The organism is Atlantibacter sp. MEI4A-1023, from assembly GCF_056155425.1.
The window spans coordinates 1324978-1555663 of sequence record NZ_CM149568.1 but is presented as its reverse complement, the minus strand read 5'-3'; the positions used below and the strand labels follow the sequence as shown (position 1 = coordinate 1555663).

209 protein-coding genes, 7 tRNA genes and 1 pseudogene (2 of these 217 running past the window's edge) are annotated in these 230686 nt (G+C 55.8%); 117 read left to right on the top strand and 100 right to left on the bottom strand.

All coding sequences use genetic code 11. The annotated features are described in order from the left end of the window. The 3 genes in view from ACVV26_RS07520 to ACVV26_RS07510 are tightly spaced (at most 31 nt apart) and all read right to left on the bottom strand, a layout consistent with a single transcriptional unit that may run on beyond the window. Window positions 1–548 carry the 5' portion of a DUF2891 domain-containing protein gene (locus ACVV26_RS07520; RefSeq protein ID WP_474800796.1) on the bottom strand. 448 nt of this gene lie to the left of the window's left edge, so only the first 548 of its 996 coding nucleotides appear in the window; the start codon lies at window positions 546–548; its stop codon lies beyond the left edge, outside the window. 31 nt (window positions 549–579) lie between these two features. Further along, window positions 580–1566: a DUF979 domain-containing protein gene (locus tag ACVV26_RS07515; protein WP_474800795.1), complete on the bottom strand. Its 987-nt coding sequence runs from the start codon at window positions 1564–1566 to the stop codon at window positions 580–582. Continuing rightward, window positions 1563–2285, bottom strand: coding sequence for a DUF969 domain-containing protein (locus ACVV26_RS07510; RefSeq protein ID WP_312984256.1), 723 nt, complete (start codon window positions 2283–2285; stop codon window positions 1563–1565). The genes ACVV26_RS07515 and ACVV26_RS07510 overlap by 4 nt, the downstream gene beginning before the upstream one ends. 265 nt (window positions 2286–2550) lie before the next feature. On the opposite strand from ACVV26_RS07510, the gene ACVV26_RS07505 reads away from it, so the two are divergent. Further along, window positions 2551–3099 (top strand): winged helix DNA-binding protein, encoded by a 549-nt coding sequence (locus tag ACVV26_RS07505; protein ID WP_312984257.1) that lies wholly within the window; start codon window positions 2551–2553, stop codon window positions 3097–3099. A gap of 30 nt (window positions 3100–3129) precedes the next feature. Here ACVV26_RS07505 and pxpA read toward each other — a convergent pair whose 3' ends face one another. From pxpA to ACVV26_RS07470, 7 genes are all read right to left on the bottom strand, one after another. Then, window positions 3130–3867: a 5-oxoprolinase subunit PxpA gene (gene pxpA / locus ACVV26_RS07500; RefSeq protein WP_474800794.1), complete on the bottom strand. Its 738-nt coding sequence runs from the start codon at window positions 3865–3867 to the stop codon at window positions 3130–3132. After that, complete coding sequence (pxpC, locus tag ACVV26_RS07495) at window positions 3857–4789, bottom strand: 5-oxoprolinase subunit PxpC (RefSeq protein ID WP_312984261.1); 933 nt, start codon at window positions 4787–4789, stop codon at window positions 3857–3859. Before pxpC ends, pxpA begins: the two co-directional genes overlap by 11 nt. Beyond that, the gene (gene pxpB / locus ACVV26_RS07490; protein ID WP_474800793.1) at window positions 4783–5439 is read right to left on the bottom strand and encodes a 5-oxoprolinase subunit PxpB; all 657 of its coding nucleotides are present in this window, start codon (window positions 5437–5439) and stop codon (window positions 4783–4785) included. Before pxpB ends, pxpC begins: the two co-directional genes overlap by 7 nt. A 14-nt stretch (window positions 5440–5453) precedes the next feature. Then, complete coding sequence (locus ACVV26_RS07485) at window positions 5454–6197, bottom strand: type 2 GTP cyclohydrolase I (RefSeq protein ID WP_474800792.1); 744 nt, start codon at window positions 6195–6197, stop codon at window positions 5454–5456. 12 nt (window positions 6198–6209) lie between these two features. Next, window positions 6210–7631 carry a deoxyribodipyrimidine photo-lyase gene (gene phrB / locus ACVV26_RS07480; protein WP_474800791.1) on the bottom strand — a complete coding sequence of 474 codons (1422 nt, stop codon included), beginning with the start codon at window positions 7629–7631 and terminating at the stop codon, window positions 6210–6212. A gap of 12 nt (window positions 7632–7643) precedes the next feature. Next, complete coding sequence (locus ACVV26_RS07475; protein WP_474800789.1) at window positions 7644–8600, bottom strand: YbgA family protein; 957 nt, start codon at window positions 8598–8600, stop codon at window positions 7644–7646. A gap of 116 nt (window positions 8601–8716) precedes the next feature. Further along, on the bottom strand, window positions 8717–8923 hold the full coding sequence (locus ACVV26_RS07470) for a YbfA family protein (RefSeq protein WP_474800788.1): 207 nt from the start codon (window positions 8921–8923) through the stop codon (window positions 8717–8719). 301 nt (window positions 8924–9224) lie between these two features. Here ACVV26_RS07470 and kdpF point away from each other — a divergent pair, with 301 nt between their 5' ends. From kdpF to potE, 10 genes are all read left to right on the top strand, one after another. Further along, a complete protein-coding gene (gene kdpF, locus ACVV26_RS07465; RefSeq protein ID WP_312984268.1) occupies window positions 9225–9314 on the top strand; it encodes a K(+)-transporting ATPase subunit F in 90 nt (29 codons plus the stop codon). Beyond that, window positions 9314–10990, top strand: coding sequence for a potassium-transporting ATPase subunit KdpA (gene kdpA, locus ACVV26_RS07460; RefSeq protein WP_474800787.1), 1677 nt, complete (start codon window positions 9314–9316; stop codon window positions 10988–10990). Before kdpF ends, kdpA begins: the two co-directional genes overlap by 1 nt. Window positions 10991–11008: 18 nt before the next feature. Further along, a complete protein-coding gene (gene kdpB / locus ACVV26_RS07455) occupies window positions 11009–13057 on the top strand; it encodes a potassium-transporting ATPase subunit KdpB (RefSeq protein WP_474800786.1) in 2049 nt (682 codons plus the stop codon). A 10-nt stretch (window positions 13058–13067) separates the two neighbouring features. Next, window positions 13068–13640 carry a potassium-transporting ATPase subunit KdpC gene (gene kdpC, locus ACVV26_RS07450; RefSeq protein WP_474800785.1) on the top strand — a complete coding sequence of 191 codons (573 nt, stop codon included), beginning with the start codon at window positions 13068–13070 and terminating at the stop codon, window positions 13638–13640. 2 nt (window positions 13641–13642) lie between these two features. Further along, complete coding sequence (gene kdpD / locus ACVV26_RS07445) at window positions 13643–16327, top strand: two-component system sensor histidine kinase KdpD (RefSeq protein WP_474800784.1); 2685 nt, start codon at window positions 13643–13645, stop codon at window positions 16325–16327. Then, entirely contained in the window at window positions 16324–17001 is a 678-nt protein-coding gene (gene kdpE, locus ACVV26_RS07440; protein WP_474800783.1) for a two-component system response regulator KdpE, read from the top strand. The genes kdpD and kdpE overlap by 4 nt, the downstream gene beginning before the upstream one ends. Window positions 17002–17031: 30 nt before the next feature. Further along, on the top strand, window positions 17032–17445 hold the full coding sequence (locus tag ACVV26_RS07435) for a cell envelope integrity TolA family protein (protein WP_474800781.1): 414 nt from the start codon (window positions 17032–17034) through the stop codon (window positions 17443–17445). A 575-nt stretch (window positions 17446–18020) separates the two neighbouring features. Continuing rightward, a complete protein-coding gene (gene speFL / locus ACVV26_RS07430; RefSeq protein ID WP_106875989.1) occupies window positions 18021–18125 on the top strand; it encodes a leader peptide SpeFL in 105 nt (34 codons plus the stop codon). Between the two features lie 272 nt (window positions 18126–18397). Continuing rightward, window positions 18398–20596 carry an ornithine decarboxylase SpeF gene (gene speF / locus ACVV26_RS07425; protein ID WP_474800780.1) on the top strand — a complete coding sequence of 733 codons (2199 nt, stop codon included), beginning with the start codon at window positions 18398–18400 and terminating at the stop codon, window positions 20594–20596. Beyond that, window positions 20593–21906, top strand: a complete 1314-nt coding sequence (gene potE, locus ACVV26_RS07420) for a putrescine-ornithine antiporter (RefSeq protein ID WP_474800778.1) — start codon at window positions 20593–20595, stop codon at window positions 21904–21906. Before speF ends, potE begins: the two co-directional genes overlap by 4 nt. A 56-nt stretch (window positions 21907–21962) precedes the next feature. Here potE and pgm read toward each other — a convergent pair whose 3' ends face one another. Then, window positions 21963–23603 carry a phosphoglucomutase (alpha-D-glucose-1,6-bisphosphate-dependent) gene (gene pgm, locus ACVV26_RS07415; protein ID WP_474800777.1) on the bottom strand — a complete coding sequence of 547 codons (1641 nt, stop codon included), beginning with the start codon at window positions 23601–23603 and terminating at the stop codon, window positions 21963–21965. A 24-nt stretch (window positions 23604–23627) separates the two neighbouring features. Further along, window positions 23628–24170: a replication initiation negative regulator SeqA gene (seqA, locus tag ACVV26_RS07410; RefSeq protein ID WP_312984289.1), complete on the bottom strand. Its 543-nt coding sequence runs from the start codon at window positions 24168–24170 to the stop codon at window positions 23628–23630. 181 nt (window positions 24171–24351) lie between these two features. Here seqA and ybfF point away from each other — a divergent pair, with 181 nt between their 5' ends. From ybfF to ACVV26_RS07385, 5 genes are all read left to right on the top strand, one after another. After that, window positions 24352–25119, top strand: coding sequence for an esterase (gene ybfF / locus ACVV26_RS07405; protein ID WP_474800775.1), 768 nt, complete (start codon window positions 24352–24354; stop codon window positions 25117–25119). Window positions 25120–25259: 140 nt separating this feature from the next. Then, window positions 25260–25541, top strand: coding sequence for a LexA regulated protein (gene ybfE / locus ACVV26_RS07400; protein ID WP_312984331.1), 282 nt, complete (start codon window positions 25260–25262; stop codon window positions 25539–25541). A 149-nt stretch (window positions 25542–25690) separates the two neighbouring features. After that, window positions 25691–26221: a flavodoxin FldA gene (gene fldA, locus ACVV26_RS07395; RefSeq protein WP_167509311.1), complete on the top strand. Its 531-nt coding sequence runs from the start codon at window positions 25691–25693 to the stop codon at window positions 26219–26221. A 292-nt stretch (window positions 26222–26513) separates the two neighbouring features. Next, window positions 26514–26966, top strand: a complete 453-nt coding sequence (gene fur / locus ACVV26_RS07390; protein WP_125294538.1) for a ferric iron uptake transcriptional regulator — start codon at window positions 26514–26516, stop codon at window positions 26964–26966. 303 nt (window positions 26967–27269) lie between these two features. Further along, entirely contained in the window at window positions 27270–27884 is a 615-nt protein-coding gene (locus tag ACVV26_RS07385) for a helix-turn-helix domain-containing protein (protein WP_474800773.1), read from the top strand. A 114-nt stretch (window positions 27885–27998) separates the two neighbouring features. Here ACVV26_RS07385 and glnS read toward each other — a convergent pair whose 3' ends face one another. Together glnS and nagE are read right to left on the bottom strand one after the other, a co-directional pair. Beyond that, window positions 27999–29666, bottom strand: coding sequence for a glutamine--tRNA ligase (gene glnS / locus ACVV26_RS07380; protein WP_474800772.1), 1668 nt, complete (start codon window positions 29664–29666; stop codon window positions 27999–28001). A 176-nt stretch (window positions 29667–29842) separates the two neighbouring features. Continuing rightward, on the bottom strand, window positions 29843–31879 hold the full coding sequence (gene nagE / locus ACVV26_RS07375) for an N-acetylglucosamine-specific PTS transporter subunit IIBC (protein WP_312984295.1): 2037 nt from the start codon (window positions 31877–31879) through the stop codon (window positions 29843–29845). A 324-nt stretch (window positions 31880–32203) separates the two neighbouring features. Between nagE and nagB the strand changes: the two genes are divergently transcribed. The 13 genes from nagB to ACVV26_RS07310 all read left to right on the top strand — a co-directional run bounded on the left by nagB (window position 32204) and on the right by ACVV26_RS07310 (window position 39790). Then, window positions 32204–33004: a glucosamine-6-phosphate deaminase gene (nagB, locus tag ACVV26_RS07370; RefSeq protein WP_474801779.1), complete on the top strand. Its 801-nt coding sequence runs from the start codon at window positions 32204–32206 to the stop codon at window positions 33002–33004. Window positions 33005–33027: 23 nt separating this feature from the next. Then, the gene (gene nagA / locus ACVV26_RS07365) at window positions 33028–34176 is read left to right on the top strand and encodes an N-acetylglucosamine-6-phosphate deacetylase (RefSeq protein ID WP_474800771.1); all 1149 of its coding nucleotides are present in this window, start codon (window positions 33028–33030) and stop codon (window positions 34174–34176) included. An 8-nt stretch (window positions 34177–34184) separates the two neighbouring features. Beyond that, window positions 34185–35405 (top strand): DNA-binding transcriptional regulator NagC, encoded by a 1221-nt coding sequence (gene nagC, locus ACVV26_RS07360; protein ID WP_312984298.1) that lies wholly within the window; start codon window positions 34185–34187, stop codon window positions 35403–35405. 60 nt (window positions 35406–35465) lie between these two features. Further along, window positions 35466–36218: an HAD-IIA family hydrolase gene (locus ACVV26_RS07355; RefSeq protein ID WP_125294545.1), complete on the top strand. Its 753-nt coding sequence runs from the start codon at window positions 35466–35468 to the stop codon at window positions 36216–36218. A 285-nt stretch (window positions 36219–36503) separates the two neighbouring features. Further along, the gene (asnB, locus tag ACVV26_RS07350) at window positions 36504–38168 is read left to right on the top strand and encodes an asparagine synthase B (protein ID WP_312984300.1); all 1665 of its coding nucleotides are present in this window, start codon (window positions 36504–36506) and stop codon (window positions 38166–38168) included. Between the two features lie 248 nt (window positions 38169–38416). Next, window positions 38417–38493 (top strand) — tRNA-Met (locus tag ACVV26_RS07345). 7 nt (window positions 38494–38500) lie between these two features. After that, window positions 38501–38585, top strand: a tRNA-Leu gene (locus ACVV26_RS07340). Window positions 38586–38605: 20 nt separating this feature from the next. Further along, window positions 38606–38680, top strand: a tRNA-Gln gene (locus tag ACVV26_RS07335). Window positions 38681–38713: 33 nt separating this feature from the next. After that, window positions 38714–38788: transfer RNA gene (locus tag ACVV26_RS07330), tRNA-Gln, on the top strand. Window positions 38789–38817: 29 nt separating this feature from the next. Continuing rightward, window positions 38818–38894: transfer RNA gene (locus ACVV26_RS07325), tRNA-Met, on the top strand. 5 nt (window positions 38895–38899) lie between these two features. Then, window positions 38900–38974 (top strand) — tRNA-Gln (locus ACVV26_RS07320). A 39-nt stretch (window positions 38975–39013) separates the two neighbouring features. Beyond that, a tRNA-Gln gene (locus ACVV26_RS07315) sits at window positions 39014–39088 on the top strand. 120 nt (window positions 39089–39208) lie between these two features. Continuing rightward, entirely contained in the window at window positions 39209–39790 is a 582-nt protein-coding gene (locus ACVV26_RS07310) for a hypothetical protein (protein WP_474800769.1), read from the top strand. Window positions 39791–39801: 11 nt separating this feature from the next. On the opposite strand, the gene ubiF is transcribed toward ACVV26_RS07310, so the two are convergent. After that, window positions 39802–40977 carry a 3-demethoxyubiquinol 3-hydroxylase gene (gene ubiF, locus ACVV26_RS07305; protein WP_474800768.1) on the bottom strand — a complete coding sequence of 392 codons (1176 nt, stop codon included), beginning with the start codon at window positions 40975–40977 and terminating at the stop codon, window positions 39802–39804. Between the two features lie 147 nt (window positions 40978–41124). On the opposite strand from ubiF, the gene miaB reads away from it, so the two are divergent. The 9 genes from miaB (at window position 41125) to ACVV26_RS07260 (ending at window position 50409) form a co-directional block, all read left to right on the top strand. Next, entirely contained in the window at window positions 41125–42549 is a 1425-nt protein-coding gene (gene miaB, locus ACVV26_RS07300; protein WP_474800766.1) for a tRNA (N6-isopentenyl adenosine(37)-C2)-methylthiotransferase MiaB, read from the top strand. Window positions 42550–42751: 202 nt separating this feature from the next. Further along, window positions 42752–43813, top strand: coding sequence for a PhoH family protein (locus ACVV26_RS07295; protein ID WP_183170943.1), 1062 nt, complete (start codon window positions 42752–42754; stop codon window positions 43811–43813). Then, on the top strand, window positions 43810–44277 hold the full coding sequence (gene ybeY / locus ACVV26_RS07290; protein ID WP_125294550.1) for an rRNA maturation RNase YbeY: 468 nt from the start codon (window positions 43810–43812) through the stop codon (window positions 44275–44277). Before ACVV26_RS07295 ends, ybeY begins: the two co-directional genes overlap by 4 nt. 95 nt (window positions 44278–44372) lie before the next feature. After that, complete coding sequence (gene corC / locus ACVV26_RS07285; protein WP_312984308.1) at window positions 44373–45251, top strand: CNNM family magnesium/cobalt transport protein CorC; 879 nt, start codon at window positions 44373–44375, stop codon at window positions 45249–45251. Between the two features lie 4 nt (window positions 45252–45255). Beyond that, the gene (gene lnt / locus ACVV26_RS07280) at window positions 45256–46794 is read left to right on the top strand and encodes an apolipoprotein N-acyltransferase (protein ID WP_474800764.1); all 1539 of its coding nucleotides are present in this window, start codon (window positions 45256–45258) and stop codon (window positions 46792–46794) included. 356 nt (window positions 46795–47150) lie between these two features. After that, window positions 47151–48071: an amino acid ABC transporter substrate-binding protein gene (locus ACVV26_RS07275; RefSeq protein WP_474800762.1), complete on the top strand. Its 921-nt coding sequence runs from the start codon at window positions 47151–47153 to the stop codon at window positions 48069–48071. Between the two features lie 198 nt (window positions 48072–48269). Next, complete coding sequence (locus tag ACVV26_RS07270; protein ID WP_474800760.1) at window positions 48270–49010, top strand: amino acid ABC transporter permease; 741 nt, start codon at window positions 48270–48272, stop codon at window positions 49008–49010. Further along, on the top strand, window positions 49010–49684 hold the full coding sequence (gltK, locus tag ACVV26_RS07265) for a glutamate/aspartate ABC transporter permease GltK (protein WP_474800758.1): 675 nt from the start codon (window positions 49010–49012) through the stop codon (window positions 49682–49684). The genes ACVV26_RS07270 and gltK overlap by 1 nt, the downstream gene beginning before the upstream one ends. Further along, entirely contained in the window at window positions 49684–50409 is a 726-nt protein-coding gene (locus tag ACVV26_RS07260) for an amino acid ABC transporter ATP-binding protein (RefSeq protein WP_474800756.1), read from the top strand. Before gltK ends, ACVV26_RS07260 begins: the two co-directional genes overlap by 1 nt. Before the next feature lie 52 nt (window positions 50410–50461). On the opposite strand, the gene ACVV26_RS07255 is transcribed toward ACVV26_RS07260, so the two are convergent. Then, a complete protein-coding gene (locus ACVV26_RS07255; protein ID WP_474800754.1) occupies window positions 50462–50944 on the bottom strand; it encodes a zinc ribbon-containing protein in 483 nt (160 codons plus the stop codon). A gap of 228 nt (window positions 50945–51172) precedes the next feature. Here ACVV26_RS07255 and leuS point away from each other — a divergent pair, with 228 nt between their 5' ends. Genes leuS through nadD form a run of 4 tightly spaced genes read left to right on the top strand, consistent with a single transcriptional unit; the run spans window position 51173 to window position 56031 of the window. After that, a complete protein-coding gene (gene leuS / locus ACVV26_RS07250) occupies window positions 51173–53755 on the top strand; it encodes a leucine--tRNA ligase (RefSeq protein ID WP_474801778.1) in 2583 nt (860 codons plus the stop codon). Between the two features lie 14 nt (window positions 53756–53769). After that, entirely contained in the window at window positions 53770–54360 is a 591-nt protein-coding gene (lptE, locus tag ACVV26_RS07245; RefSeq protein WP_474800752.1) for an LPS assembly lipoprotein LptE, read from the top strand. Beyond that, a complete protein-coding gene (gene holA, locus ACVV26_RS07240) occupies window positions 54360–55391 on the top strand; it encodes a DNA polymerase III subunit delta (RefSeq protein ID WP_312984320.1) in 1032 nt (343 codons plus the stop codon). The genes lptE and holA overlap by 1 nt, the downstream gene beginning before the upstream one ends. After that, window positions 55384–56031, top strand: a complete 648-nt coding sequence (nadD, locus tag ACVV26_RS07235; RefSeq protein WP_474800750.1) for a nicotinate-nucleotide adenylyltransferase — start codon at window positions 55384–55386, stop codon at window positions 56029–56031. The genes holA and nadD overlap by 8 nt, the downstream gene beginning before the upstream one ends. Here the strand turns inward: nadD and cobD are convergent. Then, window positions 56003–57088: a threonine-phosphate decarboxylase CobD gene (cobD, locus tag ACVV26_RS07230; RefSeq protein WP_474800749.1), complete on the bottom strand. Its 1086-nt coding sequence runs from the start codon at window positions 57086–57088 to the stop codon at window positions 56003–56005. The two genes, nadD and cobD, sit on opposite strands and share 29 nt — an antisense overlap. A gap of 96 nt (window positions 57089–57184) precedes the next feature. Here cobD and ACVV26_RS07225 point away from each other — a divergent pair, with 96 nt between their 5' ends. The 10 genes from ACVV26_RS07225 (at window position 57185) to lipA (ending at window position 66659) form a co-directional block, all read left to right on the top strand. After that, window positions 57185–57787, top strand: a complete 603-nt coding sequence (locus ACVV26_RS07225; protein WP_474800747.1) for an adenosylcobalamin/alpha-ribazole phosphatase — start codon at window positions 57185–57187, stop codon at window positions 57785–57787. A 257-nt stretch (window positions 57788–58044) separates the two neighbouring features. Further along, entirely contained in the window at window positions 58045–58362 is a 318-nt protein-coding gene (gene rsfS / locus ACVV26_RS07220) for a ribosome silencing factor (RefSeq protein ID WP_161659723.1), read from the top strand. A gap of 3 nt (window positions 58363–58365) precedes the next feature. After that, complete coding sequence (gene rlmH, locus ACVV26_RS07215) at window positions 58366–58833, top strand: 23S rRNA (pseudouridine(1915)-N(3))-methyltransferase RlmH (RefSeq protein WP_474800745.1); 468 nt, start codon at window positions 58366–58368, stop codon at window positions 58831–58833. Between the two features lie 26 nt (window positions 58834–58859). After that, on the top strand, window positions 58860–60758 hold the full coding sequence (gene mrdA / locus ACVV26_RS07210; RefSeq protein WP_474800744.1) for a peptidoglycan DD-transpeptidase MrdA: 1899 nt from the start codon (window positions 58860–58862) through the stop codon (window positions 60756–60758). Next, window positions 60758–61870 (top strand): peptidoglycan glycosyltransferase MrdB, encoded by a 1113-nt coding sequence (gene mrdB, locus ACVV26_RS07205; RefSeq protein ID WP_183170957.1) that lies wholly within the window; start codon window positions 60758–60760, stop codon window positions 61868–61870. Before mrdA ends, mrdB begins: the two co-directional genes overlap by 1 nt. A gap of 10 nt (window positions 61871–61880) precedes the next feature. After that, window positions 61881–63026 carry an endolytic peptidoglycan transglycosylase RlpA gene (gene rlpA / locus ACVV26_RS07200; protein ID WP_474800743.1) on the top strand — a complete coding sequence of 382 codons (1146 nt, stop codon included), beginning with the start codon at window positions 61881–61883 and terminating at the stop codon, window positions 63024–63026. 138 nt (window positions 63027–63164) lie between these two features. Continuing rightward, entirely contained in the window at window positions 63165–64376 is a 1212-nt protein-coding gene (dacA, locus tag ACVV26_RS07195; protein ID WP_312985697.1) for a D-alanyl-D-alanine carboxypeptidase DacA, read from the top strand. Window positions 64377–64480: 104 nt separating this feature from the next. Further along, window positions 64481–64744: a DUF493 family protein YbeD gene (gene ybeD, locus ACVV26_RS07190; RefSeq protein WP_002436065.1), complete on the top strand. Its 264-nt coding sequence runs from the start codon at window positions 64481–64483 to the stop codon at window positions 64742–64744. A gap of 97 nt (window positions 64745–64841) precedes the next feature. Continuing rightward, window positions 64842–65507: a lipoyl(octanoyl) transferase LipB gene (lipB, locus tag ACVV26_RS07185; RefSeq protein WP_474801776.1), complete on the top strand. Its 666-nt coding sequence runs from the start codon at window positions 64842–64844 to the stop codon at window positions 65505–65507. A 186-nt stretch (window positions 65508–65693) separates the two neighbouring features. After that, the gene (gene lipA, locus ACVV26_RS07180; protein ID WP_474800741.1) at window positions 65694–66659 is read left to right on the top strand and encodes a lipoyl synthase; all 966 of its coding nucleotides are present in this window, start codon (window positions 65694–65696) and stop codon (window positions 66657–66659) included. An 86-nt stretch (window positions 66660–66745) separates the two neighbouring features. On the opposite strand, the gene tatE is transcribed toward lipA, so the two are convergent. Together tatE and ACVV26_RS07170 are read right to left on the bottom strand one after the other, a co-directional pair. Beyond that, a complete protein-coding gene (tatE, locus tag ACVV26_RS07175) occupies window positions 66746–66949 on the bottom strand; it encodes a twin-arginine translocase subunit TatE (protein ID WP_312985693.1) in 204 nt (67 codons plus the stop codon). A 126-nt stretch (window positions 66950–67075) separates the two neighbouring features. After that, window positions 67076–67864 carry a deaminated glutathione amidase gene (locus ACVV26_RS07170; RefSeq protein ID WP_474800739.1) on the bottom strand — a complete coding sequence of 263 codons (789 nt, stop codon included), beginning with the start codon at window positions 67862–67864 and terminating at the stop codon, window positions 67076–67078. Between the two features lie 105 nt (window positions 67865–67969). Here ACVV26_RS07170 and crcB point away from each other — a divergent pair, with 105 nt between their 5' ends. Next, window positions 67970–68353 (top strand): fluoride efflux transporter CrcB, encoded by a 384-nt coding sequence (gene crcB, locus ACVV26_RS07165; protein ID WP_474800738.1) that lies wholly within the window; start codon window positions 67970–67972, stop codon window positions 68351–68353. 225 nt (window positions 68354–68578) lie between these two features. Here the strand turns inward: crcB and cspE are convergent, their stop codons facing one another. From cspE to ACVV26_RS07130, 7 genes are all read right to left on the bottom strand, one after another. Then, window positions 68579–68788 carry a transcription antiterminator/RNA stability regulator CspE gene (cspE, locus tag ACVV26_RS07160; RefSeq protein ID WP_002436076.1) on the bottom strand — a complete coding sequence of 70 codons (210 nt, stop codon included), beginning with the start codon at window positions 68786–68788 and terminating at the stop codon, window positions 68579–68581. Between the two features lie 203 nt (window positions 68789–68991). Then, the gene (pagP, locus tag ACVV26_RS07155) at window positions 68992–69516 is read right to left on the bottom strand and encodes a lipid IV(A) palmitoyltransferase PagP (protein ID WP_474801775.1); all 525 of its coding nucleotides are present in this window, start codon (window positions 69514–69516) and stop codon (window positions 68992–68994) included. A gap of 200 nt (window positions 69517–69716) precedes the next feature. Further along, window positions 69717–72839, bottom strand: a complete 3123-nt coding sequence (locus ACVV26_RS07150; protein WP_474800736.1) for an efflux RND transporter permease subunit — start codon at window positions 72837–72839, stop codon at window positions 69717–69719. Next, window positions 72836–74266 (bottom strand): efflux RND transporter periplasmic adaptor subunit, encoded by a 1431-nt coding sequence (locus ACVV26_RS07145; protein ID WP_474800735.1) that lies wholly within the window; start codon window positions 74264–74266, stop codon window positions 72836–72838. The genes ACVV26_RS07150 and ACVV26_RS07145 overlap by 4 nt, the downstream gene beginning before the upstream one ends. Then, window positions 74259–75518 carry a TolC family protein gene (locus ACVV26_RS07140; protein ID WP_474800733.1) on the bottom strand — a complete coding sequence of 420 codons (1260 nt, stop codon included), beginning with the start codon at window positions 75516–75518 and terminating at the stop codon, window positions 74259–74261. Before ACVV26_RS07140 ends, ACVV26_RS07145 begins: the two co-directional genes overlap by 8 nt. Before the next feature lie 11 nt (window positions 75519–75529). After that, the gene (locus ACVV26_RS07135) at window positions 75530–75865 is read right to left on the bottom strand and encodes a copper-binding protein (protein ID WP_474800731.1); all 336 of its coding nucleotides are present in this window, start codon (window positions 75863–75865) and stop codon (window positions 75530–75532) included. A 63-nt stretch (window positions 75866–75928) separates the two neighbouring features. Then, a complete protein-coding gene (locus ACVV26_RS07130) occupies window positions 75929–76318 on the bottom strand; it encodes a hypothetical protein (protein ID WP_474800729.1) in 390 nt (129 codons plus the stop codon). A 441-nt stretch (window positions 76319–76759) separates the two neighbouring features. Between ACVV26_RS07130 and dcuC the strand changes: the two genes are divergently transcribed. Both dcuC and rna read left to right on the top strand, forming a co-directional pair. Then, on the top strand, window positions 76760–78136 hold the full coding sequence (gene dcuC / locus ACVV26_RS07125) for an anaerobic C4-dicarboxylate transporter DcuC (RefSeq protein ID WP_312985680.1): 1377 nt from the start codon (window positions 76760–76762) through the stop codon (window positions 78134–78136). Window positions 78137–78241: 105 nt separating this feature from the next. Beyond that, window positions 78242–79045 carry a ribonuclease I gene (gene rna, locus ACVV26_RS07120; RefSeq protein WP_474801773.1) on the top strand — a complete coding sequence of 268 codons (804 nt, stop codon included), beginning with the start codon at window positions 78242–78244 and terminating at the stop codon, window positions 79043–79045. A gap of 14 nt (window positions 79046–79059) precedes the next feature. Here the strand turns inward: rna and ACVV26_RS07115 are convergent, their stop codons facing one another. After that, on the bottom strand, window positions 79060–79890 hold the full coding sequence (locus ACVV26_RS07115; RefSeq protein WP_474800728.1) for an alpha/beta fold hydrolase: 831 nt from the start codon (window positions 79888–79890) through the stop codon (window positions 79060–79062). Between the two features lie 344 nt (window positions 79891–80234). Between ACVV26_RS07115 and ACVV26_RS07110 the strand changes: the two genes are divergently transcribed. Next, window positions 80235–81611 (top strand): GntP family permease, encoded by a 1377-nt coding sequence (locus tag ACVV26_RS07110; RefSeq protein WP_312985678.1) that lies wholly within the window; start codon window positions 80235–80237, stop codon window positions 81609–81611. A gap of 148 nt (window positions 81612–81759) precedes the next feature. After that, complete coding sequence (rnk, locus tag ACVV26_RS07105) at window positions 81760–82170, top strand: nucleoside diphosphate kinase regulator (protein WP_312985677.1); 411 nt, start codon at window positions 81760–81762, stop codon at window positions 82168–82170. A gap of 38 nt (window positions 82171–82208) precedes the next feature. On the opposite strand, the gene ACVV26_RS07100 is transcribed toward rnk, so the two are convergent. After that, window positions 82209–83450: a zinc-dependent alcohol dehydrogenase gene (locus ACVV26_RS07100; RefSeq protein ID WP_312985676.1), complete on the bottom strand. Its 1242-nt coding sequence runs from the start codon at window positions 83448–83450 to the stop codon at window positions 82209–82211. Window positions 83451–83707: 257 nt separating this feature from the next. Between ACVV26_RS07100 and uspG the strand changes: the two genes are divergently transcribed. Next, window positions 83708–84136 carry a universal stress protein UspG gene (uspG, locus tag ACVV26_RS07095; protein WP_312985675.1) on the top strand — a complete coding sequence of 143 codons (429 nt, stop codon included), beginning with the start codon at window positions 83708–83710 and terminating at the stop codon, window positions 84134–84136. Window positions 84137–84200: 64 nt separating this feature from the next. Here uspG and ahpF read toward each other — a convergent pair whose 3' ends face one another. Continuing rightward, complete coding sequence (gene ahpF / locus ACVV26_RS07090; protein ID WP_474800726.1) at window positions 84201–85766, bottom strand: alkyl hydroperoxide reductase subunit F; 1566 nt, start codon at window positions 85764–85766, stop codon at window positions 84201–84203. Between the two features lie 250 nt (window positions 85767–86016). Next, complete coding sequence (ahpC, locus tag ACVV26_RS07085) at window positions 86017–86580, bottom strand: alkyl hydroperoxide reductase subunit C (RefSeq protein ID WP_125294595.1); 564 nt, start codon at window positions 86578–86580, stop codon at window positions 86017–86019. 381 nt (window positions 86581–86961) lie between these two features. Here ahpC and dsbG point away from each other — a divergent pair, with 381 nt between their 5' ends. Both dsbG and citR read left to right on the top strand, forming a co-directional pair. Further along, a complete protein-coding gene (gene dsbG, locus ACVV26_RS07080) occupies window positions 86962–87720 on the top strand; it encodes a thiol:disulfide interchange protein DsbG (protein ID WP_474800724.1) in 759 nt (252 codons plus the stop codon). Between the two features lie 111 nt (window positions 87721–87831). Then, window positions 87832–88749, top strand: a complete 918-nt coding sequence (gene citR, locus ACVV26_RS07075) for a DNA-binding transcriptional repressor CitR (protein ID WP_474800723.1) — start codon at window positions 87832–87834, stop codon at window positions 88747–88749. A 7-nt stretch (window positions 88750–88756) separates the two neighbouring features. Here citR and ACVV26_RS07070 read toward each other — a convergent pair whose 3' ends face one another. The 6 genes from ACVV26_RS07070 to entC all read right to left on the bottom strand — a co-directional run bounded on the left by ACVV26_RS07070 (window position 88757) and on the right by entC (window position 94852). Then, window positions 88757–89917, bottom strand: coding sequence for a pyridoxal phosphate-dependent aminotransferase (locus ACVV26_RS07070; RefSeq protein ID WP_474801772.1), 1161 nt, complete (start codon window positions 89915–89917; stop codon window positions 88757–88759). Between the two features lie 108 nt (window positions 89918–90025). Beyond that, the gene (entH, locus tag ACVV26_RS07065) at window positions 90026–90439 is read right to left on the bottom strand and encodes a proofreading thioesterase EntH (RefSeq protein WP_474800721.1); all 414 of its coding nucleotides are present in this window, start codon (window positions 90437–90439) and stop codon (window positions 90026–90028) included. Then, on the bottom strand, window positions 90440–91189 hold the full coding sequence (gene entA / locus ACVV26_RS07060) for a 2,3-dihydro-2,3-dihydroxybenzoate dehydrogenase EntA (RefSeq protein ID WP_474800719.1): 750 nt from the start codon (window positions 91187–91189) through the stop codon (window positions 90440–90442). Then, a complete protein-coding gene (locus ACVV26_RS07055) occupies window positions 91189–92040 on the bottom strand; it encodes an isochorismatase family protein (RefSeq protein WP_474800718.1) in 852 nt (283 codons plus the stop codon). Before ACVV26_RS07055 ends, entA begins: the two co-directional genes overlap by 1 nt. Before the next feature lie 11 nt (window positions 92041–92051). After that, the gene (locus tag ACVV26_RS07050; protein ID WP_474800717.1) at window positions 92052–93665 is read right to left on the bottom strand and encodes a (2,3-dihydroxybenzoyl)adenylate synthase; all 1614 of its coding nucleotides are present in this window, start codon (window positions 93663–93665) and stop codon (window positions 92052–92054) included. Next, complete coding sequence (gene entC / locus ACVV26_RS07045; RefSeq protein ID WP_474800716.1) at window positions 93662–94852, bottom strand: isochorismate synthase EntC; 1191 nt, start codon at window positions 94850–94852, stop codon at window positions 93662–93664. Before entC ends, ACVV26_RS07050 begins: the two co-directional genes overlap by 4 nt. Window positions 94853–95062: 210 nt before the next feature. Between entC and fepB the strand changes: the two genes are divergently transcribed. Beyond that, window positions 95063–96019, top strand: a complete 957-nt coding sequence (gene fepB / locus ACVV26_RS07040; RefSeq protein WP_474800714.1) for a Fe2+-enterobactin ABC transporter substrate-binding protein — start codon at window positions 95063–95065, stop codon at window positions 96017–96019. Here fepB and entS read toward each other — a convergent pair. Next, window positions 96014–97261: an enterobactin transporter EntS gene (gene entS / locus ACVV26_RS07035; protein WP_474800713.1), complete on the bottom strand. Its 1248-nt coding sequence runs from the start codon at window positions 97259–97261 to the stop codon at window positions 96014–96016. The two genes, fepB and entS, sit on opposite strands and share 6 nt — an antisense overlap. 110 nt (window positions 97262–97371) lie before the next feature. Here entS and fepD point away from each other — a divergent pair, with 110 nt between their 5' ends. The 3 genes from fepD to fepC are packed head-to-tail and all read left to right on the top strand — an operon-like array spanning window position 97372 to window position 100153. After that, on the top strand, window positions 97372–98379 hold the full coding sequence (gene fepD, locus ACVV26_RS07030; RefSeq protein ID WP_474801771.1) for a Fe(3+)-siderophore ABC transporter permease: 1008 nt from the start codon (window positions 97372–97374) through the stop codon (window positions 98377–98379). Next, the gene (gene fepG / locus ACVV26_RS07025) at window positions 98376–99365 is read left to right on the top strand and encodes an iron-enterobactin ABC transporter permease (protein ID WP_474800712.1); all 990 of its coding nucleotides are present in this window, start codon (window positions 98376–98378) and stop codon (window positions 99363–99365) included. The genes fepD and fepG overlap by 4 nt, the downstream gene beginning before the upstream one ends. Then, window positions 99362–100153: an iron-enterobactin ABC transporter ATP-binding protein gene (gene fepC, locus ACVV26_RS07020; protein WP_474800710.1), complete on the top strand. Its 792-nt coding sequence runs from the start codon at window positions 99362–99364 to the stop codon at window positions 100151–100153. The genes fepG and fepC overlap by 4 nt, the downstream gene beginning before the upstream one ends. 34 nt (window positions 100154–100187) lie before the next feature. Here fepC and ACVV26_RS07015 read toward each other — a convergent pair whose 3' ends face one another. After that, window positions 100188–100520: a tRNA-binding protein gene (locus tag ACVV26_RS07015; RefSeq protein ID WP_474800709.1), complete on the bottom strand. Its 333-nt coding sequence runs from the start codon at window positions 100518–100520 to the stop codon at window positions 100188–100190. Between the two features lie 207 nt (window positions 100521–100727). Here ACVV26_RS07015 and ebgR point away from each other — a divergent pair, with 207 nt between their 5' ends. The 6 genes from ebgR to ygjK all read left to right on the top strand — a co-directional run bounded on the left by ebgR (window position 100728) and on the right by ygjK (window position 110428). Further along, window positions 100728–101711 carry a transcriptional regulator EbgR gene (gene ebgR / locus ACVV26_RS07010; RefSeq protein ID WP_474801769.1) on the top strand — a complete coding sequence of 328 codons (984 nt, stop codon included), beginning with the start codon at window positions 100728–100730 and terminating at the stop codon, window positions 101709–101711. Window positions 101712–101874: 163 nt separating this feature from the next. Beyond that, window positions 101875–104967 carry a beta-galactosidase subunit alpha gene (gene ebgA, locus ACVV26_RS07005; protein ID WP_474800707.1) on the top strand — a complete coding sequence of 1031 codons (3093 nt, stop codon included), beginning with the start codon at window positions 101875–101877 and terminating at the stop codon, window positions 104965–104967. Then, entirely contained in the window at window positions 104964–105413 is a 450-nt protein-coding gene (locus ACVV26_RS07000; protein ID WP_312979714.1) for a beta-galactosidase subunit beta, read from the top strand. Before ebgA ends, ACVV26_RS07000 begins: the two co-directional genes overlap by 4 nt. 120 nt (window positions 105414–105533) lie before the next feature. Continuing rightward, the gene (locus tag ACVV26_RS06995; RefSeq protein ID WP_312979717.1) at window positions 105534–106967 is read left to right on the top strand and encodes an amino acid permease; all 1434 of its coding nucleotides are present in this window, start codon (window positions 105534–105536) and stop codon (window positions 106965–106967) included. 37 nt (window positions 106968–107004) lie between these two features. Further along, window positions 107005–108063, top strand: a complete 1059-nt coding sequence (gene ygjJ, locus ACVV26_RS06990) for a protein YgjJ (RefSeq protein ID WP_312979720.1) — start codon at window positions 107005–107007, stop codon at window positions 108061–108063. A 16-nt stretch (window positions 108064–108079) separates the two neighbouring features. Continuing rightward, complete coding sequence (gene ygjK, locus ACVV26_RS06985) at window positions 108080–110428, top strand: alpha-glucosidase (protein WP_474800706.1); 2349 nt, start codon at window positions 108080–108082, stop codon at window positions 110426–110428. A 42-nt stretch (window positions 110429–110470) separates the two neighbouring features. Here the strand turns inward: ygjK and ACVV26_RS06980 are convergent, their stop codons facing one another. Genes ACVV26_RS06980 through fes form a run of 3 tightly spaced genes read right to left on the bottom strand, consistent with a single transcriptional unit; the run spans window position 110471 to window position 115819 of the window. Further along, entirely contained in the window at window positions 110471–114361 is a 3891-nt protein-coding gene (locus ACVV26_RS06980; RefSeq protein ID WP_474800705.1) for an enterobactin synthase subunit F, read from the bottom strand. Next, window positions 114358–114573 (bottom strand): MbtH family protein, encoded by a 216-nt coding sequence (locus tag ACVV26_RS06975; RefSeq protein WP_474800704.1) that lies wholly within the window; start codon window positions 114571–114573, stop codon window positions 114358–114360. Before ACVV26_RS06975 ends, ACVV26_RS06980 begins: the two co-directional genes overlap by 4 nt. Window positions 114574–114589: 16 nt before the next feature. Next, window positions 114590–115819, bottom strand: a complete 1230-nt coding sequence (fes, locus tag ACVV26_RS06970) for an enterochelin esterase (RefSeq protein ID WP_474800702.1) — start codon at window positions 115817–115819, stop codon at window positions 114590–114592. Window positions 115820–116059: 240 nt separating this feature from the next. Here fes and ACVV26_RS06965 point away from each other — a divergent pair, with 240 nt between their 5' ends. The 5 genes from ACVV26_RS06965 to ACVV26_RS06945 all read left to right on the top strand — a co-directional run bounded on the left by ACVV26_RS06965 (window position 116060) and on the right by ACVV26_RS06945 (window position 121588). Then, a complete protein-coding gene (locus ACVV26_RS06965) occupies window positions 116060–118312 on the top strand; it encodes a TonB-dependent siderophore receptor (RefSeq protein ID WP_474800701.1) in 2253 nt (750 codons plus the stop codon). 102 nt (window positions 118313–118414) lie between these two features. Then, a complete protein-coding gene (locus tag ACVV26_RS06960; RefSeq protein WP_474800700.1) occupies window positions 118415–119098 on the top strand; it encodes a 4'-phosphopantetheinyl transferase family protein in 684 nt (227 codons plus the stop codon). 180 nt (window positions 119099–119278) lie between these two features. After that, entirely contained in the window at window positions 119279–120001 is a 723-nt protein-coding gene (locus ACVV26_RS06955; RefSeq protein WP_474800699.1) for a nucleoside recognition domain-containing protein, read from the top strand. Continuing rightward, window positions 119998–120465: a YjiG family protein gene (locus ACVV26_RS06950; protein WP_312979740.1), complete on the top strand. Its 468-nt coding sequence runs from the start codon at window positions 119998–120000 to the stop codon at window positions 120463–120465. Before ACVV26_RS06955 ends, ACVV26_RS06950 begins: the two co-directional genes overlap by 4 nt. A 10-nt stretch (window positions 120466–120475) precedes the next feature. Continuing rightward, window positions 120476–121588, top strand: a complete 1113-nt coding sequence (locus ACVV26_RS06945; protein WP_474800698.1) for a M20 family metallopeptidase — start codon at window positions 120476–120478, stop codon at window positions 121586–121588. A 50-nt stretch (window positions 121589–121638) separates the two neighbouring features. On the opposite strand, the gene ACVV26_RS06940 is transcribed toward ACVV26_RS06945, so the two are convergent. Next, window positions 121639–122346, bottom strand: coding sequence for a GNAT family N-acetyltransferase (locus ACVV26_RS06940; protein WP_474800697.1), 708 nt, complete (start codon window positions 122344–122346; stop codon window positions 121639–121641). A 206-nt stretch (window positions 122347–122552) separates the two neighbouring features. On the opposite strand from ACVV26_RS06940, the gene ACVV26_RS06935 reads away from it, so the two are divergent. Further along, window positions 122553–123674, top strand: coding sequence for a YbdK family carboxylate-amine ligase (locus ACVV26_RS06935; RefSeq protein WP_474800696.1), 1122 nt, complete (start codon window positions 122553–122555; stop codon window positions 123672–123674). Window positions 123675–123939: 265 nt separating this feature from the next. Then, a complete protein-coding gene (locus ACVV26_RS06930) occupies window positions 123940–125844 on the top strand; it encodes a methyl-accepting chemotaxis protein (protein WP_474800695.1) in 1905 nt (634 codons plus the stop codon). 35 nt (window positions 125845–125879) lie between these two features. Here ACVV26_RS06930 and ACVV26_RS06925 read toward each other — a convergent pair whose 3' ends face one another. After that, window positions 125880–128969, bottom strand: a complete 3090-nt coding sequence (locus ACVV26_RS06925; RefSeq protein WP_474800694.1) for a beta-galactosidase — start codon at window positions 128967–128969, stop codon at window positions 125880–125882. Window positions 128970–129156: 187 nt separating this feature from the next. On the opposite strand from ACVV26_RS06925, the gene ACVV26_RS06920 reads away from it, so the two are divergent. Further along, complete coding sequence (locus ACVV26_RS06920; protein WP_474800693.1) at window positions 129157–130197, top strand: LacI family DNA-binding transcriptional regulator; 1041 nt, start codon at window positions 129157–129159, stop codon at window positions 130195–130197. Here the strand turns inward: ACVV26_RS06920 and ACVV26_RS06915 are convergent, their stop codons facing one another. Beyond that, window positions 130198–130449, bottom strand: coding sequence for a DUF1158 domain-containing protein (locus tag ACVV26_RS06915; protein ID WP_312979756.1), 252 nt, complete (start codon window positions 130447–130449; stop codon window positions 130198–130200). It lies immediately after the preceding gene. Between the two features lie 66 nt (window positions 130450–130515). Beyond that, a complete protein-coding gene (locus ACVV26_RS06910; protein WP_312979759.1) occupies window positions 130516–130860 on the bottom strand; it encodes a RamA family antibiotic efflux transcriptional regulator in 345 nt (114 codons plus the stop codon). Window positions 130861–131116: 256 nt separating this feature from the next. On the opposite strand from ACVV26_RS06910, the gene ACVV26_RS06905 reads away from it, so the two are divergent. The 9 genes from ACVV26_RS06905 to ACVV26_RS06865 all read left to right on the top strand — a co-directional run bounded on the left by ACVV26_RS06905 (window position 131117) and on the right by ACVV26_RS06865 (window position 138715). Beyond that, the gene (locus tag ACVV26_RS06905) at window positions 131117–131701 is read left to right on the top strand and encodes a TetR/AcrR family transcriptional regulator (RefSeq protein ID WP_474800692.1); all 585 of its coding nucleotides are present in this window, start codon (window positions 131117–131119) and stop codon (window positions 131699–131701) included. A 214-nt stretch (window positions 131702–131915) separates the two neighbouring features. Then, a complete protein-coding gene (gene otnK / locus ACVV26_RS06900; protein ID WP_474800690.1) occupies window positions 131916–133181 on the top strand; it encodes a 3-oxo-tetronate kinase in 1266 nt (421 codons plus the stop codon). Further along, window positions 133178–133843: a 3-oxo-tetronate 4-phosphate decarboxylase gene (gene otnC, locus ACVV26_RS06895; protein WP_312979766.1), complete on the top strand. Its 666-nt coding sequence runs from the start codon at window positions 133178–133180 to the stop codon at window positions 133841–133843. Before otnK ends, otnC begins: the two co-directional genes overlap by 4 nt. Before the next feature lie 5 nt (window positions 133844–133848). Beyond that, window positions 133849–134643: a DeoR/GlpR family DNA-binding transcription regulator gene (locus ACVV26_RS06890; protein WP_474800689.1), complete on the top strand. Its 795-nt coding sequence runs from the start codon at window positions 133849–133851 to the stop codon at window positions 134641–134643. Continuing rightward, the gene (locus ACVV26_RS06885; protein ID WP_474800688.1) at window positions 134636–135412 is read left to right on the top strand and encodes a hydroxypyruvate isomerase family protein; all 777 of its coding nucleotides are present in this window, start codon (window positions 134636–134638) and stop codon (window positions 135410–135412) included. Before ACVV26_RS06890 ends, ACVV26_RS06885 begins: the two co-directional genes overlap by 8 nt. A 29-nt stretch (window positions 135413–135441) precedes the next feature. Continuing rightward, window positions 135442–136248, top strand: coding sequence for a beta-keto acid cleavage family enzyme (locus ACVV26_RS06880; protein ID WP_474800687.1), 807 nt, complete (start codon window positions 135442–135444; stop codon window positions 136246–136248). 42 nt (window positions 136249–136290) lie between these two features. Then, window positions 136291–137640, top strand: coding sequence for a bile acid:sodium symporter family protein (locus ACVV26_RS06875; RefSeq protein ID WP_474800686.1), 1350 nt, complete (start codon window positions 136291–136293; stop codon window positions 137638–137640). An 8-nt stretch (window positions 137641–137648) separates the two neighbouring features. Then, complete coding sequence (locus ACVV26_RS06870; RefSeq protein WP_474800685.1) at window positions 137649–138068, top strand: GlcG/HbpS family heme-binding protein; 420 nt, start codon at window positions 137649–137651, stop codon at window positions 138066–138068. Further along, complete coding sequence (locus tag ACVV26_RS06865; protein ID WP_474800684.1) at window positions 138065–138715, top strand: aspartate/glutamate racemase family protein; 651 nt, start codon at window positions 138065–138067, stop codon at window positions 138713–138715. The genes ACVV26_RS06870 and ACVV26_RS06865 overlap by 4 nt, the downstream gene beginning before the upstream one ends. Window positions 138716–138959: 244 nt before the next feature. Here ACVV26_RS06865 and ACVV26_RS06860 read toward each other — a convergent pair whose 3' ends face one another. From ACVV26_RS06860 to ACVV26_RS06850, 3 genes are all read right to left on the bottom strand, one after another. Next, on the bottom strand, window positions 138960–140378 hold the full coding sequence (locus ACVV26_RS06860; protein ID WP_312979782.1) for an MFS transporter: 1419 nt from the start codon (window positions 140376–140378) through the stop codon (window positions 138960–138962). Between the two features lie 67 nt (window positions 140379–140445). After that, entirely contained in the window at window positions 140446–141705 is a 1260-nt protein-coding gene (locus ACVV26_RS06855) for a metal-dependent hydrolase family protein (RefSeq protein ID WP_474800683.1), read from the bottom strand. A 161-nt stretch (window positions 141706–141866) separates the two neighbouring features. Then, window positions 141867–142778 carry a LysR substrate-binding domain-containing protein gene (locus ACVV26_RS06850; protein WP_474800682.1) on the bottom strand — a complete coding sequence of 304 codons (912 nt, stop codon included), beginning with the start codon at window positions 142776–142778 and terminating at the stop codon, window positions 141867–141869. Window positions 142779–143061: 283 nt separating this feature from the next. Here ACVV26_RS06850 and ACVV26_RS06845 point away from each other — a divergent pair, with 283 nt between their 5' ends. The 3 genes from ACVV26_RS06845 (at window position 143062) to ACVV26_RS06835 (ending at window position 144055) form a co-directional block, all read left to right on the top strand. Continuing rightward, window positions 143062–143301, top strand: a complete 240-nt coding sequence (locus ACVV26_RS06845; protein ID WP_474800681.1) for a biofilm development regulator YmgB/AriR family protein — start codon at window positions 143062–143064, stop codon at window positions 143299–143301. A gap of 107 nt (window positions 143302–143408) precedes the next feature. Then, entirely contained in the window at window positions 143409–143696 is a 288-nt protein-coding gene (locus ACVV26_RS06840; protein WP_312979794.1) for a biofilm development regulator YmgB/AriR family protein, read from the top strand. A gap of 149 nt (window positions 143697–143845) precedes the next feature. Further along, a complete protein-coding gene (locus tag ACVV26_RS06835; protein WP_474800680.1) occupies window positions 143846–144055 on the top strand; it encodes a hypothetical protein in 210 nt (69 codons plus the stop codon). Between the two features lie 60 nt (window positions 144056–144115). Here ACVV26_RS06835 and ACVV26_RS06830 read toward each other — a convergent pair whose 3' ends face one another. From ACVV26_RS06830 to ACVV26_RS06790, 9 genes and pseudogenes are all read right to left on the bottom strand, one after another. After that, window positions 144116–144364 carry a biofilm development regulator YmgB/AriR family protein gene (locus tag ACVV26_RS06830; protein ID WP_474800678.1) on the bottom strand — a complete coding sequence of 83 codons (249 nt, stop codon included), beginning with the start codon at window positions 144362–144364 and terminating at the stop codon, window positions 144116–144118. Window positions 144365–144433: 69 nt separating this feature from the next. Next, window positions 144434–144640 (bottom strand): annotated as a pseudogene (locus tag ACVV26_RS06825) (hypothetical protein); the annotation flags it as partial. Window positions 144641–144895: 255 nt separating this feature from the next. Beyond that, window positions 144896–145906, bottom strand: a complete 1011-nt coding sequence (gene hypE / locus ACVV26_RS06820; protein WP_474800677.1) for a hydrogenase expression/formation protein HypE — start codon at window positions 145904–145906, stop codon at window positions 144896–144898. Next, the gene (hypD, locus tag ACVV26_RS06815; RefSeq protein ID WP_474800676.1) at window positions 145903–147024 is read right to left on the bottom strand and encodes a hydrogenase formation protein HypD; all 1122 of its coding nucleotides are present in this window, start codon (window positions 147022–147024) and stop codon (window positions 145903–145905) included. Before hypD ends, hypE begins: the two co-directional genes overlap by 4 nt. Then, window positions 147024–147302: a HypC/HybG/HupF family hydrogenase formation chaperone gene (locus tag ACVV26_RS06810; protein ID WP_474800674.1), complete on the bottom strand. Its 279-nt coding sequence runs from the start codon at window positions 147300–147302 to the stop codon at window positions 147024–147026. Before ACVV26_RS06810 ends, hypD begins: the two co-directional genes overlap by 1 nt. Continuing rightward, window positions 147293–148165, bottom strand: coding sequence for a hydrogenase nickel incorporation protein HypB (hypB, locus tag ACVV26_RS06805; protein WP_312979811.1), 873 nt, complete (start codon window positions 148163–148165; stop codon window positions 147293–147295). Before hypB ends, ACVV26_RS06810 begins: the two co-directional genes overlap by 10 nt. A 3-nt stretch (window positions 148166–148168) precedes the next feature. Next, the gene (gene hypA / locus ACVV26_RS06800) at window positions 148169–148519 is read right to left on the bottom strand and encodes a hydrogenase maturation nickel metallochaperone HypA (protein WP_312979814.1); all 351 of its coding nucleotides are present in this window, start codon (window positions 148517–148519) and stop codon (window positions 148169–148171) included. Between the two features lie 236 nt (window positions 148520–148755). Beyond that, window positions 148756–149388, bottom strand: coding sequence for a winged helix-turn-helix transcriptional regulator (locus ACVV26_RS06795; RefSeq protein ID WP_474800672.1), 633 nt, complete (start codon window positions 149386–149388; stop codon window positions 148756–148758). A gap of 82 nt (window positions 149389–149470) precedes the next feature. After that, window positions 149471–150133: a winged helix-turn-helix transcriptional regulator gene (locus tag ACVV26_RS06790; RefSeq protein ID WP_474800670.1), complete on the bottom strand. Its 663-nt coding sequence runs from the start codon at window positions 150131–150133 to the stop codon at window positions 149471–149473. 355 nt (window positions 150134–150488) lie between these two features. Here ACVV26_RS06790 and ACVV26_RS06785 point away from each other — a divergent pair, with 355 nt between their 5' ends. Genes ACVV26_RS06785 through ACVV26_RS06760 form a run of 6 tightly spaced genes read left to right on the top strand, consistent with a single transcriptional unit; the run spans window position 150489 to window position 156476 of the window. Then, on the top strand, window positions 150489–151016 hold the full coding sequence (locus ACVV26_RS06785) for a fimbrial protein (protein ID WP_474800668.1): 528 nt from the start codon (window positions 150489–150491) through the stop codon (window positions 151014–151016). Between the two features lie 55 nt (window positions 151017–151071). Beyond that, window positions 151072–151749, top strand: a complete 678-nt coding sequence (locus ACVV26_RS06780) for a fimbrial biogenesis chaperone (protein ID WP_474800666.1) — start codon at window positions 151072–151074, stop codon at window positions 151747–151749. A 29-nt stretch (window positions 151750–151778) separates the two neighbouring features. Next, window positions 151779–154304 (top strand): fimbria/pilus outer membrane usher protein, encoded by a 2526-nt coding sequence (locus ACVV26_RS06775; protein ID WP_474800664.1) that lies wholly within the window; start codon window positions 151779–151781, stop codon window positions 154302–154304. A 26-nt stretch (window positions 154305–154330) separates the two neighbouring features. Then, window positions 154331–155275 carry a fimbrial protein gene (locus ACVV26_RS06770; protein ID WP_474800662.1) on the top strand — a complete coding sequence of 315 codons (945 nt, stop codon included), beginning with the start codon at window positions 154331–154333 and terminating at the stop codon, window positions 155273–155275. Window positions 155276–155286: 11 nt separating this feature from the next. After that, a complete protein-coding gene (locus tag ACVV26_RS06765) occupies window positions 155287–155808 on the top strand; it encodes a fimbrial protein (protein ID WP_474800660.1) in 522 nt (173 codons plus the stop codon). A 44-nt stretch (window positions 155809–155852) separates the two neighbouring features. Beyond that, a complete protein-coding gene (locus tag ACVV26_RS06760) occupies window positions 155853–156476 on the top strand; it encodes a helix-turn-helix transcriptional regulator (RefSeq protein WP_474800658.1) in 624 nt (207 codons plus the stop codon). Between the two features lie 28 nt (window positions 156477–156504). On the opposite strand, the gene ACVV26_RS06755 is transcribed toward ACVV26_RS06760, so the two are convergent. The 3 genes from ACVV26_RS06755 to ACVV26_RS06745 are packed head-to-tail and all read right to left on the bottom strand — an operon-like array spanning window position 156505 to window position 158262. Further along, window positions 156505–156786 (bottom strand): heavy-metal-associated domain-containing protein, encoded by a 282-nt coding sequence (locus tag ACVV26_RS06755; RefSeq protein ID WP_312979839.1) that lies wholly within the window; start codon window positions 156784–156786, stop codon window positions 156505–156507. After that, window positions 156783–157139, bottom strand: a complete 357-nt coding sequence (locus ACVV26_RS06750; protein ID WP_474800656.1) for a mercuric transporter MerT family protein — start codon at window positions 157137–157139, stop codon at window positions 156783–156785. The genes ACVV26_RS06755 and ACVV26_RS06750 overlap by 4 nt, the downstream gene beginning before the upstream one ends. Then, entirely contained in the window at window positions 157117–158262 is a 1146-nt protein-coding gene (locus tag ACVV26_RS06745; protein WP_474800654.1) for a transglutaminase-like domain-containing protein, read from the bottom strand. Before ACVV26_RS06745 ends, ACVV26_RS06750 begins: the two co-directional genes overlap by 23 nt. Before the next feature lie 404 nt (window positions 158263–158666). On the opposite strand from ACVV26_RS06745, the gene nikA reads away from it, so the two are divergent. The 6 genes from nikA (at window position 158667) to fdhF (ACVV26_RS06715) (ending at window position 166039) form a co-directional block, all read left to right on the top strand. Further along, window positions 158667–160187 carry a nickel ABC transporter substrate-binding protein gene (nikA, locus tag ACVV26_RS06740; RefSeq protein WP_474801767.1) on the top strand — a complete coding sequence of 507 codons (1521 nt, stop codon included), beginning with the start codon at window positions 158667–158669 and terminating at the stop codon, window positions 160185–160187. Continuing rightward, entirely contained in the window at window positions 160187–161131 is a 945-nt protein-coding gene (gene nikB / locus ACVV26_RS06735; RefSeq protein ID WP_474800652.1) for a nickel ABC transporter permease subunit NikB, read from the top strand. The genes nikA and nikB overlap by 1 nt, the downstream gene beginning before the upstream one ends. After that, window positions 161128–161961 carry a nickel ABC transporter permease subunit NikC gene (gene nikC / locus ACVV26_RS06730; protein WP_474800650.1) on the top strand — a complete coding sequence of 278 codons (834 nt, stop codon included), beginning with the start codon at window positions 161128–161130 and terminating at the stop codon, window positions 161959–161961. The genes nikB and nikC overlap by 4 nt, the downstream gene beginning before the upstream one ends. After that, the gene (gene nikD, locus ACVV26_RS06725) at window positions 161958–162722 is read left to right on the top strand and encodes a nickel import ATP-binding protein NikD (RefSeq protein WP_474801766.1); all 765 of its coding nucleotides are present in this window, start codon (window positions 161958–161960) and stop codon (window positions 162720–162722) included. The genes nikC and nikD overlap by 4 nt, the downstream gene beginning before the upstream one ends. Continuing rightward, window positions 162719–163579, top strand: a complete 861-nt coding sequence (nikE, locus tag ACVV26_RS06720; protein WP_474800648.1) for a nickel import ATP-binding protein NikE — start codon at window positions 162719–162721, stop codon at window positions 163577–163579. Before nikD ends, nikE begins: the two co-directional genes overlap by 4 nt. Window positions 163580–163891: 312 nt before the next feature. Beyond that, window positions 163892–166039 carry a formate dehydrogenase subunit alpha gene (gene fdhF / locus ACVV26_RS06715; RefSeq protein ID WP_312979853.1) on the top strand — a complete coding sequence of 716 codons (2148 nt, stop codon included), beginning with the start codon at window positions 163892–163894 and terminating at the stop codon, window positions 166037–166039. Window positions 166040–166108: 69 nt separating this feature from the next. On the opposite strand, the gene ACVV26_RS06710 is transcribed toward fdhF (ACVV26_RS06715), so the two are convergent. The 10 genes from ACVV26_RS06710 to gatZ all read right to left on the bottom strand — a co-directional run bounded on the left by ACVV26_RS06710 (window position 166109) and on the right by gatZ (window position 176815). After that, a complete protein-coding gene (locus tag ACVV26_RS06710; protein WP_474800646.1) occupies window positions 166109–166906 on the bottom strand; it encodes a DeoR/GlpR family DNA-binding transcription regulator in 798 nt (265 codons plus the stop codon). 24 nt (window positions 166907–166930) lie between these two features. Beyond that, window positions 166931–168418, bottom strand: coding sequence for a xylulokinase (gene xylB, locus ACVV26_RS06705; RefSeq protein WP_474800644.1), 1488 nt, complete (start codon window positions 168416–168418; stop codon window positions 166931–166933). Window positions 168419–168454: 36 nt separating this feature from the next. Beyond that, window positions 168455–169474, bottom strand: coding sequence for an aldo/keto reductase (locus ACVV26_RS06700; RefSeq protein WP_474800642.1), 1020 nt, complete (start codon window positions 169472–169474; stop codon window positions 168455–168457). A 76-nt stretch (window positions 169475–169550) separates the two neighbouring features. Then, window positions 169551–170507, bottom strand: coding sequence for an ABC transporter substrate-binding protein (locus ACVV26_RS06695; RefSeq protein WP_474800640.1), 957 nt, complete (start codon window positions 170505–170507; stop codon window positions 169551–169553). 41 nt (window positions 170508–170548) lie between these two features. Further along, on the bottom strand, window positions 170549–171598 hold the full coding sequence (locus tag ACVV26_RS06690) for an ABC transporter permease (protein WP_474800638.1): 1050 nt from the start codon (window positions 171596–171598) through the stop codon (window positions 170549–170551). Continuing rightward, on the bottom strand, window positions 171599–173122 hold the full coding sequence (locus ACVV26_RS06685) for a sugar ABC transporter ATP-binding protein (protein WP_474800636.1): 1524 nt from the start codon (window positions 173120–173122) through the stop codon (window positions 171599–171601). Between the two features lie 31 nt (window positions 173123–173153). Continuing rightward, complete coding sequence (gene fucU, locus ACVV26_RS06680) at window positions 173154–173579, bottom strand: L-fucose mutarotase (protein ID WP_474800634.1); 426 nt, start codon at window positions 173577–173579, stop codon at window positions 173154–173156. A 37-nt stretch (window positions 173580–173616) separates the two neighbouring features. Further along, a complete protein-coding gene (gene gatY, locus ACVV26_RS06675) occupies window positions 173617–174486 on the bottom strand; it encodes a tagatose-bisphosphate aldolase subunit GatY (RefSeq protein ID WP_474800632.1) in 870 nt (289 codons plus the stop codon). A gap of 3 nt (window positions 174487–174489) precedes the next feature. Further along, window positions 174490–175530 (bottom strand): zinc-binding dehydrogenase, encoded by a 1041-nt coding sequence (locus ACVV26_RS06670; protein WP_312980383.1) that lies wholly within the window; start codon window positions 175528–175530, stop codon window positions 174490–174492. Window positions 175531–175549: 19 nt separating this feature from the next. Beyond that, on the bottom strand, window positions 175550–176815 hold the full coding sequence (gatZ, locus tag ACVV26_RS06665; RefSeq protein WP_474800630.1) for a tagatose-bisphosphate aldolase subunit GatZ: 1266 nt from the start codon (window positions 176813–176815) through the stop codon (window positions 175550–175552). Between the two features lie 346 nt (window positions 176816–177161). Here gatZ and ACVV26_RS06660 point away from each other — a divergent pair, with 346 nt between their 5' ends. After that, on the top strand, window positions 177162–177731 hold the full coding sequence (locus ACVV26_RS06660) for a hypothetical protein (RefSeq protein WP_474800628.1): 570 nt from the start codon (window positions 177162–177164) through the stop codon (window positions 177729–177731). A 56-nt stretch (window positions 177732–177787) separates the two neighbouring features. After that, window positions 177788–177967: a hypothetical protein gene (locus tag ACVV26_RS06655; RefSeq protein WP_474800626.1), complete on the top strand. Its 180-nt coding sequence runs from the start codon at window positions 177788–177790 to the stop codon at window positions 177965–177967. A gap of 48 nt (window positions 177968–178015) precedes the next feature. Here the strand turns inward: ACVV26_RS06655 and ACVV26_RS06650 are convergent, their stop codons facing one another. Beyond that, window positions 178016–179065 (bottom strand): LacI family DNA-binding transcriptional regulator, encoded by a 1050-nt coding sequence (locus tag ACVV26_RS06650; protein WP_474800624.1) that lies wholly within the window; start codon window positions 179063–179065, stop codon window positions 178016–178018. Window positions 179066–179417: 352 nt separating this feature from the next. On the opposite strand from ACVV26_RS06650, the gene ACVV26_RS06645 reads away from it, so the two are divergent. After that, window positions 179418–180614 carry an L-talarate/galactarate dehydratase gene (locus tag ACVV26_RS06645; RefSeq protein ID WP_474800622.1) on the top strand — a complete coding sequence of 399 codons (1197 nt, stop codon included), beginning with the start codon at window positions 179418–179420 and terminating at the stop codon, window positions 180612–180614. Between the two features lie 107 nt (window positions 180615–180721). Continuing rightward, a complete protein-coding gene (locus ACVV26_RS06640; protein WP_474800620.1) occupies window positions 180722–182035 on the top strand; it encodes an MFS transporter in 1314 nt (437 codons plus the stop codon). Between the two features lie 104 nt (window positions 182036–182139). Here the strand turns inward: ACVV26_RS06640 and ACVV26_RS06635 are convergent, their stop codons facing one another. Continuing rightward, complete coding sequence (locus ACVV26_RS06635) at window positions 182140–183279, bottom strand: ROK family protein (RefSeq protein WP_474801764.1); 1140 nt, start codon at window positions 183277–183279, stop codon at window positions 182140–182142. Window positions 183280–183452: 173 nt separating this feature from the next. Here ACVV26_RS06635 and ACVV26_RS06630 point away from each other — a divergent pair, with 173 nt between their 5' ends. From ACVV26_RS06630 to ACVV26_RS06605, 6 genes are all read left to right on the top strand, one after another. After that, the gene (locus tag ACVV26_RS06630) at window positions 183453–186728 is read left to right on the top strand and encodes a DUF5107 domain-containing protein (RefSeq protein WP_474800618.1); all 3276 of its coding nucleotides are present in this window, start codon (window positions 183453–183455) and stop codon (window positions 186726–186728) included. 60 nt (window positions 186729–186788) lie between these two features. Beyond that, entirely contained in the window at window positions 186789–188228 is a 1440-nt protein-coding gene (locus ACVV26_RS06625; RefSeq protein ID WP_474800616.1) for a sugar porter family MFS transporter, read from the top strand. Next, entirely contained in the window at window positions 188228–189082 is an 855-nt protein-coding gene (locus ACVV26_RS06620) for an aldose 1-epimerase (protein ID WP_474800614.1), read from the top strand. Before ACVV26_RS06625 ends, ACVV26_RS06620 begins: the two co-directional genes overlap by 1 nt. Before the next feature lie 382 nt (window positions 189083–189464). Then, the gene (locus tag ACVV26_RS06615; protein ID WP_474800612.1) at window positions 189465–190385 is read left to right on the top strand and encodes a hypothetical protein; all 921 of its coding nucleotides are present in this window, start codon (window positions 189465–189467) and stop codon (window positions 190383–190385) included. A gap of 130 nt (window positions 190386–190515) precedes the next feature. Continuing rightward, window positions 190516–191211, top strand: a complete 696-nt coding sequence (locus ACVV26_RS06610) for an RraA family protein (RefSeq protein WP_474800610.1) — start codon at window positions 190516–190518, stop codon at window positions 191209–191211. A gap of 321 nt (window positions 191212–191532) precedes the next feature. Beyond that, complete coding sequence (locus ACVV26_RS06605; protein ID WP_474800608.1) at window positions 191533–192318, top strand: IclR family transcriptional regulator; 786 nt, start codon at window positions 191533–191535, stop codon at window positions 192316–192318. Window positions 192319–192321: 3 nt separating this feature from the next. On the opposite strand, the gene mtr is transcribed toward ACVV26_RS06605, so the two are convergent. The 13 genes from mtr to ACVV26_RS06540 form a co-directional block, all read right to left on the bottom strand. Continuing rightward, window positions 192322–193566 (bottom strand): tryptophan permease, encoded by a 1245-nt coding sequence (gene mtr / locus ACVV26_RS06600; RefSeq protein WP_474800606.1) that lies wholly within the window; start codon window positions 193564–193566, stop codon window positions 192322–192324. Between the two features lie 203 nt (window positions 193567–193769). Next, the gene (tnaA, locus tag ACVV26_RS06595) at window positions 193770–195158 is read right to left on the bottom strand and encodes a tryptophanase (protein WP_312979907.1); all 1389 of its coding nucleotides are present in this window, start codon (window positions 195156–195158) and stop codon (window positions 193770–193772) included. Between the two features lie 122 nt (window positions 195159–195280). Next, entirely contained in the window at window positions 195281–195376 is a 96-nt protein-coding gene (gene tnaC, locus ACVV26_RS06590) for a tryptophanase leader peptide (RefSeq protein ID WP_183171768.1), read from the bottom strand. 242 nt (window positions 195377–195618) lie between these two features. Then, on the bottom strand, window positions 195619–196257 hold the full coding sequence (fdnI, locus tag ACVV26_RS06585) for a formate dehydrogenase-N subunit gamma (protein WP_312979913.1): 639 nt from the start codon (window positions 196255–196257) through the stop codon (window positions 195619–195621). Beyond that, the gene (gene fdxH / locus ACVV26_RS06580) at window positions 196250–197137 is read right to left on the bottom strand and encodes a formate dehydrogenase subunit beta (protein ID WP_474800604.1); all 888 of its coding nucleotides are present in this window, start codon (window positions 197135–197137) and stop codon (window positions 196250–196252) included. Before fdxH ends, fdnI begins: the two co-directional genes overlap by 8 nt. A gap of 9 nt (window positions 197138–197146) precedes the next feature. Then, on the bottom strand, window positions 197147–200197 hold the full coding sequence (fdnG, locus tag ACVV26_RS06575) for a formate dehydrogenase-N subunit alpha (protein WP_474800602.1): 3051 nt from the start codon (window positions 200195–200197) through the stop codon (window positions 197147–197149). A 165-nt stretch (window positions 200198–200362) separates the two neighbouring features. Then, window positions 200363–200701: a nitrous oxide-stimulated promoter family protein gene (locus ACVV26_RS06570; protein ID WP_474800600.1), complete on the bottom strand. Its 339-nt coding sequence runs from the start codon at window positions 200699–200701 to the stop codon at window positions 200363–200365. A gap of 12 nt (window positions 200702–200713) precedes the next feature. Beyond that, a complete protein-coding gene (locus tag ACVV26_RS06565) occupies window positions 200714–201073 on the bottom strand; it encodes a TehB family protein (protein WP_474800598.1) in 360 nt (119 codons plus the stop codon). A 271-nt stretch (window positions 201074–201344) separates the two neighbouring features. Then, complete coding sequence (locus tag ACVV26_RS06560) at window positions 201345–202601, bottom strand: sugar MFS transporter (RefSeq protein ID WP_474800596.1); 1257 nt, start codon at window positions 202599–202601, stop codon at window positions 201345–201347. Between the two features lie 2 nt (window positions 202602–202603). Continuing rightward, window positions 202604–203959: an alpha-L-fucosidase gene (locus tag ACVV26_RS06555; protein ID WP_474800594.1), complete on the bottom strand. Its 1356-nt coding sequence runs from the start codon at window positions 203957–203959 to the stop codon at window positions 202604–202606. A gap of 247 nt (window positions 203960–204206) precedes the next feature. Further along, entirely contained in the window at window positions 204207–205355 is a 1149-nt protein-coding gene (gene fucO, locus ACVV26_RS06550) for a lactaldehyde reductase (RefSeq protein WP_474800592.1), read from the bottom strand. A gap of 27 nt (window positions 205356–205382) precedes the next feature. Beyond that, on the bottom strand, window positions 205383–206030 hold the full coding sequence (gene fucA, locus ACVV26_RS06545; RefSeq protein WP_474800590.1) for an L-fuculose-phosphate aldolase: 648 nt from the start codon (window positions 206028–206030) through the stop codon (window positions 205383–205385). 114 nt (window positions 206031–206144) lie between these two features. Beyond that, the gene (locus ACVV26_RS06540) at window positions 206145–207140 is read right to left on the bottom strand and encodes a LacI family DNA-binding transcriptional regulator (protein WP_474800588.1); all 996 of its coding nucleotides are present in this window, start codon (window positions 207138–207140) and stop codon (window positions 206145–206147) included. Between the two features lie 508 nt (window positions 207141–207648). On the opposite strand from ACVV26_RS06540, the gene fucI reads away from it, so the two are divergent. The 3 genes from fucI (at window position 207649) to ACVV26_RS06525 (ending at window position 211574) form a co-directional block, all read left to right on the top strand. After that, window positions 207649–209424, top strand: a complete 1776-nt coding sequence (gene fucI, locus ACVV26_RS06535) for an L-fucose isomerase (protein ID WP_474800586.1) — start codon at window positions 207649–207651, stop codon at window positions 209422–209424. 52 nt (window positions 209425–209476) lie between these two features. After that, window positions 209477–210895 (top strand): L-fuculokinase, encoded by a 1419-nt coding sequence (gene fucK, locus ACVV26_RS06530; protein WP_474800584.1) that lies wholly within the window; start codon window positions 209477–209479, stop codon window positions 210893–210895. Between the two features lie 100 nt (window positions 210896–210995). Then, window positions 210996–211574: a YitT family protein gene (locus tag ACVV26_RS06525; RefSeq protein WP_474800583.1), complete on the top strand. Its 579-nt coding sequence runs from the start codon at window positions 210996–210998 to the stop codon at window positions 211572–211574. A gap of 149 nt (window positions 211575–211723) precedes the next feature. Here the strand turns inward: ACVV26_RS06525 and fdhF (ACVV26_RS06520) are convergent, their stop codons facing one another. The 3 genes from fdhF (ACVV26_RS06520) to focA form a co-directional block, all read right to left on the bottom strand. Next, a complete protein-coding gene (gene fdhF, locus ACVV26_RS06520; protein WP_474800581.1) occupies window positions 211724–213892 on the bottom strand; it encodes a formate dehydrogenase subunit alpha in 2169 nt (722 codons plus the stop codon). Window positions 213893–213920: 28 nt separating this feature from the next. Beyond that, on the bottom strand, window positions 213921–214472 hold the full coding sequence (gene hydN, locus ACVV26_RS06515) for an electron transport protein HydN (RefSeq protein WP_474800579.1): 552 nt from the start codon (window positions 214470–214472) through the stop codon (window positions 213921–213923). A 422-nt stretch (window positions 214473–214894) separates the two neighbouring features. Continuing rightward, complete coding sequence (focA, locus tag ACVV26_RS06510; protein WP_474801762.1) at window positions 214895–215749, bottom strand: formate transporter FocA; 855 nt, start codon at window positions 215747–215749, stop codon at window positions 214895–214897. A gap of 267 nt (window positions 215750–216016) precedes the next feature. Here focA and ACVV26_RS06505 point away from each other — a divergent pair, with 267 nt between their 5' ends. Beyond that, window positions 216017–218020 carry a sigma 54-interacting transcriptional regulator gene (locus ACVV26_RS06505; protein WP_474801761.1) on the top strand — a complete coding sequence of 668 codons (2004 nt, stop codon included), beginning with the start codon at window positions 216017–216019 and terminating at the stop codon, window positions 218018–218020. A 66-nt stretch (window positions 218021–218086) separates the two neighbouring features. Here ACVV26_RS06505 and hycI read toward each other — a convergent pair whose 3' ends face one another. The 12 genes from hycI to nikR form a co-directional block, all read right to left on the bottom strand. Continuing rightward, window positions 218087–218584, bottom strand: coding sequence for a hydrogenase maturation peptidase HycI (gene hycI, locus ACVV26_RS06500; protein ID WP_474800577.1), 498 nt, complete (start codon window positions 218582–218584; stop codon window positions 218087–218089). Further along, entirely contained in the window at window positions 218581–218997 is a 417-nt protein-coding gene (locus ACVV26_RS06495; RefSeq protein ID WP_474800575.1) for a formate hydrogenlyase maturation HycH family protein, read from the bottom strand. Before ACVV26_RS06495 ends, hycI begins: the two co-directional genes overlap by 4 nt. After that, the gene (locus ACVV26_RS06490) at window positions 218990–219772 is read right to left on the bottom strand and encodes an NADH-quinone oxidoreductase subunit B family protein (protein ID WP_474800573.1); all 783 of its coding nucleotides are present in this window, start codon (window positions 219770–219772) and stop codon (window positions 218990–218992) included. Before ACVV26_RS06490 ends, ACVV26_RS06495 begins: the two co-directional genes overlap by 8 nt. Continuing rightward, entirely contained in the window at window positions 219769–220320 is a 552-nt protein-coding gene (gene hyfH / locus ACVV26_RS06485; RefSeq protein WP_474800571.1) for a hydrogenase 4 subunit H, read from the bottom strand. The genes ACVV26_RS06490 and hyfH overlap by 4 nt, the downstream gene beginning before the upstream one ends. 10 nt (window positions 220321–220330) lie before the next feature. After that, on the bottom strand, window positions 220331–222040 hold the full coding sequence (locus tag ACVV26_RS06480) for a hydrogenase large subunit (protein WP_474801759.1): 1710 nt from the start codon (window positions 222038–222040) through the stop codon (window positions 220331–220333). Window positions 222041–222068: 28 nt separating this feature from the next. After that, window positions 222069–223643, bottom strand: a complete 1575-nt coding sequence (locus ACVV26_RS06475) for a hydrogenase 4 subunit F (RefSeq protein WP_474800569.1) — start codon at window positions 223641–223643, stop codon at window positions 222069–222071. Between the two features lie 4 nt (window positions 223644–223647). Further along, window positions 223648–224298, bottom strand: coding sequence for a hydrogenase 4 membrane subunit (gene hyfE / locus ACVV26_RS06470; RefSeq protein WP_474800567.1), 651 nt, complete (start codon window positions 224296–224298; stop codon window positions 223648–223650). Window positions 224299–224309: 11 nt separating this feature from the next. Next, window positions 224310–225749: a hydrogenase 4 subunit D gene (locus ACVV26_RS06465; RefSeq protein ID WP_474800565.1), complete on the bottom strand. Its 1440-nt coding sequence runs from the start codon at window positions 225747–225749 to the stop codon at window positions 224310–224312. 18 nt (window positions 225750–225767) lie between these two features. Further along, window positions 225768–226718 (bottom strand): respiratory chain complex I subunit 1 family protein, encoded by a 951-nt coding sequence (locus tag ACVV26_RS06460; RefSeq protein ID WP_474800563.1) that lies wholly within the window; start codon window positions 226716–226718, stop codon window positions 225768–225770. Between the two features lie 11 nt (window positions 226719–226729). Beyond that, entirely contained in the window at window positions 226730–228742 is a 2013-nt protein-coding gene (gene hyfB, locus ACVV26_RS06455; protein WP_474801757.1) for a hydrogenase 4 subunit B, read from the bottom strand. Then, the gene (locus tag ACVV26_RS06450; RefSeq protein ID WP_474800561.1) at window positions 228742–229365 is read right to left on the bottom strand and encodes a 4Fe-4S dicluster domain-containing protein; all 624 of its coding nucleotides are present in this window, start codon (window positions 229363–229365) and stop codon (window positions 228742–228744) included. The genes hyfB and ACVV26_RS06450 overlap by 1 nt, the downstream gene beginning before the upstream one ends. 281 nt (window positions 229366–229646) lie before the next feature. Then, the gene (gene nikR / locus ACVV26_RS06445) at window positions 229647–230078 is read right to left on the bottom strand and encodes a nickel-responsive transcriptional regulator NikR (RefSeq protein WP_474801755.1); all 432 of its coding nucleotides are present in this window, start codon (window positions 230076–230078) and stop codon (window positions 229647–229649) included. 273 nt (window positions 230079–230351) lie between these two features. Between nikR and ACVV26_RS06440 the strand changes: the two genes are divergently transcribed. Further along, on the top strand, window positions 230352–230686 hold the start of the coding sequence (locus tag ACVV26_RS06440) for an ATP-binding protein (RefSeq protein WP_474800559.1). Its footprint extends 2701 nt past the window's final position; the window shows 335 of its 3036 coding nt (coding positions 1–335); the start codon lies at window positions 230352–230354; its stop codon lies beyond the right edge, outside the window.

Below are 230686 nucleotides of genomic sequence, written 5' to 3'. Positions count from 1 at the left end.
TCCAGTGCGCGGGCGTAATCCAGGCCCAGCGCCAGCGCGAAAGCGGTGTTGTAATGGGTGCCGACGCGAATCGGATAGGTCAGCTTGCTGAGATAATCGATAAACCGGGTGCGAATATCCAGGGTTAACGGCTCCAGCGTCTGCAGCCAGCGCCCGGCCTGCGGCAGCGCGGATTGCCTGAGTTCCTGGGCCAGCGCCAGCAGCCAGCCGTAGCCATACGGGCGCTCAAACGAGGCCCGGAACGGCGCGGTAAAATAGGCCAGTTCCTGCGCCACGTTGGCGTCAGTCAGGTGTTCATCAAACAGCGCGATAACTTCTTCGCGGCACGACAGCGCCGGATAGCGCCGCACGCAGCGCAGCAGCAACCAGTAACCGTGCACCGCCGAGTGCCAGTCAAAGCAGCCATAAAAAATAGGGTGCAGCTTGCGCGGCGGCAGGACATCACCATCATCATTCAGCAGATGCATGATGTGGTTCGGGTATTCCTGACGCAAATAGGTTAACGGCATCCGGGCAAAAGCTTCAGCCTGATGTTGGGTTAATTCCATAACAGCTCCTTAGGTCATCACCGCGCCGCGCTTAGCGAAACACGAGGAAATACATTAAAAAGACGTTCACCACCAGCAGTGTGAGAGCGGTGGGGATCTGGATCTTAATCACCTGGTATTTATCTTTCAGCTCCAGCAGCGCGGCCGGGACGATATTGAAATTCGCCGCCATCGGCGTCATCAACGTGCCGCAGTAACCGGCATACATACCAATCGCCAGCAGCGGTGCCGGGTCGCCGTGGTGGTAATTAATCAAAAATGGCAGTGCGATACCGGCGCTCAGCACCGGGAACGCGGCAAAGGCGTTGCCCATAATCATGGTAAACAGCGCCATACCGATGCAATAAATCACCACCAGCATAAAGCGGCTATCCGGGTTAACGAACAGGCTGACCACTTTTTGCACCGAGTCGCCGGTATTGGCCACCACAAACACCCCGCCCAGCATGGCGAGCATTTGCGGCAGGATCACCGCCCAGCCAATGGTATCCACCAGGCGGCGGGACTGGCGGATGGCGTGCAGCGGCGTCCCGCCCGTCAGCCACCATCCGGTAAGGATTGCCGCGACGCAGGCCACGCACAGCGCCGCCAGCGTAAGCTGTTTCTGGTCAAGCAGGAAAACGCCGCCAATCGACACGCCTTTTAAAAACAGGGTGCCAATCACCGTCACCACCGGGATCATCAGCGCCGGTAAGAACAGCCAGTTTTTCAGCCGGTTCGACGAGGCGACGCGCTCTGGCTCGGTAGACATTTTATAGTGCCCTTTGCCCACCAGCCCAAAGCCCGCCAGTAACGCGATGGCAATCACGCAGCCGCCAATAATCCGGTAAGCCAGAGACTTACCCAACTCCTGCACCATTAAATCGCCAAACAGGAAAATCCCGCCGAACAGGAACCAGAACAGCGCGGTGGTGAAACGCTTAGGATTGCCGCGATCGCGCAGCGTCATGATCACCAGCAGCATCACCACAAAGCCGATCAGGTAGTAAACGCGGTTAATGGAAATCAGCATGCTCATTGCGCAACCTCCTGTGTGCCCTGCCCGGCTTTCCAGGCCATCACATCGCGACGAATGCTGGCGTCGAGGCGCAGCAGGCGCGTCATATGAATAATCAGGGCAGCAATCGCGGTAGGAATGGCCCACAGGCCGATATGCAGCGGTTCAATGCCCTGAATGCCGTTCTCTTTCAGGAAAGCGTCAATGAGCAGGACCGCGCCGAAAGCGATGAAAATATCTTCGCCGAAGAAGACGGCGATGTTGTCACACGCGGCGGCGTGGGCTTTGATTTTGTCGCGGATGTGCTGCGGCAGTTCGCCGTATTCATTGAGCGCCGCGCCTTCCGCCATCGGTGCCAGCAGCGGGCGCACCGTTTGCGCGTGGCCGCCGAGCGACATTAGCCCCAGCGCGGCGGTCCCCTCACGCGCCACAAAGTAGAGCATCAGAATACGCGCCGAGGTGGCGCTGGCGATTTTCGCTACCCAGGCCTGGGCGCGCTCTTTCAGCCCGTAATATTCCAGCAGGCCGATGACCGGGAGGATCAAAATAAACGTTGCCAGCGAGCGGCTGTTAACGAACTTTTCGCCAAAGGTTTCCAGCAGCATACCGAAATCCATGCCGACCAACAGACCCGTGGCAAGCCCTGCGACTACCACCACCAGCAGCGGGTTGAAACGCAGAGCAAAACCAATGACCACTACCGGTATCCCGATTAGCGGTAACAGTGTAGAACTGTCCATAACCATTTACCCTATCCAAAGTGAGCGTTGCACGCCGAAGGCTCTTTTTTTAATACTTCGCTACGGGGCGAAGCGTGGGGCATTGCGGCGAACGATGTTGTGTTTTGCGCCAGGCCCTGTGAGTGCGCAACATTGGCGTAGACCTGCGTTAAAAAGCTATATCTGAACGATCACAACATGTAAACAATTTATCAATAAAATGTTTTTATTTTATCGGTTCGCCGTTATATTTTTTGCTAATAGTCACAATTGTGTAAGGACAGTTATGACCTCGAAAACCGCTGCCACATCAATTCAAAACGACGATATTACCGAGGGTCGTATCGTCTCCTCGCGCCATCTGGTTTCTGAACGCTGCGCGGAATTATCAGAGCTGGAATACGCGCTGATCATGACCAGCAATGCCTTTAACAAGTGGATGGTGCGCTGTATGACCGCCGCCGGGGAACCGGATATGGGGGCGTTTGATGTTTCGCTGCTCCATCATGTTAACCATCGGAATCGCAAGAAAAAATTGGCGGATATCTGCTTTGTGCTGAACGTGGAGGACACCCACGTGGTCACCTATGCCCTGAAAAAGCTGGTGAAAGCGGGTTATGTGACCAGCGAGAAAGTGGGAAAGGAACTCTATTTCTACACCACGGAGGAAGGTAAAGCGCTGTGTATGAAATACCGCGACGTGCGTGAAGCCTGCCTGATTGCCATTCAGGTAGAAAGCGGGATTCCGGGCCCGTCAATTGGCGACACCGCGCAGCTGCTGCGCACGATTTCGTCGCTCTACGACACCGCCGCACGGGCTGCCGCGTCGCTATAACACCCGCCAGGGGTGGCGGGTGCAGGAAGTTTAGTCAGCGCAGATGTGGATCTGGCGCTGTTCGAACGCGTCGCGCAGCCGATGGGCAAACGCCAGCGCGTGCGCGCCATCGCCATGCAGGCACACTGTCTGGGCATTCACCGTCGCCCAGACGCCGTCCCGGCTTTGTACCCGGCCATTCAGCACCATCTCCAGCGTGCGGGAAACCGCCTCGTCATCGTCCTCAATCAGCGCCCCCGGTTGGCTGCGCGGCACCAGTGAGCCGTCCGCCAGATAGCCCCTGTCGGCAAAAACCTCTTCCCGCGTCGCTAACCCGTAGCGCTCCCCGGCGTGGATCAGTTCGCTGCCCGCCAGCCCCACCAGCATCAGGCCCGGATCGAGGCTTTTCACCGCGCGGGCGATAGCCTCTGCCAACGGCGGCTGTTTCGCCGCCTGGTTATACAGCATGCCGTGCGGCTTCACGTGCGTCAGGCGGCTACCTTCAGCGCGCACAATAGCCGCCAGCGCGCCGATCTGGTAAAGCATCTGCGCATAAACGGTTTCAGGCGGAAGCTGCATGGCGGTGCGGCCAAAGTTTTCCCGATCGGGAAAACTCGGGTGCGCGCCGATCGCGACACCGTGGGCCAGCGCCAGCCGCACGCTTTCCTGCATGGTCCGGGCATCGCCCGCGTGAAAACCGCAGGCAATGTTCGCCGAGCTAATCAGCGGCATCAGCGCGCTATCGTTTCCGCAGCCTTCGCCGAGATCGGCGTTTAAATCAATCTTCATTCGCCAGCCGCCATTCCAGTTGCTCAAAGTAACGCTGCTGATGCGTCCGCGCTTCCAGCGCTTCCTCAAGGGTGCAACGATCAAAATGCAGCGGCTCGCCAAGACGCAACTGTGCGAGATTGTACATGTCCGCCTCAATCACGCAGGCGATGCGCGGGTAGCCGCCAGTGGTCTGGGCGTCATTCATCAGCACGATGGGCTGGCCGTTATGCGGCACCTGCACCACGCCGGGCAACAGGCCGTGAGAAACCAGTTCACGGGGATCGGTGCGCTCCAGCACGTGCCCGTTGAGCCGGTAACCCATGCGGTTGCTCTGCGGGCTGAGTTTCCAGGGCGCGCGCCAGAACGCTTCCTGGGCGGCGGGTGAAAACTCATGGTACTCCGGCCCTGGCAACGCGCGGATGCGGTTGCCCCACAGCAGTTGATGCACCCCACGGCTTTGCAGGAACGTACGCGTCGCCGGCCGTAGCGGCACACGGTCGCCATCCTGCAATCTGCGCCCTTCAAACCCGCCAAAACCGGCTTTTAAATCGGTACTGTACGACCCCATGATTTTCGGTACATCGATGCCGCCCGCCACCGCCAGATAGCTGCGCATCCCGCGCTTCGGCAACAACAGCTTGAGCTGCTGACCCGCGCGTACCGGCAAGCGCCAGCCGGTCCAGACCGAGTGGCCGTCAAGGGTGGCCCCGCAGGCCGCGCCGGTTAACGCGAACCAGCCGTCCTGATGAAAAGCGATGGTGCATTGCCCGAGGGTGATTTCCAGCGCCGCCATGTCGGGCTCATTACCCACCAGCAAATTGGCAATGCGCAGCGCGGGGGTATCCATTGCGCCACAGCGGCTGATGCCCGCCTGACGCAAGCCGTGCCGCCCGCCATCCTGCACCGTGGTGCTCATCCCTGCGCGAATAATCTCTAACACACGCCCTCCTTAGACGGCACAAAACGCACCCGGTCGCCGGGCTGTAATAACGTGGCAGGCTGTCGCTGCGGATCGAACAACCGCAGATCGGTACGGCCAATAATTTGCCAGCCACCGGGCGTCGGTAACGGATAGATCCCAGTCTGGCCGCCGCCGATCCCCACCGACCCGGCAGGCACCTCAAGACGCGGCTCGGCACGGCGCGGCGTGGCGAGGCTGGCGGGCAGCCCGCCCAGATACGGGAACCCCGGCTGGAAGCCGATAAAGTACACGATGTAATCGGCCTCTGCGTGGCGCTCCACGACCTGGCGATCGCTGAGCCCGGTATGACGCGCCACTTCCGCCAAGTCCGGGCCGTGTTCGCCGCCGTAAATCACCGGGATCTCAATCAGCCGTGATTCCAGCGTCACCGCCTCGCTCTCTTCCCACCAGCGCTGCAAACGCTCAATGGCGTTCAACGCCGAGGTAGCCGGATCGCGTAAGGTCACGGTGATATTATTCATCCCCGGGATCACTTCCACTACCGCCGGTACGTCCGCCAGACGTTGTACCAGGCCCCAGATCCGCTGCTGGCTTTCAAGGGTGACCGGTGGCTCCAGTTCCAGAACCACCGCGCTTTCTCCTAACAAATAACACCGCGCTCGCTGCACTGTTTCACCTTTACTCAAGCTGGATTAGGGATGTCGATAAACGTCACATCAAGATCGGTGGTTTCATTCAACCACTCGCTCAGGGCGCGGATGCCGCCGCGCTCAGTGGCGTGGTGGCCTGCGGCATAGAAATGCAGCCCCTGCTCGCGCGCCGAATGAATGGTTTGCTCGGAGACTTCACCGGTGATAAACGCGTCAACGCCAAAACGCGCCGCGCTGTCGATAAAGCTCTGTCCACCGCCGGTGCACCAGGCGACGCGCTTCACGTCTGCTGGCCCGGTATCGCCGGACCACAGCGGACGGCGGCCAAGCCGCGCCTCAATCCACGACGCCAGCTCCAGCCCCGGCACCGGCATCGACAGTTCGCCCCACAGCACCAGCGGTTCGATCTCGCCTTTGACCTCAATGCCCAGCAGCGCGGCAAGCTGGGCGTTATTCCCCAGTTGCGGGTGGGCATCCAGCGGCAAATGCCAGCCGTAAAGGTTGATATCGTTGGCCAGCAGCGTTTTCAGGCGCTGGCGCTTCATGCCGCTAATCACCGGCGATTCGCCTTTCCAGAAATAGCCGTGATGAACAATCACCGCATCCGCCTGCTGGCGAACCGCTTCGTCCAGCAGCGCCTGGCTTGCCGTCACGCCGGTGATAATTTTCTGCACGCTTTCGCGCCCTTCAACCTGCAAGCCGTTGGGGGCATAGTCGTTAAAGGCCGCGCTATTAAGCTGCTGATTAATCAGCTTTTCCAGTTCGGTATTTTTCATGATGGCTCCCTGTTACTGTTTGCGCGCCGCTTCATATGCCGCGAGCGTGGCGATTCGCGCCTGTTTATGTTCAACAATCGGTTGCGGGTAATCAATGGTTACCCCCTGCTTTTGCGCCCACTGCCAGGGCTGGTGCACCGCTTTACCGGGAATGTCTTGTAATTCCGGCAGCCACTGGCGCACAAAATCCCCTTGCGGGTCGAAGCGTTCACCCTGGGTGGTCGGGTTAAAAATGCGAAACCACGGTGCCGCATCATGCCCTGTCGAGGCCACCCATTGCCAGCCGCCGTTATTGGCTGCCAGCATTCCGTCTACCAGCTGCGACATAAAATAACGTTCCCCTCGCCGCCAGTCGATAAGTAAGTCTTTGACCAGAAAGCTGCCGGTAATCATCCGTAAACGATTATGCATCCATCCCGTGGTATTCATCTGGCGCATAGCCGCATCAACAATCGGGTAGCCGGTTTTGCCCTCGCACCAGGCGGTGAACAGCGCGTCGTCATTATTCCAGGCCACCCGGTCAGTCCAGGGGATAAACGGCTGGTAGCGGCATAAACCGGGCCACCAGGCGAGAATATGCAGATAAAACTCACGCCAGATCAGCTCGTTAAGCCATACCACGCCGGTCCCGCCCGACAGCGCCTCAGGATACTCGTGCAGCAGGCGATGCAGGCACTGGCGCGGCGAGAGTACGCCAATCGCCAACCACGGCGACACGCGGCTGGTGCCGTCAATGGCAGGATAGTCCCGTTTGTGATCATAGTCCGCTACGGGCTGGCGGCAAAACTGGCGCAGGCGGTTGAGCGCAGCGGCCTCGCCCACCGGGAATAAGTCGTCGTCCAGCTCAGTTTGCGGGTAGTCGAACGGCCTGAGCGGTTCCGGTGTGTCAAGCGGCCCGCTTTGCCGCACGGCGGGCGCTTTAACGCATTCCGGCAATCCCTCATGCAGCCGTTTGATAAAGGCGCGGCTGTAGGGAGTAAACACTTTATACATCTCATGATTGCCGGTGGTGACGCTGCCGGGTGCCAGCAATACGTAATCGTCAAAGCCCTGGCACACCAGAGTATCACCGAGACGCTTTTCCACAGCGGCGTCGCGCTGGCGCTCGTTCAGTTCGTACTGGTAGTTGTAGAACAGCGCATCAACATTGTGCTCATCGCAAAAATTTTCAAGGGCATCTACCGAGGCGGCAAAGTCATCCACCTCAAACACCGTCAAAGGAACGCCTTTTTCCGCCAGCGATTGTTGCAGAGAATGGAGATGGGCCTGTATCCACGCCGCCTGGCGCGGTGCGAGATTGTGTTCGCGCCACTGCTGAGGGGTAGCGATAAACAGGCTAATTACTCTGGCTTCGGGGCGACGGCAGGCCGCTGCGAGCGCAAGGTTATCGTTCACGCGGAGATCGGCGCGAAACCAGACCAGATGGGTGGTCATAAAGCTCCTGAATTAATTGCCATAGCGCAGGCGCAAAGCCTCCGGGAAAGGATCGAAATAGCGCTGCTGTTCCAGATAGCCGTCAGGATATTCCGCCAGATAATGTTTTAACAGGGTGACGGGCGCCAACAGCGGCTGGGTGCCCTGCCGATAGCGATCAATCAGTTCTGCCAGCTCCTGGCGCTGTCGGCTATTCAGATGCGGGCGGAAATAGCCCTGGACGTGCATCAGTACGTTGGTGTGATTACGCCGGGTAGCGTGGTGGGACATCAGCGTCATCAGGCGCTGACGGTACGCATTGAAGTACTGCTGCAGATCGTCCCATTGATCGATAGCGGCGACGAAGCGCCCCAGCTCGCGATACTGCTGCTGCGAATGAGCCAGCAGCAACAATTTATAGCGGCTGTGAAAGCCAATCAGCGCGCCACGGGTTAGCCCCTGGGCACGCAGTTGGTTCAGTTCGTGCAGCGCGTAAATCCGCTCGACAAAATTTTCACGTATCGCCGGATCGTGTAGCCTTCCGTCTTCTTCCACCGGTAGCCAGGGAAAGGTCTGCATCAGGATTTCGGTAAAAATTCCGCGCCCGGCTTTGCGGTTGTTTTTGCCGTCTTTGTCATACACCCGTACCCGTTCCATCCCGCAGCTGGGCGATTTGGCGCAGACAATATAGCCGCAAAGGTGGGAAAGGCGCGCGATGCGCTGATGGGAGAATTCCGCCATATCGGCCGTTAAATCCCCTTCTCGCTTGTCGCTAAAGCGCAGCGAAATATCACCCGTGTCGTCTTTGACTAAGCGCAGCGCAGGTCGCGGCACCGGTAGACCAATCGCCATCTCCGGGCAGACCGGCTCATAACGAACCCACGGAGATAAATCTTCCACCGCGAAAGCGAGCCGTTTGTGGCCGCCGTCGAAACGCACTTTTTCCCCGGACAAACAGGCGCTGATACCAACCGGGATTTTCTCGTCCATAGCTACTCCTTACTGATGCGTGAAGTAAGTGTAGCAATTTTGTTTACTGGTTATCTTCAGGTTGCAGACATAAAAAAACCGCCGAACAATCGGCGGTTTTCTCAGTAACATGGCGATCAATAAAAATCGCTGGCGGCGGCTTCAGACTGGGCCATCCATACCGGTTTTTCACTGGTTTTCGACCAGACGCGGTGCAGGTAGCTGTAGAAGCGCGCGCGGTCTTTCCACAGCAGCATCACCGGCAGCGCAACGATGCCTGCCACGATGACCAGAGCGCGACGCAGGAAGACCTGATACGCAGGATATTTTTTGTATAAAGACATAAGTTTCTCCCCTTTTAGCTGACCGGTAATATTCACCGGGAATCTGTATCTGATGAAAATAGTACCGTTCTGGCTGTAATTTTACTACTCCTCCGACCACTTAAATCACCAGAAACACCGATCTTTACATTTCCCCCTGTAATTAAGTTACGTAATGGTTAAATTTTTACTAACCATTAGTTAAATAATGGTCTTTTCGATTTTTATACTTTTTTTACACCTGCCGGGCCGTTTTTTTACGACATCTTTGCACGCCAATTTTTACCCTTGATGCATTCCTGTTTCCCAATGGAGGTGGATCGTGAGTGCAGGTGTAATGGCCGGCGTGGTGCTGGTATTTCTGTTAATCGGCTATCTGATTTATGCCCTGATTAACGCGGAGGCATTCTGATGGCTTCCAGCGCGTTTTTACTGATTGGCGGTTTTATCGTCGTGCTGATGGCACTGGCGAAGCCGCTATCCACCCTGCTCGCCAGGCTGATCGAGGGGCAACCGTTGCCGGTAGTTGGCCAAATTGAAGCGATACTTTGGCCGCTGTGCGGTATTCGTAACGAGGAGATGAACTGGCGGCAATATTTGCTGGCGATCCTGACATTTAACCTATTGGGTCTGGCGGTATTGATTGCGTTGTTAATGACGCAGGGGCATTTGCCGTTAAATCCGCAAGGCTTTCCGGGAATGTCGTGGGATCTGGCGTTGAATACCGCCGTCAGTTTTGTGGCGAATACCAACTGGCAGGCGTATGCCGGGGAAAGTACGCTCAGCTACTTAAGCCAGATGGCCGGGCTGGCGGTGCAGAATTTCCTCTCTGCCGCCAGTGGGATCGCCGTGGTGTTTGCCCTGATCCGCGCGTTCTCGCGCCATTCCACCACGCTGCTGGGTAACGCCTGGCAGGATCTTACCCGCATCACGCTGTGGGTGCTGTTCCCACTGTCACTGGTGCTGGCGCTGCTGTTTATCCAGCAGGGGGTAATCCAGAACTTCTCAGACTACTTGCCGATGACCTCACTGGAAGGCGTACAGCACGTTTTGCCGATGGGGCCGGTGGCTTCACAGGAAGCGATCAAACTACTGGGTACTAACGGCGGCGGCTTCTTTAACGCCAACTCCTCGCATCCGTTTGAAAACCCCACCGCGATCACCAATTTTGCCCAGATGTTGGCGATTTTCCTGATCCCGGCGGCGCTGTGCATGGCGTTTGGCGAAGCAGTAGGCGATCGCCGCCAGGGCCGGGCGATCCTCTGCACCATGACCCTCATCTTCGTGGTGTGCGCGGCAGCAGTGATGTGGGCGGAAACCCAGGGCAACCCACACCTGGTGGCGTTCGGGGCCGATAGCGCCATCAATATGGAAGGCAAAGAGAGCCGTTTCGGCATTCTTGCCAGCAGCCTGTATGCGGTGGTGACCACGGCGGCGTCCTGCGGGGCGGTAAACGCGATGCACGATTCGCTTACCGCGTTGGGCGGCATGGTGCCGCTATGGCTGATGCAAATTGGCGAAGTGGTGTTCGGCGGCGTCGGCTCCGGGCTGTACGGCATGCTGCTGTTTGTGCTGCTGGCGGTGTTTATCGCCGGGCTGATGATTGGCCGCACGCCGGAATATCTGGGCAAAAAAATTGACGTCCCTGAGATGAAGCTTACCGCGCTGGCGATTCTGGTCACGCCCGCCCTGGTGTTACTCGGCAGCGCACTGGCGATGATGACCGACGCCGGACGTAGTGCCATGCTCAACCCCGGCCCGCACGGGTTTAGCGAGGTGCTGTATGCCGTCTCCTCTGCCGCCAACAACAACGGCAGCGCCTTTGCCGGGCTGAGCGCCAACACCCCGTTCTGGAACGTGCTGCTCGCCGCCTGCATGTGGCTGGGCCGCTTCCTGGTGATTATCCCGGTGATGGCGATTGCCGGTTCGCTGGTGGAGAAAAAATCCCAACCCGCCACCGTTGGCACCCTGCCCACACACGGCGCGCTGTTTATCGGTCTGCTGACCGGCACCGTGCTGCTGGTGGGCGCGTTGACCTTTATCCCTGCCCTGGCCCTCGGCCCGGTGGCGGATCACTTTATTCAATAATCTTGCGGAGAGCGATTCATGAGTCGTAAGACGCTGGCCCTGTTCGATAGCGCGTTGCTTCGCCAGGCCATGATTGACGCCGTTATCAAACTTAACCCGCGCGCCCAGTGGCGCAATCCGGTGATGTTTATCGTCTGGCTCGGTAGCCTGTTAACCACGGTGCTGGCGGTGGCGATGGCGGCGGGCGCGCTGAACGGCAGCGCCGGGTTTACCGGGATCATCAGCCTGTGGCTGTGGTTTACCGTGCTGTTCGCCAACGTGGCGGAAGCACTGGCGGAAGGACGCAGCAAAGCCCAGGCCAACAGCCTGAAAGGGGTGCAGAAAACCGCATGGGCCCGCAAACTGCGTGCGCCGCACCATGACGCGCAGCGGGATAAAATCCCCGCCGCCGAACTGCGCAAAGGCGACCTGGTATACGTGGAAGCGGGCGATATTATCCCCTGCGACGGCGAGGTGGTGGAAGGCGGCGCGTCGGTGGATGAGAGCGCCATTACCGGTGAATCCGCGCCGGTTATCCGCGAATCCGGCGGCGATTTCGCCTCGGTTACCGGCGGCACGCGCATTCTGTCTGACTGGCTGGTGATCGAGTGCAGCGTTAATCCGGGGGAAACGTTCCTCGACCGGATGATCGCCATGGTGGAAGGCGCGCAGCGCCGTAAAACGCCCAACGAGATTGCGCTGACCATTTTACTGATCGCGCTGACGCTGGTGTTTTTGCTGGCGACCGCAACCCTGTGGCCGTTCTCCGCCTGGGCGGGGAACGCGGTGAGCGTAACGGTTCTGGTGGCGCTGCTGGTGTGCCTGATCCCGACCACCATCGGCGGGCTACTGTCAGCGATTGGCGTCGCCGGGATGAGCCGGATGCTGGGCGCGAACGTGATCGCCACCAGCGGGCGCGCGGTTGAAGCCGCAGGCGACGTGGATGTGCTGCTGCTGGATAAAACCGGCACCATCACGCTGGGCAACCGCCAGGCATCAGAGTTTCTTCCTGCGCCGGGCGTGGGCGAGCACACCCTGGCCGACGCGGCGCAACTGGCGTCGCTGGCGGATGAAACCCCGGAAGGCCGCAGCATCGTGATCCTCGCCAAACAGCGTTTTAATCTGCGCGAGCGCGACGTACAAACCCTGCAAGCCACCTTTGTACCCTTTACCGCCCAGACCCGGATGAGCGGAATTAACCTCCAGCAGCGGATGATCCGTAAAGGCTCGGTGGATGCGGTGCGCCGCTATGTTGAAGTCAACGGCGGGCACTTCCCGGCGGCAGTGGAAGGCCTGGTGGAAAACGTAGCGCGTACCGGCGGGACGCCGCTGGTGGTCGCTGAAAACGCCAACGTGTTAGGCGTCATCGCCCTGAAAGATATCGTTAAAGGCGGGATCAAAGAGCGTTTTGCCGAACTGCGCAAAATGGGCATCAAAACCGTGATGATCACCGGGGATAACCGGCTGACCGCCGCCGCGATTGCCGCCGAAGCAGGGGTCGATGATTTCCTGGCGGAAGCGACGCCGGAAGCCAAGCTGTCGCTGATCCGCCAGTACCAGAGCCAGGGCCGTTTAGTGGCAATGACCGGCGACGGCACCAACGACGCCCCGGCGCTGGCGCAGGCCGATGTGGCGGTCGCCATGAACTCCGGCACCCAGGCGGCGAAAGAAGCGGGCAACATGGTAGACCTGGATTCCAACCCCACCAAGCTGATTGAAGTGGTGCATATCGGCAAACAGATGCTGATGACCCGTGGCTCGCTCACCACCTTTAGCATCGCCAACGACGTCGCCAAATACTTCGCGATTATTCCTGCGGCTTTTGCCGTGACCTATCCGCAGCTTAACGCGCTTAACGTGATGCATCTGCACTCCCCCGCCTCGGCCATTCTGAGTGCGGTGATTTTCAACGCCCTGATCATTATTTGCCTGATCCCGCTGGCGTTGAAAGGGGTGAGCTACAAACCGCTCAGCGCCGCCGCGATGCTGCGCCGCAATCTGTGGATCTATGGTCTGGGTGGGTTACTGGTGCCGTTTATCGGCATCAAGCTCATCGATTTATTGCTGACGGCTTTCGGCCTGGTGTAAGGAGAAAAAGATGTCAATGTTACGTCCGGGTATCGTTTTATTGCTGTTACTGACGCTGATCACCGGCGGCGTTTATCCGCTGTTAACCACCCTGCTGGGACAATGGTGGTTCGCCGATAAGGCGGCGGGCTCGCTGATTTATCAGCACGATCAACTGCGCGGTTCGCGGTTAATCGGCCAGGATTTTACCCAGCCGGGATATTTTCAGGGCCGCCCTTCTGCCACCGCAGAAACGCCCTATAATCCTCAGGCATCGGGGGGCAGCAACCTTGCCGCCAGCAACCCTGAACTGGATAAACTGATTGCCGCGCGCGCCGCGGCATTACGGGCCGCGAACCCGAACGCCAGCCCGGCGGTGCCGGTAGACCTGCTGACTGCCTCGTCGAGCGGCCTGGATTACGGGATATCGCCCGAGGCGGCTGAGTGGCAAATCCCCCGCATCGCCGCTGCCCGCGAGTTGAGCGCGGAAACCGTCGCCCGGCTGGTGAAGGCCCATACCTCAACGCCGTTAATCGGGTTTCTCGGCAAACCGGTAGTCAACGTGCTGGAGCTTAACCTGGCGCTGGATGCTAATAAGGACTAAAGATGACTGAGGAGCCATCGCGCCCCAACCCGGATCGCCTGCTCGCGCGCACCAGTGGGCAGCACCGGGGTAAGCTGAAAATTTTCTTTGGGGCGTGCGCGGGCGTGGGTAAAACCTACGCCATGCTCACCGAGGCGCGGCGTCTGCACGCCCAGGGCCTGGATGTGCTGGTGGGTGTGGTGGAAACCCACGGACGCCAGGAAACCGCCGCGCTGGTTGAAGGCTTGCCGGTTCTGCCGTTAAAGCGGCTGGAGCATCGTGGGCGGATTGTGCCGGAATTTGACCTTGATGGCGCGCTGGCGCGCCATCCCGCGCTGATCCTGATGGATGAACTGGCCCACAGCAACGCGCCCGGCTCCCGTCATCCTAAACGCTGGCAGGATGTGGAAGAGCTGCTGGCGGCAGGCATTGATGTTTTTACCACCGTTAACGTTCAGCATCTGGAAAGCCTGAATGATGTGGTGGGCGGCGTGACCGGGATCCAGGTGCGCGAAACCGTGCCCGATCCCATTTTCGATGCCGCCGACGACGTGGTGCTGGTGGATCTCCCGGCGGACGATCTGCGCCAGCGGCTAAATGAAGGCAAAGTCTATATCGCGGGCCAGGCGGAGCGCGCTATTGAGCATTTCTTTCGCAAAGGCAACCTGATTGCACTACGCGAACTGGCGCTGCGCCGCACCGCCGATCGGGTAGACGATCAGATGCGCGCCTGGCGCGACAACCCCGGCCAGGAAAAAGTCTGGCATACCCGGGATGCGATTTTGCTGTGCATCGGGCGCGGCAGCGGCCATGAAAAGTTGGTGCGCGCCGCCGCCCGGCTTGCCGCTAAACTCGGCAGCGTCTGGCACGCCATCTATGTTGAAACGCCACGCCTGCACCGCCTGCCGGAAACCGAGCGCCGCGCCATATTACAGGCGCTGAGCCTGGCGCAGGAATTAGGCGCACAAACCGCCACGCTTGCGGAATCGGCGGAAGAGAAAGCCGTGGCACGCTACGCCCGGGAACATAATCTGGGCAAAGTGGTTATCGGCAAACGTCCGCGCCGCCTGTTCTGGCGCGATACATTTGCCGATCGCCTGAACCGCTACGCGCCCGATCTGGATGTGCTGGTCGTGGCGCTGGAAGACGCCCCTGCCCCGCTGGCTGCAAAACCCGAGGATATCCGCAATTTTAGCGAGCGCTGGCGCGTGCAGCTAAAAGGCTGCGCGGTTGCGGTGGCGCTCTGCGCGCTGATTACCCTGCTGGCAAGCCGCTGGCTGATCGCTTTTGAAGCGGCGAATTTAGTCATGCTTTATTTACTCGGCGTGGTGATCGTGGCGCTGTTCTACGGGCGCTGGCCGTCGGTGCTGGCGACGTTTATCAACGTGCTGAGTTTTGATGTGTTCTTTGTGAATCCGCGCGGCACGCTGGCGGTATCGGATGTGCAGTATCTCCTCACCTTCGGCGTGATGCTCACGGTGGGGCTGGTTATCGGTAATCTTACCGCCGGGGTACGCTATCAGGCGCGGGTCGCCCGCTATCGCGAGCAGCGTACCCGCTCGCTGTATGAGTTATCCAAATCCCTGTCCGTAGGCCGCACGACGCAGGACATCGCCGCCACCAGCAGCCAGTTTATTGATGCGACATTTTTTGCCCGCAGCCAGCTATTGTTGCCCAATGAGCACGGCGCGTTGAAGCCGCAGCCCGATGCCAGCGTAACGCCCTTCTGGGATGAAGCCATTGCCCGCTGGAGTTTTGATAACGGTCAGCCTGCGGGCGCAGGCACCGATACGCTCCCCGGCGTGCCCTACCAGATTGTTCCGCTGCGCGCGGCGGGCAAAACCGTTGGGCTGGTGATTGTTGAGCCCGCGAATCTACGGCTTTTGATGATCCCTGAACAGCAGCGTTTGCTGGAAACCTTTACTCTGCTGGCGGCAAACGCGCTGGAGCGGCTGGCCCTGACCCGTAGCGAAGAACAGGCGCGGCTGACCAGCGAACGCGAAAAACTGCGTAACTCTCTGCTGGCGGCGCTGTCACACGATTTACGCACCCCGCTGACGGTGCTGTTCGGCCAGGCGGAAATTCTGACCCTCGATCTGGCGAGTGAAGGCTCGCGCCATGCCCGGCAGGCCAGCGACATCCGCCAGCATGTGCTGAACACGACCCGGCTGGTAAATAATCTGCTGGATATGGCGCGTATTCAGTCCGGCGGGTTTAATCTGCAACGCGAATGGCTCACACTGGAAGAAGTGGTGGGAAGCGCGCTGAATATGCTGGAACCCGGCCTGGCCGGACGGCAGATTGCGCTGGAGCTTCCCGACCCGTTACAGCTGATTTATGTCGATGGCCCGCTGTTTGAACGGGTGTTGATCAATCTGCTGGAAAACGCCGTCAAATATGCGGGCAGCGCGGCGCAAATCGGCATTCGCAGCAAAGCGCAGCCTGGCTGGCTGGATATCGAGGTGTGGGATACCGGGCCGGGTATCCCGTCCGGGCAGGAACAGGCTATTTTCGAGAAGTTTTCACGGGGAGATAAAGAATCGGCAATCCCGGGAGTTGGGCTTGGGCTGGCAATATGCCAGGCTATTGTTGATGTCCACGGCGGGATAATATACGCCGGTAATCGTCCTGAAGGCGGCGCCAGTTTTCATATTCAGCTGCCGTTACCCACGCCGCCGGATATGGCGGATATGCACGAGGCCCTGTGACTACCGTTCTGATTATCGAAGATGAAAAAGAGATCCGGCGTTTTCTGCGCACCGCGCTGGAAGCAGATTCTCTGCGGGTGTATGACGCAGAAACGTTGCAGCGCGGGCTGATTGAAGCCGCCACCCGCAAACCCGATCTGGTGATCCTTGACCTGGGCCTGTCGGACGGCGATGGCATCTGTTTTATTAGCGAATTTCGCCAGTGGAGCCAGGCGCCGATTATTGTGCTGTCGGCGCGCAGTGAAGAGACCGATAAGATTACCGCGCTGGATGCGGGCGCTGACGATTACCTGAGCAAACCTTTTGGGATTGGCGAGTTGCAGGCGCGGCTGCGCGTGGCGCTGCGCCGCCAGCAAACGCGGCCAGAGGGCGACGCCGTGTATCAGTTTTCCGGGATTAGCGTGGATATCCCCGCGCGGCGTATTACCCGTGATGAACAGGAAATTCACCTTACGCCCATCGAATTTCGGTTACTGGCCGTGCTGTTGAACCACCATGGAAAAGTGCTAACCCAGCGACAACTGCTAAATCAGGTATGGGGGCCTAATGCGGTGGAGCATAGCCACTATCTGCGCATCTATATGGGGCATTTACGCCAGAAGCTGGAAGCCGACCCGGCGCGGCCCCGGCATTTGCTCACTGAAACCGGGATAGGCTACCGGTTTATGCTGTAAGCGCACCTGTTAACGTTGAGGGTATTTGATATGAAAAATATTGTTGCAGCTTCTGTTGTGATTCTGACCCTCACCGCCTGCTCCGGCACACAATTAGGCGTTGGAGTGGGAACCGGCTTTCCAAGTGTGGGGGTCGGCGCTGGCCTATCGTTTCCTGTTGGCCAGAACACCAGGCAAGAAGATGAATCCTATGCTCAAATCCTTACCCGTGAGATATACGCCAGGATTAACGATACCGGGCAATATGCTGGCAAGCTCTGCACCATTCGCATCGCAACAGATGCTGAAGGCACCGTCATGGATGTTACGCGCCTGGAAGGCGATCCGCGCTGGTGCGATCGGGTGATGGCAGCCGCAACACAGCTCTATCGCGTCCCCGCGCCACCGGCTGCTATGGTAGACCGTCTGCAACAAGGGCTGGTGATTGATTTGATCCCCAAGTAAACCCAGATAAAGGGCGGGGTTGGCAACCGAGAGGTAAATTTGTTAACGAAAGCGAGTGACCCGCCTTTTTTTGGCCTATCTGTCATCGGGATTGTTAACATTTGTGGCTATTCATATGTGTGCATTTTTATGCACGTTGCCGAGCAATCGGATTTCACAAATTGACAAACAACTGCATTCCGATTTTGTCCAGATAAACCCTTAGTGAATGTAGAAAGCTTTTGCTGCTGGGTTTAAGAAAATGAAATGATGTTTTTATTTGAATGAGCCTTTCTATTAACGCATTCTTTTTTGGGCTGCCACTGAATAACCCTGAAATTAATTAGAATAAATAACCAATAGATAAATGCGTTATTTCACCGCAATTAAAAATACAAATGTTACACAATCTAACCAGACATTGTTACACAAACACATCCACTGACCACGCGGGCGAACCATAGTGAATTACTCTGCATTAATTTGTTCCTGTGCGTATATGTAGTGAAACTAAATCATTTTATTGATACTCGTCACGGTTTATCCTTTTGCCGGAGATAAAATAGCCTCGCCTTTATTTAGAAAAGGATTTAATTATGGAAAACAACAACCGGTTAATGCCGCATATAAGGCGAACCACACATATAATGATGTTTGCCCATCGTAATAGCTTCGATTTCCACTTCTTTAACGCCCGATAGCCACGTCCTGGCAGGTGCGCCATAGCACAGGCCTCTTCACACCCTATGTCTTTTTTGGGTTTCAATGCCTGCGCGTGATCGCGTCTGATCTCTGATAAAGCCAATTTTTTAAATCAATCGCCGGATTGAGGGCTTTATTCATCCTAAAAAAATAGCGTCGATTATTTTGCTGCCTTTTGGTTGCACAATACTCCTTTGCTTAATTTCCGGTGCCATTCAATTTCTTAATAAAAGAAATTGCGGGAAAGTATTGCTTAAAACTCAGGATTACCATGCAAAAGTTAAAAATTGCGGTTAGCCGCATCTGTCCGGACTGCGTTAATACCCAACGGGAAGTCGTTTCAATTATGGATACCGATTTTATTGATGTCGCTGCCGCCGTCGTGGCGCTAGCCGATATTGATAACGGTATTATTGATAAAATCGAGCGTACCGGTTTTGGTCTGCCGATTTTTATCGCAACCCATAATAATGAACGTGTTCCCGAACACTGGTTAGCGCGTATCAACGGCGTGTTTGAAATCAGCGAGTCTCGTTCGGAATTCTATGGCCGCCAGCTTGAGGCCGCCGCAGCGAAATACGAAACCAGCCTGAAACCCCCGTTCTTCCGCGCGCTGGTTGATTATGTCAAACAAGGCAACAGCGCGTTTGATTGCCCCGGCCACCAGGGTGGTCAGTTCTTCCGCCGTCACCCGACGGGCAATCAGTTCGTGAATTTCTTCGGCGAAACCCTGTTCCGCTCCGATTTGTGTAACGCGGACGTGGCGATGGGCGATTTGCTGATCCATGAAGGCGCGCCGTGCACGGCTCAAAAACACGCTGCCAAAGTGTTTAACGCCGATAAAACGTACTTTGTGCTCAACGGCACCTCTTCCTCTAACAAAGTGGTGCTGAATGCGCTGCTGGCACCGGGCGACCTGGTATTGTTTGACCGCAACAACCATAAGTCGAACCATCATGGCGCGCTGTTACAGGCGGGCGCAACACCGGTTTATCTGGAAACAGCCCGTAACCCGTACGGCTTTATCGGTGGGATCGACGCGCACTGCTTCGAAGAGCGCTATCTGCGTGACAGCATCCGTGAAGTGGCTGCCGACCGCGCCCAGGACGCACGTCCGTTCCGCCTGGCAGTGATCCAGTTAGGCACCTACGACGGCACTATTTATAACGCGCGTCAGGTAGTGGATAAGATCGGTCATCTGTGTGACTACATCCTGTTCGACTCCGCATGGGTGGGCTATGAGCAGTTTATTCCGATGATGGCGGACTGCTCACCGCTGCTGCTGGAACTTAACGAAAACGATCCGGGCATTCTGGTGACCCAGTCTGTACATAAGCAACAGGCCGGGTTCTCCCAGACCTCGCAGATCCATAAAAAGGACAGCCATATCAAGGGGCAGGATCGCTATGTTTCCCATAAGCGTATGAATAACGCCTTTATGATGCATGCTTCCACCAGCCCTTTCTATCCGCTGTTCGCGGCGCTGGACGTTAACGCCCGTATGCACGAAGGCGAAGGCGGCAAACAGATGTGGATGAACTGCGTAGAAGTCGGTATCGATACCCGTAAGCTGATCCTCAACAACTGTCACCATATTCGTCCGTTCGTGCCTGCTACCGTTGACGGCAAAGCGTGGGAAAGCTGGGATACTCAACAGATCGCCCGCGATCTGCGCTTCTTCCACTTTGTACCAGGCGACAAATGGCATGCGTTCGAGGGCTATGCAGAGCATCAGTATTTCGTCGACCCCTGCAAACTGCTGCTGACCACGCCGGGTATCAATGCTGCTACTGGCGAATACGACACTTTTGGCGTGCCGGCCACCATTCTTGCCAACTTCCTGCGTGAGAACGGCGTGGTGCCGGAGAAATGCGACCTCAACTCGATCCTGTTCCTGCTCACGCCTGCTGAAGAGATGGGCAAAATGCAGCAACTGGTGGCGCTGTTGGTCCGTTTCGAGCAGTTACTGGAACACGACGCACCGCTGAGTGAAGTGCTGCCGTCGCTCTGGAAACAGCATCAGGAACGTTACGGCGAGTACACCCTGCGCCAGCTTTGCCAGGAAATGCATGACTTCTATGCCAGCCACAACGTGAAGCAGCTTCAGAAAGAGATGTTCCGTAAAGAGTACTTCCCGCGCGTGGTGATGAACCCGCAAGACGCCAACTACGCCTTTATCCGTGGGCAAACCGAGCTGGTGAAACTCCGCGATGCAGAAGGCCGCGTGGCGGCTGAAGGCGCGCTGCCTTACCCGCCGGGCGTGCTGTGCGTAGTCCCGGGCGAAATCTGGGGCGGCGCGGTGTTGCGCTACTTCCAGGCGCTGGAGGAAGGCATCAACCTGCTGCCGGGCTTCGCACCGGAACTCCAGGGGGTGTATGTCGAGGAGCATGACGGTCGTAAACAGGTGTGGTGCCACGTTATCAAGCAGCCCGTGGTGAAAGCGTCAGCACAAAAGGAAATCAGATTATGAGTAAATCCAACAAGATGGGCGTGGTGCCGCTCACAATATTGACCATGGTGAACATGATGGGCTCCGGCATCATCATGCTACCCACCAAACTGGCGGAAGTGGGGACGATTTCGATTATCTCCTGGCTGGTGACCGCGCTGGGGTCAATGGCGCTGGCCTGGGCCTTTGCTAAATGCGGGATGTTCAGCCGTAAAACCGGCGGTATGGGTGGTTATGCCGAGTACGCCTTTGGAAAGTCCGGCAACTTTATGGCCAACTATACCTACGGCGTATCGCTGCTGATCGCTAACGTGGCGATTGCGATTTCCGCCGTGGGTTACGGCAGCGAGCTGTTCGGCGCGACGCTCAGCCCGGTACAGATCGGTATCGCCACGATTTGCGTACTGTGGATTTGCACCGTCGCCAACTTCGGCGGCGCGCGCATCACCGGGCAAATCAGCGGCATTACGGTATGGGGCGTGATCATTCCGGTGGTCGGTCTGTCGGTGATTGGCTGGTTCTGGTTCAGCCCGACGATGTATGCCGAATCCTGGAACCCGCACAACGTGCCGTTCTTCGACGCCGTTGGCTCATCCATCGCCATGACGCTGTGGGCATTTTTAGGGCTGGAATCCGCCTGCGCCAACACCGAAGTGGTGGAAAACCCGGAACGCAACGTGCCGATCGCGGTACTGGGCGGGACGCTGGGCGCGGCGGTGATTTATATCGTCTCTACCAACGTAATCGCCGGGATTGTGCCGAATATGGACCTGGCTAACTCCACCGCGCCGTTCGGTCTGGCCTTCGCGCAAATGTTCACGCCGACCGTGGGTAAAGTGATCATGGGCCTGATGGTGATGTCCTGCTGCGGTTCGCTGCTCGGCTGGCAGTTTACGATTGCTCAGGTGTTTAAATCCTCAGCGGATGAAGGTTACTTCCCGAAAATCTTCTCGAAAGTATCAAAAGCTGAAGCCCCGGTTAAGGGCATGCTGACAATTGTGATTTTCCAGAGCGTGCTGGCGCTGATGACCATCAGCCCGTCGCTGAATAATCAGTTTAACGTGCTGGTTAACCTGGCGGTTGTCACCAACATCATTCCGTACATTCTGTCGATGGCGGCGCTGGTGATTATCCAGAAAGTGGCGAAGGTCGATCCGGGTAAAGCGAAAGCGGCAAACTTCGTGGCATTGATCGGAGCGATTTACAGCTTCTATGCGCTCTACTCCTCAGGTTCCGAAGCGATGCTGTATGGCGCCATGGTGACCTTTATGGGCTGGACGCTGTACGGGCTGGTATCGCCGCGCTTTGAGTTGACCAATAAACACGGCTAATCGAAAACGCAGCAATAAAAAAGGGAGCCTCGGCTCCCTTTTTCTGTTTAACGCTATCAGGCGTTTTTCAGAACTTCACTGACAATTTCTACCGCTTCTTTCTCGATCTGGGCACGGTGCTCGGCGCCGAGGAAGCTTTCGCAATAGATCTTGTAGGCGTCTTCCGTACCCGACGGACGCGCCGCGAACCACCCGTTGTCGGTCATCACTTTCAGGCCGCCAATCGATGCGCCATTGCCCGGCGCGGCAGTTAAACGCGCGATGATCGGGTCACCCGCCAGGGTGCTGGCACTGACCATCTCTGGAGAGAGTTTGGAGAGCGCCGCTTTCTGTGCGGATGTTGCGGACGCCTGCAGACGGTTGTAGCTCGGCGCGCCGAAGCGTTCAGCCAGTTCGTCATAGTGCTGTTGCGGGTTTTTACCGGTTACTGCGGTAATTTCCGCCGCCAGCAGGCACATGATGATGCCGTCTTTGTCGGTCGACCACGGGGTGCCGTCAAAACGCAGGAATGATGCGCCCGCGCTCTCTTCACCGCCGAAGCCGAAACTGCCGTCGAACAGGCCGTCAACGAACCACTTAAAGCCCACAGGCACTTCAACCAGTTTGCGGCCCAGGTCGTTAACCACGCGGTCGATCATCGCGGAAGAAACCAGGGTTTTGCCCACCGCCACATCGTTGCCCCACTGCGGACGATGCTGGAACAGGTAGTTAATCGCCACAGCAAGATAATGGTTCGGGTTCATCAACCCCGCCGGCGTGACGATACCGTGGCGGTCATAATCCGGGTCGTTGGCAAACGCCAGGTCAAACTTGTCGCGCAGCGCCAGCAGGCCCGCCATCGCACATTCAGAGGAACAGTCCATACGGATTGCGCCGTCTTTGTCCAGATGCATAAAGCGGAAGGTCTGGTCGACGTGATCGTTAACGATGGTCAGGTTTAATTTGTAGTGCTCGGCAATGCGCTTCCAGTATTCGATACCCGAGCCGCCCAGCGGATCGACGCCCAGCGTCAGGCCCGCTTTCTGGATGGCCGCCATATCGACGATATCCGCCAGCCCTTCGACAAACGGCTGCACCAGATCTTTCGCGGTAATGTGCCCGCTCGCCCAGGCTTCATCCAGCGAAACGCGTTTCACTGACGCCAGGCCTTCCGCTAACAGGGCGTTAGCGCGGTCTTCCACCACTTTGGTGACATTGGTATCAGCCGGGCCGCCGTTGGGCGGATTGTATTTGATGCCACCATCGTCAGGCGGGTTATGGGAAGGGGTAATGACAATCCCATCCGCCTGTTTTCCGCCCTGGCGGTTGTGGACCAGAATAGCGTTAGAGACCGCCGGGGTCGGCGTATAGCCGTTGTCTTCCTGAACGATCACATCCACGCCGTTGGCGGCAAGCACTTCCAGCACCGAGATAAACGCCGGTTCGGAAAGCGCGTGCGTGTCTTTACCCACATAACAGGGGCCGGTAACGCCATTTTTTGCGCGTTCTTCCGCAATGGCCTGGGCAATCGCCAGAATATGCGGTTCGTTAAAACTGTGGCGCGCCGAGCTGCCGCGATGGCCGGACGTCCCGAATTTCACCGCATGCTCGCTGTTCCCCGGCTGCGGTTTCAGCACGTAATATTGTGCGGTGAGTTGGGCAACATTAATCAAATCACGCTGTTGTGCAGGCTGCCCTGCACGGTTATGAATTGCCATGGCCTGGTCCTTTTGACGCATTAGTTAAATGGTGCCGCAAACCTTTTCAATCAATTCCGCCGGGAACTGCATTGACTGCATGATGTGTTCAATCATGCTGCATTTACGACCGGTATTGGTGTTGGTAATCACCCAGTATGGCGTACCTGGCACATGTTTGGGTTTGGTTTGATTACCGCTCTGCAAAAGCGTTTGCTGATCGCCCGCAAAATAGACGCGGGTGCGGCCATGCAACGACTCGGTGGCATCGGCGAACGCTTTTGGATCCAGTGTATAGAGTGTAGACAGCACCAGCATGAAACGGTTGACGGCACGCTTTTGTTCAGCGTATTCGTCAGAAAGCAGCAGCTCGCGAACAGCGCGTACACGATCTTTGGGGTTGTTGGCGGGTTTTTCTTCCATCACGGCGACGGCCGCGCTGCCCTCTTTCGCCGGTTTTTCGACTTGCGGTTGCGCGGGGTTGAATTTCAGCATGCGACGCAAAATGTCGGACGCGCTTTCACCAATGTGCTGGGTGTGGCTCGCGATATAGCGATAAAGGTCGTCATCAACTTCAATCGTTTTCATTTTAATCCAGTGCGATATCTTTCTGAATACAAATCGTTGGGAGTATAGGATCAAACCCCAACAGCGGATAGCGTCAAGCCAGGAAGGCGGCAAAAGTCAGATTTAACTGGATCTTGCGACCGGGCGGCAGAATGTTCAACATAATACCCTAACCTGACACCTGCAAAAAAAGAACTTTGCCATGAAATTACATACCCGAGCGCAAACTACACAACAATCGCATAACGCCTCACCGATCGTGCTGGTTCACGGCCTGTTCGGCAGCCTGGATAACCTGGGCGTGCTGGCTCGCGAACTGATTACCGATTTCGACGTTATCCAGGTGGATATGCGCAACCACGGGTTGTCGCCGCGCAGCGATATCATGACGTATCCGGCCATGGCACAGGATCTGATTGATACGCTCGACGAACTGAGTATCGACAAAGCCACTTTTATCGGCCACTCCATGGGTGGTAAAGCCGTGATGGCGGCAACCAACATCGCGCCGCAACGCATCGATAAACTGGTGGCGATTGATATCGCGCCGGTGGATTACCAGGTGCGGCGGCACGATGAAATTTTCGCCGCGATTAACGCCGTCAGCGAAGCCGGGATCACCTCTCGCCAGGATGCGGCGGCCCTGATGCGTGAACAAATCCCTGAAGAAGGGGTGATTCAGTTTCTGCTCAAATCCTTCGCATCCGGCGAGTGGCGTTTCAATGTGCCGGCACTGTGGGATCAGTATTCACATATCGTCGGTTGGGAAACGGTGCCCGCCTGGGATCATCCGGCGCTATTTATTCGCGGCGGCAATTCGCCGTACGTGGATGAAAGCCATCGCGAGGCGCTGCTTGCGCAATTCCCCCAGGCCCGCGCGCACGTCGTAGCGGGCGCGGGCCACTGGGTTCATGCCGAAAAACCGCAGGCCGTGGTACGGGCAATCCGCCGCTACCTCGATGCCGGGTAAAAATGGTTAAAAATAAAGCGGCTGATAAGTCAGAGTGCCGTTAACGCGTTGGCGCGCCGGATTCCCTCATGTATGATGGCGCGCTTAACTGCATCCGAGCCCCGCTCCTGCACCCTGTTTTCCCTGTCAAAACGCGCATCATGGCCAAAGAACAAACGGACCGTACGACATTAGATCTGTTCTCGGACGAACGCCGCCCGGGCAGACCCAAAACTAACCCGCTGTCACGCGATGAACAGTTGCGCATTAACAAGCGCAACCAGTTAAAGCGCGACAAAGTGCGCGGGCTCAAGCGCGTTGAGCTCAAACTGAACGTTGAAGCGGTTGACGCGCTCAACATGCTGGCAGAGGCCCGCAATATCAGCCGCAGCGAATTGATCGAAGATATTCTGCTGTCACAGCTCGCCGCCCTTAAAGACTGAGCGTTATCTAAAAACACGGCGCGATGTAGCAGACTGTGCACATGGCCGTGATAGAGATTTCCGCCAGCTTGTCTGTTCTGCTATGATTGCCCTATCTGTAGGCTTTTTGCCTCAACCATCTCATTAAGTTTCAAGAGGTTATTTTACTCATGGCAATCGTAGGCATTTTCTTCGGCAGCGATACCGGCAACACTGAAAATATCGCAAAAATGATTCAAAAACAGCTTGGTAAAGATGTTGCTGAAGTGCGTGATATTGCTAAAAGCAGCAAAGAAGACCTCGAAAGTTTTGATATTTTGCTGCTGGGCATCCCTACCTGGTATTACGGCGAAGCGCAGTGCGACTGGGATGACTTCTTCCCTACCCTCGAAGAGATTGATTTCAACAATAAACTGGTTGCCCTGTTTGGTTGTGGCGACCAGGAAGACTATGCCGAATACTTCTGCGATGCGCTGGGCACCATGCGTGACATTATTGAACCGCGCGGCGCAACTATCGTTGGCCACTGGCCGACTGAAGGCTATCACTTTGAAGCCTCCAAAGGCCTGGCGGATGACGATCACTTCCTCGGTCTTGCCATCGACGAAGATCGCCAACCGGAACTCACCGCAGAACGCGTTGAAAAATGGGTTAAACAGGTTTCTGAAGAGCTGCACCTGCAGGACATCATCAACGCCTGATTATTAAGGGTGCTAAGTCAATTAGCGCCTTTTTATCTTGATTGATAGGCAAAAGCGATAAAAATAATTGCTACAAATTTTTAACTTTTGCCTCCAGACCTGTACAATATACGCCTTACGCATCGGGTGATTTTGCAACAAATGCAGGCAGCGCCACGATTTTGGGTATTTTTAAGCAAGGCAGTTGCAGTTTTCATTTAGGCATGGCAGTTCTATAATGAAACGCATAATGCCTTGCATCGATCTCTTGCTCCCTGAGGAGCGAATCGTTACGTAACAGGACAAATTCCGCATGACTGACAACAATACCGCATTGAAAAAGGCTGGCCTGAAAGTCACGCTTCCGAGGTTAAAAATCCTCGAAGTGTTGCAGGGGCCGGACAACCACCATGTCAGTGCGGAAGACTTATACAAACGCCTGATCGACATGGGTGAAGAGATTGGGTTAGCGACCGTTTACCGCGTTCTTAACCAGTTTGATGATGCCGGAATCGTCACGCGCCATAATTTTGAAGGCGGCAAATCCGTTTTCGAGTTGACTCAGCAGCATCATCACGATCACCTCATTTGCCTTGACTGCGGTAAAGTGATCGAGTTTAGCGACGATTCAATCGAAGCGCGCCAGCGTGAAATTGCCTCCCGTCACGGTATTCGCTTAACTAACCACAGCCTGTACCTGTATGGCCATTGCGCAGAAGGCGATTGCCGCGAAGACGAAAATGCGCATGAGATCGCAGAAAAGTAATTTTTTCTAGAATCATGAATTCCAGTAAAAGCCGACTAATGTCGGCTTTTTTATTTCTGATGATTTAAAAAATAACAGGCATGGCTTGCTTAATAATGAAACCTTTAAGTAAATCCTGTAATGAATTAAATAATGTGAATGATGTTTTAAGAATATATCAATAACTATATAAATCAGCCAGTTATCATATATTGAGACATCTTATCACCTGCCGGGTCTGTTTGTTGCGTTGCGGTTTAAAAATGCCATCACTTAAAATAGTGATTAGCATCGCATCCGATAAAATAAATCTGGTTAATCGCAATGACATTACCGCAGAAACCTCTCTCTGAATTATATCGCTTAACGGATTTATTCACTGACTATAACAAACTTACGCGTGTAGAAAGATATACCTTAATACCCGTAAGACCTCATACCGTTACGCTGATTCATGGTGGGCAGTTTTCTATCATTCGCAGCAGCGACAGACTTTTATTTGAAAAACAAACTGCGCCAGCGCTGTTTGGGCTAACCGGTAATGCCCGAAATCTGGCCTATCTGCGCATTTATGCCGATACGCAATGCCATTTCCAGTTAGTGCCTCTGGACATTTTCATGCAGCGTCTTGACGATAATCATTCGCTGCACTTAATACCGCCAATTTTATCCTGGCATATAGAAAGTTTACTTTATCGGGATGAGATGATGATGGGGCGAAATAGTTATCAAATGATTAAGGGGAATCTCCTCCATCTTAATCAACTAGATGAGTTTATGCGGTCAAAAATCAATGTTGCGGATTTCATCGTCAAACGAACCAACTTATCTCGCAGTATCGTCATGAAAGTTTTGTCGGCGATGCGCGCTAAAAATCATATCGATGTTAAAAGAGGCAAATTGCTGACAATCAATCAACTGCCTGAAAAACTCAGTTGATGCGAGAGGTAATTCATCGCAGTCTAAGACGTTCTCCGGGCCTTTCTCTTTTCATTTAAAGAAGCTTCACGCCAAAAAAAACGCCGCATTACGCGGCGTTTTAGCAATGAAATCTTATTCCCCGATTTTCGCCCAGGTATCGCGTAAACCCACCGTACGGTTGAACACCAGATGTTCAGGTTTGGAATATTTGCTGTCGAGGCAGAAATAACCTTCACGCTCGAATTGCAGCGCGTTGCCCATTTCTGCATTCTGCAGGCTCGGCTCGCCAAAACCCTGCTTGATCACCAGCGACTCTGGATTGATAGTCGACAGGAAATCTTCTGCCGCGCCGGGATTTGCCACGCTAAACAGACGATCGTACAGGCGGATTTCAATCGGTAACGCATGGCTGGCACTCACCCAGTGGATCACGCCTTTCACTTTGCGGCCGTCCGCCGGGTCTTTGCTCAGGGTTTCTGCGTCGTAGCTACAGAAGATAGTGGTGATGTTGCCTTCCGCGTCTTTTTCTACACGCTCAGCTTTAATCACATAAGCATTACGCAGGCGGACTTCTTTACCCAGCACCAGGCGCTTGTACTGCTTGTTAGCCTCTTCGCGGAAGTCGGCGCGGTCGATCCACACTTCGCCGCTGAACGGCACTTCACGGCTCCCCATCTCCGGTTTGTTCGGATGGTTTGGCATCGTGACCCTTTCGCTCTGGCCCTGCGGATAGTTCTCGATCACCAGTTTCACCGGGTCGATAACCGCCATGGCACGCGGCGCGTTCTCGTTGAGATCTTCACGGATGCAGGCTTCCAGCGCAGCCATTTCTACCGTGTTGTCCTGCTTAGTCACACCGATGCGTTTGCAGAATTCACGGATAGAGGCAGCGGTATAACCGCGACGACGCAGACCAGAAATGGTCGGCATACGCGGGTCGTCCCAGCCTTCAACGATCTTTTCCGTCACCAGCAGGTTGAGTTTGCGTTTGGACATAATCGCATACTCAAGATTCAGACGAGAGAATTCATACTGACGTGGATGAACCGGAATGGTGATGTTATCCAGCACCCAGTCATACAGACGGCGGTTATCCTGGAATTCCAGGGTACAGAGTGAATGGGTAATGCCTTCCAGCGCATCGGAGATGCAGTGGGTAAAGTCGTACATCGGATAGATGCACCACTTGCTGCCGGTCTGGTGATGATCGGCGAATTTAATGCGGTAAATTACCGGGTCGCGCATCACGATAAACGGCGACGCCATGTCGATTTTCGCGCGCAGGCAGGCTTTGCCTTCTTCGAAACCGCCGGTACGCATTTTTTCGAACAGCGCGAGGTTTTCTTCTATGCTGCGATCGCGGTATGGGCTGTTTTTACCCGGTTGAGTCAGGGTGCCACGGTATTCGCGAATTTGCTCCGGCGAAAGTTCGTCAACATAAGCCAGGCCTTTGTTGATCAGCTCAACGGCATATTGATGCAGCGCATCGAAGTAGTCAGAAGAATAACGCACGTCTCCTGACCATTGGAAACCTAACCACTGGACGTCGTTCTTGATGGAATCAACGTATTCGATATCTTCTTTTACCGGGTTAGTGTCATCGAAACGCAGATTGCACTGGCCCTGATAATCTTTGGCGATGCCAAAGTTCAGGCAGATCGATTTTGCATGGCCGATATGCAAATAACCGTTCGGCTCAGGCGGGAAACGGGTATAAACAGTCGAGTGTTTTCCACTGGCCAAATCTTCATCAATGATTTGGCGAATAAAGTTAGTCGGGCGGGCTTCAGCCTCACTCATTGCGCATTCCTCAAAGCTTCGCAAAATAGATAACGGTGAATGATCTTATAACCTAAGACGGGACACAACCATTAGTTGCACAAAAACACAATAACCGCTGCGTTCCGGCGATTTTGCATAAAAAAAGCGGCGGAATTCTCTTCCGCCGCTTAAGGCAACCTCTTACTCAGGAGCGATTATTTGCCTTTAATCTCATACAGTGGGGTTTGACCGGCAATGACCTGACCTTGCGCCTTAATGACCAGGCCGCTGAAGTCGTCGATATTGCTGCAAACCACTGGGCTAATCATGGAGCGCGCATTGGCGTTCAGGAAATCCAGATCCATTTCCAGCACTGGTTGGCCCGCCGTCACTTCAGCACCCTCTTCCACCAGGCGGCTAAAGCCCTGGCCGTTCAACGCCACCGTATCGATACCCATATGGACAACGATTTCAGCGCCGTTTTCGGTTTCCAGACAGAACGCGTGGTTGGTGTTGAAGATCTTAACGATGGTGCCAGCAGCTGGCGCAACCACGGTTTTTGCCGTCGGTTTAATCGCCACGCCATCACCCACCGCTTTGCTGGCGAAGGCTTCGTCCGGCACATCGTCGAGCGCAACCACATCACCGGTCACCGGCGCAACCAGCGTTGCGATAGTGGAGGTGGTATTCGGGGTGGCCTGCGGCTTCGCCGTTTGAACCGGTGCGGCAACCGGCGCGGTTTCGCCCGTAGCCGGTGTGGCGGCAGGTACGTTGCCAACAGTTTTCATTGCATCGGCGATTTTTTCCGCCATAAAACCAACGATAATCTGCACGCCGGTTTTATTGAGACGGATAACGCCCGTTGCGCCAAGGCGTTTCGCCAGGGCTTCGTTAACGCGGGAGGAATCTTTCACCGACAGACGCAGACGGGTGATACAGGCGTCAATCCCGGTCAGGTTGTCTGAACCGCCGACTGCCGCCACGTACTGACGCGCCAGACCGGTAACATCCTGCTCTTTGGTACCGCTTACGTTCATATCCTGACCATCCGCTTCGCTACCGGCAACAGCCAGTTCACGGCCCGGGGTCATCAGGTTGAATTTAGTGATAACCAGACGGAATACCACGTAGTAGATAACGAAGAAGACCAGGCCCTGTGCGATAAGCATGTACCATTGCGTCGCCAGCGGGTTACGGGTAGACAACACCATATCCACCAGACCGGCGCTGAAGCCGAAACCGGCAATCCAGTGCATGCTGGCCGCGATGAAGACAGAAATACCGGTCAAAATGGCGTGGATTACATACAGCACCGGCGCAACGAACATGAAGGAGAATTCCAGCGGTTCGGTGATACCGGTAAAGAAGGCGGCAAACGCGCCCGCCATCATGATACCCAGCACTTTGGCTTTGTTTTCCGGACGTGCGCAGTGGTAAATCGCCAGCGCCGCGCCAGGCAGACCAAACATCATGATTGGGAAGAAGCCCGCCTGATAACGACCCGTGATGCCCACAATGCCTTTACCGGATTCGATAGACTGTGCGCCGCCCAGGAAGTTAGGAATATCGTTGATGCCCGCCACGTCGAACCAGAACACGGAGTTCAGCGCGTGGTGCAAGCCGACCGGAATCAGCAGACGGTTGAAGAAGGCGTAAACGCCCGCGCCTACGGAGCCCAGTTTCTGGATGTGTTCGCCGAAAGTCACCAGACCGTCGAAAATCATTGGCCAGATGTACATCAGGATGAACGCCACCACAATCATCACGAAAGAGGTGAGGATCGGTACCAGACGACGACCGCTGAAGAACGACAGCGCTTTCGGCAGCTCGACGCCGCTGAAGCGGTTGTACAATTCCGCAGAGATAATACCGACCAGGATACCGACGAACTGGTTGTTGATTTTACCAAACGCCGCCGGAACCTGGTCGGCAGGGATTTTTTGAATCATCGACACCGCTGCCGGCGAGCAGAGGGTCGTTAACACTAAGAAGCCGACAAAACCAGTGAGCGCCGCCGCACCGTCTTTGTCTTTAGACATCCCGTACGCCACACCGATGGCGAACAGGACGGACATGTTATCAATAATGGCAGCACCGGACTTTATGAAGAATGCCGCAAGCGCGTTATCTCCACCCCAGCCAACCGGGTCAATCCAGTAACCTACCCCCATCAGAATTGCTGCTGCAGGCAGGGTAGCAACCGGCACCATCAGCGCCCGGCCTACTCGTTGCAAATAACCTAGAATACTCACTTTATCCCCCTATGAGACCTGATAAGGCTCTTTCAAAGCCGTTTTTTTATTGTGTAACCAACCTTGAAAAATGCGGTGACGTTGCGCATCACACCGGAAGTGTGTGAAAAATTAATTCGTATCGCAAATTAAACGCGCATTTTTTGTGAGTTTTATCACCAAATATCGCTATACCCTCCCCCTTTCACTGGCTAACTCCCAAAACTTATTTTATGATTCAAAAAATCAAGGCGGAATGCTTCCAGCGAGCAGTATAAATGGATCCGTTTTAAACTAAATGTATGTTCCGCCCGTCTGTTTTAAATTAACTAACTGAGGTGAATGATGAGACTGATTCCCCTGGCAACGACTCAGCAGGTCGGTAAATGGGCAGCACGCCATATTGTGAACCGCATTAATGCGTTCAAACCGACGGCGGATCGCCCTTTCGTGCTGGGTCTGCCGACCGGTGGTACCCCGCTGGAAGCGTACAAAGCGCTGGTTGAGATGCATAAAGCGGGCCAGGTCAGCTTCAAACACGTAGTCACCTTTAATATGGATGAATACGTCGGCCTGCCGAAAGAACATCCAGAAAGCTACCACAGCTTCATGCACCGCAATTTCTTCGATCACGTTGATATTCCAGCAGAAAACATCAATTTACTGGATGGCAACGCGCCGGATATTGATGCAGAATGCCGCCAGTATGAAGAGAAAATTCGCGCCTACGGTAAAATTCACCTGTTTATGGGCGGCGTAGGCAATGACGGACACATCGCGTTTAACGAACCCGCTTCGTCGCTGGCTTCCCGCACCCGTATTAAAACCCTGACGCATGACACCCGCGTGGCGAACTCCCGTTTCTTTGACGGCGACGTGAACCAGGTACCGAAATATGCCCTGACCGTGGGCGTTGGCACCCTGCTGGATGCTGAAGAAGTGATGATTCTGGTGCTCGGCCATGTGAAAGCGCAGGCGCTACAGGCGGCAGTTGAAGGCAACGTGAACCATATGTGGACCATTAGCTGTCTGCAGTTGCATCCGAAAGCTGTAATTGTTTGCGATGAGCCGTCTACCATGGAGCTCAAAGTGAAGACGCTGAGATACTTCACCGAACTCGAAGCAGAAAATATTAAAGGTCTTTAAGTCAGTATTTACCGGGGGTCACTATGTACGCACTAATCCACGGCCGGATTTATACCGGCCATGAAGTTCTGGACGACCACGCGATTGTTATCGCGAATGGCCTGATTGAACGCGTTTGTCCGATTGCCGATTTACCATCCGGCATTGAACAGCGCGACGTCGGCGGCGCCATTATTGCCCCCGGTTTTATTGATGTGCAGCTCAACGGCTGCGGCGGCGTGCAGTTTAACGACACCGCCGACGCCGTTACGGTGAAGACGCTGGAAATTATGCAGGCCGCCAATGAAAAATCCGGCTGCACCAGCTATCTTCCCACGCTTATCACCAGCAGCGATGAATTAATGAAGCAGGGTATTCGCGTAATGCGCGAATATCTGGCGAAGCACCCCAATCAGGCGCTGGGTCTTCATCTTGAAGGTCCGTGGCTGAATCTGATGAAAAAAGGCACCCACAATCCGGATTATGTCCGCAAGCCGGATGCTGAACTGGTTGATTTCCTGTGTGAAAACGCCGATGTCATTACCAAAGTGACGCTGGCGCCTGAGCAGGTCGATCCTAAATATATACGTCAGTTGGTAGAGGCAGGCATTATCGTTTCTGCCGGGCACTCCAACGCCACCTATAAAGAAGCAAAAATCGGCTTTCGCGCGGGCATTGGTTTTGCTACCCACTTGTTTAACGCGATGCCGTATATTACAGGCCGCGAACCAGGCCTGGTGGGCGCGATTTTTGATGAACCGGAGCTCTATTGCGGCATTATTGGTGACGGGCTGCATGTCGACTACGCCAATGTCCGTATTGCCAAGCAGATCAAGGGCGATAAACTTTGCCTTGTTACCGATGCGACAGCACCGGCCGGTGCTGATATCGAACAGTTCATTTTTGCCGGTAAAACAATATACTACCGCAACGGGCTGTGTGTGGATGAGAACGGTATCCTCAGTGGTTCTGCATTGACCATGATTGAAGGCGTACATAATCTTGTCGAGCATGTCGGTATCGCGCTGGACGAAGCGCTGCGCATGGCATCGCTCTACCCGGCTCGCGCAATGGGTGTGGATAAAGATCTCGGCACAATCGAAGCCGGGAAAGTGGCCAATCTGACCGCCTTTACCCGCGATTACAAAATTATCAAGACCATCGTTAATGGCAACGAGGTCGTCACTGAGTAAGAAAAGGCATGACAACTGGCGGACAGGCTCAAATTGGTAATGTTGATCTGGTAAAACAACTGAACAGCGCGGCGGTTTATCGCCTCATCGATCAACATGGACCCATTTCGCGCATTCAGATTGCCGAACAAAGCCAGCTCGCCCCCGCCAGCGTCACCAAAATTACTCGCCAGCTGATTGAACGCGGGTTGATTAAAGAAGTCGATCAACAGGCCTCTACCGGGGGCCGCCGCGCTATCTCCATTATTACCGAAACCCGCGGTTTTCAGGCTATCGGCGTGCGGCTGGGCCGCCACGATGCCACGCTGACGCTGTTCGATCTTAGCAGCAAAGCCCTGGCGGAAGAGCATTTCGCCCTGCCGGAGCGTACCCAGGAGACGCTGGAAGACGCGCTGCTCAATGCTATTGCGCAATTCAGCGAAAACAACCTGCGTAAAATCCGCGAGCTGATTGCTATCTCCGTTATTCTGCCTGGCCTGGTCGATCCCGACACCGGCGTGGTGCGCTATATGCCGCATATCGACGTGGAAAACTGGCCGCTGGTGGAGAAACTCGAAAAACGCTTTAACTTACCTTGCTTTGTGGGTCACGACATTCGCAGCCTGGCGCTGGCCGAGCACTATTTCGGTGCAACTCGCGATTGCGATGATTCTATTCTGGTGCGCGTACATCGCGGCACCGGTGCGGGCATCATCTCCAATGGCCGGATTTTTATTGGCCGTAACGGCAACGTGGGGGAGATCGGTCATATTCAGGTTGACCCGCTGGGCGAACGCTGCCACTGCGGTAATTTTGGCTGCCTGGAAACCATCGCCGCGAATGCCGCCATTGAAGCGCGCGTGCGCCATCTGTTGGAACGGGGTTATCAGAGCCGCTTGACCGTTGACGATTGCAATATCGACGCGATTTGCAAAGCCGCCAACAAAGGCGATCCGCTGGCCAGCGAGGTGATAGAGCATGTCGGGCGCCATCTGGGTAAAGCCATCGCTATCGCTATTAACCTGTTCAACCCGCAAAAAGTGGTCATCGCGGGTGAAATTATCAGTGCCGAAAAAGTGCTGCTGCCCGCCATTGAAGGCTGCATCAACACGCAGGTGCTGAAGGCGTTTCGCAAAAACTTGCCGGTAGTGCGCTCTTCCCTGAACGATCGTTCTGCCATTGGCGCCTTCGCCCTGGTTAAGCGCGCGATGCTGAACGGGATGCTGCTGCAACGATTGCTGGAAAGTTAAAATCGTCAGTGCATTTCCGTTATAGTTAATTCTTATCTTTCAGGCAGACCAGAGTAGTCCATGACCATTCAGAACGTAATTTGTGATATTGACGGCGTGCTGATGCACGACAACGTAGCCGTACCCGGTGCGAGCGAATTTCTGACCCGCATACTGGAAAAAGGTTTGCCGCTGGTGTTGCTGACCAACTACCCCTCGCAAACCGGGCAGGATCTCGCCAACCGTTTCGCCTCTGCGGGCATTAACGTGCCGGACAGCGTGTTTTACACCTCCGCGATGGCGACCGCAGATTTTCTGCGCCGTCAGGAAGGCAAGAAAGCCTATGTGGTAGGCGAAGGCGCGTTAATTCACGAACTGTATAAAGCAGGCTTCACCATTACTGATATCAACCCGGACTTTGTGATCGTGGGCGAAACACGCTCCTATAACTGGGAAATGATGCACAAGGCCGCGTTTTTTGTTGCCAACGGTGCGCGTTTTATCGCCACCAACCCGGATACCCACGGTCGCGGTTTCTATCCAGCCTGCGGTGCGCTGTGCGCCGGGATTGAGAAAATCTCCGGACGCAAGCCGTTTTACGTCGGCAAACCGAGCCCGTGGATCATCCGCGCCGCACTCAACAAGATGCAGGCCCATTCCGAACAGACCGTGATTGTTGGCGATAACCTGCGTACCGATATTCTGGCAGGCTTCCAGGCGGGTCTGGAAACCATTCTGGTACTTTCCGGCGTTTCGACCTTAAACGATATCGATGCGATGCCGTTCCGGCCTTCGTGGATTTATCCCTCCGTCGCGGAAATCGACGTTATTTGATTTGAAGCCACGTTTATCGTGGCTTCGTTATTTTTACCCTCTGTTCAAAAGCACACATCTAATAAAAAAGCCGTTTTATTGAATATTCGTCAATAAATGAGATTAAAACCTGCCCTTTTTTTATCAATCCGCAATGACCATTGAACTTTTCACTTACGCGGGTGGAAAAGCCTTGCCACAACGGTCTGGTTTGCGGCATTTTCTTAGACATAGCAAGGCACTCGGCCCCGTAAAGCGCGCCGTGTGCCGACAAACAACATCACCGCCAGGTTAATGGAGAAGTCTATGTGTTCGATTTTTGGTGTACTGGATATTAAAACTGACGCAGGCGAGCTGCGAAAAAAAGCGTTGGAACTGTCTCGCCTGATGCGCCACCGCGGCCCGGACTGGTCTGGTGTTTACGCCAGCGATAAAGCCATCCTCGCCCATGAGCGTCTGTCGATTGTTGATGTCAACGCCGGAGCACAGCCGCTGTACAACGAAGCCAAAACCCATGCGCTGGCGGTAAACGGTGAGATCTACAACCATCAGGCACTGCGCGCCGAATACGGCGACCGCTACCCGTTCCAGACCGGTTCCGACTGTGAAGTGATCCTGGCGCTGTATCAGGAAAAAGGTCCGGAATTCCTCGACGATCTGCAAGGCATGTTTGCCTTCGTGCTGTATGACAGCGAAAAAGACGCCTACCTGATTGGCCGCGACCATATCGGTATTATCCCGCTGTACATGGGCCACGACGAACACGGCAACCTGTATGTGGCTTCTGAAATGAAAGCGCTGGTGCCGGTGTGCCGCACCATTAAAGAGTTCCCGGCGGGCAGCTACCTGTGGAGCCAGGACGGCGAAATTCGTTCTTACTATCAGCGCGACTGGTTTGAGTACGATGCGGTTAAAGACAACGTGACCGACAAAAACGCCCTGCGCCAGGCGCTGGAAGATGCCGTTAAAAGCCATTTGATGTCTGACGTGCCGTATGGCGTGCTGCTTTCCGGCGGCCTGGATTCTTCTGTGATCTCGGCGATCACCAAAAAATTCGCCGCCCGCCGCGTGGAAGATGAAGAGCGTAGCGAAGCCTGGTGGCCGCAACTGCATTCCTTTGCCGTGGGCCTGAAAGGCGCGCCGGATCTGAAGGCCGCGCAGGAAGTGGCAAACCACCTGGGCACCGTACACCATGAAATTCACTTCACCGTGCAGGAAGGCCTGGATGCCATCCGCGATGTGATTTATCACATTGAAACCTATGACGTGACCACCATTCGCGCCTCTACGCCGATGTATTTGATGTCGCGTAAAATCAAAGCCATGGGCATTAAAATGGTGCTGTCTGGCGAAGGTTCCGATGAAGTATTTGGCGGCTATCTCTACTTCCATAAAGCGCCGGATGCCAAAGAGCTGCACGAAGAAACCGTGCGTAAGCTACAGGCCCTGCACATGTTTGACTGCGCCCGCGCCAACAAAGCGATGTCCGCCTGGGGCGTGGAAGCCCGCGTCCCGTTCCTGGATAAGAAATTCCTCGACGTGGCGATGCGCATCAACCCGCAGGATAAAATGTGCGGCAACGGCAAGATGGAAAAACACGTGCTGCGTGAATGTTTTGAATCCTACCTGCCGGCAAGCGTGGCATGGCGTCAGAAAGAGCAGTTCTCCGACGGCGTCGGCTACAGCTGGATCGACACCTTAAAAGAGGTGGCGGCTCAGCAGGTCAGTGACCAGCAGCTTGAAACCGCGAGCTTCCGTTTCCCGTACAACACGCCGTCTTCTAAAGAAGCGTATCTGTACCGTGAAATCTTTGAAGAGCTGTTCCCGGTGCCAAGCGCGGCGGAATGCGTGCCCGGCGGCCCATCTGTCGCCTGCTCTTCCGCTAAAGCGATTGAATGGGACGAAGCGTTCAAAACCATGAACGATCCGTCTGGCCGCGCAGTGGGCGTGCACCAGTCTGCCTACAAATAACCAGAAGCATGACGTAAAAAGGAGCTTGCGGGCTCCTTTTTTATTGCATTTTATTGGCGCTGAAAACGTTAATTATCAGCAATCAAAGCGAGAATTAACCAATAACTGTTGAATATTTCGTCAAGCTGTTCGCAAGCTAGTCAACCGGCGATTATCAGGCGCTTTTCGGGAAAAAATGTGTTGACGCTGCAAGGCCCAATACGCATAATGCGCCCCGCAACGCCGATAAGGTAACGCAAAAAAAAGATGGCTACGTAGCTCAGCTGGTTAGAGCACATCACTCATAATGATGGGGTCACAGGTTCGATTCCCGTCGTAGCCACCATCTTTTTGCGGGAGTGGCGAAATTGGTAGACGCACCAGATTTAGGTTCTGGCGCCGCAAGGTGTGCGAGTTCAAGTCTCGCCTCCCGCACCATTATCTTCACGTTGCACGGATGGGGTATCGCCAAGCGGTAAGGCACCGGTTTTTGATACCGGCATTCCCTGGTTCGAATCCAGGTACCCCAGCCACCTTTTCTGACGATTGTGTTTACACAGTGTCATTGGGGTATCGCCAAGCGGTAAGGCACCGGTTTTTGATACCGGCATTCCCTGGTTCGAATCCAGGTACCCCAGCCAGTCAGTTTTGGCTGGTAGAAATACAATTTGGCTACGTAGCTCAGCTGGTTAGAGCACAGCACTCATAATGCTGGGGTCACAGGTTCGATTCCCGTCGTAGCCACCACCTTTTGGGGTATCGCCAAGCGGTAAGGCAGTGGATTCTGATTCCACCATTCCGAGGTTCGAATCCTCGTACCCCAGCCAATTTAAAAAAGACGGATTGCATCAGCAGCCGCACCCTGTTGGGGTATCGCCAAGCGGTAAGGCAGTGGATTCTGATTCCACCATCCCGAGGTTCGAATCCTCGTACCCCAGCCACTCTTTACAAAAAGCTCGCTTCGGCGGGCTTTTTGTATTCTTAAATTTCTCTCAGTCGCTTTCTATCTCGCTGCATCTGCTGTTAACTTCCTTGCCGTATTCATGCAAAAGGAACTTACCGTGAATTATCAGTTCAGCACTTCCGCCTTCGCTATGCCACTGACTCTCCTGCTTATCGTGGTCAGCGTCATGTTAAATTTTATAGGCATCTCCGCTTTTTTAGTCTATTTCCTGTTTATCAAATTCTTTTTCCCGATCGCTATTTCAATGAGAATTCATCGTCTTGAGGAACAGGGGCTGGCCCTGACGCTAACTGAGGAATCACAATGGATAACCTATATTCATGGCTTACCTGCCATAGAAAAACGCGCCGCGCTTAAGAACCCTTGCTTCTTTTCATCCGAACGCACCCGGCAGTTTTTTTATCGCAGCTTCTTAGCCAAACTGTGTCTTCAAATTGCCTGTGTCGTTATTTTAATGAGTGAGGCAATATCGTCTCAAAACGATGGAATTCTCATGATTTCGCTGTTGGTCTTTACGGGTCTGGGATACGGATGCGTGAAAACCGCAGTGGCCTTATATCAAATTTGGCAGGGTGAAATGCGCTGCGAACCCCTGAAAACGCAAACAGGCACTCTGTGGTTTCAGAGCTTCTTACCGCTCAACGACGGGCATACGCCCGCGTTGAGCAAGCTGCTGTAAATCTATCGCCGTTATAAACCTAACGCATATTTCAGCGCCTGGCGTTTCAGTACGCCCGCGCGTTCAGCCGCCATCAGGCCCAGGTTGCGCAGCAGCTTCACCGGCGGCAGATCGTTGCTGAACCCGGCGTAAAACAGATCCATACCGCTTTGCATCAGGAAGTTATCCCCCTGGCGGCGCATCTGGTAACGGCGCAAAACCTCATAGCTCGCCCAGGGTTCGCCGTGGCTGCGGGCGCGTACCAGCACGTCGAGCAACGCGTCTACATCACGATAACCCAGGTTGACGCCCTGCCCTGCCAGCGGATGGATGGTATGCGCGGCATCGCCCACCAGCGCCAGGCCCGGCTGGGCATAACGCAGCGCATGGCGACGGGTCAATTGAAACGCGCCACAGGCTTGTGGGATGACGTTGCCGACGCGCCGTGGGAAATGCAAACCGATCTCCCGCCCCAGTTGTTCCATCGACATGCTTTGTAACTGGCGGATGCGCGCCGGTTTGTCGTACCACACCAGCGATGCCCAGTTATCGAACAGCGGCAGGAAAGCGCGCGGGCCGTCCGGGGTAAACTGCTGCCAGGTGCTGTCGCCGGGATCGTTGGCGCAGCGCACCGAAATTAACAGGCAGGACTGCTGGTAGTTCCAGGCATGAATGCCGATACCGGCCCACTCGCGAACCCGGGAATTCGCTCCATCGGCACCGATTACCAGCTTCGCCTCCAGTACGCTGCCGTCTTCAAAGGTCAGCTCATGGATATCATCACGCCGGTGCATCTGAGTAAGCGCCGCCGGGCAGTGCAGCGTAATCGAAGGATGCTGCTCCAGCGCCTGCCACAGCGCACGTTGCAGCACCTGGTTTTCCACCATAAAACCCAGTTCAGGCAGCTTAAGCTCTGAGGCATCAAACGCCACGTGGGAGGCTTCCCACTCCCAGGTTTCCAGCCGCCGCCAGGCATGGGCGCGCATACCCAGGATCGCATCCCACACGCCGAGCTGCTTCAACAGCGCGACTGAGGCGGCGCTTATTGCCGAAATACGCACGTCAGGTGGCGATGCCGGGTCGAATTCCGCTGGCGGCGCATGTTCGATCACGCTGACCTGAAAACCGTTTTGCGCGAGCCCCAGTGCAATCGCGGCGCCCACCATGCCCGCGCCGATAACGGCGACTTCAGTTGGTTGATTTGCCATGGTCATTTATCCTTAAACGCAGTGATATAAGTTTACCGGATTTTCCACTTCCTGGCGTCGCAATCCTCGCCACTGGTCACGGCAGCGTCAAAGCATTACAATACGCGCCCTGCATTACGGCGGTTAACTTAAGCAATGAGCATGTCGATGACAAAAAAACTCCATATCAAAACCTGGGGCTGTCAGATGAACGAATACGATTCATCGAAGATGGCCGATCTGCTGGATGCCACTCACGGCTATCAACTGACCGAGGTGGCGGAAGAAGCGGATGTGTTGTTGCTCAACACCTGCTCAATCCGTGAAAAGGCTCAGGAAAAAGTCTTCCATCAGCTGGGCCGCTGGAGAGCGCTTAAGGAAAAGAACCCGGATCTGATTATCGGCGTCGGCGGCTGCGTGGCGTCTCAGGAAGGCGATCACATTCGCCAGCGCGCCCACTACGTAGACATTATTTTTGGGCCGCAAACCCTGCACCGTTTACCGGAGATGATCAACCGCGTGCGTGGCGATCGCAGCCCGGTCGTGGATATCAGCTTCCCGGAAATCGAAAAATTCGACCGTCTTCCTGAACCGCGCGCCGATGGCCCAACGGCATTTGTGTCGATCATGGAAGGCTGCAACAAGTACTGCACCTACTGCGTAGTGCCTTATACCCGTGGCGAAGAAGTCAGCCGTCCGTGCGACGATATTCTGTTTGAAATCGCCCAACTGGCGGCGCAGGGCGTGCGTGAAGTTAACCTGCTGGGCCAGAACGTTAACGCCTGGCGCGGGGAAAACTACGACGGCACTCAGGGCAGCTTTGCCGATCTGTTGCGTCTGGTGGCGGCCATTGACGGCATCGACCGTATTCGTTTCACCACCAGCCATCCGATTGAGTTTACCGATGATATCGTAGAAGTTTACCGCGATACGCCGGAACTGGTGAGCTTCCTGCACCTGCCCGTGCAGAGCGGTTCAGACCGCGTGCTGAACCTGATGGGCCGCACCCACACCGCGCTGGAATACAAAGCGATTATCCGTAAGCTGCGCGCTGCGCGCCCGGATATCCAGATTAGCTCTGACTTTATCGTCGGCTTCCCGGGTGAAAGCCAACAGGATTTCGAGCAGACCATGAAGCTGATTGCCGATGTGAACTTCGACATGAGCTACAGTTTTATTTTCTCTGCCCGCCCGGGTACGCCTGCCGCCGATATGGTGGACGATGTTCCGGAAGAGGAAAAAAAGCAGCGCCTGTATATCCTTCAGGAGCGCATTAACCAGCAGGCGATGACCTGGAGCCGCCGGATGCTGGGCACCGTTCAGCGCATCCTGGTGGAAGGCACATCCCGTAAAAGCATTATGGAACTCTCCGGGCGTACCGAAAATAACCGTGTGGTGAACTTCGAAGGCACGCCGGAGATGGTGGGTAAATTCGTTGATGTGGAAATCACCGATGTGTTCCCGAACTCGCTGCGCGGCACCGTGGTACGTACCGAAGAAGAGATGGGCTTACGCATCGTCGAATCCCCGGAATCGGTCATTGCCCGTACCCGCAAAGAAAACGAGATCGGCGTCGGTATCTACCAGCCGTAATCTTCCCCTACGATATGCTGCGGCTATCGCAGCATATCGTTGCTTTTGCACTCTCCTGCCCTTGTAATTACTCGCTGTTACCCAAATATCAGGCCTGAAGCTTGCGCCTTTTTCCCACGCCGTGAATAATTTCCTTAAGCCTGAGAAAATCAGCACGCATTATTGTTCACCTAACTGGCCCTGTGTGACCAAGAGGATAAGTTTGAATATCGAAACACGTGAATTCACCCTGGAACCCGCAGATAACGAACGTCTGCTTAGCCTTTGCGGCCCGTTTGACGACAACATCAAACAGCTCGAACGGCGCCTCGGCATCGAAATTAATCGTCGTGACAACCACTTCAAACTCACCGGACGTAGCCTGAGCGTCAGCGCTGCGGCGGATATTCTTCGCCATTTGTATGTGGATACGGCACCGATGCGCGGCAAGATCAAAGACATTGAACCGGAACAAATCCACCTGGCGATTAAAGAGTTCCGCGTGCTGGAACAGAACGCGGAAAGCGTGCCGGACTATGGCAAGGCGGTAAACATACAGACCAAGCGCGGCGTAATTAAACCGCGTACGCCTAACCAGGCGCAGTACATCGCTAATATTCTCGACCACGACATCACCTTCGGCGTCGGCCCGGCGGGGACCGGTAAAACCTACCTGGCGGTTGCGGCGGCGGTGGATGCGCTGGAGCGCCAGGAAATTCGCCGCATTCTGCTGACGCGTCCGGCGGTTGAAGCGGGCGAGAAACTCGGTTTCCTGCCAGGCGATCTTAGCCAGAAAGTCGACCCGTACCTGCGCCCGCTCTACGATGCGCTGTTTGAAATGCTCGGCTTCGAGCGCGTCGAGAAACTGATGGAACGCAACGTGATTGAAGTCGCGCCGCTGGCCTATATGCGCGGCCGCACCCTGAACGACGCGTTTATCATCCTTGATGAGAGCCAGAACACTACCATCGAACAGATGAAGATGTTCCTGACGCGTATCGGTTTCAACTCGAAGGCGGTGATTACCGGCGACGTGACGCAAATCGACTTACCGCGCAATATGAAATCTGGCTTGCGCCATGCCATCGAAGTGCTGAACGAAGTGGAAGAGATTAGCTTTAATTTCTTCCATAGCGAAGACGTGGTGCGCCATCCGGTGGTCGCGCGCATCGTTAACGCCTATGAAGCCTGGGAAGAAGCGGATCAAAAACGCAAAGCGGAACAGGCGGCGGAACGCAAGCGCGAAGCGCTGGCGCAGGCTGCCGGTCAGCAGGAGCAACCATGAGCCAGGTGATTCTGGATTTACAGCTGGCCTGTGAAGACACTACCGGTTTACCGGATGAAGCACAGTTTCAGGCGTGGCTTGAAGCGGTGCTTCCCCAGTTTCAGGAAGAAGCAGAAGTGACCATTCGTCTGGTGGACGAAGCGGAAAGCCACAACCTGAATCTGACTTATCGCGGCAAAGACAAGCCCACCAATGTGCTCTCGTTTCCCTTTGAAGCCCCGCCGGGAATCGAGCTGCCGCTGTTGGGCGATTTGATCATTTGCCGCCAGGTCGTAGAGCGTGAAGCGATTGAGCAAGTAAAGCCGCTGGACGCCCACTGGGCGCATATGGTCATCCACGGCAGCCTGCATCTGCTGGGCTATGACCATATTGAAGACGACGAAGCCGAAGAAATGGAAGGGCTGGAAACAGAGATAATGCTTGCTCTGGGCTTTAGCGATCCGTACATTTCCGAGAAAGAGTAAGCAGTGAGGCAATATTGCCCCTGCCAACAGGCCGCCGCCGTGGGTTTTCCGGCGACGGCGCAATTTAACCAACATGAGGTCCTGTACCAGACGCCATGAGCGACGATAATTCACACAGTAGTGACACGCTTAACAGCAAGAAGGGATTCTTCTCCCTTTTACTGAGCCAGCTTTTCCACGGCGAACCGAAAAACCGTGAAGAGTTACTGGCACTGATCCGTGATTCTGAACAGAACGAGCTTATCGACCTGGATACCCGCGATATGCTTGAAGGGGTAATGGATATCGCCGACCAACGGGTCCGCGACATCATGATCCCACGTTCACAGATGGTCACCGTTAAACGCAACCAGAGCCTGGACGAATGTCTCGATGTGATCATCGAATCCGCCCACTCGCGTTTCCCGGTCATCAGCGAAGACAAAGATCACATTGAAGGGATTCTGATGGCGAAAGATCTGCTGCCGTTTATGCGCAGCGATGCCGAGCCGTTCAGTATGGAAAAAGTGTTACGCCCGGCGGTGGTTGTGCCGGAAAGCAAGCGGGTTGACCGCATGCTTAAAGAGTTCCGTTCTCAGCGTTACCACATGGCGATTGTTATTGATGAATTTGGCGGGGTCTCGGGCCTGGTCACCATTGAAGACATTCTGGAACTCATCGTGGGTGAAATTGAAGACGAATATGACGAAGAAGAGGATCTCGATTTTCGTCAATTGAGTCGCCACACCTGGACCGTTCGCGCGCTGGCGCCTATCGAAGATTTCAACGAAACCTTTGGTACCCAGTTCAGCGATGAAGAGGTCGATACTATTGGCGGCCTGGTGATGCAGGCGTTCGGTCATTTACCGGCGCGCGGCGAAACCGTTGAAATTGACGGCTATCAGTTCAAAGTCGCCATGTCGGACAGCCGACGCATTATCCAGGTTCACGTAAAAATCCCGGACGACTCGCCAACACCAAAATCTGAAGAGTAATGGAATGCACTTTTCTGCATTGTTTGAACGCCAGCGCGTGCGCTTGCTGCTGGCGCTATTAACAGGAGCCAGCGGAACGCTGGCTTTTTCTCCTTATGACTTCTGGCCCGCCGCGCTGATCTCGCTGATCGGCTTGCAGGGCCTGACGCTCAACCGCCGTCCGCTGCAAAGCGCCTGGATTGGTTTCTTCTGGGGGCTGGGCCTGTTTGGCACCGGCATTAACTGGGTCTACGTCAGTATCGCGCAGTTCGGCGGTATGCCTGGGCCGATCAACGTTTTCCTCGTTGTGCTGCTCGCTGCGTATTTATCGCTGTACACCGGTCTGTTCGCTGGCGTACTCGGCAAGCTGTGGCCAAAAGCCAACGTCTGGCGCGTGGCGATTGCCGCACCCGCGGTCTGGCAGGTCACCGAGTTTCTGCGCGGTTGGGTGCTGACCGGTTTCCCGTGGCTACAGTTCGGCTACAGCCAGGTGGATGGCCCGCTCAAAGGCCTGGCACCGGTCACCGGCGTTGAAGGCATTAACTTCCTGCTGATGATGATCAGCGGTTTGATTGTGCTGGCGCTGGCGCGTCGGCATGTTATGCCAGCGGTTGTCGCCGTGGTGCTGTTCGCGCTGCCCTTCCCGCTGCGTTATATCCAGTGGTATCAACTGCTGCCGGAACGCCAGCTCAATGTCTCGCTGGTACAGGGGAATATTCCCCAGTCGCTGAAGTGGGATGAAGGCGAACTGCTGAACACGCTGCGCATCTATCTCAACGCCTCAGAACCGAAAATGGGCCAGTCGCAGCTGATTATCTGGCCGGAATCGGCAATCCCCGATCTGGAAATCAACCAGCAGCGCTTTTTGACTGAACTCGACGGCATGCTGCGTGAGCATAACACCAGCCTGATTACCGGCCTGGTGGACGCCCGCCTCAACAAGCAGAACCGCTACAACACCTACAACACTATTATCACGCTGGGCGCGGATAATCCGTACAGCTACAACTCCACCAACCGCTACAACAAGAACCACCTGGTACCGTTCGGTGAGTTTGTGCCGCTGGAATCGATTTTGCGCCCGCTGGCACCGTTCTTCGATCTGCCGATGTCCTCATTCAGCCGTGGCCCTTACCAGCAACCGCAGCTTCTGGCCCACGGCTTTAAAATGACGGCGGCGATTTGCTACGAGATCATCCTCGGCGAGCAGGTGCGTGATAACTTCCGTCCGGATACCGATTTCCTGCTGACCATCTCCAACGACGCCTGGTTTGGTCGCTCTATCGGTCCGTGGCAGCACTTCCAGATGGCGCGGATGCGCGCGCTGGAGCTGGCGCGCCCGCTGCTGCGTAGCACCAATAACGGTGTGACCGCCGTGATTAGCCCGACCGGTGACGTGCAGAAGATGATCCCGCAGTTCACCCGCGACGTGTTAACCGCTGAGGTGACGCCAACCCGCGGTATCACGCCGTATGCCCGCTTTGGCCACTGGCCGCTGTGGCTGCTGACGGGCGTGATGAGTTTTATGGCGCTGATCGTGGCGCTACGCCGCAGAAACCTCTGATTCACCCTACACTTTTTTAAGGCTAGCTTCGCTGGCCTTTTTTATTTCTGGCACGGTGATTGCTTAATGTAATCAGGTACTTTGCGAATTTCCCTTTCGGACGAAGCGCATAAAATCGGGTTGCACCATGACGGATCAACCAGAGCACCATATCGGTGCAAGCCGCGAGATTTGCCTTTAAATGGTGCGGCGCACTTCGCAAAAATAAACAAATAAATAGCAAAACCTTTACATTAAGCCAGGCTAAATGTTAACAAGCAGACACAATGTTGCGCAGTAGCGCAACAATAAAAACAACACAAACACTCACAATGGGTTATCACTGGCGCCAATGGCGCTACGATAAGGAGTTGGATATGCAATTACATAAACTGGCCGCAGCAATGTTAGTCATGGGGTTGGGCGCAGGTTTAGCCCACGCCGAAGAGGCAAAACCCGCTGACGCTGCCGCACAGCAAGGTACGCTGGCAAAAGTCGCGAAGAATGGCGTTATCGTCGTGGGTCATCGCGAATCTTCCGTACCGTTTTCTTATTACGATAATCAGCAAAAAGTTGTCGGTTATTCTCAGGATTACTCCAACGCCATCGTTGAAGCAGTGAAGAAGAAGCTGAACAAGCCGGATCTGCAGGTTAAACTGATTCCAATTACTTCCCAGAACCGTATCCCGCTGCTGCAAAACGGCACCTTCGACTTTGAATGCGGCTCCACCACCAACAACCTGGAGCGCCAGAAACAAGCGGCCTTCTCCGACACTATCTTCGTAGTAGGCACCCGTCTGCTGGCTAAGAAAGGCGGCGATATCAAAGATTTCCCGGATCTGAAAGGCAAAGCGGTTGTTGTCACCTCCGGCACCACCTCTGAAGTTCTGCTGCACAAGCTGAATGACGAGAAGAAAATGGATATGCGCATCATCAGCGCCAAAGACCACGGTGATTCGTTCCGCACCCTGGAAAGCGGCCGCGCGGTGGCGTTTATGATGGATGACGCCCTGCTGGCTGGCGAGCGCGCGAAAGCGAAGAAACCGGATCAGTGGGAAATCGTCGGCACTCCGCAGTCTCAGGAAGCCTACGGCTGTATGCTGCGTAAAGACGATCCGGAATTCAAAAAGCTGCTGGATGACACCATCGCCCAGGCCCAGACTTCTGGCGACGCGGAAAAATGGTTCGACAAGTGGTTTAAGAACCCGATTCCACCGAAAAACCTGAACCTGAACTTTGAACTCTCCGATGAGATGAAAGCGCTGTTCAAAGAACCTAACGATAAAGCACTGAACTAATTACAACCATTAAGGGGCGGGACATCCTGCCCTCTCGATTGTTTCGACTGCCCGGACAGACTCTGCGTTGGATGGCCGTTCCCCATCCGGCGTGAATACTCCGCTCGTTTCCAGCGAGTCAAATAAGGAAACAGCGGAGAAGGCTTCGTAGCAATCTTCGAGGGTAGCCAGGCTACCCTTATTTTTTTGGAGTAACGTATGTCTATAGACTGGAACTGGGGTATTTTTTTACAGCCCGCCCCGTTCGGCAACACCACCTATCTGGGCTGGCTGTGGAGTGGTTTTCAGGTTACCGTCGCGCTGTCGATCACGGCCTGGATTATCGCCTTCCTCGTCGGCTCCCTGTTTGGCATCCTGCGTACCGTTCCTAACCGTTTCCTTTCCGGGATCGGAACCTGCTACGTAGAGCTTTTCCGTAACGTCCCGCTGATCGTTCAGTTCTTTACCTGGTATCTGGTGGTACCGGAGCTGCTGCCTGTAGATCTGGGGATGTGGTTCAAAGCCGAGCTCGATCCCAACGTACAGTTCTTCCTGTCGTCGATGATCTGCCTCGGTCTGTTCACCGCCGCACGCGTGTGCGAGCAGGTGCGCGCCGCGATCCAGTCGCTGCCGCGCGGCCAGAAAAACGCCGCTCTGGCGATGGGCCTGACGCTGCCGCAGGCCTACCGCTATGTCCTGCTGCCCAACGCCTACCGCGTTATCGTCCCGCCAATGACCTCAGAAATGATGAACCTGGTGAAAAACTCTGCCATCGCTTCGACCATCGGGCTGGTGGATATGGCAGCACAGGCCGGCAAACTGCTGGATTACTCGGCCCATGCCTGGGAATCCTTCACGGCGATTACGTTAGCATATGTGTTTATCAACACCCTGATTATGCTGGTGATGAATGTGGTAGAGCGCAAAATCCGCCTGCCCGGTAATCTGGGGAGCAAATAATGTACGAATTTGACTGGAGCTCGATTGTTCCCTCCTTCCCCTATTTGCTGGATGGCCTGGTCATCACCCTGAAAATCACCATCACAGCGGTGATTATCGGCATTATCTGGGGCACGCTGCTGGCGGTAATGCGCCTGTCGACCTTTAAGCCCGTTGCCTGGTTCGCCACCAGCTACGTGAACGTGTTCCGTTCGATTCCGCTGGTGATGGTGCTGCTGTGGTTCTATCTGATCGTGCCGGGCTTTCTGCAAAACGTGCTGGGGCTGTCGCCGAAAACCGATATCCGGTTGATCTCCGCTATGGTGGCGTTTTCGATGTTTGAAGCCGCCTATTATTCGGAAATCATCCGCGCCGGTATTCAGAGCATCTCCCGTGGGCAATCCAACGCCGCGCTGGCGCTGGGCATGACCCAATGGCAATCCATGAAGCTGATTATTCTGCCGCAGGCGTTCCGCGCCATGGTGCCGCTGCTGTTGACCCAGGGCATCGTGTTGTTCCAGGACACCTCGCTGGTTTACGTATTAAGCCTCGCAGACTTCTTCCGTACCGCCTCCACCATTGGCGAGCGCGACGGGACTCAGGTCGAAATGATCCTGTTTGCCGGTGGCGTATATTTCATCATTAGTTTAAGTGCGTCGCTGCTGGTCAGTTGGCTGAAGAAAAGGACGGTATAATGATTTCCCTGAAAAATGTTTCTAAATGGTATGGTCAGTTTCAGGTGTTGACCGACTGCTCAACGGAAGTAACCAAAGGCGAAGTGGTGGTAGTATGCGGACCGTCCGGTTCCGGAAAATCCACACTGATTAAAACGGTGAACGGCCTGGAACCCGTGCAGAAAGGCGAAATCGTCGTTAACGGCACCAAAGTCAACGACAGGAAAACCAACCTGGCGGAGCTGCGCTCCCATGTCGGGATGGTGTTCCAGCACTTTGAGCTGTTCCCGCATCTGTCAATTATCGAAAACCTGACCCTGGCGCAGGTGAAAGTGCTGAAGCGCGACAAAGCGGCGGCGCGCCAGAAAGCGGTAAAACTGCTGGAGCGCGTGGGGCTTTCTGCCCATGCCGAGAAATACCCGGCGCAGCTCTCCGGCGGCCAGCAGCAGCGTGTGGCGATTGCCCGTGCACTGTGCATGGACCCGGTGGCCATGTTGTTTGACGAACCGACCTCCGCGCTTGACCCGGAAATGATCAACGAAGTGCTCGACGTGATGGTGGAACTCGCCAACGAAGGCATGACCATGATGGTAGTCACCCACGAAATGGGCTTTGCCCGTAAAGTGGCTAACCGGGTGATCTTTATGGATGAAGGGAAAATCGTTGAGGATTCTGCGAAGGAGGAGTTTTTCGCCAACCCGAAATCGGAACGCGCCAAAGACTTCCTGGCGAAAATCCTGCACTAAGCATTCAGGAAACGATAAAGGAGCAGCCCGGCTGCTCCTTTTTTAATGTTGATTACGGTTCAAACGGCCTGCGCTGGAACTGATCGTGACCGCACTTCGGGCACAGCGGCAGCGCTTCCGGGGTGTAAAACGCCAGATGGTGATGGCATTTCTCGCAGACCAGATTGCCAAGCCCTACCACTTCCCCGCTGTGATAAACGCCGTGATGGTTTAAATCCTGGAACACTTCCCGCCATTCCAGCTGGGTCTTGTCGGTAATGTCCGCCAGCTCCTGCCAGATACTCTCTTTAATCACCCGCATAAACACGCTGTCGGTGAACTCTTCCTGGCTTTCTCCGTAACTGCGGGCAAACTCCTCCAGATCGCGTCGTACCGCGCGCGTTACCTCTTCAGCTTCTGTGCGGGTGAGATCGCCGGTTTGCGCCATTTGCTGGCGCGCGCTGGCGACCAGCGCATCGATATCCCGCTCACCGTTGCGTAAACGTTCGGTTAATGTCGCCACCAGTTCACGATAAAATTGAGCAACCTTGTTCATCTCAGCACTTCTCCTGGTCGGGTAACGTCTTCTAATAATAGACGTTAATCCCGGTTGGCTATGTTAGCCGACGCACATCGCGGGTAAAGGAATGCAAAGGTTGAGGGCGACAGGGAAACCAATCAAAGGCTGTTTTGCCGCAGTCGAATCGGCTATGCTATGCCGATCTTAATCACACTCATACATGCTACAGACGTAGCGGCAATGAAAACAGGACCACTGGCTGCCATGCAAGAGCAATATCGCCCGGAAGAGATTGAATCCCACGTACAGCATCACTGGGAGGAGAAGCGCACATTCGAAGTGACTGAAGACGAGAGCAAAGAGAAGTATTACTGCCTGTCGATGCTTCCCTATCCTTCTGGTCGACTACACATGGGTCACGTCCGTAACTACACCATCGGCGATGTGATTGCCCGTTACCAGCGCATGCTGGGCAAAAACGTGCTTCAGCCGATCGGCTGGGATGCGTTCGGTCTGCCTGCTGAAGGGGCCGCGGTAAAAAACAACACCGCACCTGCGCCGTGGACCTACGACAACATCAATTACATGAAGAACCAGCTCAAAATGCTGGGCTTTGGTTACGACTGGAGCCGCGAGCTGGCGACCTGCACCCCGGAATACTACCGCTGGGAGCAGAAGTTCTTTACCGAGCTGTATAAAAAAGGCCTGGTGTACAAGAAAACCTCTGCGGTGAACTGGTGCCCGAACGACCAGACCGTACTGGCGAATGAGCAGGTTATCGACGGCTGCTGCTGGCGCTGCGACACCAAAGTTGAGCGTAAAGAGATCCCGCAGTGGTTTATCAAAATCACCGCCTACGCCGACGAGCTGCTGAGCGATCTGGATAAACTGGACCAGTGGCCGGATACCGTTAAGACCATGCAGCGCAACTGGATTGGCCGCTCCGAAGGCGTGGAAATCACCTTCGACGTGGAAAAGCGCGCCGACAAACTGACGGTGTACACTACCCGCCCGGACACCTTTATGGGCGTCACCTATCTGGCCGTCGCCGCAGGCCATCCGCTGGCGCAGGCTGCCGCAGCCACCAACCCGGCGCTGGGCGATTTCATTGCAGAATGCCGTAACACCAAAGTTGCTGAAGCCGACATGGCGACGATGGAGAAAAAAGGCATGGCGACCGGCTTTAACGCCGTTCATCCGCTGACTGGCGAAGCCGTGCCGGTATGGGTCGCAAACTTCGTGCTGATGGAATACGGCACCGGCGCCGTGATGGCCGTTCCGGGCCATGACCAGCGCGACTGGGAATTCGCCACCAAATACGGCCTGGCGATCAAACCGGTTATCCTGGCGCAGGACGGCTCCGAGCCGGATCTGTCACAGCAGGCATTAACTGAAAAAGGCGTGCTGTTTAACTCTGGCGAGTTCGACGGCCTGCCGTTTGAAGCCGCCTTTAACGCCATTGCCGACAAGCTGGCCTCAAAAGGCGTGGGCGAGCGCAAAGTTAATTACCGTCTGCGCGACTGGGGCGTTTCCCGTCAGCGTTACTGGGGCGCGCCCATCCCGATGGTGACCCTGGAAGACGGCACCGTGATGCCCACCCCGGAAGATCAACTGCCGGTTATTCTGCCGGAAGATGTGGTAATGGACGGCATAACCAGCCCGATCAAAGCTGACCCTGAGTGGGCGAAAACCACGGTTAACGGTCAGCCTGCGCTGCGTGAAACCGACACTTTCGACACCTTTATGGAATCTTCCTGGTACTATGCGCGCTACACCTGCCCGCAGTACGACAAAGGCATGCTCGATTCTGACGCCGCCAACTACTGGCTGCCGGTGGATATTTATATCGGCGGTATCGAACACGCCATCATGCACCTGCTGTACTTCCGCTTCTTCCACAAGCTGATGCGCGATGCGGGCATGGTGAACTCAAACGAACCGGCTAAACAACTGCTTTGCCAGGGCATGGTGCTGGCGGACGCGTTCTATTACGTGGGCGCCAGCGGCGAGCGCAACTGGGTATCTCCGGTAGACGCCATCGTTGAGCGTGACGATAAAGGCCGTATTGTTAAAGCCACCGACGCAGCGGGCCACGAACTGGTCTATGCTGGCATGAGCAAAATGTCGAAGTCGAAAAACAACGGCATCGACCCGCAGGTGATGGTGGAGCGTTACGGCGCAGATACCGTGCGTCTGTTTATGATGTTCGCTTCACCGGCTGACATGACGCTGGAATGGCAGGAATCCGGCGTTGAAGGGGCAAACCGCTTCCTGAAGCGCGTCTGGAGACTGGTCTATGAGCATACCGCACAGAGCGCTGTCGCCGCGCTGGACGTTGCTGCGCTGACTGAAGATCAAAAAGCGCTGCGTCGCGATATCCACAAAACCATCGCGAAAGTCACCGATGATATCGGCCGTCGTCAGACCTTCAACACCGCGATTGCCGCTATCATGGAACTGATGAACAAGCTGGTGAAAGCGGCGCAGGAAACCGAGCAGGACCGCGCATTAATGCGTGAAGCCCTGCTGGCCGTGGTGCGTATGCTGTATCCGTTCACCCCACACGTCTGCTTTACACTGTGGCAGGAACTGAACGGCGAAGGCGATGTTGATAACGCCCCGTGGCCGCAGGCTGATGAAAGCGCCATGGTGGAAGATTCTCGTCTGGTGGTGGTGCAGGTTAACGGCAAAGTGCGCGGTAAAATTACCGTTCCGGCAGATGCCACTGAAGAACAGGTGCGTGAGCGCGCTGGTCAGGAACATCTGGTCGCTAAGTACCTTGAAGGCGTAACTGTACGTAAAGTGATTTACGTACCGGGTAAACTGCTTAACCTGGTTGTTGGCTAAGCACAGGAGGAAGCGTGCGATATCTCATCACTCTGATAGTGAGCCTGGCGGTGCTGGTGACCGCCGGATGTGGCTGGCACTTGCGCAGTACCACCCAGGTACCCGAGCAAATGCATACGCTGATCCTGGATTCAGGTGACCCGTATGGCCCATTAAGCCGCGCGGTGCGTAAGCAATTGCGTCTGAACGGCGTTGAAATCGTTGAGCCGAGTAAAGTGCGTAAAGACATTCCGTCTCTGCGTCTTGGCGGTGCGTTGATATCCCAGGATACCGCGTCGGTATTCCAGGATGGCCGTACGGCGGAGTATCAGATGGTGATGACGGTCAATGCTACTGTGCTGATCCCAGGCCACGATATTTACCCTATCAGCACCAAAGTGTTCCGCTCGTTCTTCGACAACCCGCTGACCGCGCTGGCGAAAGATGCCGAACAGGACATCATTATCCAGGAAATGTACGACCGCGCGGCGGAACAGTTAATCCGTAAGCTGATGTCGGTGCAGGTGAAAGATCTGGAAGCCACCCAATCTGAACCGCCGACTACCCAGCAAAGTAGCCCGACGACCTCGTCAGGCCGCGTTTCCACCACGCTTTCCGCTCAGTAATGGTCAGAGTTTGGCCTGAACAACTCCGCGCGCAGCTCAAAGAAGGGCTGCGCGCGGCGTATCTGCTGACCGGAAACGATCCGCTGTTGCTCCAGGAAAGCCAGGACGCGATTCGTCAGACGGCGCAGGAGCACGGGTTCGACGAGCACCACACCCGCCAGATTGACGCGCAAACCGACTGGGATGAAATTTTCTCGATTACCCGCGCGTTAAGCCTGTTCGCCAGCCGCCAGACGCTACTGCTGATCCTTCCCGAAAACGGCCCCAACGCGGCGATTAACGATAAGTTAGCCGAGCTGGTCAACCTGCTGCACGACGATCTGCTGCTGGTGGTGCGGGCGGTGAAACTTACTAAAGCACAGGAAAACGCTGCCTGGTGTACCGCGTTGTCCAGCCGGGGCGTAATGGTTAACTGCCAGACCCCGGAACAGGCACAATTGCCCCGCTGGGTGGCTAACCGGGCGAAAAGCCGTCAGTTATCGCTTGATGATGCGGCCAGCCAGCTACTGTGCTACTGCTATGAAGGGAACCTGCTGGCGCTGGCCCAGGCGTTGGATCGGCTGGCGCTGCTGTGGCCCGACGGCAAGCTCACCCTGCCCCGCGTAGAACAGGCGGTTAACGACGCGGCGCATTTCACCCCGTTCCACTGGGTCGATGCCCTGCTGGCCGGGAAAAGCAAACGCGCGCTGCACATCCTGCAACAGTTGCGGCTGGAAGGCAGTGAGCCGGTGATCCTGCTGCGTACCGTTCAGCGCGAACTGCTGCTGATGGTCACCCTTAAACGCCAGTCTCACAGCACGCCGCTGCGCAATTTGTTCGATCAGCACCGGGTCTGGCAAAACCGCCGCACGCTGTTGACCGATGCGCTAAACCGGCTGAGTGAAGATCAACTGCGCCAGGCGGTCAGCCTGTTAGCGCAGATTGAGTTAACGCTGAAACAGGATTATGGCCAGTCGGTATGGCAGGAGCTCGAAGGTTTGTCGCTGCTGGTATGCCATAAAGCCTTGCCGGATGTGTTTATCCATGGCTAAGCCGCTGCTGGCGTATTACGGCGGGACGTTCGATCCCATTCACTTTGGGCATATCAAACCGGTGGAGGCGCTCGCCCGACAGGTGGGTTTGCAAAACGTGGTGATCATTCCAAACAACGTGCCGCCCCATCGGCCTCAGCCCGAGGCCAGCAGCGCCCAACGCAAAGCGATGATTGAAGCAGCGATCCAGGGCAACGCGCTGTTTGAACTGGATGACCGGGAATTGCAACGCGCTATGCCTTCCTGGACGGCTGATACCATGGAAGCCTTACGTGCTGAACAGGGCGCCGCGCAGCCGCTGGGGTTTATCATCGGCCAGGACTCATTGCTGGCGTTTCAAACCTGGCATCGCTATGCCGATATCCTCGCCTGCTGCCATCTGCTGGTGTGCCGCCGACCGGGTTATCCCCTCGCCATGCCCGATGCCGAACAACAGCGCTGGCTGGAACAGCATCTGGCAACCGATCCCGCCGAACTTCACGCTCAACCGGCCGGGAAAATTTTCCTCGCCGACACGCCGCTGTTAGCGATTTCGGCCACCGAGATCCGCCAGCGTCTGGAAAACGGTCAGCCCTGTGACGATCTGGTTCCCGCTCCGGTGATGGATTACATTATGCGCCACGGTTTGTATCGCGACTGATGTCGGTTAATGCAGTAATCAGCGCCTCGTTGTCTGCACGGCTTTTCACTGCCACCCGAAAGTAACGCTTATCTAACCCCGGATAGTTGGCGCAACTGCGGATCAAAATTCGCTGCGCCAGCAAACCACGTTGCAAATCCTTATCGCCGTCGTACCTGAAAAACAGATAGTTCGCCTCCCCTTGCCACACGGTTATCTCCGGCAGTGCATTTAGCGCCTGCAATAAAAAAGGCCGCTCCGTTTCCAGCCACTGGAACGTCGCCTGTTGGTACGCTTCGTCATTAAGCACGATTTCCCCCGCCAGCGCCGCGAAGGCGTTAATGGTCCAGGGCTCGCGACCGGCGCGTAACGCCGCAACTTGTTGTTCGTCGCTGTTAATTACGTAGCCAAGCCGCAGGCCGGGAATAGCATAAAACTTCGTCAGGGAGCGCAGAACCCACAGATGGGGATTCTCAGCAAGCCAGCCGGTGCAGCCAGCGGCGTTTGGCATAAAGTCGATAAACGCCTCATCGACCACCAACGCTATGCCGAGTTCTGCACAGCGGGAAACGATCGCCTGCATTAAGCGGCGGTCCGGCATTAATCCGGTGGGATTGTTCGGCGTGCAGAGGATCAGGCAATCAAGATCGGCTGTGAGCGCCGCCACCAGGCGGTCATCCGGCTGCCAGCCATCGGCTTCGGTTAACGGATAATCGCTGATCCGGCACCCCACCCGGCTTAACGCCCGGCGATACTCGGCGAAACCCGGCGTCAGCAGCAGCGCGTGGCGAGGGGCGAGATGGGCCAGCAGTTGGAATATCAGCTCCGTTTCGCCATTGCCTGCCATGAGCCAGCGCTGCGGGACCTGGTGATGTTTTGCCAGCGCCTGGTGCAGCGCCACATAGTCCGGGTCTGGATAGCGCTGCGCTAATTCAAGATTTTCCATAAGAGCGCGCTTAAGGGTGGCAGGCATCCCAAGCGGATTGATATTGGCGCTGAAATCAATCAACGTCTCGGGGTTCACCCCCGCCAGCGCTGCCGCTTCGCGAATATTGCCGCCGTGATTGCTGGTAAACATGTCGCCTCCGTTAACGTAAAACGCCATCTTACCCCAAAGCCTGCGTCTGGCTGCGACTGATGGTAGACTCAATAACGGTGACTCAAGGAGCAATGCATGAAACTGTGGCTGGTAAGACATGGACAAACCGAGGCGAACGTCGCCGGGTTGTACAGCGGACGTAGTGAAACCGCGCTCACCGAGCAGGGCATTCGTCAGGCGACAGAAGTCGGGCAAATGCTTCAGGCCGTGCCCTTTGATCGGGTTATGAGCAGTGCGCTGGGTCGGGCGCAGCATACCGCCCATCTGGTGCTGGAAGGCCGCGATCGCGCTATTGAAACCAATCCGCTGCTCAACGAAATGCATTTTGGTGACTGGGAAATGCGTCATCACCTCGATTTACAGCGTGAAGATTCCGTCACTTATGCCGCCTGGTGCCGGGACTGGCAAAACACCGTTCCCACCAATGGCGAAGGTTTTCAGAATTTTTCGCAGCGGATAATGGCGCTTTCCCGCGATTTACGCGCTATGCCGCAGGAAAACATTCTGTTGGTCAGCCACCAGGGCGTGCTAAGCCTGCTTATCGCCACGCTGATGGGCATGCCGCCGCCGTCGCTGTGGCACTTTATGATCGAGCAAGGTAGCTGGAGCATGGTGGAGATCCAGCAGGATTTTGTCACGCTGCGTACCCTGAACAACCGGGCGGCGGCGGTTATCTAACGGGCTGACGGCGGTTGAATTTCTTTTGGCGAGCCGTTGCATATTGACACGATATATAAGGCTGATATCCTCCGCTGCCAGACTTTCTCCCGCCGATGGCCATTTTCTAAATTGTTTTACAAAAATGGCGATGCAAACTCATGTCAGCGGTGGGATGATAGCCCACTTCATACAGCAGGCGCTTCGCCACTGTTATCTCATTGAGTTTGATGCGCTCCCGGCGGCATCATCAGCGTTCATATTCCCAGGGGGAACACTTGCAGGGTAAAGCACTCCAGGATTTTGTTATTGATAAAATCGACGACCTGAAAGGTCAGGATATCGTTGCTATCGACGTTCAGGGTAAATCCAGCATCACGGATTGCATGATCATCTGTACCGGTACCTCTACGCGTCACGTGATGTCTATCGCCGACCACGTGTTGAGCGAGTCCCGCCATGCAGGCTTAATGCCGCTCGGCGTTGAAGGCCAGAGCGCGGCAGACTGGATCGTTGTCGACCTGGGTGATGTGATTGTGCATGTCATGCAGGAAGAGAGCCGTCGTCTGTACGAACTCGAAAAGCTCTGGAGCTAGGGCGTGAAGCTGCAACTGGTCGCCGTTGGCACCAAAATGCCCGACTGGGTGCAAACCGGGTTTACTGAATACCTGCGCCGCTTTCCTAAAGATATGCCGTTCGAACTCATCGAAATCCCGGCCGGAAAGCGGGGCAAAAACGCCGACATCAAACGCATTCTCGATAAAGAGGGCGAACTGATGTTGGCAGCAGCAGGCAAAAATCGCATTGTCACGCTCGATATTCCAGGCCGTCCATGGGATACCCCGCAGCTTGCCAATGAACTGGAACGCTGGAAGCTGGATGGTCGAGACGTGAGTCTGCTTGTTGGTGGCCCGGAAGGGTTATCCCCAGCCTGTAAAGCCGCTGCCGAACAGAGCTGGTCGCTCTCTGCGCTGACGCTGCCGCACCCGCTGGTGCGTGTTCTGGTCGCAGAAAGCCTTTATCGGGCGTGGAGTATTACTACCAACCACCCTTACCATCGTGAGTAAACGCTACCAGGTAGATTAAGCAGCGGATGAAATTACAGAATTCTTTTCGCGACTATTCGGCTGAGTCCGCGCTTTTTGTGCGTCGGGCTCTGGTCGCCTTTTTAGGGATTTTACTGCTTACCGGCATACTGATCGCGAATCTCTATAATTTGCAGATCCTGCGCTTCACCGATTACCAGACGCGCTCCAACGAAAACCGCATCAAGCTGGTACCGATCCCGCCGAGTCGCGGCATTATTTACGATCGCAACGGCATCCCGCTGGCCCTTAACCGCACCATCTACCAAATCGAGATGATGCCGGAAAAAGTCGATAACGTGCAGCAGACGCTGGACGCGCTGCGTGGCGTGGTCGACCTGACGGACGACGATATCGCGGCGTTTAAAAAAGAGCGCTCCCGCTCCCATCGCTTTACCTCCATCCCGGTGAAAACCAACCTGACGGAAGTGCAGGTGGCGCGTTTCGCCGTGAATCAGTACCGTTTTCCCGGCGTAGAAGTGAAAGGCTATAAGCGCCGCTACTACCCCTATGGCTCCGCCCTGACCCACGTCATTGGTTATGTGTCAAAAATCAACGACAAAGACGTAGAACGGCTCGATAAAGACGGTAAGCTGGCGAACTACGCCGCGACCCATGATATCGGCAAGCTCGGCATTGAGCGTTTTTACGAAGATGTGCTGCACGGGCAGACCGGTTATGAAGAGGTCGAAGTTAACAACCGTGGCCGGGTGATCCGCCAGTTGAAAGAAGTGCCGCCGCAGGCCGGGCATGATATCCATCTGACTATCGATTTACAGTTGCAGGCCTATATCGAAACCCTGTTGCAGGGCAGCCGCGCGGCGGTGGTGGTGACCGATCCGCGCACCGGCGGCGTGCTGGCGATGGTATCCACCCCCAGCTACAACCCTAACTTGTTCGTCGACGGCATCTCCAGCAAGGATTATTCGGCGCTGCTCAACGACCCGAATACCCCGCTGGTTAACCGCGCGACCCAGGGGATTTACCCACCGGCGTCCACGGTAAAACCGTATGTCGCCGTATCGGCGCTGAGTTCCGGCGTTATCACCCGCAATACCACGCTGTTCGACCCCGGCTGGTGGCAACTGCCCGGCTCGGAAAAACGCTACCGCGACTGGAAAAAATGGGGCCACGGCCGCCTGAACATCACCAAGTCGCTGGAAGAATCGGCGGATACTTTCTTCTATCAGGTCGCCTATGACATGGGCATCGACCGGCTCTCCGAATGGATGAGCAAATTCGGCTACGGCCATTACACCGGCATCGACCTGTCTGAAGAGCGCTCCGGGAACATGCCAACCCGTGAATGGAAGCTGAAGCGCTTTAAGAAGCCCTGGTATCAGGGCGACACGATCCCGGTAGGCATCGGCCAGGGCTACTGGACTTCTACGCCGCTGCAAATGAACAAAGCAATGATGATCCTGATTAACGACGGCATCGTCAAAGTGCCTCATCTGTTGATGAGCACCACCATCGACGGTAAACAGCAGCCCTGGGTGCAACCGGAGCAGCCGCCTGTGGGCGATATCCACTCGGGCTACTGGGAAATCGCCAAAGACGGGATGTACGGCGTGGCGAACCGGGCCAACGGCACGGGCCATAAATACTTTGCCAGCGCGCCGTATAAAATCGCCGCAAAATCGGGTACTGCACAGGTTTTCGGCCTGAAAGCCAACGAAACCTATAACGCCCACCGCATCGCTGAGCGCCTGCGCGACCACAAATTGATGACCGCGTTCGCCCCTTACGATAAGCCGCAGGTCGCGGTCGCCATGATCCTTGAGAACGGCGGCGCTGGCCCGGCGGTAGGGACCATCATGCGCCAGATCCTCGACCATATCATGCTTGGGGATAACAACACCGAACTACCCGCTGAAAATCCGGCCGTGGCCGCGGCGGAGGACTAATGACCGATAATCCGAATAAAAAAACCATCTGGGATAAAATCCATCTCGATCCCACTTTTATGCTGATCATTCTGGCGCTGTTGACTTACAGCGCCCTGGTTATCTGGAGCGCCAGCGGCCAGGACCTGGACATGACCGAACGTAAAATCGGCCAGATCCTGATGGGCCTGGTGGTGATGGTGGTGATGGCACAAATCCCCCCACGTGTATACGAGGGCTGGGCGCCCTATCTGTACATTGTGTGTATCATTTTGCTGGTGGCGGTGGATGCCTTCGGCGCCATCTCCAAAGGAGCGCAGCGCTGGCTGGATTTAGGCGTGGTGCGTTTCCAGCCGTCGGAAATCGCTAAAATCGCGGTGCCGCTGATGGTGGCGCGCTTTATCAACCGCGATGTTTGCCCGCCCAGCCTGAAGAATACCGGCATTGCGCTGGTGCTGATCTTTATGCCGACGCTGCTGGTGGCGGCGCAGCCGGACCTCGGCACGTCGATTCTGGTGGCGCTTTCCGGCCTGTTCGTACTGTTCTTGTCTGGCCTGAGCTGGCGGCTGATTTTGATCGCCGTCCTGCTGGTGGCGGCATTTATCCCGATTCTGTGGTTCTTCCTGATGCATGACTATCAGCGTCAGCGCGTCATGATGCTGCTCGACCCGGAATCCGATCCTCTTGGCGCGGGCTATCATATTATTCAGTCTAAAATTGCTATTGGGTCAGGTGGTTTGCGCGGCAAAGGCTGGCTGCACGGCACCCAGTCACAGCTGGAGTTTTTGCCCGAGCGCCATACCGACTTTATCTTCGCCGTGCTGGCGGAAGAGCTGGGGCTGGTGGGCGTGCTGATCCTGCTGGCGCTGTATATTTTGCTGATCATGCGCGGGCTGTGGATAGCGGCCCGGGCGCAAACCACTTTTGGCCGGGTCATGGCAGGCGGTTTGATGTTGATTTTGTTCGTTTATGTGTTTGTGAATATTGGTATGGTAAGTGGTATTTTGCCCGTGGTTGGGGTGCCGCTGCCTCTGGTGAGTTATGGGGGCTCGGCGTTGATCGTACTGATGGCCGGGTTTGGTATCGTGATGTCGATACATACCCACCGAAAAATGCTGTCTAAAAGCGTATAAGGGGAACGCAATGCGTAAGCAGTGGCTTGGAGTCTGTGTCGCAGCAGGATTGCTGGCGGCCTGTAGTTCAAATGATGACAGCCAGGCACCAACCACAGTGGCTCCACAGCCTGCTGTGTGTAATGGTCCGGTGGTGGAAATCAGCGGTGCGGAACCGCGTTATGAGTCGCTGAACCCTTCAGTAAACCAGGATTATGAGCGCGACGGCAAAAGCTACAAAATCGTTCAGGACGCTTCGCGTTTCAGCCAGGCTGGACTCGCGGCTATTTATGACGCCGAGCCGGGCAGCAACCTGACGGCGTCGGGCGAAGCCTTCGATCCGAATCAATTGACCGCCGCGCACCCGACGCTGCCAATCCCGAGCTATGCGCGCGTTACCAACCTGGCGAACGGCCGGATGATTGTGGTGCGGATTAACGATCGCGGCCCGTATGGCAATGACCGGATAATCTCGCTGTCCCGCGCCTCTGCCGACCGCCTGAACACCTCGAACAATACCAAAGTCCGCGTCGACCCGATTATCGTTGCCCCGGATGGCTCCCTGTCCGGGCCGGGCATGGCGTGTACCACCGTTGCGAAACAGACCTATGCCCTGCCGGCGCGTCCCGACCTGAATTCCGGGATGGGCAGCGCGTCGTCAGTGCCGCAGGCTGAACCTGCCGGTGATGTGCGCGCCATCAGTAATGATACCCTGCAAAGCGAAGACACCACCGGTGCGCCGGTCCGCAGCAGCGGGTTTTTAGGCGCGCCAACGACGCTGAACAGCGGCGTGATTGAAAGCGATGCGCCAGCGCCGGTTGTTGCACCAGTCGCTGCTCCGGTGACCGCACCGCAAACTGCGCCAGCCGCCGCTCCGGCTCCGGTCACTGCGCCGGGCTCAGTACAGGGCAGCGTTAATGCGCCTGTGGCCGCTGCCGCCGCAACCGGCAGCTATGTGGTCCAGGTCGGCGCCGTCAGCGACAGCGCCCGCGCCAGCCAGTGGCAGCAAAAGCTCAGCCAGCAGTTCGGCGTGCCGGGCCGCGTCACGCCTAACGGCGCGGTGTATCGCGTTCAGCTTGGGCCGTTCAACAGTAAATCTGAAGCCGCCGCGCTCCAGCAACGTCTGAGCAGCGAAGCGCAATTACAGTCATTCATAACAAACGGCGGCGCGCAGTAACGCGCCCGGGCTGGCTGGTACGGCGTTGGCGGGTAAAAACCGCTAACAAAGTCATTCGCAAAGTCGGATGCCAGCCCAACCGCCATTTGCTATAGTAAGGCACTTTTTTCACTTCATCACGGATGTCGTTGTTTTACCATGAAGACCACTCTCTCCGTACGTTTCGCTAAGCGCATCGCGCTCACTACAGCGCTGGCCGTTGCGGCACTCTCCACCGCCCATGCCGACGACCTGAATATAAAAACGATGATCCCAGGCGTCCCGCAAATCGATGCCGAGTCTTACATCCTGATTGATTACAACTCTGGCAAAGTGCTGGCGGAGCAAAACGCGGATGTGCGCCGCGACCCTGCGAGCCTGACTAAAATGATGACCAGCTACGTCATCGGCCAGGCGATGAAGGCAGGAAAATTCAAAGAATCTGACCTGGTGACGATCGGCAACGACGCCTGGGCCACCGGCAACCCGGTGTTCAAAGGCTCCTCGCTGATGTTTCTGAAACCGGGCATGCAGGTTCCGGTATCCCAGTTGATCCGCGGCATTAACCTGCAATCCGGTAACGATGCCTGCGTGGCGATGGCGGACTACGTCGCGGGCAGCCAGGACGCGTTCGTTGGCCTGATGAATAACTACGTTAACGCGCTGAACCTGAAAAACACTCACTTCCAGACCGTGCACGGCCTGGATGCAGACGGTCAGTTCAGCTCTGCCCGTGATATGGCGTTGATCGGCCAGGCGCTGATCCGCGATGTGCCGAACGAATACACCATCTATAAAGAAAAAGAGTTCACCTTCAACGGCATCCGCCAGACCAACCGTAACGGTCTGCTGTGGGACAACAGCCTGAACGTGGACGGCATCAAAACCGGTCATACCGATAAAGCAGGCTATAACCTGGTGGCATCAGCCACTGAAGGTCAGATGCGCCTGATCTCCGCCGTGATGGGCGGTCGCACCTTTAAGGGCCGCGAAGCGGAAAGCAAGAAGTTGCTGACCTGGGGCTTCCGTTTCTTTGAAACGGTGAACCCGATTAAAGCGGGCAAAGAATTCGCCTCCGAGCCAGCCTGGTTTGGCGATCACGATCGCGCCTCTCTCGGCGTGGATAAAGACGTCTACCTGACCATTCCGCGCGGCCGCATGAAAGACCTGAAAGCCAGCTACGTGCTGAATACCAGCGAACTGCATGCGCCGCTGGCGAAGAACCAGGTGGTCGGCACCATTAACTTCCAGCTTGATGGCAAAACCATTGAACAGCGTCCGCTGGTGGTGCTGGAACAGATTGAAGAAGGCAATTTCTTCGGCAAAATCATTGATTACATCAAGCTGATGTTCCACCACTGGTTTGGATAAAAATTGAACACTTGAAAGTGTGATTTACGTCCCCATATACTAAGCATCAAAACAACTCCCGCTCAGGCGGGAGTTATTATTTTTTATCCAATGCTGGAGCTGACATGAAAACCAAACTTAACGAACTGCTTGAATTCCCGACGCCCTTTACTTACAAAGTGATGGGTCTGGCGAAGCCGGAGTTGGTTGATATGGTCGTTGAGGTAGTTCAGCGCCATGCGCCTGGTGACTACACGCCGCAGGTTAAACCAAGCAGCAAGGGAAACTACCACTCCGTTTCTATCACCATTAACGCCACGCATATTGAGCAGGTAGAAACCCTGTACGAAGAATTAGGTAACATCGAAATCGTTCGTATGGTGCTGTAATCTCCTACCCGGCCACTGGCCGGGTTTGTTGTCTTCGGGCCCGCAAAGCCCGGCTGTGTTATACTCCCCGCCACCTTTTTTCTCCGGAGACGCAGTGTTGTTTCAGGAAACCCTTCTTATTCGTCAACTCGGTTTGCAGCCTTACGCGCCCGTTTCGCAGGCCATGCATGATTTCACTGATACCCGCGACGCCGATACGCCTGATGAAATCTGGCTGGTTGAACATCAACCGGTGTTTACCCAGGGGCAAGCCGGTAAAGCAGAACATGTTCTGATGCCGGGCGATATCCCGGTTGTCCAGAGCGATCGCGGCGGCCAGGTGACCTATCACGGGCCGGGCCAGCAGGTAATGTACGTGATGCTCAATCTGAAGCGACGTAAGCTTGGCGTGCGCGATTTAGTGACCTTACTGGAGCAAACCGTGGTCAACACCCTGGCCGAGCTGGATATCGAAGCCCACCCCCGGGCTGATGCGCCAGGTGTTTACGTTGGCGCAAAAAAAATCTGCTCGCTGGGCTTACGCATCCGTAAAGGTTGTTCATTCCACGGCCTGGCGCTGAATATCAATATGGATTTAGCACCGTTTCTGCGCATCAATCCATGCGGCTATGCGGGCATGGAGATGACCCAGGTGAGCGCTTACCGTGACGGCGCAACCATCGACACGGTGAATCCGCTGCTGCTGAAGCATACGCTGGCGCTGTTAGGGAACCCGCCGGTGGAAAGGGTCAACGAACCGCTGGGCAAATCAACAGGGTCGTAACCTGCGCAAGGGCACAAAATAACAACCATTTTACAATTCTGTTCCCTTTTTACCTGCGGTGAGGCTGCTTTACCGCAGGGAGTAATGATATACTGCGTAACGTTAATTCAAAAATAGTTGATAAATACAACACTTACTTGAATTGAGACGCTTTCCTTCGTTATCCGCAACTGGAACACGCATGCTATGAGTAAACCCATCGTGATGGAACGCGGCGTTAAATACCGCGACGCCGACAAAATGGCCCTTATCCCGGTTAAAAACGTGGCGACAGAGCGAGAAGCGCTGTTAAGAAAGCCGGAATGGATGAAAATCAAACTTCCTGCTGACTCAACGCGCATCCAGGGCATCAAAGCAGCCATGCGTAAAAACGGTCTGCATTCCGTGTGTGAAGAGGCCTCCTGCCCTAACCTCGCAGAGTGCTTCAACCACGGTACCGCCACCTTTATGATCCTGGGCGCCATCTGCACCCGTCGCTGCCCGTTCTGCGACGTTGCCCACGGCCGCCCGGTTGCGCCCGACGCTAACGAACCGCTTAAGCTGGCGCAGACCATCGCCGACATGGCGCTGCGTTACGTGGTGATCACTTCCGTTGACCGTGACGATTTACGTGACGGCGGCGCACAGCATTTTGCCGATTGCATTACCGCCATCCGCGAGAAAAGCCCGAGCATTAAAATCGAGACCCTGGTGCCCGACTTCCGTGGCCGTATGGACAAGGCGCTCGACATCCTCAACGCCACGCCGCCGGACGTGTTTAACCACAACCTGGAGAACGTGCCGCGTATTTACCGCCAGGTACGTCCAGGTGCCGACTATAACTGGTCGCTGAAGCTGCTGGAGCGGTTTAAAAAAGCGCATCCGGAAATCCCGACCAAATCCGGTTTGATGGTGGGCCTGGGTGAAACCAACGCAGAAATCATTGAAGTGATGCGTGATTTACGCAGCCACGGCGTCACCATGCTGACGCTGGGCCAGTACTTACAGCCGAGCCGTCACCACCTGCCGGTACAGCGCTACGTCAGCCCTGACGAGTTTGATGAGATGAAAGCCGAAGCCATGGCGATGGGCTTTACCCATGCCGCCTGCGGCCCGTTTGTGCGCTCGTCTTACCACGCGGATATGCAGGCCAAAGGCGAAGAAGTGAAGTAATAGTTTGTTACGTTAGAATCTGTAGACAATAAAAAACCGGCTTATCTGAGCCGGTTTTTTTCTACCTTAACGTCGGGTCGCTGCAATTACTCTTTATGAGTGATCCGTTCGCCGGTCACGTCGTTGGCAGCAGTGGTTTTCGCCGCGTTTTCATCATCATTCATGGCTTTTTTGAAGCCTTTGATGGCTGCACCCAAGTCACCGCCCAGCGTACGTAACTTTTTGGTTCCAAACAGCAGGACCACCAGTGCGGCAACTACCAGCAGTTTGGTAATACTAATCTCACCCATACTTACCTTCTTAATAAACAGGCGCCGGAATGGCAGCCGAAAAACCAGACTCAATTAACGGTTATTTGAGCCGGACGTACAATAGCAATCTGTAACAAGGTGAATCAAGCCTTGATTAAACTTTCATCACAATAACGTTGGCGGCGCGAAGCGGCGATGCTTCAGGACCGGCAATTTATCGCGCGCTTCTTTTAAACGCTCAGCCGTCACGTCCGTTACAATTAACGCCGGGCTTTCTGCCGCGGCGGCAATGGTCACGCCAAGCGGATCGATAACCCGGCTTTGACCAATATTCTTGTTGCCACACTCCCCGGCGGCAACCACATAACAGGTGCTGTCCAGAGCGCGGGCGGCCAGCAAGGTCGACCAGTGATGCTCTTTTAGCGAGCCGCGCACCCATGCGGTTGGCAGCACTAACACTTCTGCGCCAGCAAGCGCCAGGCTCAGAGCCATTTCCGGGAAGCGCAGATCGTAGCAGGTCATCATACCGACCTTCATACCCGCGACCTCAACCAGCGGCCCTACCGCCGCGCCGGCATCCACCAGACGCGATTCCTGCATCGAGAATGCATCATACAGATGAATCTTTTGGTAAACCGCGACGATCTCCCCATTTCGCAACGCGATCTGGGTGTTCGCCGCACGCCCGGTGGTGGTTGGAACATGGATCGTGAGAAACGTCGTCATTTCGCTGCCCAGGCTCGCCTGGCACAGCGCACTCACGAAGGGGCCCTCCAGCGCCTGCGCGGAATTCACCGACATATCAGGATCGTTATCGTCCCGCGCCAGCAGCGCCTCCGGTAACACCAGCAGATCCACGCCCGCCGCCTGCGCCTGACGCATATAGCTGATGCATATCCCGACATTTTTCACACTGTCAGAGGTGACTGAAAACTGCCCCGCCGCTACTTTCATCGTGCGCTCCTGATGGGTTACCGTGATTGCTCTCACAATCATAGCCATAAGTATGCCCTCAGCGGTACACTCTTTGCTTTGATCAAAACGATACAAGGCATTCATGTGATTAATATTGCCATAGCAGTTTTTCTTGGCGGTGGGTTAGGCAGCCTCGCCCGTTGGCTATTGAGCCTGCGTTTGAACCCCATGCATCATGCCATCCCCATCGGCACGCTGACGGCTAACCTGATTGGCGCGTTTGTTATCGGCGCAGGCCTTGCCTGGTTCAACCGCATGAGCCATATCGATCCGATGTGGAAATTGCTGATCACCACCGGTTTTTGCGGCGGCTTAACTACCTTTTCAACTTTTTCAGCGGAAGTGGTGTTTTTACTTCAGGACGGGCGATTTGGCTGGGCGGCGCTTAACGTGGTGGTGAACCTATTGGGGTCATTTATGATGACCGCGCTCGCATTTTGGTTATTTTCGCAACTTAGCGCGCGTTAACGCCGCAGTCTTAATATTGGCTTAATCTTTCCCTGCAACGATGGCGCAATAGTCCGTTGTGAGGAAATGTGATGAGAGAATATGTGCAAAGCGGTAGCGCGCTGCTGTTCACGGCATTAGTGGTGGCGAGCTTTCTGAAAATTTATCTGTTTTACTGAATGACTAAACCGAACGCAAAAAAAAACCCGCAATTAAGCGGGTTTTGTATTCTTGCTGAACGCCGAATCAGATAGCGATTACGTTAGCAGCAGAAGGGCCTTTGGCACCGTTAGTGATTTCGAACTCTACACGCTGACCTTCAGCCAGAGTTTTGAAACCATTGCTCTGGATCGCAGAGAAGTGTACGAACACGTCTTTGCTGCCGTCTTCCGGAGTAATGAAACCGAATCCTTTGGACTCATTAAACCACTTAACGTTACCTTTAATCTTAGACATCAAAATTACCTTTACATGAAAAAACGACACAAATGCTGTGTCGGGCATCAGTACAACAATTGTGGTGACATTTGTCCAGTCGAAGTTTAAGAAAAAGTGATAAAAGTCGCGTTCTTTTCATCAGAAAGAGGTAGAACCGCGATTTATCCCTTATTTTTCAACGCTAACGTCACCCTCACTTAATGTAGTCTATTTTTGCACGTTTAAAACTGAAATCGTAACCAGGCGAAGTAAACGTTACCGTTTCCATAGGTGCCGGGTATGTAGGTCATCTGAAAATTAGCTGGGCCATAGCCGATAGACGCCATCGGCAACAGCACCGGAACCGGGATGTAATGCCAGTTATCGCGCGCGGTCATGCCGACGGTGTAGCCCAGGCCGGCATGAAATTTATCGTCCGCCAGTGGTCGCCAGGTGGCTTCCCAGCCATAGCCGGCAATCGGCTCCCACTTATTGAACGAATCTTTGAAGGCCATCACGTATAAACTGTGCCAGTTGCCTTTCTCATCCCAGCGCGACTGACCGAAACCCGCGCCCCAGGGACGTTCGTTATAGGATTTCGCTTTATCATGATCGTAGGCGTAACGGGCATGCCAGGTAATCACCGGCACATACAAATCGTAATGCTGAGGATTGTCCCAGGTGTCGACCACGTTATCGCGCAACGTGGTATACCCCGCATCGATATGGTCGAGTAATTTGGCCGCCGTAGCCGTGTTGCTGACCAACGGGGCCAGAAAGATAAAAACAACAATTTTATGAAATACCGTCACGTCATAAATACCCTTTATTAAACTTTTAAAAGTCTAATAAAGAATATTTTAATCAACCCTAAACGGTCTCTCGGCTATTTCCTGAAAAAATCACCAATAAGCCGAAAATATTCAGATGATTCCCAATATTTCCGGCCTGGGCGCTTTTTAATCCCTTATCCCCTGGGTTTTTTGATCAACAGATACAGTGCCGGTATCACCAACATCGACAGCAGGGGTGCGGTGATCATGCCGCCAATCATCGGCGCGGCAATCCGGCTCATCACTTCTGAACCGCTGCCGCTACCCCACATAATCGGCATCAAACCAGCCATGATGGTCGCCACCGTCATGACTTTCGGGCGCACGCGCAGCACCGCGCCTTCGTGAATGGCCTGCAACAGCTGCGGCGTTTGCTCCCCGCCTGGCTCCAGCCGTTTGCGCTGCCATGCCTGGTTTAAATACAGCACCATAATCACGCCGAATTCCGCCGCCACGCCCGCCAGCGCAATAAAGCCCACCGCCCCCGCCACGGAGAGGTGATAATCCAGCAGCCACAGCAGCCAGACGCCGCCTATTAAGGCAAACGGCAGCGTACCCATAATTAACAGCGCATCGCTGAAACGCTGGAAGGTGATATACAGCAGAATGAAAATAATCAGCAGAGTAAACGGCAGCACGATTTTCAACGTCGCCGTGGCGCGTTCCAGATATTCAAACTGTCCGGACCAGGAGAGCGTCACTCCCTGAGGCAGGGTGACATTCGCCGCCACAATCTGCTGCATTTCTTCCACCGCCGATTTTAAATCGCGCCCGCGCAGGTCGACGTAAATCCAGTTCGACAGCCGTGCATTCTCGCTTTTGAGCATCGGCGGCCCGTCGGCGACGGTAATTTGCGCCAGCTCCGACAGCGCAACCTGGCTGCCGCTGGCGGTCACCACCGGCAACGCCCGCAGCTTCTGGATGTTGTCGCGCCATTCACGCGGATAACGTACGTTGATGGGGTAACGCTCGCGTCCTTCGATGGTTTCGCCAATGTTCTGTCCGCCCACCAGCGTAGCAACCATCGATTGTAGCTCGCTCACCGAGACGCCATAGCGCGCCGCTTTACGCCGGTCGATGATGATATCCACATAGCGCCCACCCGCTAACCGCTCCGCCAGCGCCGACGTCACCCCCGGCACCGACTTCACCAGTTGTTCGATTTCATCGGCCACCCGTTCGATGTCCTCAATCCGGCTGCCGTTGACCTTGATCCCCACCGGGCTTTTAATGCCGGTCGCCAGCATATCGAGCCGGTTGCGGATCGGCGGCACCCAGACGTTAGCGATACCCGGCACCTTGACCCGCGCGTCCAGTTCTTCCACCAGTTTGTCCATCGTCATGCCTGGCCGCCACTGGTCGTGGGGTTTAAAGCGGATGGTGGTTTCCAGCATGGTCAGCGGCGCGGGATCGGTGGCGGTTTCGGCGCGTCCGGCTTTACCAAACACGCTTTCCACTTCCGGCACGGTTTTGATTAACCGGTCGGTTTGCTGGAGCAGTTTCGCCGCCTCGCGGGTAGAAATACCCGGCAGCGTCGACGGCATATACAGCAGGTCGCCTTCATCGAGCGGCGGCATAAACTCGCTGCCGAGGCGGCTTAGCGGCCACAGCGTCGCCACCAGCAGAATTAACGCCAGCGCCACCGTGGTTTTCGGCCAGTTCAGCACCTTATCCAGCAGCGGCTCGTAAGCGCGGATCAGCCAGCGGTTGAGCGGGTTATCCTGCTCCGCGGGAATACGCCCGCGAATAAACGCGCCCATTAGCACCGGGATCAGCGTAATACCCAGCCCGGCGGACACCGCCATCGCCCAGGTTTTGGTGAAGGCCAGCGGCGAGAACATCCGCCCTTCCTGCGCTTCCAGCGCGAACACCGGGATAAACGACAGGGTGATGATCAACAGGCTGCAAAACAGCGCGGGCCCCACTTCCACCGCCGCCTGTTCGGCAATTTTCCAGTACTCCGCGCCGCTGGGCATTTCGCCGTCGCGATCGTGCCGCCACTGCTCCAGCACTTTGTGCATGTTTTCGATCATCACGATCGCCGCATCCACCATGGCGCCGATGGCGATAGCGATCCCGCCCAGCGACATGATATTGGCGTTGATCCCCTGGTAATGCATGATGATAAACGCGCCCAGAATGCCCAGCGGCAGCGAGATAATCGCCACCAGCGCCGAGCGGAAGTGGAACAGAAACAGCACGCAGACCAGCGCCACCACCACAAACTCTTCAATCAGCTTATGGGTGAGGTATTCGATGGCGTGTTCGATCAGATTTGAACGATCGTACACCGGCACTATCTCCACGCCCGCCGGCAGCGTGCGTTGCAGTTCGCTGAGTTTGGCTTTCACGGCGTTGATGGTTTCCAGCGCATTTTTACCGTAGCGCATTACGATAATCCCGCCGGTCACCTCCCCTTCCCCGTTGTACTCCGCCACGCCGCGACGGATTTCCGGCCCGAGGCGCACCGTCGCCACGTCAGAAAGCAGCACCGGCACCCCGTTGCGGTTAGCGATAACCACATTGCGGAAATCCTCCAGGCTGGCGAGATACCCGGTGGTGCGCACCATATATTCCGCTTCGCCCATTTCCAGCAGCGAGCCGCCGCTCTCCTGGTTGGCCTGCCCGACCGCATCCACCACCTGTTGATGGGTAATGTTTAGCGCCCGTAGCCGCTCGGGTTGCAGCAAGATTTGGTACTGGCGCACCATACCGCCGACGCTCGCCACCTCTGCCACGTTGGGCACCGTTTTCAGCTCAAACTTCAGCGTCCAGTCCTGCAAGGCCCGCAGCTCCGCCAGGCTGTGTTTGCCCGCGCGGTCAATTAGCGCGTATTCATACACCCAGCCAACGCCGGTGGCGTCCGGCCCCAGCGACGCTTTCGCTTCCGCAGGCAACTGCGACTGCACCTGGCTTAAATACTCCAGTACCCTGGAGCGCGCCCAGTACGGGTCGGTGCCGTCCTCAAACAGGATATACACGTAGGTTTCGCCAAACATGGAAAACCCGCGCACGGTTTTCGCGCCGGGCACCGACAGCATGGTGGTGGTCAGCGGATAGGTCACCTGATCTTCCACTACCTGCGGCGCTTTGCCGGGATAAGCGACGCGCACAATCACCTGCACGTCCGACAAATCCGGCAGCGCATCCACCGGCGCGCGCATCAGCGCCCAGATGCCCCACGCCGCCATCATCAGCGCGGCAATCAACACCAGGAAGCGGTTTTTCAACGAGCCTCGAATAATGGCGGCAATCATTGCGTACCTTCCTTAAGCGGTGCCAGATGCGTAATGACCGCGCCGTCGTCATTCATGGTGAAAGAAAACTGCACCTTATCCCCAGGCTTCACGCCAGGCTGTGCAGTTTTCAGGGCGAAGTCCATGGTCATCGCGCCCCACTTCAGCGCCGGGATCGGGCCGTGGGACAGCGTGACGTTGCTGTTTTCCAGCGCTTCCACCACGCCGGTGCCCTGATACTCAGTTTTCATCTCCTGAGCTGGCAACGCGCTGCGCAGGCTGGCTTCCGAGTCGATCAGGAATTGCCCGGACGTCACGACTTTCATGCCCTCATCCAGCCCGGCGGTCACCTCTACCCAGCCATCGCCGCGCATCCCGGTTTTCACATTCACTGCCCGGAAGAAACCGTCCTCTTCCGCCACCAGTACCCGGTTGGCGCTGCCGGTTTCAATTAACGACTCTTCGGGGATCGCCAGGCGCGGCGTGTCGGCGCTTTGCGCTTCCCGGCCAATCGCCAGATACATGCCCGGCCTGAGTTTCTGATCGGGGTTTTTAATAACGATGCGCGCCTGGAGGGTGCGGGTCGTGCTCTCCAGCGCGGGCAGCAATTCGCTGACTTTGCCGTTAAACGTCTCACCGGGATAGCTCTCGGTGGTCGCCGAGACCGTCGCGCCCTGGCGCAGCGCCTGAGCCTGGGACTGCGGATAATCCACCACTACCCACACCGGGTCGAGGCTCGCCAGTTCAAACAGCGGCGCGGTGGCGCTGACCTGCGCCCCGGCGCGGGTATCCAGCTTCGCCACATAGCCGTCGCGCCCGGCGCGCAGCACCAGCCGGGTTTGCGGCTTCCCACTGCGTTCCACCCGGCGGATAATATCCTCAGGCATAAACTGTAACGCCAGCCGCTCGCGTGCGGCGACGGTTAACGCGCTATCGCCGAGTAAACGCACCGCGAGGTACTCCTGCTGGGCGGCGGTCCACGCCGGTATCCACAGTTGTGCCAGCGGCTCGCCCTTTTTCACCGCCTGTAGCGGCGCGCGGACATACAGTTTTTCCACCACGCCCGACGCCGGGGCCGGAATGATTTCGCTGTTGCGCTCATCATTTTGCACCGTGGCCCAGGCGGTAAACGGGGCGGCCATTTCGCGCCTCTCCACTCTGGCGGTGCGAATGCCGAGATTTTGCTGCTGGCGAGCGCTTATCGACACCCCCGCCTCGTCAGCCACCTCATCGGCGTAGCGCGGTTGCAGATCCATATCCATAAACGGCGATTTGCCCGGCTTATCAAAGCGCTGGCCCGGAACCATCGGGTCGTACCAGTAGAGCACTTTACGCTCCGGCTGAGCGTTCACGGCAGGAGCCGCCTGCTGCTGTTGCCCCAGCCAGTAGCCGCTGGCCAGCGCCGCGCCGGTCACCAGCGCGATGAGTGAAAGGGATTTGCTATTCATGGGCGGCTCCTTGCACCGTCAGATATCGGATGGCAGCCCAGCGCTGCGCCATCTCTTTTTCGGCGTTAATCGCGCCAAGTTGTGCATCCAGCAGGCCGCGCCGCGCTTCGAGCACCGCGTCCAGCGAGGCCTGCCCGGAACGGTATTCGGCATTGATCACTTTCAGGCGCTGCTGGTTAAGCGGTACGATCTCCTGCTGCTTGCGGCTCCACAGGGACTGCGCCGCCTGATATTCCGCCACCAGGCTACGCACCAGCGCGATCCGGTCGCGGGTTGCCTGCGCGAGCTGGTCGTTGGCTTCCATCGCCCGCGACACGTCGGCGGCATAGTCTTTGTCCTGACGATGAGACTGGAACAGCGGCATATCCACAGTGAACATTACCCCGGCCAAATCGCCGTACTCCTCGGCGCGCCGGGCGTAATAGACCTCCACGCCGACGTCGGGCTTCGACGCCACCGCCGACTGTGCCGAACGGGCTTTCGCTACGTCGGCTTCCCTGGCGGCAACCACCACTTCGGGGTGCGCCGCCACGCCCTGCTCGAGGACTTGCGGCTCGGCGGGCAGGCGTTGATAGCGCGGCAGCGCCCCGGCGACGTTATCGATATTTTCCCCGGTGAGTTGATACAGGCGGGTTTGCGCCAGACGGGCGTCGCGTTCCGCCAGCGTCAGGTTGTCGCGCAGAGCAGAAAGCGTGGTTTGCAGCGCCAGCGCCCCGGAGGCAGACGCCGCACCGCTAGCCACACCGCTGCGCTGTACCGGGATCTGTTTTTCAGTTTCCTGCAACAGTTGCCGCGCCGCCTCGACGGCTTTTTCCGACAGCGCCAGATCCAGCCATGCCTGGGCGGTGTCGCGCTGGAGCTGCGCGCGGATCACCTGCGCCTGGGCGCTGGCGCTGGCGGACTGCGCCAGCAGCGTGTCGGCCTTACGGTCACGTTTGTCGGCGCTCACATACTTCTGCATCACGCCGACGCGCTGCATGGTCATCCCTTCGCGGGTGAATCGATGGGCGTTGCTGCCCTGCACCGGCAGGTTTTCGATACCGAATTTCAGTTCCGGGTCGGGCAACTGGCGCGCCGAATCGGCCATCGCGTCAAAGGCACGCACCTGGTTACGGTTGGCGGAAAGCTGGGCGGAATAACGCTCCGCCAGGTCGAGTGTTTGCTCAAGGCTCAGCGCCGCCGCCTGGGTGGCCGTGCTGGTCAGGACGAGCAAAACCCCGCCGAGCCAGAGGCTCAGAGTCGTTTGATTCATCACGCCTCCGGTTAGTGCGCAGGCGTGATGCGAACGAGCTGGTAGCCGCTGTCGGTCTGGGTAAAGGAGAACGTTACCCTCTCACCCGGCTGCACCGCCGTTTCCTGTTGGGCAGGACGGTCGAATGCCATGGTCATCGGCGGCCAGTTAAGCGCCCCGATCGCCTGGTGAGCAATGGTGATCTGGCGGTCGGTGATTTTTTTGACCACGCCTTCGCTTTGCCATACCGGCTGTTCGGCAGACATGTTCATGGCGTGATGTTGATGGGAGTTTTCATTTCCGGCGGAAAAGGCGGAAAAGGTGAACAGCAGCGCTGCAACCGGCAGCAGTCGTGAAAGTAAAGTCATTGTAGTTACTCCAACAAAGTCGATAGAAATTAACGGCTTAAAAAACGGTCGACGATGTGGGAGTTATTCTCTGAACCGGCAAAACTGGATGGTTGCCGGGGGCCCCGCTGCGGGAGGGGTTAAAGACCAGTGGGTATCGGTGGACTGAACGCACTGCGGTTCAATCACCGCCAGGGTATCCATCACCGGCAGCGCCACCAGGTTAATCTGCGGACTCTCTTTTTGCATCACGTCCGGGACGCAGTGCTTTTCACACAGCGGAGACGCGGTAGAGTGCGACGGCGAAGCGTCATGGCCCATCAGGTGATCCTGATGCTGAACGCTGACCACCTGCCCTTCAAGATCTAACGGGCAACCGTGGGAGGCCTGCGCCGTCTGGCCCGCCACCAGCAGAAAACCCAACGCCAGCGTCAGCATCCAGAGGTGCTGGCGTAATAGGCGTAATGTTTTCATCAGGGAGCGGCGGTTCATGATTATCTTTATTGAGCCAGGAGTGGGCCGAGTATAAGCGGTGAAAAAATGAGAAATAAAGCGGATTTTTAATGCTTTACATTTGACGGGGTTATTTGTGAACTAAAGGTTAATGATCGTTTTTAATTTGTTATTAATTTTCAAGCACCCTGTTTTTATTTGCAGTAAATCACAACAGCCCGTAAATATGCCAGAAACACTCCCCACATAATCCCTCACAATCCCTTTTAAAATCAGCATAAAAAACAGACTTTAACCGCTCAGCTACATATAAATAGTTACTAATTATTTGTTTCTTGATATTTATCAGAACACATTTATGGCTTATCCGCACAATCCGCATCGTTTGCTCGCAGAAATCACTCACCTTCCATTTCGTTTATTCGACCAGTCGTCTTTTCACTGTCGAAATATGAGGACTTTATGCTGACCTTTTTAGAACTCCTGATCGGACTGGTCGTTATTATTGGCGTCGCGCGCTATATCATTAAAGGCTATTCAGCCACTGGCGTGCTGTTTGTCGGTGGTCTGGCGTTACTGATCGTCAGCGCGCTGATGGGCCATAAAGTGCTGCCGTCCAGCGCGACATCCACCGGCTACACTGCCACCGATATTTTTGAATACATCAAAATCCTGCTGATGAGCCGTGGCGGCGATCTCGGCATGATGATCATGATGCTGTGCGGCTTCGCGGCGTACATGACCCATATCGGCGCTAACGATATGGTGGTCAAGCTGGCATCCAAACCGCTGCAATACATCAACTCGCCGTATATTTTAATGATCGCCGCGTATTTCGTGGCCTGCCTGATGTCGCTGGCGGTGTCATCCGCGACGGGCCTCGGCGTATTGCTGATGGCGACGCTGTTCCCGGTGATGGTCAACGTGGGCATTAGCCGCGGCGCGGCGGCGGCAATTTGCGCCTCTCCGGCGGCCATCATCCTTTCGCCGACCTCCGGCGACGTGGTGCTTGCAGCCCAGGCCGCAGAGATGCCGCTGATCGACTTCGCTTTCAAAACCACCCTGCCGATTTCTATTGCCGCCATCATCGCTATGGCGATTGCCCACTACTTCTGGCAGCGCTATCTGGATAACAAAGAGCAGGTTAGCCATGAAATGCTCGACGTCAGTGAAATCCAGACGACTGCGCCGTCGTTTTACGCCATTCTGCCGTTTACCCCCATTGTCGGCGTGCTGATTTTCGACGGTAAGTGGGGCCCACAGTTACATATCATTACTCTCCTGGTGATGTGTATTGCCCTGGCGGCGGTGATTGAATTTGTACGCGGCTTTAATACCCAGAAAGTTTACTCCGGCCTGGAAGTGGCGTATCGCGGCATGGCGGATGCGTTTGCCAACGTAGTGATGCTGCTGGTGGCCGCCGGGGTCTTCGCCCAGGGCCTGAGCACCATCGGCTTTATCCAGGGGCTGATTTCTATCGCCACCTCGTTTGGCTCGGCCAGTATTATCCTGATGCTGGTGCTGGTGATCCTCACCATGCTCGCCGCCATGACCACCGGTTCCGGTAATGCGCCGTTCTACGCGTTCGTCGAGATGATCCCGAAACTGGCGCACAGCTCAGGCATCAACCCGGCGTATCTGACGATCCCGATGTTGCAGGCGTCCAACCTGGGCCGTACCATCTCCCCGGTTTCCGGCGTGGTAGTCGCCGTGGCGGGGATGGCGAAAATCTCCCCGTTCGAAGTGGTGAAACGTACCTCGGTACCGGTGCTGGTCGGCCTGATTGTGGTGATTATTGCCACTGAAATTCTGGTGCCGTCGGCGGCGCTTTTGCCGTAACGTCGTTACCGGTTCGTCACAGAGAAAAAGCGCCGGTTCGGCGCTTTTTTTATGCTTTAATACCGTGACTAAATGAAATCAAAGAATACATTAATGCTAAAAATAATGAACAGCGCAGCCGCCGCTCTGGTTTGCAGCGTGCTGATCTCCCCTTTCGCCGCCGCGCAATCCACGCCGCTGGTGGCGCAACGCTACGGCGATTTTGATCGCTACGTGCTGGCGCTTTCCTGGCAGACCGGTTTTTGCCAGGAGCAGCACGACCGTAACCTTAATGAAACCGATGAATGCCGCCTGCAAAAAGAGCAGGACGATAAACGCGCCTTTTTAACCGTGCACGGGCTGTGGCCGGGCCTGCCGAAATCCATTTCCGCGCGCGGCGTCGATGAAAAACGCTGGATGCGCTTCGGCTGCGCTACCCGTCCGGTGCCGAATATGCCGGAAGCCCGGGTCGGCCAGAAATGCGCCGCCGCCGAAACCGGCATGTCGCTGGAAGCCGCCGCCAAACTCAGCAGCGTGATGCCCGCCGCAGGCGGCACATCCTGCCTGGAACGTTATGAATTCGCCAAACACGGCGTCTGTTTCGGCTTCGATCCCGATGCCTATTTCACCACCATGGTGCGTATGAACAGCGAAGTGAAACAGAGCCCGCTGGGCGCGTTTATCGCCGCCCACTACGGGGAAACCGTTTCGCGCAAAGCCTTTGATAACGCAGTAGCTAAATCATTTGGCAAACAGAACGTCCGGGCCTTTAAGCTGATATGCAGCGGCAACCCGGCTTATCTTACCGAAATGCAGATCTCGCTGAATGCCGCCGCCATCAACGCGCCGCTAAGCCCCGCCTCCTTTAGCGCCCAACCTCATCCCGGCAACTGCGGTAAGCAATTCCGTCTGGACGACGTTGGGTATTAAGGACAGGGTTGCCGTTAGCGGCGAATAAATTCCAGTAAATCCTGGTTAATTTGCTGCTTATGGGTGGTGCAGATCCCGTGCGATCCCCCTTCGTAAACCTTGAGCGTGGCGTCAGGCAGTATCTCTGCCGCCACTTTGCCGCAGGTTTCGAAGGGCACAATCTGATCGTCATCGCCGTGGATCACCAACGTCGGCACCGTCATTTTGCGCAAGTCTTCCCGCAAATCGGTTTCTGAAAACGCTTCAATACAGTCGTATAGCGCTTTAATCGACCCCTGCATGCCCTGGCTTACAAAGCTGTTGCGCACCCCTTCGGACGCCTGTGCGCCGTCACGGTTATAACCGTAAAACGCCAGGGTAAGCTCTTTAAAAAACGCCGCGCGATCGTTTACCACGCCGTCGCGAATGCCGTCGAACACCGATTTCGGTACGCCATTCGGATTAAAATCGGTATTGATCATAATTGGCGTCACTGCGCTGATTAAAACCGCTTTTGCCACCCGTGACGTGCCGTGACGGCCAATATAGCGCGCCACTTCGCCGCCGCCGGTGGAATGGCCGACGTGGATCGCGTCCTGTAAATCAAGATGCGCCGTCAGCTCCGCTAAATCATCGGCATAGCGATCCATATTGTGCCCGTCCCAGGGTTGGGATGAACGGCCATGCCCGCGCCGGTCATGGGCAATCACGCGATACCCCTGCTGCCCTAAAAACAGCATCTGGTCCTCAAACGCATCCCCCGTGAGGGGCCAGCCGTGGCTGAACACGATCGGCTGTCCCGATCCCCAGTCTTTGAAGTAAAGATAACTGCCGTCGCTTAGCGTGATTTTATCAATATCGCTCATGGGAACTCCTCAAGGGGTTGTGATGACTGGCCAGACAAACTCCTTAAGAATAGCTATCCGCTGCCAGAGCGAGACCGTTAAAAACACTTTTCGCCGGCGGTGCTGCGGCAGGTTTCCCGATGAGGTCTAAAATCAATATGTTGGCTCGCTTTCAGGTTGCTTTGAGAATAAAAACGATGAATTGCATTTATTACAGATGTTTGATGTCGCTCTCAAAATGTTAATAAACACGTCAAAGTTATTTACATCCATACCGATGTTACCAGTATCATGTTACCGGTATCAGTGAGGAACACGGCGCTCATCCTGCCTTCTCCCTGAATTGAATGCAGAGGAAATTGATGATGACAGAAATGACATACGCATACGGCGCGGGAACGCTGCTTGGTATCGCCGCAGGGGCCGTTGCGCTGCTGCTGGTGTTGATCATGCGCTTTCGCGTGCACGCCTTTTTGGCCCTGACGGTGGTGAGCATTGTGGTCGCGCTGGTCACTAAAGTCCCGTTCGACAAAATTGTTCCTACCATTCTGAGCGGCTTCGGCAGCACCCTGGCGGGCGTCGCCCTGCTGGTCGGCCTGGGCGCGATGATTGGGCGTCTACTGGAAGTCTCCGGCGGCGCGAAAGTGCTGGCGGATACCCTGATTAACAAATTTGGCTCCCATCGCGCGCCGTTTGCGCTGGGTATCGCTTCACTGCTGTTCGGCTTCCCGATTTTCTTCGATGCCGGTCTGGTGGTCATGCTGCCGATTATCTTTAGCGTGGCGAAGCAGTTTGGCGGCTCGACCCTGAAGTATGCGCTGCCAGCGGCAGGCGCATTCGCGGTGATGCACGCCCTGGTTCCGCCGCATCCGGGCCCGGTTGCCGCGAGCGAGTTGCTCGGCGCTAACATCGGTCTGCTGGTGCTGCTGGGTCTGATTATCGCGATTCCGACCTGGTACTTTGGCGGCTATCTGTTTGGCCTGTATGCCGGTAAAAAATTCGACGTCAAACTGCCTAAGTCTTTCCTGGGCGATGTCGAAGTCGATGCGAATCACCAGCCGCCTTCATTCGGCATGGTGCTGACTATCCTGCTGTTGCCGCTGGTGCTGATTTTCCTTGATACCGGCCTGAACACCGCCAAAGTGCTGGGCTGGGTCAGTGCAGACAATACCGTGGTGAACTTCCTGCGTATGCTGGGTAAAACCCCGGTGGCGCTGCTGATCACCGTATTCTTCGCACTGGCGGTATTCAGCAAGAACCACACCCGCCAGCATCTGGAAAAAATCTGTGAAGGCGCGCTGGGCCCGATCTGCGGCATCATCCTGGTGACAGGCGCAGGCGGCATGTTCGGCGGCGTTTTGCGCGCCAGCGGCATCGGCGACGCGCTGGCGGGCGTGCTGGCGGATACCGGCTTGCCGATTATCGTGGCGGCGTTCGTTATCTCTACCGCGCTGCGCGTGGCGCAGGGTTCCGCGACCGTGGCGCTGACCACCACCGCTGCGCTAATTGCGCCGATGGTGCAGGCCACGCCGGGCCTGAGCCAGTTCGACCTGTGCTTTATCGTTATCGCCATCGCGGGCGGCGCAACGGTACTGTCGCACGTGAACGATTCCGGCTTCTGGCTGGTGGGCCGCTTCCTGGAAATGGACGAGAAAACCACCCTGAAAACCTGGACCGTGATGGAAACGCTGCTCGGCACCATCGCCTTCCTGCTGGCTGCCGTGGGAAGTATGATCCTGTAAGCCGAATTCGTGAGATATATCACTTCATTAGTTCGGCCCGGATAAGTATCATCCCCTTAGTTAACCCTCATCGCTTTTGACGGTGAGGGTTTTTCTTTGGAAAAATTCGTGCCGCGCGATATGGCGCGCCAATGACATGGAGTAAACGATGTCCAGACCTGCCATTATTATTAATGACCTTGATGCCGAACGCATCGACCGCCTGCTGGAGCAACCGGCCTTCGCCAGTTTGCCGGTGGCCGACGCGTTGAATGAAGAGTTGGATCGCGCCCAGATGTGTCGCCCGGAAGAGATGCCTGCCGATGTGGTGACCATGAACAGCAAGGTGCGTTTTCGCGATCTGGCGACCAACGAAGAGTACATCCGTACGCTGGTTTACCCCAACCAGGTGCGCGACAGCACGGAAGAACTGTCGGTGATGGCCCCGGTAGGCGCGGCGCTGTTGGGTTTACGTGTGGGCAACGCTATCCACTGGAAACTGCCTAACGGCAACGAGACGCACCTTGAGGTGCTGGAACTGTTGTACCAGCCGGAAGCGGCGGGCGAGTATCTTCGCTAATACCTGAAACAGAGGGCGCAATGCGCCCTCTTTTTGTTTTACTCTGGCAGGACGGCGTTATTGACAATCCCCACGCTGGTGGCTTTCTCCCGCGCGGTTTCCGGGGATTCCGCGCCAGGTACCAGGATAATTTTCCGGCAATCCTCCTGGCGCTTCTCGAACACTTCATACCCGCGCGCGGCATCTTCCAGCGGCAAATAGTGGGTGACAATCTCTTCCGGGCGCAGCAGCCCCTGTTCAATCAGCGGCAACAGCTCTGGTAGCCAGGCGTGAACGTGGGTTTGCCCCATGCGGAACGAAATCCCCTTATCAAACGCATCGCCGAACATAAAGGCGTGAATGAATCCGGCATAAACGCCCGGCACGCTGACAATCCCGCCACGGCGCACCGCCGCGATACACTGGCGCAGCGCTTTGCCGCTGCTGCCTTCCAGCTTCAGGGTGGTCAACACGGTTTCGGTGGTGCTGCCTTTGGCTTCAAAACCAATCGCATCGATTACCGCGTCCACGCCACGATTCCCGGCAGTCTGCTCGATAATCAGCGCCGCCGGATCGTCATCCTTATCGAAGTTAATCGGGATCGCGCCGTAACGCTGCTTCGCAAATTCCAGCCGATAGGGATGATGATCCACAATAAAGATCTGCTCTGCGCCGAGATAGCGCGCGCAGGCGGCAGTGAGTAAACCAACCGGTCCGGCACCGTAAATTGCCACGCTGGAGCCTTTAGTCACTTCGGCGTTTTTCACGGCCTGCCAGGCAGTGGGCAGAATGTCCGACAGGAACAGCGCTTTGTCGTCAGAGAGCACTGGCGGCACTTTAAACGGCCCGACGTTGCCTTTCGGCACGCGCACATATTCGGCTTGCCCGCCGGGAATGCCGCCATACAGGTGGCTGTAGCCAAACAGCGCCGCTGGCGGCGGGATCTGTTTTTTATTTAACGATGCGCCGGGACCGGCGTTGGTGGTTTCACAGGCGGAGTATTGGTGTTGTTTACAGAAGAAGCAGTCACCGCAGGCAATCACAAACGGGATCACCACCCGGTCGCCGCGCTGGATATCTTTCACCCCGCCGCCAATCTCCACCACTTCCCCCATAAATTCATGGCCGAAGATATCGCCATGTTTCACCTGGGGGATTTTACCGCGATAGAGGTGCAGGTCTGAGCCGCAAATCGCGGTGGCCGTTACGCGTAGGATAATGTCGTCAGATTGTTCAATGGCAGGATCGGGAACATTTTCAACGCGAACAGAGTGCGCGCCATGGTACGTCAAAGCTCTCATGCTGACCTCCAAAGGGGAAAAGGGGAAGGTGTCAGGAAAAATGACTCTTTACCAAGGTTAGCAACCTTCAGGCCGCCCCTTTGCCAGGCAGCGATTTTCTGGAAACTTTAAGAGCAATCCTGGAATTTTACGCGCTCATTCTCCCGCTTCGCCCATACAATCAAGGCCAAAATCGCGTTTTACCAACCCAGCGCAATTATTTATTTGGTTTATGGGTTTAAGATGGCGTTGACTTCAGAACCCAAGGAGGAGTGAGTATGTACAACACGATTATTATGCCGGTTGACGTATTTGAAATGGAGCTGAGCGACAAAGCGGTACGTCACGCCGAATTCCTGGCCCAGGAGAAAGGAATCATTCACCTGATGCATGTATTGCCCAGTTCAGGCAACCTGAGCATGCACCGTTTCGCCCTGGACGTGCGCCGGTTTGAGGAGCATCTGCTTCAGGAAGCGCAAACGCGACTGGCCTCGATGACCGACCATTTCAATATTTCGCCCGAGCGGATTAAAACCCATGTCCGATTCGGCAGCGTGCGTGACTGCGTCAATACGCTGGCGAATGAACTTGATGCCGACGTGGTGGTGATTGGGTCGCGCAATCCGTCCATCACCACGCATTTGTTAGGCTCCAACGCCTCCAGCGTGATCCGCCATGCCCATATCCCGGTATTTGTGATCCGCTAAATCCGCAGACAAAAAAGCCACCTTTCGGTGGCTTTGATTTTTGCAGGTGTCTTACTTTCTTTTTTTACGCGGTTTTGGTGCGAATCAGGTAATCGAACGCGCTTAACGACGCTTTCGCCCCTTCACCGGTTGCGATGATAATTTGTTTGTACGGCACAGTGGTGCAGTCGCCCGCCGCGAACACGCCTTTGACGCTGGTTTCGCATTTGGCGTCGATCATGATCTCGCCCATGCGGTTGCGCTCAATCGCGCCTTCCAGCCAGTTGGTGTTCGGCAGCAAACCAATCTGCACAAAAATCCCGGCCAGTTCGATGTGATGCACATCGCCGCTAACGCGATCGCGGTATTCCAGGCCAGTCAGTTTGGTCCCGTCGCCCTTCACTTCGGTAGTCTGGGCGTTGAGAATGATGTCGACGTTTTTCAGGCTGCGCACTTTATCTTGCAGAACCTGGTCGGCCTTCATTTCCGGGGCAAATTCCAGCAGCGTCACGTGTTCAACGATACCCGCCAGATCAATAGCCGCTTCCACGCCAGAGTTACCGCCGCCGATCACCGCTACGCGCTTGCCTTTAAACAGCGGGCCGTCGCAGTGCGGGCAATAGGTCACGCCTTTGGTGCGATACTGATCTTCACCCGGGACGTTCATGTTGCGCCATTTCGCGCCGGTGGCAATGATGATGCTGCGCGCTTTTAATACCGCGCCAGAGGCGGTTTCAATCTGGTGCAGGCCGCCTTCCACCGCCGCCGGAACCAGTTTGGTGGCGCTCTGGGTATCAATCACATCCACATCGTAATCGCTCACGTGCGCTTTCAGCGCGCCAGCCAGCTTCTGGCCTTCGGTTTTCGGTACCGAGATGTAGTTTTCGATGTCGACAGTATCCAGCACCTGGCCGCCGAAGCGTTCGCCCATCAGACCGGTGCGAATGCCTTTACGGGCAGAGTAAACCGCCGCCGCCGCGCCCGCCGGGCCGGAGCCGACGATCAGCACATCGTAAGCGTCACGTTTGTTCAGCGCATCTGCCGCGCGTTTTTCCGCGCCGCTGTCGACTTTGGCGACGATTTCCGCCAGTGTCATACGCCCCTGACCAAACTCTTTACCGTTTACGAACACCGCCGGAACGCCCATCACGCCGCGCTCGGTGATTTCATTCTGGAACGCGCCGCCGTCAACTGCGGTATGTTTAATACGTGGGTTCAGCACGGCCATCAGGTTCAGCGCCTGCACCACGTCCGGGCAGTTGTGGCAGGACAGCGAATAATACGTTTCGAATTCAAAATCGCCGTCCAGATCGCGGATCTGCTCCAGCAGCTCCTGCGCTTCTTTCGCCGGATGACCACCGGTCCACAGCAGCGCCAGCACCAGCGAGGTGAACTCGTGGCCCAGCGGCGAACCCGCAAAGCGCGGTCCCTGGCTGGAACCGGGGTTGGTGATCAGGAACGAAGGTTTACGTACCGGCAGCGCATTGTCTTCACGGTAAGAGACTTTGTCTGACAGTTGTTCAATTTCAGCCAGCAGTTCCTTGATTTCTGCCGATTTCGCGCTGTCATCCAGCGTGGCAACCAACTCAACAGGCTTTGTCAGTCGCTCAAGGTAAGCCTTAAGCTGCGTTTTCATATTGGTGTCGAGCATGAGTAAATCTCCTGGGCTTAAAACATCATCATGCAAGCTGCCTTAGTCGGGCTGCCTGAATGCAACTTGAATCATGGTGTTGGGAAAATGGGGGCGTCAAAAAAGCTGCCCCCGGGGAAGGCGTAATTCTCTAAGTATTTCGCTTCAGAGCAAGGCGGCGAGCTTCTAAGTCCCCGGGAGCTTACACCAGTAAGCGACCGGGGCGCAGAAGCGAAGCCAACGCCGCTATGATGCGAAAGACGACGAGAATTTAGATTTTACCAACCAGGTCTAAAGACGGCGCTAAAGTCGCATCGCCTTCTTTCCATTTAGCCGGGCAAACTTCACCTGGGTGAGAAGCCACGTACTGTGCTGCTTTCACTTTACGCAGCAGGTCAGATGCGTCGCGGCCGATGCCTTCAGCGGTAACTTCAACCGCCTGGATGATGCCCTGCGGGTCAACGATGAACGTACCGCGGTCAGCCAGACCCTGGTCTTCACGCATATTGTCGAAGTTACGGGTCAGGGCGCCAGTCGGGTCGCCGATCATCGCGTATTTGATTTTAGCGATGGTGTCGGAGCTGCTGTGCCATGCTTTGTGAGTGAAGTGGGTGTCGGTAGAAACAGAGTAGATATCTACACCCAGCTTCTGGAACTCTTCGTAATGGTCAGCCACGTCGCCCAGTTCAGTCGGGCAAACGAAGGTGAAGTCAGCCGGATAGAAGAAGAACACACTCCAGCGGCCTTCGGTATCTTTCTCGGTAACTTCTACGAATTCACCGTTTTTGAACGCCTGGTTTTTAAAAGGTTTAATCTTGGTATTAATTAAGGACATCTGTACTTCCTCCGTGTTTTCGTTGAGGTGTAAGTTAACGAATCTGAACGTTAAGGGCTAATGGGTTGGCGTTATCAAATCAATAAGCAATATCTAACAATCCGGCTTAGACCTTTTTGTGCTGAGCATTTGCGCAGCGCGTCTTTACAACCCGCCATATAAAAAGGCCACCCAATCGGGTGGCCTCCTTACCTGAAGCGCCCGGAGGCGGTCCAGCGCCAGTAAACTGGCAATGCGTTGCGCTTTACTTTACCTTAACAAAGGTCGTATCAGCGCCCTGATTAGACCATTGCCACACCTTTACGGCAATCCACTGAACCGCCCCTCTTTCCGATGGTTGCGATAGGTTTTATCGAACATCCGACAATTTCAGGATTAGACATGACTAAACGCTTACTTCTGCTGGCCCTCACGCCCTTTTTTCTCCATGCCAGCGACCTCCCTGCCCCGGTGAAAGCGCTGGAGCAGCAAGGCATTACGATCATTAAATCGTTCCCCGGCCCTAACGGGATGACCGGCTATCTGGGCAAATTCCAGGAGATGGGCGTGACCATCTACGTGACACCGGACGGCAAGCACGCCATTTCAGGCTATCTGTACGATGAGCAGGGTACTAACCTGAGCGAAAAACTGATCGCCCAAGAAATTTATGCTCCCGCAGGCCGCGAGCTGTGGAAGCAAATGGAAAAGACCAACTGGATCCAGGATGGCAAAGCCGACGCGCCGCGCACGATTTATGTCTTTGCCGATCCGTTTTGCCCTTACTGCCACCAGTTCTGGCAGCAAGCGCGCCCCTGGGTTGACGCAGGCAAGGTACAAATCCGTACCTTGATGGTCGGCGTGATCAAACCGGAAAGCCGGGCGACCGCAGCGGCGATCATGGGCGCTAAGGATCCGGCGAAAACCTGGCATGACTTCGAGCAATCCGGTGGAAAAACGGCGCTGAACATTCCTGCCGCCATCGATCCCGAACAGGCAAAAGCATTAAATATAAATCAGAAATTAATGGATGAACTGGGCGCAAACGCCACGCCGGCAATTTATTACATGAACGACGCTAATGAATTGCAGCAAGTGGTCGGTTTACCCGACGCCGAAAAATTGGCGGTGATGATGGGCGCAGAGAGTAAGAAAAAATAAAAGCATCTTTAAATAATTGTCATAGCAGCCCTAAAATGGCTGCTATTTTATTTGCCCCGTCTATTATTTGATTTAATATCATAATCATGACCTATTCGGGTGACGGGGCTAATGATGGCAAATCTCCAGGATCTGAAAAAATTCGATCTTAATCTGCTGGTTATTTTCGAATGCGTTTATTTGCATCGCAGCGTTAGTAAGGCGGCTGAAGCGCTGTTCCTGACGCCATCCGCCATTAGCCAGTCGATTCAGCGTCTGCGCAACCAGCTGAATGATCCACTGTTTCTGCGCGAAGGAAAAGGCATTACCCCCACCACCGTCGCCGATAATCTGCATGTCTATCTTGAGGATAATCTGCAACAGCTTGAGCAGACGATCCGCGTAGTGCAGGGCGCGCCCCAGCGTAAAAATTTTATTATTTATTGCTCAACTTTTATGGGTTTTGAATTTTTATCGCCGCTGGCGGAAAAATTTTGCCGCCAGTTAGGGTATGAACTGATTCACTACGATATGGCCGTCGCCCCCAATTCAGCGGAGGATTTGCTGACCTATCGCAAAGCGGATTTAATTATTGGCAATACGCCGGTGATAAATCATTCTGTCATCTGCACGCCGTTTATGAATGTCAAACCCGTGCTGGTGTGCAGTAAAGATCATCCGCGCATCGGCGACAGTGCAAAGCTGGATGAATTGCAGAAAGAGAAATTCGCCAGGGTGACGGGGATTGAAGAAGGCCTGCGTCAATATCAGGTCAAATCGTCAGAAGTTTTTCCCGAACGTGAAGTGGTGTTCCAGAGCGACTCGCCGATTACTGTGATGTCTGCGGTGGGGCAAAGCGAGTTGCTGGGTATTATCGGCGAGCGGGGCTATGCGCGGTTTAACGAGGTGTTCAACCTCAAGCGCGTCGATACCCAGATGGCGTTACCGACGCTGGAATTTTATTTGATGTACAACCGTTTTGCGCTGCAAAGCAGCGCATTCAAACTGCTACTGGAAAATATCAACCAGCGGCTCACCACGCTGATTTAAGGCGTCATTATAACGCCGCTAACCGCGCCGCCGCCGCGTCCAGGGTGGCGTCCTGTTTCGCAAAGCACAGCCGGATAAGTTTATGAGGGAACGGCGCGGCGCAAAACACCGACAGCGGGATTGCAGCGACGCCCACTTCTTTGGTCAGCCACTGGCAAAAAGTCACGTCATCCCTGTCGCTGATCGCGTGGTAATCCGCCAGTAAAAAATAGGTGCCGTCATTGGGCAGCAGCGTAAAGCGGCTACCTGAAAGCGCATCCATAAACCGATCGCGTTTGGCGCGGTAAAATGCCGGCAAATCCTGATAATGCGCGGGTTGTTCCCGCAGCATATCCGCTAACGCCAGCTGCGCCGGGGTATTCACCGAGAAGGTTAAATACTGGTGCACTTTGCGCAGTTCTGCGCTGATGGCGGCAGGCGCGACGCAGTACCCCACTTTCCAGCCAGTCATATGATAGGTTTTGCCGAACGATGATACCGCCACCGCCCGCTCGCGTAGCTGCGGATGAGCCAACACGCTGGCGTGGCCCTCAGCGGCAAAACAAATATGCTCGTAGACTTCATCGCTAATCACATAAATTTCCCGATCGGCAATCGCCTGCCACAGCGCGTCAAAATCGCTTTTCTGCCAGACCGTGGCGGTCGGGTTGTGCGGCGTATTCAGGATCACCAGCCGGGTACGCGGCGACAGCGCGCCGGCAAACTGCTGCCAGTCGACGTTAAAATGCGGCGGCTGGAGCGCCAGCCGCGTTAGCTCGCCGCCGCTTAAGGTCACGGCAGGGGCGTAGCTGTCATAGCTTGGGTCAAAGCAGATCACTTCATCGCCAGGGCGCACCAGCGCGGTAATGGCAGCGTACAGCGCTTCGGTCGCGCCCGCCGTAACGGTAATCTCGCTGTTGGCGTCAGGGCGATGACCGTAAAGCGCGGCGGTTTTATCGGCAATGGCTTCGCGCAGCGGCTGCGCCCCGGTCATAGGGGCATACTGGTTCGCTCCGGCAGCGACGTGAAACGCCAGCCGTTCCTGCAAAAATCGCGGCCCGTCGAAATCCGGAAAACCCTGGGAGAGATTAATCGCCTGGTGCTGCTGCGCCAGCGCGCTCATCTGGGTGAAGATCGTGGTGCCGAGTGAAGGAAGTTTGCTCTGAGGAATCAAGGGATTATTGCTCATCATACCGTGCTCTGCGGGAAAAATATCACTCCACTATAGCATGACGTTTCCCTTTGGCAATCAAGACGCTTAGATGGCTAAAAGCGCTTCCCTGCGCTTTGTCAATCGTCAGCCCATTACCATAGTGCTTAAGCGGCTGGTACAGCAGCGCCGCCCGTCGGTATCGTAAATCACAATCTCCCAGCACTGGCTTTGTCGGCCTGGATGGATGGCCCGGCAGACGCCGCGCACTTTGCCCTCAAAAACAGGCCGATGATGGGTGGCGCTCAACTCGGTGCCCACCACGCTCTGGCCCTCTTTGGTGGTCAGGAAAGCGGCCATCGAACCGAGGGTTTCCGCCAGCGCCGCCGACGCGCCGCCGTGCAGCAGGCCAAACGGCTGAAGCGTGCGGCTATCCACCGGCATTTCCGCCACCAGCGTGTCCATGCCAATTTCGGTAAACACGATGCCCAGGTGGGCCACCAGCGTGCCCTTGCCCATCGCGTTCAGTTCATCAAGTGTAATTTCACGTTTCCAGATCATTCAGGCTCCCAGCGTCGACCCGCCATCGATCACAATATCCTGGAGCGTGATGTGGCTGGCCTGATCGGACGCAAGAAACAAAATGGTGCTGGCGATTTCTTGCGGCCTGGCAATTTTGCCCAGCGGAATGCCGAGCTTAAACTGTTCGGCAAACCCGGCGATACGCCGCTGTTCGGCATCGTCTGTGGTCCACAGGGTGCGCTGCATATCGGTATCGGTAGAGCCTGGCGACACCAGGTTAACCCGCACGCCGAACGACGCCAGCTCCAGCCCGACGGTGAGCGTCAGGCTCTTCAGCGCGGCCTTGGACGCGCCGTATGCCGACATGCCAATGCGCGGGGTATGCGCCGCGTCAGACGCCACGGTGACAATCGCCCCCCTGTTTTGCTTACGGAATACTGGCATGAGCTGCTGATACAGATTAAATGCGCCGCCCACGTTGACCGCAAAAGTCTGCTGCCAGTCGGCCTGCGACAGCGCATCGGTCGGCCCCATACGCAAAATCCCCGCCGCGTTGACCAGCACATCAAGGCGCGGTTGTGATGCCAGTAACCGCTCACAAACCTCAGCCACCTGCCCGGCGTCGGCGATATCCAGTTGCTCAGTCGCGAACGGGTAATCGCCGTTAAACGCCAGATCAAAGCCGATGACCGTCGCACCCTGTTGATGAAATGCCCGCGCTGCGGCATAACCGATGCCCTTCCCGGCACCGGTCACCCAAACCGTTTTGCCGTCAAACATCCCGACCATCAGCACGCGTCCCTGGACAGCAGCGCCCACCACGCGTCGAGAGTGGGTTTCTTCGCCAGCATCACGAAATCAATATCCGGGTAAACCTGCCGCCAGCGCGAGGCCAGCGCCATCATGCGCACCGAATCCAGACCGTAGTCGATCAGGTTTTCGTCATCGTCCGGCTCGTCGGATTCATCCAGCAGCGGCAGCACCAGCGCGCGCAGTTGCGCTTTGCTTTGCGGCGTCGGCAGCAAATCGGCAGTCATCACCACGCGTCCGGCGCGGCCCGCCACGTATTTCAGCGCCATCAGATGCTCTTCACGGCTGAAATCCGCCAGCGCGTCGGCCACCATAAACGGCTGGATATCACGCATAAACGCGTCGGTGGCGGTGGTCATACAGCCGATGTGGGCGTATACGCCGCAAATCAGCAACTGATCGCGGCCAGACTCTTTCAGCGCCTGCTCCAGCGGCGAGCGGTGAAACGCGCTGTAGCGCCACTTCACCAGCACCGTATCGTCGCTGTCGGGGGCCAGCTCCGCCACCACGCGCTGCTGTTCCGGGTAATGATTCAGCCCCGGTCCCCACATATCGTTGAGCAGTGCGCGATCTTCCGGGCTCTGGTTGTCCGGCTGCGCGGTGTAATAGACCGGAATGCCCTGCTGTTTGCAGTAACGGCGCAGCGCGGCGATGTTAGCGATCACCTGCGCCATCATCGGGCAGTTCTCGCCCCAGAAATTGACGAAATAATCCTGCATATCGTGGATTAACAGCGCGGCGCGCGCCGGTTCAAAGGCCCACTGCACTTTATTCTCTGGGATATCTGCCGCGCCCGGCAGGCTGTACGCGTTAAGTTTTGGGATCGCCACGGTATTCTCCTTCATGATGCCGACTGGCGGTCAGCCAGCCGTTGACGCAACTGTTTTTTATCGACTTTGCCCACCGGCGTGAGCGGCAGTTCAGCCACGCTCTCCACCCGGTCCGGCAGTTTGAAATCGGCGACGCCGAGCTCGCGCAGGTAGCGACGGATCTCCACCGCTTTTACCGCCCGGCGCGTCACCAGAAACGCGCAGCTCTTTTCGCCCATCAGGCTGTCTTCCATCGACACCAGCGCCGCCTGGATAATCGCCTCATGGCGCAACAGCAGGTTTTCGATCTCTTCGGCGGCGATCTTCTCACCGCCCCGGTTAATCTGATCTTTCTCGCGGCCCTGCACGGTGATATAGCCGTCCTCGTCGACAGAAATCAGATCGCCGGAGCAGTAAAAACCGTTGTCATCGAAGGCCTGGGCGTTGTGCTCCGGGCTCTGGTAGTAGCCACGGAAGGTGTACGGGCCACGCGTCATCAACCGCCCAACCTGCCCGGCGGGCAGCGGGTCGCCGTTTTCATCGGCTACCCAGACTTCGTCGTCCGGGCACATCGGGCAGCCCTGGGTGTTAAAGATGCGCTGCTCGCTGTCATCAAGGCGAGTGTAGTTCACCAACCCTTCCGCCATGCCAAAGACCTGCTGCAACTGGCAGCCAATCTCGGCGGGAATGCGTGCCGCCAGCGAATTCGACAGCCGCGCGCCGCCGACCTGCAATAACTTGAGCGAAGCCAGCTGTGCGCGATCTTCGCCATCCATCAGCGCCTGCAACCACAGGCTGACCGCCGGGGGCACCAGCGCGGTGATGTTGATGTGATGCCGGGCGATCAGCGGGAAGCAGTGGCTGGCGCTGGGATCGTTAGCCAGCACCACGGTGCCGCCCGCCAGATAAACTCCCAGCGCGCCCGGCGAACTCATCGGGTAGTTATGAGCCGCAGGCAAGGCGCACAGATAGCGGGTAGTGGCATCGAAGCGGCAGATTTCGTTGCTGCGGCGGATGCTGTAGTAGTAATCGTTATGGGTGCGCGGGATCAGCTTCGGCGTGCCGGTACTGCCGCCGGAGAGCTGGAAAAAGGCCACTTCATCCGCCGGTGTCGGGGTGGCGATAAAGGTGTCAGCCGGTTCGTCGAGTAACCGCGCCAGGCTTAATGCGCCTTCATCGCGGTTGAGTAAAACATGGCGGATTGACGGAGAAACCTCGCGTAACTGCGCCAGATAATCATCGCCGGCGAATAACCCGTGGGCGCGATCGGCAATCAGCAGCACCGGTTTAATCTGCTGCGCATAGGCTTCCAGCTCGGTGCGCTGATGGCTGAACAGCGCATTAACCGGCGCGACGCCGATTTTAAGCAGGGCAAAAAAGGCGATGTAAAATTCAGCCACGTTGCCCAACTGCACCAGCGCGGTTTCGCCACGGCGTAAACCGCGCCGCGACAGCGCCGCCGCCAGGCGGTCAGACGCCTGGTCCAGCTCGCGGTAAGTGAAGACGCGCTCGCCATCAATCAGCGCCACCGCATCGTTGCCAGCGTGGCGCTGCAATATCTCGCTCAGCGGCAAATCGAGCCAGTAGCCCTTTGCGCGGTAGCGGGCGGCAAAATCATCCGGCCAACGGGTGTAAGGAATAATCATGACGCGCCCCTGTCGTTCAGGCCAAATACGTTGAGCATGGTGGAGAGCTTGACGCCCGTTTCATGCCATTCCGATTCCGCCACCGACGCCGGTACAATCCCCGCACCGGCGAAACAGCGGATCTGCTTGTCGTTTAACTGCGCGCAGCGGATCGCCACCGCCCACTCGCCGTTACCCTGGTCATCGCACCAGCCGACGATCCCGCCAAACAGCTCGCGGTCGAACGGCTCGAGTTCAGCGATCAGTTGCCGGGCGACGGTATGCGGAAAGCCGCTCAACGCAGGCGTCGGGTGCAGCAGACAGGCCAGCGACAGTGCGTTTTCCTGCTCTGAGAAGGTTTCGCCGGTGATGGCGGTAGCCAGATGCCACAGCGTCGGGGTGGTAATGAGCTCAGGGGTTTCCGGCACCCGCAGGCGCTGGCTGCGGCCAGTGAGGATCTGGCGCATCGCCTGGGTAACCAACTGGTGTTCGTGGCGATCTTTGGTGGAATTCAGCAGGCGATCGCCCACCAGTTTATCTTCTGTCCCATTGGGGTGACGGCGCGCCGAACCCGCCAGCGGCAGCGAGCAAAAGTGGTTTTGCTGTTTACGCAGCAGCAGTTCCGGGCTGGCACCGATCAGCGCGCTACCGTCAGCCAACGGAACGTGGAAGTTATAGCTGGCGGGATTGAGCGCCACCAGCCGGTTCAACAGTTGATTGCGATCCAGCGCGTCGTTGGTGGTGATATCAATCAGGCGCGACAGCACCACTTTGCTGACGTCCGGCGTGGCGGTCAGCGCGGCGGCGCGTTCTACCATCGCCAGGAACTGCGGTTTCTCCGGGATTGCCTGCTGCGCCATCAGCCGTAGCTGCGGCGGCGCGGCGGTGCGCGCGCTGGCGAGCATCGCGCGGTGGGAAAACGCCTGATAGTCGCGCGGTACAAACAGCGCCGAGGGTTTACGGGTATCGAACGGGATTGCGCCGACAACAATCGGCTGCAAACAGCCTCTCTCACGAGCAGCGGCGAAAGTCGCACGAAGTTGCTGCTGGAACTCGCCGTTAAGATCTTCGCCGTCTGCGGCGGGGGTGGTCAGCCGGGTCAGACAGCCGGATGTCACCAGATTGCGATGCGGCGACATAAAGAAAAAGCTGTCAGATGAAAGGGTGACAGCGTGCTGTTGGGATTCCTCTGCCAAAGACGCCTCCATACGCTCCTCCATAAAATGATAAGGTGTTTAATAATTATTATCATTTGCATTTGGTGGCGTAACCTAAGGGCAAAGCGCCCGATTGTCAATGCAGTGCGAGCGATTTCGGGCACAAAGCAACCGGCAATAGTTGTGAACAGTTCTTGCAACCGGGGCGGTCAATGTTGAAAATGAGAAGCATTACTAACCCTTACCGTGGGACTCTACGCCGTGAAATCACGCTTCACCTTTGGGCTGCTGCTCTCCCTGCTCGCTTTCGGATTTTCCTCGCTCACCCAGGCCGCCGACTGGCCGCGCCAAATCCAGGACAGCCGGGGAACCCATACTCTGGACCAGATGCCGCAGCGCATTGTTTCCACCAGCGTCACGCTGACCGGTTCACTGCTGGCGATTGATGCGCCAGTGGTCGCCAGCGGTGCGACCTCGCCGGGCAACCGGGTGGCGGATGCGCAGGGTTTCCTGAAACAGTGGGGTGAAGTAGCGAAGCAGCGTAACGTGCAGCGGCTGTATATCGGCGAAGCCAATGCCGAAGCCGTGGCGGCCCAGATGCCGGACCTGATTTTGATCAGCGCCACCGGCGGCGATTCGGCGCTACCGCTTTACGATCAGCTCTCCGCCATCGCCCCCACGTTAATCATCAACTACGACGATAAAAGCTGGCAGCAGCTATTAACTCAGCTCGGCGAAATCACCGGGCATGAAAAACAGGCCTCCGAGCGCATCGCCAGTTTCGATAAGCAGTTAGCCGAGGTGAAAGCGCAGATCGCCCTGCCGCCGCAGCCGGTAAGCGCGCTGGTGTATAACCCGGCGGCACACGGCGCGAATCTCTGGACGCCGGAATCGGCGCAGGGAAAATTGTTGCAACAGCTCGGTTTTACCCAAGCCGCCCTGCCCGCTAATCTGCAAACCAGCCAATCGCAGGGTAAACGCCATGACATTGTTCAGCTCGGCGGTGAAAATCTGGCGGCGGGTTTGAATGGCGAGACGCTGTTTTTGTTCGCCGGGGATGAGCGGGACGCCAAAGCGCTGGCGGATAATCCGCTGTTAAAACATCTACCAGCGGTACAGGAGCATCGCGTTTACCCGCTGGGCACCGAAACTTTTCGTCTCGATTACTACAGCGCCAGCCAGCTACTGACCCGGCTGACGCAGCTGTTTAAATCATGATGAGTGCGCCGCTTCCGGTGCGGGTTGACGGAAGCGGCGCAGTTCGTTGAGCAGCAACGCCAGCAGTACTCCCATCACCGCCAGCCCCAGACCGCTGACGCTCGCCGATGCGGCAGGCGTCAACAGCGTGCCAATTGCCCCCAGCAGCGCCGCGCCGATGGCATCCCCGGTCACGTTCTGCGCCGTCCACAGGCCGTTGATCCGTCCCAGCATGTCGTCCGGCGTCTGAGTTTGGATCAGGGTGTACTGCAACAGCGAGCTAATCGCGCTGAGATAGCCGAACAGCGCCAGGCACACCACCGCCAGCCCCCAGAACGGCATCATGCCGAATGCGCCCACCGCCAGGAAGGCCGCGACAGTCGTCGCGAGCATCACTCTGCCGGGCATCGCAGTATGTGCGATACGTCCGCTGGTCAGCGCGCCCAGCGCCGCGCCGAGCGGTACGGCGGCATATAAAAATCCAATCTGGCTGGCGGACATCTGCCAGTGGTTCGCCAGCGCCGGATACAGCACCCGCACCGCGCTGGCCATCGTCAATAACGCGCCCACCAGCGCCACGCCGCCGATCAGTGGGTTACTCAGCAGAAACCGAAACGCCTGCATCAGCGCGCGCAGCGGGTGTTCGCGCTGCATCTGCGGGGCGGGCATACGCGGCAGGCTGAACAGCGGGATCAGCGTGATAAACGTCCCCATTGCCGCCAGACCAAAGTTCCACGCCACGCCACCGCTCGCCAGCAGCAGCCCGCCGAGCATCGGGGCGATCACCGAACCAAGACGCACCGTCAGCATGGTGATCGCGCCCGCCTGCATCACGTTCTCGCGCCCCACCAGGCCCGGCGTGGCGGCCAGCAGCGCCGTGACGCCAATCGCACCGAAAAAGCCGTCCCACAATCCCAGCAGATAAATCGCCACCAAAGAGGGTTCCGGCAGCAGGGCGTTAATAAACAGCCCGATAAACCCCAGGCCGCAGGTAGAACGGGCAATCAGGATCAGCCGCTTGCGCTCATGGCGGTCTGCCAGCACGCCGCCGGAAATCAGCCCGATAAACATCGCCCCGCCGGTCAGGGTGACCGCCAGCCCCACCAGCCACGGCGAACCAGTCATGGTTTGGATCTGCACCGGCACGGCCACGCCCAGTAGCCCCAGAGAAACAATGGAAATAAAGCGCGCCAGAAACACCGCCCGGAATGCCGGGTTGGTATTGAGCAGGGAAAGATTTAGCAACAGCGAATGTTGGTTCATTACATGGCCTTAGAGCGGAATTTTTTCTTACCGAATAACGGGGCCGTCATGCTAACATAGCGCCAATAAGAGTGATAATAACTATCATTACCAATTGTGGAATATTTGTGATGTCGCTTTTCCGGTTACCAGGGCGCACGGCTGCGCTGTTGGGCCTTATCATTTTGCTGCTACTGATGTCGGCGTTAAGCCTGTCGATTGGCGCAAAGCCGATTGAATTCTCCGTTGTGCTGGACGCGCTAAGCGGTCAGTGTCAAAGCCCCGACTGCACGATCGTGCGCGATGTGCGCCTCCCCCGCACCCTGGCGGGTTTGCTGGCGGGCTGCGCGCTGGGCGTGTCGGGCGCGCTGATGCAAACGCTGACCCGCAACCCCCTCGCCGACCCCGGACTGCTGGGCGTCAACTCTGGCGCCAGTTTCGCCATCGTGGTTGGCACCGCGCTGTTAGGTTTATCTTCGCCGATGATGCTGCTGGCTCTCGCCTTCGGTGGCGCGATGGCGGCCTCGCTGGTGGTGGCGTTTACCGGCAGCGCGGGCGGCGGGCAGCTTAGCCCGGTGCGCCTGACGCTGGCGGGCGTGGCGCTGGCGGCGGTGCTGGAAGGGCTGTCCAGCGGGATCGCGCTGTTAAACCCGGTGGTGTATGACCAGCTGCGTTTCTGGCAGTCCGGCTCGCTGGATATCCGCACCCTGATGACCCTGAAAGTGGTACTGGCCCCGGTGCTCATCGGCCTGTTAATCGCGCTGCTGCTGGCCCGGTCGTTAAACAGCCTGAGCATGGGCAGCGACACCGCCACTGCGCTCGGCAGCCGCGTCGCCCGCACCCAGCTGTTCGGCCTGGCGGCAATTACCCTGCTGTGCGGCAGCGCGACGGCGCTGGTCGGCCCCATCGCCTTTATTGGCCTGATGATGCCGCACCTGTCGCGCTGGCTGGTGAGCCAGGATCACCGCTGGTCGCTGCCCGCTACGCTACTGGCGACGCCGCTGCTGCTGCTGCTCGCCGATATTATTGGCCGCCTGATCGTACCGGGCGAAATCCGCGTCTCGGTGGTGAGCGCATTTATCGGCGCGCCAGTGCTGATTTATCTGGTGCGCCGTCGGCGTAATGGAGTGACGCTATGAGCCTCTCCCCTCGCCTGTTGACCGTGCTGGCGCTGTTTTGCCTGGCGGCGGCGGCAATGTCAGTCTGGAGTTTATCCAGCGGCGCTCTGCCGCTTTCCGCTTCGCAGGTCATTAGCGCGCTGCTGGGCGACGGCCCGCGCCAGATTTCGTTAGTCGTGGTGGAATGGCGATTGCCACGGGTATTAATGGCGCTGGTGATTGGCGCGGCACTGGGCGTCAGCGGCGCGATCTTCCAGTCGCTGATGCGCAACCCGCTGGGCAGCCCCGATGTCATGGGCTTTAACATGGGCGCGTGGAGCGGCGTGCTGATCGCCATGGTGCTGTTCGGCCAGAGTTTAAGCGCCATCACCCTGGCGGCCCTCGGCGGCGGTATCGTCACGTCGCTGCTGGTCTGGGCGCTGGCGTGGCGCAACGGCATCGACACTTTCCGGCTGATTATTATCGGCATCGGCATGCGCGCCATGCTGGTGGCGTTCAATACCTGGCTGCTGTTACAGGCCTCGCTGGAGACCGCGCTTTCTGCCGAGATGTGGAACGCCGGCTCGCTCAACGGCCTGACCTGGGGCAAAACCTTCCCGGCGGTGCCGCTGATTGCGATTGCCATGCTGGCGGCGGCGCTGCTGGTGCGCCGGATGCGCCTGCTGGAGATGGGCGATGACAGCGCCTGCGCGCTGGGCGTGGCGGTTGAACGTTCAAGGCTGCTGCTGATGCTGACCGCCGTGACGCTCACCGCCGCCGCGACCGCGCTGGCAGGCCCGATTTCATTTATCGCGCTGGTCGCGCCGCATATCGCCCGGCGTTTAAGCCTGACCTCACGCCTGGGTTTATTGCAGTCGGCGCTGTGCGGCGGCACCCTGTTACTGGCCGCCGATTTATGCGCCCAGCGTCTGTTTACCCCCTACCAGCTTCCCGTGGGCGTTGTTACCGTCAGTATCGGCGGTATTTACCTCATCGCCTTGTTGATTCAGGAGTCCCGCAAGAGATGACCCATTCCCGCCTGCATGGCGCCACGCTGACGCTCGGCTACGGCAAAAAAATCATTGCCGAGTCGCTTAACGTGTCGATCCCCGATGGCAAATTCACCGCCATTATCGGCCCGAACGGCTGCGGCAAATCGACGCTGCTGCGCACCTTAAGCCGCCTGATGAAGCCGCTCAACGGCCAGGTGTGGCTCGACGGCAAACACATTGAGCAGTACGCCACCAAAGACGTGGCGCGGCGCATTGGTTTATTGCCGCAAAACGCCAGCGCGCCCGGCGATATCACCGTGCAGGAGCTGGTGAGCCGTGGCCGTTACCCGCACCAGCCGCTGTTTACCCGCTGGCGCGATGAGGACCAGCAGGCCGTGAGCCGCGCCATGAAAGCCACCGGGATTGAAGCCCTTGCCAGCCAGAGTGTAGATACCCTGTCCGGCGGCCAGCGCCAGCGCGCCTGGATTGCCATGGTGCTGGCTCAGGAAACCTCGATTCTGCTGCTGGATGAACCCACCACCTGGCTGGACATCAGCCATCAGATCGATCTGCTGGAGCTGCTGAGTGCGCTGAACAAAGACCAGGGGTTTACGCTGGCAGCAGTGCTGCACGATCTCAACCAGGCGTGTCGCTATGCGAATCACATCATCGCGCTGCGTGAAGGGGTGATTGTGGCACAAGGCGATCCGAAAGAGATTGTCACCGCGGATCTGATCGAACGTATCTACGGGATGCGCTGCATGATTATTGACGATCCGGTGGCGGGTACGCCGCTGGTGGTGCCGCTGGGACGGCGCGCATAGCTTGATTTGGCCCTCTGTATCAGAGGGCCATTGATTACACGATCCGCACGCCTGCCGGCATCAGGCGCTCCGGCGTCAGCAGTACGCTTTCGCTGCCGTCGTCGGTTTCCGCGCATAGCAACATGCACTCCGACGTTTCACTGCGCATCTTCGCCTTCGCCAGGTTACACAGCACTACCACCGTTTTACCCAGCAATTCCTGCTCGCTGTAGTACGGCACCAGGCTGGTCACCGTTTGCAGCGTTCTGCCGCCGACATCAATCTGCGCAATGTACAGCTTGTCGGCGTTGGCGTGGCGTTTCACCTCAACCACTTTGCCGGTGCGCATTTCCAGCTTCGCGAAATCATCATAAGCAACCGTATCCATCCTTCCTCCTTAGTAAAAGTTTAGTAAAATATAACAGCAAAGTTTTTCCGTACCGCGTTTTACCGGTAAAATTGTTAATCGGGTCACGGTTTGCGCTGTCCGGCAGGGATGAATAAACCCACGGATATTTACTGAAAACAGATGCAGGCGCGCCGGCTTGCTTTACAATGAGCGGGCGAAAAGGGGCAACGTCAGATAAGGAAAATGATGGCCACACTGAAAGATATCGCTGCCGAAGCGGGCGTCTCACTGGCGACGGTTTCACGGGTTTTAAACGACGATCCCTCGTTAAATGTGAAAGAAGAGACCAAACACCGCATCCTGGAGATCGCGGAAAAGCTGGAGTATAAGAGCACAAGCTCGCGGAAATCCCAGACGCCTGCCGTGGGCCATCACCATATTCTGGCGCTGTACAGCTACCAGCAGGACCTGGAAATCAACGACCCCTATTATCTGGCGATCCGTCACGGGGTCGAGACCCAGTGCGAGAAGCTGGGCATTGAGCTGACCAACTGCTATCTCAATAACACCCTGCCTGATTTGAAGAAAATCACCGGGGTGCTGATCGTCGGTAAGCCCGCCCGCGCCCTGCGCGAAACCATTACGGCGCATACCGACAATATCTGTTTTATTGATTTCCACGAACCGGGCAGCAGCTATGACGCGGTGGATATCGACCTGGTGCGCATCGCCAAAGAGGTGGTCGACTTCTTTATCAGCCAGGGTGCTTCACGTATCGGATTTATCGGCGGCCAGGATGAGCCGGGTAAAGCCGATATCCGCGAACGGGCGTTTGTCGAATACGGGCAGCTCAAAGGCGTGGTATCCCAGGATGATATCTGGCGCGGCGGTTTTTCCAGCTCCTCCGGTTATGAACTGGCGAAAACCATGCTGGCAAAAGGGGACTATCCCCCCGCGCTGTTTGTGGCCTCAGACTCCATTGCCATCGGCGTACTGCGCGCTATCCACGAGCGTGGGCTGTCTATTCCGCAGGATATTTCGCTGATTAGCGTTAACGATATCCCCACCGCGCGGTTTACCTTCCCACCGCTTTCCACGGTGCGCATCCATTCAGAAATGATGGGCAGCCAGGGCGTCAACCTGCTGGTTGAAAAAGCCCGCGATGGTCGCGCGCTGCCGCTAAACGTGTTTGTGCCCAGCGTCCTGAAACTGCGCGGCACCACGCGCTAACCCCGCTATACCGCCGGATAGCGCCCGCTATTCCGGCTTTTTTTCCGTCCTTCCTGAAAACGCATTCTGTGATCGAGTTAAAGTAAATCATTCCTGTTGGTTTTATTTAGTAAAACTTTTACTAAAATACAAAACAACAACTCAGGCCGTTCAGGGAGGCGATATGAATCGCTGGGAAAATCTTCAACTGACTCATGAAAACCGGCTGGCGCCGCGCGCGTACTTTTTCTCGTACGATTCGCTGGCCCAGGCCCGGACCTTTGCACGTGAAACCAGCAGCCGCTTTTTGTCGCTCAGCGGGCAGTGGAACTTCCGTTTCTTCACCAACCCGCTGCTGGTGCCGGAGGCGTTTACCTCCGAATACCTAAACGACTGGGGAACTATCACCGTGCCGGGCATGTGGCAGATGGAAGGCCACGGCAAATTGCAGTACACCGATGAGGGGTTCCCGTTCCCGATTGACGTGCCGTTCGTGCCGACAGATAACCCCACCGGGGCCTATCAGCGCACCTTTACCCTCGGTGAAAACTGGCAGGGTAAACAGACGATTATTAAATTCGACGGCGTCGAAACTTACTTCGAAGTCTATGTTAACGGCCAGTACATCGGCTTTAGTAAAGGCAGCCGCTTAACGGCGGAATTCGACATCAGCGCGGCGGTAAAAACCGGCGAAAACCTGCTGTGCGTGCGGGTGATGCAGTGGGCGGATTCGACTTATATTGAAGACCAGGACATGTGGTGGTCAGCCGGGATTTTCCGGGATGTTTACCTGGTGGGTAAACAGCCGCTTCACGTCCAGGATTTCACCCTGCGCACCGACTTTAATGACGACTATGTCGACGCCACCCTCTCCTGCCAGCTGGTGCTGGAAAACCTCGCCGGGCAGCCTGCTGATGCCCGCGTGGAATATACGCTTTTCGACGGTGATAACGCGCTCTGCCACGGCACCACCGGCCCGCTGACCGTTAGCCAGACGCTGGACAGCGGCTTTACCCTTGATGTGAAAGCCCCGCAGCCGTGGTCGGCGGAAAACCCGTATCTCTACCATCTGGTGATGACGTTGAAAAACGCCGCTGGCGAGATCCTGGAAGTGATCCCCCAGCGCGTCGGCTTTCGCGATATCAAGGTGCGCGACGGCCTGTTCTACATCAACAACCATTATGTGATGCTGCACGGCGTCAACCGCCACGATAACGATCATCTCAAGGGCCGCGCCGTTGGAATGGATCGTGTGGAAAAAGATCTCCAGCTGATGAAGCAGCACAACATCAACTCGGTGCGCACCGCCCACTACCCGAACGACCCGCGCTTTTACGAGCTGTGCGATATCTACGGCCTGTTTGTGATGGCGGAAACCGATGTCGAATCCCACGGTTTCGCCAACGTCGGCAACCTGAGCCGTATCACCGACGATCCGGCCTGGGAACATGTCTATGTCGAGCGTATCGTGCGCCACGTTCACGCCCAGAAAAACCATCCGTCGATTATCATCTGGTCGCTGGGCAATGAATCCGGCTACGGCTGTAATATTCGCGCCATGTACCGCGCCACCAAAGCGCTGGATGACACCCGGCTGGTGCACTACGAAGAAGATCGCGACGCCGAAGTGGTGGATATCATTTCGACCATGTACACCCGCGTCCCGCTGATGAACGAGTTCGGCGAACATCCCCATGAGAAACCGCGCATTATCTGCGAATACGCCCACGCGATGGGTAACGGACCGGGCGGCCTGACTGAATACCAGAATGTGTTCTATCAGCACGACTGCATTCAGGGCCACTACGTCTGGGAGTGGTGCGATCACGGCATCCAGGCCACCGATGAAAACGGCGCGGTGTGGTACAAATTCGGCGGCGACTACGGCGACTACCCCAACAACTACAACTTCTGCCTCGATGGGCTGATTTACTCCGACCAAACGCCGGGGCCAGGTCTGCGTGAGTACAAGCAGGTGATCGCGCCGGTGAAAGTGCTGGCGACGGATGCCCGGCGCGGCCAGCTGCGTATTGAAAACAAGCTGTGGTTCTCGACCCTCGACGACTACACTCTGCGCATCGAAGTGCGCGCCGAAGGGGAAACGCTCTCCAGCCAGCGCCTGAAAGTTCGCGATTTAGCGCCCAACAGCGGCCGCGATATCACTCTCGATCTGCCTGAACTGGACACACGTGAAGCCTTTATCAACGTAATGGTGACTAAAGACTCGCGCACCCTGTACAGCGACGCCAATCACGACATCGCCGTTTACCAGTTCCCGCTCAACGCGCGCACGGCGGCACAACCCGCGCCGTATAATGCCAGCGCCACGCCGTTGCAGATTGACGATGAGCGCCTGAGCTACACCGTCAGCGGGCACAATTTCCGGGTGGTGTTCTCGAAGCTGAGCGGCAAGCTGACCCACTGGCAGGTGAACGGCGTGGACCAGATCACCCGCGAGCCGAAGATTAACTTCTTCAAGCCGATGATCGACAACCACAAGCAGGAATACGAAGGATTATGGCAGCCCAGCCATCTGCAAATTATGCAAGAGCATCTGCGCGGGTTTAGCGCGGAGCAGCGCGGCGAAACGGTGGTGATCACCACGAAGACGATTATCGCGCCGCCGGTGTTTGACTTCGGGATGCGCTGCACCTACCGCTGGCAGATTACCCCGCAGGGCCATATCAACGTGGAGTTACAGGGCGAGCGCTACGGCGACTATCCGCATATCGTGCCGTGCATCGGCTTTATGATGGGGATTAACGGTCAGTTTGAGCAGGTGAATTACTACGGTCGCGGGCCGGGCGAGAACTATCCCGACAGCCAGCAGAGCAACATTATTGACGTCTGGCGCAGCACCGTTGATGAGATGTTCGAGAACTACCCGTTCCCGCAGAACAACGGCAACCGCCAGCACGTGCGCTGGGCCGCGTTCGCCGACCGCCACGGCAGCGGCCTGCTGGTGGTGCCGCGCGCGCCGCTGAATATCAGTGCCTGGCACTATAGCGCGGAAAATCTGCACGCCGCCCAGCACTGCAACGAACTGCGCCGCAGCGATGACATCACGCTGAATATCGACGCCCAGGTATTGGGTCTCGGCTCCAACTCCTGGGGCAGCGAAGTGCTGGACAGCTGGCGCGTGTGGCTCAACACCTTCAACTATGGCTTTACCCTGCTGCCGCTGGAAGGCGGCGTCGGCTCCTCGCCGGTGTTGGCGAACCAGGCGTTCGGCGACGGTTTCTTTTCCCCCGTTTCACACAGCGAGGCTGAACAATGAGAGTTCTCGATAATTTAGCGCAGTTTTCCGAGGTTTATCACAGCGGGCGGAAATGGCAGCGCTGCCTGGAGGCCATCAACAATATCGATGCGATCCGCCCCGGCGTGGCCCATTCGATTGGCGATTCGCTCAGCTATCGCGTGGAAACCAGTACTACCACCGATGCGCTGTTTATGGGCCGCCGCCGCTATTTTGAGGTGCATTACTATCTCCAGGGCCAGCAAAAAATCGAGGTCGCGCCGAAAAGCGCGTTAAAAACCGTCGCCTGCTATCGCGATGAAACCGACCGGGAATACCTGAAGGGCATCGGCGAAATCGTCCAGGTTCACGAGGGGCAATTGATCGTGTGCGATAACAGCGAGGCGTACCGCTTTATCTGCGACGCCCCGGTCAAAAAAGTGGTGCTGCTGGTGACGATTGAAGACGGTTATTTCCTGAATAAGTGATGACGCGTTAAGCAACGCCGGGGGCCATCCCCCGGTTACAGCCCTTAACCGGGCTCTCTATCCTACAAACAACACAACCTCCTTCAGCGGTTTCGGAAGGACAATGTGTGGAGATGTGTCATGTCTGATACTAAACGCAATACCATCGGCAAGTTCGGCCTGCTCTCGCTGACCTTTGCCGCCGTGTTCAGCTTCAATAACGTTATTAACAATAATATCGAGCTGGGCCTGGCGTCGGCCCCGATGTTCTTCCTGGCGACGCTGTTTTACTTCATTCCGTTCTGCCTGATCATTGCCGAATTCGTGTCGCTGAATAAGAACTCCGAAGCGGGCGTTTACGCGTGGGTGAAAAGCTCGCTGGGCGGCCGCTGGGCGTTTATCACCGCCTACACCTACTGGTTTGTGAACCTGTTCTTTTTTACCTCGCTGTTGCCGCGCGTGATCGCCTACGCCTCGTACGCCTTTTTGGGCTATGAGTACATGTTCACGCCGATCACCACCACGGTGCTGAGCATGGTGCTGTTCGCCTTCTCTACCTGGGTTTCTACCAACGGGGCGAAAATGCTCGGGCCGATCACCTCGGTCACGTCGTCGCTGATGCTGCTGCTGACGCTGTCCTATATTTTGCTGGCCGGCGCGGCGCTGGTGGGCGGTGTGCAGCCTGCCGATCCGATTAGCGTTGACGCGATGATCCCTAACTTCAACTGGGCATTCCTCGGCATTACCACCTGGATCTTTATGGCGGCGGGCGGCGCGGAGTCGGTTGCGGTGTACGTTAACGACGTCAAAGGCGGCTCGAAGTCCTTCGTTAAAGTCATCATTCTGGCCGGGATTGTTATTGGCGTGCTGTATTCGGTCTCCTCGGTGCTGATTAACGTGTTTATCAGCAGTAAAGAGCTGAAGTTCACCGGCGGTTCTGTGCAGGTGTTCCACGGCCTGGCGGCGTATTTTGGCCTGCCGGAAATCATGATGAACCGCTTTGTTGGCCTGGTGTCCTTTACCGCGATGTTTGGCTCACTGCTGATGTGGACCGCCACCCCGGTGAAAATCTTCTTCTCGGAAATCCCGGCGGGCATCTTTGGTAAAAAGACCGTCGAACTTAACCAGAACGGCGTACCGGCACGTGCTGCCTGGATCCAGTTCTTAATCGTGATCCCGTTAATGATTATCCCGATGCTGGGCTCCAGTACCGTTCAGGAATTAATGAACACCATTATTAATATGACCGCCGCCGCGTCGATGCTGCCGCCGCTGTTTATTATGCTGGCCTACCTGAATTTGCGCCGCAAACTCGACCACTTGCCGCGTGATTTTAAAATGGGTTCGCGCACCACCGGAATTACGGTAGTCTCGATGCTGATCGTTATTTTCACCATCGGTTTTATTGCCTCTACTTTCCCCACCGGCGGCAATATTCTGACCATTATTTTCTATAACGTCGGCGGCATTGTTATTTTCCTCGGCTTCGCCTGGTGGAAATACAGCAAATACATTAAAGGACTGACTCAGGAAGAGAAGAATATTGAGGCCGCACCTGCGTCTCACGTTCAATAACGGATTGTTTTTCTAAAAATAATAAACGGACACACCGATGAAAAATATGCACCACTTATGCGGGGCACTGGTTGCCCTGTCTTTTTGCTGCCCTGCGCTTGCCGCTGAAACCGCAAAACCGGCGGAACATGATGATACCAAAACACCGGAAATCACCGCGCCGTCATACCGCTTTTATGGCGAAATGGGCATTGGCGGATATATGGATCTGGAAAATGAATATAAACATAAATACAGCGACGGGACTTATATCGAGGGTGGGCTGGAAATAAAAAATGGCCACTGGTTCGGGCTGATTTACGGCGAGGGCTGGACGGTACAGGCCGACCATCAGGGCAACGCCTGGGTGCCCGATCATAGCTGGGGCGGTTTTGAAGGCGGGCTTAACCGTCTTTACGGCGGTTATAAAACCGACGACAGCACCGAAATCATGCTCAGCCTGCGCCAGGACTCGTCGCTGGACGATCTGCAATGGTGGGGCGACTTTACCCCGGATCTGGGCTACGTGATCCCTAACACCCGCGACATCATGTACGCCCTGAAGGTGCAGAACCTGGCGGGGAAATTCCGCTACAGCGTGACCGCCACCCCGGCCGGGCACCATGACGAAGGCAAAGCCTGGCTGCATTTCGGCAAGTACGACCGCTATGACGATAAATATACCTACCCGGCGATGGTGAACGGCTATGTCCAGTATGACATTGCCAAAGACGTCACCTGGATGAACGGCCTGGAAGTCACCGACGGCACCGGTCAGCTGTTTTTAACCGGTATTCTGTCGCCCAACCTGGCGGCCCGCGCCTGGCACCACACCGGCCGCGCCAACGGCCAGCACGTCCCCGGCACGGAAACCGGCTTTATGGCCAGCGCCATGGTTGAAGCCTTAAAGGGCGTTTACCTCTCTACCGCGTACAGCTACGCCAGACACCGCCCGGATAACGCCGCCGAAGAAACCACCTCCTTTATACAGTTCGGCATCTGGTACGAGTACGGCGGCGGGCGCTTCGCCACCGCAGCCGACAGCCGCTTCTCTATGAAAAACGCCTCTGGCGACCCTGCCGACCAGGTGTTCCTGATGCAATATTTCTACTGGTAATAAGGACATTTTTATTATGACCATCAAGTCGCCCCTCGCCCCGCTGGCCTGCGCGCTGCTGCTGAGTTTCTCTGCCCACGCGGTGACTGCCGATGACTTTAAAAACGTTATCAACCGTACCGGCGCGCCGCAGTACATGCACGATTACGACTACGATGACCACCAGCGCTTTAACCCGTTTTTCGATCTCGGCGCGTGGCACGGGCACCTGTTGCCCGACGGCCCGGTAACGATGGGCGGGTTCCCTGGCCCGGCGCTGCTCACCGAAGAGTACATCAACTTTATGGCGACTCACTTCGATCGCCTGACGGTGTACCAGAACGGCAAAAAAGTGGGCTTCACGATGCAGGCCTACAGCCTGCCCGGGGCGCTGGTACAGACGCTCACCGCCCCTGGCGTTAAGGTCGAGATGACTCTGCGCTTCGCCAGCGCCCATACCTCGCTGCTGGAAACCCAAATCACCAGCAACACCCCGCTAACGCTGGTGTGGGACGGGGAACTGCTGGAAAAGCTGGAAGCCAAAGAAGGCAAGCCGCTGTCCGGTAAAACCATTGATGAGGCTTACCCGGACTATCAGCGCCGCCTCAGCGCCACCCACGACGGCCTGACGGTGAGCTTCGGCAAAGTGCGTGACGATTCGGCGCTGATGACGTCCGGAGAGTCGCAGTATCAGGTGCATAAATCCCTGCCAGCAGAGACCAAAATTGACGGACACCGTTTTACCAGCACCGCGCGGATTAACGGTTCCACCACGCTGTACACCACCTATTCGCATTTGCTGACCCGCGAACAGGTTCAGGCTGAAAAAGCCGTTATCCGCGATATCCTGGCGCGTCCGGCGCATTATATGGCGGCCTCGCAGCAGCGCTGGAATAGTTATCTGCAAAAGGGGCTGACCAATCCTGATGCCACACCGGAGCAAACCCGCGTGGCGGTGAAAGCCATCGAAACCCTTAACGGCAACTGGCGCGCCCCGGGCGGCGCGGTGCAGCATAACACCGTGACCCCATCGGTGACCGGGCGCTGGTTCTCCGGCAACCAGACCTGGCCGTGGGATACCTGGAAACAGGCTTACGCAATGGCGCACTTCAACCCGGAAATCGCCAAAGAGAATATCCGCGCGGTGTTTTCCTGGCAGATCAAAGCTGATGACAAGGTGCGCCCGCAGGATGCCGGGTTTGTGCCGGATCTGATTGCCTGGAACCTGAGCCCGGCGCGCGGCGGCGACGGCAGCAACTGGAACGAGCGCAATACCAAACCGAGCCTGGCCGCCTGGTCGGTGATGGAGGTGTACCGCGTCACTAACGATAAAGCCTGGCTGGAAGAGATGTATCCGAAACTGGTGGCCTATCACGACTGGTGGCTGCGCAACCGGGATCACAACGGCAATGGCGTACCGGAATACGGCGCGACCCGCGATAAGGCGCACAACACGCCCGGCGGCGAGATGCTGCTTACCCTGAAAAAAGCGGGCCATGAAGAGACGCTTTCCGGGCTGCAAACCTATGAAGCGGTCACCGCGAAAGGCGACTACGACAGCCTGGAGATCCCGGCGCAGGTGGCGGCGTCCTGGGAATCAGGCCGCGACGATGCGGCTGCGTTTGGTTTTATCGACAAAGAACAGTTGGATAAATACGTGGCAAACGGCGGGAAGCGCAGCGACTGGACGGTGAAATTCGCCGAAAACCGTGATAAAATCGGCAATCTGCTGGGCTACTCGCTGCTCCAGGAGTCAGTGGATCAGGCCAGCTATATGTACAGCGATAACCACTACCTGGCAGAGATGGCGACGATCCTCGGCAAATCCGACGACGCCCGCCATTACCAGGCGCTGGCGAACAAACTGGCGGAGTACATCAATACCTGCATGTTCGACCCGCAAACCAAATTCTTTTACGACATCCGTATCGAACAGCAACCGCTGGCTAACGGCTGCGCCGGGAAGCCGATTGTCGAGCGTGGCAAAGGGCCGGAAGGCTGGTCACCGCTGTTTAACGGCGCGGCGACGCAGCAGCACGCCGATGCGGTAGTGTCAGTGATGCTGGATAAAAACGAGTTCAATACCTTTGTCCCGCTGGGCACCGCCGCGTTAACCAACCCGGCGTTTGGCGCGGATATCTACTGGCGAGGCCGCGTGTGGGTGGATCAATTCTGGTTTGGCCTGAAGGGCATGGAGCGCTACGGCCATCGCGAAGAGGCACTGACGCTGGCGGACGCCTTCTTTAAACACGCGAAGGGGCTGACGTCCGACGGCCCGATTCAGGAGAACTACAACCCGCTGACCGGCGCACAACAGGGCGCGCCCAATTTCTCCTGGAGCGCCGCCCATTTGTATATGTTGTATAACGAGTTTTTCCGTAAGTAATAGCGCGTTACCCTCTCCTCTTGCGGGGAGAGGGTCGCCTTCTTAGCCGTGGTTTAACGCACCCGCGATCTGCGGCCCAATTACCTCAAACACCTTCGGCGACACCACTTCCACATGGGCGCAATCCAGCGAATGCACCGTCATCTGCCCAAGCCAGTTTGACCAGGCGTCGGTGGCGCTCATGCCGTTGGGCACGGTTTTCTCAGCGACAAACAGCGTAGTCGGCCCGCGATATGGCAAGGTATGCGCCGAGGTCAGCAGCCGGATGGCGTCCGCGTAGTTCCCTTCGATGGTAGTAAATAACCGCTCGCTGCCCTGCCCGCGCTGGGCAGCAATAAAGGCTTCACGCTCGCGCTCAATTTCCGCCAGCACTTCCGGGTCAGGCTGGTCGCCCTTCTGCGCCCAGTTTTGGGTTTCCGGCGGCCAGGTGTCGAGCAGGCCCAGCCAGGCCACCTGCTCCCCCGCCGCTTCCAGACGCGCAGCCAGGTTTTGCGCCAGGGTGCCGCCCAGCGAGTAGCCCAGCAGATAATAAGGCCCTCTGGGCTGCACGCGGCGCAGCGCGGCAAACTGCTGTTCGCAGAGATGGCTGAAGTCGCGTGCGGTCGCCATCGGGCCGTCCGGGCGCGGCGACTGAATGCCGGTAATCGCCCACTGCGGGCCCAGATAACGTTGCAGTACGCTGAACTGCCAGGCAAAACCGGATGCCGGATGGAAGCAGAACAGGCGCGGCCCGTTGCCGTCACGCAGTGGCAGCAGCGCGCCAAAGCCCGCTTCATGGGCATCGCTGTCCGGGGCGCTAAGACGCGCCGCGAGTTTTTCCACCGTCGAGGCTTCCATCACCTGGCCGACCGTCACATCGATATTAAGCGTCTCACGCAGATCCGCCGCCAGGCGCATCGCCAGCAGCGAATGCCCGCCCAGGGCGAAGAAATCGGCATTGACGTGGCAAACCTCGCAGTTCAGCAGGCGCGCGAACGCCCCGGCGAGAGTGCGTTCCAGTTCGGACTGTGGCGCGCGGCCCGTTGCGGCGCGGGCCAGCTCCGGCAGCGGCAGCGCTTTGCGGTCCAGCTTACCGTTGGCGCTTAACGGCATTTCCGCCAGTTGGATCACCATCACCGGCACCATATGGGCGGGTAGCAAGGTTTCCAGTTGGCGGCGCAGGGCGTCGGTATCCAGCGGCAAACCGCTTGCCGACACCACATAGCCCACCAGCTGGCGGGCGTCGCCTTCACTGGCTGCCGCCTGGTTCAGCACGCAGGCGTGGGTGACCGCCTGGGCGATATCCGCCAGCGACATCAGCGCGCTGTCGATGTCCCCCAGCTCAATACGCTGGCCGCGCAGTTTAAGTTGAAAATCGCTGCGGCCAAGGTATTCAACCGCCCCGTCAGCCAGATAGCGCGCCACGTCGCCGGTGCGGTACATCCGCTCGCCTGGGGCGAACGGATCGGCGATAAAGCGGCTGGCGGTGAGATCCGCACGGCCCAGATAACCCTGCGCAAGCTGGACCCCGGTCAGATATAAATCCCCCGCCACGCCGGGCGGAACCGGGCGCATCGCCCCGTCCAGCACCCGTAAACCGGTATTCCACACCGGGAAACCAATCGGTACGCTGTTGCCTTTCACCGCCGCCAGCGCCTCGCCGTAAGCCGGATACCAACTCACGTCCACGGCGGCCTCGGTGGGGCCGTAGAGATTATGCAGCGCCACGCCGGTCAGGGTTTGCCACTGTCGGCACAGCTCGGTCGGCAGCGCTTCGCCGCTACAGAACACCTGGCGCAGAGAGCGGCACCGGGCGATAGCCTGCGGGCGGGTTAATGCGCCAACGAATGCCGCCAGCATCGACGGCACAAAGTGGGTCGTGGTGACGTTCCAGCGGGCAAACAGCGCCTGCAACGCCTGTGGATCGCGGTGCGCCTCCGGCGGGGCCATCACCAGTTGCGCACCCACCATAAACGGCCAGAAAAACTCCCACACCGAGACGTCGAAACTGCACGGCGTTTTCTGCAAGACCACATCTCCCGCCGCCATCGGATAGTGATCCTGCATCCACCACAGGCGGTTAACGATAGCGGCCTGGCCGACCATCACGCCCTTTGGTCGCCCCGTCGAGCCGGAGGTGAAAATCACGTAGGCGGTATGCTCCGGGCGCGAGAGATCCAGCGCGGGCAAGTCGGAGGCCGCCAGCGGCGCGTCGTAAATCATCAGCGGCTGGGCGGTCAGCCCGGCAAAACGCGCTTCCAGAGCGGCGCTGGTGATCGCCAGGCGCGGCCTGGCGTCTTCCAGCATCATTTGTAAACGGTCATCGGGGTAGCCCGTATCCAGCGGCAGCCAGGCCGCGCCAATCTCGACAATCGCCTGTAAGGCCAGCGATAAAAACACCGAGCGCGGCAGCGCGACCGCTACCACGTCGCCGGGTTTGACGCCCTGCGCCCGTAATTCCACCGCCAGCGCGTGCACCTGCTGGCGCATTTCCCGGTAGCTGAACTGATAGCGATCGTCCGCTAACGCAGGCGCATCGGGGGTTTTTAGCGCCTGGCGCGCAATCGCCGCCGTCAGGGTATCTGCGGGCAGCATCATGCTGGTGTCGTTGATGCGCGCGATCAGTTGCGCCTCATGAGGATGGACCACATCGGCTTCGCAGCAGGCCAACTGCGGGTTTGCCGCGAACTGGCTCAGCAGCAGCGGCAGGCGGGCGATATGCTGCTCCAGGGTCGCGTCGTTATAGCGTTGCGCATTGGCTAACACTTCGAGCCCCAGACTGCCCTGCTCGTCCTGGTACAGCGCCAGCTCGATGTCATTGACCGGGCCAGAGGCCAGTTGATGGGTAATGCCATTGATACCGCCGAGGTCCAGCCGGTAGTCGAACATTTTGAAATTGAATACCGTGCCGTACAGCGGCGTCAGTTGGGTGACGCGTCCGGCATCGCGCAGGATTTGTTCGGCGTCATAGCGCTGATGGCGACGCGCGCTTTTCATCTCGCGCGCCAGGCTGGCGGCCAGTTCCGGCAGCGTTCCGGCGGGCGGGATGCGCACCGCCAGCGGCAGCACGTTCAGCACCGGGCCGGTCGCACACAGCGCTGCCGACCCCATCCGGCGCATAAAAATCACCCCGGCGGCGAAATCGTTGCGCCCGCTCAGGCGGCCAATCCACAGGGAAACCAGCGCAAAAGCCATGTCGGCAGGGTTCACGCCGGGGGCGTTCGCCAGCAGCGCCTGAATCTGGCTGTTATCGAACGGTACGCTGCGGCGAATCAGCGACGGCGACGGTTCGCGGGTGGTGAGCGGCTGGTCTGACAGCGTGGCAGGCTCCGGCAAGCTGGCAAGCTGTTCTGCCCAGAAAGCGCGGTCTTTTACCCAGCCACTGGAGGCCTGGTACTGCTGGTACTCTTCCACCACCTCACTAAACGGCGTAAAGGGCGAGGCCTCCGGCGTCTGTCCTGAATGCCATGCGCGATAAATGTCGGCGATCCGTCGGGTAATCGCAGTGAAGCTAAAGCCATCCACCCGCAAATGGTGATAACGCTGATACCAGAACCATCGGGTGTCGCTCAGGCGAAAAAGTTGATGGCACCAGGGCAGTTTCCCTGCCGAACGGCGCAGATCCTGGGCCAAATCCTGGCGCATGATTGCCCGCGCGGCGTCGCCAGGGTCGGTGTGATGGCGTAAATCAATGCATTCGGGCGGCGGGAAAGTGATGGATTCATCAACCCACTGGCGCGGTTCGCCGTCGATTTCAGCAAAGCGCATCCGTAGAGTATCGGCCTCGCCCATTCCGGCGACGATGGCGTTAGCCAGCAGCGGTGCGTCCAGCTCGCCGTTAAGTTCGATGTAGTGCGCCACGCTCCAGGCGGCGGGCTGCTGGCTCAGGGCGTCGGCCACCCAAATCCCCGGCTGGGCGGCGATCAGCGGTAGTGTCACGGAGGGGATTTTCATTCTTCCCCCCCCTGGGCATAAACGGCGGGATGCAAATCGCCGCCGCGCTGTTCCAGCCAGGCCACGCACTCGCTGTGCGGGCGCGGCGGCGCGACGATGGCCCATCCGGCGGGTAACGCGCAGGTTTCCGGCCACAGGCTAAGCTGCCCGAGCGCATTCTTGAGCAGATAAAAGTGCCCCTGCGGATTGTCGAAGGGATTAGTGTATTCCATAGCAAACTCCTGAAATTCAACGCGCAGAAAGCAGCTTGTCGCCCCACAGGGTAATCAGCCCTTCCGTTAAGCCGCCGCGCCAGCACAGCGCGTCATGCCCGCCGTCGACCTCGCGCCAGAATAGCTGTTGCTGGGTGCGTTGCAGCAGGGAGCAGAGTCGTAAATTGGCCTGATGGACAAGCGGCTCGCGCTTACCCGCTTCAAGGAAAATCCGCAGCGGTGCATGGCCCAGCGCGCCCTGTTCTAACTGCGAAATCAGCCAGCCCTGCCGGGTTTCGCGCCCAGGCCACCAGTACGAGCCCGACTGGCTCAACACGCAGCCGAAGCGCTCCGGCCAGTTAAGGCCCGCGTAAAGGGAAGACAGCCCGCCGAAGCTTTGGCCCGCCACCACGGTGGTGGACGGGTCATCGCGCCACGGGGCGATGTGTTGGACTTGCGGCAGCAGTTCGTCCTGCACCGCCTGCCAGAACGCAGGATTACAGGGCAACTCCTCGCCGCGATGGGCGGTGTCGATGGCGTCAATCAGCACATACACCGCAGGCGGTAACCATCCCCGATCGGTCAGGGATTGCAGCGCAGGCCATACCGGCATACTTTGCGCCCAGAACTGGCCGTCGAGCAGCAGCGCCAGCGGGCGATTGCCGCCGCTCTCCTCACCGGTGGTAAATATCCAGACCTTGCGGGTATTAGCGAGTTTTTCGCTGTGCCAGTCGATGCAGACAGGCGGCAGATGCGGCGTATCCGGCGCGTCCCAGCCCGGTTGCAGCGGCGCGCGCGGCATTTCCAGCGCGCACACCGGATGGCCGCGTCCGCCGCGCCACTGGCGCGGATTAAACGGATCGACCTGCGCCTGCGGGAACAATTTGCGCCAGCCCGCGCGCAGCGCCATCGGTGAAGGGATGTCGTCAGTGAAGGCTTCCGGCGGGAAATCATCCGTCGCGGTTGACGGGATCAGGCAGTAACTGCCGCGCCAGGTATCAGTTAATTCAAGTTGATATTGCCAGACATCGGTGCCGGGATGGCGCGTTAAGCTCACCGGACGCGCCCGCTGGTGATGATCGGTGACGCCGGTAATATTCAGCCACACCCGCTGTAGCGCGGAGTGGCGCTCGTCGCCAGCCGGATCGCGCCACCAGAATGTTACCCGACATTTGCCCTTTCCCACTGGCTCAACGAAGGGAATGCCCTGCTGTTGGCGCGCTTGCCACCACGCCTCACTTCCTGTTTCGAGCACCATCACAACCATCAACCTTATGAATTATATGGCATTAAAAAATTACCGTAAGAAATGTTTGATAATATTATTGATAATTATTCGTATTTGCAATAGCGTATTGGCGCGCATTATCCCGTTGTTTTTGTTCACTCACTGGCGTTTACCTGGCAGTCACCTCTGGTGCGCCAAAAATTTGTTAGACGACATCATGCTGCTATCCGCCCCTGGCACGGAAAAAGCGAGACGCAGCAGAGAAAAGCAGGCAAAAAAATGAATAAGAAAATCCATTACTCCCTCGCCATGTTAATTAATCTGGGGATTTACGGCGCGGCTATGCCGGTTCTGGCAGCCGAGACCACAACCTCAGAAGATGGCGCGCAAACACACGAAGACACCATGGTCGTCACTGCCGCTGAGCAAAATTTGCAGGCACCGGGCGTATCGACCATTACCGCTGAAGAGATCCGTAAAAACCCGCCAGCGCGCGATGTTTCGGAAATCATCCGCACCATGCCGGGCGTTAACCTGACCGGCAACTCCACCAGCGGCCAGCGCGGCAACAATCGTCAGATTGATATTCGCGGCATGGGCCCGGAAAACACCCTGATCCTGATCGACGGTAAACCGGTAAGCAGCCGTAACTCAGTACGTCTGGGCTGGCGCGGCGAGCGCGACACCCGTGGCGATACCGGTTGGGTGCCGCCGGAAATGATTGAGCGTATCGAAGTGCTGCGCGGCCCGGCGGCGGCGCGTTATGGCGATGGCGCGGCGGGCGGCGTGGTGAACATCATCACCAAACGCAGCACCAATGAGTGGCATGGCACCTGGGACACCTACCTGAACGCACCGGAGCACAAGCAGGAAGGGTCAACCAAACGCACTAACTTCAGCCTGACCGGCCCGCTGGGCGACAGCGTCAGCTTCCGCCTGTACGGCAATCTCGATAAAACCCAGGCTGACGCGTGGGACATCAACGAAGGCCATCAGTCCGAGCGCACCGGCACCTACGCCAACACCCTGCCAGCCGGGCGTGAAGGCGTCGAAAACAAAGACGTGAACGGCCAACTGCGCTGGGAGTTTGCCCCACAGCAGTCGCTGGAATTTGAAGCGGGCTATGGCCGCCAGGGCAACCTGTACGCGGGCGACACCCAGAACACCAACAGCAACGCACTGGTGAAAAGCAACTATGGCAAAGAGACCAACCGCCTGTATCGCCAGGATTACTCCCTCACCTGGAACGGCGGCTGGGACAACGGCGTGACGTCCAGCACCTGGGCGCAGTACGAGAAAACCCGTAACTCGCGCACTAACGAAGGCCTGGCGGGCGGCACCGAAGGGATCTTCTCTGACGCGCTGAAGTCCGATATCGATTTAAGCGATGTGACCCTGCACAGCGAAGTCAACCTGCCGCTCGACGTGCTGGTTAACCAGACGCTGACCCTGGGCACTGAATGGACCCAGCAGCGCATGAAGGACCGCTCGTCCAACGTCCAGTCGCTGATTGAAGGCGGCCCGATCCCGGGCGTCGACAGCACCAACCGCAACCCGTACTCCAGCGCGGAAATCTTCTCGCTGTTCGCCGAAAACAACATGGAGCTGACCGACAGCACCATGCTGACGCCGGGCCTGCGTTTCGATCATCACTCCATCGTGGGCGATAACTGGAGCCCGGCGCTGAACCTGTCCCAGGGCCTGACCGACGATATCACCCTGAAAATGGGTATCGCCCGCGCCTATAAAGCGCCAAGCCTGTACCAGACCAACCCGAACTACATTCTGTACAGCCGTGGTCAGGGCTGTTACGCCAGCGCGGGCGGCTGTTACATGATGGGTAACGACGATCTGGATGCCGAAACCAGCATCAACAAAGAGATTGGCCTGGAGTACAAACACGAAGGCTGGCTGGCGGGCGTGACCTGGTTCCGCAACGATTATCGCGACAAAATTGAAGCGGGTTATGCGCCGATTGGCCGCACCAACAATGGCCGAACCACCACCGATATCTACCAGTGGGAAAACGTGCCGAAAGCCGTGGTTGAAGGGCTGGAAGGGACGCTGAACGTGCCGGTGACCGACACCGTTCAGTGGAGCAACAACATGACCTGGATGCTGGAGAGTAAAAACAAAACTACTGGCGATCGTCTGTCGATCATCCCGGAGTTTACGCTGAACTCCACGCTGAGCTGGCAGGTTCGCCAGGATATCTCTTTACAGAGCACCCTGACCTGGTATGGCCGTCAGAAACCGAAGATGTACAACTACAAGGGCCAGCGCGTGGGTTATCCTGAAACCAAAGAAGTTAGCCCTTACAGCATCGTCGGCCTGAGCGGCACCTGGGATGCCACCAAAAACGTCAGCTTTACGACCGGTATCGATAACGTCTTCGATAAACGCCAGTGGCGCGCGGGCAACGCCCAGACCACCGGCAACGCCAACACCAACTCCTGGATGTATGGCGCGGGTGCGGAAACCTATAACGAGCCGGGCCGTACTTACTTCGTGAGTGTGAATACCCGCTTCTGATTTAAACGCCTGATAACAAGGGGAACTACGGTTCCCTTTTTTTATTGGCGGGCACGCCCCGGTTATGCAACAGTAACCCCCCCTTCACTGCGCCGGAACCCGATGAATACCGAACTCGCCACGCTGTCGTTAAACCAGCATACGCTGTTTTGCCTGCGCTTCGACCCGGAAAGTTTTGCCCCACAGGACTTGCTCTGGCTGCCGCATCATCCGCTGCTGGCACGGGCGGTGATATCGCGCAAAGCGGAGCATCTCGCCGGGCGGATAGCGGCGGTTCATGCGCTACGCCACGCGGGCGGCCCCGCTACGCCGCCGGGCATTGGCGCGCACCGCGAGCCGCTGTGGCCGCAGGGATATACCGGCAGTATTACCCATGCGGGCAGCCTGGCGCTGGCGGCGGCGAAACCGATGGGCGAAGGTTTCTCCAGCCTGGGCATTGATTACCAGCCGCTGCTCACCGATAACGATGCCCGAAAGCTGGCCGACGGCGTGCTGTTTGGCAATGAGCGGGCGCGCCTGCAAGCCGTGTCCGTTCCCTTTCATCTTGCGCTCAGCCAGATTTTTTCCGCCAAAGAGAGTCTGTTTAAAGCCTTGTTCCCCGCCGTGCAAAGCTGGTTTGGTTTCGAGTGCGCACAGGCGGTGGCGCTGACTTCTGGCATTGTGACACTGGAGCTCACCTGCCCGCTGGGGCATTTTCCTGTTGCTTCACGCTTTGATATCGCTTGCCTGACGTTTGCCGACGGCATAGTGACGCTTGCCGACATCCCGCCTTTGGGTGGTAAATGACGCCGGGTTTAGCGGAAAAGGCAATACATTCAACCCGCTTATCTGAAATGCGCAGCCTCACAGAACCAGCATCCAATCCAATAACCACACAGTTAACATGACTATCGTCAATTTTTCCTGATGACCAGCCAGTAATGATACGGCGGCGAGGCGTTCGCGTGTAATCACAAGGAAAATGAAATGGATAAGTTCGATACGCAGGACAACCGTCCGGGCATCGGCGCGTATATCGCGCTGGCGTTCGCGGCGGTGTTCTTTTCAGGATTGTTAGGCGGGAAAGAGTGGTACGGGGTGTTTGATTTCACCACCCTGAATGGCGCGTTCGGTAAAGTGGTCAGCAAAGTCAGCCTGAACGGCGATGAGCTTGTCACCGCCACCAGCGCGTTTCGCGGCACCGGCGGCCACGGCGCAATGGACGGGTTTCTGTTTGCCCTCGGCCTGATCCCTGCCGTAATGTTCGCGCTGGGCATGATCAACGTGCTGGAACACTACGGCGCACTGCGGGCCGCCAGGCGGTTATTGACTCCGCTGCTGCGTCCGCTGCTGGGTATCCCCGGCACCGCCGGGCTGGCGCTGATCGGCAGCCTGCAAAGCACCGACGTCGGGGCATCGTTAACCCGCAATCTGGCCGATGAAGGGCAAATCACCGAGAGCGAAAAAGATATTTTCGCCATGTTCCAGTTCTCCGCCGGGGCAATGATCACCAACTTTTTCTCCTCCGGCGCGGTACTGTTCACTCTGATTGCAGCCGACGGCACCACGGCGGTCCCCGCTTCTATCGGTGCCTGCGTGGCGGTAATGTTTATTATGAAAATCGTTGGCGCGAATATTCTGCGTCTGATCCTCAAAGTCAGCGATAAGAAAGCCCAACAGCGTCTGGATACACAGGGAGAAGCATCATGAGTGCGCAGGGAAATGCCAAACCGGTGATCACCGATGTATTTGTTGAAGGCGCACGCAAAGGCTGGGGCATCGCCACGTCCAGCACGCTGCCCAATGTCGTGATGGCTTTTATCATCATCAAAGCGCTGGAAATTACCGGCGCGCTAAAAGGGTTGGGGATGATTTTCGCCCCATTGATGGGACTTTTCGGCCTGCCGGGTGAAGCCGCCGCGGTGCTGATTGGGGGATGGATGTCGATGGGCGGCGGGATTGGCGTTGCCATCGGCCTGTTCGAAAAAGGCATTATTACCGGCGAGCATCTGGCGATCCTCGCCCCGGCTATTTATTTAATGGGCTCGCAGGTGCAATATCTCGGCCGTATTCTCGGCGTGATTGGCACCCGCGCCAAACGCATTCCGCTTATGATCGCAATTTCTGTGGTCAACGCATTTATCGCCATGCTGCTTATGCGCGTGATTATCTAAGGAGAGACAAATGGATTTGAAATTATGGACTGACGAGCTGCGCCAACTGGTTGACGTTGACTGCGGCACCGGGACAATCGACGGCGTCGCACAGGTGGCGGATATTCTGGCAGCGCTGTGGGCCAAAGAGGGTTGGCAGTGCCAGAAGGTGGATCTCGGTACGGCGGTTGGGCCCGGCGTGTTAGTCACCAATAAACCTCACGCCACCCATTTTGATGTGCTGTTAATTGGCCACCTTGATACCGTTTTCCCCGTCGGAACCGTAGCACAGCGCCCAATGAGCCAGGACGATACGCGTATTTACGGCCCGGGTTCGTCAGATATGAAAGGCGGTCTGCTGAATATTCTCTGGGCGATGCGCGCAATGGAGAAAAGCGACCTGCAACGCCTGTCGATTGCCGTCGCCATGAACCCCGATGAAGAAACCGGTTCGGTGCATTCCCATCAGTGGCTGGGCGAGCTGGCGGAGCGTTCGCGCCACGTGCTGGTGTGCGAAGCGGCGCGGGCAGACGGCTCGCTGGTCAACGCCCGCAAAGGGCTGGCGGGCTATGAACTGACCTTTACCGGCGTCGCCGCCCATGCGGGCAACGATCCAGAAAAAGGCCGTTCGGCAGTGACCGCGCTGGCGCACAGTATCCTGGCGATTAACGCGCTGGCGGATGCGGAGCGCGGCACCACGCTCAACGTCGGTGTAGTCAGCGGCGGCGATGCGTCGAATATTGTCGCGTCCTGGGCGAAAGCGGAAGTCGACCTGCGCTTCTGGGAAAACAGCGAAGATGAGCGGGTCAACCGCGCGCTGCTGGACCTGTGCGAAAAAGGCTTTATGGAGGGCGTGACCACCACGATTACTCGCCTGAACCATAAGCCGGCAATGGCGATCAACGCGCAAACCGAAGCGCTGATGAAAATCGTCGAGCGTGCCGGAGAACAGGAAGGCGTAGCGATTAGCTGGAAAGCGGTCGGCGGCGGCAGCGATGCCAACTATACCTCCGCGCTCGGCATTCCTACCCTGGATGGTTTAGGTCCGATCGGCGCCGGTTTCCACAGCCCTGCTGAATATCTGGAAATCGCGTCCGTCGAGCCACGCATCCGCCTGCTGAAGCGGGTTGTTAGTATGTTGTAATTACTATGCCCGGTAATCCGGTTGTTCCGGGATGCCGGGCGTTTTAGCCTTTATTCCGCTGCCAGTAAATCCCCTAAGCGCTGTATCTGCCTGCCCTCTGCGTCATAATTTTCCACCGCCAGCCAGCGGGCTAACGCGGCATTAATGCGCGGCCATTCGCTATCCAGCATTGAGAACCAGTCGGTATCCCGATTGCGGCCATTTCTGACCATCGCCTGACGAAAGCGGCCTTCATACGTAAAGCCCAAGCGCTCCGCCGCCGCGCGCGAAGCGGCATTCAGGGAGTCGCATTTCCATTCGACCCGGCGATAGCCCGCGCCAAAGGCCGCCGTTAATAATAGCCACTGCGCCTCGGTGCTCATTAACGTGCGTTTCATTTTGGGCGACCAGGTGACATGGCCGATTTCAACCACACCGTTGACCGGATCGATGCGCATAAAGCACACCACGCCCACCGCCCGCCCGCTGGCCTGTTCAATAACGGCCCAGGGGATCAGACTGTCGTCGGCAATTTTGCCCTGCACCCAGTGCCATGTGGCCTGGCGGGTATCGGGCCGCGACGCGCCGAGCCACGTCCAGTCGCGGTCATCCTCTGCCTGTTGATATGCAAGAAACAGATCGTCGCTATGCCGTTCGGCATTCAACGGCTCCAGGCGGCAAACCCGGCCCTGAAGCGGCGTTCGGGGCAACGGCTGCGTACCATGCCAGCCGGGGAGTACATCGCCGACCGGCTGACCATAAGGGTTAATTTCGGGCATCGCTTTCTCCGGTTACATGGGCGCTGCAATGAAAAGTCATTAATCATACAAAGGATAAATCAATAAAACGCCAACATCAGCGCAAAATTATTGACCGGGTTAACCGCGCCCCTGAAACGCCGCGTTTTTCAGACTTGTCTTTCACCTGTAACATTTCCCGCGCTGGCTATACTTTTCAGGGTTAACGCCTGAAAAAGTGAGCCACTATGCCTCTTACGCCTTTTACCGCTTCCGAACCCTACACGCTGGGAATTGAGCTTGAGCTGCAAATCGTCACGCCGCCAGGCTGGGATTTGAGTCAGGATTCCACCACCCTGATTGATGAAATTGCGGGCCAGATTAGCGCGGGGGAAGTTAAACACGACATCACTGAAAGCATGCTGGAGATTGCCACGGGGGTGTGCAAAGACATTCACCAGGCCAGCAGCCAGTTTTCCGCCTTGCAGCAGGCGATTCTGGCCGCAGCGGGACGCCATCATCTGGCGATTTGCGGCGGCGGGACACACCCCTATCAGAAATGGCAGCGCCAGGAGATCTGTAAGAGCGAGCGCTATACTCGGACGCTGGAAAGCTTTGGTTATCTGATGCAGCAGGCCACGGTGTTTGGTCAGCACGTGCATATCGGCTGTCGTAACGGTGATGACGCGGTGTATCTGCTGCACGGTTTATCGCGCTTCGTGCCGCATGTTATCGCCCTGTGCGCCGCGTCGCCGTGGATCCAGGGCACCGACACCCAGTTTGCTTCTTCGCGGCTGAATATCTTTTCCGCCTTCCCGGATAACGGCCCCGCGCCGTTTGTTGAAAACTGGCAGCAGTTCGAGACCATGTATCACCATCTGGAACGCAGCCGCATTATTGAATCGATTAAAGATCTGCACTGGGATATTCGCCCCAGCCCGGGCTTCGGCACCGTGGAAGTGCGGGTCATGGATACGCCGTTGACCATGACCCGCGCCGTCAACGTGGCAGGCTTCCTTCAGGCGCTGGCCAACTGGCTGCTGGAGGAACGTCCGTTTACGCCAAAACGCGACGACTATTTGCTGTATCGCTTTAATCGTTTTCAGGCCTGCCGTTACGGCCTGAAAGGCACGCTAACCGATGTGTGCACCGGGCAGCACGCATCCATTGCTGAGGATATTTTGCGCTATATCCCGATACTGATGCCTTACGCGCAGCGGTTGAACGGAGAAAGCTCGCTGCATGATATTGAACGGATTGTGCGCACCGATCAGAGTGACGCCAAACTGATGCGCGAATTCATCGCCAACGGCGGCGTGCTGTCGGAAATGGTCAGGCGAATGACTGAAATCTGGGCGGCACCCCTGTAATTATTTTGTCTTATGCCTGGTGTATTATTTCCAGGCATAAGCAAAAGTTATTTCTGTGCTTATTAATCACCGCGACAAACTATTTTTTTACGCGCGATAATTAATGAACGCTTTATTAATCTGGATCGTAAAATTAACTCCAAAGAGTTATTCAAAATATTCCATCAAATGGAATTTCCGATAGCTGCGCCATTAGCACTAAAGTAAATAAATTCTCCCTCCGATAAGCCTTAAATCAACCTGCCATTATTTGAGGGAATCTTCCATGTTATGGATATATCGTATTTCGATGAAAATGAAATTATTCATCGCGCTGTTGCCATTGTTACTGGCGTTATTGTGGCTGGGCGGTTCCGGGATTGCCGAACGAATCACGGCGCAGAGGCAGATGGAAAATATGGCGACATTGACCCAGCTTGCGATTAAGGCCGGTGAAGTGGTCCACGAGTTGCAAAAAGAGCGTGGTATGAGTGCCGGTTATTTAGGGGCCAAAGGCCAGGGATTTCGGGATGAACTGGCCGCCCAACGCCAGTTAACCGACCAGGCGCTAACGCGTTTTGATCAGGCGTTTACCCGCATCGATCCGCAGATCCTCTCCGGGCATGTTGCCGACGCGCTTAAGCGTTTTGAGCAAACCCGCCAGCAATTTACCCCGCTGCGCCAGCAGGTCAGCGATGTCGCTATTGAAACCAATAACGCGCTGGCGAATTACACCGTTAGCGTCACCACGCTGTTGAATATTGTTTCCGATATCAGCCATCTCTCCCCTTCCGGCGAAATAGTGAATCAGTTGGCCGGTTATTTCAGCCTGCTGAATGCCAAAGAGCAGGCCGGTATTGAACGGGCACTGTTATCGAATATTTTTTCCGCCGACCAGTTTGCGCCGGGCCAGTTTCAGCGCCTGAGCAATGTGGTAGGCAAACAGGAAGCCTGGCTCAACGCGGCGCGCCGTTTTTTAACTCCGGTCCAGGCACAGGCGCTGGACGCCGCGCTGGCGCAGCCGAAGGCCGCTGACGCGCTGGCCATACGTGATGCGGCTATCGCCAAAGCCGACGTCGGCGGGTTTGGCGTGAAAGCCACTACCTGGTTCGCCATTCAGACCCAGCGCATTGAGATCTTAAAAATCCAGGAAGACGCCTCCGCCAACAACCTGCTGGCTACCGCCGCACGGCTGGCGGATGAAGCGCACGCCGCCTGGCTGCGTTTTCTGACCATTAGTTTGCTGGCGCTGATCGGGGCGCTCACCATCGCCGTGATAGTCGCACGCAGTATTCATCGCCAGTTGCAGTCGACGCTGCGGGAGATTGCCGCGATGGAAGGCGATTTAACCCGCCGCCTGACGGTGCCCGGCAACGATGAGCTGTCGTCGCTGAATCACGCCTATAACCACGCGATTGAAAATATTCAGCATATCGTTAGTGAGATTAAATCCGGTGCCACGGTGCTGCGCCACGCCAGCGCCACTATCGCCGACGGCAACCAGAACCTGGCCCAGCGCACCGATGAACAGGCGGCCTCGCTGGTGGAAACCGCCGCCAGCATGGAGCAGATCTCCACCACCATCAACCTGACGGCGGACAGCGCCCGCGAAGCAGAAAAACTGACGCTCGCCATGCAGCAGGAGGTGAACCAGGCCAATACGGTAGCGGCCCAGGCCAGCCAGAGTATGGAAGCCATCCGCGCGTCCAGCGAGCAGATTTCCAGCATCATCAAGTCGATTGACGATATCTCGTTCCAGACCAACCTGCTAGCGCTGAATGCGGCGGTGGAAGCGGCGCGCGCCGGGGAGTCCGGGCGCGGTTTTGCGGTGGTGGCAACGGAAGTGCGTAACCTGTCGCAGCGCTGCGCCAACCAGGCGCAGCAAATCCGCGAACTGGTGAATGAGAATATGGCGAAGATTGGCGAAGGGGTGGATCGGGTGACGGCATCCGGTAAAGCGTTGCAGCTGGCCGCCGAGCAGAGCGACCGGATGCGCGAATACATCACCGATATTGCCCGCGCCGCTGAGGAGCAATCCCTGGGCGTGGCGCAGGTGCATCTGGCGCTCAGCCAGCTGGAACAGGTAACGCAGCAGAACGCCGCGCTGGTGTCCCAGGCCGCCAGCGAAAGCCAGAGCCTGGATCAGCAAAGCGAAGCCATGGCGGAGTTAGTGGATCGCTTTGTGGCGTAAACAACGTCGCCCCGCGAGGGGCGACGTATTCAGGGCTAACGCCTCCACAGGCTGACGGCATAGCGCCAGCGGGTGTCGTTAAGCAGGAACTGCGGCTGCACGCTCGGCGTCCAGGAGTCGTCGCCGCCGATGCCCATATGCTGCCCGTCGAGGGTGATCCATACGCCCTCTTCCGGCTGCATCCGGTGCCAGTGGTCGACGCGCATAAGCTGTTCCGTGCCGAAGGGTTGCAGTGAAAAATGGAAATCCCCTTCCACGTGCCACTGGCCCCACTGGAGCTGTCGGGTATCACAGCGCAGGCCGTTTTCCGTCGGGAAGATATACGGCGTATGCATCTGTTCAACCGGCAATTCCCAGCGGGAGAACAGCGCGCTGCTTTTACGATCCGGGTAGTTTTCGTGCGGGCCGAGGCCCAGCCACGACACCTGCGCCGACTGCGGTTTTACCTGGAAACGTAGCCCGGTGCGCGCCAGCGGCGGCACGTCCCCGCCCCGCTCGCCGCTGACTGCGATATGCAGTTTCCCGGCGTCGTCAAAGCGCATTTCCCAGCGCGACATTAACACCACGCCCTGCGCGTTACGGGAGTGCCAGACGCTTTCAATCATCACTTCATGGGCGCGCGCCTCGGCTTCACAGTGAATACAGGTGGTTTGAAGATCGTACAGCCCGGCGCTTTTCCAGCGCTCCACCCAGGCGTTGGGATCGATGCGATGCACTTCGCTGACGCCGATATCGTTATCCAGCGGCGCGCGCACGAACTGATCCTCAAGCGGCGACAGCAATTGCGGCTCGCCGTCGATTTCCCACTGGGTGAGCCGCCCGCTGGCGCGCGCAACCTGCCAGCGTTGATTGTTCCACTGCACGGTGAAAGCATCATCCGTGATCACCAGCGACGGCGCCGCGCCGCGAGGCGCTGGCGGTTCGATCGCCAGCGGCGCGGCCAGGGCAAACTGCTGCCAGGCGACGCGGTGACCGGCGTCAGACCAGGCCGTGGCATTGGGTTGAATCACCTCTAACTGGAGCCAGACATCGCGGGCGTTGTCCGGCAGCGCCAGCGTATCGGCCAGCGTCAACACGGCGTCGGCTTCCGGTTCCAGATCCAGCGCCAGTTCCCCTTGCGCCACCACCTGCCCTGCGCTCTCCACCCGCCAGGCCAGCGTTTCGTTATCGGTATGGCGGAACAGGTATTCGCTGGCGATGCGCACGGTTAACGGCTGCTGGCTGACCAACGCGAACCGGAAGTACTGCTGGGCGTGTTTGGCTTCAGTCAGCGACGGATGCGGGGTGCGATCCGGGAATACCAGCCCGTTCATGCAGAACTGGCGGTCGTTGGGTTTGTCGCCGAAATCGCCGCCGTAGGCCCAGCCGGTGGTGCCGTCGTCGAAGGTTTTGACAATCGCCTGGTCGGCCCAGTCCCAGACAAAACCGCCCTGTAGTCGCGGATAATCCCGGAACGCCTGCCAGTAGGCGGCAAAATTACCCAGGCTGTTGCCCATCGCGTGGGCATATTCGCAGAGGATCAGCGGGCGCTGCTCTCCCGGCAAACTCAGCCACTTTTTGATGCTCCACTTCGGCACCGCCGGGAACAGCTGATCCTGTTCAACGCGGGCATACATCGGGCAGATGATGTCGGTGGCGGCAGTATCCGCGCCGCCGCCTTCGTACTGTACCGGCCGTGACGGATCGGCGGTTTTCACCCAGCGGTACAGCGCGTCGTGCGTCGCGCCGTGGCCGGATTCGTTGCCCAGCGACCAGATAATAATGCTGGGGTGATTGCGGTGGCACTGCACCATCCGGGTGACGCGGGCGCTGAAAGCCGCGAACCATGCCGGGTCGTCCGACAGTCGGTTCATCGGCTCCATGCCGTGGGTTTCAATGTTGGCTTCATCCACCACGTACAGGCCGTAGCGGGTGCAAAGCTCATACCAGCGCTCCACGTTCGGGTAGTGGGAACAGCGCACGGCGTTGAAGTTGTTCTGCTTCATCAGCAGGATGTCCTGAATCATATCCTCCCCGGTGACCACCTGGCCGCGTTCGGGATGATGCTCATGACGGTTAACCCCGCGGATCAACAGAGGTTTGCCGTTGAGGGTCAGCAGGCCGTTGTGGATCTCCACGCGCCGGAAGCCCAGGTCACAGGCTTCGGTTTCCAGCAGGGTATCGCCCTGCCACAGCGCCGCCACCAGCCGGTAGCAGTGCGGAATTTCGGCGCTCCACTTTTTCGGTTCGCGCACCGGCAGGCGGTAAAAGCCGCGCTCAGGATAGTTGCCGCGTTCGTCCACCGGCGCACTGCCCGGCTTGCCGCGCAGTTGCGCCACCTGTTTGTCGCCGTCCCACAGGGTGAGTTCTACGGTTACGTTCGCGAGCTGTGCGGCGGGCGCGGCAAAGCGCAACGCGACATCGACCCACCCATCGCGGTACGTATCGTCGAGCTGCGGCGTAGCCTGCAAATCCGCCAGATGGCAGTCAGGTTTATTCAGCAGCCACACCGAACGGAAAATGCCGCTCATTCGCCACATATCCTGATCTTCCAGCCAGGTGCCTGCGCTCCATCGCATCACCATGACGCACAGCCGGTTTTCACCCGTGTTAAGGAACGGCGTGAGATCGAATTCCGCTGGCAGGCGGCTGTCCTGGGAATAGCCCACCCAGACGCCGTTACACCACAGATGAAACGCCGAGTTGACGCCGTCAAAGATAATCCGCGTCTGGCCGTTATCCTGCCACTGCGGGTCGAACGTAAACGTGCGCGAGTAGCAGCCGGTCGGGTTCTGTTCCGGGACGCGCGGCGGCTGGGTATCGATGGGATAACGCACGTTGGTGTAAATCGGCGCGTCGTAACCCGCCATCTGCCAGTTTGACGGCACCGCCAGCGGCGCGCTGTCCGGCAGATCGGCGTCGATCCACGCCGCTTCCACCGTCTGCGGGCGGGCGGCGTAATGGAATTGCCAGACGCCGTCCAGCGACCGACGCCGGGCGCTGGTTTCTGCATCGCGCGCGGCTTCTACACTATGCCAGCTGGAGAACACGGGGTGCGCGTCCAGCCGGTTGAGATGGGTAATAGTGGGGTTTTGCCAGTCCTGGCGTGCCAGGATCGCATTGAAGGTGGGCTGTTGCTGAGTCATCGGAGTGGGTCGCCTTAAATGTCATACGTACTACATATGGCGAACGTTATCGCGCAATGGTGCGTTTTCAGCAATTGCAGCGCGCCAACTCTCGGGCGGGCATCACAGAAATCAGTGATATACCCGCTACAATGTCGTGTCTGAATCATTTCATGTTAACGCACGACATTCACCACCGGAAAACACCATGACGCGCCGCATAGCTACCCTTGACGATGTCGCCAGACTGGCTGGCGTCTCCCTGCAAACCGTTTCGCGGGTATTAAACAGCCCCGACAAAGTGGCGGTGCGCACCCAGGACGCGGTGCATAAAGCGATGCGCGAACTGCACTACGTGCCAAACCGTTCTGCCCAGTTGCTGGCGGGAAAAGTGCTGCCTGCTATCGGCCTGATCAGCGCGTCGCTGACGTTACACGCCCCGTCGCAAATCGCCGCGTCGGTCAAAACCCACGCCCAGGCCCGCGGGCTGGATGTATCGATCGCGATGCTCAACCACGCAGATTACGGGGCGTTGCAGGCGGCGCTGGCGGAGTGCCGGGCGCAAAACATTGGCGGCGCGATCGTCAATCTGCCGCTGGAAAGCGCGATGGCGGAGCAACTGGCGCGGGAGAACCCGGATATCCACTGCCTGTTTCTCGACGTGCCGCCGGACAGCGAAGTCGCCAGCCTGTTGTTCGATCACCAGCAGGGATGCCGGGCGACGCTCGATCACCTGTGGGGTTTAGGGCATCGGGAGTTTGGTTTTTTAGCCGGACCAGAGAGCGCCATTTCCGCCCGGTTACGGCTGCACGCCTGGCGCGATGCCCTGCACCGCAACGGCGGGCACCAGGCGCTTACGGCCTTCGGCGACTGGAGCGCAGGCAGCGGCTTTACCCGCACCGTGGAGATGCTGGCGCGGCAGCCGACGCTGTCGGCGATTGTCGTGGCGAACGATCAGATGGCGTTGGGGGTGTTAAGCGCGCTGGCGCAGTTGAATCGCCGGGAAATTTCGGTCACCGGCTACGACGACACGCCGGACAGCCAGTATTTCCAGCCCGCCCTGACCACGGTGGCGCAGGATTTCCACCTGCTGGGCGAGCGTGCGGTGGCGCTGTTAGCCGCGCCGGAGCGCCGCCACACCCTGCTGCCGACGCAGCTGATGGTCCGGCAATCCACCGCGCCGAAACCCGATGCCGCGTCGCGCGATAGGCTCATCGCGCAGCTAAAAGCGCTGGTCAATCACCTTTAATTACACGCGCTCGATGGAAAACCAGCGCCGCCAGATAAACCGGATAACGGCATATTCCAGCGCACCCAGCAGTAAAAACCAGATGCAGAAAATAATGGTGTAAAGCTGGTTCAAATCCACCAGATGGAAGGTGTCCATCAGCTGTTTCGCCAGTGACAGCGTCAGCGCGGGCGCAGGCAGCAGCAGACAGGAGAGAAAAGCCAGCAGCAAAATGCCGCCTGCGGTCACCAGTGTTTCGAGTGGATGTTTCATTGGATGTTACGCCCGAGTTAAAACGGGCATTGTCCGGGAATTTGTCTGGCCTTGCAAACCGTGGCGCTAGTGGAATGCGCTGTCACCGCCATGACGGCGATAGTTGCCCGGCGACATATTGAATTTGCGGGTAAACAACCGGGTAAACGACTGCTGGGATTCAAATCCGTATTTCAGGGAGATATCCAGCACCCGCGCGTCGGTGCTGCGGAGATCCTGAGCCGCCAGCCGCAGCTTTTTCTCGCGGATGTAGCGCCCAAGACTTTCGCCGGTGTGATGTTGAAAGAGCCGCTGCAAATGCCATTTTGAATAGCCCGCATGGCGCGCGATGTCATCAATGCGCAGCGGTTTATGCAAATTGTCATCAATCCAGCCGGTAATGGTTTCGATAACCTGAGCGGGTAGTTCCATGCCTGTTCCCCTTCACTCGCCGTGACACACGTTAGTTCTCCCCTCATTCCTTTGTACAACGCCGTCTTTTGTTACCTGAAAAGTTGAGATCCCGCACAGGTTACAGAAAACCCTACGTCAGACATTGATAATGAGTGAGTAAACACTCATTATAGAAACGATGCGTAAAGCGTCAACCGGTTTTTCAACCATTCCCGGCGGCTTGCAGCGATGCGGCCTCCGTGTTTCAATCTGCGGTCCTGATGACTGGAGGGTAATGTTAGTGGCTCGTCCCCGTAGTGAAGATAAGAGAATCGCGCTGCTTGATGCGGCAACCGAAGCCATCGCCAGTGCGGGCATTGGCGCATCTACTGCGATGATTGCCCGTGGCGCGGGCGTGGCGGAAGGCACCCTGTTCCGCTATTTCTCTACCAAGGACGTGTTGCTGAACGCGCTGTATCTGCATCTTAAGATAGAATTTTGCCGTTCGATCCTTGAACAGCCGGACCGCCCGGCAGACAGCAAAGGGCTGACGCGCTATATCTGGGACCGGCTGATCGACTGGGGCCTCGCCCACCCGATTGCCCACCAGGCGATGCGCCAACTGGCCATCAGCGACAAAATCACCGAAGAAACCGAGCAGCAGGTTAACGACAGTAATCCTGAACTGCATCAGATGTGTGAAAAATCTATTCTGCCGCTGTTTTTAAGCCCGCCGTTTCGCCGCTTTGGCGACACCATTTTCTTTGCGCTGGCGGAAACGACGATGGAATTCGCCACCCGCGAACCGCAACGCACCGAGGAGTTTAAAACGGTGGGTTATGAAGCAATGTGGCGCGCGCTGGGCAGGCAGGATTTGTGAGAATTTGTGCATTCCAGTGATGTTCACGAATTTTCACAAGGTAGTGTGAAGCAAAAAAATCCCGTCTTGATTAATGGTTACTTTAATTTCAAATAGTTAATTATTCTGAGCCACCTATTCAGGATGGTAATATTTGTGAGACCTGTCGTGGGAATGTGAAGCCCGCTTTTGAATAATGATCTCATTCGAAAGCAGAGCGACAGGAAACAGCCTCATGGCCCTTCTTACCGGCGTTATCGCCGATGATTTTACCGGCGCGACGGATATCGCGGGATTTATGGCGCAACAGGGATTGCAGGTGGCGCTGCTGCCCGGTGTCCCGGCTCCCGACGCCCGCTGGCAGGACGACGCTGACGTCATTGTCATCTCCCTGAAAAGCCGCTCGCTGCCCGCCGATGAGGCCATTCGCCAGACGCTGTGCTGCGCGCAATGGCTGAAAGAGGTTGCAGGCGCCCGGCAGATCTACTTCAAATACTGTTCCACTTTTGATTCCACTCCGGCAGGTAATATCGGCCCGGTCAGCGACGCGCTGATCGAGCAGACGCAATGCCGCGCCATTATTCATAGCCCGGCGCTGCCGCAAAATGGCCGCACCCTGGTGCACGGGCATCTGTTTGTTAATGGCGCGCTGTTAAATCAGTCCGGCATGGAAAATCATCCAATTAATCCCATGTGGGACGCCCGGCTGGTGGAATTACTGAGGCCGCAAACGCCCGGCAAGGCGGCAGTGATTAATCTTGCCACGGTGCGCGCCGGGGTCGATGCGGTGCGCGAGCGATTTCAGGCGCTTGAAGCCGAAGGGTTCCGCCATATCGTGGTGGATGCGCTCACCGAACAGGATTTGGCGGTACAGGCCAGCGCGTTTGGCGATTTACCGCTGTTGGCGGGCGGTTCCGGTCTCGGCGGCGCGCTGGCGGCCCGTGCAGCGATCCAGGCTAAAACCGCAGAACATTTCGCCTTCCCGCAACATAAAAAAGCGGTGGTGCTGTCGGGCAGTTGTTCGGCCATGACCAACCGCCAGGTTAACGCTTACAAAGCGAAGGCTCCTGCGCTGGCGCTGGACATCGAGAACTGCCTCAGTGATAACGCACAATACATTGACTCCCTTGCTGACTGGGTGGATGCGCACAGCGACAGCGCCCTCGCCCCGCTGGTTTACGCGACCCAGCCACCAGACCAACTAAAAGCCACCCAGCAACGCTTCGGGGAACGTGCCGCCAGTGCCGCCGTGGAGCGCACATTCGCCCAGTTGGCAGCGCGGCTGCTGGAACGTGGCTTCAATACGTTTATCGTGGCGGGCGGCGAAACCTCTGGCACCACGGTGGATGCGCTGAAGGTAAAACGCCTGAAGGTAGGCCGCCCGATTGTCCCCGGCGTGCCCTGGGTGCAGGAAACCGTACGCCAGCTCTCGCTGGCCTTGAAATCCGGCAATTTTGGCGATGAAGATTTCTTTTTCCGTGCACAGGAGTACCAGGCATGAGTCGTTACGCCATCAGCGCCGAAGAAACCGCGCTGCGTCAGCAACTGGTTCATTATGGTCGTTCGCTGTTTCAGCGCGGCTACAGCAGCGGCGGTTCCGGGAATATCAGCGTGAAACTACCCGACGGCGGCTTTCTGGTCACGCCGACCAATTCCTGCCTTGGTGAGTTAGAAGTCGACAGCCTGAGCCGCTTAAACGCCAACGGCGAGCATATTGGCGGCGACCGTCCGTCAAAAGAAGTGCCGATGCATATGGCGTTTTATCAGCGCCGTCCGGCCTGCGGCGCAGTGGTACATCTGCATTCGCCGTGGCTGACCGCCCTCGCCTGCCTGCCCTGCGAGACGCCGGAAAACTGTCTACCGCCGCTGACGCCCTATTACGTGATGCGCATCGGCAAGCTGCCTTTGCTGCCCTACTTCCGCCCAGGCCATAGCGATATCGCCGTGGCGCTGTATGAGGTAGCGGGCCAGCACACTGCGGCGCTGCTCGCCAACCACGGCCCGGTGGTATGCGGCGGCACACTGCGCGAAGCGGTATTCAATATTGAAGAACTGGAAGACAGCGCCCGTATCTGGCTGACCTTAAAACCGCTGGGCCACGTTCCGCTAAGCGATGCCGCCATCGCGGAACTGGAACAGGTCTACCGAGCAAAAATGGGGTAAAGGCAATGATCCCGGAACAACGACGCGACTTTATCTATCGCTATGTGCATGAAAAAAATGTCGCCTCCTTTAACGAGCTGGCGGAGTTGATGAACGTGTCGCACATGACCGTGCGCCGCGACATCCTGGCGCTGGAAGAAGAAGGCAAAGTGGTGCTGATCAACGGCGGCATCAAGCTGAACAATTTGCTCAAGCTGGAGCTGCCGTGGCGCGAAAAAGCGGAACTCAACCATGAAGTGAAGCGCAAAATGGGCGAACTGGCGGCGATGTTGATTGAGCCGGGCCAGACCCTTTATCTCGACGCAGGCACCTCGATTTTTGAAGTCGCCAAAGCGGTGGCAGCCAGCAACTGTTTTAACCTGACGGTGGTAACCAACGATTTCTCCATCAGCCATTACCTGATGGATATGCCGCACATCACCCTGTACCACACCGGCGGCCTGGTAGAAAAACGCAACCGTTCGTGCCTCGGAAAAAGCGCCGCCAGTTTTCTCAGCACCATCAATATCGACGTGGCGTTTATCAGCTCCTCCTCCTGGGATCTCGAACGCGGGATGTCGACGCCGGATGAAGGCAAGGCGTCGGTGAAAGAGATGGTGTTGCAGGTGTCGAAACGGCGAGTGCTGGTGTCGGACAGCAGCAAATTTGGTAAATACGCCATGTTCCATATCTGCGCCCTGTCGCAGCTCACCGACATTATTTGCGACACAGCGCTGCCGGATGACGCGCGCCAGACGCTGGCGGCGCAAAACCTCAAGCTGCATCTGGTGTCCACTGAACGGGAGCAAAACCATGCCTAAGTTTGCCGCGAATATCAGCTGGCTTTTCACCGAACTGCCGTTTGTCGAGCGCTTCGCCCGCGCCCGTGAAGCCGGTTTTACCGGCGTGGAATGCCTGTTTCCCTATGACGTGCCGCTCGCTGAACTGTGCGATGCGCAGCGACAGAGCGGCCTGCCGGTGGTATTAATCAACGCGCCGCCGGGCGACTGGGCGCGAGGCGCACGCGGGCTGGCGGCGCAGCCGGACTGTGACGAGGCGTTTATCGACGCGATCCTGTTAGCCCGCGAATACGCCAGCGCCCTCGGCTGCCGACAGGTACACATAATGGCGGGCCATCGGGTGAATAGCCTAAGTGAACAGCAGCAGTACCAATTATTGATTCAACGGTTACGCCAGGCAGCCAATTTACTGGCGGAAAAAAATATCAGCGTTTTAATTGAGCCGTTGAATAAAGAAGATATGCCGGGCTATTTTGTGAATAGTTTTCCGCTTGCGGAAAACATTATTCACGATATCGGGTGCGATAATATCGGCTTACAGTTCGATATTTATCACTGCCAGAAACTGCACGGTAATATTATTACCCATATTCAGCGTTATTTACCGATCACCCATCATTACCAGGTTGCCTCCTCGCCCGGACGTAATGAGCCGGGAACCGGCGAACTAAATGATAACTGGATTTTTTCGCAAATCGATAATATGAACTATCACGGCTGGGTGGGTTGTGAATATCAGCCGTTAACACCGCCAGGTGCCGATATTCACTGGCTAGCGCCGTATAAATAAAAAAATACTCTGACCCTGAGGAACTAATTATGTCCGATCGCGTGATTATTTCGCTGGCGCCCGTCGCCGCGGATTGCCCCCGAGTAGAACCCAATGAAGTGGCGAATGAGATTTTAGCCTGCGTGGAGGCCGGTGCCGCTATTGTGCATCTCCATGTGCGCGACCCGCAGGGGAAACTCACCCCCGACACCCGCTACTTTGAACAGACTATCGCGCCGGTTATGGCGCAGTCTGACCTGATTATTCAGGCTTCAACCGGCGGCGTATCGCAAATGACGATTGCCGAACGCTGCGCGCCGCTGGCCTGCCGGGGCGTTGAAATGGCCTCGCTAAACGTCGGCTCGGTAAACCTTGGCGATAACGTCTACTTTAACCCGACGCCGGATGTGGAATATTGCTCACGCCATATTGTCGAGCGCGGTATTACTCCCGAATTTGAAGTGTTCGAAATCGGCATGATTAATAATATTCTGGCGCTTCAGGAAAAAATTAATTTCAGCCAACCGATGCTGTTTAATATTGTGTTAGGCCATCGTGGTAGCACCCCGGCCACTATTGACGCATTAATTGCCATGCGCAGCATGATCCCGCGCGGCGCATTATGGGGGATTACCCATTTTGGCCGCCGCGATTTTGGCTTAATTGCCGCCGCCGTGGGCATGGGGGCCTGCGAAGTCCGAATTGGCTTTGAAGACAGCTATTATATTAACGCCAGCGAAACCGTTACCCGAAATGTATTACTGGTAGAAAAGCTCGCCGCGTTGATCCGCAGCCAGGATAAAGAAGTCGCGACGCCGGAATATGCGCGCAAACTGCTGAATATTCGGCATCGTTAATTTCACTAATAATAATACTCAACGCCTCCGGGAGGCATCACAATGACCATCAACGCAGCAGTCTATAAAGCTGGCCTTGCGGCCAGCGCCGCTGGCGCGCTTATTGCCGTGGTCGGCGCGCTTATGCAGGCCACTAATGTCTGGCATGGCGGCCTGGTTTTAGGGGTAACGGGTTTTGCCATCGGCACGGGATTCTGGCCTGCGCTACGCAGCTACCAGTTTACGTTGTGGATCATCGCCGGGTTTGTCGCCGCGATGGTGTACGCCAGCGAACTGATTATCTGGGGCGGCTTTAATATCACCCACAAATGGATCGTGTTCCTGGTTATCCAGGCCACCATGTTCAGTATGGGCACCAAGCTGACCATCCAGGATTTTATCGACGTCGCCAAAATGCCCTGGGCGGTCTTTGTCGGCACCTTCTGCCATTTCCTGATCATGCCGCTGCTCGGCTTTGCGCTGACCATTATGTTTGATTTTCCTCCAGAAGTGGCGGTGGGCATTCTGCTGATCGGTGCCTGTCCGAGCGGATTGTCCTCTACGGTGATGGTGTATATCGCCAATGCCAATCTGGCGCTGGCGGTCTCCATCTGCGCGGTGTCGACGCTCGCCGCCACCATTATGACGCCGCTGTGGGTCAACCTGCTGGCGGGTTCGCTGATCGATATCAAGCTGATGTCGATGATCATGGACGTCATTAAAATCGTGCTGATCCCGATTGGCGCGGCGATCCTCAACGACTACCTGAGAAGCTATGCCTCATTGCGTGGACGGCGCACCGTGCAAGGGTTGGCGGCGATCAGCGCCTGCTGGCTGCTGTTTATGGTGTTCGGCGGCTGGAACAGTCTGTTTGAAGGCGCGTCAGCGGATACGCAAATGTTTGCCGTCGTAGCGAATTTCTTCGCGGGCGGGATTATCTGGAGCCTGTTCTACAACTGGCTAACCCAGCAGAAACCGAAAATCCAGAGTTACATGCCGAAGGTGTCGATGATCGGGATTATTTTCTTCACCACCACGGCCGCCGCTGCCGGGCGCGACAACCTGATGCAGGTGGGTATTTTGCTCTGCGTCGCCATGCTGCTGCACAACCTGGGGGGGTTCACTATCGGTTATCTGATGAGCCGCTTTATTTTCCGCATGGATGTGCAATCTGCGCGCACCGTGGCCTTTGAAGTTGGCCTGCAAAACGGCGGCATGGCTTCCGGCCTCGCGGCGGCGATGGGCAAACTGGCGACGGTGGGCCTGGCCTCGGCGGTCATGACACCGCTTGGCAACGTCAGCGGCTCGCTGCTCGCCAACTACTGGCGCAAAAAAGACGCCCGCGCCGCAAAGCCTGCCGCCCAGAGCAGCGCGGCGGTGGATAAACCTTACTCTTCTGAACAGACCTTATAGGGATAACCATGAAAACTCTGACCTTACAACAGGCGCGCCAGGCGGTGGACTACGCCTTACAGCTTGCGCAGGAAACTTACGCGCAGCGCCCGCTCAGCGTGGCGGTAAGCGATGCCAACGGCGATTTGCTGGCCTTCGCCCGCATGGACGGTGCGAAACTGCTGACTATCGAACTGACGCAGCGCAAAGCCCGCACCAGCAGCCGTCTGGGCTGCACCACCCAGGCGTTTTTACAGCGCCTGCAAACCGAACAGCTGGATATCGGCTACTTTGGCGACCCGCTTTTCACGGCGCTGCCGGGGGGAATCCCGTTATCCGACGGCAGCCGCTGCATCGGCGCGGTGGCCATAGGCGGCCTGTCCGCTAAAGAAGATCACGAAGCGGCGCAGGCCGTCGCCCACTTTCTCAATGAGGAGATCCCGGCATGAAAAAGGTAGCCCTGTTCCACACCAGTTCCGCGACGCTTGCGATGATGCAACAGCTGATTGGCGACATCATGCCGGATGCGGACGTGATGCACATTATTGAAGAGTCGATGATCAAACAGGTGATGAAAAACGGCGGCGTGACGCCGGATATCAGCGCCCGCATCGCCGGGTATATTCAGGTGGCGGAAAAAGCCGGGTGCGAGATTTTTATGACCGCCTGTTCCTCGATTGGCGGCGCGGTGGAGCAATGCCAGTTTATGACGCCGCTACAGCTGGCACGCATCGATTGCGCCATGGTGGATGCCGCGATTGCGAAAGGCGGACGGCTGGCGGTGCTGGCAACCGTTGGCACCACGCTGGAACCGACGCTGGCCTATGTGAAGCGTAAAGCCGCCGACGCGGGTAAATCGCCGGAGATTACACCGTTGCTGATGTCGGAGGCGTTTACCGCGCTGCTGGCGGGAGATATGGCGACGCACGACGCCATCGTTGCAGAAGGGCTTAAGCAGGCATTCGCCACCAGCGATGTGGTGATGCTGGCGCAGGCGTCGATGGCGCGGGTGTTGCAGCAGCTGCCGGAGCCGCCGGTGCCGGTGCTGACCTCGCCGGAAAGCGGGATTAAGTGGCTTAGCGCTGAAGCGGAATAAAGGGTAGGTTCCGTTTTTTGTAAGGTGGAAGGGTTCCGTTCGCTCAGGCTACGTTCATCTATGCGGCTTCAGTGACGGCGAACGTGTCTGGGGCGCTCGCCGCGCCCCCAACCCGTTCGCGTGCTACGGCGCCCGAGACTGACACGAAAGCCCAGGCGAACGGAACAATTCCACTGAACAAACTGAACAATCTGAACAATCTGAACAAACTGAACGGAACAATTCCACCGAACGGAATTCCCCCCTATCGAGTCCGCCAGGCCTCCCTGGCATTCCCCTCCCCTTTCACGGCGTCGCCACCCTTCTCCGGCGTAATCGCCTCCAGCGAATACCCCTTCGTATTCACCCCCCACGCCAGCAACACCACAACCCCCGCCGCGAGCACTGACGTCGTCATCGTAAACACGCCGGCAAAACCCAGCGACGCAGAGAACACCCCGATAATCGACGGTGCCATAATGCTGCCGACGCGGCCAAAGGCGCTGGCGAAACCACAGCCCGTAGCGCGAATGGCGGTAGGAAAACTCTCCGGCGTGTAGGCATACAGCCCGGCATAACAGCCATTCAGGAAGAATGACAAAACCGCCGCCGCAGCGACAATCGCGCCCGCGCTGTCGGCCTGGCTCAGACACCAGGCGCTGATCGTGCTGCCCACCAGATACAGCGCGATGGTGCGTTTACGGTCCAGCCAGTCGGAACAGACGGCGGCGGAGAAATACCCCGGTATTTGCGCAATATAAATAATGATCGAAAACTCAAAACTGCGGGTCACGGTAAATCCGCGTTCGACTAAGAGTGACGGTATCCAGGCGAAGAAGCCGTAATAGCAGAACGTCACCACAAACCAAATCGCCCAAATCACCGTGGTCTGGCGGCGCATCGGTTGCCCGAACATAATCACCAGGCTTTTGAGCAGGCCGGGCGATGGTGCAGGCGCCACCGTCGGCTCTACCTCACGCGGCGCATCCACTGGCGGCAGCGGTTTGCCGGTAGCGGCGATCACCTGGCTTTCCAGCGTTTCGACAATCACGCGCGCTTCGTCGGTGCGACCTTTGCCCAGCAGAAAGCGCGGGGATTCCGGCAGGCTACGACGCCACCACAGCAGCATCAGGATGGGCAATGCGGTAATGACTTGCGCATAACGCCAGCCGTCTTCGAACTCCGGCACCACAAAACGCCCCAGCAGCGCGGCCCCCACGAAGCCGAACGAGAAGAAACCGGCCAGTGAGCCAATAAACCAGCCGCGTTTTTTCGGCGGGATAAACTCGCTTAAGAATGGCGCGATAATGACGCTCTCGGCCCCGGTCCCGACGCCAGCCAGCACGCGGGCGATAACGAATACCGTAAAGTTGGGCGAAAACGCCGCGACCAGCGTCATTACGCAGTAAATCGCCAGCGCCCAGCACATCACCGTCTTACGGCCAAAACGGTCCCCCACGTAGCCCGCCAGCAGCGCGCCAATCAACACGCCAATCGGCGTGGCGGAGCCGACCAGGCCCAGTTCGGCCCCGCTCAGCGACCAGACATCGCGCAGCGCGGGCAGTAAAAAAGCGATAATGGCGACGTCCATGCCATCAAAGGTGTATCCCAGTCCACCTATCAACAACAACATGTAATGCGGACGGCTCAACGGGAGCCGGTCGAGACGATGTAACAGTGACATAAGCGCATTCTCATCTTAAAAATTGCTGTGTTGGCACGGATGCCGCGTAGTCGTGTGTGTTTGGGAATTAGTCCACTGGCAAGAAGCCCGCGTTTTTCACCGGTTTGCCCTGCTGGAGGATCAGCGGAATATGCTTGCCTTGCCCGGTGAGGAGACTGATGTCGTCCAGCGGGTTGCCGTTAACCACGATCAGATCGGCCCACGCGCCCGGCGTCAGGCTGCCGATTTCACCCTCTTTGCGCAGCAGGCGGGCGGCGACAGAGGTGGCACTGCGGATCACTTCTGCGGCTGGCAACACGCGGTTACGGATCACAAACTCTTCCGACTGGTGGACATGCATATCGCCCAGCAGATCCGAGCCGTACGCCATCGGCAAACCGGCTTCGTACATGATTTTCAGGCTGTCAAGGCCGCTCAGGCGCACGTCGTCAATTTTGGCGATCGAGTCCGGCTGCAAACCGTATTTCTCGCCTTCGTTTTTCAGCATTTCATAGGTCACCAGCGTCGGGCAGGCCATTGCGCCTTTACTGGCGGCAAGCTGGGCGGTTTCCGGGGTGATCAGGTTGCAGTGCTCAAGCGAGTGGACACCCGCATTAACGGCGCGGCGAATGGCCTCATCGGTATACAGATGGGCGCTGACATAGGTTTGGGCGTTGCTGGCCTCTTCAACGATGGCTTCCAGTTCAGACACCGAAAAGCTCAGGAAATCAATCGGATCGCTCGGAGAGGAGACGCCGCCGTTCGCCATCACTTTAATAAACTCGGCACCGGCTTTGATCTCTTCACGCACCGCGCGTCGCACGTCATCCACGCCGTTACAGATACGCCCCAGCGCGCCGAGCTTTTTAGCGTAAAAGTCGGCATCGCGTGCGTCATAGCGACCGCGATAGTCGGTATGGCCGCCCGTTTGCGATAACGCCTTCCCGCAGATGGTTAAATGCGGCCCGCTGAGCAAGCCCTCTTCCAGCGCCTGCTTCAGGCCATAATCCGCGCCGCCGACATCGCGCACGCTGGTGAAGCCGCGGTTCAACATGCCCTGCATAATTTTCCCGGCGCGGGCAGTCACTAACGAGTCCGGCAGCATGGCGTTCTGGCCCAGGTTGGCGGAGCTGGCAATAACGTGGACGTGGCAGTCGATCAGGCCGGGCATCAGGGTTTTGCCTTTTAAATCCACCACGGTGGCGGTAGGCGCATCGATGGAACCGGCGGAAATCTGGCTGATTTTGCCCTCTTCAACCAGCAGTTGATGGTTTTTCAGGGCGGTATCGGAAATGCCGTCCACAAGGGTGGCATTGATAAAGAGTAACGGCGTGTGCTGCGTTGTCATAAGGGTCACGCTCCTGCGACAGGGTCGGTTATGATGGCGTTGTGTTGCTTCTTGATTACGAATTGGTTAAATGATTTACAATGTTTAGTTAAAATTCGTAAATGAAAAACACGCATGCCACCATGCGCAGCGATCATGACACGGGTTAAAAAATCGCCGCATCAGGCGGTGAGATTTTGTGCAACGTCATCCAGCAACCAACGCTTAAACAGCCGCGTGGCGCGGTTTTCATGGCGATGCTGGGAAGTAATCAGGAAGAAACCGCCGCCTTTACTGACTGAAAAATTTGACGCTTTCACCAACCGTCCGCTGGCGATTACGCTGTCAATGATGTGACGCCACGCAAGCGCTACCCCGTTGCCGAGGCAGGCCATTTCAATCAGCGGCGGATAGTGGTTGACGCGCAAGGTCTGGCGCAATGGCGGGCTGGCGGTGCCGTTGATTTCGAACCATTCCGGCCAGCCAATCCACTGATGCTGGGCGTCTTCCAGCACCAGCAGCGTTTCCTGCTTCAGCGTTTCCGGCGTGAACAACGGGCGGCCAGCCAGGTAGCGCGGCGAACAAACCGGGAACATCTCTTCATCGAACAGTTTCACCGTATCGAAATTAATAAGGTTTTCCTGTCGCAGATAGTACACCCCCAGATCAAATTCGAATGACGTCAGCCGGGTAACGCCGTCGCGCATAATTAAATTGATCTTGATTTCCGGATGCTGGCGGCGAAATTCGCTCAGGCGCAACGGTAACCAGAATTGGGCGATGCCCGATGAGCAGGCCAGGGTTATTTCGTTTTCACCGGCGTTTTTCATCACCTGGGCGGTAGCGTCGGCACACTCTTCGAGGAAGTGACGGATCTGATGCAGATAGCGCTCGCCCGCCGTGGTCAGCTCCAGGCCGTGGCGACGCCGGATAAGCAGCGTGCGGCCCAGCGCGGCCTCCAGTTGGGCAATCTGGCGGCTGACGGCGCTTTGCGTGAGGCTCAGCTCTTCGCCAGCGCGGGTAAAACTGCCGAGCCGCACGGTGGCTTCAAACGCAATCAAGGTATTCAACGGGGGCAACGGCGCAATCGACATAGGGTTTCAGACCTGGCTGAATAATCGTTAGTTAACAAGACTCTAACAATTATCTTTTTTATGCAAACAGGAAACATCGGCTATGCGAGTCAGCCTGATGCATGACCGTGCGCAATGTTTGAAAAGTTCAGCCTGATACATTAATTAGGATTATGTATGCTTTACTATTTATAACTTACATATATTATTGTGTCGCTAAGCGTGTTGCTCATTCGGTAATGCCTTAACATGCCGACACATCTGGCCAACTGATTATGTATGACACGACCTGAATGAGAGTGTGATGAAAGACAGTAGTGGAAGCCGCTTTTCCTCAGATATTTCCGTTTCACACAGTGAGTTACCGTCGAGTGAACAAATTCTCGGTGAGATAGTGATGGAACTGTTGCGTACCCGCAAAACCGTCAGTAAGTATAACATTTGTCTCACCATTATTGCCCGTATTGACACCGCCACTACCCCGCAAATGGAAGCGCATTTGCATCAGGTTCTGGGATTAATCTTCCAGGCAAGTTCAGAATAAACGCCTCGTCTGCGCTGGCTTTTCATATGAAAGATGTGCAAATACATTTCATCCATGCATAATGATGATGAATTGTGCATGACGACGTCATCGATGCGAGAGGCTAAATGTTCAAAAATGATAACGACACGCTTGTCGATACTGTTATAGGTGAAGCGGTAATTGAGCTTCTGCAAGACGATAAAGCAGTATCTTTCGATGAACTCATTGCAAAATTACAGGAAGGCCTGAGCAATGAAACGGATAGCGTAAGACAGGCCGCTTACAGAACCGCAATTGGCGGTATTCATAAGTTCCGCAGCCAGCCGATAACAGCGAAGCGCCCTGTTTATAGAACAGAAAGAGACTCTCTTCTTAAAAGCTTACTTAACCACACTGAAACGATTAAACACTAAGGTCCCACGCGTCTGATCCTGACTAAAGATCAGATGACTCCCCCTTCTAATCAGACTTGCTTCGGCATGTTTCCACACAATGCTAAATGTGAATTTGATCTGGCCTTATGGCATGGAAGATATTCACCATTGAAGCATCAGGAGATTAATTGAACGAAGATGAGCAGGTACGACCCGATGAAATACACCAGGCTATAGGCAAAGCGTCGAATTATCTCGTGCAGCACAATTTTGCTATTACGGCGCGAAATCTTTTACAGGTACTTCACGCCCAGGACATTATGTCGACAGATGCGCGTCAAAAGGCAGTGCTCGTGTCAGCCCGCCAGTTCCTGAAGCTAAAAATGCTCAGAGATTGAACAGTCAAAAAATGCCCTTGCAGTGACGCCAAAGGCATCGTCTCCGATTATCCGCGCCGTTCAAATATCGTCCGGCGTTCCCTGGACAATCATCTCCAGCGCATTGCGATAGATATCCAGCTTTAGGACATCCTTCTCACATTCGATCTGTTGAATCAGGGTAAGGATGAGATCTTTACTCTGTACCACTCCTCTCTGAGTACGCAGCTCCCGCGTGAGATCTGCAATGAGTTTTGTTTCAGCCTCATATGCTTCCGCGTTTTTGCCAAAGTAGACATTTATCTGGTTTTCCGTTGCTGAGCTGTGCATTTCCATTCCTGTATCATTGATAACGGCCTCAAAATTGTGATGATGAGCGCCAAACCCTGATAAACGTAGTCACCAAAATGTGACGTAGCAACAATCCTTTTGAAATATTTTTGTTATCAGTTTTCTCTTAATGACCTGAAAACATTTACCATTCTTATATATCAGGCAGCGGACGAAATGCCGCTTCAACAACTTGAGGCTATCTGCAAGAAAAAGGGCTGCCAGGTGAATATCAATAGCGTTAAACACACCAAAAATACACACCAAATCAGGGCGTTTCGCGGCTGTTTCATCGCTTTCCTCTCCTTGCCTTGCGGCGGTAAGAGGCTATCCTGATGTTGTTGGTGCATAGGATAGCCTCGTTGGTTAATTGAAAAATGACCTTCGGGGCTTTCTTCTTTCTGCCTCACAACAACACCTCACTACCCTGCATTAATGAGGCAAAAAGCCTCAAGCGCCGGCGCCATCTTACGCCCGTACTTTTTCCGCTCTACAAAACAGACTGTCCACAAAGAGAGATTCCGCGATTGATTAACAAATTCGCGGCAAAGGTTCAGAAAACGGCAGCTCCAGCGTCCGCTTGACGCCATACAGCCCGGTGAGTCGTACGCCTTTGCGCTCGACTACTTCGCCAATCAGCGTGGCGTCACGCCCCAGCGGATGCTGGCGCAGCACCTCGATAATCGCCGGGACGGCGTCGCGCTCAACGGCTATGACCAGTTTGCCTTCGTTAGCGAAATTCACTGCCTCGAGTCCCAGCAACTCGCAGAGTCCCCGAACAGCCTGTTTGACCGGCAAATCGCGTTCGTTAAGTTCGATGCCGCAACCGCTGCTGGCGGCGAATTCATGCGCCACAGCGTTCACGCCGCCGCGCGTGGCATCGCGCATCGCCTTAATCCCCGGCAGGTGGCGAATGGCCTGGATCAGCGGCGTCAGCACCGCGCAGTCGCTCTCCAGCGCGCCGTCGATCCCCAGTTGCTCACGCAAATTGAGAATGGTTGCGCCATGATCCCCTAAAGTACCGGTGACGATCAGCATATCTCCGGCACGGATAGTTTGCGCCGCCCAGTGAATGTCCTGCGGAATTGCGCCAATGCCCGCCGTGTTGATAAATAATTTATCCGCCGCGCCGCGCGGCACCACTTTGGTATCGCCGGTGACGATGGTCATCCCTTCAGCGTGAGCGGTGGCCGCCATGCTGTTGACCACCTGCTCCAGCATCTCCATCGACAGGCCTTCTTCGAGGATAAATCCGCACGAGAGCCAGCGCGGAATGGCTCCGCTGACCGCAACGTCGTTCGCCGTACCGCACACCGCCAGCTTGCCGATATTGCCGCCGGGAAAGAACAGCGGATCGATAACGTAGCTGTCGGTAGAAAACGCCAGCCTGTCGCCCCGTGCGGTGAGTTCCGCCAGCGGGATCCGCGCCTGGTCTTCCTGGATGCTGAGTAAAGGGTTAGAAAACGCCTTCATAAACAGCTGATTAATCAGCTGCTGCATCGCCTGGCCGCCGTTGCCGTGGGCAAGGGTAACGCTCTTCATACTTCACACTCCGTGGAACGATATTGATACCAGGCGGCGCAAGCGCCTTCCGATGACACCATCAGGGCACCAAAGGCATTTTGCGGGTTGCAGTGCACGCCAAACAGCGGGCATTGGGCGGGTTTGCAGCGCCCGGTCAGCACATCGCCACAGCGTGCGCGCGGATCGTCGTACACCTGCTGCGGTGTAAGGTGAAAGTGCCGCTCGGCGTCGAAATGGGCATAGCGGGCGGTGAGCCGCACGCCGGAATCCTCAATCACGCCCAGCCCGCGCCATTCGCTATCGCCCTGCACGCAAAATACCTCATCAATGGCCTGTTGCGCCGCCAGGCTGCCAGCATCGGGCACCACGCGTTTGTACTGGTTTTCCACCCGGCTGTGCCGGGCGATTTTTTGCTCCACCAGCATCAACACGCCCTGTAGCAGATCAATAGGTTCAAACCCCGCGACCACCAGCGGACGCTGGAATTCATCAGCGATAAAATGATACGCCGCCGTGCCAATCACCATGCTGACGTGCCCCGGCGCGAGGAACGAATCGATACCGTTGTCCGGCTGTTCCAGCAGGCTGCGCAAGGTAGGGATCAGGGTGATGTGCTGGCAGAAAAAGAAGAAATTATTCAGATTACGCCGTTTCGCCTGCTGTAGAGTGATGGCGGTAGTGGGCATGGTGGTTTCAAAACCCAACCCAAAGAACACCACTTTGCGATCCGGGTTAGCTTCGGCCAGTTTTAAGGCATCCAGCGGGGAGTAGATAATCCGCACGTCCGCGCCGCGCGCTTTGGCATCCATCAGCGAGCCGTTTTTACCCGGTACGCGCATGGCATCGCCAAAGGTACAGAAAATCACTTCAGGATGGCTGGCGATCTCCAGACAGCTATCAATACGCCCCATCGGCAGTACACACACCGGGCAGCCGGGGCCGTGGATAAACTCGATATTGTCCGGCAGCAGTTGATCGAGGCCGAACTTGAAGATGGCGTGAGTGTGGCCACCGCACACTTCCATAATCCGCAGCGGGCGCTGTGCGTCATAGGGTAACAACGGGGCACGGGCTTTTAATACTTCAATCAGCGCCATCACCCGCTCGGGATCGCGGTACTCATCGACATAACGCATCAGCGATGCTCCTCGGGGAACAACAACACGCCCACGTCGGGCTCGACTTCATACATATTGTGCAGCGCTTCCAGGGTTTCCCTGGCTTCCTGCTCGTCAATCACGCTCATGGCGAAGCCAACATGGACTAATACCCACTGGCCGACACGTGAATTGCCGTGTTCATCATGGGTGCCCACCAGGGTTAAATCCACGTCACGCCTGGCGCCGCTCACGTCAATCAGCGCACTGTTACCGGGGCCAATTTCTCGGATCTGGCCGGGGATGCCTATGCACATCGTTGCGCCTCCAGCCAGGCGAGCCAGGCATCCATGCCCTCCCCCGTTGTGGCGGAAACCAGCATGATTTCGATATCCGGATTCACCGCCCGGGCGCTGGCGAGGCAGGCATCCAGATCGAAGGTGAGATACGGCAGTAAATCGACTTTGTTCAGCAACATGACCGAGGCGGCAGCGAACATATGCGGATATTTAAGCGGCTTATCTTCCCCTTCGGTCACCGACAGCACCGCGACTTTATGGCGTTCGCCCAGGTCGAAGCTGGCCGGGCACACCAGGTTGCCGACGTTTTCGATAAACAGGATGCCGTTATTATCCAGCGGCAGGCGCTGCATAGCGTCATGGATCATTTGCGCATCGAGGTGGCAGCCTTTACCGGTATTCACCTGAATCGCTGGCGTACCGGTAGCGCGGATGCGCTCGGCGTCATTCACGGTTTGCTGGTCGCCTTCGATAACCGCGCATGGCACCGTGCCATGCAGGCGTTTCAGGGTTTCAGTCAGTAAGGTGGTTTTACCGGAGCCGGGGCTGGACACCAGGTTCAGTACCAGTTGCTCGCGGGCCGCGAAACGGGCGCGGTTGCGAATGGCAAGCTGGTTGTTTTTATCCAGCACGTCGATTTCGATTTCCAGCATCCGCCGCTGGCTCATGCCCGGTGCGTGGGTACCGGCTTCGCCGTGGCCGTAGTGCAGATCGCCCTGCCCGCTTTCGCTGGGGCTGAAATCCTGGGTACGGATAGCGTTGATGTGCATCTTAGGACGCGCAGCCGGTGCAAAAGGCGCGCTGCGAAAGGCGGAGTGCGGGTTGCGCTCGTCACCTTCAATATAAAGGTTGCCTTCGGCGCAACCGCATGTGGTACACATAATTTACTCCTGAGCGATTTCCATTCGTTTTATCTGCAAACCTTCGTCGGCAACGATGTTTAATTGATCGCAGCCGCAATGCGGGCATTGCCGCACGCGCTGGGACAGCAGCGTGACGTATTGCTGGCATTCAGGGCACCAGCACTCGGCATCTTGCTGCTCAATGTGCAGTTCGCAGCCTTCTGCCAGGCTATCCCGGCAGATAAGATCAAAACAAAACTCCAGCGCGCTGCGCTCTACGCACGAGAACGCGCCGATTTTTAACCACACCGCCGTGACTTTACGGGCATTGTGCCGGACGGCTTGCTGTTCGATTAATTCCAGGGCCCGCTGGCAAAGCGTGAGTTCATGCATAGCGCCTCCTTATTGTTTCCGGCACAGGTAAAGCAATAACTGCGCCAGAAGCAGAGGAGGCGTAAAGCGAATTCCCGTTACCGTCGCGCGGGTATTTTATTACCTGCCATCAGCGCGTTGCTTTGTCCAGGTTCAAAGATCATGGCATTCACGCGGGGCATCGATCACAAGGAAGAATTAATGGCATGTCGGCAGGTGTCGACAAAAATGCCGAAACCTGGTGAAGATGAAGGGACTTAGAACCCGGCGGGCAGCGAATTGATGACCATCAGCTTTCCCTGTTCAAGCCGGATATATCCGCCTTTTTTCAGCTCAGCGAGCATTTTCATCACGCTGCTGCGGGACAGGCGGGTGCGATCGAGAATGTACTGATAAGCCGCAGTGCTATTGCGGACCGAGTCAGGCTCTTCCATCAGGCTCATTAACTGATAGCAGACCAGCTCATAGGTCGTCGGCGCGGTGAGGATTTCATTGTAGATAAACAATTTATTGGTGATATGCAGCATATGTTTCGCCACCAGATCCCAGAGCTGCTTTTCGTCAACCCGCTGCATGATCTGTGTTCGGGCCAGGGTTGCGACTTCGCAGGGTTCTTTAGCCCGCATAATGATGCGAGAGGAAATCGCGCTCATCCACCCCAGCGCCAGCGGTGCGCTCACGGTGCCCATTAAAAGCGAATCGTCGCTGCGTTCCAGCGTCAGCGTGCCCAGCCGGACAAAATGGCACACCGGTTCACCCTTCTGGTGAAACGGTAATTTGCTGCCTTTCGGCCAGGTCATAAAGTCCTCATCCTGAGTCAATTCGTCAAGTAACTGCGCCGCCCAGGGAGACGGTAGTTTCATCAGAGAAACAGGATCATCGCTGTTCATCGCGTTTATTCGCAAACCCGTTATATCGATGGTATTAGCATACGCATAGTTGCGCAGTCTTACCTGTAGCAGGTTAAAAATTTTAGTACTTCAAGGGTATCCGATGAGGAATATCCATCAGCACGCCGCGCCGGGTCGTGATATAACCGCCCTTTCTGAGATCGGCTAAGATTTTCATAATACTGCTGCGAGAGAGAAAGGTGCGCGTTTGAATATAGTTCGCCGCCGTAATGCTCAGTCTTATTTCTGTAGATTCCTCCATCAGTTCATACAATTGTGAGCGGATAATATCGTAAGAGGATGGCGCATAAATGCGCGTGCAATGTTCGTATATCCGACCGGCGGTATAAATCAATACCTTCGCGAGGCTTTGCCAGAGATTATGTTCAGCAATAATACGGTTAGCCTCACATAGCGGAATGCTGGCAATAATAGACTCTTCCAGCGTTTGCATATGCAGATAATTCGCATCGGCACTTTGGTTACTTAATCCAAAGACATAAGGAGCCGATTCTGAATTCAGCATAAAACAATCGCGACTGCGAAATAGCGCAACGGTCCCCTCCAGCAATAGAAAACATTGCCGGGAATGATAAGTCTCGTAGTTAATAATTTGTTTTGCGCTTGTTCTAAAAAGGTTGGCGTGGGGCGAAAGCCAATCAATAAGTGTCTCAATATGAGGTACCGGTTTATACGCCAGCGCTTCATACATATTTGTTTGCACTGTATTTTTAGTCTCTGGCATAGCGATACCGCCTCCCTCTCAACGTTTAGTGTCTTATTGCGATGGATCAATTATGAATCACCCCCATCTAATTAGTGAATGAATGAATTAGTGTAAAATTACACCAAAACATCACTTGAGATAATAGGTACACTTATAACAAAATCGACATGAAAGAAAACGAGCCATGATTCTTTGCAGCTGGCGCACTGTATTTATTTACCGGTGCCATGCATGAGGACATAAGTTTACCTGTTTCCAGGGTCTTTATTTATCGTCGCTAAATTGCTTCACCCATACCCTAAATCTATAACCGATCTCAATCGGAAGCTCGTTTTACTTAGGTAAATAACATCTATTACAAGGACATAATATTATGAAAAATCTACTGGCTATTACTCTTGCGGCAGCAGCGACTTTCACTATTTCTGGCGCTAATGCGTATGACGGAACAATTCGCTTTATGGGTGAGATCCTCGATCAAGCCTGTACTGTTGATATCGGTGCCGATAACACCATGACCGTGGATATGGGCCGCGTTGCCAAAACCGCTTTCCAGCACGCTGGCGATGAAGCTTCAGCAACAAAATTTACTATTCGCTTAATTAACTGCCCGGCCACTGTTAACGCGGCGCAGGTTAAATTTGATGGCACAAATGATGGCAATGACAGCTCCCTGCTGGCCATTAGCTCCGGAGGCGGTAGCGCCAATGGCGTGGCAATTAAACTGATGACGGCGGATAAAGCGCCTCTGGGTTTAAACCAGACCAATGGTTATAACTATGTGTTAAGCAGCACCATGGATAATAACCTGGATTTCTATGCTGCCTATCGCGCTACGCTAGTCGGTGTCCTTCCCGGCACAGCGAATGCATTAGCTAACTTCACCGTTAACTACAACTGATTATTCTGTACGCTGTAATGGGGGCCAGGCTCTGGCCCCTGTATTGAGGTTTCCAATGAAGATGTTATCAGGCGCATTAGCGGTATTTGTGCTGATGAGCACGGCTGTTTCTGGCGCAAACGCAGGGGTTATTATTGGCGGTACGCGGGTGGTGTATCAGGGAAATAAAAAAGAAGCGTCTTTGAGCGTCAATAATCCCGACAAAGTAGCCTACTTAATTCAGTCCTGGGTTGATGCGCCGACGCCGAATGCGGCCAAAGTACCGTTTATTATTACGCCGCCGCTGTATCGTCTGGATGGCGGGCAGCAAAATGAGATGCGCATTATCAGGTCCGGCAATTTGCCAGAGGATAAAGAGTCTTTATTCTGGCTTAATATTAAGTCTATTCCGTCTGTGGCAAAACGGGATAACACGATTCAGATAGCCGTTAAGACCCGCATAAAATTAATTTATCGCCCCGAATCATTAACCCAGACGCCGGAAGAACAGGCCGAAAAACTCCAGTGGTCGAAAGTGAATAACGCCCTTCAGGTAAATAACCCGACACCCTATTACATTAATTTTAATGAAATTACCGTCGCGGGTAAGCGACTGGACGATGTCACTTTCGTTGCGCCGCAATCATCAGCGCGCTTTATCCTGCCATCGGGAATGAATTCAAATACGCTTCATTTCAAAATAATCAATGACTATGGGGGCATTGGCGAGGTGCATAACGCCAGCCTGCGGTAATGAATCAGTGCTCATCGGGTAAAACGCGGATGAAAGTATCCATTATTTATCATGACATTCGACGTAACCTGGTTATGGGTTTAGCCCTGGGTATCGCCTCCTGGTTTGGTGAGGCGTCAGGGCGTGATTATTTCAACCCTGAGCTGTTAGAAATTGATAATCCGGCACTGAAAGGCGTCGATTTATCCGCCTTTGAATCCGGCGGGCAAATGGCTGGCGTTTATTATGTCGATATCCTCCTTAACGGCCAGCGGGTTGATACCCGCGAGGTTGAATTTAAAACAGTTAACGAAAATTCAGCCGAGCAGCAACTGGCACCCTGCTTATCCGTTGCGCTACTGGAAAGCTACGGCGTTAAAACCGCGCTTTTCCCGGAGATGGCAAAGGCGGATGAGTGCGCAACGGTCAATGCCATCCCCCAGGCTTCCAGCGAGTTTGTCTTTTCCCGACAGAAACTCAATTTGAGCATTCCCCAGGCCGCGCTTGAGCAACATGCGCGTGGTTATGTCGCCCCCGAATTATGGGATGACGGTATTAATGCCGCATTACTGAACTACAGCATGAACGGCGCAAATACCCGATCGCACAACGCCAGCGGTGATAGCGACAGCCAGTATGTCAATCTCAGGCCCGGCATCAATATTGGACCGTGGCGCCTGCGTAATTACACCACCTGGCGGCGCGATAATCAGAGCGGCAATCAATGGGATAACGTGTATAGCTATGCGCAACGCAGTATTGTGCCGCTGAAAGCCCAGCTTATCCTGGGCGACAGTTCTGCCCCGTCCGATGTGTTCGACAGTATGCCGTTTCGCGGCGGCCAACTGGCCTCGGATGATGACATGCTTCCCGACTCGCTAAAAGGCTATGCGCCCGTGGTGCGCGGCATTGCCCGCACCAACGCGCAGGTGGTGATTCGCCAGAATGGCTACATCATCTACCAGAGCTATGTCGCGCCTGGGGCATTTGAAATAACCGATATGTACTCCACCGGCGGCGCAGGCGATCTTAACGTCACCGTTAAAGAGGCCGATGGCAGCGAGCAGAATTACACCATTCCCTATGCTTCTCTGCCGGTACTGCAACGCGAAAGCCGACTGAAATATGCCCTCAGCGGCGGGCAATACCGTTCTTATGACAGCAGCGTCGAGAAAACGCCTTTTGGGCAGCTCAGCGCGATTTATGGTCTGCCGTGGGGATTTACCCTGTATGGCGGCACCCAGCAGTCGGCGAAATACCAGTCATACGCGGCGGGTCTGGGTAAAAATATGGGAGAGATCGGCGCCATTTCCGCCGATGTGATTCAGGCCACCTCACACCCGAAAGGGCAATCTCAGACGCAGGGGCAATCCTGGCGCATTCGTTACAGTAAAAACATTGTCCAGACCGGCACTCACTTTGCTATTGCGGGGTATCGCTACTCCACCAACGGCTACTACGGCATGCAGGAAGTATTGGATTCATGGGGTAACAGCAATGCGCTGAACAATCGCCGGCGTAACCGTATGGAAGTCACACTTAGCCAGTCGCTTGGTGGTCGGTTGGGTTCACTCATGGCGAGCGCGGTAAAGGAAGATTACTGGAATTCAGCTCGCAGTCTGCAATCCCTGAGCGCGGGGTATAACAATTCATGGAAGGGGATCGGCTATGGGATCACTTATACGCTCAGTAAAAATGGTCATACCGGGAGCCAGTACAGCAGTTCGTACGCTACCGATCGGCAAATTTCCCTCAATGTCAGCATACCGCTGGATCGTTTTATGGCTAACAGCTGGGCCAACTACAGCCTGAACAACAGCCTGAATAATGGCACTACCCATAGCATCGGAATGAATGGCGTAGCGCTGGAAGGCAACGCGTTGAGCTGGAGCGTCCAGCAGGGTTATGGCACCGATAACGTCGGCTATACCGGCAGCGCAAACGGCGACTATAAAGGCACCTATGCACAGGTCAACACCGGCTACAGCTATGACCGTAACAGCCAGCGCCTTAATTATGGGCTGGCGGGCGGGATGATTGCCCACGCGGACGGCATCACCTTCTCTCAGCCGCTGGGAGAAACCAATGTGTTAATCAAAGCCCCCGGCGCAGCAGGCGTCGGCGTTAACAACCAGAACAGTGTGAAAACGGATTTTCTTGGCTACGGCGTAACCAGCAATGTCACGCCTTATCGTAAAAACGAAATCGGCCTGAATACCGCCTCGCTACCGGATGATGTGGAGCTGACGTTAACCAGCCAAACTGCCATTCCTACCCGGGGCGCGGTGGTACGTGCCGATTACATCGCCAGCGTCGGTAAACGGATCCTGTTGACGCTGGTACGCACCAGCCAGCAGGCAGTGCCCTTTGGCGCGATGGTCAGCCTGGCTGGAAATAACACCCAAAGCGCTATTGTCGGCGATGACGGCCAGGTGTATCTGACGGGTATGCCGCCGGCGGGAACGCTTAACGTGGTGTGGGGAAGTGAAGATCAACAGCGCTGTTCAGCAGATTTTACCGTCCCGGCACAGCAGGCAACCGGTCCAGTCGTTCAACTTCAATCAGTTTGCCGTTAATGGCGTTGCTGAATAGTGAGGTACCCATGCGCAGCCTAATTTATTATTTATTTCTGTTTTCTGGCGCAATCCTTAGCGCGTTTAACGCGACGGCGGACTGTACCGTTCATCAATCGATCGTCCAGACCGTGTCGTTGGGTACTATCAACGTGCAACGGGATGCGCCGGTGAACAGTGAAATTGGCCGCTTCGCCACGCCCGGTAACGCGGTGGTTTCCGCATTCTCGCCAACCGACCGACAAATGTGTGAGGCCCGGGCGGATATTACCTATTTATCCGCAACGCCTTCGTCGATGCCGGGCGTCTATAACACCAATCTGAGCGGTGTCGGTATCCATGTCGTCAACGTTCCGCAATGGTGGTCTATCACTTCCTTCGCTGCGGGGAGCATTCGCTATACCTATCCGAATGAATATAACGTGGTGCTCTACAAAACGGGAAAAATCACGCCCGGTAAATTAACGGCAGGCCAGATTGTTTCAGGATGGTTTGGCGACCCCTCGCAAACGTTTGTTAGCGTTTCGCTGGATAGCGAGACCACCATTAATGTACTGAGCTGTTCTCTTTCCAGCCAGTCATTAAGTTTTAATTTGGGCACAATTAGCGCCGCGGAATTTGGCACACAAAGCGGATTTATTCCCAGCCGCTCCGACACCCAGAATATCGGCCTTAATTGCGATCCCGGCACGAATATTAATATCGAATTAAAGGGCATGCAGAATCCGGATGCTATGGGAGATGACACTGTGCTGGCATTAAGCGGACAAGGACGCCCCACTGTCGCCGATGGCGTGGGCGTTCAGTTTTTATATAACGACAGCCCGTTACGGATTAATAACCGACTGGCGTTAAAGCAGTCGCCCGGTGGTCAGGAAACTTTCCCTATCGTCGCGCGTTATTACCAGACAAAACCCGTGGTAAAAGCCGGTGATGCCGACGCAACGGCAACGCTGGAAATAACCTATCAATAAAAGGGATGCCGATGAACACGTTAATTACCGGGCTGATTGCCCTGGCCCTGGGGCTTATTTCTGGCGCTGCCTGCGCCATCGATCCCGTTACGCTATACGTTAACGGGAAAGTGGTGGCAGCACCCTGCCAGGTTGACAGCGACAGCGTTGACAAGGCTGTCGATTTGTTTGGCCCGCAGGGCGTACGCGCCTCGTCAATGTATACGCCAGGCTCGGCTTCACCCTTTGTGATGTTTAATTTCAGCATCATCAATTGCCCTGCCGGGACCATGAAAGTGACGCTGCAATTCAACGGCCCCGCAGATGATAACCAACCCGAAGATGCGTATCAGAATAGCGGGACCGCAAAGAACGTCGCTGTGCAATTACGCAATATGCAGGGCGGACCGTTAGGCAATAATAAAACCCTGACGACAGATATTATTAACCGCCAGGCCAATATTTATTTACTCGCCCGCGCCTTCAGTAAAAATGGAAAAGTCACGCCAGGAACGGTAAGCAGCGTGGTGATTGTGACGCTGACGTGGCAATAAATGCCGGGTTTTGTTTCTTATCTTTATATTTATAGGTTTTATCTATGCTACAAATAATCATTCATGATGACGACGCCATGTTTTATGCTGGAATGACCCATTTACTCAATGACCTGTTTCGGCGTGGCGGCAAAACGCCTTGTTATTCCCGTGAACTGAATAAGTTTACGGTGTCGAAGGCAGATATCATTATTCAGTCATTGCGCCCCGGGGAAGCGTTTCTTTGCTATCCCGAATTATATTATCGTAAGCCCGGCCTGATTATTGGCCTGGTGGAAAATGAAGATATTACCGACCCTCATCCGCTGCCGTTATGCGTAAATGACCGGGTATTTATCAATCGCAAAGCGAAAACAGCCGTCATTCGACAAACGATAAAAAATGCCTGGGACAGGTTGCAGGCCAGTGCGAATCCATCGCGTCACCCGCACTGCTACGGCTGCAAACACCGCACGCTGACCTCTCAGCAGAAAAGAGTGGCTGCCGCCTTTATTAATGGCGAGTCGGTGGTCAGCACAGCCACAAAATTGGCGTTAAACAGTAAATCCGTCTTTGCCCATAAGCATTCGTTGATGCGCAAATTTCACCTGAAAAACGACCATCAACTGGTCACGTTTTTAACCATTCAGCGGGTCAAACAACAAATCGTCAGGCATGTTGGAGAATAACCGGGGTAAGCCCCCGTCGACATCCACCTTACTGTGCTTCGGTATGGTTGACCGTGGCGGTATAACCGGTTTTCTCCACCGCTTTTAATAGCGACTCGGTGGGGAAACCTTGCGGGACGATAACTTCAGTCTGGCGGGTTTTCAGGGATGATTTGGCTTTGATCACCCCGTCGGTTTCCCGCAATGCCTGATTCACGGAAATGACGCACAGCGAACAGGTCATGTTTTCCACATCCAGCACCACTTTTTCATTTGCGGCCTGCGCCCACAGCGGGAGCATCAGGCAAGCGGCGAGCGCGAGTCGTTTCATTCAAATACCTCATAAAACCAGCCGACAACCGTCGGATAAAACAGGACAAGCAGCATAAACGGCAGTGCCAGCCAGTAAAGCAAACGCATCTGGCCCAGCGTCAGCCGCCCGGTACACCACAGCCGTTTCGAAAAATAAAGCCGCCAGAAGCCGCGCGCGATAAGCCCGAGAGAAATCACGATCATCGGGACGCGCAGAAACTCCAGCTTCGCCAGCCCGGCAAACCCCGCCGCCGAGATGCCAAACAACAGATACAACAGCGGGCCGATGCAACACAGACCGGCGGTAACGGCAGCCGCCGCTGCCGTCAGAAGCGTAAAGCCCGCGCTTTTAGCGCTGTTCGGTTGAGACATAGCGGTAAGAGAAGACTTTCGGATCGTAGAAGTTAATCGGGTCGCCATCCACTTCGGCATACGGATAGCCAAAGTTATTCATCTCGCCCTGCTCCGCCGCCGGATAAAGCTCAAAGTCGCGCCCGTAGTTAAAGCCGACCCAGTTCATTTCCCAGTTGCCAAACAGGTAAGTGTTAACCGCCTGCACATCGGCGTCTTCGTGGGCTTTTTTCTCCGCCAGACGCATTTTGGTGACGTCCGCCGGATCGCACGGCAGCCATCCGTAGCCCGCCAGATAAAACTCCGCGCGGCAATGCTGGCCGCCACTGACGTCCGCCACGCCCTGCTCATCAGCCTTGCCGAAAGCGCTTTTTGAGTAGCGTTCCAGCTTATTCGCTTTACCCAGGCGGATACCGAACAGTTCACGCGCCGGAATGCCGCTGGCGCGCGCCAGGGCCACGAACACCGAACTCATATCGGTACATTTGCCGCTGAGCTTGCCGCTTTTCAGGATCGCCGCCACATCGCCGGTACCGCAGCCGATCACGTCATTGTCGCGCTCCATATTGCGGCTGACCCACTGATAAATCAGGCGCGCTTTTTTCAGCGGGTCTTGCTCACCGTTGGTGATTTTCTGGGCGGTTTCCCGTACCTGCCCGTCAACCGGCGTATGGGTGGTCGGCAGCAGGTACGGTTTCACGTCCAGCGGATAGATTATGTGTTCCGGCGCCTGCCAGGTTTTCAGCGCGTCGTGCTTCAGCGGCTCCCAGTCGGCGGTTTCGATTTCAATATCCACCTGCATCTGCAAATCACCTTCCGATTTCGGCCAGCTTGCGAACAGCGTTTTCGCGCCGTAAGCGTTATTGGTGGTGATGTACGCCTGCTGATAATTGCCGCTAAAGGCCAGATGAGTCATCTGCTGAAACGCGGTATCCACCGGCAGCGGGATCCACAGTTTCACCACACCGCTGGAGCCCTGCGGCGGGTTCAGCTTATAGGTTTGCGATAACACAAAACGGCGGCGCGCAACCGGGGCCGGGGCAGCAGGTTCAGCGGCCTGCACCGTCTGGCTGACAACCGAAGGGCCGACTAAGCCGGCAGCAGAAAGAAGCACACTATTTTTGAGGAATTGTCGACGTTGCATAGTTATCTGTCTTTTATGAGGTAAGTGAAGCGGCGGCAGCGCGGGCCAAAACCGCAGAGGATCATCACAGCAGACAGGGACTGGCGGAGAAAGGCGGGTCGATAACTATTCATCAATAACAGACCTGTTAACTGTGAATGAAAACGCCGTTATTAAGCCGCGAACGATGACCTGTGTAAACCAGGGATATCAAAAAACCGCCAAATAAATATAAAAAAATGAGGGTTTGCCGCTAAAAACGCCGACCAATGATCAGTTTGCCTAAGGTTGATCCAGAACAACGCCCGCGTATGCAGTTTTCATAAAATCATCATACTCATTTTGGGCCCCCTTATTCCGCAAGGAGTAGTCCTTTGTTCACTTTACGGCGCTGTTTAACGGTATTGCTGGCGTGTATTTCATTGATGGCTGGCGCGGCGACACCGCATGAAATTACCACCGCCTGGCCGGTAAACGTGGGGCCATTAAACCCCCATTTGTATACGCCCAATCAAATGTTCGCCCAGAGCATGGTGTATGAACCGTTAGTGAAATATCAGGCTGACGGCAGCATTGTGCCGTGGCTGGCCACCGCGTGGACCCATTCCGCCGACGGCAAACAGTGGATCTTTACTCTGCGCGATAACGTGACCTTTTCTAACGGTGAGCCGTTTAACGCCCGGGCCGCAGAAGCCAACTTCCGCGCGGTGTTGGATAATCGCCCGCGCCACGCCTGGCTGGAGTTGGCGAACCAGATAACCGGTGTGAAAGCACTGGATGAACATCGCCTGCAAATCAATTTAAAAGACGCCTATTACCCGTTCCTGCAAGAGCTGGCATTGCCGCGCCCGTTCCGCTTTATCGCCCCGTCGCAGTTTAAAAACGGCGGAACCAAAGACGGTATTAACGCGCCGATTGGCACCGGGCCGTGGGTCTTAAAAGAAACCAAACTCAATCAGTACGATGTGTTTGTGCGTAACGATCATTACTGGGGCGAAAAACCAGCGATTGATAAAGTCACCATTAACGTGATTGCCGACCCCACCAGCCGCGCGGTGGCGTTTGAAACCGGCGAAATCGACCTGATGTATGGCGACGAAGGGCTGCTGCCGCTGGATACCTTTGAGCGGTTCAGCCATAACCCGCAGTGGAAAACCCAGCTTTCCGCCCCGGTAGAAACCGTGATGCTGGCGCTCAATTCCGCCAAATCCCCCACCCGCGAACAGGCAGTGCGGGAAGCGCTGAACTATGCGGTGGATAAAAAAACGCTGATCGACAGCGTGCTGTACGGCACCCAGCAGGTGGCGGATACCCTGTTCGCCCCGAGCGTGCCCTACGCCAATATCGGGCTGACGCCGCGCCACTACGATCCGCAAAAGGCCAGAACACTGCTGGAAAACGCCGGCTGGACGCTGCCTGCGGGCCAGCACATCCGCGAAAAAGCGGGCCAGCCGCTGCATCTGGAGCTGGCGTTTATCGGCACCGACGCGCTAAATAAATCGATGGCGGAAGTGATTCAGGCCAACCTGCGCCAGGTGGGCGTTGACGTAAAACTGGTGGGCGAAGAAGAGAGCAGCATTGATGCCCGCCAGCGCGATGGCCGCTTCGATATGATTTTCAACCGTACCTGGGGGGCGCCGTTCGATCCCCACGCCTTTATGAGTTCGATGCGCGTGCCATCCCACGCGGATTATCAGGCCCAGCTCGGCCTGCCGGACAAAGCGCAAATCGACGCGGAAATCGGCCAGCTTCTCACCGGCACCGATGAAACCCAGCGCAAAGCGCTGTACCGCGATGTGCTGACCCGCCTGCATCAACGCGCGGTCTACCTGCCGCTGAGCTACGTTTCCCTGATGACCGTGTCCCAGCCGCAGTGGGACGTGCTGCCCTTCGCGCCGATGTCGTCGGATATTCCGTTTGAACAGATCAAACCGGTAACGCCCTGATGTTGCGTTATATTTTGTGGCGCATCGCGCTACTGGTCCCGATGCTGGTGACCGCGTCGCTGATTATTTTCCTGCTGCTGCGCCTCGGCAGCGGCGACCCGGCAATGGATTACCTGAGGCTCTCTAACCTGCCGCCGACGCCGGAGCTGGTCGCCTCAACCCACGCGATGCTCGGGCTCGATCGGCCCCTGCCGGTGCAGTACGTCCACTGGCTGTGGAACGCGCTGCATCTCGATTTCGGCGTGTCGTTCGCCACCCAGCGCCCGGTGCTGGACGATTTACTGCGCTTTTTCCCGGCAACCTTCCAGCTGGCGGGTTTTGCGCTGGTGTTGATCCTGGCGACCTCAGTGCCGCTCGGCATCTGGGCGGCGCGCTACCGCGACCGGCTGCCGGATCACCTCGTGCGGCTGATTGCCTTTCTGGGCGTGTCGATGCCCAACTTCTGGCTGGCCTTTTTGCTGGTGATGCTTTTTTCCGTGCATCTGCAATGGCTGCCCGCGCTGGGTTACGGCGGCTGGCAGCACATCATTTTACCGGCGGTGTCTATCGCCTTTATGTCGCTGGCGATTAACGCCCGCCTGCTGCGCGCCAGCATGCTGGATGTGGCAGGCCAGCGCCATGTGACCTGGGCGAAACTGCGCGGCCTCAGTGACCGGCAAACCGAGCGGCGGCACGTACTGCGCAACGCCACGCTGCCGATGGTGACGGCGGTCGGCATGCATATCGGCGAGCTGATTGGCGGCACCATGACTATCGAAAATATCTTTGCCTGGCCGGGCGTCGGGCGTTATGCGGTATCGGCGATTTTTAACCGCGACTATCCGGTGATCCAGTGTTTTACCCTGCTGATGGTCGGCGTGTTTGTTCTCTGCAATCTCGGCGTCGATCTGCTGAATGCCGCGCTCGATCCGCGCATTCGCCGTCATGAAGGAGCGCACTCGTGAATTTTCTCCGTACTGCGCGTTGGCCGGTGCGCCTGGCGCTGCTGTCTTTGGCGCTGCTGATGATTACCGCCCTGACCAGTCAGTGGTGGCTGCCGTTCGATCCGCTGGCGATTAACCTGCCAGAGCGGCTACTGCCGCCGGACGGCACCCACTGGCTGGGCACCGACCATTTGGGGCGTGACATTTTCTCTCGTCTGCTGGCGGCGACGCGGGTGTCGCTGGGCTCAGTGCTGGCCTGTTTGCTGCTGGTGTTAACGCTGGGCCTGGTGGTCGGCGGCAGCGCCGGGCTGATGGGCGGCCGTGCCGACCAGCTACTGATGCGCACCACCGACATGTTTATGACCTTCCCTACCTCGATCCTGTCTTTTTTTATGGTGGGCGTACTGGGCACCGGGCTGGTTAACGTGATCCTCGCCATCGCCCTGTCCCACTGGGCCTGGTATGCGCGCATGGTGCGCAGCATCGTGATTTCGCTGCGCCATCGCGAGTTCGTGCTGGCGGCGCGGATGAGCGGCGCGAATCGCTGGCAGCTGTTTTTCGATCATCTTGCCGGCGCGGTGATGCCTTCTCTGCTGGTACTGGCGACGCTGGATATCGGCCATATGATGCTGCACGTGGCGGGGATGTCGTTCCTCGGGCTGGGCGTCAGCGCCCCAACGCCGGAATGGGGCGTGATGATCAACGACGCGCGCCAGTACATCTGGACCCAGCCGATGCAAATGTTCTGGCCAGGGCTGGCGCTGTTTATCAGCGTGATGACCTTTAACCTGTTGGGCGACGCGCTGCGCGACAATCTGGACCCCCATCTTGCTATGGAGCATAGCCACTGATGTCACAGCTTGAATTACATAACATCACGCTGTCGGCGGACCGTCCGCTGGTGCAGGGTGTGTCGCTGACCCTGCGTTCCGGGCGCGTGCTGGCGCTGGTCGGTGGCAGCGGCAGCGGGAAATCCCTGACCTGTGCCGCCGCGCTGGGCGTGCTGCCCGCCGGGGTGCGGCAAACCGCCGGAGAACTGGCGCTGGATGGCCTCACCGTGACGCCGCAATCACTGCGCGGCAGGCAGGTGGCGACCATTATGCAAAACCCGCGCAGCGCCTTTAACCCGCTGTTTACCATGGCGACTCACGCTAAAGAGACCTGTCGGGCGCTGGGCAAAGCGCTGGATGACGCCACGCTAATCGCCACGCTGAAATCCGTCGGCCTCGATGAAGCCGAACGCGTGCTGGCGCTGTATCCATTCGAGATGAGCGGCGGGATGCTGCAACGCATGATGATTGCCCTGGCGGTGCTCAGCGATGCGCCGTTTATTATCGCCGATGAACCCACCACCGATCTCGACGCGCTGGCCCAGGCGCGCATTCTGGAACTGCTGGAGAAGCTGATGCAACAGCGCGCCCCCGGGATGCTGCTGGTCACTCACGATATAGGGGTGGTGGCGCGGCTGGCTGACGACGTGGCGGTGATGGAAAACGGCAAAATTGTCGAGCGGGGCGATGTGCATACGCTGTTCCACGCGCCGCAGCATTCGGTGACCCGTAATCTGGTATCGGCGCATCTGGCGCTGTATGGCATGGAGTTAGCGCAATGACGCTGTTATCCGTTTCGAACGTTTCACACCGCTACGGGCGGCTGGGGTTAACCGGCGCGCATTATCACCCGGTGCTGAACAACATTTCACTGGCGGTTAACGAAGGTGAAAGCGTGGCGCTGCTCGGCAGCAGCGGTTGCGGGAAAAGCACGTTGGCAAGGCTGTTAATGGGCCTGGAATCCCCGACTCTGGGCGACATTTGCTGGCGCGGTAAATCCCTGGCGGCGCTGAAAGGGGACGAAATGCGCGCCTTTCGCCGGGATATCCAGATGGTGTTTCAGGACGCCATCAGCGCCGCTAACCCGCGCCGCACGGTACGCGAGATTATCCGCGAACCGCTGCGCCATTTGTTGAAACTCTCTACGGCACAGCAAAATGAACGCATTGCGCGGGTGATGGCGGCAACCGAACTTGATGCCGGTTTACTGGATAAACGCCCGCCACAGCTGAGCGGCGGCCAGTTGCAGCGGGTGTGCCTCGCCAGAGCGATGATTGTAGAACCGAAGCTGTTGATTCTGGATGAGGCGGTGTCGAATCTGGATCTGGTGCTTCAGGCAAACATCATTCAGCTACTGAAAAATTTACAGCAGCAGTACCACACCGCGTGTCTGTTTATCACCCATGATTTGCGTCTGGTCGAGCGGTTTTGCCAACGGGTTATGGTAATGGAAGGCGGAGAAATCGTCGAAACGCTGACGGTGACGTCGCCGGTCGCCTTTGCCAGCGCGCCAGGCCTGGCGCTACAGCGCGCTGTTCTGCCTGCGTTCCCGACGCGCCGGGAACCGCGCGGGCCGGGGCTGACGCTGGTTAGCGATAATCCTTTGCCAGCATTGAAACCACATTGGGTCAGTGCGTAACGGCGCTGCTTTCGCCGCACTCCCCGCCGGGAGGTTTTAACCTCCCTTCATACCGCTCTACATCAAAGCGTCTCCTCTGGCGTCAGGGTTAGGATGCGGAGTCAGGCCGTCTGTCGATGCGGGTCAAAGTGATAATAATGACATGACACTTTTGTCGAACCCCATTCGCCATCCGGCCACCTTTTTTATTTCTCTATCTATATCAATGAATTAAATCAAACACGTTACTGGCATGGAATATGCATTGATTAGTCGTTGAGAAGGTAAAGACGTTTTCCGTTTTGCAAGAACACGATTAACTGGAGAGCCAGGATGAAAAAAGTCGTCACGGTTTGCCCATATTGCGCGTCGGGGTGCAAGATCAACCTCGTCGTCGATAATGGCAAAGTCGTTAAGGCGGAACCGGCGCAGGGTAAGACCAATCAGGGGGATTTATGCCTGAAAGGCTATTACGGGTGGGATTTTATCAACGATACCCAAATCCTGACGCCACGCCTTAAATCGCCTATGATCCGTCGCCAACGCGGCGGGAAGCTGGAAGCCGTTTCCTGGGATGAGGCACTGAATTATGTCGCCGATAAGCTCAGCACTATCAAAGCCAAATATGGCCCCGATGCCATTATGACCACCGGTTCCTCACGGGGTACCGGCAACGAAACCAACTACATCATGCAAAAATTCGCGCGCGCCGTTATTGGAACCAATAACGTCGATTGCTGCGCGCGTGTCTGACACGGCCCATCGGTTGCAGGTCTGCACCAGTCGGTCGGTAATGGCGCGATGAGTAACTCCATCGTCGGCATCGAAGATGCTGATTTAGTGTTTGTGTTTGGCTATAACCCCGCTGATTCCCACCCGATCGTCGCTAACCGCGTGATCCGGGCGAAGCAAAAAGGGGCGAAAATTATTGTCTGCGATCCGCGTAAAATCGAAACCGCGCGCATTGCCGATATGCACCTGGCGCTGAAAAACGGCTCGAACATTGCGCTGTTGAACGCCATGGGCCATGTGATTATCGAAGAAGACCTGTATGACCACGCATTCGTCGCGGCGCGTACCGAAGGCTTCGAAGAGTATCGCAAAATTGTCGAAGGCTATACGCCGGAGTCCGTGGAAGAGATCACCGGCGTGAAGGCCAGTGAGATCCGCCAGGCCGCACGGATGTACGCCAAATCTGACCGTGCCACCATCCTGTGGGGCATGGGCGTGACCCAGTTCTATCAGGGCGTGGAAACGGTGCGTTCGTTGACCAGTCTGGCGCTGCTGACCGGCAACCTCGGCAAGCCGAGCGTTGGCGTCAACCCGGTGCGTGGGCAAAACAACGTCCAGGGTGCCTGCGATATGGGCGCGCTGCCGGATACTTATCCGGGTTATCAGTACGTGAAATTCCCGGAACACCGTGAGAAATTCGCCAGAGCCTGGGGCGTGGCCGAACTGCCAGCGCATACCGGTTATCGCATCAGCGAATTGCCGCACCGCGTTGAGCATGGCGAAGTGCGCGCAGCGTACATCATGGGCGAAGATCCGCTGCAAACCGACGCCGAGCTGTCTGCTGTGCGTAAAGCCTTTGAAGGGCTGGAGCTGGTGATCGTTCAGGATATCTTCATGACCAAAACCGCCGCGCAAGCGGATGTGATTTTGCCATCCACCTCGTGGGGGGAACATGAAGGGGTGTATACCGCCGCCGACCGCGGATTCCAGCGCTTCTTTAAAGCGGTGGAGCCGAAGTGGGACCTGAAAACCGACTGGCAGATCATCAGTGAAATCGCCACCCGTATGGGCTATGCGATGCACTACAACAACACCAAAGAGATTTGGGATGAACTGCGCGGATTGTGCCCGGAATTCTACGGCGCAACCTACGAGAAAATGGGCGAGCTGGGTTATATCCAGTGGCCGTGCCGCGATGTGTCTGAGGCCGACCAGGGGACGGACTACCTGTTCGAGGAGAAATTCTCCACACCAAACGGCCTGGGACAATTCTTCACCTGCGACTGGGCACCGCCGCTCGATCGCGTAGATGAGGAGTACCCGATGGTGCTGTCGACGGTGCGCGAGGTGGGCCACTACTCCTGCCGCTCCATGACCGGCAACTGCGCCGCGCTGGCCGCGCTGGCGGATGAACCGGGCTATGCGCAAATTAACACTGCCGATGCTGCCCGCCTGGGCATTCAGGATGAAGCGCTGGTGTGGGTCAATTCACGCAAGGGCAAAGTCATAACCCGCGCCCAGGTGAGCGATCGCCCGAACAAAGGCGCGGTGTATATGACGTACCAGTGGTGGATTGGTGCCTGTAATGAGCTGGTGACGGAAAACCTCAGCCCGATTACTAAAACGCCGGAATACAAATACTGCGCGGTACGGGTTGAGCCCATCGCCGATCAAAATGCGGCGGAGCAGTATGTGATCAATGAGTACAACAAGCTGAAACGCCATTTGCGGGAAACTGCGATGGGTTAAGTTTTACGCTGATGATAAAAAGCCGGTGAGTCACCGGCTTTTTTATTGGTGGCGTATAACGCCACGGCGTTAAACAATAATCACATCAATATTTCTGTTTTCCAGCAGCATAACCGTTTCGCGGCTAATACCGTCATCGGTAATTAACACGTCAATATCGCTAATCGGCAATACCGGATTAAAGCCAATGCGGCCAAATTTGGTCGAGTCGAGTACCGCCACCACTTTTTTTGCTGCCCGCGCCATCACTTTACTGATGGCATAACCTTCGTTAAACGTGGTGATGCCTTTATCGATATCAATTCCGTCTGCGCCAATAAACAGATAATCCGCCACGATGCCCTTTAATACCGATTCAGCATGCATACCGTGAAAAGAGCGGGTTTTATGGCGGAACGTTCCCCCGCACAGCACCAGAGTGATGTGCTGATTAATCGACAGCACTTCGGCGGCGGGAAGATTATTGGTGACGACGATGAGATCTGACGCATCTGCTAACTGCTGGGCGATTTTTAACGTGGTGCTGCCGCTGTCGATAATCACGCTGTTGCCGGTTGAAACCAGGCGCGCCGCCGCATTGGCGATGCGGGTTTTGGCATCGGCGGAAAGCATGGCGCGGTCTTCCAGCGTAATTTCGTTATGGCTATCGGTATTGCCATTGGGCTTTCCCGTCAGCGTCCAGTTATTTATTTGATTAGTCGCCCCGCCGTGAAAGCGAATAAGCAGCCCCTGAGTTTCCAGCTCGCGTAAATCATTGCGGATAGTCACTTCAGAAATACCAAACTTATTCGCCAGATGCGCTACCTGGACGCTGCCCTTTTCCGTCAGCGCGGCCAGGATTTGATTCCTTCGTTCCACCAGATGCATAGTTTTCGCGTCCTCGCGGGGTTTTTATTGAGGCATATTTTCATGATAGCGAGCATAAATGGACTGATAAATTTCCCGCTGCTGCGGACGCGGCAGTATACCGTCGCGCCCAACATCGCACAGTGATGCGGGTAATACGTCGTAAAGTGGAATAAATTCGTGCGAATGAGTGAGATTTGCGTGACACCATTGCGCCTGCAATGCCGCGCCTAAGGCGCCGGCGTCGCTCACCGTCGGGCGTATCACCGCTATACCGCTGATATCGGCAATCAACTGGCACCAGGCCCGGCTATTCGCTCCGCCGCCAATCACCCGTAGCTGGTCGAAGTGCAATCCGCTTTTCTGGAAAATCTCGATGCCTTTACACAGCTTAAAGGTCACGCCTTCCACCACACTGCGTAATAGATTGGCTTTATTAAAATTGCGGCTGGTAATGCCGGTAACGCTGGCGGTGGCATCCGGGCGATTCGGCAAACGCGCGCCATTCAGCCACGGATAGCATGTCAGCCCCCCTGCCCCCGGCTCGCTGTTATCCAGATAACGTTCAAATTCCGTCAGCGGAATATCCATCACCTCGCGAAAGGCATTGATGGCGTTGGTGACATTCATGGTGCTGACTAACGGCAGCCAGCCACCGGAGGAAGAACAGAACGCATTGATATCCGGGTGCGGCTGGGTGTCAATTTGCTGCGCGGCATGGGTAAACAAGGTGCCCGATGTGCCCAGGCTCATGGTCAGGATGCCCGGTTCAATATTACCGGTGCCGATGGCGGACATCATATTGTCGCCGCCGCCGCTGGAAACCGGAATGCCTTCCGGCAGGCCCAGCTGCGCGGCGCTGGAGGCACAAAGATAACCGGCGGGCTGATGCGCCTCAATCAGCGGCGGCAGTTTGGGCATCAGTTGCGGATCGATGGCATCTACCACCGCGTGACACCAGCGGCGGTTAAAGGTATCGAACCAGCCGGTGCCCGACGCATCACCGTATTCCGCACAGTACTGGCCGGTCAGCCAGTAGTTAACATATTCATGAGGAAGAAAGAGTTTTGCGATGCGCTGATACGCTTCAGGCTCATGCTCTTTCACCCACAGTAATTTGGCGAGCGTAAACGCCACGGGAATGTGGATGCCGGTGAACTGAGACACCGGCCCCCCCATTGCGGCGTGAAACCGCGTTAAAAATGCATTGAGTTCCGGCACCGTTTCGGTATCACACCATAACTTTGCCGGGCGGATAAGCGCATCCTGTTCGTCCAGCAGCACTAAACCATGTTGCTGACCGGATACGCCAATCGCCGCAATGTGTTCAGGCGCAATCTCCGCTTTCGCGATGACCGCCTGAATGCCTTGTGTTATCGCATCCCGCCAGGCGGCGGGATGCTGTTCTTTTTGCCCAGGGCGATCGCTGATGAGTTCGCAGGTGTGATAACTGGACGCCACCACCCGCTCGGTTTCAGCGTCCCACAGTAAAACCTTGGTGCCCTGCGTCCCACAATCGATGCCCAGATACATGATAAATTCCCCGGTGAAGAGTCAGATTTGCGCTGCTTATTGGGTAATGACGCCGTCAAGATCCCACAGGTCTTCCCAGCCTTTGGCGTGTTCCCACAGGAATACCTGGCCCTTAATCAGACGGTTATTACGATCGATGCTGGCAATAGCGGCCATCTCTTCATCGGTTAACGGATCTTCGGTAATACAGGTAATGTTGCCGTAGATCTGATCTTTATGAACCGAGAACGGGATTGGAATATGCCCACGCTGCACCGCCCATTTGATGCAGACGATCGCGGGGTGCACGCCAAGACGGTTAGCAATCTCAACAATGACCGGATCCTCGATATCACAGGTATCGTCTTCGGTGCGGTCGCGATCGGGACGCATCGGCGAACCAATCGGGCAGAAACCGATCGGCTGGATCTCATTGGCGACCAGGAAATCATACAGTTCCTGCTGCTGGAAATGCGGGTGGATTTCCATTTCGTTGGCCACCGGGCGGATCTTGCAATCGCGCAGCAGCAGCTCCATTTTTGGGATAGTCATGTTGGAAGTGCCAATGCTTCTGACCAACCCCATTTCGACCAGTTGCTCCATTTGCGCCCAGGTTTTCATAAAGCGCTCGTGAGAATACGGGGTGGCGTCCGGGCTACGGGAATCTACGGTGCAGCCTGGCGCGTGATAGTTGGAAAACGGCCAGTGCACTAAATACAGGTCGAGATAATCGAGCTTAAGATCTTCCAGCGACTTCTTGCATGACGCAATGACGTCGTCGTGTTGGTCGTTCCAGACTTTGGAGTCGATAAACAACTCAGAACGGCTGACACCGCTTTGCATGATCCTGGCAAATACCTCACCAATCATACTTTCATTGCCGTAAACCGATGCGCAGTCAAAAAAACGGAAACCGGCTTCGGCGGCGTGAAATACGCCATCGGCAACTTGCTCTGCGGTGAAGCGGTCGGAACCAAAGGTCCCCATGCCAATACCGGGGATCTTATAGCCATTCGCTAACGTTTTATACGGAATGGCATCCTGCGAGGGTGCGACTAAGTTTGATAATTTGCTCATTTCTCACGGCTCTATGAAGAAGTTATCGCTATTCCTGCTCATCGGGCTGCCGAAGCAACCCGATGAGTGGGGTGAATTAATACAGAACGGCCTGTGCTTCCGGGGAATCGATATTGTTTTTATCGATATACACCACACCGGTATCGATAAGTTTGTCGACTTTCTGCTGGTTCAGAATTTGGTCGATAGTCTCAACGCCTTTTTTACCCATCTGATAAGAAGATTGAACAATAATACCGTTCAGGGTTCCGTCACGGACGAAATGCTGAAGCGCGGCGTTACCGTCAAAACCCACGGCCACAACTTTGCCGCTGTAGCCCAGTTGTTTAATGGCGCGTGCCATACCGACAGCGGTCGGCTCATTCGCACCGAACAGCGCGGTAATATCTTTATTCGAAGAGAGCGCGTCGATGGTCTGGTTCAGCGCCGTCGCCATATCCGCCTGCGAATAGAATGGGCCAATCATATTTATTTTTGAATCAGCCTTAATCACGTCGGTAAAGCCGCCGACACGTTCAATAGCGCTACCCGCGCCTGGCGTAAATGACATGACGCTGACCTTGCCTTCCTGGCCGTTGGCTTCAATTAATTTCTGTGCAGCCAGCGCGCCTGCTTTACGGTTATCGGTAGACAAGAAGGACTGATAATATTTCGCGCCCTTTTCGCCGAGTGAAGAGTCAATCAGCACGACCGGAATGCCGTTTTCCCAGGCTTTTTTCACCGCCGGGATTAACGCATCGGGATCGGACGGCGCAAGAACAATACCGGATACGCCACGGTTAATGGCGTTATCCACCATATTTACCTGTTCGGCGACCTGGGTTTCTGCTTCCGGGCCCTGGAAGGTCACTTTATATTTATCTTTAAATTCGCTTCCCGCGTCCGTAGCGCCTTTATTCACGTTTTGCCAAAAGTTAGAGTTAGCCGTTTTAACGATAACCGCAATCTCGTTTGATTTGGCGAAAGCAGCCGATGTGCTCATCGAAATTGCCGCAGCCAAACCCAGCATTGCAAATGTTGCTAATTTCTTCATGAACGTGTTCCTTATTATGTGTAGGGGTACAACAGTTAATGTCATTTCACCGAAGGATTAACCTGTGGCTTTTTATTACTGACTTTTTGCTTTACGGATTTTTTTGTAGCCGGACGCTGACGGATTTGGTCATAGGCCACCGCCAACAGGATCACGCTGCCGATAATGATTTGCTGAACAAAGAACGATACGCCGTTCATATTCAGGCCATTACGCAACACGCCGATAATAAAGGAGCCGATTAAGGTGCCCGGAATGGTGCCGACGCCGCCCATTAATGAGGTACCGCCCACGACCGCACTGGCAATCGCATCCAGTTCATACATCATCCCGCCGTTCGGCTGCGCGGTGACCAGGCGAGAGGCGATAACCACCCCGCACAGCCCGGCAAAGGTACCGCTGATGATGTAAGCCACTAATTTGACCTGATTGGTTTTAATCCCGGACAAACGCGCCGCTTCTTCATTAGAGCCGATAGCGTACAAATAACGGCCCATGCGCATTTTGGTTAATGCGAAGGTAAACAGCACCGCCGCAACAATCATTAAAATTACCGGGTAAGGAATACCGGGGAAAATCACCTGCGGTAAGCCATTGTCCCCTTCCTCAACGATGCGGAACAGCGAGCCGTTACCTAAATCGCCGAATGAATCGGGCATACCAGAGACCGGGGCGGCATCGGTCACATACAGCGCCAGGCCACGTAGGATCATCATGGTGCCGAGGGTGGCAATAAACGGCGGCAGACGGAACGTCGTGACCAGAATACCGTTGACCAGGCCGCACGCACTGCCGGTGAGTACGCCGAGAAGCAGACCCAGGCTAACCGGCATCCCGGCGTTCACCGCTAAACCCGCCGCCACGCCCGAGAGCGCCACAATAGAACCGATACTCAGGTCAATACCGCCGGTCAAAATCACGCAGGTTACCCCAATACCGATAAAGGCAATGGTCGAGGTCTGCAGGCCAACCGTCATAATGTTATTGACGGAGAAGAAGCTGTCGCTGGTGAAGGAAAAGATAATAATCAGTAGCAGTAAACCGCCCAACGCAGTCAACTTCTGCAATAAAAGTTTTCTTTTATCGTTCATTTAAGCTAACTCCTGTTCGGTGACGTACATATTCTTCACTCCTGTCGCGTACTGCATGATCTCCTCCTGGCTGGTTTCTTTGGTTTTTAATACCGCCGTCATCTGGCCTTCTTTCATGATTACTACGCGATCGGTCATTCCTAATATTTCCGGCAGTTCCGATGAGATCATAATCACGCCGATCCCCTGGTCCGCCAGTTCATCCAGTAATTCATAAATGGCATATTTCGCGCCGACGTCGATCCCCCGGGTTGGCTCATCAAAAATCATGATCCTGGCGTCACGGAATAACCATTTGGCAATAACCACTTTCTGCTGGTTGCCGCCGCTGAGGTTTTTAACTATCTGCTCAATGTGCGGTGTTTTAATGCTTAATTTTTTTATGTAGAGATCGCATGCCACTTTTTCTTTGATGCCGGATATCACGCCCCACTTACTGCACACTTTATCCAGCGCCGCCATCATGACATTGCTTTTTACCGACATGTCGACCGCCAGACCATTTAATTTACGGTCTTCGGATAAATAGGCGATGCCGGCTTTAATGGCGTCATTCGGGTTCGTGATGGTAATTTTCTTATCAAAAGAAATAATTTGTCCATCGTCCAGCGTTTCTGCGCCAAATATTGCTCGCGCCAGTTCGGTTCGTTTTGCACCAACCAAACCGGTAATACCGAGAATTTCCCCTTTCATTAAATCAAAGTCGATACCTTCAAATACGCCAAAACGGCTGGCATTTTGAATCGACAATATCACTTTGTCTTCCGCCTGGGATTTGCGCGTCGGGAAATGGTTATCCAGCGAACGCCCGACCATTTTGGTGATAATCTCGTCCATAGTAATGTCGGCAAAAACATGGTCGGAAATAAAAGCACCATCACGGAAAATAGTAATATGATCGCAAATACGCTTTAATTCTTCCATGCGGTGAGAAATATAAACGATGCACACATCGCGGCTTTTTAATTTCTCAATCAGCTGGAAGAGTTTATCAATTTCTTTTTTGGTTAATGCCGATGTCGGTTCATCCATAATTAATACTTCGACATCAAACGATAGCGCTTTGGCGATCTCCACCATCTGCTGTTTCGCCACCGACAGGGTGTTAACGATATCTTTTGGCGAAACATCAATGTCAAACATTTCCAACAGCTTAGCGGATTTCTCTTCCATTAAAGCAAAATCAACCAGCCCGTTTTTTAACGGCTCGCGCGCCAGGAAAATATTTTCCGCCACGCTGAGATGGGGAACTAAGTTAAGTTCCTGGAAGATCATACTGATCCCGCTTTTCTGCGCTTCCAGCACGGAATCAAACGAGATTTCTTGATCTTTATAATAAATTGTTCCTTCATCTGCGGCATGTACGCCAATCAACACTTTCATTAATGTCGATTTGCCCGCACCGTTTTCACCCATTAAGGCGTGAACTTCCCCTTTACGCAGCTGGAAATTCACATTTTTAAGTGCGTGAACACCGGCAAATGATTTGGATATATTTCTCATTTGCAATATGGCTTGCTTCATGAAAAACTCCAGAAAAAAGAGAATAAGAGACTTAACATTCCACCGGCGTAACGCCTTTCTTCAGAAGAATGTTTCCATATTTCCGTGTTGAAGAGGTGATCACCACGCAACTGGCTTTTTTCGCTCTATCATAAAAGGCAAAGCGGTCGATAAAGGTAATTTCCTGCTTTTCCGGCAACACCGATTTATAATCATCAATTAACCCTGGCGGTAATTCATCACCCGCGCTTGCGGACATCATTACGACAGCATCAGTAACGTAACTGTCCAGTTCAAAAAGCGGCATCATTGCCTTAAGTAATTGTTCCACCTGATTACCATCAGCGCGAATAACATTTTCATTCACCGAATGGGCCGGGAAATGCGCATCACTCAAAACAATTTCGTCGCCATGACCCATGCAATATAGCGTATATAGCAATTCAGGAGAGAGACGGGGATCAATATTTTTAAGCATGATTGCTCCAGTATTAATAAAAATCGTAAATATGTTTTTATTCGAAAGAGTAAATACGCCCGGCGCTACCGCAGGTCATAATTTTATGGCGTACCACATCGGCCATTGCCGCTTTCGCCAACTGGTTATATTCTCGCGGATCGGTTGAACCCGGCTTTTCAAGGAAAAAGGTTTTTAAAGTTTCAGCGAAGGCTAATTTAAGATCGGTTGCCACATTGACCTTACTTATCCCCAATTCAATACATTTTTTCACATCGCTATCGGGAATACCGGATGCGCCATGCAGCACCAGCGGAATATCCACTAATTTGGCGATTTTCTGGAGCCGCTCAAAATCCAGTTTTGGTGTGGATTTATAAAGCCCGTGCGCGGAACCAATCGCCACCGCCAGCGAGTCAATATTCGTTTGTTCAACCAGCAAGCGTGCATCTTCCGGGTTGGTATAAGGATCGGCCACGTCGTCGATAATCAAATCATCTTCCTGGCCGACGAGCTGGCCAATTTCTGCTTCCACGCTGCAACCGTAGTAATGACATAACTCGGTGACTTTGCGCGTAATGGCGATATTTTCTTTCAGCGGCATGGCGCTGCCGTCGATCATCGCCGAGCGAATACCGGCGCGGATTTTGCCATGAATATCGTCAAAATCATGATGATGATCGAGATGCACAACTACCTGCTGATTATTCTCCGCCGCCATAGATTCAACGATGGCGATAATTTGCTGTACACCCGCATAGCTGTAGGTGCCCGGCGTCCCGGCAAGAATAACCGGTGATTCCAGCTCTTTGGCAATGGTTAATACCACCTGAATAGTTTCCAGGTTATGAATATTAAACGCCGGTACGGCATAGCCAAATTTACGTGCATGATTAAGTAAATAACTGCTGTTAATAATATGATTCATCGGTTACTCCCAGTGCAGTAAAATTTTGCCGTTTGCCGGGCCGCCCTGTAATGCCATCACCTGCTCGATATACTCATTTTCATTAACGATGCAGTTGATAAGCGGGTCGATTTGAATTTGCCCGTTACGGAACATGTCAATGGTTAAACGCCATTCGTCTCCGGGGAACGGAGCGGAATAATTCATCCAGCTGCCGAATACCAATAATTCTTTGCGTAGAATTTGTTCATACTCGGTATAGGTCATCGACAGGTCTTTATGCAGCGTACCGATTAATGCCACCTGCGCCCGTGGTCCGGCAATTTTCAATGCCAGCTTAAAGGTCTGCGGCGTACCGGCGGTTTCCAGGATCAGCTGATCGAAATTTATGTCAGCCAGGAAGGCGGCTTTCTCCAGCGCATTCTCTTCCGCCACGTTGATGACGTGATCCGCGCCGAGCTGCTTCGCCAGATCTAAGCGCTCGTTATTTATGTCCACTGCCGTGACGGATTTTGCGCCCAGCGCTTTGGCGCTCTGCATCGCCAGCAAACCGATGGTGCCGACACCCAGCACGATCACATTTTTATCCTGGCAACCGCCCGCCATTAATATCGGATGCACACCCACGGTAACGGGTTCGAAAAATGCGCCCTGCAGCGGCGTCACGCCTTCTGGCAATAAAAAGCAGCTGCTCTCCGGCATGGTGACGTATTGCGCATTGCCGCCGGGCAGGCGAGAGCCGACAAACGAATACCCTTTGCCTAATGAGTAAAACCCGCGCTGGCATTCCGGCGCTGAAAAATTGGGGATCAGCGGTACGCAACACACGTTGTCACCCTCTTTGACCGAGCTGACCTTACTGCCCGTGGCCACAACACGTGCGGAAAATTCGTGGCCTAAGCGCACCGGATAAAAATGCGCGCCGTGGTGGAAAATACGCGGAATATCAGAACCGCACAGCCCGGAATAGATCACTTTGACCAGCACGTCATATTCGCCGTATTCGGGAATATCGGTTTCACGTATTTCCAGTTGGTTATTTTCCGGGATAACAATTTCTTTCATGGTCGTCATGATGATGTCCTTATTCCGGGTCACAACCATAGGCATACAGGCGCAGGACATCCTGAATACGGAACAGCACCAGGTTTTTCGGCGTCAGCGGGATTTGCTTTGCGTTAATACGCTGGAACTGCTCCGGGAAATACTGGCTAATGACACCCAGCGGCAGCGTGGCGTTTTCCAGGTTAGCGAACATCTTGTTCACGGCTTTATTGATGGTCGGATGCGGCCAGTAGTAACGCAGACGGTCAGACAGGCTGAAGTGCAGGTCAATCATCGCTTTCGAATGCAGGGCGCTGTAGTAATTTTTCCAGTAGCCCGGCTCATCCTGCATGACATTGTCGATCACCGAGACCAGCTCGCTGCGCTCGCCGGGTGCCACCAGGGTGTTTTCAATCATCGCCAGCGCGAACATAGCCTCACGCAAAGCGAAAGTTAACGCCGGGCCGACTTTCAAAATCGCAAAGTGATCGCGTACCAGGGCTTTATAAGCCTCTGCCGTCTGGTAATCGGTTGAGTGGGCTTCATACACCAGGCTGGTGCTTTCGATCGCTTTCGTTAAATCACGCGCCAGTTCCGGCTGGTAATGAACAATGGAGGAGTGGTCAAACTCTACGCCCGGTTGAACCACAATGGCGATGATACGTTCAATCGCATCATGCAAATCCAGTTTGGCGAAAGCATCATAATGGGTCTGGATGGTTTCCATCGCTGCTTGCGGCGTGGTGATATGCACCGACTGGATCGCCTCTTTTTCACCGCCCGGAACCGGCACTTCGGTGCCAACCACATAGGTGATGTGCTGTTTTTGCTCGTCAGTCGCCACGCGCTCCGCCACCTGGCACAGACGCGCCGCGCGCTGGGCTACCGTGACCGGCAATAACGGAACCGGGTCATCCGCGCAGGACATGGAGGTATCAATATGAATTTTGGTAAAACCGGCACGGACGTACTGCTCGATCAACACTTCCGATTTCAGTAACGCGCTTTCTGCCTCTTCGCCTTGCCAGCAGTTGGGGCCGAGATGGTCGCCGCCGAGGATCAGCCGCGCGTGCGGGAAACCCACTTTATCGGCAATGGCCAGCACAAAATCGCGGAACTGCTCCGGTTTCATACCGGTATAGCCGCCAAACTGATTCACCTGATTTGACGTCGCTTCAATCAGCACTTTGCGCTCGCTGTTCAGGTCGAAAAGCAGCGCCGCTTCAATCACCAGAGGATGGGCAGAACAGACTGAACAGATACCAACAGGTAACCCTGATTTGTGTTTATGTATGATATCTTTCATTTGATTTCCTTTATGTTGCAAATTTGAAATTGAATGACTCTCTGGTTTCTATCATTACCGTTTTACTTTCCTTTGTTTGCGATAAGCATCACAAAAACGGTCAAAGCGAAAAAAGAAAACGAAAGTGAAAAGTTTCACCCCAGCTTGGGTTTCGATTTGTTTCGGTTAAAGTGCAGGAACAGCGTAAGTCAGGAGTGAAAGACGCGTTGGCAGGTTTTTACGAGAAGGATTCCAGCATTGAAAAATGCAAGCCGCAGCGGTTGGGATTTGCGCTAAGGGTTATTAACCTACAGGCCTCATAGAAATACGTTGGGTCAGGCTAAATAGCCAACCAGGGATGCCCCGAATGGATGAATTATCAATTACAGAAATCCATGAACTCTGTATCAGTATGGCTAATCAGGTTATTCAGCGTCTTGGCTGGAAAAACCTGTCCGTAACACCTCTGCATAATAAACAAAAGCAGCAACTTGCCGCTGGAGTAGCAAACAGTGTTCTTAACTGGAAATGGGCGATGGAGAGATACAGAAGTAATTTTGTCGATAGCATTCTTGGTTTATCCGTTAAAGTTAACCATCATGCGGACCAGGACATACTACATGCGGTAATTCTTTGCAAATATGATAGCCGCCGCCTGCTATTTTCTCTTTGTATGCTGGAGAATTTTGTTCAGCGCCAGGAGCCAGCGTTGTCAGGCAAGATTCTTAAAATTGCGCTGATTTACTCAACGTTTTTTTGCGAAATTATCGGGCTGGAAGAGATGTACATTCAGGACCCGACTACAGAAGTCCGGCCACGCTATACGGCTTATAGCTTCGCACAGGTATGGCATGACCACGATAAAATTTCTGCTGACGTGGCTGATGTCCTTCAATGCCTCAGAGTCAAATTAGCACACACAGCACTGATTGTTTAATGTACAGCCCGGATCTAGAATTCTGTGTCATGAATTATTTCTTTCAGGGGAAACATATGAACGAACCCACTACTAAAATAAAAATTGATGCCGAGTCTTTGCAAGCTGCGATAAAACGAGTCTCCGATTTTTGGGCAACCATTGATGGCGATAAACTTGCTCAGCTCTGCCTTGAGGAGAAAGACATGGATCTTATTGGACGCAAGAAAGACCCGAAAAACTCACAGCACGATTAATTTTTTCTTTTCAAGGATATGAAAAAGGCTCCCATCGGGAGCTTTTTGCTATGCCGATTCCCTTTCCATTAGCGTAAAGCCAATATCCACAATCCCTTCCTCAACCGGTAGCCCTTCAATCTTGTCAGCCAGCAGCGTGGCGGCATCTTTACCGATTTTCCAGCGGTCGACATTGACGGTAGTAATTGCCGGAATATTGCAGGCGGCGAAATCCAGATCGCCGAAGCCCATCACGGCAAGATCCTGCGGAACGCGTAGCTGGTGAGTCTGGGCTTCGAAAATAGCCCCCTGCGCCAGGGTGTCCGAGCTGCAAATAATCGCGTCAAACGTCTGATGGTTTTCCAACAGTTCGGCAAGCCCGCTGCGCCCCAGCGCCATGGTGGCGGGCAGCGGCACAAACGCATCCTGCCACTGGCAATCGCCGTGGCGGTTAAGCACATCCAGCACACCCTTTTTACGCAGCATGGCACGTTTATCATCGGTCCAGATAAAACCAAACCGGCGGTGGCCTTTGTTAAGCAAGTATTCCCCCATCGCGTTGCCGATTTTTTCGTGGGAGAACCCCACCAGCATATCAATCGGCGTGGGGGTTAAATCCCAGATCTCCACCACTGGCAGACCGGTGTTGATGATGGCTTTTTTGAGTTCGTTATTGTGATGAATACCGGTTAGCACAATACCGTCAGGGCGGCGGGAGAGCAGCGTCGAAACAAGTTCGGTTTCGCTTTCATGGCTGTACCCCGCCACGCACAGCAGCATGTGATAACCCCGCACCGCCAGCTCATCGCTTAACGACTGAACGGTATCGACAAACATATTGTTATTGATTTGCGGCACCACTACGGCAATCAGTTTGCTACGCCGTGAAGCCAGGCTGCCAGCTAACAGATTAGGGATATAACCGGTTACTTTCACCGCTTCCATAACTTTCTCTACGGTGGCTGGGCGAACGATGTTTGGCGTATTCAACGCACGGCTTACCGTCATGGGAGACAGACCTGAGGCGCGGGCGACATCTTCGAGCGTCGGTGCGCGCGAAGCCGTATTTCTGGCGTTTCGTTCACTTTTCAATTCAACAACCGTCCTCTGATGGAGCATGAAAGCGCCGGTCATTATCGGCCAATTATCGTCCTGTATCCAGAAAGGATTCCGGCCATACCGGGCGCTTGAACTCGCTGATTATGCTCGTCTTTCACGCTTAACCTTATCACTCCTACCGCCAGAAATTTCATCGACGGCCTTTCGTCCAAAATGATTGCGCAATCATTTGATAAAAATCTCTACGTTATTGATGGTTAAAATTCTCGATAAACCTCACAAAAAACGATCCGTTAAGCGGCTAATTGCGATCTAAATCGCATTTTAACCCACAAAAGATAGCGCTAACATGGGCTCAGTCATACAAATGTTAGCGCAAACATTTTAAACCACCGCGTTAATGGAGACTCTTATGATCGATAGCGCTAACTCCCAGGCCGTGACCTACGCCAAAGTGACAAATGCGAAAACTGCCACCGAGACCGGCGACCGCATTGCGTGGGTAAAAATTTCCCTCTCTTTCCTGCCGCTGGCTACGCCGGTGAGCGACGCAAAAGTGCTGACTGGCCGTCAAAAGCCGTTAACCGAAGTGGCGATTATCTTTGCCGAAATCCGCACCCGCGACGGCTTCGAAGGCGTCGGTTTCAGCTACTCAAAACGCGCAGGCGGCCAGGGGATTTATGCGCACGCCAAAGAGATCGCCGATAATCTGCTGGGCGAAGATCCAAACGATATCGACAAGATCTACACCAAACTGCTGTGGGCGGGCGCGTCCGTGGGCCGCAGCGGCATGGCGGTGCAGGCGATCTCCCCGATCGATATCGCATTGTGGGATTTGAAAGCCAAACGCGCCGGGCTGCCGCTGGCGAAACTACTCGGTTCGCACCGCGATTCCGTGCAGTGCTACAACACCTCCGGCGGCTTCCTGCATACTCCGCTGGATCAGGTGCTGAAGAATGTGGCGATCTCCCGTGAAAGCGGCATTGGCGGCATCAAACTGAAAGTGGGCCAGCCGAATACGCAGGAAGATATCCGCCGCTTAACCGCCGTGCGTAAAGAGTTGGGCGACGCTTTCCCGCTGATGGTGGACGCAAACCAGCAGTGGGACCGTGAAACCGCTATCCGCATGGGCCGCAAAATGGAAGATTTCAACCTGATCTGGATTGAAGAGCCGCTGGACGCCTACGACGTGGAAGGCCACGCCGCGCTGACTGCCGCGCTGGATACTCCTGTCGCCACCGGTGAAATGCTCACCAGTTTCCGCGAGCATGAACAGTTGATCCTCGGCAACGCCAGCGACTTCGTCCAGCCGGACGCGCCGCGCGTCGGCGGCATCTCGCCGTTTTTGAAAATTATGGATCTGGCCGCCAAACACGGTCGCAAGCTGGCACCGCATTTCGCTATGGAAGTGCACCTTCACCTGGCGGCGGCCTACCCTATCGAGCCGTGGCTGGAGCATTTCGAATGGTTGAACCCGATGTTCAACGAACAGCTCGAACTGCGCGATGGCCGGATGCACGTTTCCGACCGTCATGGTCTGGGCTTCTCTATTAGCGAGCAGGCCCGTAAATGGACGGTGCTGGAATGCGAATTCGGTAAGCAACCTTAATTTTTCCGGGTGGATAAATAATAACGGCGTCAGACCGGGCATTTGCCACCTGGAATAAATACCCTCTCTCGTTCACGATTAATAACCCTACGCAGGAGTTATCTTCCATGGATAATTTCAAGGCCAAAACCCATGTTCGCTATACGATTTTAGTTTTTTTATTTTTAGCCACCGTATTTAATTATGCCGACCGCGCCACGTTATCCGTAGTGGCCCCGTTTATGAGTAAAGAATTAGCGTTCGATCCGGAAATGATGGGGCTGGCGTTTTCCTCATTCGGTATTTCCTATGTGATTATGCAAATCCCCGGCGGCTGGCTGCTGGACCGCTACGGCTCCCGGCTGGTCTATGGCGTGGCGCTGATTGGCTGGTCGCTGGTGACCATGTTACAGGGTACAATTTACCTGTTTGCCGCCCCGCTGATGGCGCTGGTCACGCTGCGTTTACTGATGGGCGCGATTGAGGCGCCTGCTTTCCCGGCCAACAGCCGGTTAAGCGTGCAGTGGTTCCCGAATAAAGAACGCGGATTTGTTACTTCGGTTTACCAGGCGGCGCAGTATATTTCTTTAGGCATCGTTACGCCGTTAATGACCATTATTTTGCATAATTTAAGCTGGCATTATGTGTTTTATTATATCGGCGGCATCGGCATTATTCTTGGCATATTCTGGCTGAGTTTTGTTCAGGACCCGTTTAAGCACAAGAAAATTAATCAGCAGGAACTCAATTATATTAAGCAAGGCGGCGGCGAGCCGGAATTAGGCAAGCAGGAGAAGAAACAAAAAATCTCGCTGACGCAATTAAAACAGGTCTGCGTGAATCGCATGATGATCGGCGTATATATCGGCCAGTTCTGCGTCACGTCCATCACCTGGTTCTTCCTCACCTGGTTCCCGACCTATCTGTACCAGGCCAAAGGGATGTCGATCCTTAAGGTGGGCTTAATCGCCTCCATACCGGCAATTGCCGGGTTCGCGGGCGGTTTAATCGGCGGGATGTTCTCGGACTATTTGCTGCGTAAAGGCCACAGCCTGACTTACGCCCGTAAAGTACCGATCATTTGCGGCATGTTGCTCTCTTGCGTGATTGTGAGCGCTAACTACACCCAGTCGGAGGTGATAGTGGTGGCGGCGATGAGCATTGCGTTCTTTGCCAAAGGCTTCGGCAACCTGGGCTGGTGTGTGCTGAGCGACACCTCGCCAAAAGAAGTGCTGGGCGTGGCGGGCGGCGTATTCAATATGTGCGGCAACCTGGCGAGCATCATCACTCCGCTAGTGATCGGCTACATCCTGACCACCACCCACTCTTTTGATTACGCCATTTTGTACGTCGGCTCGATGGGGCTGATTGGCCTGTTTTCTTACGTATTTATTGTCGGTCCGCTGGATCGCATTAAATTGCAGCCACTGGCGGCTGCGTAATTGGTGTTTTAAATAGCACACGTGCTGGACGGCCCGCACTCACTGCCGCCAGCACGTTTTTTCAACACTGTCTGCAACAATAACGCCTAATGAAACCGTTTTGTCTAAAAATTCTCCAGCGCCTTCTCCACATACAAATAGCCAATCCCCATAATCTGCTGCGCCCGGCTTAACTGCCCAAAGGCGACTCGCGTGGCGTTGACGCGCGTTGGGTCCGCCGGATCGAACGGGTTTGTGCTTATTTGCCGGGTAATGGCCGCCAGCCAGCGCTCGCCAAACTCGCAGCAGCGCCCGTAAAACCAGATCTGGTTAATATTCAGGATATTGAGGAAGTTATACAGGCTCAGGCCAATCGTGGTCGCGCCGTTTTCCACCCACTGTGCCACCATCGGATCGTGCTGCCGCCACAGGGTCAGCAAGTGTGCCGTAGTGAGCTTGTCGATATCCTGATCGCCCATCCCCGGCTGGCTTTTAAACCACACCCGCGCCTGTTTTTTTAACGCCGTCAGGGATGCCACCGTCTCCAGGCAGCCGTAGCGCCCGCAGGTACAGGCCATGCCGTCCGGGTCGACGATGGTGTGGCCAATCTGGCCGCTGCCGTACAGGCTGCCGCGATAAATCTGCCGGTTAATCACAAACGACGATCCAATTCCGTAGTCGACGTTAATCACGCAAAAATCCTGCTGGCGGCTGGGGTTCTGCCACTTTTCCGCCAGCGCCAGCATCACGCAGTCGTTATCCACCAGCACCGGCCATTTGAGCTTTTCTTCCAGTAGATATTTGATTTCCACCGGTGCTTTCCACGGGGCCTGCGGCATGGTTTGCGACACGCCGGTGACCGGGTCCACCTGCCCGTGGATGGCGATGGCAAGACGGAACGTATTGCCGCTCCAGGTTTTGGTGTATTGATGGCAAATCCTCAGCACCGCCGCGAGCAGCGCTTCCGGGTGTGGCGCATCAACGTGGGTTTTTGCGTATTCGCCTAGCGGCGACAGTTGCTGATCCACCAGTTGGCTTTCGATGGTGGTCGGCGTCACGTTCAGGCACAGGGTTAACGGCCCGGTTAACGGGATCTGGAAGCTGCCGCTGCTTAATCCGCGTTTACTCAACGTGTGCTGTGAATGAGCCAGATGCCCCTCCTCTACCAGCTCGTCGAGAATATTGCTCACGGCAGGAATCGACAGATCGGTCTGGCGCGCCAACTGCGATTTGCTGACCACTTTTTCCTGCCAAATCAGCGTCATTAACGCCTTTTTATTGTACTGCCGCACCCGCTGATTATTCAGTCCAACGATCGTCACTTCACTAAACTCCGTTAACTGTATTCCGTGACCACTGCGTGTTACCGCCACGAATTTGTTGTCCAGAATGACAGCATACCTTATTTCACTGTCATTTTTTTACTGGAGAGATGCACATGTACGGCAACGTGAAGGTCTGGCGAGAGAGCATTTCCTTACCGACATGGACCACGGGTCAGGAAGATCCGAACCCAATGTTTCTCGAAAAACGCGTTTACCAGGGGTCATCCGGCGCGGTCTATCCGTATGGCGTGATTGATACGCTCACCGGTGAGCGCGAAGACAAAATCTATCAGGCAGTCTGGCTGGAAAACGACTTTATCAAAGTCATGCTGCTGCCTGAGCTGGGCGGGCGCATCCACCGGGCGTGGGACAAAGTGATGCAGCGCGACTTCGTTTACTACAACGACGTGGTTAAGCCCGCGCTGGTCGGTCTGGTTGGCCCGTGGATCTCCGGCGGGATTGAATTTAACTGGCCGCAACACCATCGCCCCACCACGTTTATGCCGGTGGATGTGACGATTAAAGATAATGACGACGGCTCGCAAACCGTCTGGCTGGGTGAAGTTGAGCCGAAGCGCGGCTTGCAGGTGATGACCGGTTTTACGCTCTATCCACACAAAGCGCTGATTGAAATCACCGGCAAAGTCTTTAACCCCAACGCCACGCCGCGCCACTTCCTGTGGTGGGCCAACCCGGCCGTGAAAGGCGGCGACGATCACCAGAGCGTCTTCCCGCCGGACGTCACCGCGGTATTCGACCACGGCAAACGCGACGTCTCCTCGTTCCCGATTGCTCATGGTACCTATTACAAAGTGGACTACTCGGCGGGCGTGGATATCTCGCGCTACAAAAACATCCCGGTACCCACCTCCTATATGGCGGATAAATCGGATTACGATTTTGTCGGTGCCTGGCACCACGGGGAAAACGGCGGGCTGCTACACGTAGCGGACCACCACGTATCGCCGGGCAAAAAACAGTGGAGCTGGGGCTATGGCGATTTCGGCCAGGCCTGGGATCGTAACCTGACCGATGAAAACGGCCCGTATATTGAGCTGATGACTGGGGTCTTCACCGACAACCAGCCGGACTTTACGTGGATTGCGCCGTTCGAAGAAAAAGTCTTTGTGCAGAACTTCCTGCCGTATAGCCATCTCGGTACGTTGCAGAACGCCAACACCGACGCGGCGATCAAGCTTGAGCGCCACAGCGGGCAACTGCATCTCGGCGTCTACGCCATCGCGCCGCTGGCCGACGTGACGCTGGAACTGTCACAAAATGGGGAAGTTGTCTGGCAGCAGCCGCTGACGTTAACCCCGGCTCAGGCCTGGCAGGAAACCCTTGCCGATAGCTTCCCGGACCGTCTGACTTTACTTCTTCGTGACGCCAGCGGCCAGCCGATGCTGGGTTATCTTGAGCATATCGCCGAAGAAACGCCGCTGCCCGATCCCGCCTCCGCCCCGGCACTGCCTGCGGACATCACCAACGGCGATGAACTCTATTTCATCGGCCAGCATCTGGAGCAATACCTGCACGCCAGCCGTTCCGCCTTCGATTATTATCTGCGCGCGCTGGAACTCGACCCGAACGATTACCGCTGCAATGTGGCGCTGGCAACGCTGGAGTTTAACCGCGCCAGGTGGCCGCAGGCGCAGGCATATGCCGAAGCGGCGCTAAAACGTGCGCACCGCCTGAATAAAAACCCGCAATGCGGCCAGGCCAGCCAACTGCTGGGCGCGGCGCTGGAGAAACAGGGCCAGCTTGATGCGGCTTACGATCACTATTTCAAAGCCAGCTGGAGCGGCAACTGCCGGGACGCGGCATTCTATGACCTGGCCCGTCTGGCCCTGCGCCGTGGCGATAGCGCCAAAGCGCTGGCGTTCTGCCAGCAAAGCCTGCGGTTCAACGCCAGCAACAACCTGGCAATGGCGCTGAATGCCCTGCTGATGGCGCAAAACGGTCAGCGCGACGCGGCATTAACTTACGCTGAGCAGCAGCTTACCGACTACCCGCTGAGCTACGCGCTGCACTACGCCCGCTATGCCATTTCGAAAAGTGAGCAAGCGCTTACTCAACTGCGTGACGTGACCAACCAGCGCGGCGTTAACGCTTCGGTGCTGGCGGGATGGCTGGTGAATCTGGGCATGAAAGCTGAGGCCCGCGAGCTGCTGGCATTGCTGGATAACCTGGAGACGCTGCCGCTGCTGTGGCGTGCGACGCTGGCAGAAGACGCCGCACAGCGCCAGCACTGGCTGGATCAGGCCAAAGCCAATTTTTCCATCAAAGTACGCTTCCCGAACCTGGTAGAGGAAGTAGAAATGCTGCGCCAGCTACCGGAAGACGGCTTCGCGCAATATCTGCTGGGCTGTTTCTGTTACAGCAAAAAGCTGTATCCGGAAGCGGTGGCCTGCTGGGAGTTCACCCGCCAGCAACTACCTGACTTCGCCGCCGTTCATCGCCTGCTGGGGATCTGGGCCTGGAACAAACAACACGACGCCGCGCAGGCGGAAGCCTCGCTGCGCAAAGCGGCAGAACTGGAGCCGGAAAACCCGCGCCTGCTGTTCGAGCTGGATTACCTGCATAAACAACTGGGCCGCCCTGGCGCGCAGCGCCTGTCCCTGCTGGAAAAACACCAATCTGTGGTACTGATGCGTGACGATCTTACCGCCGAATTGCTCAGCCTGTGGCATATCCACGGCAAAAACGCCGAGGCTCATGCGGTGCTGGCAGAACGCACGTTCCACCCCTGGGAAGGCGGCGAAGGAAAAGTCACCGGCCAGTATCTGATTAACCAGCAGCGCCGGGCATTAGAGGCGATCCAGCACGGCGATTACCGCCGCGCGCAAACCCTGCTGAAAGAAGCGCTGCACTACCCGCTTAATCTCGGCGAAGGCCGCCTGGCCGGGCAAACCGATAACGACATCTGGTATCTGCTGGGCTGGTGCGCCGAACAGCAACAGGAAACCCAGCACGCCGATGCAGCCTGGCGGCAGGCCACCCAGGGAGACGCGGGCCTCGATGCCGGACGCTACTACAACGATCAGCCGGTGGATTACCAGTTCTGGCAGGCCATGGCGCTGAAGCGCCTCGGTGAGCACCAGCAGGCCGACGCCCGCTTCCGCCAGTTTATCGCCTGGGGGCAGCAGCACCAGAACGACCCGGTGGAAAGCGATTTCTTCGCAGTCTCCCTGCCGGATCTGGTGGTGCTGGACAGCGACCCGCAGCAGCGCCAGCGCCAGCACTGCCTGTTTGTCGAAGCGCTGGGCTATCTGGGGCTGGGCGAGCGCCACGCCTTTAGCGAGCGCATCGACACCCTACTCACGCTCAACCCGGCTCACGATAAAGCGCATCTGCTGCTGGCCCTGAGCAAGAGTCCGATCCTTGGTTAACTAAACGGGGGGAGCAATCCCCCTACCCATAACAACTTCTCTCAACGGGAGAGGAACATCATGCATAACACTCAACAACTCCGTATGGGCTACATATGGATGATTTGCCTGGTCGCCGCCTGCGGTGGCCTGTTATTTGGTTACGACTGGGTGGTGATTGGCGGGGCGAAACCCTTTTATGAGGCCTATTTCAATATTACCGATCCGGCGGTGTCTGGCTGGGCGATGAGCTCCGCGCTGGTAGGCTGCATTTTCGGCGCGTTTATCTCCGGCTGGTGCGCCGACAGGCTGGGGCGCAAAATCCCGCTGATCATTGCGGCAATCCTGTTTACGCTTTCGGCGTGGGGCACGGCAGTCGCCACTCACTTCGATCTGTTCGTGGTGTTCCGTATTGTGGGCGGTATTGGGATTGGCCTGGCAGCGGCAGTAAGCCCGATGTATATCGCCGAAGTCAGCCCGGCGGAAAAACGCGGCAAGTTCGTGGCTATTAACCAGCTCACCATTGTGATTGGCGTGCTGGCCGCGCAGCTGATTAACCTGGCGATTGCCCAACCGGTGGCCGCTAACGCCACGCTGATGGAAATCCAGCAGAGCTGGAACGGTCAGATGGGCTGGCGCTGGATGTTCGCCGCCTGCGGGGTACCCTCGTTCCTGTTCCTGGTGATGATGTTCTTTGTGCCGGAATCTCCGCGCTGGCTGGCCTATGCCGGGAAAACCGAACGCGCCCGTAAAACGCTGCTGAAAATCGGTTCGCAACACTATGCCGATACGACTCTCGCGGACATTAAGCAGACCCTGAGCGCTGATGCCAGCGCCCAGAAAGTGAGTTATTCCGCCCTGCTGGAGCCAAAAGTGAAGCCGATTATCATCATCGGCATGGTGCTGGCGGTGTTCCAGCAGTGGTGCGGCATTAACGTCATCTTTAACTACGCCCAGGAAATTTTCGCCTCCGCCGGTTTCGATATTAACAGCACGCTGAAATCGATTGTCGCCACGGGCTTAATCAACCTGGTGTTCACCCTCATCGCGCTGCCGTTGGTCGATAAATTGGGCCGCCGTAAGCTGATGCTGATTGGCGCGGCGGGCCTGACAGTGATTTATGCGCTGATCGCCGCCGCCTACGGCCTGGGCATTCTCGGCTGGCCGGTGCTGGTACTGGTGCTTGCCGCTATCGCCATTTACGCGCTGACTCTCGCGCCGGTCACCTGGGTGCTGCTGTCGGAAATCTTCCCCAACCGGGTGCGCGGCCTGGCCATGTCGGTCGGTACGCTGGCGCTGTGGGTGGCCTGTTTTATTCTCACCTACACCTTCCCGCTGCTGAACGCCGGGCTGGGCGCGGCGGGTAGCTTTATGCTCTATGGCGTGATTTGCGCGGCAGGTTATATTTTCGTCCTGCGTAAAGTGCCAGAAACCAAAGGCGTCACGCTGGAAGCGCTGGAAAAACACATGGCGGGCGGCGATCCGCTGCATGCCTCCACCGCGCATCGCGTAAGCCAGTAATGGATATCTTCACGCTACAAAACCCGCATCTTCAGATGCGGGTTACCCCGCAAGGCGCGGCGCTACTGGCGCTGGAAACCACCACTCAGCAACCAATACTCCGACCCTGGCAGGGCGAGAGGCCCTTTCATCCTGGCGAAAGCTCGCTATTTCCGATGTTACCGCTGGCAAACCGGGTGGCGGGAAACCGTTTTGCTCAACGCGGTACAACGGTTAATTTGCCCGCCAGGCCGGGCGATCGGGACGGATTTTTACATGGCAATGGTTGGTTAACACAGTGGGAAGTCTGTGACACCAAAGCGCACGCCATCACCCTACAACTGCGTGCGAAGGAGACATGCGGCTTCGACTATCATGCACAAATCACTTATACCCTTGCAGAGACCCGGTTTATCGCACAATTAGTGATTACTCACTGCGGCGCTACGCCAATGCTTTATGGGGCGGGGTTTCATCCTTTCTTTGCCAAAACGCCGCAAACGCAGCTGCAATTTTCCGCCAGCGGATACTGGCCTGAAGATGAGCGGCATTTACCGCTTGAATGGGCCTCTGTCATACCCGCTGCGCTGGATTTTATGGCGCCGTCCAGGCCTGGCGCGCAATGGATTAACAATGGATATTCCGGCTGGAATGGCGTTGCCCGGCTCATCAACGATGAAAGTGCAATTATTCTTCGTAGTGATACTCCGTGGCTGATGGTTTATCAGACGCCGCAAAGTGAATTTATTTGCCTGGAGCCCCAGACGCATCCGGTAAACGCCCATCATCAGCCAGGGCAGCCGGGATTGCGGTTATTAATGGCGGGAGAGCATTTAGCATTTACCCTTCACATTGAGGCGCTGCAACATTTGTGACCTTTCCCTGACCCTTTCAGAATAATGAAAAGGGTCAGGGCATTTTCTGAAAACTTTCCCTTCCCCCTTATTTTCACCCCTAAAATTTTGTGACGCACTTATCAAAATAAGAACAAATTCATTAAGAAAAAAGTTTCACCTATGAAAAAAGTTTATTTGTATAATGAATACAACACATTGATAACAAATAACATTAATCTTTAACATTTATATAAGTGCTTTCCTTTTTTACCGGTAAAAGCTTTTTTTGTTAAAACCGGCATATATATCTTTGTTTACCCCTAATGGATTAAAAAACTGCTCAGGCCGATCCGTTGATCAGTGGGCGATATTTAATATTATATTAACCAGACCCCTGCTTGATCTTGTTTAAGGCCTATCGATGAAACAACTTCGCAGCCTAAAATGGTTTGAACGCAAAGAGAATTCAGTTTCTATCGCAAGGACTCGCCCGCAAAATCAGGAATTACCGAATGATGAGTCAGATCATTCTTTGCATACTCACATTTATTATTTCTGCATAAAGTGGTCATTTGGCAACGTATACTTGCGCGCAGTGTTAACGACACCCAATCCAGGAATTTTACATAATGTATCCGGCCCAGGACATCAACAAACTATCAGGAACAATCTACTTAACGGATTAGCTCTTCTAAAAAAGTGGAATACCCCATCGCCCGGATACCTCAGAGGCGCGATAAACATGCGCTCAGTTGCCATGACAGGGGAATTTAACAATTATTTCCGTACGGGTATTATTTCAAATACATGCCACGCTTGCCTCACAAACACTATGCCCGGCAACCCGCAGCCCTCGTATGTTCAGAGATGCTTATCCACTCTCACAGTAGACTCGTTAATAGCCAAAGCCTCAAGCTCGCTTAAGGCATTACGTTACCAGAATCGGAATATTCCGTTACTGAGGGATTTGAAGCATCGGGGCAAATACTTATCCGAAGATTTTGATTATGCTGGCGGCAAAACTTTTGCAATTAATCGGCGAAAGAATAAACGTCACGCACGTGCCCTCATGGCGAATTCGCAAAAATCATCAGGACTTTATTACGGGTGTCGGGTTTATGGTGATAAGGCTTATACATTGTTGCTCCGATCAAAATGGAATAATACCCGTACCCTTGCAGTAAAGGATAGTCAGTGGCTTGATAGCGCAAACATTAAACATTTATCTGCTACCTACCCGGTGCCAAATCAAAAGGCCAAACAATGTGCATTCGAAAATACCGAAGAATATAACCTTAAAACCAACGAAAGTGATTTTATGGTTGTAACGTTTAACGCGTGATTAGCGCATACATCTACATTGCTAACCAACCGTACTGAAGGCTAATTCAGAAGCCGGGCTTGACTTACTTAAGGAAGGGTCAAGTTCATAAATAAAATTCGAATCTCATCCGGCATAAGCAGAGGAGTTAATGATGAGTCAATACTGGTCAGACGACAATATGCTTTTTTCACTGGTAAAAGAAAAACTCTTTGTCGCATTAGTTGGCGATGTTATGGATACGATGGGTTTGCAACATCAATTTTTGAATCCGCAACTTAAACCTATTGATCCCAACATGGTGATTATTGGTCGCGCTATGCCGGTACTGGAAGCCGATTTTTTTCAACAGCAGGCAACGGGTCATAATGAAATAAGCGAAAAGCCGTTTGGTTTACTGTTTCATGCATTAGACGATCTTAAGGAAAATGAAATATTTATTTGTGCCGGTGGGTCGCTGCGTTATGCCCAGTGGGGTGGCTTAATGACGATGCGCGCGCTTCAGTGCGGCGCTGCGGGGGCGGTTATTCATGGTTACCATCGCGATACCAATGAAATCTTGCGGCTTAACTTTCCCGTCGCGTCTTTTGGCAGTTACGCCCAGGACCAGGGCCCGCGCGGTAAGGTGGTTGACTGGCGCGTGCCCATTGAGCTTGATGGCGTACGAGTGGCACCCGGCGATGTCATCTATGGCGATCGGGATGGCGTATTAGTCATCCCCGCCCAGGCCGTGGATGATGCCTTCCACGGCGCATTCGAAAAAGCTGAAGGGGAAGACAGGATATTAGCCGCACTTAAGGAAGGTATGACGACAGTTGAAGCCTACAACAAATTCGGAATTATATAAGTCATCCCGATCGTTAACGTTATTAGTGGGGTTTCAAATGAAAAATATCGTACGTAAACGAAGCCAGTTTATGCGTCACCCGGTTTCAATATTATTTCATGTGAAGCCATTTTAATGCCAGACCTCACTTCGGTTGATAAAGCATCAATATTATCCATTAAAGAAGTGTTGGAAGCCCGAATTAAGTGAAATTAGCGGTAATTTACAACCCTGGCAGATTTTATTAATTATTTTTTTGAAATGGTCACACCCTATTAAACGATAAGCACTCCGCCTGTCGTCGGCACACTTTACTCATCTAAATATTATCTGGGAGGCAGAATGTCTAATCGCACCGCCGCGTACCGCGCTCCGGCATTAAGTCGGGGACTTCAGGTGCTCATGCACCTGGCTAACTGCGGTACGCCCAAAAGCATGGGACAGTTAGTTATCGAACTGGAGTCATCATTCAGTCAACTTTTCCGTATCGTCGTCTGTCTGGAAGATGAAGGGTATCTTTCTCAGGATGCACAGCGCTATTACCACCTGACGGATAAACTCCTGTTGCGTAACAGCCCTCACTGGATCCGTGAGCTGGCGACGTCGCCGTTTTGCATCGAGCAAATGAGAGAGTTTAGCTGGCGAACCAATCAGCCTTGCCATCTTGCAGCCTGCCATGACAACGCGATTCGTATCTGCGCGCATGCCCATCCCGATTTCACACAGTCAATCAGCGCGCGCGAAGGGTCAGTGTTGAATACGGTTAAGTCCAGCTCATCGCTGCTTTTTCTTGCCATGGCGAACGATCATGACGCGTGGTCACTGATGCGTAACTACAGGCTCGACCACACGTTACGTGGCGTACTAACGGAACAGCTCGCTGAGATCGCGTTGCAGGGATATGCGCAAATCGCGCACGATCACATCGTGGGATTGACCTCTATTTCTTATCCGATAAAGGGGATTGATGGTTTTGCCAAAGCGGTGATTACCTGTCCCTATTTCGAACGGATACCGGGCAATTTTCAGGAAGTGAAACGGGCGCTGGAAACGCTGGCCCATAACCTGAGTGAGGAGCTGTGCCGGTTAGTATTCAGGCCTGAAGCGCAAGCGCTCAGGCCTGAATAACGGTTATTTATAAACCGGTAGCAGATTCATGCTAAACAAAATATGGATTAACGCGTTGGCGGCACCGAAGAGCAGGATCAGTGCAATCATCGCGTTACCCCCCCACACTCGGTAGCGCGGGCTACCGAAACGTTGCCGAGAAGCGCGCGCCAGCAGTGCCGGAACAATCGCCGCCCACACCGTGGCGGCAAGCCCGGCGAATCCGATAGCATAAATAAACCCGTTCGGCCAGATTAAACCACCGAGCATTGGCGGTAAGAACGTCACCAGCGCGGTTTTAAACCGCCCCTGGCGGCTGTCGTCGAATTTAAACAGATCGGCCAGATAGTCAAATAAGCCTAACGTCACGCCGAGGAAGGAACTGGCAACCGCGAAGTTAGAGAAAACGGTTAATAGCAGATCGAGGGTTGAGCTGCTTAATAAGCCGCTCAGGGTTTGCACCAGTACGTCAATGTTGCCGCCTTTTTCAGCGATGTCGATAAACGCCGGGCGCGGAATATTGCCCATAGTGCCTACCAGCCAGATCACATACAGCACCAGCGCCATTAACGTGCCTAATAGTAGGCAGCGGCGAATGGTTAACGGATCTTTGCCATAATACTTCATCAGGCTCGGTACGTTGCCGTGATAGCCAAACGATGCCAGGCAGAACGGCAGGGTCATCAGCACATACGGCAGATATTGCGGGGCGACTTCCGCTTCATTCAGCAGTACTGCTGGCTGGACGTGCCACAGCAGGCCGCCAAAGGTCATAAAAAAGGTGAGAATTTTCGCGCCCAGAACGATGGTGGTCATCCGGCTCACCGCCCGGGTGCTCAGCCAAACGATAAACGCCACCGCTAAAGCAAACAATAATCCCCCCAGCCTGGCCGGGAAATCAATATTCATTTGCGAGAAAGTATGATGAATAACCGATCCGCTGGCAGAGATATAGGCGTAGGTTAATATATAAAGTACAAACGCAACGGTAACGCCATTAATAATATTCCAGTGTTTACCTAGCAGATCTTTGGTAATGGTGTCAAAGCTTGACCCTATATGATAATTAAGATTCGCTTCCAGGATCATTAATCCGGAATGCAACATACAAAACCAGGTAAAGACTAATGCCAGCAGTGACCAAAAAAACCAGGCGCCGGACATAACAACCGGCAATGAAAACATGCCTGCGCCAATAATGGTTCCACCAATAATCATCGCGCCGCCAATTAACGACGGGGTACTATTTGTAACCGATAATGTAGCCATGTAGCGTTTTCCTCGCGAGGCTAAATACACTTCACCATTCAAGCTGTATCTGCGTTGGCTGCCTTCGTTCACCCCAGTCACTTATTTATGTAAGCTTCTGGAGATTCACTCAGTTGCCGCCTTGATAAAGCTCGAATGGTTTCGTGTATTCTTTATCCTGGAACAAATATTGAGCGCTCCTGTTGCGGGAGCGCCCGTTTATATTATTTAACCGGTTTCAGGCGAGCGACAAAGTGGCGCAGCACAGGCGGCTCGTAGGTGAAGGTCAACCCTTTGATGGTGGACGCGCGCGCTTTCACGGCAATTAACGCATCGGCGATGTAATCCATATGGTCATTGGTATAAACGCGGCGCGGGATGGTCAGGCGCAGCAGTTCCATTGGCGACGGTTTCTGCTCGCCGGTTTCCGGGTCGCGGCCCAGCAGCAGTGAACCAATCTCTACGCTACGGATGCCCGCTTCGAGGTACAGTTCGTTGTTCAGCGCATGCGCCGGGAACTGTTCCGCCGGGATGTGGGGCAGCAGCAGTTTGGCGTCGACAAACACCGCGTGACCGCCGGTCGGGTACTGAATCGGGATACCGCCTTCGCGCAGACGTTCGCCCAGATATTCCACCTGGTTGATACGGTACGCCAGGAAGTCTTCATTGGTGCCCTCTTCCAGGCCAATCGCCAGCGCTTCCATATCGCGCCCCGCTAGCCCGCCATAGGTGACAAAGCCTTCCATCGGCACGCAGCGAATACGAACTTCGTTAAACAGATCTTCGTCGTCGCGGAAGCAGCACAGGCCGCCAATGTTCACCAGCGGATCTTTCTTCGCAGACATAGTCAGCATGTCGCCGTACTGGTACATCTCGCGGATAATCTCTTTCACACTTTTGCTGGCGTAGCCTTCTTCGCGCTGCTTGATAAACCAGGCGTTTTCGCAGAAGCGCGCGGAGTCGATGACCACCGGGATATTGTGCTGTTTGGCGATGTCATACACTTCGCGCATATTCGCCAGCGACACCGGCTGCCCGCCAGAGCTATTACAGGTAACGGTGGTAATGATTGCCGCTACGTTTTCCGCACCGTGTTCCGCAATAGTCGCCTTCAACTGCGGGATATCGAAATTGCCTTTCCAGTCATACCAGGAGGTGGTGTCGAACGCTTTCGGCGTCACCACGTTAATCGCTTTCGCGCCGTTTAATTCGACGTGCGCGGCGGTGGTATCAAAGTGGAAGTTGGAAATAAATACCGGACGTTTGGATTTGCAGCGCGCAATCAGGCTGGGGAACAGGATCTGCTCCGCACCACGGCCCTGGTGGGTCGGGATAGTATACGGATAGCCGATAATCTCCTGCACTTTTTCGCACAGATTGAAGTAGTTGCGTGAACCGGCGTAGGCTTCGTCGCCCATCATCAGGCCAGCCCACTGGCGGTCGCTCATTGCCCCGGTGCCAGAGTCGGTCAGCAGGTCGATATAGACATCTTCGCTTTTTAGCAGGAACGGGTTATATCCCGCTTCTTCCAGCGCTTTAACGCGATCGTCAAAGGTGGTCATGCGAATATTTTCAACCATTTTAATGCGGAACGGCTCAGGAATGCGTTTCATAATATATTCTCCAAAAAATTACCCTGCTGCGCGGAAAATATTTATGGCGGATCAACGCGCAATAAATATCATCCAAACGCAGTGTTCAGATTGTCTGTTTTAATAAGGGAATAACCGGAGAATTAACGAGGGAAATCGTTGGAAATGCGCGGGTCGAGATTATACCAGGCGTTTAAGCCACCTTTCGCTATGAGGCGATAACACGCGGTGTGTTTCATTACATCGTCCTCTGTCTGGTTAAAATGAATCATAAAGATAACCAGGTTTTAAAATTTGTCCGTGATTAAATGCACAATTTAACTATTCGCTATAAAGCGAATTTATTTCTCTCACTTTTAGTAACGAATTTATTAACCAGCATCACGAAAGGATATATCTGAGAGGCGGTATTACTCGTAATCGAAAATGTGATAAATGCCTCAGGCGGATAATGTGCCTGAGGCATTGTCGTGTCAGGCAATTAGCCCTGGCTATTGCGTCGCGCCATCAGCTTACGATACCAGCGTGGATGGTGCTTGCGCGCCCACCGCTGGCTGACGCGGCCTTCGATCATGCCCTTAATTGACCCTTTAACCCAGAACGCCATATAGATGTGGATCAGGATTGCGTGAATCAGCACGATGGCGACCACCGCGTGGATCAGCAGGCTATAGCGGATCGCCGGGATCGGGAAAGAGTCGGCGAACCAGGGCCGCCAGATGATCACCCCGCTCACCAGCAGCACGAAAATCATGCTCATGATGGTCCAGAACATCATCTTTTGCCCGGCGTTATATTTGCCGACGTCCGCCACGTGGTGCTCGTTGCCCTTCAGCACTTCAACAATATTCTTCACCCAGGAGATGTCTTCCCGCTCCGGCAGGTTGTGTTTCACGAAGCGGAAAAACATAAACATCAGCATCACAAAGGTCAGCACACCGAAGAAGGGATGCAAAATGCGCCCCATCTGCGGGGTGCCGAAGGTTTGCGTGAGCCATTGCAGCGTCGGGAAAAACAGCGCGATGCCCGACAGCGCCACCAGGAAAAAGCAGATCACCACCGTCCAGTGAACGGCGCGGTCAATAAAGCGGGTGCGCAGGATGTTGGGTTCGTTATTCATGGATGTCCTCCGATTTCTCTTCCGTGGATTCGGTATTCGGACCCACGCCGATGTAGTGGAAAATCAGCCCGGCAAAGGTCGCCAGGAAGCCGAGGGTGGCCAGTGGTTTTAACGCGCCCTTCCACAGGTTGATGGAGGTATCAATGTGCGGGTCGGCCTTCAGCCCGTGGTATAGCGCCGGATTGTCGGCGTGATGCAGCACATACATCACATGGGTGCCGCCTACGCCCTGCGGGTCATACAGCCCGGCGTTGGGGTAGCCGCGCGATTTCAGATCGGCGATACGCGTTTCAGCGACCGTGATCATTTCTTCTTTGGTGCCGAACTGGATTGCGCCGGTCGGGCAGGTTTTTACACATGCCGGCTCCTGGCCCACCGCCACGCGATCCACACACAGGGTACATTTGTACACCCGGTTATCCTCTTTATTGAGGCGCGGAATATTGAACGGACAGCCCGCAATGCAGTAACCGCAGCCGATGCAGTGTTCAGACTGAAAATCGACGATGCCGTTTTTGTACTGAATAATCGCTCCTGCCGCCGGGCAGGCCTTAAGGCAGCCCGGATCGGCGCAGTGCATACAGCCGTCTTTGCGGATCAGCCATTCCAGGCGGCCATGCTCTGTGGTTTCGCTAAAGCGCATCACCGTCCAGGCTTTGGCGTCCAGATCGATGGGGTTATCGTAAACGCCAATGTTTTCACCCACGTCGGTGCGGATGTCGTTCCACTCGGAACACGCCACCTGGCAGCCTTTACAGCCGATGCAGGTCGACACGTCGATAAGTTTGGCGACTTCCTGCTTAAAATCGCGCGCCTGGGGTGGCGGTGTTAATCCGTTAGTCGCGGAAATTTTAATGATGTCCTGAGATTGCATAGACACAGGCGCTCCTTACAGCTTTTCAATATTGACGAGGAACGCCTTGAATTCCGGCGTTTGCGAGTTGGCGTCACCGACGCTCGGCGTCAGGGTATTGGCGAGGAACCCTTTGCGCGTGGTGCCTTCAAAACCCCAGTGGCAGGGAATGCCGATGGTAGAGACCGGTTTTCCGTCCACGTTCAGGGTATGCAGGCGCGCGGTCACCACCGCTTTGGCTTTGATAAACCCACGGCGCGATGACACTTTTACCCAGTCCCCGGCGCTGATGCCCTTCTCTTTCGCCAGTTGCTCGCCCACTTCGACAAACTGCTGCGGCTGGGCGATGGCGTTGATCAACGCGTGCTTGGTCCAGTGGCGGAATAATTCGGTTATGGAATAGGTGGTCGCCACATACGGGAAGTTTTCCGCCGTGCCGAGCATTTTTGCGTCGCGCTCGAAAATACGCGCTACCGGGCTGTGCACCACCTTCGGGTGCAGCGGATTGGTGCCAATCGGGCTTTCCATCGGTTCGTAGTGCTCCGGGAACGGGCCATCGGCCAGTTTATTGAGCGCAAACAGATGGCCGAGACCGTCCGGCAGCATGATAAACGGGCCAACTTTGTCCTCTGGCGCGGCGGTAGGCGGGTAATCCGGTACGTCAAAACCCTGCCACTGCTTGCCGTTCCACTGCATCAGCGGACGTTCCGGGTCCCAGGCTTTGCCCTGTGCATCGGAAGAGGCGCGGTTATACAGGATGCGGCGGTTCATCGGCCACGCCCACGACCAGTTGTTGACCGCTCCAAGGCCGGACGGATCGGCGTTATCGCGATTCGCCATCTGGTTGCCCTGCTCGGTCCAGCTTCCGGTGTAAATCCAGCACAGGCTGCTGGTCGAGCCGTCGTCGCGCAGATGGGCGAAGGCGCTTAACTGCTGGCCCGCTTTGGCGATCAGCGTACCGTCTTTGTCGCGCACGTCCTGCCAGGCGCGACCGTTAGATTCGCGGGCGATCTCTTCCGGTTGGGGATCGTGCGGATCGGCATAGTTCCAGTCGATAGCCTGAAGCGGCTCCGCACCCACCCCACCCTCTTCGCGATACAGCTCGCGCAGGCGCAGGAACAGATGGGCCAGAATTTTGCTGTCATGCAGCGCTTCGCCCGGCGGATTGGCGGCGGCGTAGTGCCACTGCAACCAGCGCGAGGAGTTCGCCACCGAGCCGTTTTCTTCCGCAAAACAGGCGGTGGGTAAACGGAACACTTCGGTCTGGATGGCGCTGCTGTCCACGGCATTCATTTCGTCATGGTTTTGCCAGAAGCTGGCGGTTTCGGTGGCCAGCGGGTCCATCACCACCATGTATTTCAGCTTCGAAAACGCTTCTACCGCTTTATTTTTATTGGGAAACGACGCCAGCGCGTTAAAACCCTGCACCAGCAGACCGTTGAACTGGCCGTCTACCATCTGGTTGACCATGCTCATCACGTCGTATTTTTTGTCCCATTTCGGCAGGAAGTCGTAGCCCCACTGGTTGTCGGCAGTGGCGGCATTGCCGTAAAAGCCTTTCAGCAGGCTCACCATAAATGCCGGGGTGTTTTTCCAGTAATTCACCTGGCCCGGCATCACCGATTTCGGCGTGGTTTGCTCAAGGAAGGTTTGTAGCGAGGTTTGCTTTTCGCTCGGCAGCGGCAGATATCCCGGCAGCGAGCCGTCCAGCAGGCCGAGGTCGGTATAACCCTGCACGTTGGAGTGGCCGCGCAAAGCGTTGATGCCACCGCCCATCATGCCAATGTTGCCCAGCAGCAGTTGCACGATGGCGGCGGTACGGATGATCTGCGCGCCGTTGGTATGGTGCGTCCAGCCCAGCGCGTAGAGGATCGAACCGGCTTTATTTTTAGCCGCGGTTTCGGAAAGGGTTTTGGCGATGCTCAGGAAATCGGCTTTCGGCGTACCGCAGAGCGTTTCTACCATCTCCGGGGTGTAGCGGCTGACGTGGGCTTTGAGCAAATTAAACACGCAGCGCGGATGGCCCAGGGTGTCATCGCGTTTAATCTGGCCCTGGCCGTCCAGCTCGTAGGCCCAGGTGCTGCGGTCGTACTGGCGGGTGGCCTCGTCGTAGCCGCTAAACAGCCCGTCGGTAAAGCTGAAGTCCTCGCGTACGATCAGCGCGGCGTTGGTGAATTCACGCACATACTCATGCTGGATTTTGTCACTGGTCAGCAGGTAGTGGGCGATACCGGCCAGAAACGCCACGTCGCTGCCTGGGCGCAGCGGTGCATACAGATCGGCCACGGCGGCGGAACGGTTAAAGCGCGGATCAACCACCAGCAGCTTGGCGCCACGGCGTTTTTTCGCTTCCACCACCCATTTGAAGCCCACCGGGTGCGCTTCGGCGGCGTTACCGCCCATGATCAGGATTACGTCGGCATTGCGGATGTCGATCCAGTTGTTGGTCATCGCCCCGCGGCCAAAGCTCGGCGCCAGCGCCGCTACCGTTGGGCCGTGGCACAGGCGCGCCTGGTTTTCTACGGCGACCATGCCTAAGCCGCGCGCGAATTTATTATCGATAATCCCGGTTTCGTTACTGGCGGCGGAGGAACACAGCATGCTGGTGGTGGCCCAGCGGTTTACCGTCACGCCCTGTTTATTGGTGGTGACGAAGTTGGCATCACGGTCCGCCTTCATCAGGCGCGCGATGCGTTCAAACGCCTCGTCCCAGCTAATGCGCTGCCATTTATCGCTGCCCGCCGCGCGGTATTCCGGGTACTGTAAACGCTGTTTGCTGTGAATAAAGTCGATCAGGCCCGCGCCTTTCGGGCACAGCGAACCCCGGCTCACCGGATGATCGGCATCGCCTTCGATATGAAAAATACTGGAAGTGCTGTTTTTTGCGCCGTCGCCCAGGCCGTACATAATCAGCCCGCAGCCCACGGAGCAGTAGGTGCAGTTATTTCGGGTCTCTTTGGCGCGTAACAGCTTGTACTGACGCGGCGCGGCTGAGACATCAAACGGCGCGAAGCCCAGCGCGGTCAGGGTGGTACCGGCCATCCCGCCGGCACACATTTTGAAAAAGCCCCTACGGTTAACTTGCATTTCTTCACCACTGTTGTTGTTTTCGTGGCGGAAAAATAGCAACTCAGCAAGTTCAAAAATTGCCTCAAATCAAGCCGCTAGCGCGACTACCCCTAACATTCCCGTGGGTTTATAACCCCCCGTCCGCAGGGGGTTAGGGTTTTGTGACACCAGCGGGGTAGAAAGCTATTTCTTGCGATACTTCTCGGGGATTTCCGGCACCGGCGCACGATCGTCAATTAAGTGATGAAGGGTCAGAATCGGGTGCCGCCATAACATTTTCGGCCCCGCCCAACGCATAATCTGCTTCATCTCTTCACGTTTTGCCGGTTGATAACAGTGGATCGGGCACTGGCGGCAGGCGGGTTTGTTTTCACCAAAGACACATTTATCGAGGCGCTTCATGGCATATTCATAAAGCGCCTGATAATGGGCAGGCTCCGCCAGCGCCTGTGGGCTTTTACGCTGGTAAAGCGCAATCATTTTCTGGATGGTGAGTTTTTCACGATCGAGACGCGCGCCCATTATCCTCTCCTGTCAGTTGCTGCTCTTCGTCTGCACCACCTGGCCAAACCCTTTGCCATCCAGTTCTGCATCCGGGGCAGCGAAAAAGTCGATGTTGAAATAAGTGTCCGGCGTCAGCAGTTCAATGCGATGCCAGTACTGCGGCGGGCTGACGCCAAACTGCCCTTCGTTAATGATCAGCTCAATTTCCGGGGTCTGATCGTACTCGTTTTTAAAACCAATATATTTTACCGCGCCGCGCATCACAGAAAGGCGACCGTAGACATCTTTTTTGGTGTTGTGGTGGGTTAATAACGCCTGAGGAACGGAGGAGCTATCAAAGAACGCGGTGGAACGGGTGTGTTTATATTCTGCAGGAATGCGATGAGCCATTTGTCTTACCTCTAAAGTGAAGTTAGTTAACTATTGCTCTGCATCTTCCATGCCAAAAATAAATATCATTAAAATCAATATGATGAGATTTACAAATGAGAAAGGTTGTCATTTTAATAGTGTCTAAATGACTGTTTATTGTCTTAATGACAATCAAGTTAAGGACTGCCTGGAGCCAGAATATCCTGGATAGTTTACAGAAATCCAGAACAGAGAATGGCAGGTCGCGCCCACCGTCATCCGTAGAAGGCGGATGACGGTGGGTCTGAGGTTACGGCTTACGTTCAGTTTCGGCCTGAAGATGGAAACGATGGGTCAACTGGCTTCCTGTCCATCCATACCATCCGACATAGGCGAAACAGACAACCGGAATCGCATAGGCCATTTCTACCGAGATCCCCCGGGCAACCAGTCCCATCAGCAAAGGGATCGCCGAGGCGCCAATAACCGCCATGATCTGAAGCGAGGTGCCGCGCTTCGTTTTTTCACCCAAATCTTTAAGGCCCAGGGCCATCGTCGTCGGGGACATGATCGACATAAAGATGAAAGAGGCGATCAGCGCAACGATGGAGACATACGGAACGCCGATCACCACCAGCGAGGCGAGTATCACGTTGATCACGCCATAAATCCCCAGCAGACGATGCGGAGCGATCCAGCGCATCAGCACGGTACTGATGAATCGCCCGGCCATGAAGCCTGCCAGCGCAATGGATAAAAATACCGACGCCTCACGCGTTGTGGCACCCGGCCACTTCGCAATAGCCAGCGTAATAAAGAAGGCACCAGAACCCACTTGCGCACCGGTATAGACAAACTGGGCAATCACACCGTGAACAAAGTGAGGCATTTTTAACAGGGGTACCGACTGGCCCGTCTCGCTCACGGCCACACCGGTTTCGCGAATGTCCGGCATCCGGGTACGGGCAATAAGCATTAACAGCAGGACAGCCACGACGGCGATAGCAAGATACGTTACCTGTACCGGCGTATTGTCTGTTTCACCACTGCCAAAGATGAACGTTGCGCCGATCAACGGAGCCAGGAACGTCCCCAGTCCATTGAAAGACTGCGCCAGGTTCAGCCGACGCTCGCTGGTCTGCGAAGAGCCCAGCGCCAGGATGTAGGGGTTTGCGGCGGTCTCCAGGCAAGCAACGCCACAGGCAAGGATAAACAGAGCGGCAAGAAAAAACCAAAAATTGCTCGCACTAATCGCCGGAAAAGTAAGTAACGCCCCTACGGAGAACAGCAAAAGTCCACCGATGATACCCAGCTTATAGCCATATTTTTCCATAAAGAGGGCTGCGGGCATCGCCATGATAAAATAGGCCAGAAAATAGGAGGCCTGGACCAGCCCCGCCTCGAATTTATCAATACCCAGCGACTCCTGAAATCGCGCGCTGAGCACATCGTTAAGGCCATAGGCCAGCCCCCACATAAACGTGAGTGAAACCGTCAAAACCAGGGCTACACGATACATCGAAGCCTGCGATTGCTGGGCCGGAACAGGATTAATTTGCGTGGTCATTATTAGCTCTCCTGCGTTGATGCAGCGCGATGGCTGTATCTGGACGCCAGGTTAACGATGCATTTCACAACGTAGGGCAGTTTTTCCGGGTGTACAGCGGTGGTTGAGATCGCACCGTTGCCGGCAATACAGACCTCGCCTCTGTCTGCCAGTAACACCGCCGACGCGATAGTCGCGCCCTCAGGCAGGGTAATTTTCGTTTCAGTGCTGCCATCAAGAAACACGTAGAGTTCCAGCGTGCCTGATTGTTCATCCTGGCGCACTGTCGCTTTGGGGCAAATTTCACCGGCTGGAGCAACGTCAAAGATCGCTTCGTGATGCGATTTAATCCACTTGCCTGCCTCGGTGAGGATCTGCACTTCTTCTGGACGGATCGCCCCGCTGGCTTTCGGCCCCAGATTAACCACAAGGTTATGCCCCTGGGTAATGCTCTCAACGAGCCGGGCAATAACCCAGTCGACGCCATGAAGTTCAGCTACCGCGTTGTAACCCCAAAAATCATCTGCCGTTTCCGCCAGGGGATTAACCTGTAGGGTGAGATCGACTTCAGAGGCATCAGCGGCATGACCAAGGCTGGCAAGCCCAAGTTCGGAGATCTGGTATCCTTCCCCTTCGATCTCGCTTGAAAATCCCAGCCCTTTATTATTACCAATCAACGTGTCTGGAGAAGCGCGATGAATGGCTTTGTATAAATCTTCGATGCGCCATTTATCGACATCTTTTAACGCCCAAAAACCGTCGAACCATAAACTCTGTATGGTCGTGCCATAGCCCGTCAGTAACTCTTCAAGCTGTAGGCGCATAAACTCAAAATAAGCATCCATATCCCCCTCACGATCTTTATACAGCGCAAGAGAATAGGGTTCTTTATCGATAGGGTTCACGTCATTAAGAACATCCGGATAGAGGGGATTGGTCCAGTCGAGGAGCGAATAATAAAGCGATAAACGGATGCCCTGGCGAGTAGTCTCTTCCGCAAAGGCTTTGACGATATCAACACCACTCGGACTCATGGAAACGGAATTGTAAGCGGCAGCCCATGAAGAGGCTTTGGTATCCCATAAGCTATAACCATCATGGTGACGGGTAACGAGAATGATGTAACCCATTCCTGCTGCTTTTGCTGTTGAGACGATCTCTTTAATACGGCCAAGCACCAATTCACGCGCGCAGCCTGTCTCGCCAGGTTCTGGCGCGGTGAAATGTTGGGCGAGAGCGGTATAGGCCGCTAATCCCGCCTGGGTGCCGTTATTAAATTCCGGGATATGGTTAAGCGCCCACTCGCCTTTCGCGATATGGCTATAGATACCCCAGTGAATAAACAGACCGAATTTTTTGGCCGCGAATTGTGAACGCATGTGCATCTCCTTTGATATACACAAGGTGTACATCAGATAGTGAGAGATGACAGCTCCTGTATCCGAGTTGTCATCCGTGAACTGAATCAATGTTGTAAAGGAATGGGTGATTCCTCGTTTTTTGCTATCTCGAGTTAGCAAATTGGGCGTCACTTATTAAAGTTCTGTATGCAGAAAGTATAATTTTCAAATGGGAATACGTTATGCAGACGGAAAAACCAGTGGCTCCCGGCCCCTGCCAGGGCAATTACCAGGCTGCGTGATAGAGCGCGATAATGTCAGGGAGGCTGGCTTCACGCGGGTTGCCTCCTGTGCAGACGTCGTCCAACGCCGCCTGTGCCAGCGCTGGGATATCCTCTTTACGCACGCCAATATCACGTAAGCTCAGCGGAATACCCACGTCGTGATTCAGGGCGAAAACCGCATCCACAGCAGCCTGGCGCGCCGCTTCCAGGCTCATGCTTTCTACTTTTAGCCCCATCGCGCGGGCGATATCGCGGAATTTTTCGCCGGTATGTTCCGCGTTGTAGCGCATAACGTGTGGCAGCAAAATTGCATTAGCGACACCGTGCGGTGTGTTATAAAACGCGCCCAGCGGATGCGCCATCCCATGCACCAGCCCCAGACCTACGTTAGAAAAGCCCATGCCTGCTACATATTGGCCCAGCGCCATAGCTTCACCCGCATCGCGTTCGCCCGCAACGGACCCGCGCAGCGCCCCGGCAATGATTTCGATGGCTTTAATGTGTAAGGCATCGGTTAATACCCATGCGCCACGCGTGATATAGCCTTCAATCGCATGTGTTAACGCATCAACGCCCGTCGCCGCTTTCAATGCAGGCGGCATGCCATCCATCATGTCGGCATCAATAAAGGCGACCTGAGGAATATCATGCGGATCAACGCAAACAAATTTACGGCGCTTTTCCTCATCGGTAATGACGTAATTGATCGTGACCTCTGCGGCAGTGCCAGCGGTGGTCGGGATCGCTAACACAGGGACGCTCGGGTAACGCGTCGGCGACAATCCCTCCAGGCTACGCACGTCCGCAAACTCGGGATTTTTACTGATAATACCGATCGCTTTGCAGGTATCCTGCGGGGAGCCGCCGCCAATCGCGATCAAATAATCCGCTTCACTTTGCTTAAATATCGCCAGGCCTTGCTGGACAACAGCGATGGTGGGGTTCGGGACTACACCGTCGAACATGTCCCATTTCAGGCCGGCATCGTCCAGTCTGCGGGTAACCTTATCAACGACACCACACTGCACCAGCGTTTTATCGGTAACGATTAACGCTTTACGGTAACCACGACGCGTGACTTCAGCCGCTAACGTATCAACCGCACCCCGGCCAAACCAGGCCGTTTCATTCAATATCATTCTGTGTGCCATATCCCTGCTCCTTGTGGTGATAAGCCGTTATTTTTCGACACGTAGTCCGTAGGTTTTGAATTTTTCCAGCACGATAGCAATAGCCTGGTCATCCAGTACCGGCACAGAATCGGTAACGGACAGCGTATTGATGTAAAGCCGGGCTAACACTTCAACCTCATGGGCTAACCAGAGCGCTTTCTCGAGGTTTTCTTCGCAGGCAATTAATCCGTGATGCTGCAACAAGGTTGCTTTACGATCTTTCAACGCCACCACTACGTGCTCAGAAAGTTCACGCGTGCCAAAGGTTGCATAAGGTGCGCAGGGTATGGAATTGCCCCCCGCCGCCGCGATCATGTAATGAATAGCCGGAATCGGGCGATTAAGAATTGAAACGGCAGTACAGTACACCGCATGGTTATGGACTACCGCATTCATATCAGGCCGGTTCAGATAGACCGCCATATGAAACCGCCATTCGCTGGAAGGCACTTTCCCTTCTTCAAAATTGCCATCCCGATCGACAAACACAATCATATTTTCGGTCAGTCTTTCGTAAGGGATACCGCTTGGGGTAATTAACATGCCGTCTTTATAGCGCACGCTAATATTACCTGCTGTGCCCTGATTTAATCCAAGGTGTGTCATCTCCAGGCAGGTTTCAATAATTTCCCGTGACAAACGACTTCTGTCCATCTTATTTCTCCGTATTGGTTTTCTCGTCATTTAGCTTGCTTAGTACGAGAAGGGGTCCATTAAAAAATTGCTGAATACGTATGAAAGTATTCAGCAGACAATTTATTGCATCTATTATTTTCTAACGCGTTTGATTAACTTCATTTCAATTCTTTCGGTCTTTTTAACCGCATTATCCTCAATGGCATTCATCATCATCTCGAAGGCTTTTTCTGCCCAGGCATCCTCATTCTGTTGCATTGACCAGACATTATTGGCGAGGAAGCTCAACATTGGGTGTTCATCAAAGGTGCCGATATTCATTTCGCCGGGAACCGCGCCAAAGCGCTCGGATATCGCTTTTATAGCCCCTTCTAACACCGGGAGTGACGAGGCAATAAATGCCTGTGGACACCCGTGTTCACCAATCAAAGTTTTCATCAGCGTATACCCGCAGTCAGGGGTATTCTCGGTTCCTTCACGTACCCATTGCGTATGCTCTATGCCCTGAGTTTTTAATCCATTCAGATATCCCTGCAGGCGATCGCTGATGCTTGGAAGGCGGGTGTCGGCGATTAAAAACCACAGGGGAGATTTACCGGCACTCAGCATACTCCGGGTAAGCGTTTCGCCCCCCGCCACATTATGACTCTCAACCAGTGCGTTATCGGTAAATTTGAAATCCCGATCAAGCAAGACCAGCGGTTTAGATACCTTACGTAAATGATGCTGCTGATTTTCCAGGGTTGAAGGAACAATAAACAGCCCATCAATATTGCGGGCGACCAGCGCCTTGGTTAATTTATTTTCATAATCAACATCATTATACGTACAGCTGATCATCAGTTGATATCCAGAACGGCGGCAACGCTGTTCGAGTTTTTCTGCCAGTGTGGCAAAAAAAGCATTGGAGATATTGGGTACAATCAATCCCAGCGTTTCGGTCTTATTAAGTTTGAGGCTGCGGGCTGAATGATTTATTACATAGCCATAACGTTCCACATATTCGTTAATGCGCGTCTGGGTTTTTACACTAATGCGATACTGCTCCGCCTTACCATTGAGCACCAGTCGTATGGTTGTTATCGATAAATTTAAAGCACTGGCGATTTGCTCTACCGTTTTAGCCATTGTGTATTCCTCGTTCCGTCTGACACATAAAGCCACAATGATAAAATCATTTTAAATTTTTGTCCTGGCGCATTCCCCGTTTGGGTAAAAGTATTTTTTTGCATCATTAATACCATAAACGTGTAAAAACACATATTTTTAGGATTTTGCTTAGGACACAATCACTTCTACAACCCCGAATTTACTGATGCTAACTCGAGTAACCTATTTCTTTTTTAAGCTATTTTAGCCGACAATTTTAACCAAGACATTTGGCTTAAAAATGTGATGTCAGGCATGATTATTTATTTAATCTATTGTTTTTTAATGATTACTCAAAACAACCACTCTGGCATTCATTGATATAAATCAGCTTAATATTGCCCATTGTGAATGAAATCACAGTTTATTGATCTTTTTTTGCGTAAAAATCCCGGCAGAACATATGCTAACTCAAGTTAGCTAATCATACCCCTAAACCTTTCTGGTTAAGACATATAGGGAATTTATAGATAATGAGGAACCTACAATGGATATGAATAATTTGCCAAAGATTGGCATTCGCCCGGTTATTGATGGGCGGCGGATGGGTGTTCGCGAATCGCTTGAAGCGCAAACGATGAATATGGCAAATGCAACTGCCGTATTCCTAACCCAGAATCTTCGTCATGCGTGTGGCGTCCCCGTTGAATGCGTTATTGCCGACGGTTGTATTGCCGGAATGGCAGAAGCGGCGGCCTGCGAAAATACATTCAGTAAGCACAATATTGGCCTGACCATCACCGTCACGCCCTGCTGGTGTTATGGCAGCGAAACGATAGACATGGACCCGATGCGTCCAAAAGCCATTTGGGGATTTAACGGTACGGAACGTCCTGGCGCGGTCTACCTCGCCGCTGCGCTGGCCGCGCACAGCCAGAAGGGCATCCCTGCATTTTCGATCTACGGGCACGATGTTCAGGATGCCAATGACACATCCATTCCTGCGGATGTCAGAGAAAAATTACTTCGTTTTGCACGGGCAGGTTTAGCCGTCGCCAGCATGAAAGGAAAAAGTTATTTGTCAGTAGGCGGCGTCTCTATGGGTATTGCCGGCTCGATTGTGGACCATAACTTTTTTGAATCCTGGCTGGGAATGAAAGTTCAGGCGGTGGATATGACGGAGTTACGCCGTCGTATCGATCAGAAAATCTATGATGAAGCTGAACTGGAAATGGCGTTAGCCTGGGCAGATAAATACTTCCGCTATGGCGAAGATCAAAACGCGCAGCAGTATAAGCGCGATGAAAAGCAGAGCCGCAGGGTTCTCAAAGAATCGCTGTTAATGGCTATCTGCATTCGCGACATGATGCAGGGAAGTAAAAAACTTGCCGACAAAGGCTTTATTGAAGAATCGCTGGGTTACAACGCCATCGCGGCAGGTTTCCAGGGGCAGCGCCACTGGACCGATCAATACCCGAATGGCGATACGGCTGAAGCCTTATTAAACAGCTCCTTTGACTGGAATGGCGTGCGTGAGCCGCTGGTTGTCGCCACCGAAAACGACAGCCTTAATGGCGTAGCCATGCTTTTTGGCCACCAGTTAACCGGCACTGCCCAAGTGTTTGCCGATGTGCGCACCTACTGGTCACCGGAAGCCGTACAGCGCGTTTCAGGTCAACCGCTAACCGGCCTTGCCCAACACGGCATTATTCACCTGATCAACTCAGGGTCAGCCGCTCTGGATGGTTCTTGCAAGCAACGCGATAGCGCAGGCAACCCGACAATGAAACCCTTCTGGGAAATCAACCAGCAAGAGGTGGAAAATTGCCTGGAAGCAACGGAATGGTGTCCGGCGATCCATGAATATTTTCGCGGCGGCGGCTACTCATCACGCTTTTTAACCGATGGCGGAGTGCCCTTCACTCTGACCCGCATCAACCTGATCAAAGGCCTGGGCCCCGTGTTACAAATTGCAGAAGGCTGGAGCGTAGAACTTCCGAAAGAGACGCACGACCTGCTGAATGCGCGTACCAACTCGACCTGGCCAACCACCTGGTTTGTACCGCGTCTGACCGGTAAAGGTCCCTTCACTGACGTTTATTCCGTGATGGCAAACTGGGGGGCTAACCACGGTGTCCTGACTATCGGTCATGTCGGCGCTGATTTTATTACCCTGGCGTCGATGCTGCGTATTCCCGTCTGTATGCATAATGTTGAAGAAACAAAAATCTATCGCCCTTCATCCTGGGCTGCGCATGGAATGGATCCTGAAGGTCAGGATTATCGCGCGTGCCAGAATTATGGACCGCTCTACAAACGTTAATATGCCACCCTCCTTGCAAGAGGAGGGTATTCCTCGTGCTCCAGGAGCGATTATGAAACAGGAAGTTATTCTGGTACTCGATTGCGGTGCCACAAATGTACGGGCTATTGCTATTGACCGCCAGGGGAAAATTATTGCCCGGGCATCCACACCTAATGCCAGTGATATTGCTGTAGAAAATAATGCCTGGCATCAGTGGTCATTAGATTCTATTTTGCAACGCTTTGCCGATTGCTGTAAGCAAATTGCTACGGCGCTGTCATCCTGTTTAGTTCGTGGCGTGACGGTGACCACATTTGGCGTAGACGGCGCACTGGTCGATAAACACGGCGAAATACTCTATCCCATTATTAGCTGGAAATGCCCGCGTACCGCCAGAATAATGGAAAATATCAGCCAACTGATGCCGCCTCAGCAACTCCAGGCTATCTCTGGGGTTGGCGCATTCAGCTTTAACACGCTGTATAAGCTGGTATGGATTAAAGAAAACCATCCCCAACTTTTAGATAGCGCTTACGCCTGGCTGTTTATCTCCTCACTGATAAACCACCGTTTAACAGGCGAATTTACGACGGATCTAACGATGGCGGGAACCAGCCAGATGATGGATATCCGTAAACGAGATTTCAGCCCTGATATTTTGCACGCGGCGGGTTTATCACGCAGCCTATTCCCTCGCCTGGTGAACGCAGGTGAAACCATTGGCACCCTACTTCCACAGGCAGCGCATTCCCTGGGGCTTGCGCCTGGCATACCGGTTATCTCTGCCGGGCACGATACGCAGTTTGCCTTATTTGGCGCCGGGGCGGGCGAGAACGAGCCGGTTCTTTCTTCCGGCACCTGGGAAATCCTGATGGCGCGCAGCGCCCAGGTCGACACCCATTTACTGGGCCAGTATTCGGGCTCCACGTGTGAATTCGACAGCCAGACAGGGCTCCATAACCCCGGTATGCAATGGTTGGCCTCCGGCGTGCTGGAGTGGGTGCGCAAACTGCTGTGGACACCCAACACGGCCTGGCAAACGTTGATTGATGAAGCCGGGGCGGTTCCCGCTGGCGCGGAGGGCGTGACGATGCACTGCGACCTGTTATCTCATCAAAATGCAGGCTGGCAGGGGATTACCCTTAACACCACACGGGGCCATCTCTATCGTGCTGCGCTTGAAGGGCTTACCGTCCAGCTCAAAAATAATCTGCAAACGCTAGAGAAAATTGGTCATTTTAAGGCCAGCGAACTTCTGCTGGTGGGCGGCGGTAGCCGCAACGCATTATGGAATCAAATCAAAGCCAATACGCTTAATATCCCGATTAAAGTGCTGGATGATGCCGAAACCACGGTTTCCGGCGCGGCCCTGTACGGATGGTATGGCACAGGTGATTTCACCAGCCCGCTACAGGCCAGAGCAGAGATACATTATCAGTACCATTATTTCTATCCGCAGGGCGATCTTAGCGCGGCGAAAAATAGCTAAATGACTGTTAAGCAAGGCTGCCCGTTGTACGCCAGGGTTTATACTGAATAAACTGGGAGGGATTCCTGTGATATTCTCAAAATATTATAAAGATGTGTTCATGATCGTGTCGGGCGCGGCAATTATGGCCTTTGGCTTGTATCATTTTATTATTGAAAATGGTTTAGCAGAGGGCAGCTTTACGGGCATTGCCTTAATTTTTCATCACACAATGGGCATCCGTACATCGCTGGCTTTATTTCTGTTAAACATTCCTGTCTTTATTATTGGATGGTTTATCCTGGGCAAACAATCAATGGCCTATTCTTTTATCGGCATGTTGTCGTTAACCCTTTGGTTAGCCATCTTTGAAAAATGGCACGTTGATATTCGCATGCCGTATATGGTTATGGCGGCAGTGCTGGCGGGTGTTTTTTTAGGTACGGGATTAGGCATTATCTTTCGCTTTGGCGGCACCACCGGTGGGGTTGAAATCATTGCCAGGATACTTCATAAAAAATGGGATATCGATTTTGGAGTAAGTATCTTCGCGCAGGATTGCATCGTCATTATGGCTTCAGTGATTTGCTACCTTGATTTCGATAAGGCTTTGTACACTATCGTGGCACTGTTTATTTTATCCAGGTTGGTAGATAAAATTGGTTCTAAACCCCCAGCGACGGCATGTTTAGCCAGTTAAAAACGGCAGTATTGAGGCCATTAATTTCACTCCCGGTTCGGTAATAGTCTGAATGGATGTTGCGTGGTGAGGTGAAGCAGGATTATCAGGCGTCATGGCATTTTATTAATAAAGGCGGACCGCAGTCCGCCTTTATTGGTTTATTTCATTCAGGCTATCGCGCGAACCGCGCCGTCAACGTGCTGACGCAACCGGGCTTTCATATCGTTATAAGACTGGCTGGCGAAGTTCTCGGCCCATTTCTGATCGTCAATCGCTTCAACCCGTGCCGCGCAGTACTTGGTTTCCGGCGTTTTTGACGTGGGGTCGAGGTTGTCCTGCGTCAGCTCGTTACAGGCCCCAATCCACCACTGATAGGTCATATATACCGCGCCACGGTTGACCCGCTCGTTGTAATTACAGCGCGAGATCACCTTGCCGCGCCGCGACATCACCCACACCAGCGCCTGATTAGCGACGCCAAGCTGGCGGGCATCGTCCGGATGCATCTGCACAAAGCCCGGTTCATCCGCCAGGGTGACCAGCGCCCGGCAGTTGCCGGTCATCGAGCGGCAACTGTAGTGGCCGACTTCACGCACGGTACACAGTACCAGCGGGTAGCTTTCATCGGGGATTTCCGCTGGTGCGCGCCAGGCAGTGGCAAACAACTGCCCCTTGCCGCTCGGCGTGGCGAAGGTATTGCCCTGATACAGATACGGCGTGCCGGGGTGTTCCAGCGTCGGGCACGGCCACTGCACGTGGCCCAGCCCGGCCATTTTCTCCCACGTCACGCCGTAATAGAGCGGGCACAGTTCGCGCAGCTCATTCCAGATGGCCTCGTTGTTTTCGTACTTCATTGGATAGCCCATCGCGGTGGAGATCAGGCTGATGATCTCCCAGTCGCGTTTGACGTTCCCTTTGGCGTCGATGGCTTTTTCGAACCGCTGGAAACCGCGATCGGCGCAGGAGAACACCCCGCCGTGCTCGCCCCAACTGGTGGCGGGCAGGATCACATCGGCCTGTTCAGCGGTTTGGGTCATGAAAATGTCCTGCACCACGACGAATTCCAGGGCATCAAACCCACGGCGCACCAGCCCTAAATCGGCTTCGGTCTGAAGCGGATCTTCCCCCATGATGTAATAGGCTTTGACCTTACCTTCCATCGCCAGGTGCGGCACTTCGGTGATGCGATAGCCCGGTTCAGGATCGAGGGTCTGCGGATCGATACGCCAGGCTTTGGCGAATTTCTCCCGCACCGCCGGATCGCTTACCGACTGATAGCCAGGGAACAGATCCGGCAACGCGCCCATATCACAGGCACCCTGCACGTTGTTCTGCCCCCTCACCGGGCCGACGCCCACGTTCGGGCGGCCCAGATTGCCGGTGAGCAGCGCCAAGCCTGAGAGCCCTTTCACCACGTCAACCGCCTGACCAAACTGCGTCACGCCCATGCCCCACATAATGGTGGCGGACGGCGCAGCGGCGTAGGCGCGCATTGCCTGGCGGATTTCCTGTGCCGGGACGCCCACCAGATCCTCCACCGCTTCCGGGCTGTAATCCGCCACAATACTGCGGTACGCCTCAAAGCCTTCGGTGAAGTTGGCAACGTAAGCTTTATCGTAGAGATCTTCTTCGATCAATACGTGGGCGAAGGCATTAACCAGCGCCATGTTGCTGCCGTTTTTCATTTGCAGATGCTGATCGGCGATACGCGCGGTTTCGATTTTACGCGGGTCGCAGACAATGATTTTCGCGCCCTTCTCTTTGGCTTTCACCACGCGCCTGGCCACAATGGGATGCGAGTCGGCGCAGTTGTAGCCGAATACCAACAAGCACGCTGAATTTTCGATATCAGATATTGAGTTACTCATCGCGCCGTTGCCGAGGGTCTGGCGCAACCCCGCTACGGACGGGCCGTGGCATACCCTGGCGCAACAGTCGATGTTGTTGTTGCCAATCACCCCGCGGGCGAATTTCTGCATCACATAGTTGGTTTCATTTCCGGTGCCGCGCGACGATCCGGTTAGCATGATCGATTTCGGGCCGTATTTGGCCTTGATCGCCTGCAAGCGGGACGCGGTAAAGCGGATCGCCTCCTCCCAGGAGACCACTTCAAATGGCCCTCCTTTCCGGCGACGAATCATCGGTTCCTGAAGGCGTGGCGTTAGCAACCGGGTGTCGTTAAGAAAATCCCAACCGTAATAGCCTTTAAGGCAGAGTTCGTTCTGGTTGGTAACACCGTTTGCCGCTTCAGCGCGGACAATTTTGCCGTTTTCCACACACAAATTGAGTTTGCACCCTGCACCGCAGTACGGGCACACAGAAATGATTTTTTCCATTGCGTAACCTTTTCCCCTGACCAGGGAGTCAAAAGTTTAAGAAGGATCCTGAGACTGACATATCGAGCGCCGCGCGACGGCGTTTTTCCTGCACCATATTTTCGATGGCATTTCTGTCCATCACCACCAGCGCTTTCGTCGGGCACACCTCAACACAGGCGGGACCGATATCGCGGGTATGGCACAAATCACATTTATTGGCCTGGGCGCGGGTATTCAGGCCGCTGCTTAACGCGCGGTCATCGTTGACCATAACCTTTGTCACGACTTCCATGGTGCCGTAAGGGCACGCCACCACACAGGTTTTACAGCCAATACATTTTTGTTGATCGACATAAATGAAGTCGTTCCTGCGCGTAATGGCGGCATTGGGGCACACCGTCGCACAAGGGGCGTCTTCACACTGGCGGCAGATCACCGCCGTACTGACGCTAAAGCCTTTCACCACATGGATACGTGGCGAAAACTGATACTGCGTTATCTGCGCGATATCGCCGTCTCCGTGCGCCATTACACAGGCAATTTCACACGTCCGGCAGCCAATACATTTATTGGGATCCGCAAAGATGAACCGGTTCATCAGCTCACTCCTGAGTCTTCGTTATTGTTAACCGGGCAAAGCCGGTCACTCACATTGCGAAGTAGATTTAGCAAACAACGTGCCAGAATGGGGTTATAGTCACCTTCCTTTTAAATCAACAGGTTATTTAAAAATTGATGTCGCGGCATCGTCTCAAAACGGGTTTTCGGCAGAAATGTCGAACATATTTCTCAATAAAACGCCTGACAGCCGCGCGCAGTTGACCATCGGAAAAGCGGATCCCGATAATCTTCCCGCGAGGATGCCAGGACAGATATTTATGGCTTATCGAATAGATGAATTTTGCAGTCGATCACAAAAGCCAGGTTAATCACTGGGTGAAATAATCGAAATATATTCTTTGCGACAAAACTGCTGATATTTCAAACGACACTTTTGTCTGCACACGCTCGAAATTTTATTTAATGCCGTTGATTGGCTGGGTTAAGATAAATTATCCAGTAGGTAATCCCCACTAAAATGCCGCCGCCAATAATATTACCCATCGTCACCGGTATTAAATTATTAATGATAAAATCATGAATAGTTAAGGCTGGAAATTGATCGGCGTTCATGCCAATTGAATGCCAGAAGGCATCAGGGGCGAAATAGCGAATAACAATACCCATAGGGATCAGGAACAGATTGGCAATGCTGTGCTCAAATCCACTGGCAACAAACATGGCGACAGGAAATAACATTGCTACAACTTTATCCGTCAGCGAGTGGCCGGAATAACTCATCCATACCGCAAGGCAAACCATCAAATTACACAGTGTCCCCAGGCAAACCGCTTCGATAAACGTATGGTGCAATTTGTGGTCCGCCGTGCTGAGTACGCTTAACCCCCACTGCCCGCCGATGGCCATGTGCTGCCCGGCGCCCCAGATCAGCGCCACCAGGAACAGTGCGCCCGCCATGTTACCGAGATAAACCACTATCCAGTTTACAATCAGTTGCCGCCAGCTTATCAGCCCGCTCGCTTTGGCGACCACGGTTAATACCGTTGAAGTAAACAGGTCGGCGCCGCAAATCACCACCAGAATTAATCCCATGGCGAAACATAACCCCCCTGCTAATTTGGTTAATCCGTTCGCCGGGCTCGCGGTAATTACTGTAATATAAAAAACAAATGCCAGACCGATGAAAACGCCAGCGGTTACCGCCAAAAAAAATGATAAAGATTTCTTTTTTGTCGCTTTATAGCAACCAGCCTGTTCAGCTACTTTCGCCATTTCCGCTGGCAAACGTAAATCGAAAAAATTATTGTCGCTCATGTTGATCACCATCAAATCAGATTAAAAATAGAGACAGCATCAGACTCTTCTTATGCATAATCTGTACCACTCGCTTTTTAGGGAGTTGGAGTTTTGAACTGGTTAGCAAATGAGTGTAAAAACAAAGCAAATGAGAACAGTTATCAACGTAACTGAAGAATAACCTGACATGGCACATTCAAAACAATTAGTCATGAAGGTATAATTTTTTAACGGTGAAATTTATAGGGCTTATTTTCACCTGACACCAGGGTGATAAATGTGACAATGGCTTCTGACAACGTGACGACATCTTCTTCAGTGCAAGAAAATATTCTGCGGATCTCGCAAGCACTTTATATGCAAAGCGATATTCCCGGTCTGCTGCACACGCTGATCCGCCACCCGGCGTTGCCGTACCTTCCTGCGGCGCTGGAACTGCGGTTGCCGCACGTTCGCTGGCACTGCAGCGCGGATGGCAACGTCGCAAAGCAGGATAATCTGTTTTCTACTGTCCAGGATGAGCCAAAAGACGCTGTGATTCAAAATCTTACCGTTAACGGCAATGTGCTGGGACGGTTGCTGTTTATTCCTTCGGCGCAAAAACCCTTCACCGATAGCGCGAAGCTGTGGTTCAGCCAGCTTTGTACGCCCGTCGCCGCTCTGTTGCAGCATTTCCTGACCCAGGAAGCGTTGCAGAATGAATGCCGACAACTGCGTGACGAGCGCGATCACTTTCGCATTCTGGTGGACACCACCAACTCGGTGATCTCGCATCTCGATATGCATGCGCTGGTGTCGGAAGTCTCAAAGGAAATTCATCGTTTTTTCGGTATTGATTATATCGGCATGGCGCTGCTGGATGCCGATTCGCGCCATGCCCGTTTCGATCTCTATTCTACCTGGTATGCCCCCGGCGCACCGCTGGTCTGCGAACGTGAGTACATCGCCATGCAGGATACGCTGCTGGCCCAGAGCGGCGCGCAGCCGCAACTTTGCGTAATGCAGCTTAATAACGAAGATGAAAAGGTCCGTGAAGACGGCCTGCTTACCCGCGCCACCCGCAACGGGCTAAATAATGTCTGCCTGCTGCCGCTCCAGTTTGGTCATGAGCCGCAGGGCGTATTGATACTGGCCCATCGCAGCGGCGGGATGTTCCAGGGTAGCCACCTCCATTTGCTACAGCAGATCGCCGCGCGTATCAGCATCGCCGTGGATAACGCCAGCGCCTATAGCGTGATTAACCGCCTGAAAGAAACGCTCGAAATCGAGAATATCTGGCTTAACGAGCAGATTGGCGGCGAAGAACACTTTAGCGAGATCATCTACCAGAGCCAGGCGATGAAAGAGGTGCTCACTCAAATCGAGATGGTGGCGCAAAGCGATTGTACGGTGCTGATCCTCGGTGAAACCGGCACCGGCAAAGAGCTGGTGGCGCGGGCGATTCATAATTTAAGCCAGCGCAAAGGCCACCGGATGGTGAAAATGAACTGCGCCGCCATCCCCGCCACGCTGATTGAAAGCGATTTATTTGGTCATGAAAAAGGCGCGTTTACCGGCGCGACCTCGACCCACATTGGCCGTTTTGAGCGGGCGGAAGGCGGTTCGCTGTTTCTTGATGAAGTGGGCGATATGCCGCTTGAGCTACAGCCGAAGCTGCTACGCGTCTTGCAGGAGCGTGAAATTGAACGCCTGGGCAGTAACCGGGTGATCCCGGTAAACGTGCGGCTGATTGCGGCGACTAACCAGGATCTGCACCAGAAATCGCTGGATCGCGAATTCCGCAGCGATCTCTATTATCGATTAAACGTGTTCCCGATCCTGATCCCGCCGCTACGCGAGCGCCCGGAGGATATCCCATTACTGGCGAAGCATTTCACCCAAAAAATCTCCCGCCGGATGAACCGCAATATCGACAGCATTTCTGCCGAGGGTATGCGGCTGCTCAGCCAGTTACCCTGGCCGGGCAACGTGCGCGAGCTGGAAAACGTGATTGAGCGTGCGGTGATATTAAGCCAGGGCAATACGCTGCATTTACCGCTGGAGAAACTGCGCCATTATTTACCTGCCGAACCGCCTGCCCCGGTACGCACGCCGCGCGCCGCCCCGGCGATGATCACCCCACCGGTGCCGGAACATGACGATGCCGAACGTGAACGAATTATTCAGGTACTGCGGGAAACTAACGGGATTGTCGCTGGCCCACGCGGTGCGGCGGCGCGGCTGGGGTTAAAGCGCAGCACGCTGTTATCACGGATGCAGAGGCTGGGGATATCGGCGCGGGAGATTTGAGTAAAAGACTTTTAAGACAATAATGCCGGGGAATCTCCCCCGGCAAACGACCTTTTAAAAACAAACTTATATTCCTTCAGATTCCCTTTCTACCACCAGCGCCTCAATCCCCTCCGGTCCCTGCCAGTTTTCCAGATGCTGATACAACTGCTCCACCGCGTCATTCACCGCAGGAGTAATGGGAAAATAAAACGCGACAATATCCGGCTGAATGCCGATAAACGTCACGTCCGGCACATCGTCCTTCAGGCTGTCGATAAGAAACGTCAGCGGCATAGTGTGGGTGCTGACGATAAACATCTCGGCGATATCATTCGGATCGACCACCCGGATTTCGCCGGGATTGAGTCCCATATCGGTGGCATCCACCACCACCACCCGCGACGGGGCCAGTGCGCGTACCTGGTGCACCACATTTTCCGGGGCTGAACCACCGTTGACCACGGTCCAGCCAGGGATCGGGTCGCGCAGCATTTTCTCGCCGAGCATCGGCCCCGCGCCGTCATCGCCCATCATGCTATTGCCGACGGTTAACACCACGCCGTTGATCTCTGAAGGTTTCATGGTTTCCTCTTCACAATCAGGTAGATGGCTGGCTCACGCACAATATCGCCCATCAGGCGGACCAGCGTGGCGCTCCAGTGGTTAAACGGCTCGACCGCGGTATCGCGCAGCGGCGCGAGGGCATTGGCCAGCAACGACGTATGCGTGGAATCAATTGTGATCTCGCCGAAGGTCAGCAGCCCCTGCAACTTGCGTCTGGCCTCCCCTTCCGGCAGCAGTTCCAGCCACTGTTGATACTGCGCCAGCGGGCAAACCAGTTCCGTTTTCAGGCAGTCGATCATGCCGACGTGATGGCCAATCGCCAACGAGTAGTACATCACCTGCTGCGCTTCTTCCGGCACGTCGTCATCGCTGTCGACGAATTTCTGGCGCAGCGACCAGAACACCACTTCCGGCGGACGGGTGTTAGCCATGCTGGCCTCCCTGTTGTAACAGCCCGGCCAGACGCTGGACGATTTCCCGCAGCCGCGGATCGTTTTCCTCGCTGAGCCACTGCGACAAACGCGGCGCCACTTCGCTTACTGAAGCACCGTGCAGGCGTTTTAAGAACTCATCGCTAATCAGCCGCCCCTGCCAGTAACCACCCATGCGGCGGGCCTCACGCTCGATCATCACGCGGGTCGCCAACGGCACTTCCGGCAGGATCAGCGCCGCTTTTTCACCGATGGCTTCGATATGCTGTTCGCCCTTCAGTTTTTGATCGAGCAGACCCAGCGCCACCGCAAAGCCGTACAGCGTGGCGGCAGGGGTCGGCGGGCAGCCGGGGATCCACACGTCAATGGGCACGATGGATTCACTGCCGCTCCATACGCAGTACAGGTCGTGGAAAATCCCGCCGCCGCAGCCGCAGGCGCCATAGGAGATGCAGATTTTCGGGTCCGGCGCGGACTCATAGGCGCGCAGCGCCGGGACGCGCATCGCACGGGTCACTGCCCCGGTAAACAGCAGGATATCGGCGTGGCGCGGTGAGGCGACGACTTTGATACCGAAACGTTCGGCGTCAAACAGCGGGGTAATCGCCGAGAAAATCTCGATTTCGCAGCCGTTACAGCCCCCGCAGTCCACGCGATAAACATAGGCCGAGCGCTGAATATCCTTCAGCAGCGTGCTTTTCAGCTTCGCCGCCTGTTCATCCAGTTGGATCGGCTGGCTGACGTGGTGGTTCACCTTAATGTCCTGCAGGCTCATGATTTTTCTCCCACAGCAATCTGGCGCATACGCAGCGAACCGTTGGTGCTCAGGTTGTATTTTTGACGGCAGCCCGGGCAGCATTCATACACGCCGCGCAACGCGTTTACCGTGTCCGGGTCGCCGCTGGACTGGGCCAGTAAATCCAGGGTCAGCGCCAGCGCTTTTTTGGTGGTGAACGGCTGGTGGCATTGCGGGCAACTGTGCAGCGCGAACGTCGCCGTGGTGTAGAGATCGGCTTTACTGGTCACCGCCAGTTCAAACTCTTCCGACAGCACAATGGCGCGGGTCGGGCACACTTCCTCACAGCGGGCGCAAAAGATGCAGCGTCCATAGAAAATCTGCCATACCCGCTCGCCGGTGGTGGTGTTGGTTTCCATAGTTAACGCATTCGCCGGGCAGGCGACCGTACAGGCCCCGCAGGCGATGCACTGTTCGGCGTCATACACCGGTTTGCCGCGAAAGCCTGGGCAGACGTCCAACGGCTTAAACGGGTACTTAACCGTGGCTTCGCCCGTTTTGAGGATGGTTTTAAACAGTTTCAGCATCGTTTAGTCCTCACTTGAGCGGCGACTGGGTGCGCTCAATCCCGTAGCGTTCAATCTCCTGATACGGCACGGTTTTGACGCTGCGTTTACGCACATCCACCAGCGTGACGCGGTCGGTACAGGAGTAACAAGGGTCAAGGCTGCCGATAATCAGCGGCGCATCGGAAACGGTGTTGCCCTGCAACATGTAGCGCAGCACCGGCCAGTTAGCGTAGGTCGCCGCACGGCAGCGCCAGCGGTACAGTTTCTGGTTATCGCCCAGCATGCTCCAGTGAATGTCTTCGCCGCGCGGCGCTTCGGTATAGCCCAGCGCGAATTTATGCGGTTTATAGGTAAAGCCTTCGGTGAGGATGTCGCCTTCCGGCAGGTTGTCCAGCGCGTACTCAATCATCGCCAGAGAATCGAACACCTCTTTTACGCGCACCATCACGCGGGAGAACACGTCGCCGCCATCCATCGTAAACAGGGTTTTCGGCAGGTTGCCGTAATCGGCGAACGGGTGGTCAAAGCGCACGTCGCGGGCAAAGCCGCTGGCGCGGATCATCGGCCCTACCGGGCTGTGGTCGCGGGCGACTTTACGGTCCAGTACGCCGACGCCCACGGTACGCTGTTCGATATTCGGCGTCGTGAGCAGCATATCCACCAGGTTCTGAAATTCGACGCGCATTTCGCGCACCAGCTTCAGGGTGTTCAGGCGCTGGGTTTTGTTGATGTCGCGGCGCACGCCGCCAATCAGGTTCATGCCGTAGGTTTTCCGCGCCCCGGTCAGCAATTCCGCCATGGTCATGGATTTCTCCCTGATGCGGAAAAACTGCATAAAACCGGTATCGAAGCCAACGAAGTGGCTGCTCAGGCCGATGTTCAGCAGGTGGCTGTGCAACCGCTCCACTTCCAGCAGAATAGTGCGGATGGTATGGGCGCGTTGCGGCACGTAAATCCCCAGCGCGTTTTCCACCGAGGTGGCATAGGCCACGCTGTGGGTAAAACCGCAGATACCGCATACGCGATCGGACAGGAACGTGACTTCGTTATAGCCCATGCGGGTTTCCGCCAGTTTCTCCATGCCGCGATGGACATAGAACAGGCGGTAATCGGCATCGACAATCTGCTCGCCGTCGACGAACAGCCGGAAGTGGCCCGGTTCGTCGGAGGTGATATGCAGCGGGCCAATCGGCACCACGCGGGTCTCCCCGGTGGCTTCATTGACGAACGGATAGGTTTCCGTTTCCGTGGTCGGTGCCGGGCGCTGGCGGTAATCCATCGTGTCTTTGCGCAGCGGATAGAGATCGTCCGGCCAGTCGTCCGGCAGCACCAGACGGCGTTCATCCGGCAGACCCACCGGCTTCAGGCCGTACATATCGCGCACTTCGCGCTCGCCCCAGACCGCCGCAGGCACGCGCGGCGTCACGGACGGGTACTCCTGGGTAATCGGGCTGACAAACGCCTTCACGGTGATCCAGCACTTCTCTTCGCCTTCGAGAGACAGCACGTAATACACCGCAAACTGCCCGTTGAGCGGGCGCTCGTCATTGCCGAACAGCACCGGCAGCCAGCCGTTCAACTGGTAATAAATGAATTCCACGACCTCCGGCAGCGCGTCAGTTTTAACCGTAATGGTGAGCTGATCCGCCGTTTGCCATTCCTCGTCCAGCACCGCCGCCGGGAATTTTTGGCGGATTTGCGCCAGATAGCCCACGCCGCGCCTGGCGCTGTTTTGCATATTGTTGACAAAATTTTCGTAGCTCACGTTACTTCTCCTGACGATGAGTTGTGGCGGTAATGGATGCGTCGTGGGTGGCCCACGGCCACGAATAGCGCTGTTGTGAATCGGGCTGGTTCAGGACGATGGTGGACGCGCGCTCCAGCATATGGGTAACAGGTTTCGGAATATGGGTGCCCATTACCAGCATTAACACCAGCAGGATCAGCAGCGGCAGCGTAGTCAACAGCCCCAGCTCGCCTTTGGCGACCGCCTGCGGCGCTTCGCCGAAGCACACTTTAGCGACCATGCGGATCAGCCCACCCAGCACTACCGTTAACAGCAGTAGCAGCACGATAGTGAGCCACAGATGCTCGCCCGCCAGCCCGGCGGTCACGGTCATAAACTCGCTGAGGAACACGTTGAACGGCGGCATCCCGCCGAGGGCCAGCGCGCCGCCCGCCAGCAGCACCGCGCTGAACGGCGCGACGCGCATCATCCCGCGCACCACATCCAGGTCCCGGGTACCGTATTTCAACAGCAGGTTGCCGGAACCGCAGAACAGCAGCGCTTTCGCCAGGCTATGGTTGAGGGTATGCAGCAGTCCGGCCAGCACGCCGAGCGGACCGCCGATGCCGATTGCCACTGCGATCAGCCCCATGTTCTCCACGCTCGAATAGGCCAGCAGGCGTTTCACGTCGCGTTGAACCAGGATAAAGAACGCCGCGACCGCCACCGACAGCATCCCGAAGACAATCAGCAAGGTGTTGGGGAACTGCGGGCCAATCGCCGCGCTGATCAGGATGTAGTAGCGCACGATGATTAGCAGCGCGCAGTTCAGCAGCACCGCAGAGAGCAGCGCACTGGTCGGGCTGGGCGCTTCACTGTGCGCATCCGGTAGCCAGGCGTGCATCGGGAAAATCCCCATCTTGGTGCCAAAGCCGATCAGCACGAACACAAACGCCAGGTGCATCAGCGTCGGGTCCAGCAGATCCGGGTGTTTCATCACTTCGGTCCAGAAAATAGCGTCGCCCGGATTCGGCAGGACGCCCGCCGCGTTGGAATAGACCAGCACCGTGCCGTAGAGACCAAACGCCACCCCAACGGTACAAATGATGATGTACTTCCAGGCCGCCTCCAGCGACGAACGCTGGCCGTACAGCCCTACCAGGAAAGTCGAGCTGAGGGTAGTGGCCTCAATGGCCGCCCACATCAGGATCAGGTTATTACTGGTCACCACCAGCAGCATGGTGAAGATAAACAGGTGGAAGAAGCCGTAGTAGTTGCACAGGCTCTTCACGCTCAGTTCACCGCTGTTCACCTCGTGGTTCATATACCCGATAGAGTACAGCCCGGTTAAAAACCCGACCACGCCCAGCAGCCCGAGGAACAGACCGCTCAGGCTGTCGAGATGCAGCCACTGGTGAGCCGCCAGTAAATCCTGGTGCTCATAGACCAGCGCCACGCCCCACAGGCTGACACCCAGCAGCGCGGTGATAGCAATGGCATGCAGCGCCGTCACTACGCCGCGCGCGCCGTCGCCGAGCAGGCGGCAGGCGAACGCCAGTAGCGCGACCACCAGCGGTATGCCCAGCAGCCAGAAAAACATCGTACTGTCATTCATCTGCTTACCCCTTCAACGCCGTCAGTTGATCAACATTGAGCGTGTTGAGCGTGTGATAAATTTTGCGCGCCAACACCGCCATGACGATCACGGCAAAAATGGCGTCCGTGGCGATCCCGATTTCCACCAGCTCCGGCGCGCGGTTCGCCAGCAGCGCCAGCGTCAGGTGCGAGCCGTTTTCCATCAGGCAGTAGCCGAATACCTGCTTGAGGATGTTGCGCTGGGTAACGATGCACAGCAGCCCCAGCAGGAAGTGGCCCAACGACACCGCCAGCGCCGGTTTCAGTTCCGTTACCAGCGGCACCGTTACCGGCTCCACCACGAACCAGGCCAGCAGCACGATGGCCGCCGCGGCGACCATCAACAGCGCCGGGCTGATAATCCCGGCATTGGCGCTGGGATCGGAGAGTTTGCGAAACGCGTAGCCCATAATCAGCGGCACCATCACCACTTTGGTGATAAAGGCGCTGATCGACCAGGAGAGCAGCTCATGGGCGTTGAGGGTTTCCGCCAGGGTGACAAAAATGCCCACCAGCATTAGCGACTGCAGCGCGTAGAACCAGCACGCGGCGGCAGGACGTTTGACGCCAATCACCAGCAGCGAGGTGATCATCATCACGCCGGCAAGGTTATTGACGATAAGTGTTCCGGTCATGTTCGACTCCCTTATCCCAACCAGGCGACAGCAATGACGCTGGAGCACAGCGACATCACCACCAGGACAATCAGTACCACCCGCATCGCGACCGGTACCGGTGAGGCCTCCGCCACCGCTTCGCTCGGCTCGCCAGGCACCACGCGCCCAAACCAGTAAAGCAGCCAGGCGAAGCTCGCCACCGATTCAACCAGCAGCAGCACCATCAGCGGAGTCATGACCCAATACTCGCTGGACAGCGCGAAACCGGCGGCAAACAGCGGGTACTTGCTGAAAAAGCCGTTGAATGGCGGCACCCCGGCAATCGCCAGCGCCGCCACGCAGAAGCCGACGCCCAGCAGCGGCATGGTGCGCATCAGCCCTTTCAGCTTCGGCAGCATACGGGTGCCGCAGCTGTAGCTGAGTGCACCCGCCACCAGGAAGAACAGGCTCTTGGCGAAAGCGTGGTTGAAGATGTAGGCGATACCGCCGTTGAAGGCTTCTTTCGAGCCGAACACCGACATCGACAGGGCGAAGAAAATCCAGCCCAGTTGCGTGATGGTCGACCAGGCGAGCAGGCGCTTCATGTCTTTCTGCGGCAGATACATCATGAAGCCGTAGACGATGGTGAGGCTCGCCATGCCCATGCCGATCCAGCCGATAATGTGCGGCACCTGGTCGGCAGAGAGAATGGCGCGGGCAAAGATGTACACACCCACTTTCACCATTGACGCGGCATGCAGGTAAGCACTCACCGGGGTCGGCGCTTCCATGGCGTCCGGCAGCCAGGCCTGCAACGGCAACTGGGCCGATTTGCCCCAGGCCGCGAACAGGATCCCGCCGAACACAATCAGGCTTGCCGGGCCGTCCAGCTCCGCCAGCGCGCTTAAGGCGAAGGTGCCGGTTTGCAGGAACAGCGTCGCCGCCGCCAGATACAGGCCGATGGACGCAACGTGGGTGATCAGCAGCGCTTTCATGGCGGAGCGCTGGGATTTCGCGCTCTGGTAATAGCCAATCAGGCCCCAGGAACAGCCGCCGGTGATTTCGAAAAACAACAGTTGCCCGAGGATGGTTGATGACAACACCAGCCCGGCCATCGCGCCGATAAACACCAATAGCAGCGCGTAGTAGCGGTTGGTGCCGTCGTGCGGATGCTCGCGGTTGCCTTTGGTCAGATAGCCGGTGGAGTAAAGGCTGACTAAGAAGCCTAAAAACACCACCGCGAACACGATCAGCGTGCTGACCCGATCGAGAGTGAAGCCAAACAGCGCCACATCGCCGTACTGAACCAGCGACAGCGTGGTCGCTTCCATGCCGCCCAGATAAAACAGCCATGCCAGTTGAACCGTGCCCAGCGTCGCCAGCAGCGCGACGAGGGTACACAGCCACGGCGCGTAACGCTGCGGCAGGCAGGCCGTGAGCAGCGCCCCGATAAAGGGGATCAGCAGGGTCGCAAGTGCGATAGTTTCCATAATGGTTTCCCTGGCTCCTTACAGACCGGTTAAGTAAAAGACGAAGGCAAGCGCCGCGACGCCGAAGCCAAGCCAGGTGACGCGGTGAGTCAGCAGGAAGCGTCCACGCGCCAGGCTGTTCTCAATCAGCCCGGCCAGCACAAATACCACCAGCAGCTTGATGCAGGTGGCGAGCACCGCCCACATCAGCGCCGGCGGGGTAAATTCCGCCGCTTTGCCAAACGGGATAAACACCGCCAGGAACAGTTGCGCCACCACCACCTGCTTCAGGCCCAGCCCCCATTTCACCAGTGCGAACCCTGAGCCGGAGTATTCGGTCAACGGCCCTTCCTGCAATTCCTGCTCCGCTTCCGCGAGGTCAAACGGCAGTTTGCCCATCTCGATAAAGCAGACGAAGGCGCAGGCGATAAACGCCAGCAGCGTGGCGGTCGGCGAGCTCCAGCCCTGCGCCAGGGTGGCGCTGATGGTGCCGATATTGGTGGAGCCGGCGATCAGCGCGACAACCAGCAGCGCGAGGATCAGCGTCGGCTCGACTAAAATGCCGATCACCAGCTCGCGGCTGGCCCCAATCCCGGCGAAGGTGCTGCCGGTATCCAGCCCGGAAAGCGAGAAGAAAAAGCGGAACAGCGCGAACAGGTATAGCAGCGTGATCAAATCCCCTGCCCCGCCGAACGGCGACATCAGGGTGAAGATCGGTAAGGTCATCGCCACCAGCAGCATCGAACCCAGCAGCACGTAAGGCATGATGCGGAACATCACCCCCGACTGCGCCGGGGCCACTTCCTGGCGTTTAAGTAATTTGGCGATATCGCGGTAGTCCTGCCAGATGCCCGGCCCCTGGCGCGAGTGCATCCGGGCGCGGATCTGGCGGGAGATCCCGGTGAGTAACGGGGTAACCCCCAGCATAATCAGGGCCTGAACCAGCGCGAACAGCCCCATGGTCAGCGTTGGTGTGTGTTGCGTTAACATGCGCTCCCTCCTCAGACCGCGGTGATCACGAGTAAAACGACCAGCGCCGCCACGACGTACAGGCAGTAGAGACGGAAATCCCCACCCTGTAGTCGCTGTATCCCGCTGCCCAGGGACTGGGCCAGGCGGACCAACGGATAGATAATTTTTTCATCCCAGAACGGCTCGACGCGGGTCGCGCCTGCGGTGGTTTTCTCCAGCGCCCGGCCCAGCCCGGCAGACGGGTCAAGCTGGCGACGCAGTTTGTACAACGAGGAGAACATCACGCGCAGCGGCTGGGTGAAGCTGCCTGCGGAGGCCGACATCGCCTCTTCCCAGGCGTAACCACAGGCCCACGGCTCGCCGCGACGGCGGAAACTTTGTTGCCCGCTGCGACTGGAGAGATAAATCATCAGAGGGATCAGCGGCAGGGCCAGCAGCAGAATGAACATCACCGCCGGTGAGAGCATCGCCTGATGGGCTACGCCCGGCACCAACAACGCCCCTTCGCTTACCGTCACGGCGGGTGTTTGCACCAGCCCGGCGGCGATGTGAGCGATAACCGGCGCGATCCACGCCGCGCCAATGCCCAACACCACGCACAGCAGCGCCAGAAGCAGCATCGCGGCGGTCATCGGCCACGGCACTTCACGCGCCTGGGCCGCTTTCTCGCTGCGCGCGCCGCCGCAGAAGCTGATGCCGTACACTTTCACGAAGCACATCGCCGCCAGCGCCCCGGTGATAGCCAACATCACCATGGCGATCGGACCGCTCAGTTTCATGATAAAGCTGCCGTCGCGGCTCATGGTGAACAGCGACTGATAGGTGTACCACTCGCTGATAAACCCGTTGAGCGGCGGCAGTGCGGAGATCGCCATACAGCCGATCAGGAACGCCATGCCGGTCAACGGCATCACCTTGCCCAGGCCGCCCATTTTTTCCATATCGCGGGTATGAACGCGGTAAATAATCGCGCCCGCGCCGAGGAACAGCAGCCCTTTAAACACCGCATGGTTCACCAGGTGGTAGAGCGCGCCGAGAATGCCCAGCGTCGCCAGCACTGGGTGGCCGGTGGCGATGCCCACCATGCCGACGCCGACGCCCATCAAAATAATCCCGATGTTTTCCACGGTGTGCCAGGCCAGCAGACGCTTGATGTCATGCTCCGCCAGCGCATACAGCACGCCCAGCACCGCCGAGACCGCGCCGAACGCCAGCACCACAATCCCCCACCACATCTGGGTGGCGAGCAAATCAATGCCGACTTTGATGATCCCGAAGATACCGATTTTCACCATCACGCCCGACATTAATGCCGAGGCATGAGACGGCGCGGCGGGGTGCGCGCGCGGCAGCCAGCTGTGCAGCGGCAGCATCCCGGCTTTAGCCCCAAAGCCCAGGAACGCCAGCAGAAACACCACCGACGCAGTGCCCGGCGCGAGTTGCAGCGTGCGGAAGCTGGCGAAATCCAGGCTGCCGCTCTCCCGCCACAGCAGGAAAAACGCCATCATGATCAGCACCGATCCGGCGTGGGCAATAAAGAAGTACAGCAGCCCGGCGCTGACTGACTCGTCGTCCTGTTCAGCGATAACCAAAAACCACGACGCCAGCGACATCATTTCAAACAGGATGATGAAGTAGAACGCGTTGTCCATCACCACCAGGCCGACCATCGAAGCGATAAACAGGTTCATAAAGAACCCCATGCCCCACGCGCCACGCCCCCGGTATTCCTGAACATATGACAGCGAATACAGCGAGCACACCACCACCAGCAGTGAAATCACCAGCAGCATAAAGGCCGCCAGCCCGTCGAGCCGCACGCTAAAAGCCGCGAACGGGAACAGGCCCTGGGTGGCAAACACCACTGCGTCGCCGCCCATCACCACCGGCCAGGCGGCGGCGATACCCAGAATGCCGCCGACCATGGCGCTTACGCCAGCGACATAAATGGCGATCCGCTCCGCATGGCGCAGCAGCAGAGATGCACAGCCGCCCGCCACGTAAAGCACAATGGCCCACAAAAGAAGCTGAAGAGAATCCATCATAATTTCTGCTCCTGAGAAGCGGTGGGGAACAGGTTCAGTTCCGGCGGCAGGCTGCTCATCGCCGCCAGACGCCGCGCTTTTGCCTCCCGCGCGATGCCGCGTTCATCCACCAGTTTCAGCGCCGCCGTCGGGCATACCCTGACGCAGGCCGGGCCTTCCGCGTGGAAATCGCATAAGTCGCATTTCACCGCCACACTGCGCACGCCTGCGTTCCAGGCAAGGAACGGGTTCATGCTGGCGGGGCTTTCCGGCACATCGGCCAGCAGATTTGCCGGAACGTAGTTTTCGAATTGCGTGGGGATAGACAGCGGGCAGCTGCCCGATGGCGTGATAGCCCCGAACGGACAGGCCAGGCCGCATAACTTACAGCCGATACACAGGCTTTCGTTAAGCACGATGGCGTCGTTGTCATGCGTAATGGCGTTCACCGGACACACCCTGGCGCAGGGGGCATCCTCGCAGTGACGGCAAAGCATGGGGGCGGTCTGCGCGTCAACGCGGGTGACGGTCAGACGTGGATGCGATTGTAATCCTTGAGCCTTATGGACCTCCGAACAGGCAGCCATACAGGTATTGCATCCGATACATAGCTGCGGCTCCGCAATCACGAAGCGATTCATCGCTGTACCCTCCAGAATCATATGAATAACAGCGAGTCGATACCGTCGGCATTGCCCACTGCTGGTCTTGTCAGCAGGCTTTAAGCAGGAAGTGTGCCAGTTTATTCTTTGTTTTTTATTATCTTAAAAATCAATTAATTGAATTGAAAACATGCCTGGACAGGGCAGATGTCGAACGCGGTAACATGCCGAGTCGGCATTTGTGTCGACACGGTTCAGGCAGCGGTTTGCGTTAAAGCAGAGAAAACGTGCCGGACGCTCGGCACGTTGTAGTGGCGGGGTTAATCGTGGTGATGATGGGGATGTGCCTCGTCGGGGTCAACGGGCACCACAATCACCTGGCCGTGGCGCACGCCGCGCTCGGTAATCACCTTATCGGCGAAAGTGCGTACCTGCTGGGTTTCCCCTTTCAATAGCGACACCTCAAGGCAACTGCCGTGGTCAAGATGCACGTGCAGGCTGGTAAGCGACAGGTCGTGATGATCATGGAACGTTCGCGTTAACCGGCGAGATAATTCCCGGGCTTCGTGATCGTAAATATAAAACAGCGCCGCGATGCACGGCCCGCTTGCGTTGCCGGAAGCGGCATCCTGCAACCCGGCGCGCACCAGGTCGCGAACCGCTTCTGAGCGGTTCTGATAGCCACGGGTCTGGATTAACGCATCCACTTCAGCCAGTAAATCATCATCAAGTGACAGGGTTACACGTTGCATCATTCAATCCCAAACAGAGTGTTGCGAGCAGTATGGCATGCGCCGGGACGATGAACATTGACGCCGCGCGGTTTGCGGGCGGTCTCCGCTTTTTGTGCGATTTTACTGGAGTTTTTCTGTCGCGGGCCGACGTTAATAATGCGACCGACGCTTAATCCCTGGAATTGGTAACTCGCTTTTTATTCGGATTAACGCCAGGGTATTGAATGCCTGCGATGACAACGAATTAAACACACAGGCGCTGTTGACTCATTTGGGATGGACCCGTTACGCATGACTGACAAGCACACCACCATTACGGAGCTTCAGGCGCGTTTTCGCCTGAGCGAATTAAACGTAGGTCACTGGAACCGCATCCACTTTCAGCTCGCTCCCGAATCTATGCGGGAGGATGAGCGCCTCACCGAATACCGTTTTTACCGCATCGAAGAGATGACCGATGAAAAGGCCGCGGTTCACCGCCTGGCCATGAGCAATGTGATCGCCAATATGAGCGATTCACGCGCGACGCTGCTGTATATGCTGCTCAGCGACGGCGAGGGCATTCATTTTTATATCGGCGTGGCGAGCAACGATAACGGCGTGGTCCACGATATCGGTATTAAGCT

Excerpts from the sequence above, each read along its gene's own strand:
- ACVV26_RS07515 (WP_474800795.1), bottom strand. The coding sequence starts at position 1,566 with ATGAGCATGCTGATTTCCATTAACCGCGTTTACTACCTGATCGGCTTT.
- ACVV26_RS07510 (WP_312984256.1), bottom strand. The coding sequence starts at position 2,285 with ATGGACAGTTCTACACTGTTACCGCTAATCGGGATACCGGTAGTGGTC.
- ACVV26_RS07505 (WP_312984257.1), top strand. The coding sequence starts at position 2,551 with ATGACCTCGAAAACCGCTGCCACATCAATTCAAAACGACGATATTACC.
- pxpA (WP_474800794.1), bottom strand. The coding sequence starts at position 3,867 with ATGAAGATTGATTTAAACGCCGATCTCGGCGAAGGCTGCGGAAACGAT.
- ACVV26_RS07485 (WP_474800792.1), bottom strand. The coding sequence starts at position 6,197 with ATGAAAAATACCGAACTGGAAAAGCTGATTAATCAGCAGCTTAATAGC.
- phrB (WP_474800791.1), bottom strand. The coding sequence starts at position 7,631 with ATGACCACCCATCTGGTCTGGTTTCGCGCCGATCTCCGCGTGAACGAT.
- ACVV26_RS07475 (WP_474800789.1), bottom strand. The coding sequence starts at position 8,600 with ATGGACGAGAAAATCCCGGTTGGTATCAGCGCCTGTTTGTCCGGGGAA.
- ACVV26_RS07470 (WP_474800788.1), bottom strand. The coding sequence starts at position 8,923 with ATGTCTTTATACAAAAAATATCCTGCGTATCAGGTCTTCCTGCGTCGC.
- kdpA (WP_474800787.1), top strand. The coding sequence starts at position 9,314 with ATGGCTTCCAGCGCGTTTTTACTGATTGGCGGTTTTATCGTCGTGCTG.
- kdpB (WP_474800786.1), top strand. The coding sequence starts at position 11,009 with ATGAGTCGTAAGACGCTGGCCCTGTTCGATAGCGCGTTGCTTCGCCAG.
- kdpC (WP_474800785.1), top strand. The coding sequence starts at position 13,068 with ATGTCAATGTTACGTCCGGGTATCGTTTTATTGCTGTTACTGACGCTG.
- kdpD (WP_474800784.1), top strand. The coding sequence starts at position 13,643 with ATGACTGAGGAGCCATCGCGCCCCAACCCGGATCGCCTGCTCGCGCGC.
- ACVV26_RS07435 (WP_474800781.1), top strand. The coding sequence starts at position 17,032 with ATGAAAAATATTGTTGCAGCTTCTGTTGTGATTCTGACCCTCACCGCC.
- speFL (WP_106875989.1), top strand. The coding sequence starts at position 18,021 with ATGGAAAACAACAACCGGTTAATGCCGCATATAAGGCGAACCACACAT.
- speF (WP_474800780.1), top strand. The coding sequence starts at position 18,398 with ATGCAAAAGTTAAAAATTGCGGTTAGCCGCATCTGTCCGGACTGCGTT.
- potE (WP_474800778.1), top strand. The coding sequence starts at position 20,593 with ATGAGTAAATCCAACAAGATGGGCGTGGTGCCGCTCACAATATTGACC.
- pgm (WP_474800777.1), bottom strand. The coding sequence starts at position 23,603 with ATGGCAATTCATAACCGTGCAGGGCAGCCTGCACAACAGCGTGATTTG.
- seqA (WP_312984289.1), bottom strand. The coding sequence starts at position 24,170 with ATGAAAACGATTGAAGTTGATGACGACCTTTATCGCTATATCGCGAGC.
- ybfF (WP_474800775.1), top strand. The coding sequence starts at position 24,352 with ATGAAATTACATACCCGAGCGCAAACTACACAACAATCGCATAACGCC.
- ybfE (WP_312984331.1), top strand. The coding sequence starts at position 25,260 with ATGGCCAAAGAACAAACGGACCGTACGACATTAGATCTGTTCTCGGAC.
- fldA (WP_167509311.1), top strand. The coding sequence starts at position 25,691 with ATGGCAATCGTAGGCATTTTCTTCGGCAGCGATACCGGCAACACTGAA.
- fur (WP_125294538.1), top strand. The coding sequence starts at position 26,514 with ATGACTGACAACAATACCGCATTGAAAAAGGCTGGCCTGAAAGTCACG.
- ACVV26_RS07385 (WP_474800773.1), top strand. The coding sequence starts at position 27,270 with ATGACATTACCGCAGAAACCTCTCTCTGAATTATATCGCTTAACGGAT.
- glnS (WP_474800772.1), bottom strand. The coding sequence starts at position 29,666 with ATGAGTGAGGCTGAAGCCCGCCCGACTAACTTTATTCGCCAAATCATT.
- nagB (WP_474801779.1), top strand. The coding sequence starts at position 32,204 with ATGAGACTGATTCCCCTGGCAACGACTCAGCAGGTCGGTAAATGGGCA.
- nagA (WP_474800771.1), top strand. The coding sequence starts at position 33,028 with ATGTACGCACTAATCCACGGCCGGATTTATACCGGCCATGAAGTTCTG.
- nagC (WP_312984298.1), top strand. The coding sequence starts at position 34,185 with ATGACAACTGGCGGACAGGCTCAAATTGGTAATGTTGATCTGGTAAAA.
- ACVV26_RS07355 (WP_125294545.1), top strand. The coding sequence starts at position 35,466 with ATGACCATTCAGAACGTAATTTGTGATATTGACGGCGTGCTGATGCAC.
- asnB (WP_312984300.1), top strand. The coding sequence starts at position 36,504 with ATGTGTTCGATTTTTGGTGTACTGGATATTAAAACTGACGCAGGCGAG.
- ubiF (WP_474800768.1), bottom strand. The coding sequence starts at position 40,977 with ATGGCAAATCAACCAACTGAAGTCGCCGTTATCGGCGCGGGCATGGTG.
- miaB (WP_474800766.1), top strand. The coding sequence starts at position 41,125 with ATGACAAAAAAACTCCATATCAAAACCTGGGGCTGTCAGATGAACGAA.
- ybeY (WP_125294550.1), top strand. The coding sequence starts at position 43,810 with ATGAGCCAGGTGATTCTGGATTTACAGCTGGCCTGTGAAGACACTACC.
- corC (WP_312984308.1), top strand. The coding sequence starts at position 44,373 with ATGAGCGACGATAATTCACACAGTAGTGACACGCTTAACAGCAAGAAG.
- lnt (WP_474800764.1), top strand. The coding sequence starts at position 45,256 with ATGCACTTTTCTGCATTGTTTGAACGCCAGCGCGTGCGCTTGCTGCTG.
- ACVV26_RS07275 (WP_474800762.1), top strand. The coding sequence starts at position 47,151 with ATGCAATTACATAAACTGGCCGCAGCAATGTTAGTCATGGGGTTGGGC.
- ACVV26_RS07270 (WP_474800760.1), top strand. The coding sequence starts at position 48,270 with ATGTCTATAGACTGGAACTGGGGTATTTTTTTACAGCCCGCCCCGTTC.
- gltK (WP_474800758.1), top strand. The coding sequence starts at position 49,010 with ATGTACGAATTTGACTGGAGCTCGATTGTTCCCTCCTTCCCCTATTTG.
- ACVV26_RS07260 (WP_474800756.1), top strand. The coding sequence starts at position 49,684 with ATGATTTCCCTGAAAAATGTTTCTAAATGGTATGGTCAGTTTCAGGTG.
- ACVV26_RS07255 (WP_474800754.1), bottom strand. The coding sequence starts at position 50,944 with ATGAACAAGGTTGCTCAATTTTATCGTGAACTGGTGGCGACATTAACC.
- leuS (WP_474801778.1), top strand. The coding sequence starts at position 51,173 with ATGCAAGAGCAATATCGCCCGGAAGAGATTGAATCCCACGTACAGCAT.
- holA (WP_312984320.1), top strand. The coding sequence starts at position 54,360 with ATGGTCAGAGTTTGGCCTGAACAACTCCGCGCGCAGCTCAAAGAAGGG.
- nadD (WP_474800750.1), top strand. The coding sequence starts at position 55,384 with ATGGCTAAGCCGCTGCTGGCGTATTACGGCGGGACGTTCGATCCCATT.
- cobD (WP_474800749.1), bottom strand. The coding sequence starts at position 57,088 with ATGTTTACCAGCAATCACGGCGGCAATATTCGCGAAGCGGCAGCGCTG.
- ACVV26_RS07225 (WP_474800747.1), top strand. The coding sequence starts at position 57,185 with ATGAAACTGTGGCTGGTAAGACATGGACAAACCGAGGCGAACGTCGCC.
- mrdA (WP_474800744.1), top strand. The coding sequence starts at position 58,860 with ATGAAATTACAGAATTCTTTTCGCGACTATTCGGCTGAGTCCGCGCTT.
- mrdB (WP_183170957.1), top strand. The coding sequence starts at position 60,758 with ATGACCGATAATCCGAATAAAAAAACCATCTGGGATAAAATCCATCTC.
- rlpA (WP_474800743.1), top strand. The coding sequence starts at position 61,881 with ATGCGTAAGCAGTGGCTTGGAGTCTGTGTCGCAGCAGGATTGCTGGCG.
- dacA (WP_312985697.1), top strand. The coding sequence starts at position 63,165 with ATGAAGACCACTCTCTCCGTACGTTTCGCTAAGCGCATCGCGCTCACT.
- ybeD (WP_002436065.1), top strand. The coding sequence starts at position 64,481 with ATGAAAACCAAACTTAACGAACTGCTTGAATTCCCGACGCCCTTTACT.
- lipA (WP_474800741.1), top strand. The coding sequence starts at position 65,694 with ATGAGTAAACCCATCGTGATGGAACGCGGCGTTAAATACCGCGACGCC.
- tatE (WP_312985693.1), bottom strand. The coding sequence starts at position 66,949 with ATGGGTGAGATTAGTATTACCAAACTGCTGGTAGTTGCCGCACTGGTG.
- ACVV26_RS07170 (WP_474800739.1), bottom strand. The coding sequence starts at position 67,864 with ATGAAAGTAGCGGCGGGGCAGTTTTCAGTCACCTCTGACAGTGTGAAA.
- cspE (WP_002436076.1), bottom strand. The coding sequence starts at position 68,788 with ATGTCTAAGATTAAAGGTAACGTTAAGTGGTTTAATGAGTCCAAAGGA.
- ACVV26_RS07150 (WP_474800736.1), bottom strand. The coding sequence starts at position 72,839 with ATGATTGCCGCCATTATTCGAGGCTCGTTGAAAAACCGCTTCCTGGTG.
- ACVV26_RS07145 (WP_474800735.1), bottom strand. The coding sequence starts at position 74,266 with ATGAATAGCAAATCCCTTTCACTCATCGCGCTGGTGACCGGCGCGGCG.
- ACVV26_RS07140 (WP_474800733.1), bottom strand. The coding sequence starts at position 75,518 with ATGAATCAAACGACTCTGAGCCTCTGGCTCGGCGGGGTTTTGCTCGTC.
- ACVV26_RS07135 (WP_474800731.1), bottom strand. The coding sequence starts at position 75,865 with ATGACTTTACTTTCACGACTGCTGCCGGTTGCAGCGCTGCTGTTCACC.
- ACVV26_RS07130 (WP_474800729.1), bottom strand. The coding sequence starts at position 76,318 with ATGAAAACATTACGCCTATTACGCCAGCACCTCTGGATGCTGACGCTG.
- dcuC (WP_312985680.1), top strand. The coding sequence starts at position 76,760 with ATGCTGACCTTTTTAGAACTCCTGATCGGACTGGTCGTTATTATTGGC.
- rna (WP_474801773.1), top strand. The coding sequence starts at position 78,242 with ATGAACAGCGCAGCCGCCGCTCTGGTTTGCAGCGTGCTGATCTCCCCT.
- ACVV26_RS07115 (WP_474800728.1), bottom strand. The coding sequence starts at position 79,890 with ATGAGCGATATTGATAAAATCACGCTAAGCGACGGCAGTTATCTTTAC.
- ACVV26_RS07110 (WP_312985678.1), top strand. The coding sequence starts at position 80,235 with ATGACAGAAATGACATACGCATACGGCGCGGGAACGCTGCTTGGTATC.
- rnk (WP_312985677.1), top strand. The coding sequence starts at position 81,760 with ATGTCCAGACCTGCCATTATTATTAATGACCTTGATGCCGAACGCATC.
- ACVV26_RS07100 (WP_312985676.1), bottom strand. The coding sequence starts at position 83,450 with ATGAGAGCTTTGACGTACCATGGCGCGCACTCTGTTCGCGTTGAAAAT.
- uspG (WP_312985675.1), top strand. The coding sequence starts at position 83,708 with ATGTACAACACGATTATTATGCCGGTTGACGTATTTGAAATGGAGCTG.
- ahpF (WP_474800726.1), bottom strand. The coding sequence starts at position 85,766 with ATGCTCGACACCAATATGAAAACGCAGCTTAAGGCTTACCTTGAGCGA.
- ahpC (WP_125294595.1), bottom strand. The coding sequence starts at position 86,580 with ATGTCCTTAATTAATACCAAGATTAAACCTTTTAAAAACCAGGCGTTC.
- dsbG (WP_474800724.1), top strand. The coding sequence starts at position 86,962 with ATGACTAAACGCTTACTTCTGCTGGCCCTCACGCCCTTTTTTCTCCAT.
- citR (WP_474800723.1), top strand. The coding sequence starts at position 87,832 with ATGATGGCAAATCTCCAGGATCTGAAAAAATTCGATCTTAATCTGCTG.
- ACVV26_RS07070 (WP_474801772.1), bottom strand. The coding sequence starts at position 89,917 with ATGAGCAATAATCCCTTGATTCCTCAGAGCAAACTTCCTTCACTCGGC.
- entH (WP_474800721.1), bottom strand. The coding sequence starts at position 90,439 with ATGATCTGGAAACGTGAAATTACACTTGATGAACTGAACGCGATGGGC.
- entA (WP_474800719.1), bottom strand. The coding sequence starts at position 91,189 with ATGGTCGGGATGTTTGACGGCAAAACGGTTTGGGTGACCGGTGCCGGG.
- ACVV26_RS07050 (WP_474800717.1), bottom strand. The coding sequence starts at position 93,665 with ATGATTATTCCTTACACCCGTTGGCCGGATGATTTTGCCGCCCGCTAC.
- entC (WP_474800716.1), bottom strand. The coding sequence starts at position 94,852 with ATGGAGGCGTCTTTGGCAGAGGAATCCCAACAGCACGCTGTCACCCTT.
- entS (WP_474800713.1), bottom strand. The coding sequence starts at position 97,261 with ATGAACCAACATTCGCTGTTGCTAAATCTTTCCCTGCTCAATACCAAC.
- fepD (WP_474801771.1), top strand. The coding sequence starts at position 97,372 with ATGTCGCTTTTCCGGTTACCAGGGCGCACGGCTGCGCTGTTGGGCCTT.
- fepG (WP_474800712.1), top strand. The coding sequence starts at position 98,376 with ATGAGCCTCTCCCCTCGCCTGTTGACCGTGCTGGCGCTGTTTTGCCTG.
- fepC (WP_474800710.1), top strand. The coding sequence starts at position 99,362 with ATGACCCATTCCCGCCTGCATGGCGCCACGCTGACGCTCGGCTACGGC.
- ACVV26_RS07015 (WP_474800709.1), bottom strand. The coding sequence starts at position 100,520 with ATGGATACGGTTGCTTATGATGATTTCGCGAAGCTGGAAATGCGCACC.
- ebgR (WP_474801769.1), top strand. The coding sequence starts at position 100,728 with ATGGCCACACTGAAAGATATCGCTGCCGAAGCGGGCGTCTCACTGGCG.
- ebgA (WP_474800707.1), top strand. The coding sequence starts at position 101,875 with ATGAATCGCTGGGAAAATCTTCAACTGACTCATGAAAACCGGCTGGCG.
- ACVV26_RS07000 (WP_312979714.1), top strand. The coding sequence starts at position 104,964 with ATGAGAGTTCTCGATAATTTAGCGCAGTTTTCCGAGGTTTATCACAGC.
- ACVV26_RS06995 (WP_312979717.1), top strand. The coding sequence starts at position 105,534 with ATGTCTGATACTAAACGCAATACCATCGGCAAGTTCGGCCTGCTCTCG.
- ygjJ (WP_312979720.1), top strand. The coding sequence starts at position 107,005 with ATGAAAAATATGCACCACTTATGCGGGGCACTGGTTGCCCTGTCTTTT.
- ygjK (WP_474800706.1), top strand. The coding sequence starts at position 108,080 with ATGACCATCAAGTCGCCCCTCGCCCCGCTGGCCTGCGCGCTGCTGCTG.
- ACVV26_RS06980 (WP_474800705.1), bottom strand. The coding sequence starts at position 114,361 with ATGAAAATCCCCTCCGTGACACTACCGCTGATCGCCGCCCAGCCGGGG.
- ACVV26_RS06975 (WP_474800704.1), bottom strand. The coding sequence starts at position 114,573 with ATGGAATACACTAATCCCTTCGACAATCCGCAGGGGCACTTTTATCTG.
- fes (WP_474800702.1), bottom strand. The coding sequence starts at position 115,819 with ATGGTTGTGATGGTGCTCGAAACAGGAAGTGAGGCGTGGTGGCAAGCG.
- ACVV26_RS06965 (WP_474800701.1), top strand. The coding sequence starts at position 116,060 with ATGAATAAGAAAATCCATTACTCCCTCGCCATGTTAATTAATCTGGGG.
- ACVV26_RS06960 (WP_474800700.1), top strand. The coding sequence starts at position 118,415 with ATGAATACCGAACTCGCCACGCTGTCGTTAAACCAGCATACGCTGTTT.
- ACVV26_RS06955 (WP_474800699.1), top strand. The coding sequence starts at position 119,279 with ATGGATAAGTTCGATACGCAGGACAACCGTCCGGGCATCGGCGCGTAT.
- ACVV26_RS06950 (WP_312979740.1), top strand. The coding sequence starts at position 119,998 with ATGAGTGCGCAGGGAAATGCCAAACCGGTGATCACCGATGTATTTGTT.
- ACVV26_RS06945 (WP_474800698.1), top strand. The coding sequence starts at position 120,476 with ATGGATTTGAAATTATGGACTGACGAGCTGCGCCAACTGGTTGACGTT.
- ACVV26_RS06940 (WP_474800697.1), bottom strand. The coding sequence starts at position 122,346 with ATGCCCGAAATTAACCCTTATGGTCAGCCGGTCGGCGATGTACTCCCC.
- ACVV26_RS06935 (WP_474800696.1), top strand. The coding sequence starts at position 122,553 with ATGCCTCTTACGCCTTTTACCGCTTCCGAACCCTACACGCTGGGAATT.
- ACVV26_RS06930 (WP_474800695.1), top strand. The coding sequence starts at position 123,940 with ATGTTATGGATATATCGTATTTCGATGAAAATGAAATTATTCATCGCG.
- ACVV26_RS06925 (WP_474800694.1), bottom strand. The coding sequence starts at position 128,969 with ATGACTCAGCAACAGCCCACCTTCAATGCGATCCTGGCACGCCAGGAC.
- ACVV26_RS06920 (WP_474800693.1), top strand. The coding sequence starts at position 129,157 with ATGACGCGCCGCATAGCTACCCTTGACGATGTCGCCAGACTGGCTGGC.
- ACVV26_RS06915 (WP_312979756.1), bottom strand. The coding sequence starts at position 130,449 with ATGAAACATCCACTCGAAACACTGGTGACCGCAGGCGGCATTTTGCTG.
- ACVV26_RS06910 (WP_312979759.1), bottom strand. The coding sequence starts at position 130,860 with ATGGAACTACCCGCTCAGGTTATCGAAACCATTACCGGCTGGATTGAT.
- ACVV26_RS06905 (WP_474800692.1), top strand. The coding sequence starts at position 131,117 with ATGTTAGTGGCTCGTCCCCGTAGTGAAGATAAGAGAATCGCGCTGCTT.
- otnK (WP_474800690.1), top strand. The coding sequence starts at position 131,916 with ATGGCCCTTCTTACCGGCGTTATCGCCGATGATTTTACCGGCGCGACG.
- otnC (WP_312979766.1), top strand. The coding sequence starts at position 133,178 with ATGAGTCGTTACGCCATCAGCGCCGAAGAAACCGCGCTGCGTCAGCAA.
- ACVV26_RS06890 (WP_474800689.1), top strand. The coding sequence starts at position 133,849 with ATGATCCCGGAACAACGACGCGACTTTATCTATCGCTATGTGCATGAA.
- ACVV26_RS06885 (WP_474800688.1), top strand. The coding sequence starts at position 134,636 with ATGCCTAAGTTTGCCGCGAATATCAGCTGGCTTTTCACCGAACTGCCG.
- ACVV26_RS06880 (WP_474800687.1), top strand. The coding sequence starts at position 135,442 with ATGTCCGATCGCGTGATTATTTCGCTGGCGCCCGTCGCCGCGGATTGC.
- ACVV26_RS06875 (WP_474800686.1), top strand. The coding sequence starts at position 136,291 with ATGACCATCAACGCAGCAGTCTATAAAGCTGGCCTTGCGGCCAGCGCC.
- ACVV26_RS06870 (WP_474800685.1), top strand. The coding sequence starts at position 137,649 with ATGAAAACTCTGACCTTACAACAGGCGCGCCAGGCGGTGGACTACGCC.
- ACVV26_RS06865 (WP_474800684.1), top strand. The coding sequence starts at position 138,065 with ATGAAAAAGGTAGCCCTGTTCCACACCAGTTCCGCGACGCTTGCGATG.
- ACVV26_RS06860 (WP_312979782.1), bottom strand. The coding sequence starts at position 140,378 with ATGTCACTGTTACATCGTCTCGACCGGCTCCCGTTGAGCCGTCCGCAT.
- ACVV26_RS06855 (WP_474800683.1), bottom strand. The coding sequence starts at position 141,705 with ATGACAACGCAGCACACGCCGTTACTCTTTATCAATGCCACCCTTGTG.
- ACVV26_RS06850 (WP_474800682.1), bottom strand. The coding sequence starts at position 142,778 with ATGTCGATTGCGCCGTTGCCCCCGTTGAATACCTTGATTGCGTTTGAA.
- ACVV26_RS06845 (WP_474800681.1), top strand. The coding sequence starts at position 143,062 with ATGAAAGACAGTAGTGGAAGCCGCTTTTCCTCAGATATTTCCGTTTCA.
- ACVV26_RS06840 (WP_312979794.1), top strand. The coding sequence starts at position 143,409 with ATGTTCAAAAATGATAACGACACGCTTGTCGATACTGTTATAGGTGAA.
- ACVV26_RS06830 (WP_474800678.1), bottom strand. The coding sequence starts at position 144,364 with ATGCACAGCTCAGCAACGGAAAACCAGATAAATGTCTACTTTGGCAAA.
- hypE (WP_474800677.1), bottom strand. The coding sequence starts at position 145,906 with ATGAAGAGCGTTACCCTTGCCCACGGCAACGGCGGCCAGGCGATGCAG.
- hypD (WP_474800676.1), bottom strand. The coding sequence starts at position 147,024 with ATGCGTTATGTCGATGAGTACCGCGATCCCGAGCGGGTGATGGCGCTG.
- ACVV26_RS06810 (WP_474800674.1), bottom strand. The coding sequence starts at position 147,302 with ATGTGCATAGGCATCCCCGGCCAGATCCGAGAAATTGGCCCCGGTAAC.
- hypB (WP_312979811.1), bottom strand. The coding sequence starts at position 148,165 with ATGTGTACCACATGCGGTTGCGCCGAAGGCAACCTTTATATTGAAGGT.
- hypA (WP_312979814.1), bottom strand. The coding sequence starts at position 148,519 with ATGCATGAACTCACGCTTTGCCAGCGGGCCCTGGAATTAATCGAACAG.
- ACVV26_RS06795 (WP_474800672.1), bottom strand. The coding sequence starts at position 149,388 with ATGAACAGCGATGATCCTGTTTCTCTGATGAAACTACCGTCTCCCTGG.
- ACVV26_RS06790 (WP_474800670.1), bottom strand. The coding sequence starts at position 150,133 with ATGCCAGAGACTAAAAATACAGTGCAAACAAATATGTATGAAGCGCTG.
- ACVV26_RS06785 (WP_474800668.1), top strand. The coding sequence starts at position 150,489 with ATGAAAAATCTACTGGCTATTACTCTTGCGGCAGCAGCGACTTTCACT.
- ACVV26_RS06780 (WP_474800666.1), top strand. The coding sequence starts at position 151,072 with ATGAAGATGTTATCAGGCGCATTAGCGGTATTTGTGCTGATGAGCACG.
- ACVV26_RS06775 (WP_474800664.1), top strand. The coding sequence starts at position 151,779 with ATGAAAGTATCCATTATTTATCATGACATTCGACGTAACCTGGTTATG.
- ACVV26_RS06770 (WP_474800662.1), top strand. The coding sequence starts at position 154,331 with ATGCGCAGCCTAATTTATTATTTATTTCTGTTTTCTGGCGCAATCCTT.
- ACVV26_RS06765 (WP_474800660.1), top strand. The coding sequence starts at position 155,287 with ATGAACACGTTAATTACCGGGCTGATTGCCCTGGCCCTGGGGCTTATT.
- ACVV26_RS06760 (WP_474800658.1), top strand. The coding sequence starts at position 155,853 with ATGCTACAAATAATCATTCATGATGACGACGCCATGTTTTATGCTGGA.
- ACVV26_RS06755 (WP_312979839.1), bottom strand. The coding sequence starts at position 156,786 with ATGAAACGACTCGCGCTCGCCGCTTGCCTGATGCTCCCGCTGTGGGCG.
- ACVV26_RS06750 (WP_474800656.1), bottom strand. The coding sequence starts at position 157,139 with ATGTCTCAACCGAACAGCGCTAAAAGCGCGGGCTTTACGCTTCTGACG.
- ACVV26_RS06745 (WP_474800654.1), bottom strand. The coding sequence starts at position 158,262 with ATGCAACGTCGACAATTCCTCAAAAATAGTGTGCTTCTTTCTGCTGCC.
- nikA (WP_474801767.1), top strand. The coding sequence starts at position 158,667 with ATGGCTGGCGCGGCGACACCGCATGAAATTACCACCGCCTGGCCGGTA.
- nikB (WP_474800652.1), top strand. The coding sequence starts at position 160,187 with ATGTTGCGTTATATTTTGTGGCGCATCGCGCTACTGGTCCCGATGCTG.
- nikE (WP_474800648.1), top strand. The coding sequence starts at position 162,719 with ATGACGCTGTTATCCGTTTCGAACGTTTCACACCGCTACGGGCGGCTG.
- ACVV26_RS06710 (WP_474800646.1), bottom strand. The coding sequence starts at position 166,906 with ATGCATCTGGTGGAACGAAGGAATCAAATCCTGGCCGCGCTGACGGAA.
- xylB (WP_474800644.1), bottom strand. The coding sequence starts at position 168,418 with ATGTATCTGGGCATCGATTGTGGGACGCAGGGCACCAAGGTTTTACTG.
- ACVV26_RS06700 (WP_474800642.1), bottom strand. The coding sequence starts at position 169,474 with ATGAGCAAATTATCAAACTTAGTCGCACCCTCGCAGGATGCCATTCCG.
- ACVV26_RS06695 (WP_474800640.1), bottom strand. The coding sequence starts at position 170,507 with ATGAAGAAATTAGCAACATTTGCAATGCTGGGTTTGGCTGCGGCAATT.
- ACVV26_RS06690 (WP_474800638.1), bottom strand. The coding sequence starts at position 171,598 with ATGAACGATAAAAGAAAACTTTTATTGCAGAAGTTGACTGCGTTGGGC.
- ACVV26_RS06685 (WP_474800636.1), bottom strand. The coding sequence starts at position 173,122 with ATGAAGCAAGCCATATTGCAAATGAGAAATATATCCAAATCATTTGCC.
- fucU (WP_474800634.1), bottom strand. The coding sequence starts at position 173,579 with ATGCTTAAAAATATTGATCCCCGTCTCTCTCCTGAATTGCTATATACG.
- gatY (WP_474800632.1), bottom strand. The coding sequence starts at position 174,486 with ATGAATCATATTATTAACAGCAGTTATTTACTTAATCATGCACGTAAA.
- ACVV26_RS06670 (WP_312980383.1), bottom strand. The coding sequence starts at position 175,530 with ATGAAAGAAATTGTTATCCCGGAAAATAACCAACTGGAAATACGTGAA.
- gatZ (WP_474800630.1), bottom strand. The coding sequence starts at position 176,815 with ATGAAAGATATCATACATAAACACAAATCAGGGTTACCTGTTGGTATC.
- ACVV26_RS06660 (WP_474800628.1), top strand. The coding sequence starts at position 177,162 with ATGGATGAATTATCAATTACAGAAATCCATGAACTCTGTATCAGTATG.
- ACVV26_RS06655 (WP_474800626.1), top strand. The coding sequence starts at position 177,788 with ATGAACGAACCCACTACTAAAATAAAAATTGATGCCGAGTCTTTGCAA.
- ACVV26_RS06650 (WP_474800624.1), bottom strand. The coding sequence starts at position 179,065 with ATGCTCCATCAGAGGACGGTTGTTGAATTGAAAAGTGAACGAAACGCC.
- ACVV26_RS06645 (WP_474800622.1), top strand. The coding sequence starts at position 179,418 with ATGATCGATAGCGCTAACTCCCAGGCCGTGACCTACGCCAAAGTGACA.
- ACVV26_RS06640 (WP_474800620.1), top strand. The coding sequence starts at position 180,722 with ATGGATAATTTCAAGGCCAAAACCCATGTTCGCTATACGATTTTAGTT.
- ACVV26_RS06635 (WP_474801764.1), bottom strand. The coding sequence starts at position 183,279 with ATGACGCTGATTTGGCAGGAAAAAGTGGTCAGCAAATCGCAGTTGGCG.
- ACVV26_RS06630 (WP_474800618.1), top strand. The coding sequence starts at position 183,453 with ATGTACGGCAACGTGAAGGTCTGGCGAGAGAGCATTTCCTTACCGACA.
- ACVV26_RS06625 (WP_474800616.1), top strand. The coding sequence starts at position 186,789 with ATGCATAACACTCAACAACTCCGTATGGGCTACATATGGATGATTTGC.
- ACVV26_RS06620 (WP_474800614.1), top strand. The coding sequence starts at position 188,228 with ATGGATATCTTCACGCTACAAAACCCGCATCTTCAGATGCGGGTTACC.
- ACVV26_RS06615 (WP_474800612.1), top strand. The coding sequence starts at position 189,465 with ATGAAACAACTTCGCAGCCTAAAATGGTTTGAACGCAAAGAGAATTCA.
- ACVV26_RS06610 (WP_474800610.1), top strand. The coding sequence starts at position 190,516 with ATGATGAGTCAATACTGGTCAGACGACAATATGCTTTTTTCACTGGTA.
- ACVV26_RS06605 (WP_474800608.1), top strand. The coding sequence starts at position 191,533 with ATGTCTAATCGCACCGCCGCGTACCGCGCTCCGGCATTAAGTCGGGGA.
- mtr (WP_474800606.1), bottom strand. The coding sequence starts at position 193,566 with ATGGCTACATTATCGGTTACAAATAGTACCCCGTCGTTAATTGGCGGC.
- tnaA (WP_312979907.1), bottom strand. The coding sequence starts at position 195,158 with ATGAAACGCATTCCTGAGCCGTTCCGCATTAAAATGGTTGAAAATATT.
- tnaC (WP_183171768.1), bottom strand. The coding sequence starts at position 195,376 with ATGAAACACACCGCGTGTTATCGCCTCATAGCGAAAGGTGGCTTAAAC.
- fdnI (WP_312979913.1), bottom strand. The coding sequence starts at position 196,257 with ATGAATAACGAACCCAACATCCTGCGCACCCGCTTTATTGACCGCGCC.
- fdnG (WP_474800602.1), bottom strand. The coding sequence starts at position 200,197 with ATGCAAGTTAACCGTAGGGGCTTTTTCAAAATGTGTGCCGGCGGGATG.
- ACVV26_RS06570 (WP_474800600.1), bottom strand. The coding sequence starts at position 200,701 with ATGGGCGCGCGTCTCGATCGTGAAAAACTCACCATCCAGAAAATGATT.
- ACVV26_RS06565 (WP_474800598.1), bottom strand. The coding sequence starts at position 201,073 with ATGGCTCATCGCATTCCTGCAGAATATAAACACACCCGTTCCACCGCG.
- ACVV26_RS06560 (WP_474800596.1), bottom strand. The coding sequence starts at position 202,601 with ATGACCACGCAAATTAATCCTGTTCCGGCCCAGCAATCGCAGGCTTCG.
- ACVV26_RS06555 (WP_474800594.1), bottom strand. The coding sequence starts at position 203,959 with ATGCGTTCACAATTCGCGGCCAAAAAATTCGGTCTGTTTATTCACTGG.
- fucO (WP_474800592.1), bottom strand. The coding sequence starts at position 205,355 with ATGGCACACAGAATGATATTGAATGAAACGGCCTGGTTTGGCCGGGGT.
- fucA (WP_474800590.1), bottom strand. The coding sequence starts at position 206,030 with ATGGACAGAAGTCGTTTGTCACGGGAAATTATTGAAACCTGCCTGGAG.
- ACVV26_RS06540 (WP_474800588.1), bottom strand. The coding sequence starts at position 207,140 with ATGGCTAAAACGGTAGAGCAAATCGCCAGTGCTTTAAATTTATCGATA.
- fucI (WP_474800586.1), top strand. The coding sequence starts at position 207,649 with ATGGATATGAATAATTTGCCAAAGATTGGCATTCGCCCGGTTATTGAT.
- fucK (WP_474800584.1), top strand. The coding sequence starts at position 209,477 with ATGAAACAGGAAGTTATTCTGGTACTCGATTGCGGTGCCACAAATGTA.
- ACVV26_RS06525 (WP_474800583.1), top strand. The coding sequence starts at position 210,996 with ATGATCGTGTCGGGCGCGGCAATTATGGCCTTTGGCTTGTATCATTTT.
- fdhF (WP_474800581.1), bottom strand. The coding sequence starts at position 213,892 with ATGGAAAAAATCATTTCTGTGTGCCCGTACTGCGGTGCAGGGTGCAAA.
- hydN (WP_474800579.1), bottom strand. The coding sequence starts at position 214,472 with ATGAACCGGTTCATCTTTGCGGATCCCAATAAATGTATTGGCTGCCGG.
- focA (WP_474801762.1), bottom strand. The coding sequence starts at position 215,749 with ATGAGCGACAATAATTTTTTCGATTTACGTTTGCCAGCGGAAATGGCG.
- ACVV26_RS06505 (WP_474801761.1), top strand. The coding sequence starts at position 216,017 with ATGGCTTCTGACAACGTGACGACATCTTCTTCAGTGCAAGAAAATATT.
- hycI (WP_474800577.1), bottom strand. The coding sequence starts at position 218,584 with ATGAAACCTTCAGAGATCAACGGCGTGGTGTTAACCGTCGGCAATAGC.
- ACVV26_RS06495 (WP_474800575.1), bottom strand. The coding sequence starts at position 218,997 with ATGGCTAACACCCGTCCGCCGGAAGTGGTGTTCTGGTCGCTGCGCCAG.
- ACVV26_RS06490 (WP_474800573.1), bottom strand. The coding sequence starts at position 219,772 with ATGAGCCTGCAGGACATTAAGGTGAACCACCACGTCAGCCAGCCGATC.
- hyfH (WP_474800571.1), bottom strand. The coding sequence starts at position 220,320 with ATGCTGAAACTGTTTAAAACCATCCTCAAAACGGGCGAAGCCACGGTT.
- ACVV26_RS06480 (WP_474801759.1), bottom strand. The coding sequence starts at position 222,040 with ATGCAAAACAGCGCCAGGCGCGGCGTGGGCTATCTGGCGCAAATCCGC.
- ACVV26_RS06475 (WP_474800569.1), bottom strand. The coding sequence starts at position 223,643 with ATGAATGACAGTACGATGTTTTTCTGGCTGCTGGGCATACCGCTGGTG.
- hyfE (WP_474800567.1), bottom strand. The coding sequence starts at position 224,298 with ATGACCGGAACACTTATCGTCAATAACCTTGCCGGCGTGATGATGATC.
- ACVV26_RS06465 (WP_474800565.1), bottom strand. The coding sequence starts at position 225,749 with ATGGAAACTATCGCACTTGCGACCCTGCTGATCCCCTTTATCGGGGCG.
- ACVV26_RS06460 (WP_474800563.1), bottom strand. The coding sequence starts at position 226,718 with ATGTTAACGCAACACACACCAACGCTGACCATGGGGCTGTTCGCGCTG.
- hyfB (WP_474801757.1), bottom strand. The coding sequence starts at position 228,742 with ATGGATTCTCTTCAGCTTCTTTTGTGGGCCATTGTGCTTTACGTGGCG.
- ACVV26_RS06450 (WP_474800561.1), bottom strand. The coding sequence starts at position 229,365 with ATGAATCGCTTCGTGATTGCGGAGCCGCAGCTATGTATCGGATGCAAT.
- nikR (WP_474801755.1), bottom strand. The coding sequence starts at position 230,078 with ATGCAACGTGTAACCCTGTCACTTGATGATGATTTACTGGCTGAAGTG.